This window comes from Pseudomonas sp. PMCC200344, from assembly GCF_030053095.1.
GTDB lineage: Bacteria > Pseudomonadota > Gammaproteobacteria > Pseudomonadales > Pseudomonadaceae > Aquipseudomonas > Aquipseudomonas svalbardensis.
Map to the genome: position 1 here is coordinate 3901040 of NZ_CP125618.1, position 230686 is coordinate 4131725.

General features: G+C 58.8%; 218 protein-coding genes and 12 pseudogenes (2 of these 230 cut by a window edge). 142 read left to right on the forward strand and 88 right to left on the reverse strand.

Features of this window, described 5'->3' with window-relative positions; translation table 11 throughout:
- A protein-coding gene (locus QFW87_RS17745; protein ID WP_283190932.1) for a glucoamylase family protein crosses the window boundary here: on the forward strand, positions 1-526 show its 3' end. It extends 8144 nt beyond the left edge of the window; the window shows 526 of its 8670 coding nt (coding positions 8145-8670); its start codon lies off the left edge, out of view; the stop codon is at positions 524-526.
- A 147-nt stretch (positions 527-673) separates the two neighbouring features.
- Here QFW87_RS17745 and QFW87_RS17750 read toward each other — a convergent pair.
- Positions 674-824: pseudogene (locus tag QFW87_RS17750) on the reverse strand (DUF3455 domain-containing protein); the annotation flags it as partial.
- Positions 825-1091: 267 nt separating this feature from the next.
- Between QFW87_RS17750 and QFW87_RS17755 the strand changes: the two are divergent.
- The 5 genes and pseudogenes from QFW87_RS17755 to QFW87_RS17775 all read left to right on the forward strand — a co-directional run.
- Positions 1092-1721: a LysE family translocator gene (locus QFW87_RS17755; protein ID WP_283188400.1), complete on the forward strand. Its 630-nt coding sequence runs from the start codon at positions 1092-1094 to the stop codon at positions 1719-1721.
- Positions 1722-1779: 58 nt separating this feature from the next.
- The gene (locus QFW87_RS17760; RefSeq protein ID WP_283180779.1) at positions 1780-1935 is read left to right on the forward strand and encodes a hypothetical protein; all 156 of its coding nucleotides are present in this window, start codon (positions 1780-1782) and stop codon (positions 1933-1935) included.
- Between the two features lie 507 nt (positions 1936-2442).
- Positions 2443-3456 carry an acyltransferase gene (locus QFW87_RS17765; protein WP_283180780.1) on the forward strand — a complete coding sequence of 338 codons (1014 nt, stop codon included), beginning with the start codon at positions 2443-2445 and terminating at the stop codon, positions 3454-3456.
- Positions 3457-3620: 164 nt separating this feature from the next.
- Positions 3621-4046: a GNAT family N-acetyltransferase gene (locus QFW87_RS17770; protein ID WP_283188401.1), complete on the forward strand. Its 426-nt coding sequence runs from the start codon at positions 3621-3623 to the stop codon at positions 4044-4046.
- A gap of 253 nt (positions 4047-4299) precedes the next feature.
- Positions 4300-4457, forward strand: a pseudogene (locus tag QFW87_RS17775) (twitching motility protein PilT); the annotation flags it as partial.
- Here QFW87_RS17775 and QFW87_RS17780 read toward each other — a convergent pair.
- Positions 4419-4589: a hypothetical protein gene (locus QFW87_RS17780; RefSeq protein WP_283184663.1), complete on the reverse strand. Its 171-nt coding sequence runs from the start codon at positions 4587-4589 to the stop codon at positions 4419-4421. The pseudogene QFW87_RS17775 and the gene QFW87_RS17780 sit on opposite strands and share 39 nt — an antisense overlap.
- Before the next feature lie 99 nt (positions 4590-4688).
- On the opposite strand from QFW87_RS17780, the gene QFW87_RS17785 reads away from it, so the two are divergent.
- Both QFW87_RS17785 and chrA read left to right on the forward strand, forming a co-directional pair.
- Positions 4689-5633 carry a chromate resistance protein ChrB domain-containing protein gene (locus tag QFW87_RS17785; protein ID WP_283180782.1) on the forward strand — a complete coding sequence of 315 codons (945 nt, stop codon included), beginning with the start codon at positions 4689-4691 and terminating at the stop codon, positions 5631-5633.
- Complete coding sequence (gene chrA / locus QFW87_RS17790; protein ID WP_283188402.1) at positions 5626-6984, forward strand: chromate efflux transporter; 1359 nt, start codon at positions 5626-5628, stop codon at positions 6982-6984. The genes QFW87_RS17785 and chrA overlap by 8 nt, the downstream gene beginning before the upstream one ends.
- 278 nt (positions 6985-7262) lie before the next feature.
- On the opposite strand, the gene QFW87_RS17795 is transcribed toward chrA, so the two are convergent.
- Entirely contained in the window at positions 7263-7775 is a 513-nt protein-coding gene (locus QFW87_RS17795) for a hypothetical protein (protein WP_283188403.1), read from the reverse strand.
- Positions 7776-7868: 93 nt separating this feature from the next.
- Complete coding sequence (locus tag QFW87_RS17800) at positions 7869-8552, reverse strand: helix-turn-helix domain-containing protein (protein WP_283188404.1); 684 nt, start codon at positions 8550-8552, stop codon at positions 7869-7871.
- Positions 8553-8655: 103 nt separating this feature from the next.
- Here QFW87_RS17800 and QFW87_RS17805 point away from each other — a divergent pair, with 103 nt between their 5' ends.
- On the forward strand, positions 8656-9597 hold the full coding sequence (locus QFW87_RS17805; protein WP_283180785.1) for a carbon-nitrogen hydrolase family protein: 942 nt from the start codon (positions 8656-8658) through the stop codon (positions 9595-9597).
- Positions 9598-9638: 41 nt separating this feature from the next.
- On the forward strand, positions 9639-10073 hold the full coding sequence (locus QFW87_RS17810; RefSeq protein ID WP_095133270.1) for a GFA family protein: 435 nt from the start codon (positions 9639-9641) through the stop codon (positions 10071-10073).
- Positions 10074-10123: 50 nt separating this feature from the next.
- Here the strand turns inward: QFW87_RS17810 and QFW87_RS17815 are convergent, their stop codons facing one another.
- The gene (locus QFW87_RS17815) at positions 10124-10603 is read right to left on the reverse strand and encodes an anti-virulence regulator CigR family protein (RefSeq protein ID WP_283188405.1); all 480 of its coding nucleotides are present in this window, start codon (positions 10601-10603) and stop codon (positions 10124-10126) included.
- Between the two features lie 126 nt (positions 10604-10729).
- Here QFW87_RS17815 and QFW87_RS17820 point away from each other — a divergent pair.
- From QFW87_RS17820 to QFW87_RS17835, 4 genes and pseudogenes are all read left to right on the forward strand, one after another.
- Positions 10730-11035 (forward strand): annotated as a pseudogene (locus QFW87_RS17820) (methyl-accepting chemotaxis protein); the annotation flags it as partial.
- A gap of 324 nt (positions 11036-11359) precedes the next feature.
- A complete protein-coding gene (locus QFW87_RS17825) occupies positions 11360-12169 on the forward strand; it encodes a glycosyltransferase (protein WP_283180788.1) in 810 nt (269 codons plus the stop codon).
- A 77-nt stretch (positions 12170-12246) separates the two neighbouring features.
- A complete protein-coding gene (locus QFW87_RS17830; protein WP_283188406.1) occupies positions 12247-13050 on the forward strand; it encodes a 2OG-Fe(II) oxygenase in 804 nt (267 codons plus the stop codon).
- 46 nt (positions 13051-13096) lie between these two features.
- Entirely contained in the window at positions 13097-13582 is a 486-nt protein-coding gene (locus QFW87_RS17835; RefSeq protein ID WP_283188407.1) for a GNAT family N-acetyltransferase, read from the forward strand.
- 45 nt (positions 13583-13627) lie between these two features.
- On the opposite strand, the gene QFW87_RS17840 is transcribed toward QFW87_RS17835, so the two are convergent.
- Positions 13628-13936, reverse strand: coding sequence for a panthothenate synthetase (locus QFW87_RS17840; protein WP_150656192.1), 309 nt, complete (start codon positions 13934-13936; stop codon positions 13628-13630).
- A gap of 291 nt (positions 13937-14227) precedes the next feature.
- Here QFW87_RS17840 and QFW87_RS17845 point away from each other — a divergent pair, with 291 nt between their 5' ends.
- From QFW87_RS17845 to phnE, 4 genes are read left to right on the forward strand one after another with little or no spacing between them, the layout of a single operon-like run.
- Entirely contained in the window at positions 14228-15079 is an 852-nt protein-coding gene (locus QFW87_RS17845; protein ID WP_283188408.1) for a putative selenate ABC transporter substrate-binding protein, read from the forward strand.
- The gene (locus QFW87_RS17850; RefSeq protein WP_283188409.1) at positions 15076-15873 is read left to right on the forward strand and encodes an ATP-binding cassette domain-containing protein; all 798 of its coding nucleotides are present in this window, start codon (positions 15076-15078) and stop codon (positions 15871-15873) included. Before QFW87_RS17845 ends, QFW87_RS17850 begins: the two co-directional genes overlap by 4 nt.
- The gene (locus QFW87_RS17855; protein WP_283188410.1) at positions 15867-16694 is read left to right on the forward strand and encodes an ABC transporter permease; all 828 of its coding nucleotides are present in this window, start codon (positions 15867-15869) and stop codon (positions 16692-16694) included. Before QFW87_RS17850 ends, QFW87_RS17855 begins: the two co-directional genes overlap by 7 nt.
- Positions 16691-17458 carry a phosphonate ABC transporter, permease protein PhnE gene (gene phnE / locus QFW87_RS17860; RefSeq protein WP_283188411.1) on the forward strand — a complete coding sequence of 256 codons (768 nt, stop codon included), beginning with the start codon at positions 16691-16693 and terminating at the stop codon, positions 17456-17458. The genes QFW87_RS17855 and phnE overlap by 4 nt, the downstream gene beginning before the upstream one ends.
- 38 nt (positions 17459-17496) lie before the next feature.
- Here phnE and QFW87_RS17865 read toward each other — a convergent pair.
- The 4 genes and pseudogenes from QFW87_RS17865 to QFW87_RS17880 all read right to left on the reverse strand — a co-directional run bounded on the left by QFW87_RS17865 (position 17497) and on the right by QFW87_RS17880 (position 21341).
- Positions 17497-18241, reverse strand: a pseudogene (locus QFW87_RS17865) (agmatine deiminase family protein).
- 29 nt (positions 18242-18270) lie between these two features.
- Positions 18271-19374 carry an extracellular solute-binding protein gene (locus QFW87_RS17870; RefSeq protein WP_283188412.1) on the reverse strand — a complete coding sequence of 368 codons (1104 nt, stop codon included), beginning with the start codon at positions 19372-19374 and terminating at the stop codon, positions 18271-18273.
- A 1-nt stretch (position 19375) separates the two neighbouring features.
- Entirely contained in the window at positions 19376-20284 is a 909-nt protein-coding gene (aguB, locus tag QFW87_RS17875) for an N-carbamoylputrescine amidase (RefSeq protein WP_283188413.1), read from the reverse strand.
- Positions 20285-20288: 4 nt separating this feature from the next.
- Positions 20289-21341, reverse strand: a complete 1053-nt coding sequence (locus QFW87_RS17880) for an agmatine deiminase family protein (RefSeq protein WP_283180798.1) — start codon at positions 21339-21341, stop codon at positions 20289-20291.
- Between the two features lie 147 nt (positions 21342-21488).
- On the opposite strand from QFW87_RS17880, the gene QFW87_RS17885 reads away from it, so the two are divergent.
- Positions 21489-22343 (forward strand): LysR substrate-binding domain-containing protein, encoded by an 855-nt coding sequence (locus QFW87_RS17885; protein ID WP_283188414.1) that lies wholly within the window; start codon positions 21489-21491, stop codon positions 22341-22343.
- A gap of 13 nt (positions 22344-22356) precedes the next feature.
- On the opposite strand, the pseudogene QFW87_RS17890 reads toward QFW87_RS17885, so the two are convergent.
- A pseudogene (locus QFW87_RS17890) lies at positions 22357-22911 on the reverse strand (MFS transporter); the annotation flags it as partial.
- A 158-nt stretch (positions 22912-23069) separates the two neighbouring features.
- Here QFW87_RS17890 and QFW87_RS17895 point away from each other — a divergent pair.
- From QFW87_RS17895 to QFW87_RS17905, 3 genes are all read left to right on the forward strand, one after another.
- The gene (locus QFW87_RS17895; RefSeq protein ID WP_283188415.1) at positions 23070-23564 is read left to right on the forward strand and encodes a PaaI family thioesterase; all 495 of its coding nucleotides are present in this window, start codon (positions 23070-23072) and stop codon (positions 23562-23564) included.
- A gap of 202 nt (positions 23565-23766) precedes the next feature.
- On the forward strand, positions 23767-24765 hold the full coding sequence (locus QFW87_RS17900; RefSeq protein ID WP_283188416.1) for an MBL fold metallo-hydrolase: 999 nt from the start codon (positions 23767-23769) through the stop codon (positions 24763-24765).
- A 30-nt stretch (positions 24766-24795) separates the two neighbouring features.
- Positions 24796-25683, forward strand: coding sequence for an alpha/beta fold hydrolase (locus tag QFW87_RS17905; protein ID WP_283188417.1), 888 nt, complete (start codon positions 24796-24798; stop codon positions 25681-25683).
- Between the two features lie 153 nt (positions 25684-25836).
- On the opposite strand, the gene QFW87_RS17910 is transcribed toward QFW87_RS17905, so the two are convergent.
- The 3 genes and pseudogenes from QFW87_RS17910 to QFW87_RS17920 form a co-directional block, all read right to left on the reverse strand.
- Complete coding sequence (locus QFW87_RS17910) at positions 25837-26145, reverse strand: hypothetical protein (protein WP_283190966.1); 309 nt, start codon at positions 26143-26145, stop codon at positions 25837-25839.
- A pseudogene (locus QFW87_RS17915) lies at positions 26123-26233 on the reverse strand (AraC family transcriptional regulator); the annotation flags it as partial. The gene QFW87_RS17910 and the pseudogene QFW87_RS17915, both read right to left, overlap by 23 nt.
- Before the next feature lie 24 nt (positions 26234-26257).
- Entirely contained in the window at positions 26258-27931 is a 1674-nt protein-coding gene (locus tag QFW87_RS17920) for a tetratricopeptide repeat protein (RefSeq protein WP_283188418.1), read from the reverse strand.
- A 228-nt stretch (positions 27932-28159) separates the two neighbouring features.
- Between QFW87_RS17920 and QFW87_RS17925 the strand changes: the two genes are divergently transcribed.
- From QFW87_RS17925 to QFW87_RS17940, 4 genes are all read left to right on the forward strand, one after another.
- On the forward strand, positions 28160-28444 hold the full coding sequence (locus tag QFW87_RS17925) for a hypothetical protein (protein WP_283188419.1): 285 nt from the start codon (positions 28160-28162) through the stop codon (positions 28442-28444).
- Between the two features lie 153 nt (positions 28445-28597).
- Positions 28598-29170: a chorismate mutase gene (locus QFW87_RS17930; protein WP_283188420.1), complete on the forward strand. Its 573-nt coding sequence runs from the start codon at positions 28598-28600 to the stop codon at positions 29168-29170.
- A gap of 36 nt (positions 29171-29206) precedes the next feature.
- The gene (locus tag QFW87_RS17935; RefSeq protein ID WP_283188421.1) at positions 29207-29635 is read left to right on the forward strand and encodes a nuclear transport factor 2 family protein; all 429 of its coding nucleotides are present in this window, start codon (positions 29207-29209) and stop codon (positions 29633-29635) included.
- Between the two features lie 181 nt (positions 29636-29816).
- A complete protein-coding gene (locus QFW87_RS17940; protein ID WP_283188422.1) occupies positions 29817-31529 on the forward strand; it encodes an amidase in 1713 nt (570 codons plus the stop codon).
- Positions 31530-31593: 64 nt separating this feature from the next.
- On the opposite strand, the gene QFW87_RS17945 is transcribed toward QFW87_RS17940, so the two are convergent.
- From QFW87_RS17945 to QFW87_RS17955, 3 genes and pseudogenes are all read right to left on the reverse strand, one after another.
- Complete coding sequence (locus tag QFW87_RS17945) at positions 31594-32655, reverse strand: sterol desaturase family protein (protein ID WP_283188423.1); 1062 nt, start codon at positions 32653-32655, stop codon at positions 31594-31596.
- A gap of 96 nt (positions 32656-32751) precedes the next feature.
- Positions 32752-33141: a cytochrome c family protein gene (locus QFW87_RS17950; protein ID WP_283188424.1), complete on the reverse strand. Its 390-nt coding sequence runs from the start codon at positions 33139-33141 to the stop codon at positions 32752-32754.
- A gap of 38 nt (positions 33142-33179) precedes the next feature.
- Positions 33180-33479, reverse strand: a pseudogene (locus QFW87_RS17955) (helix-turn-helix domain-containing protein); the annotation flags it as partial.
- 2 nt (positions 33480-33481) lie between these two features.
- Here QFW87_RS17955 and QFW87_RS17960 point away from each other — a divergent pair.
- Positions 33482-33892: pseudogene (locus QFW87_RS17960) on the forward strand (LysR substrate-binding domain-containing protein); the annotation flags it as partial.
- A 397-nt stretch (positions 33893-34289) separates the two neighbouring features.
- Here QFW87_RS17960 and QFW87_RS17965 read toward each other — a convergent pair.
- The 3 genes from QFW87_RS17965 to QFW87_RS17975 all read right to left on the reverse strand — a co-directional run bounded on the left by QFW87_RS17965 (position 34290) and on the right by QFW87_RS17975 (position 36690).
- Complete coding sequence (locus tag QFW87_RS17965) at positions 34290-35423, reverse strand: aminotransferase class V-fold PLP-dependent enzyme (protein ID WP_283188425.1); 1134 nt, start codon at positions 35421-35423, stop codon at positions 34290-34292.
- Positions 35424-35807: 384 nt separating this feature from the next.
- A complete protein-coding gene (locus tag QFW87_RS17970; protein WP_283188426.1) occupies positions 35808-36224 on the reverse strand; it encodes an SRPBCC domain-containing protein in 417 nt (138 codons plus the stop codon).
- Between the two features lie 199 nt (positions 36225-36423).
- A complete protein-coding gene (locus tag QFW87_RS17975) occupies positions 36424-36690 on the reverse strand; it encodes a hypothetical protein (protein ID WP_283188427.1) in 267 nt (88 codons plus the stop codon).
- A gap of 80 nt (positions 36691-36770) precedes the next feature.
- Between QFW87_RS17975 and QFW87_RS17980 the strand changes: the two genes are divergently transcribed.
- From QFW87_RS17980 to QFW87_RS17990, 3 genes are all read left to right on the forward strand, one after another.
- Positions 36771-37088, forward strand: coding sequence for a transposase (locus QFW87_RS17980; RefSeq protein ID WP_010465922.1), 318 nt, complete (start codon positions 36771-36773; stop codon positions 37086-37088).
- Positions 37085-37420: an IS66 family insertion sequence element accessory protein TnpB gene (gene tnpB / locus QFW87_RS17985; RefSeq protein WP_010465920.1), complete on the forward strand. Its 336-nt coding sequence runs from the start codon at positions 37085-37087 to the stop codon at positions 37418-37420. Before QFW87_RS17980 ends, tnpB begins: the two co-directional genes overlap by 4 nt.
- A gap of 62 nt (positions 37421-37482) precedes the next feature.
- Positions 37483-39009 carry an IS66 family transposase gene (locus QFW87_RS17990; protein WP_010465918.1) on the forward strand — a complete coding sequence of 509 codons (1527 nt, stop codon included), beginning with the start codon at positions 37483-37485 and terminating at the stop codon, positions 39007-39009.
- A 27-nt stretch (positions 39010-39036) separates the two neighbouring features.
- Here QFW87_RS17990 and QFW87_RS17995 read toward each other — a convergent pair whose 3' ends face one another.
- Complete coding sequence (locus QFW87_RS17995; RefSeq protein ID WP_283188428.1) at positions 39037-39492, reverse strand: hypothetical protein; 456 nt, start codon at positions 39490-39492, stop codon at positions 39037-39039.
- Between the two features lie 453 nt (positions 39493-39945).
- Here QFW87_RS17995 and QFW87_RS18000 point away from each other — a divergent pair, with 453 nt between their 5' ends.
- The 7 genes from QFW87_RS18000 to QFW87_RS18030 all read left to right on the forward strand — a co-directional run bounded on the left by QFW87_RS18000 (position 39946) and on the right by QFW87_RS18030 (position 45637).
- The gene (locus tag QFW87_RS18000; RefSeq protein WP_283188429.1) at positions 39946-40218 is read left to right on the forward strand and encodes a hypothetical protein; all 273 of its coding nucleotides are present in this window, start codon (positions 39946-39948) and stop codon (positions 40216-40218) included.
- A 148-nt stretch (positions 40219-40366) separates the two neighbouring features.
- The gene (locus QFW87_RS18005; RefSeq protein WP_349294097.1) at positions 40367-40723 is read left to right on the forward strand and encodes a hypothetical protein; all 357 of its coding nucleotides are present in this window, start codon (positions 40367-40369) and stop codon (positions 40721-40723) included.
- Between the two features lie 53 nt (positions 40724-40776).
- Positions 40777-41439, forward strand: a complete 663-nt coding sequence (locus QFW87_RS18010; protein ID WP_283188430.1) for a hypothetical protein — start codon at positions 40777-40779, stop codon at positions 41437-41439.
- A gap of 72 nt (positions 41440-41511) precedes the next feature.
- A complete protein-coding gene (locus QFW87_RS18015; RefSeq protein ID WP_283188431.1) occupies positions 41512-42063 on the forward strand; it encodes a hypothetical protein in 552 nt (183 codons plus the stop codon).
- Positions 42064-42335: 272 nt separating this feature from the next.
- The gene (locus QFW87_RS18020) at positions 42336-42896 is read left to right on the forward strand and encodes a lipid-binding SYLF domain-containing protein (protein ID WP_283180811.1); all 561 of its coding nucleotides are present in this window, start codon (positions 42336-42338) and stop codon (positions 42894-42896) included.
- Between the two features lie 193 nt (positions 42897-43089).
- Positions 43090-44385 (forward strand): cardiolipin synthase, encoded by a 1296-nt coding sequence (gene cls / locus QFW87_RS18025; RefSeq protein ID WP_283188432.1) that lies wholly within the window; start codon positions 43090-43092, stop codon positions 44383-44385.
- A gap of 391 nt (positions 44386-44776) precedes the next feature.
- Positions 44777-45637: a phosphotransferase gene (locus QFW87_RS18030; RefSeq protein ID WP_283188433.1), complete on the forward strand. Its 861-nt coding sequence runs from the start codon at positions 44777-44779 to the stop codon at positions 45635-45637.
- A gap of 15 nt (positions 45638-45652) precedes the next feature.
- Here the strand turns inward: QFW87_RS18030 and QFW87_RS18035 are convergent, their stop codons facing one another.
- From QFW87_RS18035 to QFW87_RS18060, 6 genes are all read right to left on the reverse strand, one after another.
- The gene (locus QFW87_RS18035) at positions 45653-46111 is read right to left on the reverse strand and encodes a GNAT family N-acetyltransferase (RefSeq protein ID WP_283188434.1); all 459 of its coding nucleotides are present in this window, start codon (positions 46109-46111) and stop codon (positions 45653-45655) included.
- A gap of 153 nt (positions 46112-46264) precedes the next feature.
- Positions 46265-47668, reverse strand: coding sequence for a cytosine permease (locus QFW87_RS18040; protein ID WP_283188435.1), 1404 nt, complete (start codon positions 47666-47668; stop codon positions 46265-46267).
- 50 nt (positions 47669-47718) lie between these two features.
- On the reverse strand, positions 47719-48459 hold the full coding sequence (locus QFW87_RS18045; protein ID WP_283188436.1) for a TorF family putative porin: 741 nt from the start codon (positions 48457-48459) through the stop codon (positions 47719-47721).
- A 111-nt stretch (positions 48460-48570) separates the two neighbouring features.
- Positions 48571-50313: an amidohydrolase gene (locus QFW87_RS18050; protein WP_283188437.1), complete on the reverse strand. Its 1743-nt coding sequence runs from the start codon at positions 50311-50313 to the stop codon at positions 48571-48573.
- Positions 50314-50331: 18 nt separating this feature from the next.
- On the reverse strand, positions 50332-52200 hold the full coding sequence (locus QFW87_RS18055) for an amidohydrolase (RefSeq protein WP_283188438.1): 1869 nt from the start codon (positions 52198-52200) through the stop codon (positions 50332-50334).
- 205 nt (positions 52201-52405) lie between these two features.
- Complete coding sequence (locus tag QFW87_RS18060) at positions 52406-53428, reverse strand: helix-turn-helix transcriptional regulator (protein WP_283180819.1); 1023 nt, start codon at positions 53426-53428, stop codon at positions 52406-52408.
- A 218-nt stretch (positions 53429-53646) separates the two neighbouring features.
- Between QFW87_RS18060 and QFW87_RS18065 the strand changes: the two genes are divergently transcribed.
- From QFW87_RS18065 to QFW87_RS18115, 11 genes are all read left to right on the forward strand, one after another.
- A complete protein-coding gene (locus QFW87_RS18065) occupies positions 53647-53946 on the forward strand; it encodes a hypothetical protein (protein ID WP_283188439.1) in 300 nt (99 codons plus the stop codon).
- Positions 53947-54060: 114 nt separating this feature from the next.
- On the forward strand, positions 54061-54408 hold the full coding sequence (locus QFW87_RS18070) for a metalloregulator ArsR/SmtB family transcription factor (RefSeq protein ID WP_283180821.1): 348 nt from the start codon (positions 54061-54063) through the stop codon (positions 54406-54408).
- Between the two features lie 23 nt (positions 54409-54431).
- The gene (locus tag QFW87_RS18075) at positions 54432-55715 is read left to right on the forward strand and encodes an arsenic transporter (protein WP_283188440.1); all 1284 of its coding nucleotides are present in this window, start codon (positions 54432-54434) and stop codon (positions 55713-55715) included.
- A 29-nt stretch (positions 55716-55744) separates the two neighbouring features.
- Positions 55745-56215 carry an arsenate reductase ArsC gene (locus tag QFW87_RS18080; protein WP_134422558.1) on the forward strand — a complete coding sequence of 157 codons (471 nt, stop codon included), beginning with the start codon at positions 55745-55747 and terminating at the stop codon, positions 56213-56215.
- Between the two features lie 12 nt (positions 56216-56227).
- Entirely contained in the window at positions 56228-56920 is a 693-nt protein-coding gene (gene arsH, locus QFW87_RS18085; protein WP_283188441.1) for an arsenical resistance protein ArsH, read from the forward strand.
- 171 nt (positions 56921-57091) lie between these two features.
- Complete coding sequence (napE, locus tag QFW87_RS18090; protein ID WP_283188442.1) at positions 57092-57259, forward strand: periplasmic nitrate reductase, NapE protein; 168 nt, start codon at positions 57092-57094, stop codon at positions 57257-57259.
- A 37-nt stretch (positions 57260-57296) separates the two neighbouring features.
- Positions 57297-57557: a chaperone NapD gene (locus QFW87_RS18095; protein WP_033059994.1), complete on the forward strand. Its 261-nt coding sequence runs from the start codon at positions 57297-57299 to the stop codon at positions 57555-57557.
- A complete protein-coding gene (gene napA / locus QFW87_RS18100) occupies positions 57554-60058 on the forward strand; it encodes a nitrate reductase catalytic subunit NapA (protein WP_283188443.1) in 2505 nt (834 codons plus the stop codon). The genes QFW87_RS18095 and napA overlap by 4 nt, the downstream gene beginning before the upstream one ends.
- 11 nt (positions 60059-60069) lie before the next feature.
- A complete protein-coding gene (locus QFW87_RS18105) occupies positions 60070-60555 on the forward strand; it encodes a nitrate reductase cytochrome c-type subunit (protein WP_283188444.1) in 486 nt (161 codons plus the stop codon).
- Between the two features lie 9 nt (positions 60556-60564).
- On the forward strand, positions 60565-61161 hold the full coding sequence (locus QFW87_RS18110) for a cytochrome c3 family protein (protein WP_033059988.1): 597 nt from the start codon (positions 60565-60567) through the stop codon (positions 61159-61161).
- Between the two features lie 64 nt (positions 61162-61225).
- A complete protein-coding gene (locus tag QFW87_RS18115; RefSeq protein WP_283188445.1) occupies positions 61226-61897 on the forward strand; it encodes a class I SAM-dependent methyltransferase in 672 nt (223 codons plus the stop codon).
- Between the two features lie 27 nt (positions 61898-61924).
- Here the strand turns inward: QFW87_RS18115 and QFW87_RS18120 are convergent, their stop codons facing one another.
- On the reverse strand, positions 61925-62497 hold the full coding sequence (locus tag QFW87_RS18120; RefSeq protein ID WP_283188446.1) for a DUF4157 domain-containing protein: 573 nt from the start codon (positions 62495-62497) through the stop codon (positions 61925-61927).
- 209 nt (positions 62498-62706) lie between these two features.
- The gene (locus QFW87_RS18125) at positions 62707-63036 is read right to left on the reverse strand and encodes a DHCW motif cupin fold protein (RefSeq protein ID WP_283188447.1); all 330 of its coding nucleotides are present in this window, start codon (positions 63034-63036) and stop codon (positions 62707-62709) included.
- A gap of 243 nt (positions 63037-63279) precedes the next feature.
- On the opposite strand from QFW87_RS18125, the gene QFW87_RS18130 reads away from it, so the two are divergent.
- Both QFW87_RS18130 and QFW87_RS18135 read left to right on the forward strand, forming a co-directional pair.
- On the forward strand, positions 63280-63708 hold the full coding sequence (locus QFW87_RS18130; RefSeq protein WP_283180829.1) for a hypothetical protein: 429 nt from the start codon (positions 63280-63282) through the stop codon (positions 63706-63708).
- Between the two features lie 732 nt (positions 63709-64440).
- Positions 64441-64839, forward strand: coding sequence for a hypothetical protein (locus tag QFW87_RS18135; protein ID WP_283180830.1), 399 nt, complete (start codon positions 64441-64443; stop codon positions 64837-64839).
- A gap of 67 nt (positions 64840-64906) precedes the next feature.
- On the opposite strand, the pseudogene QFW87_RS18140 reads toward QFW87_RS18135, so the two are convergent.
- Together QFW87_RS18140 and QFW87_RS18145 are read right to left on the reverse strand one after the other, a co-directional pair.
- Positions 64907-65616, reverse strand: a pseudogene (locus QFW87_RS18140) (tetratricopeptide repeat protein).
- Positions 65617-65811: 195 nt separating this feature from the next.
- Positions 65812-66270, reverse strand: coding sequence for a helix-turn-helix domain-containing protein (locus tag QFW87_RS18145; RefSeq protein WP_283180831.1), 459 nt, complete (start codon positions 66268-66270; stop codon positions 65812-65814).
- Positions 66271-66408: 138 nt separating this feature from the next.
- Here QFW87_RS18145 and QFW87_RS18150 point away from each other — a divergent pair, with 138 nt between their 5' ends.
- Together QFW87_RS18150 and QFW87_RS18155 are read left to right on the forward strand one after the other, a co-directional pair.
- Positions 66409-67692, forward strand: coding sequence for an MFS transporter (locus QFW87_RS18150; protein ID WP_283188448.1), 1284 nt, complete (start codon positions 66409-66411; stop codon positions 67690-67692).
- Positions 67689-68585 carry an EamA family transporter gene (locus tag QFW87_RS18155; protein ID WP_283188449.1) on the forward strand — a complete coding sequence of 299 codons (897 nt, stop codon included), beginning with the start codon at positions 67689-67691 and terminating at the stop codon, positions 68583-68585. The genes QFW87_RS18150 and QFW87_RS18155 overlap by 4 nt, the downstream gene beginning before the upstream one ends.
- Before the next feature lie 94 nt (positions 68586-68679).
- Here QFW87_RS18155 and QFW87_RS18160 read toward each other — a convergent pair.
- Positions 68680-69192: pseudogene (locus QFW87_RS18160) on the reverse strand (AraC family transcriptional regulator); the annotation flags it as partial.
- Between the two features lie 4 nt (positions 69193-69196).
- Here QFW87_RS18160 and QFW87_RS18165 point away from each other — a divergent pair.
- Positions 69197-69930, forward strand: a pseudogene (locus tag QFW87_RS18165) (diiron oxygenase); the annotation flags it as partial.
- On the forward strand, positions 69911-70333 hold the full coding sequence (locus tag QFW87_RS29860) for a hypothetical protein (RefSeq protein ID WP_349294098.1): 423 nt from the start codon (positions 69911-69913) through the stop codon (positions 70331-70333). The pseudogene QFW87_RS18165 and the gene QFW87_RS29860, both read left to right, overlap by 20 nt.
- Before the next feature lie 122 nt (positions 70334-70455).
- On the opposite strand, the gene yiaY is transcribed toward QFW87_RS29860, so the two are convergent.
- The 3 genes from yiaY to QFW87_RS18180 form a co-directional block, all read right to left on the reverse strand.
- On the reverse strand, positions 70456-71604 hold the full coding sequence (yiaY, locus tag QFW87_RS18170) for an L-threonine dehydrogenase (protein WP_283180834.1): 1149 nt from the start codon (positions 71602-71604) through the stop codon (positions 70456-70458).
- 391 nt (positions 71605-71995) lie between these two features.
- Positions 71996-72691 carry a tRNA (adenine(22)-N(1))-methyltransferase TrmK gene (locus QFW87_RS18175; RefSeq protein WP_283190934.1) on the reverse strand — a complete coding sequence of 232 codons (696 nt, stop codon included), beginning with the start codon at positions 72689-72691 and terminating at the stop codon, positions 71996-71998.
- Between the two features lie 652 nt (positions 72692-73343).
- Positions 73344-84221, reverse strand: a complete 10878-nt coding sequence (locus QFW87_RS18180; protein ID WP_283188450.1) for a peroxidase family protein — start codon at positions 84219-84221, stop codon at positions 73344-73346.
- A 682-nt stretch (positions 84222-84903) separates the two neighbouring features.
- On the opposite strand from QFW87_RS18180, the gene QFW87_RS18185 reads away from it, so the two are divergent.
- The 3 genes from QFW87_RS18185 to QFW87_RS18195 are packed head-to-tail and all read left to right on the forward strand — an operon-like array spanning position 84904 to position 89317.
- Positions 84904-86640 carry a type I secretion system permease/ATPase gene (locus tag QFW87_RS18185; protein ID WP_283188451.1) on the forward strand — a complete coding sequence of 579 codons (1737 nt, stop codon included), beginning with the start codon at positions 84904-84906 and terminating at the stop codon, positions 86638-86640.
- A gap of 6 nt (positions 86641-86646) precedes the next feature.
- A complete protein-coding gene (locus QFW87_RS18190; protein WP_283188452.1) occupies positions 86647-87987 on the forward strand; it encodes an HlyD family type I secretion periplasmic adaptor subunit in 1341 nt (446 codons plus the stop codon).
- Position 87988: 1 nt separating this feature from the next.
- Entirely contained in the window at positions 87989-89317 is a 1329-nt protein-coding gene (locus QFW87_RS18195; protein WP_283188453.1) for a TolC family outer membrane protein, read from the forward strand.
- Positions 89318-89421: 104 nt separating this feature from the next.
- Here QFW87_RS18195 and QFW87_RS18200 read toward each other — a convergent pair whose 3' ends face one another.
- Entirely contained in the window at positions 89422-90267 is an 846-nt protein-coding gene (locus tag QFW87_RS18200) for a nitrilase-related carbon-nitrogen hydrolase (RefSeq protein ID WP_283188454.1), read from the reverse strand.
- Complete coding sequence (locus tag QFW87_RS18205; RefSeq protein ID WP_283188455.1) at positions 90264-91763, reverse strand: cytosine permease; 1500 nt, start codon at positions 91761-91763, stop codon at positions 90264-90266. The genes QFW87_RS18200 and QFW87_RS18205 overlap by 4 nt, the downstream gene beginning before the upstream one ends.
- Before the next feature lie 147 nt (positions 91764-91910).
- On the opposite strand from QFW87_RS18205, the gene QFW87_RS18210 reads away from it, so the two are divergent.
- Positions 91911-92813: a LysR family transcriptional regulator gene (locus QFW87_RS18210; protein WP_283188456.1), complete on the forward strand. Its 903-nt coding sequence runs from the start codon at positions 91911-91913 to the stop codon at positions 92811-92813.
- A 30-nt stretch (positions 92814-92843) separates the two neighbouring features.
- Here QFW87_RS18210 and QFW87_RS18215 read toward each other — a convergent pair whose 3' ends face one another.
- Both QFW87_RS18215 and ggt read right to left on the reverse strand, forming a co-directional pair.
- Complete coding sequence (locus QFW87_RS18215; RefSeq protein ID WP_283188457.1) at positions 92844-93377, reverse strand: cysteine hydrolase family protein; 534 nt, start codon at positions 93375-93377, stop codon at positions 92844-92846.
- Between the two features lie 253 nt (positions 93378-93630).
- Complete coding sequence (gene ggt, locus QFW87_RS18220; RefSeq protein WP_283180843.1) at positions 93631-95358, reverse strand: gamma-glutamyltransferase; 1728 nt, start codon at positions 95356-95358, stop codon at positions 93631-93633.
- Between the two features lie 151 nt (positions 95359-95509).
- Between ggt and QFW87_RS18225 the strand changes: the two genes are divergently transcribed.
- Positions 95510-96025: a methylated-DNA--[protein]-cysteine S-methyltransferase gene (locus QFW87_RS18225; RefSeq protein ID WP_283188458.1), complete on the forward strand. Its 516-nt coding sequence runs from the start codon at positions 95510-95512 to the stop codon at positions 96023-96025.
- An 8-nt stretch (positions 96026-96033) separates the two neighbouring features.
- Here QFW87_RS18225 and QFW87_RS18230 read toward each other — a convergent pair whose 3' ends face one another.
- Together QFW87_RS18230 and QFW87_RS18235 are read right to left on the reverse strand one after the other, a co-directional pair.
- Positions 96034-96627 (reverse strand): NUDIX domain-containing protein, encoded by a 594-nt coding sequence (locus tag QFW87_RS18230; protein WP_283188459.1) that lies wholly within the window; start codon positions 96625-96627, stop codon positions 96034-96036.
- A gap of 61 nt (positions 96628-96688) precedes the next feature.
- Positions 96689-97126, reverse strand: a complete 438-nt coding sequence (locus tag QFW87_RS18235; RefSeq protein WP_283188460.1) for a hemerythrin domain-containing protein — start codon at positions 97124-97126, stop codon at positions 96689-96691.
- A 151-nt stretch (positions 97127-97277) separates the two neighbouring features.
- On the opposite strand from QFW87_RS18235, the gene QFW87_RS18240 reads away from it, so the two are divergent.
- Positions 97278-97706, forward strand: a complete 429-nt coding sequence (locus QFW87_RS18240) for a GNAT family N-acetyltransferase (protein WP_283188461.1) — start codon at positions 97278-97280, stop codon at positions 97704-97706.
- Positions 97707-97711: 5 nt separating this feature from the next.
- Here the strand turns inward: QFW87_RS18240 and QFW87_RS18245 are convergent, their stop codons facing one another.
- The gene (locus QFW87_RS18245) at positions 97712-98062 is read right to left on the reverse strand and encodes a hypothetical protein (RefSeq protein ID WP_283188462.1); all 351 of its coding nucleotides are present in this window, start codon (positions 98060-98062) and stop codon (positions 97712-97714) included.
- A 161-nt stretch (positions 98063-98223) separates the two neighbouring features.
- Here QFW87_RS18245 and QFW87_RS18250 point away from each other — a divergent pair, with 161 nt between their 5' ends.
- From QFW87_RS18250 to QFW87_RS18260, 3 genes are read left to right on the forward strand one after another with little or no spacing between them, the layout of a single operon-like run.
- Positions 98224-98472 carry a hypothetical protein gene (locus QFW87_RS18250; RefSeq protein ID WP_283188463.1) on the forward strand — a complete coding sequence of 83 codons (249 nt, stop codon included), beginning with the start codon at positions 98224-98226 and terminating at the stop codon, positions 98470-98472.
- 20 nt (positions 98473-98492) lie between these two features.
- Positions 98493-98822, forward strand: coding sequence for a DUF6388 family protein (locus QFW87_RS18255; RefSeq protein ID WP_283180848.1), 330 nt, complete (start codon positions 98493-98495; stop codon positions 98820-98822).
- Between the two features lie 35 nt (positions 98823-98857).
- On the forward strand, positions 98858-99562 hold the full coding sequence (locus QFW87_RS18260) for a YoaK family protein (RefSeq protein WP_283180849.1): 705 nt from the start codon (positions 98858-98860) through the stop codon (positions 99560-99562).
- A gap of 178 nt (positions 99563-99740) precedes the next feature.
- On the opposite strand, the gene QFW87_RS18265 is transcribed toward QFW87_RS18260, so the two are convergent.
- The gene (locus tag QFW87_RS18265) at positions 99741-100670 is read right to left on the reverse strand and encodes a transposase (RefSeq protein ID WP_283180508.1); all 930 of its coding nucleotides are present in this window, start codon (positions 100668-100670) and stop codon (positions 99741-99743) included.
- Between the two features lie 317 nt (positions 100671-100987).
- Here QFW87_RS18265 and tusD point away from each other — a divergent pair, with 317 nt between their 5' ends.
- The 6 genes from tusD to QFW87_RS18295 all read left to right on the forward strand — a co-directional run bounded on the left by tusD (position 100988) and on the right by QFW87_RS18295 (position 104459).
- Positions 100988-101380, forward strand: a complete 393-nt coding sequence (gene tusD, locus QFW87_RS18270; RefSeq protein WP_223430577.1) for a sulfurtransferase complex subunit TusD — start codon at positions 100988-100990, stop codon at positions 101378-101380.
- A 1-nt stretch (position 101381) separates the two neighbouring features.
- Positions 101382-101744 (forward strand): sulfurtransferase complex subunit TusC, encoded by a 363-nt coding sequence (gene tusC, locus QFW87_RS18275; protein ID WP_283188464.1) that lies wholly within the window; start codon positions 101382-101384, stop codon positions 101742-101744.
- The gene (gene tusB / locus QFW87_RS18280) at positions 101744-102037 is read left to right on the forward strand and encodes a sulfurtransferase complex subunit TusB (RefSeq protein ID WP_283188465.1); all 294 of its coding nucleotides are present in this window, start codon (positions 101744-101746) and stop codon (positions 102035-102037) included. The genes tusC and tusB overlap by 1 nt, the downstream gene beginning before the upstream one ends.
- The gene (locus QFW87_RS18285) at positions 102034-102369 is read left to right on the forward strand and encodes a TusE/DsrC/DsvC family sulfur relay protein (protein ID WP_046049415.1); all 336 of its coding nucleotides are present in this window, start codon (positions 102034-102036) and stop codon (positions 102367-102369) included. The genes tusB and QFW87_RS18285 overlap by 4 nt, the downstream gene beginning before the upstream one ends.
- On the forward strand, positions 102366-103367 hold the full coding sequence (locus QFW87_RS18290; protein WP_283188466.1) for a glycosyl transferase family protein: 1002 nt from the start codon (positions 102366-102368) through the stop codon (positions 103365-103367). The genes QFW87_RS18285 and QFW87_RS18290 overlap by 4 nt, the downstream gene beginning before the upstream one ends.
- A 90-nt stretch (positions 103368-103457) precedes the next feature.
- The gene (locus QFW87_RS18295) at positions 103458-104459 is read left to right on the forward strand and encodes a glutathione S-transferase family protein (protein ID WP_283188467.1); all 1002 of its coding nucleotides are present in this window, start codon (positions 103458-103460) and stop codon (positions 104457-104459) included.
- 115 nt (positions 104460-104574) lie between these two features.
- On the opposite strand, the gene cysG is transcribed toward QFW87_RS18295, so the two are convergent.
- The 6 genes from cysG to QFW87_RS18325 all read right to left on the reverse strand — a co-directional run bounded on the left by cysG (position 104575) and on the right by QFW87_RS18325 (position 112210).
- Positions 104575-105969, reverse strand: coding sequence for a siroheme synthase CysG (cysG, locus tag QFW87_RS18300; protein ID WP_283188468.1), 1395 nt, complete (start codon positions 105967-105969; stop codon positions 104575-104577).
- Positions 105970-107250: a serine--tRNA ligase gene (serS, locus tag QFW87_RS18305; protein WP_283188469.1), complete on the reverse strand. Its 1281-nt coding sequence runs from the start codon at positions 107248-107250 to the stop codon at positions 105970-105972.
- Between the two features lie 15 nt (positions 107251-107265).
- The gene (crcB, locus tag QFW87_RS18310) at positions 107266-107640 is read right to left on the reverse strand and encodes a fluoride efflux transporter CrcB (RefSeq protein ID WP_008154847.1); all 375 of its coding nucleotides are present in this window, start codon (positions 107638-107640) and stop codon (positions 107266-107268) included.
- Positions 107640-108962 carry a replication-associated recombination protein A gene (locus tag QFW87_RS18315; protein WP_283188470.1) on the reverse strand — a complete coding sequence of 441 codons (1323 nt, stop codon included), beginning with the start codon at positions 108960-108962 and terminating at the stop codon, positions 107640-107642. Before QFW87_RS18315 ends, crcB begins: the two co-directional genes overlap by 1 nt.
- A 157-nt stretch (positions 108963-109119) precedes the next feature.
- Positions 109120-109743 carry an outer membrane lipoprotein chaperone LolA gene (gene lolA / locus QFW87_RS18320; protein ID WP_008154853.1) on the reverse strand — a complete coding sequence of 208 codons (624 nt, stop codon included), beginning with the start codon at positions 109741-109743 and terminating at the stop codon, positions 109120-109122.
- Between the two features lie 64 nt (positions 109744-109807).
- Entirely contained in the window at positions 109808-112210 is a 2403-nt protein-coding gene (locus QFW87_RS18325; RefSeq protein WP_283180856.1) for a DNA translocase FtsK, read from the reverse strand.
- A gap of 306 nt (positions 112211-112516) precedes the next feature.
- Between QFW87_RS18325 and trxB the strand changes: the two genes are divergently transcribed.
- The 4 genes from trxB to infA all read left to right on the forward strand — a co-directional run bounded on the left by trxB (position 112517) and on the right by infA (position 115315).
- Positions 112517-113476 carry a thioredoxin-disulfide reductase gene (gene trxB, locus QFW87_RS18330; RefSeq protein WP_283180857.1) on the forward strand — a complete coding sequence of 320 codons (960 nt, stop codon included), beginning with the start codon at positions 112517-112519 and terminating at the stop codon, positions 113474-113476.
- A gap of 64 nt (positions 113477-113540) precedes the next feature.
- The gene (gene aat / locus QFW87_RS18335; protein ID WP_283180858.1) at positions 113541-114221 is read left to right on the forward strand and encodes a leucyl/phenylalanyl-tRNA--protein transferase; all 681 of its coding nucleotides are present in this window, start codon (positions 113541-113543) and stop codon (positions 114219-114221) included.
- A gap of 56 nt (positions 114222-114277) precedes the next feature.
- Positions 114278-114985, forward strand: a complete 708-nt coding sequence (locus tag QFW87_RS18340; protein ID WP_283180859.1) for an arginyltransferase — start codon at positions 114278-114280, stop codon at positions 114983-114985.
- 111 nt (positions 114986-115096) lie between these two features.
- The gene (gene infA, locus QFW87_RS18345; protein ID WP_002553999.1) at positions 115097-115315 is read left to right on the forward strand and encodes a translation initiation factor IF-1; all 219 of its coding nucleotides are present in this window, start codon (positions 115097-115099) and stop codon (positions 115313-115315) included.
- Between the two features lie 151 nt (positions 115316-115466).
- On the opposite strand, the gene clpA is transcribed toward infA, so the two are convergent.
- Positions 115467-117737 (reverse strand): ATP-dependent Clp protease ATP-binding subunit ClpA, encoded by a 2271-nt coding sequence (gene clpA, locus QFW87_RS18350; RefSeq protein ID WP_283188471.1) that lies wholly within the window; start codon positions 117735-117737, stop codon positions 115467-115469.
- A gap of 30 nt (positions 117738-117767) precedes the next feature.
- On the reverse strand, positions 117768-118130 hold the full coding sequence (gene clpS, locus QFW87_RS18355) for an ATP-dependent Clp protease adapter ClpS (protein WP_027925124.1): 363 nt from the start codon (positions 118128-118130) through the stop codon (positions 117768-117770).
- A 225-nt stretch (positions 118131-118355) separates the two neighbouring features.
- On the opposite strand from clpS, the gene QFW87_RS18360 reads away from it, so the two are divergent.
- A complete protein-coding gene (locus tag QFW87_RS18360; protein WP_283180861.1) occupies positions 118356-118646 on the forward strand; it encodes a cold shock domain-containing protein in 291 nt (96 codons plus the stop codon).
- 63 nt (positions 118647-118709) lie between these two features.
- Here the strand turns inward: QFW87_RS18360 and icd are convergent, their stop codons facing one another.
- Positions 118710-119966 (reverse strand): NADP-dependent isocitrate dehydrogenase, encoded by a 1257-nt coding sequence (gene icd, locus QFW87_RS18365; RefSeq protein ID WP_283188472.1) that lies wholly within the window; start codon positions 119964-119966, stop codon positions 118710-118712.
- Between the two features lie 495 nt (positions 119967-120461).
- Between icd and QFW87_RS18370 the strand changes: the two genes are divergently transcribed.
- The 26 genes and pseudogenes from QFW87_RS18370 to QFW87_RS18490 all read left to right on the forward strand — a co-directional run bounded on the left by QFW87_RS18370 (position 120462) and on the right by QFW87_RS18490 (position 147631).
- Positions 120462-122687: an NADP-dependent isocitrate dehydrogenase gene (locus tag QFW87_RS18370; protein WP_283188473.1), complete on the forward strand. Its 2226-nt coding sequence runs from the start codon at positions 120462-120464 to the stop codon at positions 122685-122687.
- A gap of 217 nt (positions 122688-122904) precedes the next feature.
- Positions 122905-123351 (forward strand): NUDIX hydrolase, encoded by a 447-nt coding sequence (locus QFW87_RS18375; protein WP_149630301.1) that lies wholly within the window; start codon positions 122905-122907, stop codon positions 123349-123351.
- A 59-nt stretch (positions 123352-123410) separates the two neighbouring features.
- On the forward strand, positions 123411-124535 hold the full coding sequence (gene mnmA, locus QFW87_RS18380; protein WP_283180864.1) for a tRNA 2-thiouridine(34) synthase MnmA: 1125 nt from the start codon (positions 123411-123413) through the stop codon (positions 124533-124535).
- Positions 124532-125155, forward strand: a complete 624-nt coding sequence (hflD, locus tag QFW87_RS18385; RefSeq protein WP_283188474.1) for a high frequency lysogenization protein HflD — start codon at positions 124532-124534, stop codon at positions 125153-125155. The genes mnmA and hflD overlap by 4 nt, the downstream gene beginning before the upstream one ends.
- A 126-nt stretch (positions 125156-125281) precedes the next feature.
- Positions 125282-126652 (forward strand): adenylosuccinate lyase, encoded by a 1371-nt coding sequence (gene purB, locus QFW87_RS18390; protein WP_074878189.1) that lies wholly within the window; start codon positions 125282-125284, stop codon positions 126650-126652.
- 86 nt (positions 126653-126738) lie between these two features.
- Positions 126739-127908: a cupin domain-containing protein gene (locus tag QFW87_RS18395; protein ID WP_283188475.1), complete on the forward strand. Its 1170-nt coding sequence runs from the start codon at positions 126739-126741 to the stop codon at positions 127906-127908.
- The gene (locus QFW87_RS18400) at positions 127901-128326 is read left to right on the forward strand and encodes a GNAT family N-acetyltransferase (RefSeq protein WP_017339601.1); all 426 of its coding nucleotides are present in this window, start codon (positions 127901-127903) and stop codon (positions 128324-128326) included. The genes QFW87_RS18395 and QFW87_RS18400 overlap by 8 nt, the downstream gene beginning before the upstream one ends.
- A 162-nt stretch (positions 128327-128488) precedes the next feature.
- Positions 128489-129250: a secretin N-terminal domain-containing protein gene (locus QFW87_RS18405; RefSeq protein ID WP_283180868.1), complete on the forward strand. Its 762-nt coding sequence runs from the start codon at positions 128489-128491 to the stop codon at positions 129248-129250.
- A gap of 475 nt (positions 129251-129725) precedes the next feature.
- On the forward strand, positions 129726-131051 hold the full coding sequence (aceA, locus tag QFW87_RS18410) for an isocitrate lyase (protein WP_283188476.1): 1326 nt from the start codon (positions 129726-129728) through the stop codon (positions 131049-131051).
- Between the two features lie 109 nt (positions 131052-131160).
- Positions 131161-131361 (forward strand): hypothetical protein, encoded by a 201-nt coding sequence (locus QFW87_RS18415; RefSeq protein ID WP_283188477.1) that lies wholly within the window; start codon positions 131161-131163, stop codon positions 131359-131361.
- Between the two features lie 319 nt (positions 131362-131680).
- Complete coding sequence (locus tag QFW87_RS18420; RefSeq protein ID WP_003223812.1) at positions 131681-132094, forward strand: NADH-quinone oxidoreductase subunit A; 414 nt, start codon at positions 131681-131683, stop codon at positions 132092-132094.
- A gap of 10 nt (positions 132095-132104) precedes the next feature.
- Positions 132105-132779 (forward strand): NADH-quinone oxidoreductase subunit B, encoded by a 675-nt coding sequence (locus QFW87_RS18425; protein WP_008146035.1) that lies wholly within the window; start codon positions 132105-132107, stop codon positions 132777-132779.
- A gap of 72 nt (positions 132780-132851) precedes the next feature.
- Positions 132852-134636, forward strand: coding sequence for an NADH-quinone oxidoreductase subunit C/D (gene nuoC, locus QFW87_RS18430; protein WP_008146037.1), 1785 nt, complete (start codon positions 132852-132854; stop codon positions 134634-134636).
- A gap of 2 nt (positions 134637-134638) precedes the next feature.
- Positions 134639-135136, forward strand: a complete 498-nt coding sequence (gene nuoE, locus QFW87_RS18435; protein ID WP_008146039.1) for an NADH-quinone oxidoreductase subunit NuoE — start codon at positions 134639-134641, stop codon at positions 135134-135136.
- On the forward strand, positions 135133-136488 hold the full coding sequence (gene nuoF, locus QFW87_RS18440) for an NADH-quinone oxidoreductase subunit NuoF (RefSeq protein ID WP_283188478.1): 1356 nt from the start codon (positions 135133-135135) through the stop codon (positions 136486-136488). The genes nuoE and nuoF overlap by 4 nt, the downstream gene beginning before the upstream one ends.
- 137 nt (positions 136489-136625) lie before the next feature.
- Positions 136626-139340 (forward strand): NADH-quinone oxidoreductase subunit NuoG, encoded by a 2715-nt coding sequence (nuoG, locus tag QFW87_RS18445; protein WP_283180870.1) that lies wholly within the window; start codon positions 136626-136628, stop codon positions 139338-139340.
- Positions 139337-140344, forward strand: a complete 1008-nt coding sequence (gene nuoH / locus QFW87_RS18450; protein WP_150766757.1) for an NADH-quinone oxidoreductase subunit NuoH — start codon at positions 139337-139339, stop codon at positions 140342-140344. Before nuoG ends, nuoH begins: the two co-directional genes overlap by 4 nt.
- Positions 140345-140353: 9 nt before the next feature.
- A complete protein-coding gene (gene nuoI / locus QFW87_RS18455; protein WP_026345730.1) occupies positions 140354-140902 on the forward strand; it encodes an NADH-quinone oxidoreductase subunit NuoI in 549 nt (182 codons plus the stop codon).
- 9 nt (positions 140903-140911) lie between these two features.
- Positions 140912-141415, forward strand: a complete 504-nt coding sequence (gene nuoJ, locus QFW87_RS18460; RefSeq protein WP_007905076.1) for an NADH-quinone oxidoreductase subunit J — start codon at positions 140912-140914, stop codon at positions 141413-141415.
- Between the two features lie 2 nt (positions 141416-141417).
- Positions 141418-141726 carry an NADH-quinone oxidoreductase subunit NuoK gene (gene nuoK / locus QFW87_RS18465; RefSeq protein WP_007905077.1) on the forward strand — a complete coding sequence of 103 codons (309 nt, stop codon included), beginning with the start codon at positions 141418-141420 and terminating at the stop codon, positions 141724-141726.
- On the forward strand, positions 141723-143576 hold the full coding sequence (gene nuoL, locus QFW87_RS18470) for an NADH-quinone oxidoreductase subunit L (RefSeq protein WP_283188479.1): 1854 nt from the start codon (positions 141723-141725) through the stop codon (positions 143574-143576). The genes nuoK and nuoL overlap by 4 nt, the downstream gene beginning before the upstream one ends.
- 39 nt (positions 143577-143615) lie before the next feature.
- Positions 143616-145148 carry an NADH-quinone oxidoreductase subunit M gene (gene nuoM, locus QFW87_RS18475; protein ID WP_283188480.1) on the forward strand — a complete coding sequence of 511 codons (1533 nt, stop codon included), beginning with the start codon at positions 143616-143618 and terminating at the stop codon, positions 145146-145148.
- A gap of 7 nt (positions 145149-145155) precedes the next feature.
- A complete protein-coding gene (nuoN, locus tag QFW87_RS18480) occupies positions 145156-146619 on the forward strand; it encodes an NADH-quinone oxidoreductase subunit NuoN (RefSeq protein ID WP_095128989.1) in 1464 nt (487 codons plus the stop codon).
- 205 nt (positions 146620-146824) lie between these two features.
- Positions 146825-146920, forward strand: a pseudogene (locus QFW87_RS29865) (prevent-host-death protein); the annotation flags it as partial.
- A gap of 97 nt (positions 146921-147017) precedes the next feature.
- On the forward strand, positions 147018-147257 hold the full coding sequence (locus QFW87_RS18485) for a type II toxin-antitoxin system prevent-host-death family antitoxin (protein ID WP_026286363.1): 240 nt from the start codon (positions 147018-147020) through the stop codon (positions 147255-147257).
- On the forward strand, positions 147254-147631 hold the full coding sequence (locus QFW87_RS18490) for a type II toxin-antitoxin system VapC family toxin (protein ID WP_283180874.1): 378 nt from the start codon (positions 147254-147256) through the stop codon (positions 147629-147631). Before QFW87_RS18485 ends, QFW87_RS18490 begins: the two co-directional genes overlap by 4 nt.
- A 57-nt stretch (positions 147632-147688) precedes the next feature.
- On the opposite strand, the gene QFW87_RS18495 is transcribed toward QFW87_RS18490, so the two are convergent.
- Genes QFW87_RS18495 through QFW87_RS18520 form a run of 6 tightly spaced genes read right to left on the reverse strand, consistent with a single transcriptional unit; the run spans position 147689 to position 153625 of the window.
- Positions 147689-149431: an ABC transporter substrate-binding protein gene (locus QFW87_RS18495; protein ID WP_283188481.1), complete on the reverse strand. Its 1743-nt coding sequence runs from the start codon at positions 149429-149431 to the stop codon at positions 147689-147691.
- A 47-nt stretch (positions 149432-149478) separates the two neighbouring features.
- A complete protein-coding gene (locus QFW87_RS18500; RefSeq protein WP_008146061.1) occupies positions 149479-149751 on the reverse strand; it encodes a DUF2160 domain-containing protein in 273 nt (90 codons plus the stop codon).
- Between the two features lie 10 nt (positions 149752-149761).
- Positions 149762-150562 (reverse strand): carbohydrate ABC transporter permease, encoded by an 801-nt coding sequence (locus QFW87_RS18505; RefSeq protein ID WP_017339615.1) that lies wholly within the window; start codon positions 150560-150562, stop codon positions 149762-149764.
- A gap of 8 nt (positions 150563-150570) precedes the next feature.
- A complete protein-coding gene (locus QFW87_RS18510) occupies positions 150571-151437 on the reverse strand; it encodes a sugar ABC transporter permease (RefSeq protein ID WP_074878246.1) in 867 nt (288 codons plus the stop codon).
- A 2-nt stretch (positions 151438-151439) separates the two neighbouring features.
- On the reverse strand, positions 151440-152531 hold the full coding sequence (locus tag QFW87_RS18515; RefSeq protein ID WP_283188482.1) for an ABC transporter ATP-binding protein: 1092 nt from the start codon (positions 152529-152531) through the stop codon (positions 151440-151442).
- Complete coding sequence (locus tag QFW87_RS18520) at positions 152531-153625, reverse strand: ABC transporter ATP-binding protein (RefSeq protein ID WP_008146067.1); 1095 nt, start codon at positions 153623-153625, stop codon at positions 152531-152533. The genes QFW87_RS18515 and QFW87_RS18520 overlap by 1 nt, the downstream gene beginning before the upstream one ends.
- Before the next feature lie 426 nt (positions 153626-154051).
- On the opposite strand from QFW87_RS18520, the gene QFW87_RS18525 reads away from it, so the two are divergent.
- Positions 154052-155902: a sigma-54-dependent Fis family transcriptional regulator gene (locus QFW87_RS18525; RefSeq protein WP_283188483.1), complete on the forward strand. Its 1851-nt coding sequence runs from the start codon at positions 154052-154054 to the stop codon at positions 155900-155902.
- Between the two features lie 137 nt (positions 155903-156039).
- Here the strand turns inward: QFW87_RS18525 and QFW87_RS18530 are convergent.
- The 4 genes from QFW87_RS18530 to QFW87_RS18545 all read right to left on the reverse strand — a co-directional run bounded on the left by QFW87_RS18530 (position 156040) and on the right by QFW87_RS18545 (position 162040).
- Positions 156040-157220, reverse strand: a protein-coding gene (locus QFW87_RS18530) for an IS3 family transposase (RefSeq protein WP_283180883.1) whose coding sequence is annotated in 2 segments (ribosomal slippage) — positions 156040-156965 and positions 156965-157220 — 1182 coding nt in all. Because the reading frame shifts where the segments join, the coding sequence is not laid out codon by codon here.
- Between the two features lie 147 nt (positions 157221-157367).
- Positions 157368-158576: an MFS transporter gene (locus tag QFW87_RS18535; RefSeq protein WP_283188484.1), complete on the reverse strand. Its 1209-nt coding sequence runs from the start codon at positions 158574-158576 to the stop codon at positions 157368-157370.
- A 368-nt stretch (positions 158577-158944) separates the two neighbouring features.
- Positions 158945-160327, reverse strand: coding sequence for a cysteine--tRNA ligase (gene cysS / locus QFW87_RS18540; RefSeq protein ID WP_283188485.1), 1383 nt, complete (start codon positions 160325-160327; stop codon positions 158945-158947).
- 15 nt (positions 160328-160342) lie between these two features.
- Positions 160343-162040: a glutamine--tRNA ligase/YqeY domain fusion protein gene (locus tag QFW87_RS18545; protein WP_283188486.1), complete on the reverse strand. Its 1698-nt coding sequence runs from the start codon at positions 162038-162040 to the stop codon at positions 160343-160345.
- Positions 162041-162300: 260 nt separating this feature from the next.
- Between QFW87_RS18545 and QFW87_RS18550 the strand changes: the two genes are divergently transcribed.
- Positions 162301-162804: a peptidylprolyl isomerase gene (locus tag QFW87_RS18550; protein ID WP_128869400.1), complete on the forward strand. Its 504-nt coding sequence runs from the start codon at positions 162301-162303 to the stop codon at positions 162802-162804.
- The gene (gene lpxH, locus QFW87_RS18555; RefSeq protein WP_283188487.1) at positions 162801-163553 is read left to right on the forward strand and encodes a UDP-2,3-diacylglucosamine diphosphatase; all 753 of its coding nucleotides are present in this window, start codon (positions 162801-162803) and stop codon (positions 163551-163553) included. The genes QFW87_RS18550 and lpxH overlap by 4 nt, the downstream gene beginning before the upstream one ends.
- Positions 163554-163676: 123 nt before the next feature.
- On the opposite strand, the gene QFW87_RS18560 is transcribed toward lpxH, so the two are convergent.
- The 7 genes from QFW87_RS18560 to QFW87_RS18590 form a co-directional block, all read right to left on the reverse strand.
- On the reverse strand, positions 163677-165206 hold the full coding sequence (locus tag QFW87_RS18560) for a DHA2 family efflux MFS transporter permease subunit (RefSeq protein WP_283188488.1): 1530 nt from the start codon (positions 165204-165206) through the stop codon (positions 163677-163679).
- A gap of 193 nt (positions 165207-165399) precedes the next feature.
- On the reverse strand, positions 165400-166617 hold the full coding sequence (locus QFW87_RS18565) for an efflux RND transporter periplasmic adaptor subunit (RefSeq protein WP_283188489.1): 1218 nt from the start codon (positions 166615-166617) through the stop codon (positions 165400-165402).
- 15 nt (positions 166618-166632) lie between these two features.
- On the reverse strand, positions 166633-168102 hold the full coding sequence (locus tag QFW87_RS18570) for an efflux transporter outer membrane subunit (protein ID WP_283188490.1): 1470 nt from the start codon (positions 168100-168102) through the stop codon (positions 166633-166635).
- Positions 168099-168572, reverse strand: coding sequence for a MarR family transcriptional regulator (locus QFW87_RS18575; RefSeq protein WP_283188491.1), 474 nt, complete (start codon positions 168570-168572; stop codon positions 168099-168101). Before QFW87_RS18575 ends, QFW87_RS18570 begins: the two co-directional genes overlap by 4 nt.
- 237 nt (positions 168573-168809) lie before the next feature.
- Positions 168810-172484, reverse strand: coding sequence for a translocation/assembly module TamB domain-containing protein (locus QFW87_RS18580; protein ID WP_283188492.1), 3675 nt, complete (start codon positions 172482-172484; stop codon positions 168810-168812).
- Complete coding sequence (locus tag QFW87_RS18585) at positions 172481-174208, reverse strand: autotransporter assembly complex family protein (protein ID WP_283188493.1); 1728 nt, start codon at positions 174206-174208, stop codon at positions 172481-172483. Before QFW87_RS18585 ends, QFW87_RS18580 begins: the two co-directional genes overlap by 4 nt.
- Before the next feature lie 65 nt (positions 174209-174273).
- On the reverse strand, positions 174274-174924 hold the full coding sequence (locus tag QFW87_RS18590) for a GNAT family N-acetyltransferase (protein WP_283180890.1): 651 nt from the start codon (positions 174922-174924) through the stop codon (positions 174274-174276).
- 176 nt (positions 174925-175100) lie between these two features.
- On the opposite strand from QFW87_RS18590, the gene xthA reads away from it, so the two are divergent.
- Entirely contained in the window at positions 175101-175913 is an 813-nt protein-coding gene (xthA, locus tag QFW87_RS18595) for an exodeoxyribonuclease III (protein ID WP_283180891.1), read from the forward strand.
- A gap of 189 nt (positions 175914-176102) precedes the next feature.
- The gene (locus tag QFW87_RS18600; protein WP_283188494.1) at positions 176103-177443 is read left to right on the forward strand and encodes a phosphate ABC transporter substrate-binding/OmpA family protein; all 1341 of its coding nucleotides are present in this window, start codon (positions 176103-176105) and stop codon (positions 177441-177443) included.
- A 186-nt stretch (positions 177444-177629) separates the two neighbouring features.
- On the opposite strand, the gene QFW87_RS18605 is transcribed toward QFW87_RS18600, so the two are convergent.
- The gene (locus tag QFW87_RS18605; protein ID WP_123366263.1) at positions 177630-178148 is read right to left on the reverse strand and encodes an ankyrin repeat domain-containing protein; all 519 of its coding nucleotides are present in this window, start codon (positions 178146-178148) and stop codon (positions 177630-177632) included.
- A 111-nt stretch (positions 178149-178259) separates the two neighbouring features.
- Positions 178260-180098 (reverse strand): long-chain-acyl-CoA synthetase, encoded by a 1839-nt coding sequence (locus QFW87_RS18610; RefSeq protein ID WP_283180893.1) that lies wholly within the window; start codon positions 180096-180098, stop codon positions 178260-178262.
- A 344-nt stretch (positions 180099-180442) separates the two neighbouring features.
- On the opposite strand from QFW87_RS18610, the gene QFW87_RS18615 reads away from it, so the two are divergent.
- Positions 180443-180721, forward strand: a complete 279-nt coding sequence (locus QFW87_RS18615; protein WP_283188495.1) for a DUF3509 domain-containing protein — start codon at positions 180443-180445, stop codon at positions 180719-180721.
- 101 nt (positions 180722-180822) lie between these two features.
- Here the strand turns inward: QFW87_RS18615 and mtnC are convergent, their stop codons facing one another.
- From mtnC to aroC, 5 genes are all read right to left on the reverse strand, one after another.
- Positions 180823-181506: an acireductone synthase gene (gene mtnC / locus QFW87_RS18620; protein ID WP_283188496.1), complete on the reverse strand. Its 684-nt coding sequence runs from the start codon at positions 181504-181506 to the stop codon at positions 180823-180825.
- A gap of 4 nt (positions 181507-181510) precedes the next feature.
- On the reverse strand, positions 181511-182056 hold the full coding sequence (locus QFW87_RS18625; RefSeq protein WP_283188497.1) for an acireductone dioxygenase: 546 nt from the start codon (positions 182054-182056) through the stop codon (positions 181511-181513).
- 34 nt (positions 182057-182090) lie between these two features.
- Positions 182091-182732 carry a methylthioribulose 1-phosphate dehydratase gene (locus tag QFW87_RS18630; RefSeq protein ID WP_283188498.1) on the reverse strand — a complete coding sequence of 214 codons (642 nt, stop codon included), beginning with the start codon at positions 182730-182732 and terminating at the stop codon, positions 182091-182093.
- The gene (locus QFW87_RS18635; RefSeq protein ID WP_283184602.1) at positions 182729-183874 is read right to left on the reverse strand and encodes an MFS transporter; all 1146 of its coding nucleotides are present in this window, start codon (positions 183872-183874) and stop codon (positions 182729-182731) included. Before QFW87_RS18635 ends, QFW87_RS18630 begins: the two co-directional genes overlap by 4 nt.
- A gap of 177 nt (positions 183875-184051) precedes the next feature.
- Entirely contained in the window at positions 184052-185143 is a 1092-nt protein-coding gene (gene aroC / locus QFW87_RS18640) for a chorismate synthase (protein ID WP_283188499.1), read from the reverse strand.
- Positions 185144-185226: 83 nt separating this feature from the next.
- On the opposite strand from aroC, the gene QFW87_RS18645 reads away from it, so the two are divergent.
- The gene (locus QFW87_RS18645) at positions 185227-186225 is read left to right on the forward strand and encodes an alpha/beta fold hydrolase (protein ID WP_283180898.1); all 999 of its coding nucleotides are present in this window, start codon (positions 185227-185229) and stop codon (positions 186223-186225) included.
- 99 nt (positions 186226-186324) lie between these two features.
- Positions 186325-187116: a hypothetical protein gene (locus QFW87_RS18650; protein ID WP_283188500.1), complete on the forward strand. Its 792-nt coding sequence runs from the start codon at positions 186325-186327 to the stop codon at positions 187114-187116.
- A 42-nt stretch (positions 187117-187158) separates the two neighbouring features.
- Here QFW87_RS18650 and prmB read toward each other — a convergent pair whose 3' ends face one another.
- The gene (gene prmB, locus QFW87_RS18655; protein ID WP_283180900.1) at positions 187159-188067 is read right to left on the reverse strand and encodes a 50S ribosomal protein L3 N(5)-glutamine methyltransferase; all 909 of its coding nucleotides are present in this window, start codon (positions 188065-188067) and stop codon (positions 187159-187161) included.
- 238 nt (positions 188068-188305) lie between these two features.
- On the opposite strand from prmB, the gene QFW87_RS18660 reads away from it, so the two are divergent.
- The 5 genes from QFW87_RS18660 (at position 188306) to QFW87_RS18680 (ending at position 191077) form a co-directional block, all read left to right on the forward strand.
- The gene (locus QFW87_RS18660; protein ID WP_008146122.1) at positions 188306-188896 is read left to right on the forward strand and encodes a cysteine hydrolase family protein; all 591 of its coding nucleotides are present in this window, start codon (positions 188306-188308) and stop codon (positions 188894-188896) included.
- A 131-nt stretch (positions 188897-189027) separates the two neighbouring features.
- Positions 189028-189348, forward strand: a complete 321-nt coding sequence (locus tag QFW87_RS18665; protein WP_033057147.1) for a hypothetical protein — start codon at positions 189028-189030, stop codon at positions 189346-189348.
- Between the two features lie 75 nt (positions 189349-189423).
- Entirely contained in the window at positions 189424-189981 is a 558-nt protein-coding gene (locus QFW87_RS18670; protein WP_283188501.1) for a Smr/MutS family protein, read from the forward strand.
- 77 nt (positions 189982-190058) lie between these two features.
- Entirely contained in the window at positions 190059-190604 is a 546-nt protein-coding gene (gene folE / locus QFW87_RS18675) for a GTP cyclohydrolase I FolE (RefSeq protein ID WP_003204506.1), read from the forward strand.
- Positions 190605-190705: 101 nt separating this feature from the next.
- Entirely contained in the window at positions 190706-191077 is a 372-nt protein-coding gene (locus QFW87_RS18680; protein WP_046047502.1) for a glutathione S-transferase N-terminal domain-containing protein, read from the forward strand.
- Between the two features lie 291 nt (positions 191078-191368).
- Here the strand turns inward: QFW87_RS18680 and QFW87_RS18685 are convergent, their stop codons facing one another.
- Positions 191369-192535 (reverse strand): PLP-dependent aminotransferase family protein, encoded by a 1167-nt coding sequence (locus QFW87_RS18685; RefSeq protein ID WP_283188502.1) that lies wholly within the window; start codon positions 192533-192535, stop codon positions 191369-191371.
- 81 nt (positions 192536-192616) lie between these two features.
- On the opposite strand from QFW87_RS18685, the gene QFW87_RS18690 reads away from it, so the two are divergent.
- The 4 genes from QFW87_RS18690 (at position 192617) to QFW87_RS18705 (ending at position 196507) form a co-directional block, all read left to right on the forward strand.
- On the forward strand, positions 192617-193063 hold the full coding sequence (locus QFW87_RS18690; RefSeq protein WP_283188503.1) for a MarR family transcriptional regulator: 447 nt from the start codon (positions 192617-192619) through the stop codon (positions 193061-193063).
- Positions 193064-193329: 266 nt separating this feature from the next.
- Positions 193330-194649, forward strand: a complete 1320-nt coding sequence (locus QFW87_RS18695) for an NCS2 family permease (protein ID WP_283184603.1) — start codon at positions 193330-193332, stop codon at positions 194647-194649.
- Between the two features lie 79 nt (positions 194650-194728).
- On the forward strand, positions 194729-195355 hold the full coding sequence (locus QFW87_RS18700; RefSeq protein ID WP_283188504.1) for a LysE family translocator: 627 nt from the start codon (positions 194729-194731) through the stop codon (positions 195353-195355).
- Between the two features lie 222 nt (positions 195356-195577).
- Positions 195578-196507, forward strand: coding sequence for a transposase (locus QFW87_RS18705; RefSeq protein WP_283188224.1), 930 nt, complete (start codon positions 195578-195580; stop codon positions 196505-196507).
- Positions 196508-196789: 282 nt separating this feature from the next.
- Here the strand turns inward: QFW87_RS18705 and uraH are convergent, their stop codons facing one another.
- On the reverse strand, positions 196790-197143 hold the full coding sequence (uraH, locus tag QFW87_RS18710) for a hydroxyisourate hydrolase (RefSeq protein WP_111449004.1): 354 nt from the start codon (positions 197141-197143) through the stop codon (positions 196790-196792).
- Between the two features lie 433 nt (positions 197144-197576).
- On the opposite strand from uraH, the gene puuE reads away from it, so the two are divergent.
- From puuE to QFW87_RS18750, 8 genes are all read left to right on the forward strand, one after another.
- The gene (gene puuE, locus QFW87_RS18715) at positions 197577-198503 is read left to right on the forward strand and encodes an allantoinase PuuE (RefSeq protein ID WP_283188505.1); all 927 of its coding nucleotides are present in this window, start codon (positions 197577-197579) and stop codon (positions 198501-198503) included.
- Positions 198500-199015, forward strand: a complete 516-nt coding sequence (uraD, locus tag QFW87_RS18720; protein ID WP_283188506.1) for a 2-oxo-4-hydroxy-4-carboxy-5-ureidoimidazoline decarboxylase — start codon at positions 198500-198502, stop codon at positions 199013-199015. Before puuE ends, uraD begins: the two co-directional genes overlap by 4 nt.
- A gap of 96 nt (positions 199016-199111) precedes the next feature.
- On the forward strand, positions 199112-200107 hold the full coding sequence (alc, locus tag QFW87_RS18725; RefSeq protein WP_283180906.1) for an allantoicase: 996 nt from the start codon (positions 199112-199114) through the stop codon (positions 200105-200107).
- 121 nt (positions 200108-200228) lie between these two features.
- The gene (locus QFW87_RS18730) at positions 200229-200732 is read left to right on the forward strand and encodes an ureidoglycolate lyase (RefSeq protein ID WP_007960046.1); all 504 of its coding nucleotides are present in this window, start codon (positions 200229-200231) and stop codon (positions 200730-200732) included.
- Positions 200733-200782: 50 nt separating this feature from the next.
- The gene (locus QFW87_RS18735) at positions 200783-202075 is read left to right on the forward strand and encodes a urate hydroxylase PuuD (protein ID WP_283188507.1); all 1293 of its coding nucleotides are present in this window, start codon (positions 200783-200785) and stop codon (positions 202073-202075) included.
- Positions 202076-202194: 119 nt separating this feature from the next.
- Positions 202195-203553 (forward strand): nucleobase:cation symporter-2 family protein, encoded by a 1359-nt coding sequence (locus QFW87_RS18740; protein WP_283188508.1) that lies wholly within the window; start codon positions 202195-202197, stop codon positions 203551-203553.
- Between the two features lie 90 nt (positions 203554-203643).
- Positions 203644-204429, forward strand: coding sequence for an outer membrane protein OmpK (locus tag QFW87_RS18745; protein WP_283180909.1), 786 nt, complete (start codon positions 203644-203646; stop codon positions 204427-204429).
- 374 nt (positions 204430-204803) lie between these two features.
- Entirely contained in the window at positions 204804-205589 is a 786-nt protein-coding gene (locus QFW87_RS18750; protein ID WP_283180910.1) for an outer membrane protein OmpK, read from the forward strand.
- Between the two features lie 131 nt (positions 205590-205720).
- Here the strand turns inward: QFW87_RS18750 and QFW87_RS18755 are convergent, their stop codons facing one another.
- Positions 205721-206893 carry a patatin-like phospholipase family protein gene (locus QFW87_RS18755; protein ID WP_283188509.1) on the reverse strand — a complete coding sequence of 391 codons (1173 nt, stop codon included), beginning with the start codon at positions 206891-206893 and terminating at the stop codon, positions 205721-205723.
- Between the two features lie 34 nt (positions 206894-206927).
- Positions 206928-207860, reverse strand: a complete 933-nt coding sequence (locus QFW87_RS18760; protein WP_283188510.1) for a lipid A biosynthesis lauroyl acyltransferase — start codon at positions 207858-207860, stop codon at positions 206928-206930.
- Between the two features lie 118 nt (positions 207861-207978).
- On the opposite strand from QFW87_RS18760, the gene minC reads away from it, so the two are divergent.
- From minC to QFW87_RS18800, 8 genes are all read left to right on the forward strand, one after another.
- Positions 207979-208716 (forward strand): septum site-determining protein MinC, encoded by a 738-nt coding sequence (minC, locus tag QFW87_RS18765; RefSeq protein WP_283188511.1) that lies wholly within the window; start codon positions 207979-207981, stop codon positions 208714-208716.
- 202 nt (positions 208717-208918) lie between these two features.
- A complete protein-coding gene (gene minD / locus QFW87_RS18770; RefSeq protein WP_282376553.1) occupies positions 208919-209731 on the forward strand; it encodes a septum site-determining protein MinD in 813 nt (270 codons plus the stop codon).
- Positions 209731-209985 carry a cell division topological specificity factor MinE gene (gene minE, locus QFW87_RS18775; protein WP_007898843.1) on the forward strand — a complete coding sequence of 85 codons (255 nt, stop codon included), beginning with the start codon at positions 209731-209733 and terminating at the stop codon, positions 209983-209985. Before minD ends, minE begins: the two co-directional genes overlap by 1 nt.
- A 181-nt stretch (positions 209986-210166) precedes the next feature.
- Positions 210167-210802, forward strand: coding sequence for an RluA family pseudouridine synthase (locus QFW87_RS18780; RefSeq protein WP_008146175.1), 636 nt, complete (start codon positions 210167-210169; stop codon positions 210800-210802).
- A gap of 144 nt (positions 210803-210946) precedes the next feature.
- On the forward strand, positions 210947-211789 hold the full coding sequence (locus QFW87_RS18785) for a hypothetical protein (RefSeq protein ID WP_283188512.1): 843 nt from the start codon (positions 210947-210949) through the stop codon (positions 211787-211789).
- Between the two features lie 106 nt (positions 211790-211895).
- The gene (locus tag QFW87_RS18790; RefSeq protein ID WP_283188513.1) at positions 211896-213185 is read left to right on the forward strand and encodes a M18 family aminopeptidase; all 1290 of its coding nucleotides are present in this window, start codon (positions 211896-211898) and stop codon (positions 213183-213185) included.
- Between the two features lie 140 nt (positions 213186-213325).
- Positions 213326-213502 carry a hypothetical protein gene (locus QFW87_RS18795; RefSeq protein WP_283180917.1) on the forward strand — a complete coding sequence of 59 codons (177 nt, stop codon included), beginning with the start codon at positions 213326-213328 and terminating at the stop codon, positions 213500-213502.
- Between the two features lie 78 nt (positions 213503-213580).
- Positions 213581-215734 (forward strand): mechanosensitive ion channel family protein, encoded by a 2154-nt coding sequence (locus QFW87_RS18800; RefSeq protein ID WP_283188514.1) that lies wholly within the window; start codon positions 213581-213583, stop codon positions 215732-215734.
- A 235-nt stretch (positions 215735-215969) separates the two neighbouring features.
- On the opposite strand, the gene QFW87_RS18805 is transcribed toward QFW87_RS18800, so the two are convergent.
- A complete protein-coding gene (locus tag QFW87_RS18805; protein WP_283180919.1) occupies positions 215970-217643 on the reverse strand; it encodes a DEAD/DEAH box helicase in 1674 nt (557 codons plus the stop codon).
- A 432-nt stretch (positions 217644-218075) separates the two neighbouring features.
- On the opposite strand from QFW87_RS18805, the gene QFW87_RS18810 reads away from it, so the two are divergent.
- Positions 218076-218867, forward strand: coding sequence for a crotonase/enoyl-CoA hydratase family protein (locus QFW87_RS18810; protein WP_283188515.1), 792 nt, complete (start codon positions 218076-218078; stop codon positions 218865-218867).
- Positions 218868-218978: 111 nt separating this feature from the next.
- Here the strand turns inward: QFW87_RS18810 and QFW87_RS18815 are convergent, their stop codons facing one another.
- A complete protein-coding gene (locus QFW87_RS18815) occupies positions 218979-219734 on the reverse strand; it encodes a spermidine synthase (RefSeq protein ID WP_046047519.1) in 756 nt (251 codons plus the stop codon).
- Between the two features lie 149 nt (positions 219735-219883).
- Between QFW87_RS18815 and QFW87_RS18820 the strand changes: the two genes are divergently transcribed.
- Positions 219884-221230, forward strand: coding sequence for a class II 3-deoxy-7-phosphoheptulonate synthase (locus tag QFW87_RS18820; protein ID WP_008031425.1), 1347 nt, complete (start codon positions 219884-219886; stop codon positions 221228-221230).
- A 113-nt stretch (positions 221231-221343) separates the two neighbouring features.
- Here the strand turns inward: QFW87_RS18820 and QFW87_RS18825 are convergent, their stop codons facing one another.
- Both QFW87_RS18825 and QFW87_RS18830 read right to left on the reverse strand, forming a co-directional pair.
- Positions 221344-222573 carry a winged helix-turn-helix domain-containing protein gene (locus tag QFW87_RS18825; RefSeq protein ID WP_283188516.1) on the reverse strand — a complete coding sequence of 410 codons (1230 nt, stop codon included), beginning with the start codon at positions 222571-222573 and terminating at the stop codon, positions 221344-221346.
- 64 nt (positions 222574-222637) lie between these two features.
- On the reverse strand, positions 222638-222853 hold the full coding sequence (locus tag QFW87_RS18830; protein ID WP_074878333.1) for a DUF1127 domain-containing protein: 216 nt from the start codon (positions 222851-222853) through the stop codon (positions 222638-222640).
- Positions 222854-222948: 95 nt separating this feature from the next.
- Here QFW87_RS18830 and QFW87_RS18835 point away from each other — a divergent pair, with 95 nt between their 5' ends.
- Positions 222949-223803 carry a LysR substrate-binding domain-containing protein gene (locus QFW87_RS18835; RefSeq protein ID WP_283180922.1) on the forward strand — a complete coding sequence of 285 codons (855 nt, stop codon included), beginning with the start codon at positions 222949-222951 and terminating at the stop codon, positions 223801-223803.
- On the opposite strand, the gene QFW87_RS18840 is transcribed toward QFW87_RS18835, so the two are convergent.
- The gene (locus QFW87_RS18840) at positions 223793-224542 is read right to left on the reverse strand and encodes a sulfite exporter TauE/SafE family protein (protein WP_283188517.1); all 750 of its coding nucleotides are present in this window, start codon (positions 224540-224542) and stop codon (positions 223793-223795) included. The two genes, QFW87_RS18835 and QFW87_RS18840, sit on opposite strands and share 11 nt — an antisense overlap.
- A gap of 112 nt (positions 224543-224654) precedes the next feature.
- On the opposite strand from QFW87_RS18840, the gene QFW87_RS18845 reads away from it, so the two are divergent.
- The 4 genes from QFW87_RS18845 (at position 224655) to QFW87_RS18860 (ending at position 227962) form a co-directional block, all read left to right on the forward strand.
- Positions 224655-225611 carry a LysR family transcriptional regulator gene (locus tag QFW87_RS18845; RefSeq protein WP_283188518.1) on the forward strand — a complete coding sequence of 319 codons (957 nt, stop codon included), beginning with the start codon at positions 224655-224657 and terminating at the stop codon, positions 225609-225611.
- A gap of 69 nt (positions 225612-225680) precedes the next feature.
- Entirely contained in the window at positions 225681-226142 is a 462-nt protein-coding gene (locus tag QFW87_RS18850) for a MarR family transcriptional regulator (protein ID WP_283184604.1), read from the forward strand.
- Positions 226143-226494: 352 nt separating this feature from the next.
- A complete protein-coding gene (locus QFW87_RS18855; RefSeq protein ID WP_111449024.1) occupies positions 226495-226914 on the forward strand; it encodes an organic hydroperoxide resistance protein in 420 nt (139 codons plus the stop codon).
- A gap of 34 nt (positions 226915-226948) precedes the next feature.
- Positions 226949-227962, forward strand: coding sequence for an alpha/beta hydrolase (locus tag QFW87_RS18860; protein WP_283188519.1), 1014 nt, complete (start codon positions 226949-226951; stop codon positions 227960-227962).
- A 66-nt stretch (positions 227963-228028) separates the two neighbouring features.
- Here QFW87_RS18860 and QFW87_RS18865 read toward each other — a convergent pair whose 3' ends face one another.
- Together QFW87_RS18865 and earP are read right to left on the reverse strand one after the other, a co-directional pair.
- Positions 228029-228598 carry an elongation factor P gene (locus QFW87_RS18865; protein ID WP_028619992.1) on the reverse strand — a complete coding sequence of 190 codons (570 nt, stop codon included), beginning with the start codon at positions 228596-228598 and terminating at the stop codon, positions 228029-228031.
- A gap of 48 nt (positions 228599-228646) precedes the next feature.
- On the reverse strand, positions 228647-229789 hold the full coding sequence (earP, locus tag QFW87_RS18870) for an elongation factor P maturation arginine rhamnosyltransferase EarP (protein WP_283188520.1): 1143 nt from the start codon (positions 229787-229789) through the stop codon (positions 228647-228649).
- Positions 229790-229913: 124 nt separating this feature from the next.
- Here earP and QFW87_RS18875 point away from each other — a divergent pair, with 124 nt between their 5' ends.
- Both QFW87_RS18875 and QFW87_RS18880 read left to right on the forward strand, forming a co-directional pair.
- The gene (locus QFW87_RS18875; RefSeq protein WP_283188521.1) at positions 229914-230324 is read left to right on the forward strand and encodes a hypothetical protein; all 411 of its coding nucleotides are present in this window, start codon (positions 229914-229916) and stop codon (positions 230322-230324) included.
- A 14-nt stretch (positions 230325-230338) separates the two neighbouring features.
- Positions 230339-230686 carry the 5' portion of a transcription elongation factor GreAB gene (locus QFW87_RS18880; RefSeq protein WP_283188522.1) on the forward strand. It continues 135 nt past the right edge of the window, so only the first 348 of its 483 coding nucleotides appear in the window; the start codon lies at positions 230339-230341; the stop codon falls past the right edge of the window.

The following is a 230686-nucleotide window of genomic DNA, read 5'->3' on the forward strand; positions in this document are numbered from 1 at the left end:
CCAGTACACGCACGCTGCTGTCTGGGCAAGTATGGCCTTCGCCCGTCTCGGCGACAGCGACAGGGCGTGGGAGCTGCTGCGCATGATCAATCCCGTCAGCCGTCGCAGCGCTGCACAAATCGAAACGTACAAGGTTGAGCCTTACGTGATGGCCGCCGACGTCTACGGGGTTGCGCCCCACACAGGACGAGGCGGCTGGACCTGGTACACCGGATCGGCGGGCTGGATGTATCGCCTGATCGTCGAATCACTGCTGGGACTGACACGCTGCGGCAACTCGTTGCGCATTGAACCGGTGCTGCCAGCCGATTGGCCGGGCTTCACCCTCCACTATTGGTTCGGTGCAACCCTCTACCATATAGAGGTGCGCCAAAACGAAGAAGCAACACGCACACTTAGCCTGGATGGCAAGCTACTCACCGATGCGATGTTGGGACTGCTGGACGATGGGATCGAACACCGCATTTTGGCGACTTGCCCGAAATCTACGGCAGTTAATGAGGGGCGCGTCACATCAACTTCTTAACGACAGTTGTCAAAGGGGCTCTGAGCGGTGGCGTTATAGGTTCGATGCACTTGGGTCACCACAGAACTGTCTGCTTGCCGCACTCCCTGTTCAAGCCCAGAACCGTTTCCATGATCTCAAACTGATCACCTTGCCCCTCGGCAAGTCGGTGCCGGCCTGTTTGATGCCGCGATCATTGAGTACCGCTTTGGGTCCGTCAAAAAACCATTCAGTCTGGCCAGCGGCGTTAGCTTTTGTCGCGGCACTCATAAGCGATTTCGCCCACGGCTTCCAGCGCGACCTTATGACCCTCTGTCACGACTGACTGAAATCGCCCCATAATTACCTGTTGCATCGACCGGTTGAATCCACAGCCAAAAGCGGACCTTCTTCGCTCCAGTCAAATTGAAAGGCGGACAGAACAGCCTTTACTGGGTCAGTTTTCGGTCAGCGGCAACAGTTAGTTGGCTTTGAATGCCGATTTTCACACCTATGACACCCGTGTCGTCAGTAGCTCAGCGCGTGCAAGGCCTTGCCGACTTTTTTTGCACTATGCAATATGGCCCCAAACTGGAGGGTTTGCTCAATGGATGTTTCGACACTCTTTCTATACATCGTCGCAGTCAGCGCGGTGATGATGGTCCCCGGCCCGTCCATGTTGCTGGCGCTCAATAACGGTGCTTCGCACGGTATGCGCGTGGCGGCGTTCGGTATGGCAGGCGCGGCGCTCTCGGATCTGATCCTCATCGCAGCGGTCGGCTGTGGCTTGGGAGCATTGCTACAGGCATCTGAGCAACTGTTCAGCCTAGTCAAATGGCTGGGTGCGTTCTATCTTCTTTATCTGGCCTGGGTGCTCTGGCGGGCGCCGACGCAAGCGCTGCAGCACGCGCCAGGTACGACGACGGCCAGCGGTCGCGCCGCATTCCTGCGAGCCCTTTTGGTCGGGCTATCGAACCCTAAGGGATTGCTATTCTTTTCGGCGTTCTTGCCACAGTTCATTCGCCCCGGCGAGCCTGTCGCCCAGCAATATCTGGTACTGGCTCTGACCAGCGCGGCGATCGATTGTGTGATGATGGCGATCTACGCATTCGGCGGGCGTCATGCGATGCGCAGCTTTTCCGCCCGGGTGATGACGTGGATCAATCGCAGCTGCGCCGGCATGCTCGCCATGTTGGCTCTGGGCATAAGTCTGTATCGCCGCAGCGATCTGCACTGAACAGGAGCGGATCGCCCTCCTCGTTCACGCACGCGTAACCACCCTCACGCGGAACCGTATGGGCATCACTCATCTCATTGCGCTGATGGAGTACCTCAGGCGCGGGCGGATGCTGCTGCCGGTGACCGCCTCAGAAATGGATGTTGACCTAACTGCGATCCCGACCATTGCAATCGAGACCGCGTTCCCTGGTGGATTCAATTTTGAGGCGTAGTGGCACTGGTGCGAAATTGCAGCTCACTTGACCACCCATTTTCGTCGCATTTGACCACCCATTTGCATTCGACCTGACCAGCTGTTTGCATCGACTTGACCGACGCGTTTTGTAACCATGATCGGCAGAGAACGGCCAAAAGCCGCCGGTCAGGGTATCTACCAAAAGTGGGCGATTCACTTAGCGCCATGCTCAAAAACCCAGTCATTTAGCGAATTCCTCGCGCCTGGAATTTTTTCATGGCGTGAAGTGTAAAGTGCAAAAGGTGTCCTAGACTACAGGCTTAAGTGATCTGATTTCATGAATTTTTCACCGCTGCAACTACTGGGTTTTTATATGCATTCAGACAGTCTTCAAACGCAGCACTGCCTTTATCGAATGCCTTCTATCGACCCAAGAACGGGCCTGGCATTGATATGGAATTATGATTTCTGGAAAAAATGCGCGGGGGCGGAAACTTTAGCTTACTGCTGATTGAGACACACAATCCAACGAGCGAATGCAAACATGAATGGTAGTTCGGTAGCGGGTTCTCGATTCAGCGTACTTGATGGATGGCGCGGCATAAGCATCTTGCTTGTCTTGGCGTGCCACCTGCTACCACTTAGCCCAAAGCCTTGGCAATTTAATGCCGCCGCAGGCGTTATGGGAATGGCTATATTTTTTACGCTATCGGGTTTCCTGATAACAAATTTTCTGCTCAACAACAGCAGCGTTGTTGATTTTTTAATCCGCAGAATCTTTCGGGTTGTGCCTCTCGCCTGGTTGTATATGGCCATTGCTTTACCTGTCATGAACAGCACTCCGGATTTCTACATCGCAAACTTTCTGTTCATTGCCAACTGGCCGCCTATGTGGCTTGGTAGTGTAAACGGCCACCTATGGAGTTTGTGCATGGAGGTCCAATTTTATTTCGCCATCGCCTTGCTGGTAGTTCTGATGAGAAACAAGTGGGTAGTGCTAATCCCTTGTCTCTGCATCGCCGTCACGATGTACCGAGTTATGAACGATGTCCACGTCGCAATCAACACTTATTACCGCATTGATGAAATACTTTCCGGATGCATACTTGCACTGATATACAACAATAGACTGGGCAACATCCTTGCGAAACTTCCGACACAAACGGAGATCGCGCAAATATTTTTAGTCCTCCTATTTGTTTTGTCCTGTCATCCCGATGCGGGCTTCATGAACTACTTCCGCCCCTACCTTGCCGCAGCAATGGTGGGGAGCACGTTACTCAATAGCCGGACACGAGTTGCCCAGATTCTGAATAATCGCGTTTTATTCTATATCGCCACCATCTCGTACGCTCTCTACGTTGTTCATCCGCTGCTAATACATACTTGGCTGGGTAGCGGAGATACCGTCATAAAATATTTGAAGCGCCCTTTGTTGTTCGCCGCCATTTTTCTCACCGCGCATATCTCGACCTTCTATTATGAAAAATGGTGGATTGCTTTTGGTAAGAGATTTGCCAAGAAAGTAGCTGGCCAATCTGTTACATCGACCGGTTGAATCCACAGTCGATTGCGGTCCTTCACGACAGGAAGCAATCCGGCCAAAAGCAGCCATTCAGAACTGTCTAAAAACGGACGACTTAATTTGTCAGCTGACTCATTATGGGTGACGCGAATGGGATACCATTTTGACCCGGTTGAAAAACGCTCAGGGAGAGCACCATGTCTGCACAAATCCAACTATCAGAAAATGTAACTGAAGCAGAGCGCCTAGCCATTCTGACCCCGCTGCTGGCTCATAACCTGACTAACGGCGGAGACGACGCGCATGAAACATTTGCTCTGCTGCTACGAGCCCCTGACAGGGACGAAGTCATTGGCGGGCTGTACGGGAAGATTTCCTATCGATGGCTACTTATCGATCTTGTCAGCGTTCCTGAGCAGATGCGGGGCCAGGGTATCGGGGAGCGGTTAATGCGCATGGCCGAAGATATCGCGCAAAAGAAGAACTGCATTGGCATTTGGCTAGAGACCTTCAGCTTTCAAGCGCCAGGGTTTTATCGAAAACTTGGGTATTCCGAGTTCGGATGCTTGGCAGATTACCCACCAGGACATACTCGACTCTATTACCAAAAGACGCTGTGCTAGCAGCGTTTTGAGTTAATTTTGCCGAGGCAAAGAACCCACACGCGAAGCCAAAAGAGGTTACGACTCAGGGTCCATGATTTTTTGACCTGGATGGACTCAGAAACCGGTTAGGTCCGCTATGGGTTATGGATTCAACCGGTCGATGCAACAGATTGGCTGAATCGTTCAGCGGGCGTTTCGTAGTTTGGGGTCTGCCGGAGAAGATGTCCGGACTAGACTCGTTCATCCTTGCAGCCCTGCCATACTGTTCAGCATGACCAGTGCAACCTTCCGCTTCTACGAGGAGCTCAACGACTTCCTGCCGGCCGAACGGCGGCGGCAGTCCTTCACTTGTCCTCTGCTGGGCCGATAGCCGAGCGCATCGGGCCGGCTCTAAGACTTGAAGCGCCCCACCCGCCCGTTCAGTTCATTCGAGAGGTGCGAAAGCCGGCCTGAGTCTTCTTGCGCAGAGCTGGCCAGGCTTTCGACCAGCCGCGCCTCGTCGTAGATCTGCTGGATATGCCGATTGATCACTTCGGCCACACTAAATAAATCAATCCCCATTTAATGCATCGCCAAAATCCCAGTTTTTAAGGATGGCTTTCCAAACGCCAAAAACACCGATAACGTAATATGAACTACAAAATAAATAGCGCTCTCTACATGAATAACTGGCTGACACTGATTCTCGCTTTACCCACCGCGAATGCCACCGAGCGCATGCGAGCCTGGCGTGCTCTGAAAGCCTCAGGTGCGGCGGTTTTGCGCGATGGTGCCTATCTGTTGCCTGATACCAGTGTCTGTCGCGATGCTCTGGCGTCTGTCGAACGCGACATCCTTTCTATTAATGGCACTGTTTACATCCTGCCCGTGGTCGATCCGGAGGGTGAGCGTTTTGTCGAGTTATTCGACCGTAGCGATGACTACAGCAAGCTACGCGCAGAAATTGAAGAGTGCCGTGGACAGCTCAATCCTGAAAACGCATTGGCCACCACCAAACAAATTCGCAAGCTACGCAAAAACTACGATCAGCTCACCTACATCGATTATTTCCCAGGTAAGCCCAAGGAGCAGATTGATTCAGCCTTGCAGGAGCTTGAGACGGCTGCCAGCAGAGCGTTGTCTGCGGATGAACCACATAGCCGCGACGAACCCATAACGGCACTCAACCGTAGCGACTATCAACGTCGTGTCTGGGCAACACGTAAGCGTCCGTGGGTTGATCGTCTGGCTTGCGCCTGGTTGATTCGGCGCTTCATTGATCCTCAAGCTCAGATCCTCTGGCTGAATACTCCACAGGACTGTCCGGCAGACGCGCTGGGCTTCGACTTCGATGATGCGACCTTCAGTCATGTCGGCAATCGTGTGACCTTCGAAACCCTGCAAGCCAGTTTTGAGCTTCAAGAGCCCGGCCTGAACCGCATCGCGGCCTTGGTGCACTACCTCGATATCGGCGGCATTCAGCCTTTGGAGGCTGCCGGCATCGAGCGCGTGCTGGCGGGATTGCGCGAAACCATTACCCATGACGACCACTTGCTGGCTGCTGCCAGCGCCATCTTCGACGGCCTGCTCGCCGAGTTTGTGAAAGAGGAACAACCCAATGAGTAAGGTGTTGGCATCAACGGCTGAAGAGGATCTATCGAGGCCGGAGGCGATCAGCTTGTGTGAGGCATTCCGGTTCTGGTTGAAGCTCGGCTTCATCAGTTTCGGCGGGCCAGCAGGACAGATTTCGATCATGCACCAGGAACTGGTAGAACGTCGGCGCTGGATCTCTGAACGACGCTTTCTCCATGCGCTCAACTATTGCATGTTGCTGCCTGGGCCAGAGGCTCAGCAATTGGCGACCTACATCGGCTGGCTGATGCATCGAACCTGGGGCGGAGTGATCGCCGGAGTGTTGTTTGTGCTGCCCTCTCTGTTCATCCTCATCGCTTTGTCGTGGATGTACATCGCGTTCGGCGAAGTGCCTGTGGTGGCCGGCCTCTTCTATGGGATCAAGCCTGCCGTGACGGCCATCGTGGTGCAGGCGGCACACAGGATCGGCACTCGGGCGCTGAAGAATAATTGGCTGTGGGCGATAGCAGCAGCTTCATTTACTGCGATCTTTGCGTTCAATGTTCCTTTCCCGCTGATCGTATTGGGGGCAGCGTCAATCGGCTATGTCGGAGGGCGTCTGGCGCCTGAGAAGTTCAGAACCGGGGGCCATAGCGCTGCCAAAAAGTCCTTCGGCCCGGCCTTGATCGATGACGACACCCCGTCCCCGGAACATGCCCGGTTCAGCTGGATGAAACTGGCGCTGCTGGCCCTCATCGGCGCAGCGCTGTGGGCGTTGCCGATGGGAGTCCTGACCGCGCTTTTTGGCTGGGAAGGTACCTTGACCCAGATGGGCTGGTTCTTTACCAAGGCTGCGTTGCTGACTTTTGGCGGGGCTTATGCAGTCCTCCCGTATGTCTATCAAGGTGCGGTCGGTCACTATGGCTGGCTTACCCCGACTCAGATGATCGACGGTTTGGCACTGGGGGAAACCACACCAGGGCCGCTGATCATGGTGGTGGCCTTCGTCGGCTTTGTTGGAGCGTACGTCTCACAAGTGTTCGGCGCCGATCATGTATTTCTGGCCGGGGCTGTCGCGGCCACCCTGGTGACATGGTTCACCTTCTTGCCCTCGTTCCTGTTCATCCTCGCCGGGGGTCCGCTGGTGGAATCGACCCACAACGAACTCAAGTTCACTGCACCGCTTACCGCAATCACAGCGGCGGTGGTTGGAGTGATCCTCAATCTGGCCTGTTTCTTCGGCTATCACGTGCTGTGGCCGAAGGGCTTCAGCGGCAACCTCGACTGGCCCTCTGCACTGATCGCCATTGCCGCGGCGATTGCCTTGTTCCGCTTCAAACGGGGCGTCATTCAGGTGCTGATGGGTTGCGCGCTCGTCGGCTTGGCGGTGCATTTGCTGCGTTAGAGAGGATGTGATCAGCCAGCAGCTAAGCTTTATCTGAAGGCCTTCGCGAAACCCGGAAAAGTCTGGAGGCAAACAATGAGCAAACAACCTCAACCCCGGAGCCGCTCCAATCCCCAGCCCAGATCCCGTCCGGTAATCCCTGCCCTGCCCAGTAAAACAGGCACCCAGTCCGGGGGCTTACGCGGCAACTACCCACCGAAGAAGTCCAATTGAGCTCAAGCGTGCGGCAGCCTTTGCAGTTGAGTCTGTTGGACTTTCCCGTCAGCCCTTATGGCTGATCAGTGCGATTTCTTCGATACCGACGTCCCGGCTTTGCTCAACCCTTTCGTGTTGTGATCGCCTGGCGTCGAGGTCGAGATTGCACTGGCTTTGGCCACGCCGCGAGTGTCTTTGGAATTGGCGATACCTGAAGTCTTTGAGCCATGACCGCGATCACCATTGCGATCATTGCCATAGTGGTTTCCGCTTTCACCATGGTCGCGAACAGACTTGCCGGCATGATCGCTGGACAGTCCATTACCGCGGCCGTTGCTGCCAGAGTTGCCGGAGTGACCTGAACCGCTGTGACCGCCGCCTGTACCGCCGCCGTGGCCACCGCCATTACCACCTCCGTTTCCGCCCCCGTTACCCCCACCACCACCACCACCACCACCACCACCACCACCACCACCACCACCGTCTTTCGCATAGGCGGAGTTCATGATGGACAGGTCAGCAGGGAGTAATGGGGCGGCCGCAAGCATCAGGGCACAGGACATTCCAGCAACGAGACTCTTATTCTTTAAAAGCATAATTGCTTCCGTAAGGTTGGTTGATATCGCGAGTCTTATGACGTATTAGCCCCCAGACAGTTCAAGTCCTGCGACCGACGGAGGCTGCCAGCGCTAGCGTGCAGCGCTCCGGGTACCCGCGAACGCGCTCGTGCCAAGCCAGCGCCACAAACTTTCCGCATCCTTCACCGCGCCATCTACGCGCAGCTCTCGCGACTGCAGAACCTCCCGCGGTGTGCGGTCGCCCGCCCACACCTCGGTCAACGCGCGCACGCTGGAGTCCACGACAAGCGTCAGTTCGCGGCCGGGATCGTCGCGACACAGGTCTGCCACGCCCTGTTCAACCACGAGCCACCACGCTTGCTCGCCCGGTCGCGCGTCGCGGAACTTGAAGTGGATGACTACCGGTCGGGACGGGAATGTCTCGACGCGCACGAACCGGCGAACGTCCCACATGAGCAGCCCCGCGTCGAGTTCGTCATCGCGAAGGCGACTGCCGATCCAGCGCGCGCCCCAATGCCCTAGCGCCATGATGATGGGGCGCAATTCCTCGCCCGCCTCGGTCAGGCTGTACTCCCAGACTTTGCCGGTGGCCGTGCGGTGCACGACGCCGATCTCTTCCAAATGGCGCAGACGTTGTGCCAGCAGGTTGGTGGACATCCGGGGTACGCCGCGGTGCAGTTCATTGAAGCGCTTGCTGCCGCACAGCAACTCGCGCACGACCAAGGGTGTCCAGCGCTCGCACAGGGCTTCAGCGCCGCGCGCGACCGTGCAGAACTGACCGTAGCTTTCATCCATTGCCTTGGCTCCGCAACTACAACGCTTCAGATTCTGAACTAGCCCCGCCACTTCGCCACGCGCACGCTGAAACCTCGAAAGCCAAATACCAAAGGAGCACGCCATGACCAAGGTAGCCATCATTCAGCGTCCGCCCGTGCTGCTCGATCGCAGCGCGACAATCGCCCAGGCCGTGCAATCGGTCGCCGAGGCAGCGACGGCGGGAGCCTCGCTGATCGTTTTGCCCGAATCGTACATTCCCGGTTACCCGTCCTGGATCTGGCGGCTGGCGGCGGGAAAGGACGGGGCTGTCATGGGCCAGTTGCACACGCGGCTGCTGACCAACGCCGTCGATATCGCGAACGGTGACCTGAGCCAATTGTGCGAGGCCGCCAGGGTGCATGCGGTGACGATCGTGTGCGGCATCAATGAATGCGACCGGCGCAACGGAGGCGGCACGCTCTACAACAGCGTAGTCGTTATCGGCGCGAACGGCGCCGTGCTCAACCGACACCGCAAGCTGATGCCAACCAATCCCGAGCGCATGGTGCATGGCTTCGGTGATGCAACCGGGTTGCGTCCGGTCGATACACCGGTCGGCCGCGTCGGTGCGCTCATCTGCTGGGAAAACTACATGCCGTTGGCACGCTATTCACTGTATGCCCAAGGGGTGGAAATCTACGTCGCCCCCACGTACGACACGGGCGAAGGCTGGATCAGCACGATGCGTCACATTGCACTTGAAGGCCGCTGTTGGGTGCTCGGCAGTGGCTCCGCACTGCGCGGCAGCGACATCCCCAACGACTTCCCGTCTCGTGCGCAACTGTTTCCCGATCCGGACGAATGGATCAACGACGGCGACTCAGTGGTGGTCAGCCCTCAAGGCCGGATCGTGGCCGGTCCATTACACCGAGAGGCCGGCATTCTGTATGCGGACATCGACGTCGCTCTCGTGGCGCCAGCGCGGCGGGCGCTCGATGTCACCGGGCATTACGCGCGCCCTGACATTTTCGAACTGCAGGTGCGGCGCACGCCTGCGACTGCGGTGCGTTACATCGACGAATGAAGTCCGGCGGTATCGCCTGACATTGATCAAGGAGTCATGCCATGAGCATTGAACGGTCTTACAAAGGCAGTTGTTTTTGCGGCGCAGTCGAGTTCACCGTCAGTGGCGAGCCGGTCGGAATGGGCTACTGTCATTGCGAGTCGTGTCGGCATTGGTCAGCAGGGCCGGTCAATGCCTTCACGCTGTGGAAACCCGAGGCGGTGCAAGTGACTCGGGGTGCTGACAACATTGGTACCTACAACAAGACACCGCAGAGTTATCGCAAGTGGTGCAAGACGTGCGGCGGGCACATCTTCACTGAACACCCGGGGATGGGGCTGATCGATGTGTATGCCGCGGTCATCCCGGATCTTGCGTATTCGCCAGGCGTTCACGTCCACTATCAGGAGACCGTGCTGCGCATCAAAGATGGATTGCCCAAGCTGAAGGATGTCCCCAACGAATTAGGGGGATCGGGTATCAGCGTGGACGAGTAGCGCTGTTTACGCCGGTTGCCACCTTCAAATGGGCATATGGATCATGCCCATCAATCGAAAGCACCGTTGAGCACTTCGTAGATGAGCCCGGTTGCCAGCGCGACCAATATCAAGTCGGTGCCAACTTGCTGCCATTCATATCCATCATAATGAGGAAGCCTGCCGATCAACCGGCCGTCCAGTTTTTTGGCAATCCCGGGGGGAAGCGGCTTACCTCGCGCGAGGCTCTTTTGAATGCCGGGTGGTAATGCAGGTCCGGGGCTCCAGTAGTCCCGATACCCACCAATAATTCCAAGAACGCTTGCGCGATTGATGCTTGGGCCATTATCCCAATCACCGCCCCCGGAATCTTTGCCCTTACCTCCCTTACCTCCCTGACCTCCCTGGTTGCCATGAACCTGGCTGTTTTGCGGGTTTCCCTTGCCGTTTCCCTGACCCTTTCCATTACCAGGATCGGCCAATGCAGTCACTGAACCGGAAACCAGCGCGAGGCATGTAATAGCTGCAATCAATGAGCGAGAGCTGAGCATGAGTCGTTCCTTCAGGGTGGCGGGAGATCTCTCTGGAATTTAGACGCTATCGGTGATGTGGGTTCTATTTCCTGCCATCGACACCCAAGCTCCCACGGCCGGTTTGCAACGGAGCCTGTCGTACTCGCCGTCGAGGCCATGCATGACAGCCTCGAAGGTGTGGAGCGCTGTGTCGAAGACAGTCAGCTGGCGGCCGCGATGTTGCAGGCGGTGGGCAGCGACATCTCCCATATCGATGAACTCAATGGGCGCATTGTCACCACCACCCGCAAACCATCCACGGCAAGCCGCGAAGTGGTCGGGCGCTTGCAGTCTGTGCAGACCATCGCGCAAAGCACCGCAGACGATGTCGAAACCCTTGCCCTGAGCAGCCAGCGCTTGCCACCCATCGCGGTTCGCCTGGATGCACTGGGCCGCACGTTTGATCAGTGATGCTCAATGCGCAGTAGCCGTGAGTACCACGGTATCTACAGCAATGGCTGTTCTTAGCCAAGCTGCGTGTACGGGAGACGGCTAGCGGGGGAACGTGTAACGAATTAAGTCACGGATATTTACCGACAGAGCAGATCCTTATACGATGACGCCCGCATATACTGCTCTCCATCAGGCAGAGTAAGCTATAGTTATGTTTGACAAAGAGGCTTAAAAAATAGTGTTTTTTTAGTTAAGCAGATCTTGTGCAGCCAACTAAGCAAAAGCTGTACAAAAGCTCAATTACTCCTCCAATAACATGCAGTATCATTGGGCACATGAACGATGAATAACAATAGATTTCTGGCTGACAACTCTAAAACCTTCAGCATAGTTATAGTCAATTACAAAACACCAGAAATCACCAGGATATGCTTAGACTTATTGCACCAGCATGTGGGCAGCCACAGCGTCCCAATATGGGTAGTTGACAACTATTCCGCCGATGAAAGCACTGAGTATTTACGAACGCTTGACTGGATCAATTTAATCGAGCGTTCTGTTTCTGAACCAGAACCGGGCCATATCGCACATGGCAAAGCACTTGATCTGGTTTTGGAGCGAGTTGAAACTGATTATTTATTTCTACTGCACACCGACACATTTGTTTTCGATAAAAATGTTTTTCCGATGATGCTGAATAAATGTTTGAAAAATCAAAAAGTCGTAGCCGTCGGTTGTATTGAGCAATTAAACCGCGGTACCACAAGAACGCTTTGGCGCTTTAGCTCACGACTATTCAAACACCATTTCAGACGCCTGAAAATCTCCATGGGATTACGCTCCAGAGAGCCAAAACCGTACAGAGAAGTCTACTTGAAGAGTTTCTGTACATTGTGGAACTGTAAACTTATCAAACAGCACAACATGCATTTTTCGATGGATGATCGCGTGCCAGGCTACACCCTCCAAGACCGCATGACCGAGCTTGGCTATGTCGTTGAAATGGTATCACCGCGTAAAATCTTCAGTTATTTGGATCACATCCAATCCGGCACTGTCGCAGCGGCTGGCGGCTATGAAAAGACTCATAGACGAACCAAAATGTACAACGATATTCTTAAGCGCCTGAAAAAAGAAGACAGCAAAAGTTAAGCGACGAAGAGACATAACGAGCAGTGTGCTGGACGCTGCTTGAAGTCATCCACCTATATCAAGTTATTGGAGCGGTAATGGCACCCATCACTCAAGCACTACCTATGACCCTCTCCCCGGCGCTTGATTTCGACCAGAACGCCGCCAGCGCCTTGGGTTCCTCATTGGCCAGTGGCTATACTCAGGCTACGCCATTTCCGCACATCGTCATCGATAACTTCCTGGATGAAGAGCTGATTGCGAGTATCTGCTCGCACTTCCCAATCGAACCCACCAACAACGAAATGCTCTATGAGCGCGGCTATAAAGGTCAACGAAAACGTCAAATCAGTCCCAACGAATGCACTCCCTATTTGAAGACTATTTTCAACGCCTTTAACTCGGCCCCCATGTTGCAATTTCTTGAAAAGCTCACAGGCATCGAAGGCTTGATACCCGACCCCTACTTTACGGGTGGCGGCCTGCATGAAACGAAAACTGGTGGTTTCCTGGGGGTGCACTCGGACTTCAGGCTCAACAAAAAGCTTAACGTTGAGCGCAGACTGAATATCATCATTTATCTAAATGAAGACTGGCGAGAGGAATACGGCGGCAACCTTGAACTTTGGGATGTCAACATGAAGACCTGTCTTAAAAAAGTCCTGCCCATTTACAATCGATGTGTCATTTTCAATACAGACAAAGACAGCAATCATGGGCATCCAGAGCCTTTAACAACGCCAGAGCACATCACGCGCAGGTCTATAGCGCTTTATTACTACACCGCAGGAACCCTGGTGATTGATCCCGCACAAAGAAATAAAACACACTACAAACCAAGGCCCAAAGATCGTTTAAGCCTAAAGTACTACCTGGGTAAACTAATCAAGAAAAAAAACTAAACTACGAAACACCCGGTGAAAAATTTAGCCATCTTTAAGGAAGATCATGGAGATTCGATTGACGGAAGCCAAAGACTGGATGTTTTTGAAGCAAGTCCGTCTCGCTGCGCTTTTGGACACGCCGACAGCGTTTGGTGTGAGTTACCAAACGGCCGCTCAATACAGTGACGAGCAGTGGAAAGAGCGAGGCTCGTCAGCGACCGGAGCGGAATTCTGGTTGGCCATCAAGGACGATAAACCGGTGGGGATGATCGGTGCCGGGGTCAGTCAAGCGAATCGCTATAACCTGATCGGCATGTGGGTTGAACCCGCTGCACGTGGTTCTGGTGTGGCAGCACAGCTGGTTGAGGCGGTGAAATCTCGCGCAATCTGCAAAGGGCATGATCGCGTTTTTCTGGATGTCTCCCCGGACAATGCAAGAGCCTCGAACTGCTATCTAAAGCAGGGTTTCTCTTTCATCGATGAATGGGAGCCTTTGGTCAGCCATCCACACATCAGGGTTCAGACCATGCTTTGGACTGTACGGAACTGACTGACAGGCGGATCGGGGTCGTCAGTACCGACCCCAAATGGCCTCTCAACACGCCCACGTTTTCCCGAGTGTCTCCAGACCGGCCTTTTGCAGATCCTGTGCGCTCATCACAATACGGAACTTGCAGGTGGCGTTGAAGTTGAGAAAAAAGGGTTCCGCAAAAGCGGGGATGTCGGAGGGGTCTTGTACGTCGACCACAAAAATCCCAGCACGCATGCCATCTTGTTCAGTAAAGTACACCGCCTCCGGTTTGATGCTGTTCAGGATGCGCTCAATAACCTCGCCCACCGTCCCCGCTTTGACAAGGGAGTTGAAGGGTTCGTTAGGGCACTCGACCATCAGTAACATCTTCATCATTCAATCCTCTGTTCCACTTGCAACCCTGTAGTCTCATCAAGAATAGCGAAGCGTGAGCTAACCCTCGTGCCGGGTTACGGGCGGTCATGAAACATGGCGATTTCGGGCTGCTAAAAGCGCTAACCCAGGGATCATCCTGGCCGGATCGACTTCAGGCTTGTCCCACTACCAATGGGGCCAAAAGCGGTCAATTTAGCTCCATTTCGTCTACCCTCACAAAGCGCCATGCAGCAACCAGCTTGCGCTTGGCGTATCGACACTTTTGCCTTAATGCACCGGAGAATTTTCATGCTCAACCGTACCCTGGCATTGGCTGTCGGCTTGACCCTGTCTTTTTGCACCCTGCTGGCGCAGGCCGCCGGCACCCTGAAAGTCAGCGCCATTCCCGATGAAGCCCCGACCGAACTGCTGCGCAAGTTCAAGCCGCTGGGCACCTACCTGGAACAACAATTGGGCATGAAAGTCGAGTTCGTTCCCGTGAGCGACTATCCGGCCGTGGTCGAGGCGCTGGCCACTGACCGAATCGATATGGCCTGGCTGGGCGGCTTCACGTTCGTGCAGGCACGCCTGAAAACCGGCAATGCCATTCCGCTGGTACAGCGCGAACAGGACGCCCAGTTCACCAGCAAATTCATCACCGCCGACCCGGCCGTCAAATCCCTCGCCGACCTCAAGGGCAAGACCTTCGCCTTCGGTTCGGTGTCATCCACGTCGGGCAGTCTCATGCCGCGCTATTTCATGCTCAAGGACGGCATCAAGCCGGAAACCTACTTTAGCCGCGTGGGCTATTCCGGCGCCCATGACGCCACTGTCGCCTGGGTCCAGGCCGGCAAGGTGGACGCAGGGGTACTGAACGCCAGCGTGTGGGAAAAACTGGTCGCCGCCGGCAAGGTCGACACCACCAAGGTCAGAGTGTTTGCGACCACCCCGGCCTATTACGACTACAACTGGACGGTGCGCGGGACCCTCGACCCGGCGCTGGCGGCCAAGATAAAGACTGCCTTCCTGGCGCTCGATCCGGCGAATCCGAAGGACAAGGAGATTCTGGATCTGCAGGCCGCCAGCCGATTCATCGAAACCAAACCCGAGAACTACAAGGGCATCGAGGAAGCCGCACGCGCCGCCGAACTGCTCAAATGACGTTGCATCTGACCCAGGTCAGCCTTACCCACGTTAACGGCGTCCATGCGTTGCGCGGTGTGGACCTGCACATCGGTGCCAGCGAACAGGTCGCCATCATCGGTCCGTCCGGCGCGGGCAAGTCGAGCCTGCTCAACCTGCTGGCCACCGCCCTGCGACCGGACGACGGCGAGCTGCAGGTGCTCGGCGAGCGCGCCTGGCAGCTGTCTGCCCGTCAGCGTCAGCGTCTGCGCACACGCATCGGCCTGATCCATCAAGCGCCCCCGCTGCCACCGCGCCAACGCGTGGTCACTGCGGTTCTGGCTGGAAAGCTGGGTCAGTGGGGTCTGGGCAAAAGTCTGCTGAACTTGCTGCATCCAGTGGACATTCCGGGCACACGCGCGGCATTGGCCAGGCTGGACCTCAGCGACAAGTTGTTCGCGCAATGTCAGCAACTGTCCGGTGGACAGCTACAGCGCGTGGGCATTGCCCGCGTGTTGTATCAAGCGCCCGAGGTGTTGCTGGCCGATGAGCCGGTTTCGGCCATGGACCCGGTGTTGGCCGAGCACACGCTGTCGGTGCTCTGCCGCCATGCCCGGCAGCACAACGTCACCCTGGTCGCCAGCCTGCATGCGGTGGAGCTGGCCCTGGCGCACTTTTCGCGCATTATCGGCTTGCGTGATGGGCAGATCATGTTCGACCTTGCGTCCAGCGACGTCGACCGCGAGCTGCTCGACAAGCTCTACGCCAACGAACAACTGCAATCCCCACCGATTACTCCGGCGCCCTTGAGTGTGCAGATTCCCCGATGCTGACCCGTGATACCCGAGATCCGGCCACCTGGCCCCGCCTGCTGCTCACCTTACTGGCCCTTGCCTTGCTGTGGCCGGGCATTCACTTCAGCGAGTTGGACCTCAGTGTACTGGTGGCGAGTGACAGTCAGAACGAGATGGGCCGGTTTGTCTCAGCCTTCTGGCCACCGGCCCATGGCGAGGAATTCATTGAGCTGTTAGTGCAAGCCACCCTGCAGACCCTGGCCATCGCCACGGCGGGCATGGCCCTGGCGTTGCTGTTGGCCGTCCCCGCCAGCCTGCTGGCCAGTCGCGCTCTGTCGCTGTCTGCTGCCTCCCGTGCCGGCCACCCGAGCTCTTGGGGCCAACTGCTGCGTTGGCCGGTACGCGGTTTACTGATCTTCCTGCGCAGCGTGCCGGAAATCGTCTGGGCGCTTTTGTTTGTGCGCGCCGTCGGCCTCGGCCCGACGGCCGGGGTGCTGGCCATTGCCATTACCTACAGCGGCATGCTGGGCAAGGTCTACGCGGAAATTTTCGAGTCGGTCGACCAGCGCCCGGCTCACGCGCTATTGCAGGCTGGCAGCGGTCGGCTCGCAGCCTTTTTCTACGGGATCCTGCCCAATGTCGCTGCGGAACTGCTGTCGTACACGGTGTACCGCTGGGAATGCGCAATCCGCGCCTCGGTGGTGATGGGCTTCGTCGGTGCCGGCGGTCTGGGCCAGCAAATGGACCTGTCGTTGCGCATGTTCGCCGGCGGTGAAGTGGCCAGTTTGTTACTGACGTTTCTCGTCCTGGTACTGCTCGCCGATCAACTCAGTCGCCTGCTGCGCTGGAGGCTGACATGAACCGCCTGATCAACCTGGTGCTGCTCCTGTGTATCGGCGCAGCGGTGGTCGCCTCGTTCATCTACCTGGGCATCGACCTCGGCGAGCTGGGTGACAGCAGCAACCTGAAGCAGATGGGCGCTTATGCGCAGCGTTTTCTCAGCCCGGACCTGAGCGCGGGCCATCTGCAAGCCATCGGCCACGGCGCACTGGAAACCATCGCCATGTCCGCCCTTGGCACCCTGCTCGCGGCGGTATTCGGCCTGCTGTTGGCATTGCCCGCGGCCGGGCGCTTCGGCTGGCCTTTGCAGAGCGCGTCGCGTCTGGTGCTCAACGCCTTGCGCGCGGTTCCGGAACTGGTGTGGGCTGCGCTGATGGTCCTCGCCGCCGGGCTCGGCCCCAATGCCGGCACCCTGGCCCTGGCCTTGCACACCACCGGCGTGCTCGGCCGGCTGTTCGCCGAAGCGCTGGAAAACACCCCACCCGAACCGGCCGAAGCTATCCGCCTGCAGGGCGGCAATGCCCTATGGGCATTCTGCTACGGATCACTGCCCAACCTGTTGCCACAACTACTGGCCTACATCCTGTACCGCTGGGAAAACAATATCCGCATGGCCAGTGTGCTCGGCTTCGTCGGCGCCGGTGGTTTGGGGCAAATGCTCTATGTCAGCCTCAGCCTGTTCCAGGAAGCTCAAGCCAGCACGGTCATTCTGGCCATGCTGTTGCTGGTATTTGCCGTCGACACATTGAGCAGCTGGAGCCGTCAACGCTGGGTCAAGGCCTGACGGCTTCGCAGCACCCGATGGCAATGAGTTGTTCCAGACTAAGCCAACGGTTGGTGACTGGTCACACAGTGGATACCGCCGCCACCGGCAGCGATCGCGTCGATGTTGAGCTGCACCACTTCACGGTCCGGGTAGAGTTCGGACAGCAAATCAGAGGCTTTGGAGTCTGCCGCCCTGTCACCAAATTCGGGCGCAATGACCGCCCCGTTGATCACGAAGTAGTTGATGTAGCCTGCCGCAAAGTCCGGGTTGTTGCGGCTGAACTTGCTCTTTCGAGGGTTGAGCGGTGGCGACACGGTATGCACCTGCAGCTTGCGGCCATCGGCATCCGTGGCATTTTTAAGAATGTCCCAATGGGCACGCGTGAGGCTGTAAATCGTATGACTGAGGGTCGTTGTCGAGGTTGGCGATCACGACGCCTGGCTTGACGAAGCGGGCGTAGAAATCGGTGACGTAAGTGATGTTAGCCGTGCCGCAGTGTTCTTCGGCCAGCTCCCGTTCGCTCTTGCGACAGAACACGGTCACCGGTTCATATCGCGCGAGGGTGCGAGCGATCAGGCCAATGGCGGCTTGTACGTCGGGAGTGAAATCCTCCTAGATCGCTTCCTGTGCGCCAAAGGCGATGAAGGCCCGCTGATGCCTGTCGCCCTCATCCGGCATACGCCAACTGCCGGGGGTAGCCGCTTGCGTGCGCAGGGGGGTCAGGCCAAGCCCGATAGACGCTGCCGCGCCCAAACCGGCGACTACCGATACCTGTTTGATGAACGCACGACGCGTCGACATGTGTTGATCCCTGGAATGTTTGTCTGAAGTCATTTCGCGGTGGCAGTTTTGAACTTGGTCCAGGTGCGCATGCGCGCCCGCATATCGGGTTGGGGAATGTCCTTGCCGGGAATCAGCCGCGCATAAGTGGCTTCATCGAGGTAAATATCCGGGTTGTTGCGCATGGTCGCATCGACGCTCGGACGTGCCTTGGCATTGGAGGTGGGGTAGCCGGTGAAGTTACTGATGGCGGCCATGTTGTCCGGGCGCATGACGAAGTTGATGAATGCATAGGCGTACTCCGGATGTTGGGCGTCGACCGGAATCGCCATGGCGTCCATCCACACCGTGGTGCCTTCACGGGGAACACGGTATTGGAACGTGGCGTTCTTGCCAGCGGAATCCGCCGTCCGTTGCGCCTGCGTCATGTCGCCGCTGTAACCGAGCGACAGGCACAGGTTGCCGTTCACCAGGTCGGTGGCCGGCTGCGACTGGAACTTGCGGATGTACGGCCGTAGTTTGAGCAACAGTTCACTCGCCGCGGCCAGGTCCTCGGGCTTGGCGCTGCGTGGCTCCCGACCCAGATAATTGAGCACGACTGCTAGCACTTCGTCCGGCGAGTCGATCATCGAAATACCGCAGTCGGCAAATCTGGCAGCCAGTTCCGGCTTGAACAACATGTCGAGGCTGTTGACCGGAGCATCCGGCAAACGCTGTTTGATCTGCTCGGCATTGTAGGTCAGGCCGATGGTGCCCCAGGTGTAAGGGACGGTGGCCTGGCGCGAATACTCGTAATGCGTTCGCAGCTTCTGCAAGCCGGGTTCGATGTCATCCAGGGCCGTGAGTTTTGACCGGTCCAGCGGTTGCAGGCTGCCGGCGCGCATCAAGCGTTCGGCGACGGTGTCACCCGGGAAGATCAGGTCATAACCGCTGCCGCCGGCGAGCATTTTGGCTTCCAGCGTCTCACTGCCATCCATGACGTCGTAGATCACTTTGATCCCGGTTTCGGCGGTAAATTTGGCCAGCGTGTCCTCGGCAAAATAGTCGGCCCAGTTGTACAGCCTGAGGGTTTTCTCTTCAGCGTGCAGCGCCGGCAAGGCACAGCCCAGCGCCAGGGCCAAGGCGCCGCTCAACAGTTTATTGATCGAGTGCATATCAAACCTCTTGAGCCTTCCAGCGTGCATGGGTGTGACGACCGTCCTGAGTCAACAGCGCGCCGTACATGTCCGGACGGCGATCGCGATAAATGCCCCAGCTCAGGCGCTCTTCACTCATGGCCGCCAGGTCCAGGCTGTGGACCTGCACGCCGGTGCTGTCGCGGTCGGCATCGGCGAGCAACTTGCCCTTGTGGTTGCAGATAAAGGACGAGCCGTAGAAGCTCATTTGCAGGGCAGGATCGGTGGTAGCCACCTCGCGGCCGATACGGTTGGCGGCCACCACCGGCAGCAGGTTGGCGGCGGCGTGGCCGCGCATGGCCATCTGCCAGTGGTCACGGGAATCCAGCGTCGCGCAGCCAGGCTCAGAACCGATGGCGGTGGGAAACAGCAAGACTTCAGCGCCCATCAACGCCAGGCAGCGCGCGGTTTCGGGGAACCACTGATCCCAGCAGATCCCCACACCCAGGCGCCCGAAGGCTGTGTCCCAGACACGAAAACCGGTGTCGCCTGGGCTGAAGTATTCCTTCTCCTGATAGCCGATGGCGTTGGGAATGTGGGTCTTGCGATACACACCCAGCAAGCGCCCATCGGCATCGGCCACGCTCAAGGAATTGAAGTAGGCATTGCCGGCCTTCTCGAACCAGCTCAGCGGCAGCACCACACCCAACTCTTTGGCCAATGCGGCAAAGCGCTTGAGCACAGGGCTGTATCGATATTCTTCGGCCAGCGCCAGGTGCTTGTGGCTCTGCTCGATGCAGAAATACGGCGTGGCAAACAGCTCCTGCAACAGGATGACCTGGGCGCCTTTGGCCGCGGCCTCGCGCACCAGTTGCTCGGCCTGATCGAGGTTGTGTTGCAGGTTCCAGGTGCAAGGCATCTGGGTGGTGGCGATGGTCAGAAGCGTCATGGCATCAGCCCTCCACCGGCCAGGCGGGCTGTTGCTGGGTGATGCAATGCACACCGCCACCGCCGTGGGCCAGGTGATTGATCCGCACCGGCACCACTTCTCGCCCGGGGAACGCCTGCCCCAACACGGCGGCCGCGACGTTGTCGGCATCAATGCCGTAGGCCGGCATGATGATGGCGTCGTTGGCGATGTAGAAGTTGGTGTAGGAGGCACAGAACACTTCAGCTTCGGTGTCCACAGCATCGGTGGCTTCATACAATTCGATCAGCTCGAACTGTCGGCCTTGGGCATCGGTGGCCAGCTCCAGGGCACGACGGTTTTCCCGGGCCACTTCGGCATACACCGAGTGCTGGTCGTGGGTGGCGTCCACCAGCAACACCCCAGGGCGGGCGAATGCGCACACGCCATCGACGTGGCCGTCAGTCATGTCGCCGGTCACATAGTCCGGATCGCCTGGCAGCCAGATCGTCTTCTTCACGCCCAGCAGACGCGTGAAGATTTCCTCCATCTCCGCCTTGTTCATGCCCGGATTGCGATTGGGGTTGAGCAACACCGACTCGGTGGTGATCAACGTGCCCTCGCCGTCCACATGGATGGCCCCCCCTTCATTGCTCAGCGCGGTACCAAAACACTCCACGCCCAAGTGATTGAGTGCGCGACGAGCCAGGCTTTCGTCCAGATCATGGGCTGACTTGCCGCCCCACGCATTGAAGCGCCAGCTCACCCCGGCCAGGCCTTGTTGCGGATGGCAGACGAAACTCGGACCGGAGTCCCGACACCAGCTGTCGTTGACCGCCAGTTCGATCAATTCGATGTTCGGCCCACATAACGCTTTGGCACTGGCAATAGCAGAAGGGTCGACGACCAGTTTCACCGGTTCGAAACGGGCGATGGCGTTGGCCACGCGAGCGAAATCCTCTTGCACCAGAGGCAATGTCACGCCCCAACCGGACTCCCAGAGTGCCGTGTTGTGCGGCCAGACCATCCAGGTGGCGGCGTGCCTGACCCACTCGGCCGGCATCATCCAACCGCTGTTTCGAATTTCATTCTGCTGCATGACATGCTGCATGATAAAAAGCCCTTTTAGTTAAGCCATTGTGTTCAACAAAACTGCTTGGGTGGTCCTGGCATGCATGCTACGGCCGTAAAATCAGGCAAACAAACGATGGATTTAGCGGACAAATGATTAGAGGAACTTATCAATATGCTCAAGCACTGGCCGCCACTCAGCACCCTTCGCGGCTTTGAAGCCGCCGCCCGGCTGGGCAGTTTCCACAAGGCGGCGGCCGAGTTGCACCTCACCCAATCGGCGATCAGTCAGCAGATCCGCAGCCTTGAGGCGTACCTTGAACAACCCTTGTTCTTTCGCAGTGGACGCAGCGTCAGCCTGACCGATGCCGGTCACGACCTGCTCAGCACCACCCAAGCGTTACTGCAACAACTGGCGGTCGGCATTCGCCGTCTTGGGCAATACCAGAAACCCAATCAACTGGTCCTCAACACCACCCCGGCGTTCGCCCGTCATTGGCTGCTGCCACGTTTGGGGGATTTTCGCCGCGAGCATCCGGACGTTGATCTGTGGATTTTCAGTACCGATGAAGTCCCGGACATGACCACCCAGACCATCGACCTCGCGGTGCGCGATGACATCAGTTCCCAAGCCGAGTGCAGCTTCAAGGTGCTGCACGCCGACCGCCTCTATCCGGCGTGTCACCCGAACCTGTTGGCGCTGCCACGGGAACAGCGCACAACCCTTCATGGCGAGCGGGAAATGGATTGGAGTCACTGGGCGGTGGAAGCTGGCATCGATGTGGGCCAGAAAGATCAGGGGCTGAATTTCTCCGACCCCGGCCTGCTGCTGGACGCCGCGTGCGCAGGGCTCGGTATCGCCCTGGTCAGTCAGTTATTGAGTCGGCAGGCGCGCGCCCAAGGATTGTTGCAACCCTTGGTGGAGCAAACCATTCGCGGCCCGAACTGGGCCATGCTGACCCATCGTGACAGTGAGAACAACGCGCTGGCACGAAGCTTCAGTGAGTGGCTGCTGGGTAACCTGGACTGAGTGAAGCCTCACGCTACGGTTTGCGCAGCGCGTACTTCGCGTATCGCGAGAGTCCGATCTTGATGCTTACCAGGATGGGGGCGGCGACAACAAAAAGCAGGACAACAGTGATGAACGTTGTGTCGAAGGCAATCACAGTGGCCTGACCTGACACGCCCCGGCCCAGGAGGCTCACCGCTGCCCGGCCGGCGGCCGCTGCATCCATCCCTTTCACCGACGGCATGGCTGTCGTGGTCGTCAGCCGTTCGATGACCGCGGCCCCTTCCGGGGTGACGTTGGCACCGACGACCACGGCATTAGCGAAGACGTTATGGTCGATCAGTGTCTAGAGCCCTGCGACGCCCATCAGACCACCCAACTGGCGCCCCGTATTGAAGAGACCTATTTCGCAGGCGAGGTTTCGGCTGTTGAGGTCGCTGAAAGCGATCAGCGTGATCGATAGAAAGAGGAAGCCAAGGCCCAGACCGCGCAACAGGATGGCTGCCATCATGTCGTCCGTGTCGCTTTCGCTGGTCGAACCGGACAGCATCCACATCGCAACCATGATCATCAGGATTCCAAAGGGCACGTCTCCAACCTGAAGGACTGGCTGCCAATCCAACGAGCCGATGATCTCGCGCGCTTCGCGGATGGACTGCAGCGGGCGGGATTGCCCGAGTGACCGAAGCACGATTGCAGCGTTAAAATCCGACAGGTTTGGTTCACATTTTCGAGGATGACCACGGTATGTCCAGGCTCGACACCTCCCTGCAAGACACCGCCGCGCCTGAAGGCGTTTGTTACGGCTGCGGCAGCAGTAATCCGCACGGGCTTCACATCAAGAGCTTCTGGCATGAGGACGGCGTGCATGTCATGGCCGAGCACTTGCCCGATGCCAAGTATTGCGGCTGGCCGGATCTGGTTTACGGCGGACTGACAGCGATGCTGGTTGATTGCCATTCAAACTGGACGGCGATGGCCTATCACTACCGAATGGAACACCGTGAAGTCGGCAGCCTCCCCCGCATCAATTGCGTCACTGGCAACCTTGGCATCAAGTTCATCAAACCGACACCGATGGGTGTACCGCTGACCCTGCGTGCGAAAGTCGAAGGTGAAGTCGGACGCAAAACTCGCGTCATCTGCGAGGTCTACGCGGGGGATGTGCTCACGGCTATTGGAGACTCCATTTTTGTTCGCGTGGATACCGAGCAACTGGCAGCCGTTGCTCATAGTCGGTAGGTTGCCTCCACACAAGCTGCAGTCCTTCGCGACAGGCAGTAACCGGACATAAGCGGTCGAAGCTGCATCGCATCGAGTACCGACTCATGCGCCCAGTGCTAATCTGCACTTTTGACTAATGGCTCGATCAATGCCTCATCTGACATCAGCAACGCAAGTAGATGTCCAACCTCCGTCCCACTTCACTAGATAGAGGTCAGTTATGCCCAGCAACTCCATTCGAGCATTGCTCACCACAATCTTGGTCACGGCCTCCTGCTTATCGGGCGCCGCCGAGTCCACAGCAGCGAAAAGTACAGGAGAGAACGATATGTCCCCCCCTTCGACATTGTCCTATGAAGTACTCGTTACTGACGGGGTAACTCGGGCGAGCGATAAACGCCTACCCAATGGTGATCGCATCGTTTCATCGCCGATCACCTCAACCCTGATCTTCGGGAAAACCGACGCTGTGCTGATCGATCCGCCAATGAGCCGAGAGCAAACACAAAAGGTCAGCGACTGGGTTGCGCAATCCGGTAAGCACTTGAAATACATCTACGTTACCCACGGACATGGCGATCACTGGTTCGGTACTGAAGAGATCCTAGAACGGTTCCCAGGGGCCACTGTATATGCCACCAAAGGCACGATCCGGCTTATGCACCAACAGGCCACTGTTGGACGCGAAAATGTATATGACAAAGACTTTCCCGGGCTCATTGGAAAGACCGATGTTATTGCTCAACCGATACCTGCTGAAGGCTTCACACTTGAGGGCAATACCATCCAGGCCATAGATGTCGGTCATACAGATACTGACGACACCACGGTGCTGTATGTGCCGTCCATGGGACTGGTGGTGGCCGGCGACGTTGCCTACAACGGTGTACACCAATATCTCCTCGAAGGCGGCAACGGAGGGCTCCAAGCTTGGGTCAAGGCGATCGACCAAGTAGAAGCTTTGAAACCGAGCATCGTTATTGCTGGGCACAAACAGAAAAGCCGTGCCGATGATCCAGTCATTCTGGAGCAGACACGCCAATACCTGTTGGATGCCTTAGAACTACTCGCCGAGAAGGCGACCCCACGTGAGTTCTTCGACAAGATGATCGAACTCCACCCCGACCGCATCAATCAAGGACCGCTCTGGTACAGCGCTATCGGACTGCTCGGAGCGCCGACTGCATCTTCGGGCGATGCTCCCCTGCCCAAGAATTAAACCTTTACCCGTTTGGCTGAGGATCACCCGATGTCCACTTTTTTGACCCGTACATTACTTCTCGCTAGCCTGATTACAGCCCCGTATTTCGCGTTTGCAGCTGAGGAAAAAGTCACCTTCTCCGTTGAGGGAATGAACGTCGTCGGCACTCTGAACCTGCCTGACGGCGTTAAGAAGCCCCCAGTAATTCTGTTACTTCACAGTTTCGGGGGCAGTAGGGATGAGCACATCATTCCGGCCGTCAATGAAGGTATTTATGTCCGTGCCGCACGTCTTTGGGCCGAACAAGGCATTGCCAGCCTCCGTATCGATTACCGTTTTGATGGCGAAAGTGATGGCGCCAAGACCGACGGCACACTCGATACGGGTGTTGAGGATGGGCTGGCTGCGCTCGACTTTCTAGCCAGGTCCGGGCGCGTCGACGCCAGCCGCATGGCGCTTGTTGGATGGAGCATGGGCGGAGCAATTGGTGCTGCTGTAGCAGGACGGACCCCGCATAAACTCGACGCCGTCGCACTCTGGAACCCCGCGACCAATATGGGAGCCGCTTTCCCGCTGCTGTGGGGCTCCGAGAAGATCAAGGAAGCATTGCACAGCGGTGACACCCCCGTCGTACTGGCAATACCTGGTGGTGGCGAGATCAAGCTTAAATCCGCGTTCTTTATCAGCTTGATGACCCTCGATGCCGCCGCCGAGATCACCCATTACAAGGGGCCGCTGCTCGTCGCCGTCGGCACTAACGACGACATTGTTTTTCCACAGCCAACCCTCGGAAAAAGCTTTATTAGCCATCACCCTGGAAAACATGAATTGCTTGTCCGGCCCATGGATCACGCCTTCAACATGACCAAAGACGAGAAGCAGATCGACGAGCTGATTTCGACGACAGCTACCTTCGTCAAGAAACACATTCACTGATCCCGGCATCCCGACTATTTCAAGTTGCTTGAAGTGCGTCCCTTGCCGTTGACTAACGACTGGCAAGGGGCTTAGTCGCTGGAGCCGCATGACGTGACCGTGTTCGGCGAATGCGTGAGCGTCAACACGAAGACCACGCAACGGCATCTGGACTCAAACGTTGACCAGAATTTGATTGGCCAGACCAAACCAACCCCACAGTGCGACCGCCGCGAGTGACGCGCCGATCCCGAGCGCCAACGTGGTGTGTGATTGCCCTTCGAACTGGGCGATGCTCTGGCCGTTGACCAGGAGCAAGCCGAGCACGGCCAGTGCAAAAGGCACTTGAAGCGAGCGCCAGGAAATCCCGCCGTGAAAATTTCCGCTTATGGCCAGCACGATGGGCACAAGCCCTAAAAAGGCCGGCGCAACGACGGGGCCAGCGTACGTGGCGGCGATGATGACGGCGCTGGTCAGCGCCATCGTATGACGCCATGCCGCACAGCTTGCCGTTGTAAAACAAGTTTGCGCGCACGCCGAACTGCGACAACAACGTAGACAAGCGATCCATAGGCAATCTCCGCGCTTTCGAGCATCACTGACAACACCCCGCCCCAACACGGCAAAAACACGAGGCCCTGATCTCCACATCCGCCCGGGCCATGGCCAGATCAAGGCGCGTCTGGGCAGCAGCAGCTTCGGCATCCAGACCCAGTCGTTTCAGACATTCCACATAGCCGTGCAGGCTCCACACATTGTCCAGATGCCACGAAGCACGGCTGAGGGTGTTTTCCAGTCCCAAATCGGCCCGATAGGCCTGCAACGCTTCTTCTACCCTGCCCTGCTCCAAAAGCAACGCGCCCAACGCATGCCTGACCGGTTGCATCCAGCCCCATGGCTCGTCGTAAGGCAGGTTGTCGTCCAGAGACAGTGCCTGGCGCAAGTGAGCGAAGGCGTCGTCGTAATTGCCCTTACGGTACTCGATTTCCCCACGCAGCATGCCTGCGGCAACCGCCAGAATGTCAGTGCATTTATTGTTGAAGAGGTAGCGTGTGTCCGGCACTCGGGTCCAGGCTTCGAGGAATAGACGCTGCTCGGCTTCTGCAGCGGCGATATACCCGGTGGCCGCATGCGCCACGCCTCTGGCGTAATGCAGCATCGCCGTGGTCACGCAGTACAGTGCCTGGTCGTTCGGCAGCGGCGCGGCGAGGATGTCCTGCCATTTACCGAAGCGTATCTGCACGTGGACCTTCATCGACACGAAGCCTTCCAGCCAGTCGGCCATGGGCGGCTGCTCCACGCGCAGCAGTTCTTCCCTGATGGTCGACATCAGCTGATCGGCAGCTTCCAGGGCAGGTTGGTACTGCCCGAGGAACATCGCCGAATAGAGTTTGAAGTGGTAGTTGTGGCATCGATACAGGGTGTAAAAGTTCAGTGGCCCTTCCTGTTCCAGGTATTTGCTGTCGGCCAAAATCGCCCGGCTATTGGTGACCATGGCCCCGCGGTAATCACCGCAGAGCACGTCGATGTGCGACGGCATATGGCGCAAATGTCCCGCATCCGGCACCAGGTCACACAGGACATCGCCGGCGCGCAATGCCCGTTCCGGGTAGGGCGACATTTCCAGGGTGTGGACGTACATGTGCAGCACGCCGGGGTGCGGCGCATCGCCGTGCTGCTCCATCCGCCGTAGCGCCCGTTCCAGTACGGCCACCGTTTCAAGTGTGTCGGCGCCCGGCGCCGGTTTACCGGTTTTCAGGTCCCACAATTGCCAGGGTGTACGGTCAATCATCGATTCGGCAAACAGCGCAACGACATCGGGATCTTCGGGAAAGGCGTTGTAGACATCACGCATGGAGGCCGCATAGGCATCGTTCCAGGCGAAGAGTTGGTCGAGGCTGGTGGCCTGATCGGCCTGGTAGCGTTGCTCCAGCGTGCGGATCAGCGCCTGTTCCACCGGTGTTGCGCCGTCGATATGCGCCAGCGCGGTTTGCGTCGCCAGTCGGGCCTGGGCCACGGCTTCTTTCAACTCCTGTTCGATGAAGGCATCCCAACGCTTGTTGTAGTTGGGGCCCGAAGCGTAAGCGATGCCCCAGTAGGCCATCGCGCAATCGCGGTCGTGTTCGATCGCCTTGTGGAAACAGCGTATGGATTCGTCGTGGTTGTAGCCGTAGCACCATACCAAGCCACGATCGAACCAGCGCTGGGCCTGGGGCGAGTGGGTCGTCACCGGGCGGCTGTAGGTGCCCAAATCGTAATAGTCGTGCATCGGTTTATCCTCTCGACCAGAGCAGGGAACCTCGCAGGAAATCCTTGCGAGCCTCGACAGTTCAAGAGGTTCAGCATACCCCTGCGGTTCTGGCTGAGCGGTACAGCCGACGACAGGAGGATCATTGCCGACGTCGATAGTCACCATCAACTCAATGAAGTTCTCATAAAAAATCCGCGGCGTAACATCAGCTCCAGACCCAACAACTACACCCCGGAGCACACCATCATGAAACGCCAAATCCTCCTCAGCATCGCTTTCTCGGTTTTTGCAGTTAACGCTTTCGCCGCTACCTCTGCTCACCCGGTTGTCGCTGAAGGCGGCTCGGATCGTCTGATTGAGAGTCGTGTGGCTGAGGGTGGTTCGGATCGCTTGATCGAAAACCGCGTGGCTGAAGGTGGCTCCGATCGTCTGATCGAGAACCGCGTTGCCGAAGGTGGCTCCGATCGCCTGATCGAAAACCGCGTTGCCGAAGGTGGTTCGGATCGTCTGATCGAAAACCGCGCTGCATAAATGAATGGCTTTACCGAAGCACTCAACGAAAAGCCCGGCCTGACAAGCCGGGCTTTTTCGTGCACAAAATAAATCGATCCCTGCTTAATGCCTCCGCCGCACCTGTGATACATAACACCTGATTGTGAGTCCCGTACCCAATGAGGTTTGCCCATGCGCCACTCCCCACACTTACCGCAACTGTTGACCTGCGCCGTCCTCGCTTTACTCGCCAGCAGCGCACAGGCCAGTGCGCCCTCCCCGGCGCCCGATAGCTTGCAACCGCTGCTGGTGACGTTGAACGAACGCCTGAGCATTGCTGATCTTGTGGCGCTGACCAAGTGGGACAGTGGCAAACCGATCCAGGACAGTGCCCGGGAAGCACAAGTCATCGCCAACGCCAGGAAACTGGCCGTTGAGCGCAAACTGGACCCCGACGAGTTCGCCGAACTGATCGCCGCACAGATTGAAGCCAACAAGCTGGTGCAGTACGGGCTGGTGGCCCAATGGCGAGCGGCTGGCAAGGCGCCTGACACGCCACGGCCAGACCTCGCCAATCAAATCCGGCCACAGCTCGATGAGCTGCAAAACCGCCTGTTGCAGCAATACGCCGCCTTCGCGCCTTATCGCAATGACCCGCAATGCGCGGACTGGCTAGCCAAAGAACGATCCAGCCTGATCAAGGACGGTCTGCATGGTCAGGCACTGATACGCGCCACCGGGGAACTGTGTGTCGCTGATCGATGACAAGGTAACCAAACAACAAAAATACAGGAGTTGAAAATGTCTGAACTGAAACTGCATCCCAAAGTCGCAGATTCCCTGAACCAGTGGCACGACATGATCAGCAAGGGTGACTTGAGCGCCTTGCCCGATTTGTTGGACCCACAGGCGATATTCCGCTCCCCGATGGCTCACACGCCTTACCCGGGTGCAGCCGTGGTATCGATGATTCTCAACACGGTCATCGAGGTATTTGAGGATTTTGTCTACCACCGGGAACTGTCGACCGCAGACGGGTTGAGCGTCGTCCTGGAGTTCAGCGCCAACGTCGGCGGGAAAGCGTTAAAGGGCATCGACATGATCCGGTTCAATGAACAAGGAAAAATCGTCGAGTTTGAGGTGATGGTCCGTCCCTTGAGTGGCCTGCAAGCCTTGGGCGAGCAAATGGGACAACGCCTTGGCGCTTACCTGGCGGCCAGCAAAGCCTGAAGACGTTGCATCGCCTTGGGTGATGCCTCTGCTCCCGGCTTGGTGTTAAATAGAGCGCGAAAAGCAGCGCAACGAGAACACCGATGAATACCCATTTTGAGATTAGTGATGTCCCTGAGCCCAACATTCAGCGCGATGGCAACATTCATCGCGTCGCCCATCAGCAGACGGTGGTAACAGCATGATCGAGGTCACCGAGGTTTCCATTGCCGAACTGCGTGCTGCGCTCGAGTCAGGCCGAACCACTGCGGTTGAGCTGGTCCAGGCCTATCTCGCCAGGATCGATGCCTACGACGGTCCCGACACGCCCACCGCCCTCAACGCAGTGGTGGTTCGAAACCCCGAGGCGCTGAACGAGGCGCAGGCGTCCGATGCCCGTCGGGCCAAGGGCGAGACGCTGGGTCCGCTCGATGGCATTCCCTATACGGCCAAAGACAGTTACCTGGTGAAGGGGCTCACCGCAGCCTCGGGAAGTCCCGCCTTCGCGAGCCTGATTGCTCATCGCGATGCGTTCACGATCGAACGGCTTCGCGCCGCTGGCGCGATCTGCCTGGGCAAAACCAATATGCCGCCGATGGCAAACGGCGGCATGCAGCGCGGGGTCTACGGCCGTGCAGAAAGCCCGTACAACGCTGACTATCTCACCGCCCCCTTCGCCTCGGGTTCATCGAACGGCGCCGGTACCGCAACTGCCGCCAGTTTCGCGGCATTCGGCCTCGCGGAAGAAACCTGGTCGAGCGGACGCGGCCCTGCATCGAACAATGGTCTGTGCGCCTATACGCCTTCGCGCGGGGTGATTTCGGTGCGCGGCAACTGGCCGTTGACGCCGACGATGGACGTTGTCGTGCCGTTTGCCAGAACCATGGCCGACCTGCTCGAGGTGCTCGACGTGGTGGTGGCTGATGACCCCGACACCCGTGGCGATCTGTGGCGGATGCAACCCTGGGTGCCGATTCCGAGTGTCGCTTCAGTGCGTCCCGCTTCCTATGCCGAGTTGGCCGTGAAGTCCGATGCACTGGCAGGAAAGCGCTTTGGTGTTCCGCGCATGTACATCAATGCGGATCCCGAAGCGGGCACGAGCGACGCGCCTGGCATCGGTGGTCCGACGGGGCAGCGAATCATCACCCGTCCTTCCGTGATCGGGCTCTGGGAAGAGGCTCGCAAGGCACTGAAAGCTGCCGGTGCGGAAGTGATCGAAGTCGATTTCCCGCTGGTGTCTAATTGCGAGGGTGATCGCCCGGGTGCGCCGACCGTGTTTACGCGAGGCCTGGTGTCCAAAGAGTTCCTGCATCATGAATTGTGGGACCTGTCGGCCTGGGCGTTCGATGATTTTCTGCGGGCTAATGGCGATCCCAAGTTGAACCGCCTGGCCGATGTCGACGGACCGCTGATTTTCCCCCACGACCCGGGCACGCTCCCCAACCGGGAGGACGACCTTGCCGCTGGCATGGACGAGTACGTGAAGATGGCCGAGCGCGGCATCACACCGTGGGACCAGATCTCCACCGTTCCTGACGGACTGCGCGGACTTGAACTGACACGTCGAATCGATCTTGAGGACTGGATGGATCGGTTGGGGCTCGATGCGGTGCTGTTCCCGACGGTGGCCGACGTGGGTCCGGCGAATGCCGATGTCGATCCGAAGTCTGCGGATATCGCGTGGAGCAACGGCGTCTGGGTCGCCAACGGCAATCTTGCCATCCGGCACCTGGGCGTCCCCACGGTCACGGTGCCGATGGGCGTCGTGCCGGACATCGGCATGCCCGTCGGGCTCACATTTGCCGGTCGTGCCTATGACGATTCCACGCTGCTGCGCCTGGCTTCGGCGTTCGAATCGATGGGGTCAAAACGATTGATCCCGCCTCGCACCCCTCCCTTGCCGGTTGGCAAATAATAAGGGCGGGATTGGGGCGTTACACGCTCCAATCCCGCCCACTGATTGAACGTCGCCCCGGAATTCAGCGCCAACGTCGGCGCAAGAGTGTCAACGAGCGTTTTTCGGCGAAACGCGACAGCCATTCCATGGCACGCCTGGCGGGAAACTTTCGGGCGATGTCCACAAAGGGCGTGACGATCAGGCTATAGAGCGTCAGGTAACGGTGGTGATCCTGTTCGCCGGTGCCGAACTGAATGGGCTCAGGCGTCGAGCGTGTGACGTAGAGCGTACCGAACATCCAGTCCCAGAGTGACAGGTTGGTACCGAAGTTCTTGTTCCAGTGTCGGGGCGCGTCACTGTGGTGAATCTGATGTTGCGCGGGGCTGTTCAGCACATGCTCGACCACGGGCCCAAATGAGAGCCAGACATGGCTGTGACGCAGGTTGGCCGCCAAGGCATTGAAGATCAGGACCATATACGTCACCCCGAACAAGGTGTACCGGCTGATCTCCCCGCCACAGGCGTACCAGAAGACACCGGCAAAAGCGCCGAGGCAGACGGTGTCAGTCAGTTTTTCGACCATTTTTTCCACAAAGTGAATCCGGCTTGCCGTCGCCGGCACCAGGACGGGCGCGGAATGATGGACTTTGTGGAACGCCCACAGATACCGGGAATGAAAGGCGCGATGGCCCCAGTAATGGATGAAGTCTTGCACCAGAAACACGCCCAGCCCGTAGAGCAAGGAAAGTGAGAGGTTCTCCCCCACCTGCGCGCGCGCGCCCCAAAGGTTGTTGAAAAACGAGATGTAGTCGCCGGAACGCAGGACGTACGGGTCGACCAGACCAACAATGGGAAGTACCAGCGCGACCTTCAGAATGGCCCGCACGAAGTAGTACCGGTAATCCAGCAACGCCGAGGGATGAAAATGAACCCGGTGCCCGCCGATGAACTGCCAGAAAGAACGTGCGTCGGTTAGCCCGCGATATTTTCTGAAGCGGTACAGGCTGTAGGCGATGCTGTAGGACACGCAGAGAAACACGATGCTGAAGCGGCCGTTCAGATCGAAAATGCCAAGAAACTGATCCGTGACAGGCTCGATCACCCACTTGATCAGGTAGTCATACAGAAACGCGAGTACATCCATGAACGGCTGCCCCTCCGTCAAAAGGGGGAATTGTAAATCAGATCAGAACCACCGAGTGCTCCGCGCCTCGCGAATGCCCTCTAAAGTCGCAAAGTCCTACTGCGGCTGAAACGTCTGAAGGTACGCCAACAGGTTGTCGATCTTCTCCGGGTCGCTGAGTCCCCAGAAAATCATGCGCGTGCCGGGCACCACTTCCTTTGGAGCTTCGAGGTATGCAGTCAGCGTTTCGCGGGTCCAGACGATGCCGGCTGATTTCATCGCATCGGAATACTGGTAATCCGTGGTGCTGCCCGAAGGGCGTCCAAAAATGCCATTGAGCTGCGGCCCGAATGAACCGCGTGCCGACTCCCCGACCTGATGGCAGCCGCCGCATATCCGCTTGAACAGTGTCGCACCCGCTTCAGCATCGCCGGCTGACTGTGCTTGCGTGCTGAACACCCCGGCATTGAGCATCAGGGCGAAGGTGAGTACGGCGGCTTTCTGCAATTTTTGCTCCCAATCATCTGTGGCTTGACGCCAGTGAATCAATTCGCACCCGCTTGAAACTTCTTCCTGTACGCCGCCAGCAGCAAACCCACTCGCTGGCGAAACAGTCTACGGAACGAATTGCCGTCTTCGTAGCCCACGGCATAAGTAATGCTGTCGAGTGTCATACGGGTGGATTCAAGAAGCTGTTTGGCCTTCTCCAGACGCAGGGTTTGCAGGTAGGTAATGGGCGTGTAACCGGTGGCCTCCTTGAAACGCCTTTTGAAGTTCCTGACGCCGAACCCGAATCGCTGGGCGACTTCATCAATCAGTAGCGGCTGTTCGAAGTGTTCCTCCAGCGCCGTTCGAACTGGCCGTCCCGAGCCACCATCGGCTGGCGAGTGTAGAAACCGTCTCGGTCAAAGACCTCGATGCGCAACCCTTCCTGATGTACTCCCAAGCCGCCTACCCGCCATTCAACGAACTGCTGACCGGCATGCTCCGCTCTGCCCGCGTCGCCCCGGAATACGTGCAATGGCTCGGCTCATCGTTGACCATCCTGGCGTTGGTCAACGCCGGAATGGGCCTGGCCCTGGTGCCTCGCTGCGCCACCAGCGTGGTGTTCAAGAACGTAGTGTTTCGCGATATTGATTTGGGCGAAGGTGTGCAGAGCGAGCTGCATTTGATCTGGCGCGAGAACAATGACAACCCGGCATTTGCGATGCTGTTGGAGGGCATTCGAAGGGCTGTGCGAGAGGGATGGGGCGTTTGAGTTTGTCGTTGCCTGGCGTTTCTTTGGGGTCATCGACCACGTTGGTCAGTAGCGGCCCTTCACGACCTACAACTATCGGTCAAAAGCGGTCGGGCGTGACTGTCTGCTGTGGGCCGATTTCTGCCTGTCGCCATCGTCAGCTTTGGGTCGATCCAAGTCATATAGCCGCCAATCGTCCGCCCCGTGAAAGGCTTCGTTGGAAACCTTTTCTGATAGCGCTGAAGGGCGCACGTGTCAGTAAGACGCGTGCAGGGGCTTTCCCTTATGGTTCTAACGTGACGTCCGGGCTACCAGCGTCATATTCGTCGAAGATCAGCGCCATGGGCCGGCAGTGCCCAGGGCAGGATGCCTTCCTGGAATTCACAAGTTCGGTGTGTGCTGCAAGCAAGATGAGGGCTTAGTTAACCATCACCTCGTCCAGTGCCTGCTCGAGGGTGCTGACCGTGCGCTCGATATTGTGCAGCTTTTCGAGTCCGAACAGACCGATGCGGAAGGTCTGGAAGTCGGCCGGCTCGTCGCATTGCAACGGCACTCCGGCGGCGGTCTGTAGGCCGTGGTTGGCAAATTTCTTACCGCTCTTGATGTCGGCATCATCGGTGTAGCTCACCACTACGCCAGGGGCCTGAAAGCCGGCTGCGGCCACGCTTTTGATGCCTTTGCCAGTCAACATTGCGCGCACCCGATCGCCCAGAGCCTGTTGTTCGCCGCGGACCTTGTCGAAACCGTAGGCTTGCGTCTCTTTCATCACTTCGTTAAATCGCGCGAGGGAATCGCTGGGCATGGTCGCATGGTAGGCATGTCCGCCCTGTTCGTAGGCCTGCATGATCTGAAGCCACTTTTTCAGGTCGCAGGCGAAGCTGCTGCTATGCGTCTGTTCGATGCGCTCGAGGGCCAAAGAACTGAGCATCACCAGGGCGCAGCAAGGGGAGGCGCTCCAGCCTTTCTGCGGTGCGCTGATCAGCAGGTCGACTGCGCATTTCTGCATATCAACCCAAAGCGTGCCTGAGGCGATGCAGTCCAGCACGAACAGGCCACCCACCGCATGCACGGCGTCGCCGACGGCCCGCAGGTACTCGTCGGGCAGGATAATCCCTGATGAGGTTTCAACGTGGGGGGCGAACACAATCTGCGGCTTCTGCGCCTGAATGGCTGCCAGCACCTCGTCCAGAGGGGGTGGGGCGTAGGCAGCCTGGCGACCAGTGTCGACCGGTCGGGCTTTCAGCACCGTGGTGGCCGCCGGGATGTTGCCCATCTCAAGGATCTGGCTCCAGCGATAACTGAACCAGCCGTTGCGTATCACCAAGCATTGCTGGTCGGTGGCAAACTGTCGCGCCACCGCTTCCATGCCGAATGTGCCGCTGCCCGGGACCACCGCAACAGCCTGGGCGTTGTAGACCTGTTTCAGGGTCCTGGAAATGTTCTTCATCACGCCTTGAAATGACTGCGACATGTGGTTGAGCGAGCGGTCGGTGTAGACCACTGAGTACTCAACCAGCCCCTCGGGATCGATACTGGGATATAGCTTTGACATGGGGTGACTCCTTTGGCAGAGATGTCAGTGGTATCGACCCTGCCCTAAGCTTTGGCAAATGACAAGATTGCTCGGGATTGAATTGCGACTTCTGTCGAGCGGCTGGCATCATCAGGTCGATTACTGGACGTAGCAATGCTCGCAGGTGGCTGCTGAGTTGTGGGAGGGTGGGCCTTAAAGGTTCCTACCTCCTTACGTTCGGTCGATAACGACCAGTTACGAAGGGCGGCAGCCGACCCTATGCAGACGTTCGTTAAGTTGCAGGGTGGCTAAGGATTTTAGCGACCATTCCAATCCGCTGCCGGAAGCGGGGAGACTACTGCGAGGCATGAGCGAGTACGCGAAGCTTTAAGTGATCGGGTGCGGCCTCTATGGGCTTCGCTGTTACTCCGTGGTGAATTGCCGCTCGACGTATCGAGCGAAGCGGTTAAGGACGATTTGCCATTCCTTGCGCTGCTGATCTTCCGTTTGCGTTGATTCGGCGTCGAAGGTCTGACGAATCGTGACGCCCTTGTCAGATTCGACAAAATCTAATCGAACCACGCGGCCGTCGTCGTCTCGAAATTCAATCAGCCGGTTTAGCTCTATCTGCGTGTAGGTGGCAGCGAAGTCGAATCCCAGACCGCCCTCATTGGCTTCAATGCGCAACAACAGCTTCCCGCCAACCTTCAGATCATTCGATGCCCTAGTGGTGTGCCAATCGTCAGAGGCGTCCCATTGCACGATGTCCTCGGGATTGTTGAAAGCTTGCCAAGTGTCAGCGATGGGAGCGGCAACACTCGTTTCGATGTTGATTTTCATAATGTAATGACCATTTCTTTAGTTCAGCGAATGGAAGCACTGAATGACGATTGAATCCATCGGCGAAGCACAACATCAATGGTTTGCCCTTGCTGGGTCAGCACTGAGCAGTGTTAGATCGCGACTCCCGAAATGGCGGCTATTGGCCGATTGTGGCCTGTTGCGTCTACGGGTTGAATCCACAACCCATAGCTGACACTCAAGTTTGTTCGGCCTCGAAAACGTAGAGACGTTTATCGTCTAGAACCAGATCAAAAGTACAGAATGCCATCATGTCATTCAGCAGGCTCTGGAGAGTGGTGCTCGCTTCTTTGAGGTCCCTAGCGGGCTCTCTCCAGTTGTCATATACCAAAAGCCAGTTTTGCTCGAATCGTTGGAATCCTGGCTTGGAAACTATTTCCATCTTGCGTCGAACAAAATAGGCAATGGCCTCCGCCCACTCGGTGTAAGCGTCCGGCCATGTCACCTTCAAAACTCCAGCATTAAGGGCGATGGTGTCCGCGTATTTTTAAGCGGACGCGATCACCCTTAATCGCCAGGATTTCCATGCGCCAACGAAGCTCTTATCCCAAACCGTTCAAAGCCCAGGTCGTTCAGGAATGCCTTCAGCCCGGGGCCACCGTTTCAAGCGTTGCCATCGCTCACGGCATCAACGCCAACGTCATTCGTAAATGGCTGCCGCTTTACCGGCATACCTCAGTTGCCGCGTTGCCTGCGTTTGTCCCGTTGAAGGCTCCGCCTAAGCGGCCGTCGGAGGCATCGGCGATCATCGAGATACCCGTTGGCGAACAAGCCATCGCAGTGAAGTGGCCAGTTTCCGATCCTGATGGGTGCGCTCGATTTATTCGAGAGCTTGCCAAGTGATCCGCATAGACGCCATCTGGCTCGCCACCGAGCCCATGGATATGCGCGCGGGTACCGAGACTGCGCTGGCCAGAGTGATCGCAGTATTCGGTGCGGCGAAGCCGCACTGTGCTTATCTGTTTGCCAATCGCAGGGCTAACCGAATGAAAGTCCTGGTTCATGACGGAATTGGTGTTTGGCTGGCGGCACGGCGGTTGAACCAAGGCAAATTCCACTGGCCAGGCATTCGCCAAGGTTGCGAGATGGAGCTGGATGCCGAGCAACTTCGGGCGTTGGTGCTCGGTCTACCTTGGCAACGTGTTGGCGTTGGCGGCGTAATTACACTGCTTTAAAAGTTTTAATTTTGCTTCTTGGCCTACTGCCGTAGGCGGTCTGCTTTGGTAAAATCCACGGCATGACTTCCTTGCCCAACCTCGACCAAATGACCCCCGACCAACTGCGCGCCCTCGCTGCGCAGTTGATGTCGAAGGTCGACACCATGGGCAGAAAGATCCACCGCGATCAAACCATCATCGAACAGCTGACCCACGAGATCGCGATCCTCAAGCGGCACCGGTTTGCCAAACGCAGCGAGCAGATCAGTCCTGAACAAGGCAGCTTGCTCGACGATCTGCTCAACACCGACCTTGAGGCTATCGACGCCGAGCTGACGGCACTGCTTCCGGCTCCTGCTCCAGAAGAGGCGCGCCAAAAACCAAAGCGCGCGCCACTGCCGCCGCAGTTTCCACGCACCGTCATTCATCACGAACCAGAAAGCACTCAGTGCACTTGCGGCTGCCAACTCCAGCGCATCGGCGAGGACATCAGCGAGAAGCTCGATTACACGCCGGGCGTGTTCACTGTTGAACAGCATGTGCGTGGGAAGTGGGCCTGCCGTCAGTGCGAAACACTGATCCAGGCACCGGTACCGGCCCAAGTGATCGACAAGGGCATCCCAACTGCGGGCCTGATCGCGCATGTGTTGGTGGCGAAGTTCGCTGACCACTTGCCGCTGTATCGGCAGGAGAAAATCTTCGGACGCGCTGGTTTAGCGATCCCGCGCTCCACACTAGCTCAATGGGTTGGACAAACAGGTGTACAGCTTCAGCCATTAGTTGATGCCTTGCGAGAAGCCGTCCTGGCGCAGCAAGTTGTCCACGCCGATGAGACGCCGGTGCAGATGCTTGCGCCCGGAGAGAAGAAAACTCACCGCGCTTATGTCTGGGCTTACTGCACCACGCCGTTTTCGGCGCTTAAGGCAGTGGTTTATGACTTCAGCCCGAGCCGCGCCGGTGAGCATGCGCGTAACTTCCTCGGCGCGTGGAATGGCAAGCTGGTGTGCGACGACTTTGCTGGTTACAAAGCTGGGTTTGAGAAAGGCATGATCGAAATCGGCTGCATGGCTCACGCCCGCCGCAAGTTTTTCGATCTGCATGTCGCGAATAAAAGTCAGTTGGCAGAACAGGCGCTGCACTCGATTGGCGGTTTGTACGAAGTTGAGCGGCAAGTGCGAGACATGAGTGATGGAGATCGCTGTCGAATACGGCAAGAAAAAGCGGCGCCGCTGGCCAAAGCACTGCACGACTGGATGTTGGCCCAGCGCGATCTTGTGCCCAATGGATCAGCAACGGCCAAAGCCTTGGATTACAGCCTTAAACGCTGGGTAGCGCTGACGCGCTACCTGGTCGATGGGGCGGTGCCCATAGACAACAATCCAGTCGAAAACCAGATCAGGCCGTGGGCACTTGGACGCTCGAACTGGTTGTTTGCTGGATCGCTTCGCAGCGGCAAACGGGCAGCGGCGATTATGAGTTTGATCCAGTCGGCACGTATGAATGGGCACGATCCGTATGCCTATCTCAAAGATGTGCTGACGCGGCTGCCGACGCAGCGGGCGAGTGAGATCGACCAACTGCTGCCGCATCAGTGGGTATCTGCCTGAGTCATGCAAGGTGACTTCGGCGGACGCTTACCACTCGGTAGCGCCATTGCCGATAAAACCGTCGCCAGGGTCATTACTGAGCACGAGTTCACGCACCTCTCCAGCTGTTTTCTGTTTCTCACCTGGTAGCTGCTTCATGGCCCAATGAAATCCTGGAGCATTGGGAAGTCTGGCTCTCTCACAATCCATGGCAGCAGTAGTCTCGGATACCGCTTCAACGATCTCGATCCCTATACTGGTCATAGCGCTTTTGATCACTACATCTGGTCTATCCGAATGGATGACACATGCTGACAGGGGGATGGGCAGACCCAGGCCAAGCTTGAGTGCGTTAACAATGGTATAGATTTCAGCTTGATCCTTTCGATCGACGGGACCCTTTTCGTGGCGGGACTGGACGGTTGTTTCCATGGAGTCGAGCAGATGTATCCGAGCGATAAGGTTCGCAGGTAACTTTATAAGGACGTACGGTTTTTCGCGCATGAAGACCATCCTTCGCTGGGAAGGCTCGATTGTATGTCCTCAAAAGATCCCTCGGCGGGGATTGTCGCGGTAAAAGGAGTTGTGTAAGGCCGCTTCTAACCGATAGCAGTGGGTCACAAAAGGTGCGTAACGGTCCTAGGAGCACCATAAAAATTCCTACACAAACCTCGGAATCCCTCACCTTTCCCGCCGTTCTGATGAGGCCTATAGTCCATCTCGTCGCCCAAAATGGCGATTTCGGGTTTGGCGACCCGAGATATGAGTGCGAGGGCCGTCTGCTCATTTGCAAGCGTCGTCGCAACCGCAAAACCGCTGTACTATGGCGGTTGCGCGCGGGAGACCTTCGGGTCTGCCGGTTACTCATTCCCGGTTCGCCAACCTGCGCGCAACTGCCACCCTATCGTTTGGCGACGATCTGTTGGCGGTCTCAACAAACTGAATGAGATCTCCCCTATGGAAAGATACATGCCCCTCACCGGAATCGACCTGACCCCGGCTTCCCTGCTCATCGACACCCAAGCCCCACTCGACGTCCTGCAAGCCATGGCCGATTACCGCATCCGCACGGTCACGCAGGTGCTGGAAAACATCGCCTACCGCGCCGAACTCGGTTGCGACACGGTAGTGCTTTCGGACTTTTCCAAACTACTGGCCATCCCGTTACGCGATGACTGCGACTTGATGGATGTGATCGGCCGGCGCTTGCGGGCTCAAGCAGCGGAATAAACGAAAACGGGCGCCATGACGGCGCCCGTTTTTGTGTCCGCAAACAAGGAGGTGCGCCAGCCTCCATCGGACTTGCCAGCTCCGAGCGAAATCAAGGATTGTGTGCGCAAATGGCTGAAGCGGAGGTTATCGCACGGTCAACTGCTCAATGACCGAAAATCCATCGTTCCACAGTTTGGATGAACTCAAAATGGGACAAATGACTGAACAATTGATCGACGTCCTGGATCAGCTCGCCACCGTGCTTGAAAGCGATGGCGCCACTCACTGGAGCCAGTGGATGCGCAAGGCCAACGCACATTTGATGAGCTCTGATTACTACGGGGTTGAGTACTTTCTGTCAGCTTTTGGCGGAATGGGTTCGCTCAATGACCTGATCCTTGGGCAACACTGCGTCGATGGTGTTTGGGCCTGGAAGCCCGGGCATGTCGAGCTGAACAAAAAATTTGATGCTTTATGCAACGAAGCCACAGCGCTCGCCAGTGCCATAAAACGTACGCAGTAAAATTGATCTGCCCCCATTTAATTCCTGCAATCTGATATGGAGAGCCTGTCGCTTTGAATTACAGACAAGACGTTACTGTTGTAGACGCCTTTCAAAAGCTTGCACGCAGTATTGACATTGAGTTTCCAGAACGCCTCGCGACGCTCATGGGGATAGCACATACGCTTCCAGCAACGGCAGCACTAAGTAGCCTTGAAGATTTTCTATGGCTTGATGCCGAGGAGGCCGAGCGAGAAATCAATGAGTGGCTCAATCCAAATGATCAACAAGGTCGAACCTTTCTTCCCTTTGCGACTACTGGCGGTGGAGAGCCTTGCTGCGTGGTACGTTTGGAAAACGGCGCTTCGGGGATTGCACGGATAGTTCATTTTGCACAGCCATCTTCACTCGCCCATGCAGATATCTCGTCATTCGTGGCCAGGGAATACGTGCGCATTGCAACAAATCTGTCCTGGCTATCGCCTCAAGCGGATTTCAGTGCAGCATTGATAAGTGAAGTGGCATTGATCCAGGCGGCGCTACTACCCTCAGACTATGAGGTACTTAAGGATTTGTTCAGCCGGCAATGCGTTGACAAGAGCTACAAGGCTGGGCCAAGAAGTATCCCGAAAACTGTCAAAGCATTCATTTCTCAAGAAGAAGAGGAAGCGTTAGCTGCCAGGCTGCACCATCCAAACCCCATCGAGTTCGAAGCTCTTCGTGCCGGGATGCGCTAATTGTCTATCTTGTGTTCGGAACCTAAAAATGGGCAAGTTTTGGCCAATAATTGACTGCCATGAATGACCGCAATGGGTCGATCGCTGCCCTTCGCCACAGACGGCAATCAGCCTGAAGCGGACGTTCGAACTCAAGGTAATGCGATGAAGAGAAAAGCAAGCATGACTCCACTTCTTGCCAGTAAAGCAGCCTCCCAGCCTGAGCCTGACTGGACGTTTGATTCTGATCGCATGATCCGAACACTCGGTTGTAATTCGATCATCGAAGTACTTCGCCGCATCAAAAACGGTGGGCCAGAATGGGCGCATCGTAACGTCACCATGTGGTTTCCCGGGCCATCAAATGCTTGGGCTCTGGTGTACTCGCTTCAGGATGCCAGTGCCCCGTACTTTGACTTCATGTACACCCGCAAAGAGCCACCTCAGGAAGCCCTGTCCGTACTGCTAGGGAAGTACCCACAGTGCACCGTTATCGATTGGTCGCTCGGACGCTTGGCCTGCATCAGGGCCGAGGGTGTGGATGTTGAGACGCTAGCGGAAATTATCCGCGATGTCGCTGAAACTGCTTGGGATGAGCGCATCACGGTCGTCAATGCTTCGTACGAGGAAATGGGTAGTGCGTGATCCAAGAGTGGACGGTCGACCTTAGATCCCGAAGCATGGGCAACTATCGGCCAAAAGCAGCTTCTGACGACGAACCCGGCCGTTTCACAGTGGTCCAAACATCTGACGGCATCGCGACTGATCAAAGGCCTTGGGCCTGCTTCATTCAAGAGCGAAGCTTTGCAATTCACACACATCAGGGTGCGCCGGATAACGTTCAGTAGGTTCGGATCCTGTCTGGTGCAGGTGCTGACTGCTGCTCCCATCCCCTGCTCCCTTACCGGAGTACGAAAATGACTCAGTCAATGCGCTTCTTCCTTTCGATCTTCCTCGCCACAGCATCGTTGGCATCAGCGAGCCTCCTGAACAATGCAGGTGCGGCAACCGCCGAGGACCTGAATGCCGACTCCCGGCAAGCGTTGCAAACGCTTTACAAGACCACCCCATCTGCCAAAACCATTTCGCAGAATGCCAAAGCGGTGCTGGTCTTTCCGAAAATCATCAAGGCCGGCCTTGTGTTTGGTGGCAGCTATGGCGAAGGCGTGCTGATGAAAGGCTCGCAAGTAGAGAATTATTACAACTCCGTAACCGGGTCCTGGGGACTGCAGGCAGGCGCCCAATCGTACGGTTATGCAGTGTTCCTGATGACCGACAAAGCCGTAAATTATGTTCGTGAGACCAAGGGTTGGGAAGTCGGCGTAGGACCCACCGTTGTATTGGTTGATGACGGGGTGGCGAAGAATCTGTCCAGCACGACAGTGAAGGACGATGCCTACGCGTTCATTTTCGACCAGCAGGGGTTAATGGCCGGGATCAGTATCGAGGGCACGAAGATTTCCCTGATCAAGCGCTGAAAACCGTCCATCAAGGCGCCTTGCGTAGTCCGCAAGACGCCCGGACAGAGCGCTATCACCGTCCTCACCAAGAGGGGGCCTAATGAATCTTCTAACCCGATGTAAGGGTGCATGTATTGCTCTGGTGCTATGCGTGGCTGTATTCCTGACATTTGTGATTGGCTCCAGTGCTTTGCCGAGGATAGTGCCGGACATGGCTCACGCGCCCTCTGCGCCGGTGCAACTCGACGGGATAAACGGACCTCTGTCAGCCGAGCGCAGCAAAGCCATTCTCGACCGACTCAAGTCCACCGGCGCACAGACCAACATCTTCGATGTGCACCTCGCAATTGAAGAGTCCATCTCCGGTAGCCCGCTAACGGAAGGAAACAAGGTCGACTTGCTGCAGGACGGTCCCACCACCTACCAGTCGATGATCAAAGCCATTGAAGCTGCGCGCGACCACATCAACATGGAGACCTACATCCTCGACGATGATGAAGTCGGTCAGCGTTTCGCCGCCGCACTGATCGCTCAGCAACACAAAGGCGTACAGGTCAATCTGATCCGTGACAGCGTCGGAACCCTTGGAACACCCTCAGCGTTTTTCTCTCGATTGACCGATGCGGGCATCAAAGTGCTGGAGTACAACCCTATCAATCCAGTGACGGCCAAAGCGGGCTGGGACGTGAACCAGCGCGACCACCGAAAGCTGCTGATAGTGGACGGCCGTATAGCCTTTCTCGGCGGGATCAACATCAGCAGCGTCTATTCGGGGGGCTCGTTCAGCTCACACTCGAAGACTCGCCCAACGGGTGATTTGCCCTGGCGCGATACCGACTTGCGCATTGAGGGGCCCGTGGTTGCGGACTTGCAGAAGCTGTTCATCGGAACATGGACGACCCAGAAAGGTGAACCACTCGCACCTCGCCACTACTTTCCGCCGCTGGAGCGCAAAGGTACCGAGGTGATTCGCGCCATCGGCAGCTCCCCAGATGAGCCGTTCAGCCAGATCTATGCGACGTTGATTTCGGCGCTGCATAGCGCGCAGACCGAGATATGGCTGACTAACGCCTACTTTGTGCCCGATCCGCAGTTGTTGGCGGCACTCAAGGAGGCGGCAGCACGTGGCGTCGACGTCAAGCTGGTGTTGCCCAGCAGCACCGATTCGTGGCTGGTGTTCCATGCCGGACGCGCCTACTACAGCGAGCTGCTGGAGGCCAACGTCAAACTTTACGAACGCCGTGACGCGCTACTCCACGTCAAGACTGCCGTCATCGATGGCGTGTGGTCGAGTGTCGGCTCCACCAACCTCGACTGGCGCAGCTTCCTGCACAACGATGAAGTCAACGTCGTTGTGCTGGGCACCGGATTTGCAAAAAAGATGCAGGCGGCATTCATGGCTGATCTGGCCAAATCGAACGAAATCAAGCTGGAAAAGTGGCAGCGCCGCTCGCTCGCTTTGAGAGCCAAGGAGCAGATGGGGCGACTCTGGGAATACTGGCTATAAGTCGAGTGGCGCGGGAACTGTGCTGCTTGATGGAAGTGGGAGCAAAGGTGCACTACCTTGTATTTGTACACCCTCGCGTCGCCATCCAATTCAGGTTGAGAGGTGGAATTCATGAACAACATCATCTACATCGTCGGGGTAATTGTGATTGTCGTGGTTATCCTGTCGTTTCTCGGGTTTGCATAGAATCGAAGACCGTCTCGTATTGGCAAGGCTGTACCCCGCATCGCGAGGCACAGCCTGGTCGAGCTTGACGGCGTAGGTGCGGCCAACCCAGCGATAAAAAATCAACCCTGTGAGTAAGGGTCTGCAGCGTCCTGCCGATAACGAAAAAGCGTCGCGCTCGATTGCCGGCGTTTTATGGACCGCAAAGCATTAGCAGGGACTTTACATGCGTCACCTCAGACACCTTACTTCCCCTCTGAATCAGCAAAAGATTGCTGACGTCACCTTCCATCTCGATCCATCTGATCAGAACGAACTGGTGGCGGTGCTTCAGCGTTTTTTTGCCAAGCCGGATCAACATGCGTTGCTGGATATTCCCGAGGAAACCCGCAGCGTGTTCCTGCTCGAAGGTGAGCGCAAATGGGTGTTGAAACACAACCGCCTGACCCACTGGAAAAAGCAGCTGCAGAATTTCCTGGGCCTCAAGCGTGTTTTCGGACTGCATGACCTGACCAACGAATTCATCAATCTGTCCGTTGTGTCCGCCAAGTCGGAATCATCGCCCAGAGTGGCTGCATTCGGCCACGTCGGGCGCTTTCCGTTTCTCAAAGAAGAGTATTTGCTGGTCAGTTTTTTCGACAACCATTGCAGTGTCGATGAACGACTGATCGCCCAGCCCGAACAGGCGCAAACGCTGCTGTCGGACATTTTCCAACTGTTTGGGCAGACGCTGGTCGAGGGGTTTGTGCACATGGACCCGCACCCCAAGAACATCCTGATTGGCCCCGATGGCAGGCTGCGCCTGATCGATTTCGAATGCTGCGCGCATTCGGTGCTGGATCACGACTTCAGCCTGGGTTTTCTGCTGGGTTATTTCTATCGCTTCTGGTTCAACAAGTTCATATCGGTTGAACACTATAACGAGTGCTGTGAACGCTACCTGAAGCATCAGCACCCGCAATTGAACCGTGAAGTTTTCCAGGCGGTGTATGAACGCTTTCGGGACCGTGGTGTTTCCCGGAGCACCCGTTACCGCATCCTCACGTGCCCCAAGGCCCAAGCTGCATTCCTGCACGAGTTGGTGTAACCGGCAGAGGTGGGCTCAGCCTTGTTTCAAATCGAGGCAGTAGGTGTAGTAACCCGTATCGCGCACATAACCCAAGGATTCATACAACCGTTGCGCGCCGACATTGTCCGTGGCCGTTTCCAGCAGCATGCCTTTGGCGCCGGTCAACAATGCGAAGGCACGCGCAGTGTTCATCAGCAACGTGCCGACCCCTTGCCCTCGGGCGGCGGGTGTTGTGAAGAGGTCGCCTAGCAGCCAGGTGCGCTGAGCGTCGATGGAGGAGAACGTCGGGAACAGCTGGACGAAACCCAGCGCCTCGCCGCTGGGGGCCTGGGCGAAGAAGATCGCGGATTCGTCCCGGGCAATGCGCTCGGCGATGAAGTCGCGAGACTGCGACAGGTTCGATGGCTGACCATAGAAGCCTCGATAGGCGTCGAACAGGCTGGCGATTTTATCGAGGTGGGATGCGTCGGCGCGCAGGGCCTGGATGTCCATGTTGATCGTCTCCTTGCGGATTGATGTGATGAGCGGAAAAAGGGAAATGTAGATCAAAAGATCGCAGCCTGCGGCAGCGCCACAAACAGGAGCTGCCGCAGGCTGCGATCTTTTTGGGTTCACCCAGATTTCCGCTTTCCTCCTTAAGGCCTTTCAGTTCCGCGCAGGGGCCACCACCGGCATTGACGTCCTGGCCAGCCCGTAATAAAGAATCCCAGGCACCACCAGACCAACGATCCAGGAAATATCGACACCGCCGAGCTGCGCGACCATCGGCCCGGAGTAAAAGTGCGTATCGACGAAGGGCAACTGGATCAATACACCGATGACATACACGCTGATCCCGCGCATGTTCCAGCGGCCATAACGACCCGCCGGGTCGGACAACGCCGGGATGTCATAGCGCTCTTTGTTGATGAAGTAGTAATCCACCAGGTTGATCGCGCTCCACGGTGTGAAGAAGGTCAGCAAAAACAGGATGAAGTACTTGAAGGTGTTGAGAAACGAGTACTGGCCCAGCAGCGCGAGCGTGGTGGACGCCGCGACAATCAACAACACAAACACCATGCGCTGCCGGGCGGAAATCTCCAGACGACTGCGGAAACCACTGATGATGGTGGCCACGCACATAAAGCTGCCATAAGCATTGAGCGTGGACACCGTGACCTTGCCGAACACCACGCTCAGGTAAAGCAGGGACGCCATCACACCGGTGCTGCCCAACCCGACGATGGTCGCCACCTCGTGACCGCGGAAGTTCACACCGGCCAACGCGGCTGCAAACACCCCCAGCACCATGGACGCCTGGGCGCCCAACACCGTGCCAAGCCCGACGGCAGCGAACGTTTTCCAGGACGAGGTCTTGCTCGGCAGGTAGCGTGAGTAGTCAGCCACATAAGGGCCAAAGGCGATCTGCCAGGACGCGGACAACGACACCGCCAGCAGGAAAGTACTCCAGCTAAAGTGACGATTTTCCAGCAGCAGACCGATATCGTTGAGGGTCATCAACCGGGTAAACAGATAGACGAAGGCAATGATACCCAGCACGCTGGCCACCTTGCCGACCAAGTGGATGACCCGGTAACCGAACATCGTCAGGAACGCGATGCAGGAGGCGAAAATCAGGATGCCGGCGCTGTCGCTGACATGGATCAACTGAGCAATGGCCTGCCCCGACAACACCGCGCCGGTGGCGCTGAAACCGAGGTACATCAGGCACACCAGGACAATCGGGATGGCTGCCCCATAGACCCCGAACTGCACACGACTGGAGATCATCTGCGGCAGCCCGAGCTTCGGCCCTTGCGCCGCGTGCAGGGCAACCACTGCGCCGCCGAGCACCTGGCCGATCAGCAAGCCGAAGAGCGACCAGAACACATCGCCGCCCAGCACCACGGCCAGGGCGCCGGTGACGATCGCCGTGATCTGCAGGTTGGCGCCGAGCCACAGGGTGAACTGGCTGTAGAGGCTGCCATGCCGCTCGGCCTCGGGGATGTAATCGATCGAACGTGTCTCGATCAGGGGACTTCGCTGCTGACTATCGCTGACCTTCGTCATTACGCTGTTTTCCTTTGAGGCGCTTGTTTTTAGGGTGTGGACTCGAACGCTTAGAACGCCTTGCTGGCACTGGCAACCACAGTGGCCGTGCACAAATCACCATAGCCGTACCAACTCGTGCATTCGCTTTTCGACAGGTCGGTATCGATGTAGCTAAGGCCCCAGGTCACGCCCACGAAGTCACGGCTCAACTTGGCTTCCCACTCGGTGTAGGCATCACGGCTTTCGCCGCTGGCGGACCAGAACGCCGGGTCTTTGACATCGTTGCGACCCACGCGCAGGTCCAGGCCGATTTCGGCCGGCAATTCGATTTTGTAGCTGAGGTAGGTGTAAAGGGTGTCCTGGTCCTCGCCAAAGAAGTTCGGCGTATCGTTTGAGTAGTTGGCGCCGAGCTTCACGCCATAAACGTCAAGGACGGCGTAGACCTCACTCAGGTTGAATTGGCCTTCCTTTGGATAGTCGTACTTGAGGTACCCCAGATCGAGGCTGATGGCCTCGGTCGCCTGCCAGTAGTAGCCCGCGTAATACTCGAGTTCCTGCCGCGTCTTGAACACGCCGCCGAAATCGACATTCGAGGTCCAGGCGCCAACGTACAGTCCGCTGCTGTGCACCAGCGTGGCGCCGGCCTGGGCCGCCGGATCACCCAGGGTTTGCGAAATGCCACGGGTGCGGTAATCGCTGAAGACTCCCAGGGTCATGTCCAGGCTGAAGTCATCGTTGAGTGTCAGTGCCTGGGTGGTCAGGGGTGCCAATACAAGAGTGGCAAGGGTCAATACTGAGCGTGCGTTCATACAAGTCTCTTATTTTTATGGAGGTACGGGTTATTTCAGGCATGGCGATGCCGAGCCCCTCGTCATACGAGGAGCCAGGCAGTCTTTTGCGTGGTGCGGGTGAACGGAGGGTCAGGACGCGGGCGCGTACACCTCTTTGCCGGCGAAGAAGGTCTTCAGGACCTTGGTGTCGAACAGTTCTTCGTCGCTGACCTTGAACACATCGCGGTCGAGGATGATCAGATCGGCCTGTTTGCCGGGTGTCAGCGAACCAATCTGCTGCTCCAGGCGCAGGGCCTTGGCGGCATTGAGCGTGTAGGCGTAGAACATGGTCTGACGATCGATGCTTTCCTTGGCATTCAACACGCCCAGCGGCCCTTTGCGCGTGCTGGCCTGAGCGATGGCATTCCACGGATTGGGGCTGGACACCGGCCAGTCACTGCCACCGGCGATGACCGCACCAGCGTTATGCAGGGACCTGGCGGGATACTGATAACCGTAAGCAAACGCGCTGATATACGGTTTGACCAACTCCACGGTGTAACTCTCACCAGTGGCCCACAGCAATTGCATGGAAGCGATCACGCCAAGTTGCTTGAAGCGCGGAAACTCTTTCGGGTTGACCAGTTGCAGGTGGCTGATGCTATGGGCCACCGGTGTCGGGTTGAGTTTGCGCGCGTAGGCAAAACCATTGAGTGATTCACGCACCGCACGGTCGCCGACCGCATGCATGTGCACAATCCAGTCGCGCTTCTCCGCTGCCACGACCAACTCACCGAAGTGCGCGGGGTCGATCAGCAGTTGACCGTTTTTATGGCTGTTCTTGAAGGGAACAGTCACCGCGGCGGTCTGCCCCGGAAACTCCAGAACGCCATCGGCGAATACCTTGATGCCAGGAAAACTCAGGTTGGGCACACCCTCGAATTTCTTCATCACCTTGGCCAGCACCTCCAGGTCGGCCGGTCGGCTTTTTGGATTGGCCAGCAACAGAGCAGCAACGTGGGCGCTAAGTTCGCCCTTCTCTGCCAGTTCGCGGTAAAGCGGCAAAACGCCGTAACTCTGCTCGGTTGCCTTGAAATCGAACAACGAATCGCCACTGCCGGCATTCGCCGCCGCGTCCATCCAGGCGGTGACGCCGTATTGATTGTTGACCTTCACCGCCTCGCGGGCGGCTTTCAACTTGATCTCGTCGCTAGGCGCGGGGATCTGGCTGCGCACCTGGTCCCAGCGCGACTCGGCAAAATAGCCATTGGGAATGAAATCCGCATCGTGACCCACAAAGCTGCGGTCCTGTTCCGACAGGCCTTTTACCAGTGTCGCGTCGATCTTCAGGCGCTTGAGCATGGCGTTGTTGGCCCAGCCGGTGTGCCCGTCGATCCCGCTGAGGACCACCGGTTGGTCCGCCCAGCGCCCCTGATTGAAGCGCTGGCCCAGTTCACGGCTTTTGTCCCAATAGGCCGAACTGACCCCGGCGATGCTGATCACGTCACCGGCCCGTGCAATGCCCGCCTGATCCTGTTCAATAATCCACTGTTCAAGCTCCGGCAACGGCTTGACTTCATCCAGCAGGTTGGCCCCCATGCTGTCGAAGGCCGCAACCACCGGGTGACTGTGGGTATCAATCATTCCTGGCATCAGCACCTTGCCCGCCAGATCGATCCGTTGCGTGCGGGTGTCGGCCAAGGCGTTGATCTCGGCATTACTGCCCACTTTGAGAATCTTGCCGTCTTGCACGGCCACTGCCTGGACCAGTCCCTGACCGGGTTCGGCGGTGAAGACCTTGCCGTTGAACAACACAAGGTCAGCGGCGGCCATGGCTTGCACCGAAGAAAAGGCCAGGGCTGCGGCCAACAGGTTTGGAATAAATCGCTGCATCGGAACACTCTCTTGTTTTTATTGGGCTGGGCGGGCGGCTGATGCCTGGGACAACGCCTTCGGATCAAGGCCAACGAACGGCGCCTTGGCCCACACGACCTGGCCGCCCACGACCGTCAGCAGCACGTTATTTCGAGCCAACTCCTCCTCGGGGACCTGCATGAAGTTCCTGTCCAGTACGATCAAATCGGCGAACTTGCCGACCTCGACCGAACCGACAACAGCGTCCAGTTTCAGTTGCTCGGCAGCGTTCATGGTGATGGTGCGCAGCACTTCAGTGCGCGATAGCGCCGGGTCGGCATTCAGCCTGCCCGCATACTTGGGGCCGTAGCTGTGCGGGTTCAGCGGATCACCTGAGCGGGTGACACCGATTTTCAGCGCCAGGAATTCGTCGAGCGGGTCGACGGGCCAGTCGCTGCCATACGCCACACGGCCGCCGGCACGAGCGATGCTGCCGGAGGGTTCCATGCGGGCAAATCGCGCCGCCCCCAGATGCTCGTTGGTGCCGTCAACCGTAGAGGGTGCCTGCTGGGCCCACTGGAAGGACATATTGGCGGTCACGTCGAGCGCCTTGAAGCGGGAATAGTCGGCAGGGTCCACCGACTCGTTGTGAGTAATGGCCGGGCGGAAGCCATTGCCAGGCAGTTGCTGGCGCACGTATTCGATGCCGTTCAGCGAGTCACGCACCGCGCGGTCTCCGGTGGCGTGAAGGTGCGGATCGAGGCCGGCCTGAACGGCCTTCAGCAACAGCGGATTAAGCACTTGCGGCGGGAAGTACAGCTCACCGGTGTTCTTGCCGGGTGTCCACTTCGGCGCTGTATCGGTGCCGGCATTGCGCAAGTACGGCGTCAACATTGCACCCGTGTCCGCCGGCGCGTTGATGATGCCGTCCATGAACAATTTGACGTGGCGCATGCTCACGCCCGGCGCTACTTTTGCTTCGCCCTGGTCGTAGGTATCAGCCAGCGCCTTGGCGTCGGCGATGGTCTTCGCCGGGTCTGCCGTGGCAGCCGCAGGGTCGAGTTTGATCGCCAACAAGGCCCGGGCCGTCAGCTCACCCGACTGCTGCAGGGTGGTAAACGCTTTGCCATTTTCCGGCCCCGACAAGGCATCGAAGAAACTGGTGATGCCTTGCTGGCGCATGGCGTCGAGCGCCGCGCGGGTCTGATTGAGTTTCTCTGCGTCGGTGGCGGGCGGCACCACGGCGGCCATGGCTTCGGCGGCTCCGTCTTCGCAGATGCCGTTCGGGTTGCCGGCGCTGTCGCGCATGTACTTGCCATCACCGGGATTGGCCGTGTGCTTGTTGATGCCGGCGACCGCCAGGCCACGAGAGTTGGTCAGCACTGTATGAAAGTCGGTGGAACGGACTTGAATTGGACGGTTGGTCTTGAGCGCGTCCAGTGTCGATTTGTCGGGGTCGCCGTCGAGTCCGGTCATGCCAATACGGTCCCAGCTGCCCACTTCGAGCCAGACATCGGGGCCTTTGTCCTTGTCGGCATCTAGGCACGCCTGAATGGTTTCCTGGAAAACCTTGCGGGTCATCGTCTGGTATTTCAGGTCGCACAAGGTCATGGCGCGGCCTCCGTCCCCCGGATGCATGTGCGCATCAATGAAGCCCGGCATCACCATGCGACCCGCCAGATCGATCAGCTGTGTCTGCGTGCCGATGTAAGAGGAAACCCCTGCATCGCTGCCGACATAAACGATCTTCCCACCCGTGACCGCGATCGCCTGCTGCACGGAATTCTTGCCGTCGACGGTGTAGACATAGCCGTTGCGCATGACCATGTCGGCGCCTGTCGAAGCGTGTGTCTGACACCCCACCAGCGCCACGCAGGAAAATGCCGTTGTCGCGGCAACGGCGATAAATAGCCTGGAAAATTTCAACTGCCTCACCTCTGTTTTTATAGTTTTTGAAGTGGCCCGAACGGACGGTCGCAAGCCCCTGATATGCAGGGCATACCCTATAGAGCGCGGCGGTCGGATGGACCTCCACAAATGAGGAGGGGTAAGGCAAATACCAGTCAGTTGAGCAGCAACGCATACTTTGTAGCAGCTGCCGAAGCCTGCGTTATGGCTTAAGGCGCTGCGCTTAATTACGACGTGCAGTTTCCGCAAGCGAAGTCGGCGAACGCAGGACAGAACCCAGCTCCACTTTGCTCTTCACGCCGAGCTGCAAGTAGCAGTTGCGCAGATAGGTGCGCACTGTGGCTGGACTCAGTGAAAGGATTTTGGCGATTTCCTTATAGGAATGGCCGGCGGCGAACAGCATCGCCGCCGTGCGCTCGCGTGGTGCCAGCACTGCCCCGCGCGACTGTGTTTCGAGTGACAGAATGACGTGCTCGGCGTTGGGGCTAAGCGTCATTGCAGTGCGACCCAGGCGAATTACGCAGGGCGCCTTTTGCAGTTGTGAGATGACATCGAAGGGAAGCATTGAACCGCTCCACCCGGGCAACTCGCGCTGAATGGCGGCGCCCAGACTTGCGCCCACATACAGCAGACTGCCATCCATCCGGGCGACCCCGAAGTCACTCGCCCCGTTGCCCGTGTCGCAGCGAATCATGTCCTGCACCTGAAACCGCCACAACTGCAACAGATGGTCGCAGAACGCCGAGAACAACCCGGCCTCGCTGTCATTGAAAGCCGGTGCATGAAGGCCACGGTAGAGACAGACGAAGAACATCAAGCCGCTTTCAGGGAGCTCGAACGTGATGCACATCAGGTGGTAGAGATCGTGACGCCGTGCGAAATCGTTCACCTCCTCACAGGGGTCGGTGAACCCACTGTCGCGCACAACTTCCCCGGGCTGACTTAAGGTCTCCTGAGAAAATCTGTCGCTGACCGCCACTTTGTGCCATTCGACGGCAAACGACTCGGGCAGATTGATCCGCCCGTGCATCCAGCTTTGAGGGGGTGTACTGGCGTCTGACGTCGACATCTCGCCCCACCATGCCGAAGCGAAGGGCACCAGTTGGCGGAAGGCCTGCAAGCCGTCGGCGATGAATTGGGATGCCCCGCGGTCTCGAGCAAGCCGCCCCAGGCGCAACACGCAACGATTGAACGCTGTCAGCGTGGCCATCGACGCCTTGGCGCCGACCTCATCACCCTCCTCCATTGTTTTTATCCTGTTTACTACATGGCGTATTTTTTCGACGATGCCATAGGGACGGTTATGGCGTCCAGCGAGCGGTGTTGTTTCGGGAGAGCCAACCCTAAAGTTCGCCCAAATGCGCTATTCCGCTAAACAGACCCAAGGGCAGGCGCAACACCGTCTAATCTGAATAGAGTACGACCACAAACATGCCTCTAGCCGATTGATACAGGGGAAATGGGATGACCGGAAAAACAGCGCGCCAGTGCTCGTCATGGGTCCTGCCCTCCCTGCTCGCCATCAACCTCGCGCTGGCAGCGGGATGTGCAGGCAAAGCTGCGACAGCTCGCTATACGGCCTCAAGCATAGGCTACAGCTGCTATGCAAAAGCACTGCCCACTGCTGGCGAGGGCGGCCTGGCTTGGGGTTCCACCTTGAACATGGCTCGCAAAAAATCCTTGGATAATTGCATACGCTATGCCGGCCGATCCGGTGGCACGCCCAATACCTGCAAAGTGGTGTTGGCGGAGTGCAAAAATTAATAGAGCGGCAGTGAAGCGGGCCATTCGGTCTTCCTGACGTCGATCTGATTTGGTTTGCTCAATACATATGAATAACCGTATATTCGGATAACCACATGTATTGAAGACGCCTCCATGCTGAACCCTGCCGCCGTATTCAAATGCCTGTCCGACGAAACTCGCACGCGGGCCACCTTGCTGATCACCCGTGAGGGAGAGTTATGCGTTTGCGAACTGGTCTGCGCCCTGAACGACAGTCAGCCGAAAATCTCCCGCCACCTCGCGCAGCTCCGGGCATGTGGCCTGCTTCTAGACCGCCGTCAGGGTCAGTGGGTGTATTACCGGCTCAACCCCGAACTGCCAAAGTGGGTCCGCACCATTCTTGAGACCACACTGGAAGCCAACGCCGACTGGCTTGAGGCAAACAGCACTCGACTCAAAGCAATGGGCGACCGCCCTATCAACACTGCCGCCTGCTGCTGACCCATCACCCGTCGAGACTGCTCATGTTTACTGCGTTCGCCATTTTTCTCGTCACCATTGTGTTGGTCATCTGGCAGCCCAAGGGATTGGGTGTCGGCTGGAGCGCCTCCTTGGGGGCTGCTCTTGCACTGATTGCAGGCGTCGTGACGCTGGACGATATTCCACTGGTGTGGGGCATTGTCTGGAACGCCACCGCTACGTTTATCGCGGTCATCATCATTAGTTTGTTGCTTGATGAGGCAGGCTTCTTTCAGTGGGCCGCCCTGCATGTGGCACGCTGGGCCAAGGGCGATGGTCGTCGCCTGTTCGCATTCACGGTGCTACTGGGCGCAGCCGTTTCCGCCCTGTTTGCCAATGACGGTGCGGCACTGATACTGACCCCCATCGTAATCTCAATACTGCTCGCATTACGCTTTTCGCCCGCGTCTACCCTGGCGTTTGTCATGGCGGCGGGCTTTATTGCCGACACCGCCAGCCTGCCCCTGGTGGTGTCGAATCTCGTCAATATCGTTTCAGCCGATTACTTCGGCCTGGGTTTCAGCGAGTACGCTTCGGTCATGGTCCCGGTCAATTTCGTTGCCGTGGGCTCCACTCTCGGGGTGCTGTATTGGTTTTTCCGTCGTGACATACCCGAACGCTATTCACTGGATGATCTACAAGTTCCACGACGTGCCGTGCGAGACCCGCTGACGTTTCGCGTCGGCTGGATTGTCCTGGGTTTGCTGCTGATTGGGCTGTTTGCGCTGGAGCCACTGGGCATTCCGATCAGTGTCATTGCGGCGGTCTGCGCCGCGATGCTGTTCGCCGTTGCGGCGCGTGGGCATGTGATTTCAACCCGACGTGTGTTGCGTGAAGCGCCATGGCAGGTCGTGACCTTTTCGCTGGGCATGTACCTGGTGGTTTATGGGCTGAAAAACGCTGGCCTGACAACCTATCTGACGGTAGCCCTGAACTACTTTGCCGAATTCGGCATCTGGGGCGCCGCGTTGGGTACTGGATTTCTCACGGCGTTGCTGTCATCCGGCATGAACAACATGCCGACGGTGTTGGTGGGTGCGCTGTCGATCCAGGCCAGTGACGCCACCGGCGTGGTGCGTGAGGCCATGATCTACGCCAATGTCATCGGCTCTGATCTGGGCCCGAAAATCACGCCTATCGGTAGCCTGGCAACACTGCTCTGGCTGCACGTTCTGGAGCGCAAGGGCATCCGCATCACCTGGGGTTACTACTTCAGGGTGGGTGTCGTTCTGACGCTGCCGATTCTGTTCATCACCTTATCTGCCCTGGCCTTGCGCCTGGGCGTTTAGCACCTGCCCGTCTGGAAAGAGGAGTCGCCATGCGCGTTCTGTTCATGTGTACCGCCAATAGCTGTCGCAGCATTCTGTCCGAAGCGATGTTCAATCATCTCGCACCGCAAGGCTTCCAGGCGATCAGCGCCGGCAGCTTCCCCAAAGGACAGGTTCTGCCGCGCAGCCTGACCACGTTGCAAGAGGCCGGGATTGCGATCGACGGGTTAAGCAGCAAGGGCAACGACGCCTTCGAGGCCAACCCGCCGGACATTGTCATCACCGTCTGCGACAAGGCCGCCGGTGAGGCCTGCCCGGTCTACTTCGGGCCGGCTTTGAAAGCCCATTGGGGATTGGAGGATCCATCAGACGTGAAGGGTGATGAGACCGTCGTCGCCGCTGCATTTCACTCGACCCTGGCACGCATCGAAACGCGCTGCCGGGCGTTCCTCGCCCTGCCCTTCGCCCAACTTGATCGCGATGCACTGAAGCGCGAACTCGATCGCATCAGCACGCTGTAACCGGAGCCTCCCATGACCGACCCACTGCCTAATCTCGACGCGTCATTGATTCAGACCATTGCCAGTGACGACGGCCGACACAAGCCACGAATCCTGTTGCTGTACGGGTCGACCCGCGCACGGTCATTCAGTCGGCTGCTGGTCGAAGAAGCAGCCCGTCTGCTCGAACGCTTCGGTGCACAGACGCGAATTTTCAATCCATCGGGACTACCGCTACCGGATGACGCACCCAGCGATCACCCGAAAGTTCAGGAATTGCTTGAGCTGATGCAATGGTCTGAAGGACAGGTCTGGTGTTCACCCGAGCGCCACGGCGCCATGTCTGCCGTATTCAAGGCCCAGATTGACTGGGTGCCGCTGGCCCTGGGCGCCGTTCGCCCGACCCAAGGGAAAACGCTCGCCGTCATGCAGGTCAGCGGCGGTTCACAATCCTTTAACGTGGTTAATCAGCTTCGCGTGCTGGGACGCTGGATGCGGATGTTCACGATCCCTAATCAATCTTCCGTACCGAAGGCATATCTGGAGTTTGACGAAGGCAACCGCATGAAACCGTCCTCGCTCTATGACCGGGTGGTAGATGTCATGGAAGAACTGGTGAAGTTCACGTTGCTGCTGCGCGAGCGCCCGGATCTGGTTGACCGCTACTCCGAACGCAAGGAATCAGCGCAAGAACTGAGTCAGCGTGTGAATCAACGGTCGATTTGAAAGCAGGGATGTCCGCACCTTGGTAACTAAATGAAGTAATGATTTAAAGCGTTATAACCCGTTGCGACACCGGAGCACGGGTTAACAACCGTCGGTCTGTAAAACCCCTGCCAGAAAACCTGCGAAAACTTCGTGATCTAGTCTGACTGCACGTTCGCCAGGAGATTACTCATGTCATTGGCTGAAGAACGAAAACCTCAGCGCCGCAGGGAAACCCGGCTGTTTCTCTTTCTTGTCGTCTGCCTCTTCCCGCTGCTGTCGGTCGCTATCGTCGGCGGTTACGGTTTTATCGTCTGGTTTTTCCAGATGCTGTACGGCCCACCGGGACCACCCAACTAACTAATAGCTTTTTCTGAAAGCCTATTGGAGCCAGCGCATGGACGAAGCTTTGCATATTGCCAGTCTTGTCGTACTTGCCAGGCCTGAATTGTTCGATGCCGTTAAAGCTAACTTGCGCCTGTTGGACGGCCTGGAACTGCATCAGGAAAGTGCGGCGGGAAAACTGGTGGTGGTCCTTGAGGCCGTACACGAAAGTCAGATCCTTCAACGCATCGAACAGATCAACAACTTGCCCGGCGTACTCAACGCGGCGTTGATCTATCACGAACTCCTCGAACCCGAAGGAGATATCGAATGAGCATGACGCGCCGCGAATTCGTCAAAGCCCAGGCCGCCGCCATTGCAGCCGCCGCTGCTGGCCTGCCGATTGTTACCGACGCCAGCAACCTGGTGACCGAAGCGGACATGGTCACCCTGGACTGGAACAAGGCGCCCTGCCGTTTCTGCGGCACCGGGTGCAGCGTGATGGTCGCGACCAAGGACAACCGCGTGGTCGCCACCCACGGCGACGTCAAGGCAGAGGTCAACCGCGGACTGAACTGCGTGAAGGGCTATTTCCTTTCGAAGATCATGTATGGCGTTGATCGCCTGACCCAACCGCTTTTGCGCATGACGAATGGCCAGTACGACAAGCAAGGCGAATTCCAGCCGATCAGCTGGGAGAAGGCCTTCGACATCATGGAACTGAAGTTCAAGGAAGCCTTGAAGAGCAAAGGTCCCGGGTCGGTCGGTATGTTTGGCTCCGGGCAATGGACCGTGTGGGAAGGCTATGCCGCCAACAAGCTGATGAAGGCAGGTTTTCGCAGCAATAACATCGACCCCAACGCCCGCCATTGCATGGCCTCGGCGGTGATGGGTTTTATGCGCACCTTTGGCATGGATGAGCCGATGGGGTGCTACGACGACATCGAAGCCACCGATGCCTTCGTGCTCTGGGGTTCGAACATGGCCGAAATGCACCCGGTGCTCTGGAGCCGGGTCGCCGACCGCCGCCTGAGCCAGCCTCACGTGAAAGTGGCCGTGCTGTCGACCTTCGAACATCGCAGTTTCGAGCTGGCCGACATCCCCATGGTGTTCAAGCCGCAAACCGACCTGATGATCCTTAACTACATTGCCAACCACATCATTGAAAACGGCGCGGTGAACCAGGACTTCATTACCAAACACACCCGATTTGCCAAAGGTGCCGACGACATCGGGTACGGCCTGCGCCCTGACGATCCACTGGAAATGAAGGCAAAAAATGCCGCCAAGGCCAACACCTGGACCGACATTTCCTTCGAACAATACGCAGCGTTCGTCAAACCTTACACGCTGGAGCGAACCGCCAAGGAGACAGGCGTTCCGGTCGAACGGCTCAAGAGTCTGGCCGAGTTATATGCCGACCCCAAGCGCAAGGTCGTGTCGTTCTGGACCATGGGTTTCAACCAGCACACTCGCGGTGTCTGGGCCAACAACCTGATCTACAACATCCATCTGCTCACCGGTAAAATCAGCGAGCCGGGCAACAGCCCTTTCTCATTGACCGGCCAACCGTCGGCCTGTGGGACGGCGCGCGAAGTCGGGACCTTCTCCCACCGCTTACCCGCCGACCTGGTCGTCACCAACCCCAAGCATCGCGCCATCGCCGAAAAAATCTGGAAGCTGCCCGCCGGCACCATTCAGGAGAAGCCTGGTTTTCACGCGGTGGAACAGAGCCGCATGCTCAAGGATGGTGTACTCAACGTTTACTGGACCCAGGCCAGCAACAACATGCACGCCGGGCCGAACATCATGCAGGAAGTCCTGCCGGGCTGGCGCAACCCGGATAATTTCGTGATTGTCTCCGATGTCTACCCCACCGTTTCCGCGCAAGCCGCCGACCTGATCCTGCCCAGCGCCATGTGGGTGGAAAAGGAAGGTGCCTTTGGCAACGCCGAGCGGCGTACGCAATTCTGGCATCAGTTGGTGACCGCACCGGGGGACGCCAAGTCGGACCTGTGGCAGTTGCTGGAGTTTTCCAAGCGCTTCACCACCGATGAAACCTGGCCCGCCGAGTTACTGGCCAAATCTCCTGAGCACAAGGGCAAAACCCTGTTTGACGTGCTTTACAAGAATGGCCAGGTTGACCAGTTCCCGGTCGAGCAAATGGAAGCCGGATACAAAAATGATGAAGCCAAAGCGTTTGGCTTCTACCTGCAAAAAGGTTTGTTCGAGGAGTACGCCCAGTTCGGTCGCGGCCACGGGCATGACCTTGCCACGTTCGACCGCTATCACAGCGAACGAGGACTGCGCTGGCCGGTGGTGGACGGCAAGGAAACCCGCTGGCGTTACCGCGAGGGGCTCGACCCCTACGTGGAGAAAGGCAGCGAGGTGCAGTTCTACGGTTACCCGGACAAGAAGGCGATTATCTTCGCCCTCCCCTACGAGCCGCCAGCCGAAGCCCCGGATGCCGATTACCCGTTCTGGCTGAGCACCGGACGCGTCCTCGAACACTGGCACACCGGCACCATGACCCAACGCGTCGAGGAACTGTACAAAGCGGTGCCGGACGCGTTGGTCTACATGCACCCCGAAGATGCCAAGGCCTTGAAGGCGCGGCGTGGCAGTGAAGTGAAGTTGATCAGCCGCCGCGGTGAAATCCGTGCACGCATCGAGACCCGCGGGCGTAACAAGCCTCCGCCAGGACTGGTTTTCGTACCGTTTTTCGATGCCAACAAGCTGATCAACAAAGTCACGCTCGATGCCACCGACCCGATCTCCAAGCAGACCGACTACAAAAAATGCGCGATACGAATTGAGTTGATCAGCGTGGCCTGAGGAGAACCGTCATGCCTTTGCGAACCCTGCCGTTGCTCCTGCTCGCTGCGATTGGCGTGGTGATGGCTGCAGAAGTCAATTACCCCCTAGATGCACCGGGGCCGGATGGGCGCCGGCCCGGTGGCACCTTGACCCAGAGCATGCCGGCCCCGCCCATTGCCAATGAAGAAAACAAGGACCTGAAGCGCGAACGCAATTACCCGGACCAGCCTCCCACCATCCCCCATACCATCCTCGGTTATCAGATCGACAAGAACGGCAACAAGTGCCTGTCCTGTCACAGCCGTGCCAACAGTGCGCGGACCCAGGCAACGATGATCAGCATCACCCACTACATGGACCGCGACGGCCAGGCGCTGGCGGCGGTCTCTCCGCGCCGGTACTTCTGTAACCAATGCCACGTGCCGCAAACAGAAGTGCTGCCTTTGGTGGGCAACAGCTTCGAAACGATCGACAAAATATTGCAAGACGACGCCAACGCCGCGCAGAAACCCTGAGGAGGCAAGATGAAAGCACTGTTCGCCCTGCTTAAGGATTACTGGGGCATTCTGCGTCGTCCGAGCCTCTACTACAGCCTGGGCTTTCTGACGCTGGGGGGCTTTATCGCCGGGATCATTTTCTGGGGTGGCTTCAACACCGCGCTGGAGCTGAGCAATACCGAAAAATTCTGCATCTCCTGTCATGAGATGCGTGACAACGTTTTCGTCGAGCTGAAGGACACGATTCACTACACCAACCGATCCGGCGTTCGCGCCAGTTGCCCGGACTGCCACGTCCCCCACGAATGGACCCACAAAATCGCACGTAAGATGCAGGCTTCAAAGGAGGTGTGGGGCAAGATTTTCGGCACCATCGATACACGCGACAAATTCCTCACTCTGCGTCGCGAACTGGCCGAACATGAGTGGGCAAGGCTCAAGGCCAACGACTCTCGCGAATGCCGTAATTGCCACAACTTCGAGTTCATGGACTTTACCCGCCAGAGCAAGCGCGCTTCTGCCATGCACTCAACTTCTCTGGCCAACGGTGAGGCCACCTGTATCGACTGCCACAAGGGCATCGCTCACAAGCTGCCCGATATGAGCGGAGTGAAAGGCTGGTAAGGATTTTTCGATCCGCCCGCGCTTGTCCTATCCTTTTATCCAACCAACAACGCCGGTCACCGACATGCCCGCCCCCGAATCCACCCTCCTCGACAGCTGGCACCACAACGCCCGATCCTGGATCGAAGCCATCCGCACCGGCGCCATCGAAAGCCGCCTCAAGGTCACCGACCAGGCAATCCTGCTGGCGGTGCTGAGCCGCCAGCCCGAGCGCGTGCTCGACCTGGGCTGCGGCGAGGGCTGGCTGTTGCGTGCGCTGGCTGAACGGGGCATCAAGGCGGTCGGTGTGGATGGCGATGCGACGCTAGTCGAGGCGGCGCGGGCGGCGGGCTCTTCGGCGGTACATTTGGCGAGCTATGAAGCGTTGGTGGAGGCGAAGGTGGACATCGGCCGCGACTACGGCCTGATCTGCGCCAACTTCGCCCTGCTGCACCAGGACATCATCCCTCTGCTCGCCGCCATGAACGCCCTGCTCGCCCCTGGCGGCGCGCTGGTGATCCAGACACTGCATCCGTGGACCGCGGCGGCGGGCGACTATCAGGATGGCTGGCGGGAAGAGACCTTCGCAGGATTCAAGGGACAGTGGCAACCCATGCCGTGGTACTTGCGCACCTTGTCCAGTTGGCTCAATGCGCTGGACATGGCCGGTTTTCGGCTGGCCGGCCTGCAGGAGCCGCAGCACCCGCAAAGTCCCGTGCCGCAGTCGTTGCTGTTGGTGGCCGAGCAGCGGGGGTGAGTGCAATCGAGGCAGCTTCGATACTCGTCAGTAATTCCCTTCCCGCACCAACCGTCTGACCTCAGCCTGTATGGCATAAGCCGGCGCCTCCACAGCATTGAAATCCTGTGTATACCGCTGGGCAAATCCTTCTACCCCCCACTCCTGATACTGCTGCACATGCTTTAATTCGTGAGCCCAGAGCGCGACGTCCTGTTCTGCGGTTTTAGCGTCCCGGAAGAGGATGATGTCGATCAGCGTCACGGCACCGATATCGGGGTTTTGCAGCATGGCAGTGGCGGCGCTGAATTGGCCGTTGTCGCTCACTTTGTAGCGCGCGGCATCGAGGACGCCGGGGTCGTACCAGCGCAGCAGTTGTTCCCGGATGTGCGGTGGAATGGGTTGGATGCCGGCGCTGGCTGCGTCAGCACGGGCTTGGGTCAGCCACATCGCCAGGGCAGGTGCCGCGATCTGGTAGATGCCATCAGGCACTGGCAGGCAGATGCAGCCGTCCAGGCACACTTGTGTCTCGCCAGCTGGGCAGGCGTTGGTCTGGGCTGGCACTTCAAGAGTCAGGCAAAGAACAAACAGCGCCACCAGGCGCGTGGTGATGGGCGACATTGGGCGCTCCTGGGGCGGACGCAGTGCGAACAGGGGTCACCATTGATCGACGATCCGCATGGCTTTAGCGTAGTCCCGAACCAAGCGCCCCCCAACCACTGTTTCCTGCGAATCCCCACTTTAGTAGACATGCGTCCGCGGCAACTTTTGGCTGGTAGCAGTTCGTCGCGAACGGGTGAATCCACAGTCGATAGCGGTCAGTCCCAGCGTTAATCCACGACGAACAACTTGGCACCGGTGGTGCTGAAAGATCGATGCCCCTCAGCGTTGCTGCCCACCTGATAGCTCATCCCGGCGGTGAGCGTGAACAGACGACCATCCTCCAGCTCCGTGTGCAACTCGCCTTCCAGACACAACAGGATATGACCTCTCCAGCACCAGTGATCGGCCAGATATCCGGGACTGTATTCAACCATCCGCACACGCGTTGAACCAAACTGGCAGGTACGCCAATAGGCGGTACCCGTCTGTCCAACATACTGAACAGGTTCGACAGTCGACCAATCGGTCGTACCAAAGGGAACAGCCGTAAGATCCATCGTTGCCTCATCAATGAAGGAGTGTCTGTGGACCGTACCCATCCAGTACTACTTTCGATAGACACAGATGCCCCGTATTTATGAGATACAGGCGACCCACTCAAGCATGATAGTCAGAGGCAGCTTTCGGCTAAAAGCAGACACTCTTGGTAGTACTTGGCGATGGTGTTTTGGCGAATGGCTTTATGAAGCAAAGCAGTATGACACTCTGATACATTCGCCCTTTTTCAGGAGGGAAAAATTATGCGAAGGATTATCGCAACGGGGGCGCTCTTGCTGGCCTTGGGCGGTTGCTCAACATCACCTATGCGGGTTTCTGAAGCGCGGCCAGTGCCGGCCAATGAGATGTACGCGTTCAAAAGCCAGGGTACGAAAGATCCGGGACGCCTGACCATTCTCCGTGATGACGGGTTTGTAGGTTCGGGATGTGACGTCGTGTTCTACATTGATGGTCAGCGCGCAGCCAAGATAGGTCCCGGTCAGAAGGCATCTTTCGTTTTGCCTGCAGGTGAAGTGAACCTCGGCACCGGGCTCGCCGAGTCTGGACTATGTGCTGGTGTCGCGATCAAAACTGTCGCGGCCAACATCAAGCCAGGGAAAGAAGTGATTTATCGAATCAACTGGGATACGCAAGGTTTCTACTTGGGCCCCTACGTTGAGTATGGACGTTGAGCCCAGACAGTTCCGGCCTGTTTCGCACGCCACACGACCTATAGTGAGTGATCGCAAACACCAAAGCGCACCCGGAATACGGAACGGGTGGCTCGCAACAACTCATCCCAAAACCGGGCAATCCCTCTGTCATTACGGTGGATGAAGTCACTATTTTGCCGGAGAAATGAAAAGTGCTAACAGACCAGCAGGCTCGTTTATCACTCAAAGAACTAATCGAAAAATACCTCAAGGGAAGAGATCTCGATTACGAACGTCTGATCGAAATCGTTCAGGATCCATCGCGGCAAGTTCCCATCAGAGGCGTGCTCGAAGACATTAGGCGATTTAACAACGTGCAATTCACGCAACAGGAACTGGAACTGATCGACGGCCTTTTATACATGTACGGGTAAGTCGGTTAGACGTTAGCACCGGTGCTACTCCTTTCGGCGCCAATTTTCTCCGATTGCTACCTGCTCAGGCTTGGCGAAAGAGCGGGAGGCGCGATTTTGCTCACTCTCCTCTGCCGTTTGGGTGTCCGCTATCGGCCCAGAAGCGGACATCGAGATAGCAAACTTCAAAGGGGCCAAACACTGAGTCCGTTGGCTATTTAAGCAGCGGCTCCCTAGAACTTTTCCTTATTTGTCTGTCTATGTGGATAGGCACATCCGCTCGGTAAGCGCGAACCCGCAGGCTTCTCGCACCCAGATGGCCACACGTCCAATTGTCAATCAGAGGTTGTCTTCGCTCATGAAATTCCATGACCCACGGATGATGCTCTTCGGCCTGTTCGCGTTCGCGGCAGTGGGCTCGGCATCAGCAACACAGATGAAGACCTCAACCCCTGTTTTCGCAACTGAAGTCACAGCCGTTCAGGCTCCTGTCCAGGCCGCCGGCAACCCTAGGCCGACCTTAGCCAGTATGGCCGACAAGCAGCCAGGGCCGTTGCTTGCCCATGACGACCGATACTGGCGTGACGGCCGTTCGCACAATCGTAGAGACGATTGGCGCCGAGACGACTGGCGTAGAGATCAGTGGCATAGAGAGCAAGCCCGCCGAGAAGCTGAACGCCATCGTGATTGGGAGCGCCACCACGATCGGGCCATGCGGAACCGCTACGAGGACGATCGCCGCTACTATCGTCGCTAGTGCAAAGCCACGGGATTATCCGCCTGCAACACCTGCGACTTAACCGGCCAGAAGGACACTCAGAAACTCAACCGCGCACCAGGTAGGCTCCTGACGGAACCCGATATCGCAGCTTCTTGCATTTGCCGGGTGCGGGCTGATGCCCGGAGGCGGCCAATGGCCGCGGGGAATCTCAATCTCATCGTGCGCGGGCACTGGCTCTACGGAAGCCACTGGCAACTCTCCTTCGGACCGTGGCCTGCCAGCCGTCGGCGATTCCGATACGGTCTCTGCCTTTGCGCTAGCGAAGTTGCCAGCGTTGGGTTGTTCAGCAGCGGCCATTTCTGCTTCGCGGCGCCTTTTGGCCTCCTCTTCGAGCCCCTTCTGTACTGCGACCTGGTCCTCTTTGGCGTTGGGTGAGGTACTCGAAGCCTTGGCCTGCTGCGCCGCCTGGATCAATTGGAAGTTGCGGTTGCGTAACTCGACATTGCGACCCACCCGCATGTTCGAGCGCGCCGCCAACGTTTCAGCCTGCTGGTACTGCCCCTGCTGAAGACGCAACACACCAAGGTAATGCAGCGTTGCGGGATTGTTCGGCTGGATATGCAGGGCACGCTCCAGCGTGGCAGCGGCTTGGTCCAACTGGCCATTTTCATACTGCCGCGAGGCGGTTTCGATTAGCGTGGTTGATGCGCTGTTACTTTGCGAGGGCGCTCTACGCTCGGCAGCAACCGAGCAAAGCGACGCGACGGCGCAGAACGCCAGGAGGAGACCCGGCAGAAAACTCTTGGTTGGCATCAGGGGGCGGACTCGGCTGATCTAGGACGGCACTGCCGTAAAACAGGCCACCAGCGCTGCTCGGCATCGCCGATACAGGGCCCCTGTTGACCTGGCCAGTACCTTGAAGTTCCCGCTGCAACGGGCACTGCGGATGGCGTGGAATCCGCAGGCCACCGCAACCAGTCTGTTTTTTTACCATCCCACCCGTTCGGTTCACGACTCGCCGTCAACAAGTCTCACTCTGTGGCAGTCAGACGGTCCAAGTTTTTGACCGCTTGATGAGCGAACATCAATCGGCATCAGCGGCTGGCCGGACTCGTTGTCTATCAGCACAGAACGCGTCTCCTGCGGCTCGAACAGGAACCGTTCACCCCACTGCCTCATACTGACCACAACCGGAAAGATCTCCCGTCCTTTGTCCGTAAGGACGTACTCCTTGTAGGCGCTTCCATCTGACGCCGGTCGAACGTCGAATACCCCGACCTCGACCAACGTTTTCAGTCGCGATGCCAGAATATTTTTGGCCACGCCCAAGCTCTTTTGAAATTCGCTGAACCGGCGAATGTCATCAAAAGCGTCGCGGATGATCATGAGCGACCATCGATCCCCAATTGCCTCCAGTGTCCTTGCTACCGGGCATTCGCTGCGTTGCGGTGAAGCGTCTTCGACCATCTTTTTTGACCTTCCGGAATGTGGATTTGCCAAGTATGTCCACCAGACTGGCGCAATGTGGTTGCAATTTAAAACCTGATTCGACAACAATTGAATCTAGTTCTTAATTGAAACCAGTTTAACGCCATGGAGGTGTACATGACAGCAGATGCCGACTCAGCCACCAAACGGTTCTCCGGGCAGCCTCCGGGATTGCTGCATTCGGATACCGGAGAAAGCAGCAGGACCGACCGGTCTCCGGGGCTTTCCCCGTCGCTCACGTTATTGTTTTCTGTCACCTGCGCACTTGCAGTAGCCAATGTTTACTTTGCCCAACCCTTGCTCGCCTCAATGGCTGAGAGCCTGGGCGTCGCCTCAGGATTAATCGGGGTCGTGGTGACGGCCACTCAGGTTGGATACGCGCTGGGGTTGCTGTTCATCGTCCCACTGGGCGATTTGGTCAACCGTAAGCGGCTGATTTTGACTCAAGTGATGCTGTCTGCAATTGCGCTGGCGGCGGTCGGCGCAGCACAGCAATGGCTGGCCCTGTTGGGTGCCATGATCGTGATGGGCTTACTGGCAGTGGTTGTTCAAGTACTTGTGGCATACGCCGCCGTGTTGGCAGCGCCATCACAACGGGGGCATGCAGTGGGGACAGTAACCAGTGGAATTGTCCTGGGCATTCTTCTGGCGCGGTTTACCTCTGGGCTGATTGCGGACATCGCGGGCTGGCGCGCCGTTTATTTCGTTTCCTCAGGATTGATGCTGACCATCGCGGCGGTGCTGTGGAGAGTGGTTCCTGTCACGGCGCCTCCAAGGCACCAAGACTCCTACCTGGCGCTCATAAAGTCGGTCTTCAAACTGTTTATCACCGAACGCACTTTACGCGCCAGGGGCCTTCTGGCCTTACTGATCTTTGCCGCTTTTTCCGTGCTGTGGACCTCCATGGTGCTGCCGTTGAGCGCCCCGCCGCTGTCGCTTTCACACACTGCCATCGGCATGTTTGGATTGGCCGGCGTCGCCGGTGCCCTTGCTGCCAGAAGAGCCGGTCGCTGGGCCGATCAAGGTTTGGGACAACGAGTTACCGGCATTTCGCTGGGGCTCCTGACGCTTTCCTGGTTGCCCATCACTTTTGCCGAGACGTCCTTGATCGCGCTGGTCTGCGGAGTGGTCTTGCTCGACTTCGCGGTGCAAGCAGTACACGTCACCAACCAGAGCCTCATTTTTGCTGCACGACCCGACGCCCAAAGTCGCATGGTCGGCGCATACATGTGCTTCTACTCGGTCGGGAGTGCGCTGGGGGCCGCAGCCGCGACCCAGGTTTATGCGCTTTGGGGCTGGATAGCAGTAAGCCTGCTGGGCGCCTTGATCAGCGCTACTGCCTTGGTTCTGTGGTTTCTCACGTTTCATTTTTCAACGACCAATCAAGGAAGATCAGCATGAAAGCCAGGCACCTACTACTCGCCATCTCGATTACTGCCATTTGGGGCGTGAATTTCTCGGTTATCAAACTGGGGCTCACCACCGTTGACCCATTCATTCTTGCCGGCATTCGCTTCACGCTATGCGCACTCCCGGCGATCTTTTTCATTCCGAAACCTGATGTGCAGTGGCGCTACATCATTGGTTACGGCCTGGTCTTCGGTATCGGACTTTGGGGCGTCGTTAACCTTGGCATCAAGTCCGGTCTTTCCGCAGGCATCGCTTCGCTGGTACTTCAGTTCAGCGCGTTTTTCACCATCCTGCTGGGTTCATGGATATTCAAAGAAAGCATTTCCCGCTTTCAGTACGCGGGCATGGGTCTCGCTCTGTGTGGTTTGTTGAGCATCGTCTCCATCGTTGATGGGACAGTAACGACGGCCGGGCTGATCCTGGTGTTGCTGGGAGCGGTCGCCTGGAGTGCGGCCAACGTGATCAACAAAAAAGCCAGGACCACGCAGGTCTTCGCTTTCCTGGTGTGGTCGAGCGCGTTTTCGCCCATCCCTCTTTTCGCGCTTGATTACGCTGTTAACGGCTCGACGGGGTACAGCGCATTGGTGAGTCAACTCGACTACCGCGCCGTCCTGTCGATCCTGTTCCAGGTATACCCCAATACACTGTTCGGCTACTGGGTGTGGAACTCACTTATGAAACGATATCCCGTGTCTACCGTCGCGCCATTGTCATTGTTGGTGCCGGTATTCGGCCTGCTCGGTTCAGTCATGATTTTCAATGAGACCCTGTCACTTAACAAAATCGTTGCAGTCGTTCTCATCGTGTCGGGTCTTGGCGTCGGTTTATATGGACAGCGCGTCCTCAGTGCGTTGCTCAAGCGATCTGACCGATGCCCATCGTGATGTAACAGCACGAGATGGAGACATTCTGAACACTGCTGAAGAGGAGACACTTGCTGCCTGGCTTGATCAGAGTGTCCATCGGCACCGGACCTTCTCATGCTGATTGTCTGCGCCAGGTGCCGGGTGATATACCGGACTGGCGTTTGAATGCGCGACTGAATGCTGCTTCGGATTCGTAGCCAACTGCAAAGCCGATTTGCGCCACATTACCGCGACCTTCGCGCAGGTGTTGAGCCGCCACGTGCATGCGCCAGAGCGTCAGGTATTGCATCGGTGGCTGTCCGACCAATGCCGTGAATCGCTCCGCGAATACCGAACGCGACATGCCCACTTCAAGCGCCAGGGCTTCTGCCGCCCAGCCCTCGGTTGGACGAGCATGGAGCAGCGCCAGTGCGCGCCTGATATGCGGATCCCGCAAACCCGCCAGCCACCCGCGCCGCTCAGCCGGGAGGTTCGCGACATACTGACTGACGGCTTCGACGAACAGCAATTCGGATAGCTTGACGATGACCGTTGTCGAGCCGACGCGCCCCGCCGCGATCTCACTGACAGCGAAACGGAATGAGCTTTCAATCCAGGCGCCCGAAGCCGTCGCGCGCACGTCTAACTGACTATCGCGGATCGACCGCCTGACCTTTCTCGCCGCGGACGAGGCGCGCCTGCTTAGCCAGATTCAGGGTCGAACCTATGCGTATATTTTTGGCCTGGTCGAGCGTTTATCAGTGCCAAAATGCTCGATCAAGGTCGGGCCCATGTCTTTGACGATCAGCTCGCACTCGAAGCGCTGGTGCGCTTTTCAAACGACGAGATCAAGCATCAGGAGCTGTTCCGGCGCATTGAGACGATGATTAGTACGCAATTGCCAACGGGATATCGTCAAGTTGCCGATCCAAACGATGTGGCGCGCGCGGTACTGGCGGCCAGCACCTGGTCGGTGTTGGCGCTGACCTGTCATATCGAGCTGTTTGTTCAGACGCACTACGTGCAAAGCATCGCCCCGCGCGAGGAGTTGTGCCCACTGTTCAAGGATGTCTTCAAATTTCACTGGAAGGATGAAAGCCGGCACGTCGTACTCGATGAACTGGAGTGGGAGGCGGAGCACGCGAAACTCTCCCCGGCCGAGCGCGACCAGGCAGTGAACGATCTGATTGCGCTGGTGGCGGCCGTCGACACAATCCTGCCGGCACAATCGGCATCCGATGCCGACTACTTTATTCGAAATGTTTCACGATCGTTCAGTGTCGATGAGACAGCGCAAATCAAAGCCTCCGTGCTGAGCGCCTACCGCTGGCAATACATTGTCTCGGGCGTGCAGCATCCACACTTTGGCCGGCTGCTTACGCGCAACCTGGTTTCGGCTCGCTGCCCTCTACTTTGCCATTGGCGTCGTGTTGGGCGTGGCGATGGGCGCTTTCGGCGACCACTCGCTCTTCGCGGTACATGCCCATGTCAATCTGTTGGGATGGGTATCGATGGCACTGTTCGGACTCATCGGCACAGCGCACCCGTCGATCACCGAAGGGCGCGCTGCTGCAGCACAGTTCTGGACGTACAACGTTGGCGTCCCGGTGATGCTCGGCGCACTGACGCTGCGCCTCAAGGGCTTCCCGTCAGTCGAGCCATTGATTGCCGTCGCATCAATCCTCATTGGCTGCAGCGTGCTGCTTTTTGTGTGGCTGGTGTTTTCGCGCATCGGTATAGCGGCCGAGCGCTTGAGCAGCGCGACACGCGAATCGCGCCTGTCATAACGCGCAAAACCAATAGCAGCTTTTGCTTAAAGTACAAAACGCCCGATGCGGTGCATCGGGCGTTAGGGTGAAACAGGTGTAAACCTGGTTCAGGACTAGACACTGGCGTCACTTCACATCGGTTACATCGCGGTATGGAAAATCTGCTCGATCTCGTCCTGATTGGCAGGACGCGGATTGGTAAAGCCGCAGGCATCCTTCATGGCATTGGTTGCCAGGATCGGGATATCGTCAGCCTTGGCGCCCAGTTCGGCGAGACCGCTCGGAATACCGACATCCGAAGACAGTTTACGGATGGCGGTGATGGCCGCGGCGGCGCCTTTTTCCGCATCCAGATGCTGAGTGTCGACACCCATTGCGTTGGCAATGTCTTTAAACCGGGCCGGGCATACGCTGGCGTTGAAGCTGGCGACATGGGGCAGCAGGATCGCATTACAGACGCCGTGGGGCAGGTCGTAGAACCCACCCAGTTGGTGCGCCATGGCGTGGACATAGCCCAGCGATGCATTGTTGAACGCCATGCCGGCAAGAAATTGCGCGTAGGCCATGTTTTCCCGGGCGGTCATGTCGTCACCCTGGGCAACGGCAGTGCGCAGGTTGGCCGAGATCAATTCCACGGCCTTGAGTGCACAGGCATCGGTGATCGGCGTTGCCGCAGTCGACACGTAGGCTTCGATAGCGTGGGTCAGCGCGTCCATGCCGGTGGCGGCGGTCAGGCCTTTGGGCATGCCTGCCATCAGCGAAGGATCGTTGACCGACAACAGTGGGGTGACGTTACGGTCGACGATGGCCATTTTCACGTGCCGGACTTCGTCGGTAATGATGCAGAAACGGGTCATTTCACTCGCCGTTCCGGCGGTGGTATTGATCGCGATCAACGGCATCTGAGGCTTGGCGGATTGATCCACGCCTTCGTAATCACTGATGTGCCCGCCGTTGGCGGCGCACAGGGCAATGCCCTTGGCGCAGTCATGGGGTGAACCGCCGCCCAGGGAAATAATGAAATCACAGTCGCTGCGACCGAGCAGCTCAAGACCTTTCTCGACATTGCTGACCGTCGGATTCGGTTTGGCGCCATCAAACAGGGTGGAGTTGATGTCCTGCTGGGCCAGAAGACTGGCTACCTTGGCGGCCACGCCGGCTTTGGCCAGGCCTGCATCAGTGACGATCAAGGCTTTACGGAAACCATATTTGCGGATTGCGAGCATTGCTTCGCCGAGACTGCCAATGCCCATCATGTTCACGGATGGAATGAAGAAGGTGCTGCTCATGATAATTCCTCTTTTATTCTGGAAACCCGAAAATCAGGTGAGGTCTTCTACTCATATCGCAGGCTGTGAGGCTGGTCTGATTGTCATCATTGACGAAGTTCAGCGGGAGATTTGCTACATCAAGTGTTCAGGCGAACAGTGTTTTAAGATGCAGAGGTGGATGGGCCATCGCAGCCGGTATCTTTTGATCATGGGATTGAGCCTAACCCTATGACGCCATACTGGAATGGTCCTTTAGCTTCCATTGGCACCTCCTTTAGTACTGGGAGGTAATGCGCCCTGACAAGTCCGGCGCGAGACCTGTGGCGAGGGAGCTAAATAGTCGCCCTCGGAAAATTCGGCTTGCCTGATCGCCACTCGGCGACTTTTTCGTACACCCCCTGGACCGAGCTCAAGCCAGCAGCTCGGTGATCCACCGGGCCTGCCGGGCGATGTCTTGCACCTTCTCCTCGGGCACGGCCTGCCGCGCACGGGCGAAGTGGGTCAGGGTCTTCTGCTTCTCGCGCAGCATGCGCTGCCACTTGATCAGGAACGCCGGGCTGCGTGCCTGCATCTGCAGCGGGCCGAAGTAAAGCTCCTCGGCGGTGTACATCACCGGCCCCGCGCGCTCGGCGACGATGATTTCGTAGTCGAAGCGATTTTCCTGCAGCAGTTCCTCGCAGAGGATGCGGTAGCCATTTTCCATCAGCCATTGGCGCAGTGGCTGCTCGCCGCCGTTGGGCTGCAGAATCAGGCGCTCCTGGCCGCTCAGACGTGCCTTGCCGCTGTCGAGGATGTCGCGGATCGTCTCGCCGCCCATGCCGCAGATGCTGATCGCCGTGATCCCGTCTCCCGGCTCGATCGCCGCCAGACCATTGGCCAGGCGCACGGTGATCCGCTGGTCCAGGCCGTTTTCGCGCACGGTGCGTTCGGCCGAGCGGAACGGCGTCAATGCCACCTCGCCGGCCACCGCCGCCACGATCGCGCCACGGCGCATCAACGCCACCGGCAGGTAGCCGTGATCCGAGCCGATGTCAGCCAGGCGCGCATCTGCTGGCACATGCGCCGCCACGCGCTCCAGGCGCTGGGACAATGTCTGTTCGTTCAACCGCCGTTCCTTTTTCAGTGTCCGCATCAGGTCGATATCAGCAGGTAGCGAAAGGCGCAAGCACGTATCCCGGCCATAAGTGGACAGAGCGTTCCAGAACCGGCCTCCAATACCAACCTGAAGCTATCAGTGATATTGCCATACCCGCGTTGAGAGAAATTCCCCATAAATGGGCTGTATTACCCGCATCCTGTTTCAACTTTTCCGATGGAGAACTGACCACAGAAGCAGGCGGCCCCGCCGGCGGGGAATTATAGGCTGTTAAATTTTTTGGCACAGAGAATGCTGTGTGTTCACTAGCACCTGCGCCGCAGATCAGGCGCGCATTGCTAGCCCTTCCGAGGAGTCACTTTCATGCGCATCGAGCCGCTAATCCTCACGCTGGTACTCATTCTTTTCATTTTTACGATAGGGGCAGCCTGGAGTCTTATCAGCTTGTTCAGCAGTTAAGGTCAGTGGGAAGAATTCATCACGTTTGGGTTACAGGGTGAAGGCCGGAGCAAGCGTTTCCTACGGTCCGACATACCGACCTGCCAGGGTGGCTCACCCATTTTCAGCTCAACAAACAGCCAGATTTTTTAAGAAAAAAAGAGAGGGCATCCATGCCCTCCCCTCCGCTTTTCACGCGTCTGCGACAGTACTGATCAGGACCTCAAGTGGCGAGAATGAAGTCCGCGGCAGTGACGGTTGTTGCATCGGCCACACCGACCAGGCGGATGGACTCAGGTCCTGCGGAGCTGATCAAGGTATCCGCACCCACATCGGTGATGATGACGTTGCCGGCAAAGGTCGCAGCAGTGACGCCGAACGCGGAAATATCGAGCCGGTCCTGGCCTCCCACCGCGTCGGCATCGAAGCCGATGATCTGATCGGTCCCGAAGCCCGCTGCGAACATGAAGATATCGTTGCCACTGCTGGCAACCATCATGTCGTTGCCGGCACCGCCAGTGACCGTATCGTTGCCAGTACCGCCATCGATAAAGTCATTGCCAGTGCCACCGTTCAGGGTATCCGTGCCAATGCCACCGAACAGTTGGTCGTTGCCGCCGCCACCATTGAGGGTGTCATTACCCCCCCCGCCGGTGATGACGTTGTTCAACCCGTTACCGTTGCCGACGAAGTTGCCGACTCCGGTGTAGGTCAGATTTTCGACATTACCGCCCAGCGTGTAGCTGGCCAGCGAAGTCTGCACGGTGTCCGTACCGCCACCCGCCACCTCGACCACCACGTCCAAGGCTGCATCGACGACGTAGGTATCGTTGCCGGCGCCCCCCAACATCCGGTCAGCACCTGCACCGCCATTGAGGAGGTCGTTACCCACCCCGCCGGTGATGGTGTTGGCCTGCGCGTTACCGGTACCGGTGAAGTCACCGGCGCCCGTATAGGTCAGGTTCTCGACGTTGGCACCGAGCTGGTAGCTTGTCAGGCTGGTTTGTACCAGATCGGTACCACCACCCAGCGCCTCGGTGACAAGGTCACCGACGTTGTCGACCACAAACGTGTCGTTGCCAGCACCGCCGTTCATGGCATCCGCGCCGAGCCCACCGTTGAGGGTGTCGTTGCCGTCCTCGCCATTGAGGACGTCGTTGTCGTCTCCGCCGTTGAGGATGTCGTTGCCAGTGCCGCCAAACAACTGGTCGATACCGGCGAGGCCATTCAGCGTATCGTTCCCGCCCAGGCCAAACAGCACATCGTTACCTACGGTGCCGGTGAGGGTGTTGTCCAAAGCGTTGCCCTGCAGCACCACGCCCAGAGCCGCAACCGCCACCGTCGCCGCCGAGGTCACCGACTCCAGCGTACCGAAGCCATCGGTGTAGCGCACGATCACTCGCAGTTGCAGATTGACCTGCGCCGCACCAGGGGTGAAGGTCGCAGCGGTCGCGCCGTTGATGTCGGTGAAGGACGCGCCGACACCTTGCTGCCATTGGAAACTGAATGTGCCCAGCCCATCCGCATCGGCAATCCCGGCCGTCAGCGCGGTCAGCACCTGCCCTTGATCCGGGGTTGTATCGCTGATCAGCAACGCGCCTGTCGGTGCATCGTTGATGTTGGCCACCGGCCCCAGGATGTTGGACGAAGCGCTTTCGGCCACACCGAAGTCATCCACGTAACCGATCACCACGCGCACTTGCTGGCCGACCTGAGCCTGGCCAAGCGCGAGCGTGCTATCGGTAGCTCCGGCGATGTTGACGAAATCAGGCCCGTTGCTCGCCTGCCATTGGTAGGTGAACTGCGGATTGCTGAGGCCATCAATGTCGATGATGCTCGCCGGGTCAGCGGTCAACAGCTGATTCTGCACTGCAAGCCCGGTTACGGTCGGCCCTTGAGTTGGTGCATCATTGACGTTGTCCACCGGCCCCAGGATGTTGGACGAAACGCTTTCGGCCACACCGAAGTTATCCACGTAACCGATCACCACGCGCACTTCCTGGCCGACCTGAGCCTGGCCAAGCGCGAACGTGCTACCGGTAGCGCCGGCGATGTTGACGAAGCCAAGCCCGTCGTTCGCCTGCCACTGGTAGGTGAACTGCGTAGTGCTCAGGCCATCGGCGTCGATGATGCTCGTCGGGTCAGCGGTCAACAGCTGGTTCTGTACTGCAAGCCCGATAACGGTCGGCCCTTCGGTCGGTGTACTGTTCCCGGACGAGTCGACGATCTCCAGCGTGCCCTTGGCATCCTGGTACACCGCCCGGACGCGGATGTTCAGACCCGCCACATCGTCCGTCACCCGGTAGGTGGTGCCGCTCGCCCGCGTTGCCTCGCCAGCGGCGACGAAGGTGATGTCGTCATAGATGCCCGAGCCGGCAATGTTTTCGACCTGCCAGAAGTAAGCCACCCCGCCAGTCACCGCACCGGTCGGATTGGTTACGCTTTGGCTGTCCGCGTCGTGTACCGCTCGATCACTGACGCGCAACAACTGGCCGGCGACAGGCGTATCGTCACGCACACCGGTGCCAGCATCGAGGATTGCCAGATGGCCCGATGGGTCGTTGTTTTGCGCGGTGCCCACTCCGGACAACTGCGCAACGTCAGCGAACTGCAGTCGCTCGATGCCCGTCAAGCGATCGACGCCATCACGCCCCGCCACCGAGTCGGTCACAATGACCGTGTCGCCATCGATCTCGACGCCGTATTCCCCCGCAGTACCGGAGAACAACGCAGTGTCGAAGCTGTCGGTGCCGGTCAGAATCTCCCGCACGATGACCAACTGGCCCGGGTTGTAAGTACCGTTCAGCATAAACGGCACCAGTGGCTCCATGCTGTTGAACGTGGCGATTTCCGCGCCAGTGCCGTCAGCGTTCGCCCGTACGCTGATGCGTACGTTCAGCCACTTGTCACCGTCGATGATGTCGTCACCACCGCGACCTTCGATCAGGTCGCTACCGCCACCGCCGAGGATGATGTTGCCGCCGTCGAAGAACGTCGCTCCGGCGGGCAGCAGATCAGCGAGGCCGTCGATCAGGTCAATGTTGGTCAACACACTGCCGGTTGCACCCGCAGAGGGCAGAGACGTGGCATCTTCGTTGTCACCGCGCAGGAAGTCACCGTGGGACGAACCCGACAGACCTTCCATGATGTCGAAACTTACCTGCGCCGAAGCACCCGAACCCGGCAGCGGCGGAACATCGAAAAAGCGGTCGGTGAAATCGATGGTCACGCCCTGGGCGAGCCCCTTGAAGGTCGCCCAGTCATAGCCGGAGCCGCCGATATAGCGGTCACCGAAGCCGAGACTGCCCACCATGATGTCGTCGCCACCTTCGCCGTTGAACTTATCGTTCTCGTTACCGCCGATGAACACATCGTGGCCGATGACAGGGTCGTTGCCGAGCGGGTCGAAGTTGTCGCCAGGTGCACCGTCCGAGGTGCCCTTCTCGATCCAGTCGTCGCCTTCGTTGCCCATGTCCTGTTCGTTGGCTTTGCTACCCAGAATGAAGTCGTTGCCGTGGCCACCAATGGCCTCGGAAGCGTCCTCGCCGGTCACGATGAAGTCATTACCGAACCCGCCGATGATCAGGTTGACGCCGTTGCCACCGTGCAGCACGTCGTTGCCGTCGCCACCCTGGATGTTATCGTCGCCGCCGCGGTCGCTGATGATGTCGTCGCCGGCGCCACCGCGCAGTTGGTCGTTGCCGTCACCGCCTTCGATGCGATCGTTGCCGCCGTCACCCCAAACCGTGTCATCACCTTCACTCGCGATGAGGATGTCTGCATTGTTGGTGCCGCCCAGCACGATGTGCTCTTCACCCGAGTACCGGATGTAGTTGGTGTCCGGCCCCGCGGTCAGCGGATTGTCGCGGAACACCACCTGCTCGCCATTCTCGCCAAGCGGATCGGCGTTGCCCAGGCCATCGTTGTACTGCTTGCTCTTGTCGTTTTCCAGATAGAACCCTGGGTCCGAGAACACCAGGCCCGGCAAGTGCGTGGCCGAGGTGTTGGCCATGATCAGCTTGGCGAACGAGTTGCTTTCCAGTTCGGCGTTCATCGACAGGCCAGCAGTTCGCTCCAGGTAGTAGAAGCGGTCACCGTCCTGCAGTTTTTCCAACTGGTTCTCGAACACGAAGTTGAAGGTCGAACCGAGCATGCCGCCGAACGGAGTTTTCTCTTCGGCCAGGCCGCCGATCCAGAGGTCGATGGCATCGACGCCCGTGACAGTCACGCCCTTCAGATCGTCGGCAGTCCCCAGCAGCCCATCCTTGCCGGCCCGCGTCACGTTGGCCCAAGTGCCAGTGCCGTTGAGGAAGTCCAGACGGTCGGCCGGCGCACCCGTACCACCAAATACCAGCGCCAGGGCTGCAGCGCGTTTGCCTTCCAGCGTGGTCGCCGCCGTGATCGTGTCATGGGTGCCATAGGCCGCGATGAAGTTGATCAACGACTCTGGATGTTTGAGGTGCTGCACCAGGTCGACCCAGCTGGTGTAGGGCTTGAGTTGGGTATCACCGGTTTGGCTGTAGATGTCGCGGCGGACCGCATTGAGCGAAGGAATCCCCACGTCGCGGCCACGGGCGATATTGATCGCCGGCAGGTCAAGCGGCAGGCCGAGCAGGTTACTGCGCAGCGCCTCGGTGACGAACTCGTCGATTTCGTTACCGGCTTGCCGAGTCATCCCACGCACGATCGCACTGGTCGCATCCTCGGGCGTTACGCCACTGGCGGCGTACGCCAACGGGTTGAGGAACGCCGCGATCAGGCCGAGTTGCTGATCAGGATCAGCACTGTTCGGATCGCCGACCACGTTGAAATCGACATCGAAGCGATCGACGGTCTCGGTCAGCATCGAGTGGCCAAACCGGTACACGGTGTGGGCGAACTCGGCGACGATCGAGGCATCGAGGTCAACGTCATAGACCTGGGTCGGTGCGAAGAACAGGTCGACGTTGGGCTGGATGGTCCGGGCAAACTCCTCGAACACCAGGTGCTGATACTGCATCTCGGTGCCGAACTTGGCAGCCTGGAACAAGCGCTCGCCATTCCACACCAGCGCATCGATCTCCGTCTGGTTGGCGGGCAAACCGCTCACCGGGGTCAGCAGCCACTCGTTGAGGAAGGCCAGGTCAGCCGAATCGAGCACGGTGTCCTTGGTCTGCGCGACCAGCCGATTGTGCTCGGAGTGGAAAATCGCATGCACCGCGGTCAGGCCAATGTTCTCGTTGACCCGGCCGTCGCCTGCGATGTAATGCGCATCGAGCAACTCGTTGTCGTAGGCCAGGTTGGCCCCGGTGTGCGGATTGGCCGGCACTGCGTTGCCAATAGCGGAATCCGCGTCAGGCACGAGCACGCCACTGCTGAACACCGGCGCTGCATTGTGGGCAATGTCGGCGAGGAACTGGTGACCGGTGCGCACAGCATTGGTCAGGCTAATGGGGGAAAGCGGATTGCCTTCGACCAGAACGTCATCAGCCGTGCCGCCCAGACCGTCAACCCCCTTCATCACGACCATCGGGAAGCCGTTCGGCCCCTTGATGAAATTGCCATAGGCGTCGGTCGCCAACAGCGGCGAGTTATCGACGTCGGCATCGGTCAGGTGGATACCCAGAATGTCGTTGGCCTGCGCCTTGACCACCTTCCAGGTCGCCATACCACCGATTTCGCTGTCGTCTGCAGTCCCAAACTTGCCGTCCGGCCCCAGGTCACGGTTAGTGATCAGTCTGCCGGTCGCGATCGGGCCGTTGTCGGTCAGCTCATAACCGCGCAGGAACACCTGATGCGACGGGTGCGAGCTGTAGGTCTGGTTTTGGTCCACGAATGGCGACGTGGTGTTGGTGTGTTCATGGATGTCGTCGGCCGTGCCGAGAACGCCATCCGCCCCCGGCTGGTTGGTCGCGCGGGTCAGCACCATAAAGTTGGTGTGGCCACCTGGCACATACAGTGGATCATCCGGTTGCAGCGGGATGAAGATGGTGCCCGAACCGCCCTTGGTCAGCAGGTCCAGCCCATGATCGAAGAACTGCCCGAAGAAGGTCATCCAGGCGTTGAACGGCGCGGACAACCCTGCGTCCGACGCGGTGTTCTCGAACAGGTACACATCATGGTCGTCGGCAGTACCGAACTGACCGTCCATGCCGGGGCTGGCGACTATCCGTGTGCCATCCTTGAGCACGTCGTCGTTATCCTCCGCGCCGAAGTTGAGCACACCGTCCGCACCCGGGTCGTAAGCCGTGGCGTAGGCCGCCGGGTTGTTCGACGTCTGGTCGACGATCAGATTACTGATGGTGCGCGGTTGCGAGTCAAACACGTAGCCGCTGGTCTGCTGATACGACGATCCCGGAATGGCCGGCGAGCCGGGGCCGAAGAAGCCGGCAGGCGCACCTTCCGCGGGATTGAAGACCGGATCGGTCACGCGCGGAAAGACGTTATCGGCGGCGCCAAACTCGGTATTGTTGATGCCGTTGTGGTTCATCAGGTTGTTGTTCGAGCCATCGACCGCACGCAGGCCCAACGGCGCGCGGATATTCGGGATCAGCGAAAGGATGTCCTGACCGGCCGCGTCAGCCTCGGCAATCTTGATCTGATCAAGGATGAAGTTGAGGTCGGAGCGGACCATGTTGAGGCCCTCGCCGCCCGCGGTAGCATTGACAACGGGTGTCTGGGCCGTCGGCACAACCGGCGCGCCGGGTTCCACCACGGCAGTCGGCTGCGAGAACAGCACTTCAGTCGTGCCATGACCATCCTGATAGATCGCCTTGACCCTCAGTGACAGCCCGGCAAGATCAGGCGAGACCTTGAAGGCGGTGCCGTCTGCGCTCTGGAATGCCAGGTTACCGGCAGGCAGCAGAATGATGTCTTCGAAAATGCCGGTGCCCGGGTCGGCTTCGAACTGCCAAAAGTAGGACACCGAGGCGTTGTTGATAAAACCCTGCAAATTACCCACCGCGATGTTGTTGGCATCGCGCACCCCGGCCACGTTCACCGTCAGCGTGTCGCCCACTGTGATTGCGCCGCCGTTTGCATCCGTGACGGTTGGACTGCCGAGCGGTTGTGCATTCAGCCCCGGCACCAGCACTTGCTGGGTATCGGCGAACTGCAGGCGTTCGATATGCAACAGGGTATCGGTACCGTCGCGACCCACTTCGGTATCGGTCACCGTCCAGACATCATCCGCCACATCGGCCGTGCCGCGGGTGTCACGCGTCACCACATACTCGGACTGAAGCCCGGAGAAAATGGCGGTGTCAAAGGCCGCCCCGCCCGTCGAGCTGCCGGGCAGGATTTCCCGCACGGCCTTGAGCTGACCCGGGTTGTACGTGCCATCGATCATGAACGGAATCATGTCGACCATGCTGTCGAAGCTGGCGATCTCGGGGCCGGTATGATTGACGTCACCGGCGTCATAGACCGCAATCCTGACGTTGAGCCATTTGTCGCCATCGATCAGATCATCACCACCGCGGCCCTCGATCAGGTCACTGCCATTGCCACCCAGGATGATGTTGCCCGTGGCAAAGCCGGTGGTCGGCAAACCGGCGTCGGCCAGAAACTGCTCCAGTCCGCGGATCAACGCCACATTGGTCAGCGCACTGCCCGTGGCGCCACCGTGGTCGACGATAGTGACCGCATTAACATTATCGCCCTTGAGCACATCGCCGAATTGCGAACCAGACAAGCCTTCGACCTCGGCAAAACGGTCGAGAATCGAGGCCGGCGACGCGCCGACCGGATTGAACGGCCCGTTGTTCTGGTTTGGCGCGTTGCCGTGTGGCTGCGCCAGCGCAGCCATGGTCAGGTCAACGGTCACGCCGACCCTGTCATTTTTATGGGTTACCCAGTCGAAACCGGACATACCGTCCATATTGTCCTGGGCATCGCTGCCGACAAAGATGTCATCGCCACCCTCGCCGATCATTTCGTCGAAGCCGCCACCACCGACAAAGATGTCGTTTCCGATCGTATCGTCATTGAGCAACGGCGAGGCGTTATCGCCAGGCGCACCGTCCTGGGTGCCCTTTTCGATCCAGTCATCACCTTCGCCACCGGTAGCTGGCAGGTTGGTCTTGGCGCCGAGGATGAAATCATCACCCTGACCGCCAAAGGTGGTGCTGACGTCTTCTGTGGTGATGATGAAGTCCTGGCCATCGCCCCCCAGGATGAGGTTGCCTCCAGCCAGCATGCTGCCAGCCACGATCACATCGTTGCCGGCATTGCCTTCCAGACGGTTGTCGCCGAACGAGTCGGTGATGATGTCATCGCCCGCGCCACCCAGTACCGCATCGTTCCCGGCGCCGCCTTCGAGGCGATCGTTGCCGCCGTCGCCGTAAAGGGTGTCATCGCCATCACCGGAGACAATGATGTCATTGCCGGCGGTGCCGCCCAGGACGACATGGTCTTCACCGGTGTATTGCAGATAATTACTGTCCGCACCCGCGGTGTTGGGGTTGTCGCGGATCACCAGCGGCACGATTTCCACGCCGTTGATCATCAAGCCGCCCGTCGGATCGGCTTTGCCGCCCGCGCCAAGGTTTGTGAACTGATTGGCCTTATTCACTTCCAGGGTGTACGTCGGTGTCAGGAATACGGTGTTCGACAGGTGAGTGACATCGGTGTTGAGCATGATCAACTTGGCAAAGGAGTTGTTCTCCAACTCGGTGCCGAAGTTCAGGCCCGCGACGCGCGACAGATAGTAGAAACGGTCGCCGTTCTGCAACGCCTCCATCTGGGTTTCAAACACGAAATTGAACGTCGAGCCGAGCATGCCGCCGAACGGCATTTTCTGCTCGGCGAGGCCACCGACCCAGAAGTCGATGTCGTCAAGACCCGTGATCGTCACACCCGTCACGTCGTCGGCAGTACCCAGCAGCCCATCCTTGCCGGCCAGCGTTACGTTGGCATAGGCATCGGTGCTGTTGAGGAAGTCCAGGCGGTCAGCCGGTGAACCAGTACCGCCGAATACCAGCGCCAAGGCTGCAGCGCGTTTGTCTGCCAGTGTGGTCGCCGCCGTAATCGTGTCATGCGTGCCATAGGCAGCGATGAAGTTGACCAACGACTCGGGGTGCTTGAGGTGGTCCGCAAAGTCAGCCCAACTGATGTACGGCTTGAGTTGGCTGTCGCCGGTTGATGCGTACATCTCACGGCGCGCTTCATTCAACGTAGGGATGCCAGTGTCGCGACCACGCGCCAGGTTCAAGGCCGGCAAATCGAGCGGCAGACCGAGTAGATTGTTGCGCAACGCTTCGGTGACGAACTCGTCGATCTCGTTGCCGAGCTGACGGGTCACACCGCGAATGATCGCCCCTGCCGCTTCGTCCGCAGTCGCCCCGCTGCCGACAAACGCCAGCGGGTTGAGGAAGGCCGCGATCAGACCAAGTTGCGAGTCCGGGTTGTTCGGGTCAGTGAGGAGCGGATTGAACTCGGGGTCGAAGCGATCGACGGTCTCGGTCAACATCGAGTGACCGAAGCGGTACACCACGTGGGCGAACTCGGCGAGGATTGCCGGGTTGATCGAGGTGTCATACCCGTTGGGTGCAAGGAATTCGTCGATCTGCGGCTGAATGGTCCGCGCGAACTCCTCGAACACCAAGTGCTGGTACTGCATCTCGGTGCCGAACTTGGCGGCCTGGAACAGGCGTTCGCCGTCCCACACCAACGCCGCGATTTCGGCGGGTGTAGTCGGTATCGCGGTCACGTCGTCCACCAGCCACTCATTGAGGAAGGCCAGATCGCCGGCGGCAAGGAGGGTGTCCTTGGATTGCTGGACCAGGCGGTTGTGCTCGGAGTGGAACACATGGTGCACCGTGGTCAGGCCGATGTTCTCGTTCACCCGGCCGTCGCCGGCAATGTAGTGAGCGTCGAGCAGTTCGTTGTCGTAGGTCAGGTTTTTGCCGCCCGCGCCAACGGGCTGCGCATTGCCGATATCGGCGTCAGCATCCGCCTGCAGAACCCCGCCGACGACTACCGGCGCGGCATTGTGGGCGATGTCGTCGAGGAAGCCATGCCCGGTGCTCACAGCGCTGGCCAGACTGATCGGAGCATCCCGGTTGCCTTCGACCAGTTGCGTGACGTCATCAGCCGTTCCGGCGATACCGTCAGCACCGTTACTAACGCGCATCACCACCTGTGGCATGCCGCTCGGCCCCCGGATGAAGCTGCCATACGCATCGGTTGCCAGCAGCGGCACGCTGTGCACATCGGCGTCGGTCAGGTTGATACCGAGAATGTCACGGGCCTGGGCCTTGACCACTGCCCAGGTCGCCATGCCGCCATTTTCGCCGTCGCCATCATCGGCAGTGCCGAACTTGCCGTCGGCGCCGAGATCGCGGTTGGTAATCAAGCGCCCCGTTGCAACAGGGTCACCTGCCGCGTTAAGGACATACTCGCGCAGGAACACCTGATGCGAGGGGTGCGAGCTATAAGTTTGGCTTTGGTCCACGAACGGCGAGGTGGTGTTGGGCTGGCCATCATCGGCTGTGCCGAGTATTCCGTCCGCGCCGGGGGTATGCACTGCCCGTGACAGCACCATGAAGTTGGTCGGGCTGCCCGGCACGAACAACGGATCGTCCGGCTGCAGCGGAATAAACACGAAGTCGGTACTGCTCTTGCTGAGCAGGTCGAGGCCGTGGTCGAAGAACTGGCCAAAGAAGGTCATCCACGAGTTGAAGCCGGCGGTCAGACCAACGTCCGGCGACTGGTTGGGGATGAAGAACACTTCCTTGTCGTCAGCCGTACCGAACACGCCATCCAGACCGGGGCTGATCACCGGGTTTGCACCGCCGTTCGCCGCTACTGCGGCCGGGTTGTTAGCGGTCTGGTCGGCAATCAGGTTACTGATAATCCGTGGCTGCGGGTCGACCACCGTCCCTGTCCCGGCGTACGCCGCTCGATACTGGGCATCAAGCAGGCGCAGGAAGGAATTGTCCGCGGCGCCAAATTCGGTTTGCCCGGCGACCAGGTTGTTGTAGCTGCCATCGACGGTGCGCAGGCCGAATGGCACCTGGCTGTTGGGTAGCAAATCACTGAGGCTGGCGCCGTCGGCATGCGCTTCTGCGATGAAGATTTGCTTGAGGATGAACTCCAGGTCCGACTTGTTGAAATTGGCCATTTAGATTGCCCTCGATCTCTTTGGGGAAGGGCACGGGACGATAAGAATCCTCCCACGCCCAGTCCGGTGCTGGCTTGCGCAGTGTGTTGGTTCTTTTTTTTGGGCGAGCGCTGGCGCGGGATGGCAAAGCCGTTACACGGCCCCCCGGGATGCACGCCTGGAATTCGCGAAAGAATGGCTCACTAAGCGATTAGGCAGAGCGAACCCGTGCCCTGGGAGGGCCATGGAAACTTGAAGAAAAGGCGAACTTCTTGAACATCCCCTTCACTCTGCAGAAGAACGAAATCATCGACATGTGTGCTCCATCGGGAAAATCTTGACGCCTTGCGTTGCCAAAAAGTTGACAGACTCCAGGCGGCCGGCTCCCTCAATGACTGAGACTAAAGTTCCATAGCGAAAAATTGTCAATTTTACGACACGAAAAACAGACGACTGGCGATTGACCTCTTAACTAGCTGTTTTTATGAGACTTATAGGAATTCATTCGCAGCATTAGAGCGAAATGTTATTTCAGATTGTTACGACCACACCTACGCTGCTAGCCATGAGAGCGACGCAGTGATTTGCAGGTGATGCGCCCCTAGAGCGACCAACCTGCGTCTCAACCAGCTGCCTGCGGAACTGCATCTGTTAGTTGTTGCGCCGCAAGGGCAAACGGCTTTTTGAAGAGGGGTCACCCAAAATGCACAAACAATCGAGCACTCGATCAGAACTGGCTGACGCTCTCTTTCGACTTCGCCGCAGTTTTTACTCGCTCGCAGGGTTCAGCGGCGTGATCAACGTCATGATGTTGACGCCAGCTATATATATGTTGCAGGTCTATGATCGGGCCTTGGTCAGTCGCAACGTCACAACGTTGACGATGTTGACCATTCTGGTGATAGGCCTGTTCATGCTGATGGCCACGCTGGAAATGTTCCGCACCCGCGTGCTGATCCGGGTCGGCAACTGCCTCGACATGGACCTCAATCGACGCATTTTCACCGCAGCATTCGAGCGTAACCTGAGCCGCGCCGGTGGTAATCCGGCCCAGGCCCTGCAGGATCTCGCGCAGGTGCGTCAGTTCCTCACCGGCAATGGCCTGTTCGCTTTCTTTGATGCGCCATGGACGCCGATCTACCTGCTGGTCGCCTATCTGATCCACCCGCTGCTCGGACTGATCACGCTGATCGGCTCACTGATTCTGGTGTGCCTGGCTTATCTCACCGAGAAGGCGACGCAAAAGCCGCTGGCCGAAGCCAATCAAGCCGCCCTCTCCTCCGCCAGCTACGCCAACAACAACCTGCGCAACGCCGAGGTCATCGAGGCCATGGGCATGCTGCCGTCGATCGGCAAGCGCTGGTACCAAAGCCATTTGCGCATACTGGAAATGCAGACCCTGGCCTCCGACCGTGCCGCCCTGATCAGCAGCACCGGGCGCTTCGTGCGTATCACTTTGCAGTCGCTGATCCTCGGCGCCGGCGCGCTGCTGGCGATCGAAGGCAAGATCACCCCCGGGATGATGATTGCTTGCTCGATCCTCACCGGCCGCGCGCTGGGCCCGGTGGAACAAGTCATCGCGTCGTGGAAGCAGCTGCTTGGCTGCCGTTCGGCTTGGGGCCGGTTGAACGAGATGCTGAACGACTATCCGCGCCGGCCACCGAGCATGTCGCTGCAGCGGCCGCTGGGCATGCTGGCGGTGGAGAATGTGTATGCCGGCGCCCCCGGCACCGGCAACACGATTCTGCGCGGGGTGAGCTTCAACCTTTCCCCCGGCGAAAGCCTTGGCATTATCGGTCCATCCGCCTCGGGCAAATCCACCCTCGCCCGCCTGCTGGTCGGCGTCTGGCCGGCACAGGCCGGCAAGGTGCGCCTGGACGGCGCGGACATATTCACCTGGAACAAGGGCGAACTTGGCCCCTGGCTCGGTTACCTGCCACAGGACGTGGAGCTGTTCGAAGGCACCATCGCCGACAACATTGCGCGCTTTGGCGAAGTGGACAGCGACGCGGTCATCCGCTCTGCCAGGACGACTGGAGTGCACGAGATGATCCTGCGTTTGGCGCAGGGTTATGAGACCCGTCTGGGCACCGATGGCAGCCCGCTTTCCGGTGGCCAGAAGCAACGCATTGCCTTGGCCCGCGCGCTGTATGGAGAACCCAATCTGATTGTGCTGGATGAGCCGAACGCCAACCTCGACGACGTCGGTGAAAAGGCCTTGGTCGATGCGCTGGCCCAACTCAAAAACCGCGGCGCCACCGTCATTCTGATTTCCCACCGTCCCAATGTGCTCTGCGCCGTCGATAAGGTGCTGATGCTGCGCGACGGCGGCATGCAGATGCTCGGCACTCGCGACGAAGTATTCGCAGCGCTGCGCAAGGCCAGTGTGATGCCTGCAGGCGCGTCAACTCCGCTGGCCTCCGTCAAAGCACGGGAGTAAACGATCATGCAAATGAACCAACACACCGACATGATTCTCGCCGATCCCAGGAACGAAGTGGATCTGGACGTCGGTAAGCCCGTGCGCTGGGGCATGTTGCTGATGCTCGCCGGCTTCGGCGGTTTCCTCCTGTGGTCCTGGCTGGCGCCGCTGGATGCCGGCGTGGTGGCGACAGGCACGGTAAAAGTCACCAGCAATCGCAAAGCCGTGCAGCATCTGAGCGGCGGCACCGTGGAGGCCATTCTTGTTCGCGAAGGCGATTCAGTGAAAAAGGGCCAGGAGGTGGTCCGCCTTGACTCGCTGCGTGCCGCTGCCGAACAGGGTGCGGTCAGCGCCCAGTACATCGTCAGCAAGACGGTGGAAAACCGCCTGGAAGCGGAACGTGACGGCCGCGATGTGGTGAACTACGATCCCGAATTGCTCAAGCGCTTCGGGAATGACCACCGCCTGGTGGCCGCCATGAGTCTGCAACAACGCCTGCTGGACACCCGGCGCGCCGGCCTCGCTGGCGAAATCAGCATCCTGCAGGAAAACCTCGCGGCGTCGGCGGTGCAGCTCAAGGGACTGCAGCAGGTCTATGGCTCCCGCGCCTCGCAGATCAACTTCCTCAACCAGGAACTGAAAGGCACCCGCGTGCTGGCGGCCGAAGGCTATGTGCCGCGCAACCGTCTGCTTGAACTGGAACGCAGCAATGCCGACCTCTCCGCCGGCCAGGCCGAGAACCTCAATAACATCGCTCGCATACGTAGCCAGACCACCGAAATCAAGTTGCGCATCCTGCAGCGCCAGCACGATTACCAGAAGGAAGTCGAATCGCAGCTCACCGACACCGCCAAGGAAAACACCACCCTGGCCGACCGCTTGCGTGCGCTGGACTATGAAGTGACCCACACGGTAATTCGCTCGCCGATCGATGGCATGGTCCAGTCCCTAAGCATTGCTACGATCGGCGGGATCATTCAGCCCGGCTTCAAGATCATGGAAATCGTTCCGGACAACGAACCGCTGCAGGTCGACGCGATGATTCCCGTGCAGGCCATCGACAAGATGGTCCCCGGCCTGGCCGTAGACATTGCCTTCCCGGCCTTCAACCATGCCCAGACGCCGAACATACCCGGCCGCGTGAAAACCGTTTCCGCAGACCGCCTGCTCGACGAGGAAAGCAAGGAGCCGTTCTACCTGGCTCAGGTAGAAGTCACGCCCGATGGTATGAGCCTTCTTGGCAGCAATCACATTCGTCCCGGTATGCCCGCCAGCGTCACCATCAAGACTGGCGAGCGCAACATGATGAGCTATCTTCTCAAACCAATGCTTGAGCGTGTTGACAGCTCCTTCAAGGAACAATGAAATGGACCGTCATTGCCTGTTCTTCTGCCTGCTGGCGGTGTCCCTCCCGGCCAGCGCCATGGACCTCAAACAAGCCTGGGATCTGTTGCAGTATCAAGGCCCTGTCTATCGCGCCGCCGTGCATGAAAAGGAGGCTGGTGTGGAAAACCGCGCCATCGGCATGGCGGGTTTGCTACCGCAGATCAGTGCCTCGGCCTACGACAACAAGGTCAATGGCACCCAGCGCCAGAGCGGCGTCGAAAGGGATCTCGATTACGACTCCAAGGGCGCTAACGTGCGCTTGCGCCAGCCGCTGTTCAACAAACAGAAAATGGCCGAGTACCGCCAAGGTAAACAGCGTGCCGACTACAGCGTCGCGGTGTTCGATGCCAAGAGTCAGGACGCCGCGGTGCGCCTCGCCGAAAGCTATTTCGACGTGCTTTTGGCCAGCGAAACCATCGTCCTCGCCAAGTCCAAGCTGAGCGCCTTCGATGAGCAACTCGCCTCGGCGAAACGGCGCATGGAGCTGGGGGCCGGCACCGTCACCGACATCGACGAGTCGGTCGCTCGCCGCGACCTCGCCGCGGTTGAGCTGATCGAAGCGCAGGACAACCTGGTCAATGCGCGCCGCAAGCTTGAGGAGTACATCGGAGAAACCCCCGAATCCCTGACCACCTTGCGTCCGAGCTTCAATACGCCACCGCTGCTACCGAGCAACCTGCAGGACTGGTTGGTCAAAGCCCAGAGCGACAGCCCGCTGATCCATGCGCGCCGTCATAGCAGCGACCTCGCCGAAGAAGAAGTAAAGCGCGCCAGGGCCGGCCACTGGCCGACACTGGATTTCGTTGCCGGCTACACCGCGGGCGATAGTCAATCAATCTCCGAGCTCAATCAACGCAACCGCTACGGCTCAATCGGGCTGGAAGTAAACTTCCCGTTGTACAGCGGTGGCGGCACCAGCGCGTTGACCCGCCAGGCCAGTGCCAATAGCTATAAGGCCCTGGACGAACTCGACGCCACGCGCCAGGAAGTCATCACCGGTACCACCCGTGAGTATCGCGGCGTACAGAGCGGCGCCACACGTATTCAAGCGCTGGAGAGAGCAGTGGAGTCCAACGAACGCTCGCTGACTTCGACACGCAAAGGCTTCAAAGAAGGAGGCACCAGCACCAACTCGGATGTCCTCAATGCCGAAGAGCTGCTCTTCGTTGCGCGTCACGATCTGTTCGAGGCCAAGCTGCGCTACTTGATGTCGCGCCTGCGTCTGGCCTCTTCGGTGGGCAGTCTGGGCGACGACGATATCGACCACATCAACGACTACCTCGGCCCGGAACTGTTGGTCACCAACTGACTTTCACCAGCGCGGCAATTTTTACAAGGTGGTCGGCAGAACCCGGGCACGCAACAGCGTTCCCTTCGCCCACCTTCGAGGATGCGCCGCTTCATCCGCCTGCATTACTCAACCAAACTACTCAACCCATACAACTGCGACCTCCGATCCAGATGCAAATCATTACGTGCACTGATTCGCTTGTTCCGCGCCTCAGCAAGATTCAGCGTCGCCAACAAAATCTGCTCGCCACCCTGCTCCGCCCCCCCTGCCACAGGGTAGCCATCGGCATCGACGATCACCGAGCCCTGCACCCAACTGCCCCCACGTTCATGACCATGCCGATCACAGGCGGCGATGAACATTCGGTTGACCGAGGCGTTGGCCTGGACTCGCACAACTTCGGCCGGACGCTCGGTTTGAGGCCGTGGCCCATCGGGCCAATTCACCGGTGCGCAGAGCAGGTCCGCACCGGCCAGCGCCGGGAGTCGCACCCACTCGGGGAATTCCAGGTCGTAGCAAATCAGCATGCCGATCCGTCCATGAACGGTTTCTACAACCGGCGGCGCGTCGTTTCCGGCGCTGAAGATTTCGTTCTCGCCATCCCAGAGGTGCGCCTTGCGGTACACGGTGCGCAGACCTTGGGCATCGATCATCGCCGCGCTGTTGGCCAGTTTATCGCCGGCTAACCGCTCGCAGAATCCACCCACCACGACGATGTTCAATTCCCGGGCCAGCGCCGTCCACAGAAGCAAGGTCGGCCCTTCGACGGTTTCCGCCAGGGACAGGGCTTCGCTGCGGTCGGCAAACAAGTAGCCGCTCTGGACCAGCTCAGGTAGCACCACCACCTGGGCGCCCTGGTAGGCCGCCGAGCGAATCGCCCGTTCGGTCAGCTTCCGGTTGTAAGCGAGGTCGCCTATTTTTGGCGCCAGTTGGCAGCAGGCGACCACGGTACTTTTGGTGCTGTTCAACGCCCCTCCTCCACAGACTGATGAGCCATGGAAACAATGTCGCTCTCGGTGATCGAGTCGATAATCCGGTGTTCGTACTCAAGGTCTATCGAACGGCTGAGGAGGTAATACGTCAGGCCCGAGACCACCAGGCCAACCAGCCAGGCGATATCCACGCCTTCCAGCATCCGCGCCAGCGTCCCGACGAACACCTCTTTGCCGGCCGCCGCATCAAAGATGTAGAAGAAGGGCACCATGGCGGCGAAGCCAATCAGATAAGAGACGATGCCGCGAAATTGCCAGGCGCCGTAAATGCCCTTCGGCGTGAAGAAATGCGGGATCGCGTAGCGGCCTTTGCGCACGAAGAAGTAGTCCACCAGATTGACCGCGGTCCACGGCACGAGGAAGTACAGCAGCAGTACGAGGAAGGTGTTCAACAGGGCGATCCCATCGCCTTTGATCGACAGCACACAGGTCAACAAAATGACGCTGATCGCGGAGATCGACATCACTCGGGCGCGAGGTGTCGGCGTGATTTTTTTGATCGAATCCACACCCGTCAGCAACGTCAGCATGGCGCTGTAGGTGTTGAGCGCAATGATCGGCAGAAAGCCCGCCACCGAAACGATCACCAACACATTGCCCAGGCCTGGAATCATCGAAGAACCGACCTGGTTCAGCGCCACCAGCGCATCCGCCGCTTTCAGTTGCTGAGCAAGCCAGGCCCCGAGGCCGATCATCCAGCCGCCCGACAACGAAGCGCCGATAAATACGGCGGCGATCAGTTTTGGCCGACTGGTATTTTTCGGCAGGTAGCGGGAATAGTCAGAGACATAAGGCGCATAGGAAATGTTGTAGCTCGCGCCAATGGCAAACAGTGTGGCGAATGCAATCCAGCTGAAACCCAGGTCGGTCGCCGGAGTGACGCCCTCCTGGCCTGCGCCGAACATCAAGGCGATGGTGACCAGCGCATACAGCGGCAACGTTGCGAGCAACGCCCACTTGAAGGCTTTGTGCATCAGGTCATGGCCGTAGATCGACAGCAGCGCGCCGATCAGCACCACCGCAATGGCGACGATGGTCGGGTCGATGCCAAACACATGTTCGAGGCCGTTCATGATCAGCGAGATGTTCACCACGTTGAAACCGACGAACACAAACATCGTCGCCATCAAGGCCAGAATCACCCCGCGATATCCAAACTGCGCACGCGACTGGATCATTTGCGGCAGGCCCATTTCTGGACCTTGCGAGCCATGAAACGCCATGAAAATGGTGCCGAACATGATGCCCAGCGCACCGGCCAACATCGTCCACAGCGCCGACAAACCAAGGCTTGGGCCGACAAACCCGATGGAGATGGTGAAGAAGTGGAAATTGCCTAGAAACCAGAAAGGGCCCTGGCTGCTGAGCTTGGCGTGACGTTCGTTTTCCGGAATGTAATCGATCGAGTGGCCTTCGATGGCCAACCCGCTGCTCGCCTCGATGGCGTGCGCAGATTGAGGGGACCCTGACATATGAGTGTTCCTATGCTGGTGATTGTTGTTTTTATGGGCAAGGCGCCGGTTTCATTGCAATGTAGAGCGTTGGTCAGGGCTGTAAAATATCGCAGGCACACTGTTCACATAGATCCACGTCTATGTAAGTGAGTATCGGGAGCACGCATGCTGGGAACTGTATCGGAGCTGGATCTGCGTTTGATCCGGGTATTTCTGACCGTCGTTGAGGCGGGCGGGATCTCGGCCGCGCAAACGGCGCTCAATACCACGCAACCCACCATCAGTGCGCAATTGGCAACGCTGGAAGCGCGGGTGGGGTTTCGTCTTTGCGAACGCGGGCGCGGTGGATTTTCGGTGACACCCAAAGGCAGCCAGTTTGTCGAGGCGGCCCGTCGGTTACTGGCGGCTGCCGAGGGGTTCCGGGTTGAAGTCCAGCACATCAATCGCAAGGTGTCGGGCAACATCAACATCGGCCTGCTCGGTCAAATCGATCCGGTTGCCAACAAGAAAATCGCCCTGGCCATTGCGCGGTTACGGTCCCGACATGATGGGCTGTATTTCCATTTCACAGAGCTGTCGTCATCGCTGCTGGAAGAGAAAATCATCAACGGCCATATCGATCTGGCGATCGGCTATTTCTGGCACCGCCTGCCCAACATTGATTACTTTGCGTTGTTCCAGGAAACCCAGATCGCCTACTGCGCCCCCACTCATCCGCTGTTCGAGCAAGTGGGCGAGCTGACCCGGGATGACGTCAGCGATTACGATTGGGTATGGCCCAGCCATCCTTTGCCGGAAATGCCGGCGCCCACCTCGATTGAACGCCTGACGGTACTCACGGACAGCATGGATGGCGCTGCCCTGCTCATCCTGTCAGGCCAGCATTTGGGCTTTCTGCCGCAGCACTATGCGGCGAAGCATGAACAGTTGGGGCAGTTGCATCCGCTGAATCCCGAGCTGTTGCGCTATGAGGTCGGCTTTCATGCGGCGGTCAGGCATTCGGCGCGTCAGCGGGATTTGGTGAGTGCTTTTTTGACTGAATTGATCGACATCTTCGGGGCCGTGTAAGCGTCAACGGGAGCAAGCCCCTCGCCAGTTTCAGATATGGATTTCGCTGGTCGGGATAACGTCGATCCGCGCCACGGGCCCCGTCAAGTGCGCCAGGTCTGCGTTGTGCTCAACGATGATGTCTTCGGCGGCGAGGTTGCCGTTGTCGACGGTGGAATGCGCATCGGCGGCGAGCACTACGTCATAGCCCAGGTTCAGGGCCTGGCGGACAGTGGCGTTGATGCAATAGTCGGTTTGCAGCCCGCAGATGATAAGGCGGTCTGTGCCCAAATCCTGCAATTGGGCTTGCAAGTGGGTCCGGTAGAACGAGTCTCTATTGGTTTTTCGCACGCGAAGGTCTTGCGGCGAAGTCTTCAGGCTTTCGGCCAGTTGCCAGCCTTCGGAGCCGTGTTGCAGCAGGTCGCCATTTTCTTCGTGCTGGATGAGGATGACCGGGATGCCTGCTTCGCGAGCCTTGGCACTGAGGCCGTTGATGTTCTCGATAACGCGCTTGATCTCAAAACAGGCGTACTCGCCAGCGCACAGGGCGCGCTGGACGTCGATGATCAGCAGTGCGGTAGCCATGAGCTTCCTCCCTTGATAGGTCGGTGAATCAGCAACGGATTTAGGATCCGTTCCCCTTTTAACTTGTAGCAGCTGCCGAGCCTGAGGCTGCGTTCGAGCGCGAAGCGGTCGTAATCCCGCAAATGTGGTCTACCTGAATGATCGCGGTCAACCGATTTACGACGGCTGCGCAGTCGAACGCAGCCTCGCAGGCTCGACAGCTGCTACGGAATCTGAGGCCACCCTCAAGAATTTGGATGGCCTCGGATCTGCCTCAATAACCGAGCGACAACCCAGTGTTACGACGTGGATCGTTCGCCCCATAGAAGCGGTTTTTGCCGACCGGTTTGCCTTCAAGCGACGGTGCGCCTACCAGAATCGCCGCCACATGGTTGGCGTCCTGTGGTCCGGCAAACTTGTGCCCCCAACTTTCGAGCATCTTCACCGTGTCGGGACTGGTAGTGAAGGTCTCAAGGTTGGTCTCTTCCGGCAACCACTGCTGGTGGAAACGCGGTGCATCGACCGCTTCCTGGATGTTCATCCCGTAGTCGATCACGTTGAGCATGGTCAGCAAGGTCGCGGTGATGATGCGACTGCCGCCGGGGGTGCCGACGACCATCACCACTTTGCCGTCCTTGGTGACGATGGTCGGGCTCATGGACGACAGCGGTGCCTTGCCGGGCGCGATGGCATTGGCCTCCCCTTGCACCAGACCGTACATGTTCGGCACGCCGATCTTCGAGGTAAAGTCATCCATTTCGTCGTTGAGGATGACCCCGGTTTTGCTGGCCATGACGCCGGCGCCGAACCAGTCGTTCAAGGTGTAGGTCACCGAGACCGCGTTGCCCCATTTATCGACGATGGAGTAATGGGTGGTGTTGCTGCCTTCATGGGGCGCTACGCCAGGTTTGAGCTCGCGGGACACACCGGCCTTTTGCGGATCGATGGCGGTGCGGATTTTGGTGGCGTAGTTTTTATCCAGCAGATGGTCGATCGGGTTCTTCACGAAATCCGGGTCGCCCAGGTAGCTGTTGCGGTCCACGTAGGCGTGACGCATCGCTTCGATCTGGTAGTGCATGCTCTGGGCCGAGTGATAGCCCAGGTCTTTCATCGGATAGCCTTCGAGAATGTTCATGATTTCGCAAATCACCACGCCGCCGGAGCTTGGCGGTGGCGCTGAAACCACGTGGTAGCCGCGGTAATCGCATTCGATCGGGGCCAGTTCGCGGGTCTTGTATTTGTCGAGGTCGGCCTGAGTGATGATGCCTTTGTTGGCCTGACTGGAGGTGACGATGGCATCGGCGACCCAGCCTTTATAGAAGCCGTCGGCGCCGTTCTCGGAGATTTCCCGCAGGGTTTTAGCCAGATCCTTCTGCACCAGTTGCTGACCGACCTGCATTGGCTCGCCGTTGCTCAGAAAGATCGCACCGGAATCCTTGATGTCCTTCTTGAACACATCAGTGGCGTATTCCAGCAATTCGACATCGCCCTGCTCCAGCACAAAACCGTCTTCGGCGAGCTTGATGGCCGGGGCGATGACTTCCTTGCGGGGTTTGGTGCCGTATTTCGACAGCGCCAGTTCCATCCCGGACACGGTGCCCGGCACGCCGACCGCCAGATGGCCACGGGTGCTCAGGTCTGGGACGACGTTGCCCTCCTTGTCGAGGTACATGTCTGCGGTGGCGGCCAGCGGTGCTTTTTCGCGGAAGTCGAGGAAGGTCTTGCGCCCGTCCGCCAACTGAATGGTCATGAAACCGCCGCCGCCCAGGTTGCCCGCCGCGGGATAAACCACCGCCAGCGCATAACCGACCGCTACCGCGGCATCGACGGCGTTGCCGCCATTCTTGAGCACATCGACGCCCACGTGACTGGCCAGATGCTGGGCGGTAACGACCATGCCGTTTTCGGCCGCAACCGGCGCCACAGAGGCCGCGTAAGCACTGAGGCAGCTGAGCGCCAATGAGGTCGCAATCAGCGATTTGGCAAAAGGTTCGAACTTCATGAGTCGGTCTCTTTTTGTTTTTAGGCTCTGTAAAAAAACAGAGGGAAGGCTTCAAGAGCAGAGGCAAGTATGGCTGGGATTGCGTATTGCGCCTCCCCGTCGAGGCAGTATGCTTGGCCTCCTGCTCAGCCCATCCACGGAGTCCCCCGGCATGACGTTCACCTACATCACCCTGGCCTCCCCGGTCGGCTTGTTGAAGCTGGTCGCGAACGGCTCAAGACTGGCGGCTATCCTCTGGGAAAACGACAAGCCAAACCGCGTACGGCTCGGCCCGATGAGCGAAGCGGCGGACAACCCGATCCTGCTGCGCACCGCTCAGCAGTTGAAGGAATACTTCGCCGGCACGCGCGATCATTTCGAGCTGGAGCTGGACTTTTCCGGGACGATATTCCAGAAGAAGGTCTGGGCGGCGCTGCTGACCATTCCATTCGGCGAGACCCGCAGTTACACCCAGATTGCCGAGCAGATCGGCAACCCCAATGCGGTCCGCGCGGTGGGTGCGGCCAACGGCAAAAACCCGATATCGATTGTTGCGCCGTGTCATCGGGTGATTGGTGCGTCGGGGAAATTGACGGGGTTCGCCGGTGGGCTTGAGGCGAAGGAACGGTTGTTGACGCTGGAAGGATGCGAGTGGTCGGGCAACAGCAGGACGGGGGAGTTGTTTTGATTTAACGCTCAAGCGTCGGCGAAGATGTTTTTCATCGCCGCATACTGCAACAGCATGATGGTCTTCGCATCGCAGATTTCCCCGCGATAAAACGCCTCAAGCGCGTCGTCGAACTTCCACTCCAGCACTTCCAGCTCCTCGGTTTCCTCCTCCAGTCCGCCGCCATCGCTGACCTTAGACGCGGCATCGTACTCAGCGATGAAGAAGTGCAGCTTCTCAGTCACCGAGCCGGGGCTCATGTAGGCCTCGAACACCTTGTGCACGTGGTGCACGCGATAACCGGTTTCTTCCTCCGCTTCTTCGCGGATGCGCTCTTCAGGCGCCGCACCTTCGAGCAGCCCCGCCGCCACTTCGATCAGCAAGCCATCGTGGCCGTTGACGAACACCGGCAATCTGAATTGCCGGGTCAGCGCGACGGTTTTCTTTTCACGGTTGAACAGCAGAATCGCCGCGCCATTGCCACGGTCGTAGACCTCGCGGGTCTGGCGCTGCCATTCGCCGTTGTTGCGCAGGTAATCGAAGGTGATTTTTTTGAGCAGGTACCAGTCGTGGGACAACACCTGGGACTCGATGAGGTTGACCCGCTCGGCTGTGTTCGACATGACAACGCATCCCTTTTTTCGTCGGAAGGCGCACATGTTAGGCGAAAACGAAAGCCTGGCGCTAAGAAAGCTGGGCCTTGTATTCCTTCACATATTGCCCCGCCAGCGTCTCTTTCTGTTTGTCGTCGAGTAGCTTGCCGGCCATTTGGAAGAACTTCTGCTCTTCCTCTTCCATGTGGTGATTGACCTTCTCGGCGAGCTTCTTCGCGGCGGCCAGCCAAGCCGGACTGGACATCTCGGTCTCGTCCAGCGTTTCCATCATTTCGTCCATCTCGTGGTGTTCGGCAATCGCATGGCGGCTGAGGTCGACGCCGTTGTCGAACTCCATCAGCGGGATATAGAAATGGCGCTCTTCAGCGGTTTCGTGGGCCTGAAGTTCGGACTTGAACCGCTTGTAAGCCTCGACCCGCTCGGAGGTGTCGCCGCTGGTCTGGATCAGCGCATCGGCGTAGGTGCGTTGGCGGTCGTGGCTTTCACGCAAGGCTTCAAAAATATTCACGGATTGTCCTCATAGGCCGCGTTCTGGAATGACGCTGTTTAGCCTAGACATCTGCGCGAAGGCGAGGGTTCCGCCTCATGGGCTGGAACAACGACCGCTGACCGCGATAGGCTTGAGGCTGTTGTCCACTCAAGCCATAAGGAAATAGCTGATGACCCTGCGAATCGAGCAGTCGCAAAACCCCACGGATGCCGAGGAACATGCGATCGTGCTGCCGTTGCGTGCGTATAACGCCTCAAAGGCCGGCGTCACGGTGCCGGAGCCGATTGCCTTGCTGGTACGCGACCACAACGACGAGATCCTCGGCGGGCTCTATGGCCGGGTGTTTTACCAGTGGTTGTACATCGAGTTGCTGTCGGTACCGGAACAGGCCCGGGGTCAGGGCATGGGTTCGAAGCTGATGCAAATGGCCGAAGACCTGGCTCGGGAGAAGGAATGCGTCGGGGTCTGGCTCGACACCTTCGACTTCCAGGCGCCAGAGTTCTACAAGAAACTCGGCTACAGCGAGTTAGGCCAGATCGCTGACTATCCGCCGGGTCACAAACGCTTCTTTTTCCAGAAGCGCCTGATCAATAGCTAAACGGCTTACAAGCAGGTCGCCAGCGCCGCGAGTCGGCGCTTGGCCACAAAGTCATCATGCTGCGCGTAATAATTCAGCACGGTTGCCGAAGCGTCAGTCGTCACGTCCACAAAGGACTCCGCCGAGCGCGTGTAAACGGTGGAACCACCCTTCTTGCCAGGCTGCAAATACGCACCCGCATCGACCCCAAATACCGCCTCATCCTGCCAGGAAAACTGCACACACTGGGCGACGACTTTTTCCGGTTTGTCCGACGTCAGGGTTTTGTACGGGGTTCCAGTGCGGGCATCGTTCATCGCCGAGCCGGCGCATCCCGCCAGCAACGTTACGGCCAGCGCCACCATCAGAATTCGCATTGCGTTCGCTCATCAAGAAAAAGCGGACTGTATCACCGCGGCACGGCGTATCGTTCTGCTTTACTTCATTTATACCGCGACACCGAGTGACGATTCGCGCACCCTGTCGCGCCATTAACACCGCATCGCCCGTTTTTCCGGGCTTATTTTCTGGAAAGGTCATGACACCCAACGCCGAATATTACAAACCGACCGCTGAATATGCCGACAAGCTGATCAGCCAGATCGGTCAGACGCCGTCCTGGATTGCCAAGCGAATTGGCGTCACCGACAAGCGGATTCGTTACATCCTCGACGGCGAAAGAACCGTCAAAGGTGAAACCACGCCGATTCAAATGACGTATCCCGAGCAGTTTGCCCTCGAGTGCCTGGCAGCAGCGGCCAAGGCCAGCAAGAAGCAGACTTCGTAATCCAGCCTCAAGGAGCGACCATGGCGGCAACCGAACAGCAACACGAGCAAGCGCTGAAGAAGTTTCTCGATGAGCGCCCTGAACTGCGCGTCGAACTCGACAACCTCAACCCGCTGTTGGCTCAGGCCAAGGGCGAGACCACGGCGCAGTACCGCGAGGACCGCTTGCATGAAGCCTTCGAAGCCGAGGCCGAGCGTCTGGGATTGTTTGCCTGGGAGCTGACGCTGCAACTGACCGCCACGACGCCCGAGGACTATCAGGCACAGCGCCTGGAAGTGCACAAGGAAGTGGCCGAGATGGCCGGCATGGACTGGCTGGAGTATTGCGAGTTATATGGATTGAGTAAGTGACCATTTCGATCACTGCCTGAGGACGACCTCCGCTGATGTTGCCATCCCTCTCAACTGATCGCGCCAGTCCAGGCCATCTGCATACCCGCAAATGGCGCGGACGCATTGGCATGTCGCTGGTGGCCAGCCTGTCGGTGCTCGCGGGCATGACCGACGCCATCGGCTTCATGGCCAGCGGTGATTTCGTCTCGTTCATGAGCGGCAACACCACCCGCCTCGCCGTCGCCATCAGCGACGGCGACCTGGGCCTGACCTTGCGCCTGGTGATCCTCGTGGGCACCTTCATCGTCGGCAACGCCTTGGGGATTGTCGTCAGCCGCCTCGGCGGTCGCCGGGCGCTGCCCTTGCTGCTGTGCATCGCCACGCTGCTCTGCGGCGCCGCTGCCTGGCCCTATGATGAACAACTACCAGCGCTGCTGGCCGCGATCATCGCCATGGGCATGCTCAATGCTGCCGTGGAAGAAGTGAACGGCCTGCCGGTCGGCCTGACCTACGTCACCGGCGCCCTGTCGCGCTTCGGCCGTGGGCTGGGACGCTGGATGCTCGGCGAACGGCGCAACGGTTGGCGCGTGCAACTGATCCCCTGGACCGGGATGTTTGCTGGCGCGGTCATCGGTGCCGTGCTGGAACATCACCTGGGGCTCAGGGCCCTGTTTGTCAGCGGTCTGCTGGCCGGCGCCATCGGGCTGCTGTCGCTGAAAATCCCGCGGCGTTGGCAGTTGGGGTATATGCCTCGTTAGATCCAACATTTACGTTGCCCGTTAGTCCGCTTTCGCGAGCAAGCCCGCTCCCACAGGAGAATGCATTCCAAGTGGGAGCAACTGTCTTGATGACCTTTATTTTGAAAGCATATTGATAGACAGCTGAACTCCCACAGCTTTAGGCCATGCGATGCCCTACAGGAACACCGCGACCCGTTTAGGCCAAGGGTTCTTTCCACTCGGTTCGGTCTCGGATCATGGCGTTCAGCCGTATCAACAACACACGCATACAGGCGATGAGCGCTACTTTTGCGCATTTACCCTTATGACGCAGTGCGTCATACCGCGCTTTGAACTCAGGCTGTCGCTGAATCACCACCCAGCACGCCATGTACATTGCCCGACGCGCAGCAAACCTGCCGCCGCTAATGTGGCGGGGGCCTTCATGCTTGCCACTGTCGTCGTTGTAGGGGGCTATGCCTGCCAGCGCTGCAATCTCGTGCCGTCCAACCTCGCCCAGCTCGGGTAAGTAGGCCATCAAGCTGGCTGCCGTCACGAGCCCTATACCCTTGACCGAGCACAAACGGGCCGTTTTATCACTGTCCAGGTCTTTAGCAGTTTGACGGATCAGCTTTTCTATCGACTTTATGGCTTGGCATAAATAGTCGATATGACTTCGCAGACAGGGTTTTACCGTGTCAGCAGAGGCTGTTTTAAGGCGCCGTATATCGTCGCCTTGCTGCTGAACAAAATTTTCGCGCTGCTGTACCAGCGCACGCAAATTGTCCTGTTCAGGGCTGGTGATTCGGTTGCTTGGCGACTTTATGACTTCGGCAAACTGCGCGAGCAGCCGCGCATCTATCGGGTCGGTTTTAGCGCGCTGCCCCATGGCCTTGGCAAAATCCCTGGCTCGGCGAGGGTTGATCCGCAAGACTTCGAAGCCGGCAGCCTGAAGCGCTTTCATGACCTCTCGCTCATAGCCGCCGGTGGCTTCCAGCAATACGCGGCTGACCTGATAGCGCTTTAACCAGTCAATCAGCGCAAGGAAATCACTGGCGGTATTGAGGTGACTCGCGCCAACGTCTTGCGGGTTAATCCGAACTTCAAGGGTATCTTTGGAAACATCGATGCCTGCGCAGGAAAACATAGCCGATCCCTCTTACACTCAAAGGTGAGAGCACTCTGGCTGGGCACCACGCTTGTAATGTTCGAGGTCGGCTCGTTCAACTGTTCGGGCTCAATAACCAGAGCGGAGAGGTGAATGGCAGCATGGGCTCCCACACGTGCTTTAAGCACTCCGGGCATTCAGCTTGCCACTCACCGCTCTCACCCTCAGTCTAATTCCTGCCCAAGACACAAGCGGGCTTGCTCGCGAAAGGGGCGACTCGGTCTACGAGCAAACGCCCTTCGCCGCCCCGGCGATAAAGCTTTATCATGGCCGCAGTTTTACTGATCGAGTCCGTCATGAAGTTCGCCATCGCGCTGTTTTCCGCCGCCCATGCGCCCTCCTCGCGCCGCGCCCTGCTGTTTGCTCAGGCTGCGCTGGCCGGTGGGCATGAGATTGTCCGGCTGTTTTTCTATCAGGACGGCGTCTACAACGCCTCCGCAAGCGTGGTCACGCCGCAGGATGAACAGGACTTGCCCAAGCAATGGCGCAATTTCGTCACCGAACATCAACTGGACGGCGTCGTGTGCATCGCAGCCGCCCTGCGTCGTGGCGTGTTGAACGAAGAAGAAGCCGGGCGCTATCAGCGTGAAGCCGTTGCGGTGGGCGCGCCGTGGGAATTGTCTGGTCTGGGCCAATTGCATGACGCGGTGCAGGATGCTGACCGCCTGATCTGTTTCGGAGGCGCGTGAGATGGCTAAATCCTTGCTGATTATCAGCCGTCAGGCGCCTTGGTCCGGGCCGAGTGCGCGCGAAGCGCTGGACATCGTGCTGGCCGGCGGTGCCTTTGATCTGCCGATCGGCCTGTTGTTTCTCGATGACGGGGTGTTCCAGCTCGCCGCGAAACAGGATGCCAAGGCCCTCCAGCAGAAGGACCTGAGCGCCAACCTGCAAGCCTTGCCGATGTTCGGTGTCGACGAGCTGTTTGTCTGTGGCGACAGCGTTGCAGAACGGGGCTTGGACCCGGCTGGTTTGTCGCTCGAAGAAGCGCAGGTGCTGGCCGCCCACGAAATCACCGCACTTATTGACCGTTACGACCAGGTGATCACCCTCTGATGTCGACTTTGCATGTGTTGTCTCATTCCCCGTTCGGCGACGATCGCCTGACAAGTTGCCTGCGCTTGATGGGCGCTGACGATGCGTTGCTGCTGACCGGCGACGCGGTTTATGCGTTGCAACCAGGCACCGCGCCGTTCAATGCACTGAACGCCCGCAATCTGAAACTGTTCGTACTGATCGAAGACGCCCAAGCTCGCGCGCTGGAGATTCCTGACACGGCCAAGGCTATCGATTACCCGGCCTTCGTCGAGCTGTCGATTCACTATGACAAGGTCAACAGTTGGCTATGAACTCACTGACGGTCGGCGCACGCGCCATCGAGTTGGACAAGGACGGTTTCCTGGTCGAACTGAGCGACTGGTCCACCGACGTGGCCAGCGCACTGGCCGCCGCCGAAGACATCGAGTTGAGCCCCGAACACTGGGAAATCCTCGAACTGCTGCGCAGTTTCTACGCCGAATTCCAGTTGTCGCCGGCCACTCGTCCGCTGATCAAGTACACCGCGCTGAAGCTGGGCCCGGACAAGGGCAATAGCCTGCACCTGAACCGACTGTTCAAAGGCACCCCTGCCAAACTCGCCGCGAAACTGGCGGGCCTGCCCAAACCGACGAATTGCTTATGACCGACTACCCAGCGCTGACCCTCGAAACACCCGCCGAACACCCGTTCGCCCAGTTCGTGCGCATTCTCGGCAAGGGCAAACGCGGCGCCCGCGACTTGACCCGCGAGGAAGCTCGCGAAGCCATGGGCATGGTGCTCGACCACAAGGTCGAGGACACCCAGCTCGGCGCGTTCCTGATGCTGTTGCGGCACAAGGAAGAAAGCGCCGAGGAGATGGCGGGTTTTACCGAAGCGTTGCGCGAACGTTTACAGGCACCCACGTTGAATGTGGATCTGGACTGGCCAACCTACGCCGGCAAGAAGCGTCATCTGCCGTGGTATCTGCTGGCGGCCAAATGCCTGGCGCAAAATGGTCTGCGCATTTTCATGCATGGCGGCGGCGCGCACACGGCGGGTCGGCTCTATAGCGAACAATTGCTGGATGAGTTGAAGATTCCGTTGTGCCGCGACTGGCAGCAGGTCGGCGACGCACTGGATAACGGCGGTCTGGCCTTCATGCCGCTGGTGGATTGGGCGCCGCAACTTCAGCGCATGATCGACCTGCGCAACACCCTGGGCCTGCGTTCGCCGATCCACTCCCTGGCGAGGATTCTCAACCCGCTGGGTGCTCGCTGTGGCCTGCAAAGCATTTTCCACCCCGGTTACCAGGCCGTGCACCGTGATGCCAGCGGCTTGCTCAGCGACACCGCGATCGTGGTGAAAGGCGACGGCGGCGAAATCGAGATCAACCCGGACGCCGACAGTCACTTGTACGGTACGACCGGTGGCGAAAGCTGGGATGAGGAATGGCCTCAACTGTCGAGCCAGCGCCACGTCAAACCGGCCGCGCTCGATCCCGGACACCTGAAAGCCGTGTGGCGTGGCGACGTGGTCGACAGCTACCCGCAAATGGCGCTGATCTCGACAATGGCCCTGGCCTTGCGGGGCCTCGGCCAATCCCGCGAACACGCCTTCGAAACCGCCCAGCAGTACTGGGATGCTCGGGACAGATCGATTTAACCGATCATAAGCGCCCACCCTTTGCGCTTTTTTATCGAACCTATGCGAATAGACTCCTCTCCAACGCTTATTGATTGAGGAGTCTTGAACATGGGTTTGTTAGTTGAAGGTCGCTGGCATGACCAGTGGTACGAAAGCAGCAAGGACGGCGCGTTCCAGCGTGAACAGGCGCAGCGTCGCAACTGGCTGACCGCTGACGGCAAACCCGGCCCGACAGGTGTCGGTGGCTTTGCGGCCGAGGCCGGTCGTTATCACCTCTACGTGTCCCTCGCCTGTCCATGGGCGCATCGCACGCTGATCCTGCGCAAACTCAAAGGCCTCGAAAGCCTCATCGACGTCTCGGTGGTCAGTTGGTTGATGTTGGAAAACGGCTGGACCTTCGACCAGAACCTCGGATCGACCGGCGACAAGCTCGATCATTTCAATTTCATGCACCAGCGCTACACCGCCGATACCGCCGACTACACCGGCCGCGTCACGGTGCCGGTGCTATGGGACAAACAGCAAAATCGCATCGTCAACAATGAATCGGCGGAGATCATCCGCATGTTCAATGGCGCCTTCGATGATTTGACGGGTAATGACATGGATTTCTACCCGGCGCCGCTGCAGGGCGAGATCGATGCACTGAACGAACGGATTTATCCGGCGGTGAACAATGGCGTATATCGCGCAGGGTTTGCCACGTCGCAGAAGGCTTATGAAGAGGCGTTCGACGGGTTGTTCGAGGAGCTTGATCGGCTGGAACAGCTATTGGGCGCCAATCGTTACCTGACCGGCGAATACCTGACTGAAGCTGATATTCGGTTGTTCACAACGTTGATTCGCTTTGATGCCGTGTATCACGGGCACTTCAAGTGCAACCTGCGTCGGATTGCCGATTACCCGAACCTGTCGAACTGGCTGCGGGAGATTTATCAGTGGCCGGGGATTGCCGAGACGGTGGATTTCGAGCACATCAAGAATCACTACTACGGCAGCCACAAGACCATCAATCCGACCGGGATCGTGCCTAAAGGGCCGGCGCAGGATTTCATGGCGCCGCATGATCGCGAGCGGTTGAGCGGGAAAGGGGTTTGGCGCAGAGCTTAAGATTTATTCAGGTCTCAAGGCCCCTTCGCGAGCAGGCTCGCTCCCACATTTGATTTGTGTCGTTCACAAATCCCCTGTGGGAGCGAGCCTGCTCGCGAAGGAGGCGACTCGGTCTTCAGACCTGCGCCTGAGCGCCCTCGAACCACGCCAGTTTCTCGCGCAATTGCACCACTTCCCCAACGATCACCAGCGTCGGCGCATGCACTTCATGCTCCGCCACCAGCCGTGGAAGGTCCGCCAAGGTTCCGGTAAACACCCGCTGATTGACGGTGGTGCCCTGCTGGATCAACGCCGCCGGCGTATCCGCTGCGCGACCATGCTTGATCAATTGCTCGCAGATGATCGGCAAGCCCACCAACCCCATGTAAAACACCAGGGTTTGTGCCGGTGCAACCAGGTCGGCCCACGGCAAATCGGTGGAACCGTCCTTCAGGTGCCCGGTGACAAAACGCACCGACTGCGCGTAATCGCGGTGAGTCAGTGGAATCCCGGCGTACGCCGCGCAACCGCTGGCGGCCGTAATACCCGGCACCACCTGGAACGGGATGCCATGGGCCGCCAGCTCTTCGATCTCTTCACCGCCGCGACCAAAGATGAACGGATCACCGCCCTTCAACCGCACGACCCGCTTGCCTTGCTTGGCCAAATCCACCAGTTGCTGGTTGATCTGATCTTGTGGCACGGCGTGATCGGCGCGACGCTTGCCGACGTAAACCCGCTCGGCATCGCGACGGCACAGATCCAGAATCGCGGGCGCCACCAAGCGGTCATACAGCACCACATCGGCTTGCTGCATCAGACGTAAGGCACGGAAGGTCAGCAGGTCGGGATCACCCGGGCCGGCGCCCACCAAATAGACTTCGCCCGTTGCAGTCGGCGCTTCACCGGCAATTTTCGCCAGCATCAAGCGCTCGGCTTCGGCGCCCTGCCCGGCCAGTTGCCGGTCGGCAATCGGACCCTGGAACACATCTTCCCAGAACGCCCGACGCTGCTGCACATCCGGGAACAGGTGTTTGACCTGGCTGCGAAAACGCGCTGCCAGGCCGGCCAGCTGACCGTAGGTGGAAGGAATCCAGGTTTCCAGTTTGGCGCGGATCAACCGCGCCAGCACCGGCGCGTCGCCGCCGCTGGAGACCGCTACGATCAAAGGAGAACGGTCGACGATCGCCGGAAAGATCACGCTGCACAAGGCTGGCGCGTCCACCACGTTGACCGGCACACAACGCCGATGGGCATCGGCAGAGACTTGCGCGTTCAGCGGTTCGTCGTCGGTGGCGGCGATGATCAGCCCGCAACCGTCCAGGTCCGATTCAACGTAGCCTCGCACCAGACACTCGCCACCGCTGCCGGCAACCAGTTCGCGCAGTTGCGGTTCGATTTCAGGTGCGACCACCCGCAGCAGCGCACCGGCTTCGGCCAGCAGGCGGGATTTGCGCAAGGCAATCTCCCCCCCGCCAACGACCAAGACACGACTGCCGCGAAGGTTATGGAACAGCGGCAGATAGTCCATTTAGCCGATGACCTCAAGGCCACCCATGTAAGGTTTCAGCACGTCCGGCACTCGGATCGAACCGTCGGCCTGCTGATAGTTTTCCAGCACCGCGACCAAGGTACGACCGACCGCAAGGCCGGAACCGTTCAGGGTGTGAACCAGTTCAGGCTTGCCGGTTTCCGGGTTGCGGAAACGCGCTTGCATACGACGGGCCTGGAAGTCGCCGCAGTTGGAGCACGACGAAATCTCACGGTACTTGTCCTGGCTCGGGATCCACACTTCCAGGTCGTAAGTCTTGACCGCGCTGAAGCCCATGTCCCCGGTGCACAAGGCAATCGTGCGATAAGGCAGTTCCAGCAGTTGCAGGACTTTTTCGGCGTTGGCCGTCAGGCCTTCCAGCGCGTCCATCGACGTCGACGGCTCAACGATCTGGACCATCTCGACTTTGTCGAACTGGTGCTGACGGATCATCCCGCGGGTATCGCGACCCGAGGCACCGGCTTCACTACGGAAGCATGGGGTGTGGGCGACGAACTTGATCGGCAGCAGTTTCGAATCGACGATTTCGCCAGCGACGATGTTGGTCAGCGACACTTCGGCGGTCGGAATCAGGTACAGATCGGCTTCGCCTTCGCGAGTGATCTTGAACAGGTCTTCTTCGAACTTCGGCAGCTGACCCGTACCTTGCAGCGCCGGCGCTTGAACCAGATAAGGCGTGTAGGCCTCTTCGTAACCGTGTTCGCTGGTGTGCAGGTTGATCATGAACTGCGCCAGGGCGCGGTGCATACGAGCAATCGGACCACGCAACAGGGCGAAACGGGCACCGGACAACTTGGCGGCAGTTTCGAAGTCCAGCCAGCCGAATTTCTCGCCCAAGGCGACGTGATCCTGAACCGGGAAATCGAACGCGGTCGGGGTGCCCCAACGGCGCACTTCGACGTTGCCGTCTTCGTCATCACCGATCGGCACGGATTCGTGCGGCAGGTTCGGGATGCCGAGCAGGATCGAGTCCAGATCGGTCTGGATCCCGTCCAGCTCGACTTTACCGTCACTCAACTCGTTCGCCATGCGCTCGACGTCGGCCATCAGCGGCGCGATGTCTTCGCCGCGCTGCTTGGCCTGGCCGATGGATTTGGAGCGCGCATTACGGTCAGCCTGCAGTGCTTCGGTGCGGGTCTGGACGGTCTTGCGCTGTTCTTCCAGCGCTTCGATGCGCGCAACATCCAGCGTGTAGCCACGGGATGCCAGGCGGTCCGCTACGTCCTGAAGGTTGCTACGTAACAGTTTGGAATCGAGCATGTCGGTCTCTCGTTATCAAAGTTTGGTCAAGGACAGGCCAGCCCAAGTAGCGAGCAGCCCGCCGAATACGCTGATGGCAGCATAGACAAAAGCCAGCGGTATTTGCCCGGTTTCCAGCAGACGCACCGTATCCAGTGAAAAAGATGAAAAAGTCGTCAGCCCCCCGAGGAAGCCGACCATCAACCCGGCGCGCACCTCAATCGGCACCTCCGGGCGTACTAAAAACAGACCGTATAGAACGCCGATCAGCAAACAGCCGACGATATTAACGGCCAGCGTCGCGGTATAGAAGTGCCGCGGCCAATTAGCGTTGATCCAGTTACCGGTGGCAAAGCGTAAAAGCGTTCCGGCGATACCGCCCACAGAAACGGCAACGATCAAAGGGATCACTATTTTCTCCGCTGCCGGGGGCTGAGACGGTCAAGTTGCGCGAGGTGATTGAGCTTCTCGCCGATCTTCAGCTCCAGGCCACGCGGCACCGGCTGATAGAACGGTTGTGGCTCGAGTTCTTCCGGGAAGTAGTCTTCGCCAGCGGCGTAAGCGTCCGGTTCATCGTGGGCGTAACGGTATTCATCGCCGTAACCCAGTTGCTTCATCAGCTTGGTCGGCGCGTTGCGCAGGTGCAGCGGCACTTCCAGCGAACCGTGTTCGGCTGCACTGCGCATGGCGGCTTTGAACCCCATGTACACCGCGTTGCTCTTCGGTGCGCAGGCCAGATAGGTGATGGCCTGAGCCACCGCCAATTCGCCTTCCGGGCTGCCGAGGCGCTCTTGCACTTCCCACGCCGCCAGGCACAGGCTCAAGGCGCGCGGGTCGGCGTTGCCGATGTCTTCGCTGGCCATGCGCACCACGCGCCGGGCCAGGTACAACGGATCGCAACCGCCGTCGATCATGCGGGCAAACCAATACAACGCGCCGTCCGGGTTGGAGCCGCGCACCGACTTATGCAGCGCAGAGATCTGGTCGTAAAACGCTTCGCCGCCCTTGTCGAAACGCCGGCGGGTGTCACCGAGCAGGCTTTGCAGCAGGTCAACGCCGATCTCGCTGTTGTCTTCAGCCAGGTCCGAGGCGTTTTCCAGCAGGTTGAGCAGACGCCGGCCATCGCCATCGGCGGCCGACAGCAGCATCTGAAAACCTTCATCGCTGAGGGTCAGTTGCCGCTTGCCCAGGCCACGTTCTTCGGTCAGCGCGCGGTGCACCAGTTTGCGCAGGGCCGCTTCGTCGAGGCTTTTGAGCACGTAGACACGCGCCCGGGAGAGCAACGCGTTGTTGAGTTCGAACGAAGGGTTTTCTGTGGTTGCGCCGATGAAAATCAGCGTGCCGTCTTCGACGTATGGCAGGAACGCATCCTGCTGGGACTTGTTGAAGCGATGCACTTCATCGACGAACAGGATGGTCCGCTTGCCGTACTGCCCGGCCTGCTGCTTGGCGATTTCCACCGCCTGACGGATTTCCTTTACGCCGGCCAGTACCGCCGAAACCGTTTCGAAGTGCGCATCCGAGACTTCCGCCAGCAGCCGTGCCAGGGTGGTCTTGCCCACACCCGGCGGGCCCCAGAAAATCATCGAGTGCAGGGCACCCTGCTCCAGGGCTTCGCGCAAAGGCTTGCCGCGAGCGAGCACGTGCTCCTGACCGACGTACTCGTCCAGATTGGCCGCGCGCAAACGGGCGGCCAAAGGCTGAGCAATCGGGGCACTGCGAAACAGGTCCATCACTACTTATGAAACCTCACTGACTATCAGCCAATAACTTGTACCCCGCTGATCCCTGTGGGAGCGAGCCTGCTCGCGATGGCGGCATTACATTCAACATCAATGTTGACTGACACGACGCTATCGCGAGCAGGCTCGCTCCCACAGGTTATGCGTCTTACTCTTGAATCACGTCCGCCCCTTTAGGGATGTCGAACTTGAACTTGGACGCCGGAATCGGTTCGTTGGCTTTCACGCCGGTGAACAGGATGTTGGTGCGCTGACCGACGCTGTCGATCATCTGCATGTCATTGACCAGGCCGTTACGGAACGACAGGCGCAGGCTGTCGAACAGGGTGTCCTTGGTTTTCGGCTTCAAGGTGAAGTCGATCACGCCACCGGCTTCCTTGGCGCTGATGTCGAAGCTCTGGCTGATCTTGGACACGTCACCGGACAGCAGCAACGCCGGGGTCTGGGTCAGGCGCTGATCGAGGTTCTTGATGGTGGCCTGCTCCAGGTCCGGATCCCACAACGTCACCTTCTTGCCGTCGGAGACCATCGTTTGTTCGGCCGGCGCGTTGGTGTGCCAGTAAAACAAGCCAGGACGCTGCAAGGACATTTCCCCCGCTGTTTCCTGCAATTGGGTGCCGCTGCCGTCGAGGGTCAGCTGGGAGAAACGCGCGGTCAGGGTCTGGGATTTTTCCAGCAATTGGGTCAGACGCGCCACGTCCTTGTCATCGGCGTGGGCCGAGAGTGTGGTCAAAGCCAAAACCGGCAGCAACAGCATGCGGATAAGACGCATGGGAGTCCTCATAACATTCGTGGGGTGCGATGGCGCGTCATTACGCCACCGCGTTTCAATCAATTCAGTCGCGTACCGGGCCCGGAGCCAGGACTTCACGCGAACCGTTGGTGTTCATGGACGTCACGACCCCGGCCATTTCCATGGCTTCGATCATGCGTGCGGCGCGGTTGTAGCCGATTTTCAGCTTGCGCTGAACCGCAGAGATGGACGCTCGACGGCTTTCCAGTACGAACTGCACCGCTTCGTCGTAGAGCGCGTCGGATTCACTGTCTTCGTCGCCACCACTGCCGCCTTCAAAGCCACTACCCGGCTCTTCGACACCGGCGAGAATCTCGTCGTTGTATTCCGGTGCGCCGCGCAGTTTCCAGGCTTCGACCACCCGGTGAACTTCGTCATCGGACACAAAGGCACCGTGGACACGAATCGGCAGACTGGTGCCCGGCGGCATGTAAAGCATGTCACCGTGGCCCAGCAGTTGTTCGGCACCGCCCTGATCGATGATGGTTCGCGAGTCGATCTTGCTCGACACCTGGAACGCCATACGGGTCGGAATGTTGGCCTTGATCAGACCGGTGATCACATCAACCGACGGCCGCTGCGTCGCAAGGATCAAGTGGATACCGGCAGCACGCGCCTTCTGGGCGATACGGGCGATCAGTTCTTCCACCTTCTTGCCGACGATCATCATCATGTCGGCAAATTCGTCCACCACCACGACAATCGTCGGCAGCTTGGTCAGCAGCGGCGCTTCGTCGTGAATGCTTTCGCGCTTGTACAACGGGTCGGTCAGCGGCGTACCGGCGTCCTGGGCTTCCTTGACCTTGGCATTGAAGCCCGACAGGTTACGCACGCCCATTTTCGCCATCAGTTTGTAGCGACGCTCCATCTCCGCCACGCTCCAGCGCAGGGCGTTGGCGGCATCCTTCATGTCGGTCACGACCGGGCACAACAGGTGCGGAATGCCTTCGTAGATCGACAGCTCAAGCATTTTCGGGTCGATCATGATCAGCTTGGCGTCTTCCGGGCCGGACTTGAACAGGATCGACAGGATCATCGCGTTCACGCCCACCGATTTACCGGAACCGGTCGTACCGGCTACCAGCAAGTGAGGCATTTTCGCCAGGTCGGTGATGACCGGCTTGCCACCAATGTCGTGACCCAGGGCCAAAGTAACCGGCGACTTGAAGTTGTCGTACTCAGGGGTCGACAGCACTTCGGAGAAACGCACGATCTGCCGGTCTTCGTTAGGAATCTCGATACCGACGGTGGTCTTGCCCGGAATCACTTCCACCACACGCACGCTGGTCACGGCCAGGGAACGTGCCAGGTCTTTCGCCAGATTGGAGATGCGGCTGACCTTGACGCCGGCCGCCGGCTGGATTTCGTAACGGGTAATCACCGGGCCCGGGTGAATCGAATCCACCGAGACTTCGACGCCGAATTCCTTGAGCTTGATTTCCAGCAAGTGGCCGACGGCTGCCAGCGACTCTGGGGAATAATTGAGTTGTTTCTTCTCTGCCGGGTCGAGAATCGAGATCGGCGGCAAGGTGCCTTCGACGGCGCTGTCGACGAACAACGGCGCCTGTTTCTCTTTTTCCACGCGCTTGCTGGGCGCCGATGGTTTGGGCGGCGCTGGGGCAATCACCGGTGGCACCTGCTTCTCGCGGTCCGACATGTGTTTGCTCAGGGCCTGCTCACGTTCGATCAGACGCTCCTTGACCTTGGCCTGCTCGCGTTTGTCGGTGACGGTCGGCGCCACCACGTCATGGACGCGGTCGTCGACTTCACGCAATTGGGCGACCAGTTGTTTGCGTTCGGTACGGGCGGCCCACCAGCGGTTGGCCGCGCCCTGGAACAATTCGAACAGGTCGAGGGTGATCTTGCCGGTGAGGTCCATCACTTTGAACCACGACAGGTCGGTGAACACCGTCAGGCCGAACAGGAACAATGCAATGAACAACAGCGTACTGCCCTGGATATTCAGGGCGTTCCTGGCCAGATCACCGAGGCTTTCGCCCAAAGCGCCGCCAGCGCCGGCCGGCAGACCGGTCGCGGCGTGGAAGTGAATATGGGCCAGGGCCGCGCCCGACAGCACCAGAAACACCAGGCCGATCAGGCGCCAGGAGAACAGCCAGCCACTCCACTCCCACTGCTCGTGGCGTTGACGGAAGATTTGAAAAGCCTTGATCGCCAGCAACAGCGGGAAGATGTAGGCGAAGTAACCCAGCACCATGAACAGGATATCGGCGCTGTAGGAGCCGACCGGTCCGCCGAAGTTCTGCACATCGTCGATCTTGCTGTTATGGCTCCAGCCCGGATCGTCCTTGCCGTAGGTCAACAAGGCCATCATCAGGAACAGGCACAAGCCGCCGATGGCGATCAATGCACCTTCCTTGAGTCGGTAGTGCAATTGCTGGCGCCAGAGCGGAACGACTGTTTTTGGTGCTGCGGTGGATTTCTTCAAAACGCTTCTTTTCCTGCGCCTATGGCGCGTCCATCTGTTGAATGACTATAAAAACTGCCCAATCCAGGCAGGTAAAAAAGTTAACAGGCGCAACCGGGACTACTTTTAACACTACGCTCCGGTTTTTATAAACACGGCGCGCGGCGCTTATTTTATTACAAACACTGTAACAGGCAGGCATTGTACGGGTTTGTTCGTCCGATGCCATGCTTGAAACCCAAGGTGTAGCATAGCCAACAGCACATAACGCGCGGTTCAATTTGAGCATGCATTCTCTTTTGTGACAAAGGCTTATGAGGTGTTTTTATGAGCGAAGCGAAGCATTCCCGCCTGATCATTCTGGGTTCCGGCCCTGCCGGTTACAGCGCAGCCGTTTATGCCGCCCGCGCCAACCTCAATCCCGTTGTCATTACCGGCATACAGGCAGGTGGCCAGCTCACCACCACCGTCGAAGTCGATAACTGGCCCGGTGATGTCGAAGGCCTCACCGGACCGGTACTGATGGAACGCATGCAAAAACACGCCGAGCGCTTTCACACAGAGATCGTTTACGACCACATCCACACTGCCAAGTTGCAACAGCGCCCGTTCGAACTCATCGGCGACAGCGGCACTTACACCTGTGATGCGCTGATTATTGCCACCGGTGCCTCGGCGCAATACCTGGGGCTTCCATCGGAAGAGACTTTTGCTGGCAAAGGGGTGTCGGCCTGCGCGACGTGCGATGGTTTCTTCTACCGCAATCAGGTGGTCGCAGTCGTTGGCGGCGGCAACACGGCAGTTGAAGAGGCGCTGTACCTGTCAAACATTGCCAAGGAAGTTCACCTGATTCACCGGCGCGACAAGTTGCGATCGGAGAAGATTCTTCAGGACAAGCTCTTCGAAAAAGCCGCCAAAGGTAATATCCGCCTGCACTGGAACCAGAATCTGGATGAAGTGCTGGGTGATGCCAGCGGTGTGACCGGCGCCCGCCTGCGGGACAGCCACACTGGCGAAACCAGTGAATTGCCGCTGACCGGTGTGTTCATCGCTATTGGCCACAAACCCAACACCGACCTGTTCGAGGGCCAGTTGAAAATGCGTGACGGCTATCTGCTGGTCAAGGGTGGCAGCGAAGGCGATGCTACCAGCACCGAAATCGCAGGCGTGTTTGCCGCCGGTGACGTGGCCGATCACGTTTACCGCCAGGCCGTGACGTCTGCCGGGGCCGGCTGCATGGCCGCGCTGGACGCCGAGAAGTATCTCGACGACATTCCAGTCGTTTGACGGCACACTTTACGGCGGGCCCATCAGCCCGCCACTGCCCTCCCCTTCTGCAAGCCCGGATGCCATGCTGACTTGGTTACAACGCAATACCCTGACCTTCCCGCCCCTGGAAAAAGCCATGCGCGATCCCAACGGGCTGTTGGCCGCGGGCGGGGATCTGTCCGCCGATCGTCTGATTCAGGCCTATCGCCACGGCTGTTTTCCGTGGTTCTCGGAAGGCCAGCCGATTCTCTGGTGGTCGCCGGATCCGCGCACCGTACTGTTTCCCGACGAACTGCATGTCTCGCGCAGCCTGAACAAACTGCTGCGCCAGCAACGCTATCAAGTGACCTTTGATCAGGATTTTGCCGCGGTCATCCGCGCTTGCGCCGCGCCTCGGGATTACGCCGACGGCACCTGGATCACAGAAGCCATGCAGAACGCCTACCTCGAGCTGCACAGGCGTGGCTACGCGCATTCGGTGGAAGTCTGGGACCAGGGCGAATTGGTCGGCGGGCTCTATGGCCTGGCAATGGGGCAGCTGTTTTTCGGCGAATCCATGTTCAGCCGCGCCGACAACGCCTCGAAATATGGCTTTGCCGCACTGGTCCGACATCTGAAAGACTCAGGCTTTGTGCTGATCGACTGCCAGATGCCTACCGACCATCTGCACAGCCTCGGCGCCCGAGCGATTCCTCGCAGCGAGTTTGCCGACTACCTTGCGCAGCATCTGGATCAACCCAGCCGTGCAACCTGGGTTTGCTGAGCGACTTTTGCGCGCGTGGCTTACACTTAATTCAAAAGCTATCCCGAGGGTTGATCATGACCGAGTTGGCGCGCTTGAAGTTCTATGCCACTCAGCCCCACTCTTGCAGTTATCTGCCCGAGGAACAGGCCACAACCCTGTTTCTCGACCCTAGTCAGCCCATGGATGTGCATGTCTACGCAGACCTGTCTGAAATGGGTTTCCGTCGCAGCGGCGATCATCTTTACCGGCCCCATTGCCAGAATTGCAACGCGTGCGTGCCGGCGCGCATCCCGGTGCCGCAATTTTCGCCCAACCGCCAGCAGAAACGCATCTTCAAGCGCAATGCCGACTTGCAGATACGTCCCGCCAGGCCAGGGTTCAGCGAAGAGTATTTCGACCTTTATCAGCGCTATATCGAACAGCGTCACGCCGATGGCGATATGTACCCGCCGAGTCGCGATCAGTTTGCGACGTTCCTGGTACGTGACTTGCCGTTTTCCCGGTTCTACGAATTTCGCCTCGAAGGACGATTGGTGGCAGTGGCCGTCACCGACTTACTGCCGAACGGTCTGTCGGCGGTTTATACCTTCTACGAGCCCGCTGAAGAACGCCGCAGCCTGGGGCGCTATGCGATTCTCTGGCAAATCACCGAGGCTCAGCGTCTGGGGCTGGAAGCCGTCTATCTGGGCTATTGGATCAAAAACTGCAAAAAGATGAGCTACAAGACTCAATATCGCCCTATCGAACTGCTGATTAATCAGCGCTGGGTCATCCTGAACTAAAGCAAGCCGTAAACCCCTTGGCTTAAACCCCATTTTTCGGGCACAATGCACGCCGCTTTTGCCTGGCGCAGTTGCACCGGGCCATTCATTGGACACCGAGGGCTTTACTGCATGTCGAAAGAAGACAGCTTCGAAATGGAAGGCACTGTCGTCGACACCCTGCCCAACACCATGTTTCGTGTGGAGTTGGAAAATGGGCACGTCGTAACCGCGCATATCTCCGGCAAGATGCGCAAGAACTACATTCGTATTCTTACCGGCGACAAAGTGCGCGTCGAGCTGACGCCCTATGACTTGAGCAAAGGGCGCATCACTTACCGCGCTCGCTAATCAAGTCAATACAAAACGCCCGGTTTATGCCGGGCGTTTTTGTGTGTCCGGGGTTTAACAGCTGCCGTCGGAAACCCACAGGGGATCGGTGTAGATCCGGTGGACAGCAAAAAGGCGCCTTTCGGCGCCTTTTGCTTTCTTGCGATAACTGTCAGGCCATTTCAGCCGTGGTCTCGAAGTCGAAGGTCAGCTCGCCGTCCTTGAGATCGATGTGAACCACACCACCATGGTCGGCCAGTTCGCCAAAGAGAATCTCTTCCGCCAGCGGACGCTTGATCTTGTCCTGGATCAAACGCGCCATCGGCCGAGCCCCCATTGCCGAGTCGTAGCCGCCGGCTGCCAGCCAACTGCGCGCCGCGTCCGTCACTTCCAGCTGCACGCGCTTGTCTTCCAGCTGCGCCTGAAGCTCGGTAAGGAACTTGTCCACCACGCTTTTGATGACCTCATGGCTGAGGCGACCAAACTGGATAATGGTGTCCAGACGGTTGCGGAACTCTGGCGTGAAGCTCTTCTTGATCACTTCCATCGCATCGGACGAGTGGTCCTGATGGGTGAAACCGATCGAAGCGCGAGCTGCCGTTTCGGCACCGGCGTTGGTCGTCATGATGACGATCACGTTACGGAAATCCGCCTTGCGCCCGTTGTTATCGGTCAGCGTACCGTGGTCCATCACCTGCAGCAGCAGGTTGAAGACTTCCGGATGCGCCTTCTCGATTTCATCGAGCAACAGTACGCAGTGAGGCTGCTTGGTGATGGCTTCGGTCAGCAGACCGCCCTGGTCGAACCCAACATAACCTGGAGGCGCACCGATCAAACGCGATACGGTGTGGCGCTCCATGTACTCGGACATGTCGAAACGAACCAGTTCTATGCCCAACGCCTTGGCCAGCTGACGCGCCGCTTCGGTTTTACCGACACCGGTAGGCCCTGCGAACAGGAACGAACCGACTGGCTTGTCGGGCGACTTGAGGCCGGCACGGGACAGTTTGATAGCGGTCGACAGCGAGTCGATCGCGGCATCCTGACCAAACACCGTCAGCTTCAGGTCACGCTCAAGGTTACGCAACAGCTCTCTGTCGGAGCTGTTGACGTGCTTAGGCGGAATCCGCGCGATTTTCGCAACGATGTCCTCGACCTGAGGTACTTCGATACGTTTTACACGCTTCTCGATCGGTTGCAGACGCTGATAGGCACCCGCCTCGTCGATGACGTCGATGGCCTTGTCCGGCATGTGCCGGTCATTGATGTAGCGTGAGGCCAGCTCAGCCGCCGCACGCAGGGCTTCATCGCTGTATTCAATGCCGTGGTGCGCTTCGAAACGCCCTTTCAGGCCGCGCAGGATGCTGATGGTGTCTTCTACCGAAGGTTCCGACACATCGACCTTCTGGAAGCGTCGTGCCAAGGCACGGTCCTTCTCGAAGATCCCGCGAAATTCCTGGAACGTGGTCGAACCGATGCAACGGATATCACCCGACGACAGCAGCGGCTTGAGCAGGTTCGAGGCATCCATGACGCCACCGGACGCGGCACCCGCACCAATGATGGTGTGGATTTCGTCGATGAACAGGATCGCTTGCGGACGTTTTTTCAGCTCATTGAGCAGCGCCTTGAAGCGCTTCTCGAAATCGCCGCGGTATTTGGTCCCGGCCAGCAAGGCCCCCAGATCGAGGGAATACACCACGCTGTTAGCCAGCAGGTCCGGCACCTGGTTGTCGACAATGCGTTTGGCCAGGCCTTCGGCAATCGCGGTTTTACCCACGCCCGCCTCGCCCACCAGCAACGGATTGTTTTTGCGACGACGCGCCAGGATCTGCGCAACGCGCTCGACTTCCAGCTCACGGCCTACCAATGGATCAATACGACCCTGGCGCGCGAGCTCGTTGAGGTTGCTGGCATAAGCATCCAGAGGATTGCCTGAAGATGAAGACTCACCGCCCTCCTCGTCCTGCATATCTTGCTCACCTTCAGAGTGATCGCCATGCCCCGGCACTTTGGAAATGCCGTGTGCGATGTAGTTGACGACATCGATGCGCGCAACGCTCTGCTGTTTCAGCAGGAACACTGCCTGACTCTCTTGCTCACTGAAGATCGCGACCAGTACGTTGGCGCCAGTCACTTCGCGTTTGCCCGAGCTCTGTACATGAAAGACAGCACGTTGCAGAACACGCTGGAAGCCCAGGGTTGGCTGGGTTTCACGATCCTCGTCATGCACTGGGATCAATGGTGTGGTGGAGTCGATGAACTCCTGCAGATCGTGCTTGAGTTTGTCGAGGTTTGCGCCGCAGGCACGCAAAACGGTGGCGGCAGCCTCATTGTCCAATAGGGCCAGCAGGAGGTGTTCGACGGTCATGAATTCATGACGCTTCGAACGTGCCTCCTTGAAGGCAAGATTGAGGGTGACTTCGAGCTCGCGGTTTAACATAGCTTCACCTCATACCCAAGTGGTCGGCGATTAACCGTCCTTCTCGATTTCACAGAGTAGCGGATGCTGGCTTTCCCTGGCGTACTGGTTGACCTGCATGGCCTTAGTCTCGGCGATGTCGCGGGTAAACACTCCACATACTGCCCGTCCTTCTGTGTGGACGGCCAGCATGACCTTGGTCGCCAGCTCGCGATTCAGGTTAAAAAACACCTCGAGCACTTCGACGACGAAATCCATCGGTGTGTAGTCATCATTGAACAAAACCACCTTGTACATCGGCGGCGCCTGTAAAGCAGGCTTTGCCTCCTGAACAGCAATGCCTGCGGAATCGTCGTCGTGTGAATCAGGGTGATCCTGATTGAATGTTAGTCGAATCTGGCTGATTGCATGCATGGAAAGAAAGGTTCGTCAGTTGTGCAAATACAGTGGTGGGGGCGGCTATGGGCGATTTCAACTCCGACTGCCCGGTCACCTTGACTATCGGGAAAACGGTGTTACAACCAATAGAGCCCACAGTGGGTAAAAAAGGTCCGCGGAGTCAATCTTATTTCCAGGAAATGACTGCGGATGTACTGGATGATACTCCAGTGATGGAGTCTGTTGCAGAGGGATATGGGTATGTCAGGCGTCAAGGTCAGCGGCAAGGTCAAATGGTTCAACAATGCCAAGGGATTTGGCTTCATCAATACCGAAGCCAAAGAAGGTTTCGACGAGGATGGCCACCAGATTGATTTTTTTGCTCATTATTCGGCCATTGAAATGGACGGTTATAAGACGCTCAAGGCTGGGCAGGTGATAAGTTTTGAAATTGAGCAGGCCCCAAAAGGCCTGCACGCCAAAAATATCAGCGCCCCCAAAGAGACGCAACCCGTCACTGCGCCCACCGACCAGCAGACTGTTAAGGCATAAGTTCGAACCCGTCATCCAGTCATAAAAAAACCGCCCAAAGGCGGTTTTTTTGTGCCGACTCGCTTACATATGCGAAATCAGCGCATCACCGAACGCGGACGAAGACAGCAGTTTCGCGCCTTCCATCAGACGTTCGAAGTCATAGGTCACGGTCTTGGCGGAAATCGCGCCGTTGGTGCCCTTGATGATCAGATCGGCAGCTTCGGTCCAGCCCATGTGGCGCAGCATCATCTCAGCGGACAGGATCAGGGAGCCCGGGTTGACCTGGTCCTTGCCAGCGTACTTCGGCGCAGTACCGTGGGTCGCTTCGAACATCGCAATGGTGTCAGACAGGTTGGCACCCGGTGCGATACCGATACCGCCCACTTCTGCCGCCAGAGCGTCGGAGAGGTAGTCGCCGTTCAGGTTCAGGGTCGCGATCACATCGTATTCGGCCGGGCGCAGCAGGATCTGCTGGAGCATGGCGTCGGCGATGGCGTCTTTGACGATGACGTTCTTGCCGGTTTTCGGGTTTTTGAACTGCATCCACGGACCGCCATCGAGCAGGGTCGCGCCGAACTCTTCAGCCGCCACTTCGTAGGCCCATTCCTTGAAGGCACCTTCGGTGAACTTCATGATGTTGCCTTTGTGCACGATGGTCAGCGAGTCACGGTCGTTGTCGACCACATACTGCAGCGCTTTTCGCGCCAGACGCTTGGTGCCTTGCAGCGAAACCGGCTTGATGCCGATACCGCAGTTTTCGTCGAAACGGATCTTGGTGACGCCCATTTCATCTTTAAGGAACTTGATGACCTTGGTCGCTTCCGGCGAACCGGCTTTCCACTCGATACCGGCGTAGATGTCTTCCGAGTTCTCACGGAAGATCGTCATGTCGACGTCGCCTGGCTTCTTGACCGGGCTAGGCACGCCTTCGAACCAGCGCACAGGGCGCAGGCAAACATAAAGGTCGAGTTGCTGACGCAGGGCCACGTTCAGGGAACGGATGCCGCCACCGACCGGCGTGGTCAGAGGGCCCTTGATGGAAACCACGTAATCCTTGACCGCGTCCAGGGTTTCCTGGGGTAGCCAGGTGTCCTGATCGTAAACCTGAGTCGCTTTTTCCCCGGCGTAGACTTCCATCCAGGAAATTTTGCGCTCGCCGCCGTAAGCCTTGTTAACAGCAGCATCGACAACCTTGATCATGACCGGGCTGATATCAACGCCAATACCATCACCTTCGATGAAGGGGATGATCGGGTTGTTAGGAACATTGAGAGAATGGTCCGCGTTGACGGTGATTTTGTCGCCGACTGCTGGAACCTGAATCTTCTTGTATCCCATGCTGAACTCCATTGTTTGGATTGAACATCTGGCTTCGTTCGAGCGTACCCCAGTTAAATCGGCACGCAAACCCTCTGTTCTATCCATCTACCGCAAAGCTGCACAGTTCGCGGTGTACAAGCCTGAAAGCAAAGGGAAAAGCGCCAAACTCAAGCACGGTGCAAGACTCTACGCCCCCCTCGCCCCTGCGACCTTTAGACCAATGGACGAAAATCGTTGCGCATGAACCATCGGCAGATTGCCAGCTACCTATGTATAATGCCGCCCGCTGACCACAGAGTCACGATGGCCGACCTCTCTATTACGAGGCTTGGGGCCTGAAAAAGCCGGGCTGTTACCGCAGCCCACACGCTTGACGCTCGACTGATGCACCCAACATCACCGCGAAGAAATCTCGACATTCGGCTCATGGATGACTTTGAACGAACGCGCTTACCCGGCGCCCTCGAGTTTTTCTGCGCACGCTTTAGCAAAGAAGAGAGAGTTAATCCGAATATGCCCACCCGCTCGAAGATCATCTATACCTTCACCGACGAAGCTCCCGCCCTCGCCACCTATTCACTGTTGCCTATCGTAGAGGCCTTCACCGCCTCCGCTGATATCGCCGTGGAAACCCGCGATATCTCTCTTGCAGGGCGCATCCTGGCCAGCTTCCCCGAGCAACTGGGTGACAAAGCCGTAGCCGACCACCTCGCCGAACTGGGCGACCTGGCCGTTACGCCTGAAGCCAACATCATCAAGTTGCCGAACATCAGCGCGTCGGTTCCGCAACTGCAAGCCGCGATCAAGGAACTGCAAGCCCAAGGCTTCGCACTGCCTGACTACCCGGAAACCGTGACCAGCGAAGCCGACAAGCTCGCCAAGTCGCGTTACGACAAGATCAAGGGCAGCGCCGTGAACCCGGTTCTGCGCGAAGGCAACTCCGATCGTCGTGCACCGCTGTCGGTCAAGAACTACGCGCGCAAGCACCCGCACAAAATGGGCGCTTGGGCTACGGACTCCAAGTCCCACGTCGCACACATGAGCACCGGCGATTTCTACGGCAGCGAAAAAGCCGCCCTGATCGACGCCGCTGACGCCGTCAAAATCGAACTGATCGCTCAAGACGGCACCACCACCGTCCTGAAAGAAAAAACCACCGTACAAGCCGGTGAGATCCTCGATTGCGCGGTCATGAGCAAAAACGCTCTGCGCAGCTTCATTGCTGCCGAGATCGAAGACGCTAAAGCCAAAGGCGTGCTGCTGTCGGTTCACCTCAAAGCCACCATGATGAAGGTCTCCGACCCGATCATGTTCGGCCAGATCGTTGCCGAGTTCTATAAAGACGCACTGGCCAAGCACGCTGACGTGCTGGCGCAGATCGGCTTCAACCTGAACAACGGCATCGGCGACCTGTACGCTCGCATCAAAGCCCTGCCGGCCGAGCAACAAGCGCAGATCGAAGCGGATATCCAGGCGGTCTACGCCGCTCGTCCGTCGTTGGCCATGGTCAACTCCGACAAAGGCATCACTAACCTGCACGTGCCGAGCGACGTTATCGTCGACGCCTCGATGCCAGCGATGATCCGTGACTCCGGCAAAATGTGGGGCACTGACGGTCAGTTGCACGACACCAAGGCTGTGATCCCGGATCGCTGCTACGCCACCATCTACCAGGCGGTAATCGAAGACTGCAAGCTGCACGGCGCCTTCGACCCAACCACCATGGGCAGCGTGCCAAACGTTGGCCTGATGGCGAAAAAAGCCGAAGAGTACGGCTCCCACGACAAGACTTTCCAGATCAAGGCCAACGGCGTAGTTCGGGTTTCCGATGGCGCTGGTCGCACCCTGCTGGAGCAGTCGGTTGAAGCCGGCGATATCTTCCGCATGTGCCAGACCAAAGACGCGCCGATCCAGGACTGGGTCAAACTGGCCGTCAACCGTGCTCGCGCAAGTGCAACTCCAGCGATCTTCTGGCTGGACCCAATGCGTGCCCACGACGGTGTAGTGATCGAGAAAGTTCAGGCTTACCTGAAGGATCACGACACCGCAGGGTTGGACATCCGCATCATGTCGCCAGTCGACGCGATGGCCTTCACTCTGGGTCGTACCCGCGAAGGCAAGGACACCATCTCGGTGACCGGCAACGTACTGCGCGACTACCTGACCGACCTGTTCCCGATCATGGAACTGGGCACCAGCGCCAAGATGCTGTCGATTGTTCCGCTGATGAACGGCGGTGGTCTGTTCGAAACCGGCGCCGGCGGTTCGGCACCGAAGCACGTTCAGCAACTGCTGGAAGAGAACTTCCTGCGTTGGGATTCCCTGGGCGAGTTCCTGGCCCTGGCCGCGTCCCTGGAGCACCTGGGTGTGACGTACAACAACCCTAAGGCGCTGGTTCTGGCCAAGACCCTGGATCAGGCCACCGGCCAGTTCCTGGACAACAACAAGTCGCCATCGCGCAAAGTCGGCAATATCGACAACCGCGGCAGCCACTTCTACCTGGCGCTGTACTGGGCTCAAGCCCTGGCCGCCCAGACCGAAGACACTGCACTGCAAGCGCAGTTTGGCCAACTGGCCAAGACCCTGACCGAGAACGAAGCAACCATCGTTGCCGAGCTCAACGCCGTTCAGGGCAAGCCAGTGGACATCGGCGGTTACTACCACGCCAATGCCGAGCTGATCAGCAAGGCCATGCGCCCAAGCAACACCTTCAACGCCGCGATCGCTGCGTTGGTTTAAGGTTGTAAGGATGCAAAGAAGCCCCGGCCCTGCGCCGGGGTTTCTGTTTGTAGCGTTTACACATTTTTACCTGTGGAAACCGGATCAAATGTGGGAGTGAGCCTGCTCGCGAATGCGGTTTATCATTCAAAATCAATATTGACTGGCCCACCGCTTTCGCGAGCAGGCTCGCTCCCACATTGATCTTTGTTCCAACATAAAAAATTGAGGAAGTCTCATGGATTGGCTACCCCACATCACCGTCGCGACCATCGTCGAAGACAACGGCCGCTTCCTGATGGTCGAAGAATCCAAGGGCGGACGAACGGTGCTCAACCAGCCCGCCGGCCATCTGGACCCGGACGAAACCCTGATCGAGGCCGCCGTACGCGAAACCCTCGAAGAAACCGGCTGGGATGTCGAGCCGACCGGCGTGGTAGGCATTTACCTCTACACCGCCCCGAGCAATGGCGTGACTTATCAGCGGGTCTGCTTCACCGCAAAACCGCTCAAACATCACCCCGACTATCAGTTGGACGACGGCATCGTCGGCGCAAAATGGCTGACGCGTGACGAACTGCTGGCACAGCGCGCAAACTGGCGCAGTGAGCTGATCATCCGTTGTATTGATGATTATCTGGACGGCAAACTCTTCGGCCTCGAACTGATCCGCCCTTCTCTTTAGCCTTGCGGGCTTCGGCCTGTTAGAATCGCGTCCTTTTTCAAGACACTCATTGAATCCCTATGCGTGATCCAGCCCCTTCTGACACACAAAAGAAGCGCGTCATTGTCGGCATGTCCGGCGGCGTGGACTCTTCCGTTTCCGCTCTCTTGCTGATCGAGCAGGGTTATGAGGTGGAAGGCCTGTTCATGAAGAACTGGGAAGAAGACGATGGAACGGAATACTGCACCGCCATGGATGACCTGGCGGACGCCCAGGCCGTGTGCGACAAGATTGGCATCAAGCTGCACACCGCCAACTTCGCCGCCGAGTACTGGGACAACGTGTTCGAGCACTTCCTGGCCGAATACAAGGCCGGTCGCACGCCAAACCCGGACATCCTCTGCAACCGCGAGATCAAGTTCAAGGCGTTCCTCGACTACGCCATGATGCTCGGCGCCGACCTGATCGCCACCGGTCACTACGTGCGCCGCCGCGACATCGATGGCCGTACCGAACTGCTCAAGGGCCTGGACCCGAACAAGGACCAGAGTTACTTCCTGCACGCCGTCGGCGGTGAACAGATCGCCAAGACCCTGTTCCCGGTCGGCGAGCTGGAAAAACCCGAAGTCCGCGCGATTGCCGAGAAACACGAACTCGCCACCGCAAAGAAAAAGGATTCCACCGGGATCTGCTTTATCGGCGAGCGCCGCTTCAGCGACTTCCTCAAGCAGTACCTGCCGGCCCAGCCAGGCGAGATCAAGACCACCGAAGGCGAAGTCATCGGCCGTCACCACGGCTTGATGTATCACACCATTGGCCAGCGTCAGGGCCTGGGCATCGGCGGCTTGAAAGATGCTAGTGACGAGCCGTGGTACGTGCTGATCAAGGACCTGGAACACAACGAGCTGATCGTTGGCCAGGGCAATGACCACCCGTATCTGTTCTCCCGCGCCCTGCTCGCTTCTGACATCTATTGGGTCAACCCGATCGATCTGAGCGAACCGCGCCGGTTGACCGCTAAAGTCCGCTATCGCCAAAGCGACCAGCCTTGCACGCTGGAAAAGACCGCCACTGGCTACCGCGCCACCTTCGATGACCCGCAACGCGCGGTCACCCCGGGCCAGTCCGTGGTGTTCTACGACGGTGAGATCTGCCTCGGCGGCGGCGTGATCGAAGTGGCCGAGCCATGGAGCAGCAAGGCATGAACCCCACTCAGGAGCAACTGACGGCACTGGGCGGCGTATTCCTCGCCGCCGTGCTGGTCGACAAGATCGCCAAGACCGGCCAGACAACCGAAGCAGGCCTGACCTGCATGCTCGGCAGTCTGCTGATTCGCGACCCCAAGAACACACTTGAGGTCTACGGCGGCGACGACATCAATCTGCGTGAAGGCTATCGCGCGTTGATCGGCGCCCTTGAGCGCGACCCAAGCACCCTGCAGCGCGAACCGCTGCGCTATGCGCTGGCAATGCTCGGGCTGGAGCGTCAACTGTCCAAGCGCGACGACATGCTGGACGAGATCGGCAAGCGTCTGCCGCAGATTCAATCCCAGGTCGAGCATTTCGGCCCGGCCCACGAAAACGTGATCGCAGCCTGCGGTGCGTTGTATCAGGACACCTTGAGCACCCTGCGCCAGCGGATTCAGGTCCACGGCGACATGCGCAACCTGCAGCAACCGAGCAACGCTTCGAAAATCCGCGCCCTGTTGCTGGCCGGAATTCGTTCGGCGCGCCTGTGGCGGCAGTTGGGCGGTCACCGCTGGCAGCTGGTGATCAGCCGTCGCAAGTTGCTGAAAGAGCTTTACCCGCTGATGCGCAGTAGCTGAACCGCGCCCGCAAGACCATTTGTAATTTGTAACGCGTAAGACGCTGGTCAGTTGGCAACGGACCGGCGGATTTTTTCATGTATGATACGCGCCCCATTTCGTTGCCCGACTGTCCGAGAACACCCCATGCAGCTTTCTTCGCTCACTGCGGTTTCCCCTGTTGACGGCCGCTACGCCGGCAAAACCCAGGCCCTGCGCCCAATTTTCAGCGAATACGGCCTGATCCGTGCTCGCGTTCTGGTTGAAGTGCGCTGGCTCCAGCGCCTGGCCGCTCACCCTGGTATCAGCGAAGTGCCGGCCTTCTCCGCCGAAGCCAACGCTGTGCTAAACACCCTGGCGGAAAACTTCGCTCTGGAGCACGCCGAGCGTGTCAAAGAGATCGAGCGCACCACCAACCACGACGTCAAAGCCATCGAATACCTGCTCAAAGAGCAAGCGGCCAAGCTGCCAGAACTGGCCAAGGTCAGCGAATTCATCCACTTCGCCTGCACCAGCGAGGACATCAACAACCTGTCCCACGCCCTGATGCTGCGCGAAGGCCGTGATGACGTGATGCTGCCGCTGATGCGCCAAACCGCCGAAGCCATCCGCGAACTGGCCATCCGTTTCGCTGACGTGCCGATGCTATCGCGCACCCACGGTCAACCGGCTTCGCCGACCACCCTGGGCAAAGAGCTGGCGAACGTGGTGTACCGTCTGGAGCGTCAAATCGCTCAAGTCGCTGCCGTTCCGCTGCTGGGCAAGATCAACGGCGCTGTGGGCAACTACAACGCTCACCTGTCGGCCTACCCTGAGATCGATTGGGAAGAGAACGCCCGCGCCTTCATCGAAGACGAGCTGGGCCTGGGCTTCAACCCGTACACCACGCAGATCGAACCGCACGACTACATCGCCGAGCTGTTCGACGCGATCGCGCGCTTCAACACCATCCTGATCGACTTCGACCGCGACATCTGGGGCTACATCTCCCTGGGCTATTTCAAGCAGCGCACCATCGCTGGCGAAATTGGTTCGTCGACCATGCCGCACAAGGTCAACCCGATCGACTTCGAGAACTCCGAAGGCAACCTGGGCATCGCCAACGCACTGTTCCAGCACCTGGCGAGCAAGCTGCCGATTTCCCGCTGGCAGCGCGACCTGACCGACTCCACCGTATTGCGCAACCTCGGTGTCGGCTTCGCCCACAGCGTGATCGCGTACGAAGCCAGCCTCAAAGGCATCAGCAAACTGGAGCTCAACGCTCAGAAAATTGCTGCTGACCTGGACGCGTGCTGGGAAGTATTGGCCGAGCCAATCCAGACCGTGATGCGTCGCTACAACATCGAAAACCCGTACGAAAAACTGAAAGAGTTGACCCGTGGCAAGGGCATCAGCCCTGAAGCACTGCAAACTTTCATCGACGGTCTGGACATGCCAGCCGCCGCCAAGGCCGAGCTGAAACTGCTCACCCCGGCGAACTACATCGGTAACGCTGTAGAGCAAGCCAAACGCATCTGATCGACCGCTTTACCCTTTTGAGACGCCCGGCAGCGCCGGGCGTTTTTATTCCCGTCTGAAAAGTGCATTTTTTCAATAGGTTACACATGAATCCTGATATTCCTCTTCAACTTCTGGGCGGCATCACGGCGCGCGAATTCCTGCGCGACTACTGGCAGAAAAAACCCCTGCTGATCCGTCAGGCGATTCCTGAATTCGAAAGCCCGATCGACGCCGACGAACTGGCCGGCCTGGCGCTGGAAGAAGAAGTCGAATCGCGCCTGGTGATCGAGCACGGCGAGCGTCCTTGGGAAATGCGTCGCGGCCCGTTCGCCGAAGACGAATTCAGCAAGTTGCCGGAAACCGAGTGGACCCTGCTGGTGCAAGCGGTCGACCAATTCGTGCCGGAAGTCAGCGAACTGCTGGAGAACTTCCGTTTCCTGCCGAGCTGGCGCGTCGACGACGTGATGATCAGCTTCGCCGCCCCGGGTGGCAGCGTCGGTCCGCATTTCGATAACTACGATGTGTTCCTGCTGCAAGGTCACGGCAAGCGTAACTGGAAGATCGGCCAGATGTGCGACTCCGAGAGCAAGCTGCTGCCACACGCGGACCTGCGCATCCTCGCCGACTTCGAAGCCACCGATGAGTGGGTCCTGGAACCGGGCGACATGCTCTACCTGCCGCCGCGCCTGGCCCATTGCGGCGTTGCGGTGGATGACTGCATGACCTACTCGGTCGGCTTCCGCGCCCCGAGCGCCTCTGAAGTGCTGACTCACTTCACCGACTTCCTCAGCCAGTTCCTGACTGACGAAGAGCGCTACACCGACGCCGACGCCCTGCCGGCGGTCGATCCACACCAGATTCAGCACGACGCCCTTGATCGCTTGAAGGCTTTGCTGGCCGAGCACATGAGCGACGAGCGCCTGCTGCTGACCTGGTTCGGCCAATACATGACCGAACCGCGCTACCCGGAACTGGTGGTCGGCCCGGAAGAAGTCGAAGAAGAAGACTTTCTCGCGAGCCTGGAACAAGGCGCTGTGCTGATCCGCAACCCGAGCGCGCGCATGGCCTGGTCCGAAGTCGATGACGACCTGCTGCTGTTCGCCAGCGGTCAGAGCCGTTACCTGCCGGGCAAACTGCGCGAGTTGCTGAAATTGATCTGCGCCGCCGACGCCCTGCACACCGACAACCTTGGCCAGTGGCTGAACGACGAAGACGGTCGCGGCCTGCTGTGTGAACTGGTCAAGCAAGGCAGCCTGGGGTTTGCTGATGAATAAAATTCACGTACGTGTCGCAGACTGGCAGAAGGACAACGCCGAGATCCGGCGCATTCGTGAGACGGTGTTCATCGCCGAGCAATCCGTTCCGCCTGAACTGGAATGGGATGCTGATGACGCAACGGCGGTGCATTTTCTGGCCTTCGAAGGCGACTTTCCGATTGGCACCGCCCGCCTGCTGCCCGATGGCCACGTCGGCCGGGTATCGGTACTGAAAGACTGGCGCGGATTGAAAGTCGGCGATGCGCTGATGCAAGCGGTGATCGGTGAAGCCGAGAAGCGCGGGCTCAAGCAGCAGATGTTGAGCGCACAGGTACAGGCCACGGCGTTCTATGAGCGCCTGGGCTTCAGCCTGGTCAGTGAGGAATTCCTGGAAGCAGGCATTCCGCATGTGGACATGGTGCGGCACTCCGCTTGAGACTTTGTGGTGAGGGGGCAAGCCCCCTCACCACAGGGAACACCACAAAACGCCCCGCCATCTTCGGATGCCGGGGCGTTTTGCTGTCTACGATTCAACTTGCCCCACGCCAGGCCGACAAACTGGCAATATCAACACTTCAAGATGTCGGAGATAACGGATATGTCCCTACGCACCCTGCTCACCACGCTGCTGCTGACCTGCAGTTTTTCGGTCATGGCCGCCACCGAGATCGTGCCACTGAACTACCGCACCAGTGCCGACATGCTGCCGATGGCCCAGGATTTCATCGGTAAGGATGGCCAGGTCAGTGCTTACGGCAACCAACTGATCGTTAATGCCGATCAGCGCAAGATCGACGAACTTAAAGCCTTGATCACGCAACTCGATGTGGCCGCCAAACGTCTGCTGATCACTGTCGACACCAACGAAAACAACTTCCAGGGCGATCAGGGTTACTCGGTAAACGGCGCGAAACCGAGTCAGACCCGCATCATCAATCGCAGCACCGACAGCCGTGACGGCGGGATTCAGCAGGTCCAGGCCAGCGAAGGGGCGCCGGCACTGATCCAGGTCGGCCAGAGCGTTCCGCTCACCAGCACTCAGACTGATTCCTACGGCGATCTGCGAAGCCAGACCGAATACCGCAACGTCACCCAGGGTTTCTACGTCACCGCCAGCGTCACCGGCGACATCGTTCACCTGGCGATCAGCACCAATCGTGACCGCATGAGCCAGGAACGTCCCGATGTAGTGAATGTACAAAGTACCGACACAACTGTCACGGGACGACTGGGTGAATGGATCACCCTGGCCGGCGTGAACCGCCAGACTCAGGCCGACAAACAGGGCCAGACCCGCAGCTACTCGACTCAGGGCCGTGATGACATGACCCTGCGGGTGAAAGTCGATACTTTGGACTAAACCACCGAAAACTGACTGATTAGTCGTATTAGACCAAAGATGTAGTGCCATAAAAAAAGCACTACAAAACGTTTGACGATACAAAAAAGCGAAGGCATGATGGCCTCGCTCCCGCTAATCAGGGGCCCTGGCAAGGGCCTTCGAGGCGCCGTTCGCACCTACCCCGCGAGCCGCTTCGTGTCTGTACCGCCCACAAGGTGTGTTTGACGAGGTTGCCGACTGGAACGAAGTTGTCCCGAGGGACGGAAGCGTAATTAGGTAACCCGGCTCCACACTGAAGTTCGTACCAAGGCCCACGACGCCCGAATGCGCTCGCCAGTTCGCCCTTACCTGCTCACTTCCCCTCGAGCCTATCGTTCATCCCGTCGCCATCCCCGCCGAATCCGACTTGACCAACTAAGCTTCTGGTCAGCGAGCGCATGAATTTTCCACCGCAGAACAACTTTCCGTAAAAGACGCGACGAGGTTTATCTCCATGGCACTGACACGCGAACAGCAAATTGCAGCCCTCGAAAAAGATTGGGCTGAAAACCCACGCTGGAAAGGCGTGACACGCGCTTACTCCGCTGCTGACGTCGTCCGCCTGCGTGGCTCGGTTCAACCTGAGCACACCTTTGCAAAATTGGGCGCCGAGAAGCTTTGGAACCTGGTAACCCAGGGCGCCAAGCCGTCCTTCCGTCCTGAGAAAGATTTCGTCAACTGCATGGGCGCCCTGACCGGCGGCCAGGCTGTGCAACAAGTTAAAGCCGGTATCCAGGCGATCTACCTGTCGGGCTGGCAAGTCGCTGCGGACAACAACTCCGCCGAATCGATGTACCCGGACCAGTCGCTGTACCCGGTGGATTCGGTTCCAACCGTGGTCAAGCGCATCAACAACTCGTTCCGTCGTGCTGACCAGATCCAGTGGAAAGCCGGCAAAGGCCCGGGCGATGTAGGCTACATCGACTACTTCGCTCCGATCGTGGCTGATGCTGAAGCCGGTTTCGGCGGCGTACTGAACGCTTACGAATTGATGAAGAGCATGATCGAAGCAGGCGCCGCCGGCGTTCACTTCGAAGACCAACTGGCTTCCGTGAAAAAATGCGGCCACATGGGCGGCAAGGTACTGGTTCCTACCCAGGAAGCTGTACAGAAGCTGACCGCTGCTCGCCTGGCGGCTGACGTTGCCGGTACTCCGACCATCATTCTGGCCCGTACCGACGCTAACGCGGCTGACCTGCTGACTTCCGATTGCGACCCGTACGACAAAGAGTTCGTGACTGGCGAACGTACTCAGGAAGGTTTCTACAAAGTGCGCGCTGGTCTTGACCAGGCGATCTCCCGCGGCCTGGCCTACGCGCCGTACGCCGATCTGATCTGGTGCGAAACCGCCAAGCCGGATTTGGACGAGGCTCGTCGCTTCGCTGAAGCGATCAAAAAGGAATACCCGGACCAACTGCTGTCGTACAACTGCTCGCCTTCCTTCAACTGGAAGAAAAACCTGGACGACGCGACCATCGCCAAGTTCCAGCGCGAACTGTCCGCCATGGGCTACAAGCATCAGTTCATCACCCTGGCCGGCATTCACAACATGTGGCACAGCATGTTCAACCTGGCGCACGACTACGCCCGTAACGACATGACTGCCTACGTGAAGCTGCAAGAGCAAGAGTTCGCTGACGCTGCCAAGGGTTACACCTTCGTGGCTCACCAGCAGGAAGTGGGCACCGGCTACTTCGACGACATGACCACCGTTATTCAAGGTGGCTCGTCTTCGGTGACCGCGCTGACCGGTTCGACTGAAGAAGAACAGTTCCACTGATCTGCTTCACCTGAGCAAACGGCCGTTGCGGACCGAATAGAAAGCTAACCACAACGTCGCACATCTGACGCCCCGACTGGTTCGGGGCGTTTTTTTTGCCTGCGATATCTTGAACGCCACGCAATCTGTAGGAGCAAGGCTTGCCCGCGATGAATGCACCGCGGTCAGTCAGGCGCATCGCATCATCGTTCATCGCGGGCAAGCCTTGCGCCTACAAAAGCACCGAAAAATCATTGATCCAGAGCAGTTTCCTGATCAGGAAAACACGGTAAAACGACGCCGCTCGCTACTTGCGGTAACGCATATATAAGACAACTTCCCGGCCACCTACCCATTAAACAGTTTAAAAACCACCACAAACAATATTGATTATCATTTAGCCGTAACTATGTTCGTTACATTCCCTACAAAACAATATTGATGAAATGCCGGCTAATGCCCGAACCGCATGGGCTACAGGGTTTTGGAGGTGCGCTATGTCCTTATTCCTATAAATAATTTCGCTATAGGAATTTTACTTGCACGGTGTTGTGCCATAAAATCAGCGGGATTGATTGCTGCGACATATCGTCACTGCTTTGTTTCTTTTCAAGCTCAGAGACCTTTGCTCTCTGTTAAGGATTACCAGCATGCCCGAAGCGACAGGACTCATGGCCCACAACTGGGGCTTTGCCATTTTCCTTCTGGGCGTCGTCGGCCTTTGTGCCTTCATGCTCGGCGTCTCCAGCCTCCTCGGGTCAAAAGCCTGGGGCCGCAGCAAAAACGAACCGTTCGAATCCGGCATGCTGCCTACAGGTGGCGCCCGTCTGCGGCTCTCTGCAAAATTCTATCTGGTCGCGATGCTCTTCGTGATCTTCGATATCGAAGCCCTTTTTCTCTTTGCCTGGTCTGTGTCCGTCCGCGAAAGCGGCTGGACCGGATTCGTCGAAGCTCTCGTTTTCATAGCAATTCTGTTGGCAGGCCTTGTCTACCTATTCCGAGTGGGCGCCCTTGACTGGGCTCCTGAAGCTCGTCGTAAGCGGCAAGCGAAGCTGAAACAATGAGGCTTTGGCAATGCAATACAATCTCACCAGGATCGACCCCGATGCTCCTAACGAGCAGTATCCGATTGGCGAACGGGAAACCGTTTCCGATCCGTTAGAAGATCAAGTCCACAAAAACATTTTCATGGGCAAGCTCGAAGACGTGCTTAACGGCACGATCAACTGGGGGCGCAAGAACTCCCTGTGGCCGTACAACTTCGGTCTTTCGTGCTGCTACGTGGAAATGACCACCGCCTTCACGGCGCCCCACGACATCGCGCGCTTTGGCGCCGAGGTTATCCGGGCATCGCCGCGTCAGGCGGATTTCATGGTTATCGCCGGTACCTGCTTCATCAAGATGGCGCCGATCATTCAGCGTCTCTACGAGCAAATGCTCGAACCTAAATGGGTTATCTCCATGGGTTCGTGCGCCAACTCCGGTGGCATGTACGACATCTACTCCGTCGTTCAAGGGGTGGACAAGTTCCTGCCCGTGGACGTCTACGTGCCTGGCTGCCCGCCCCGCCCTGAAGCTTTTCTGCAAGGCTTGATGCTTTTGCAGGAGTCGATTGGACAGGAGCGTCGCCCACTTTCCTGGGTCGTCGGCGATCAAGGCGTGTACCGCGCCGAGATGCCTTCGCAAAAGGAACAGCGCCGCGAACAGCGAATCGCAGTCACCAACCTGCGCAGCCCCGACGAAGTCTGATCCAGATCTGCTTCTTTTATAGAACGAGACACTGGCTTCATTCTTTACGTTGACCGAAAGCGATAAATAACCATGACTACAGGCAGTGCTCTGTACATCCCGCCTTATAAGGCAGACGACCAGGATGTGGTCGTCGAACTGAACAATCGTTTTGGCCCCGAGGCGTTCACCGCCCAGCCTACCCGCACCGGCATGCCGGTGCTTTGGGTTGCCCGCGCCAAACTCGTCGAAGTCCTGACCTTCCTGCGCAACCTGCCCAAGCCGTACGTCATGCTCTATGACCTGCACGGCGTGGATGAGCGTCTGCGCACCAAGCGTCAAGGGCTGCCTAGCGGCGCCGACTTCACTGTGTTCTATCACTTGATGTCGATCGAACGTAATAGTGACGTAATGATCAAGGTCGCCTTGTCCGAGAGCGACCTCAGCGTGCCGACCGTGACCGGCATCTGGCCGAACGCCAACTGGTACGAGCGTGAAGTGTGGGACATGTACGGCATCAACTTTGCCGGTCACCCGCACCTGACCCGCATCATGATGCCGCCGACCTGGGAAGGTCACCCGCTGCGCAAGGACTTCCCGGCCCGTGCCACCGAGTTCGACCCGTTCAGCCTGACCCTGGCCAAGCAACAGCTTGAGGAAGAAGCCGCGCGCTTCAAGCCTGAAGACTGGGGCATGAAGCGTTCCGGTGCGAACGAGGACTACATGTTCCTCAACCTCGGTCCTAACCACCCTTCCGCGCACGGTGCGTTCCGCATCATTCTGCAGCTGGACGGTGAAGAGATTGTCGATTGCGTACCGGACGTCGGGTACCACCACCGTGGTGCCGAGAAGATGGCCGAGCGTCAGTCCTGGCACAGCTTCATTCCGTACACCGACCGTATCGACTACCTCGGCGGCGTGATGAACAACCTGCCGTACGTGCTCTCGGTCGAGAAGCTGGCCGGCATCAAGGTGCCCGAGAAGGTCGACGTCATCCGCATCATGATGGCCGAGTTCTTCCGGATTACCAGCCACCTGCTGTTCCTGGGGACTTACATCCAGGACGTCGGTGCAATGACCCCGGTGTTCTTCACGTTCACCGACCGTCAAAAGGCGTACACGGTGATCGAAGCCATTACCGGCTTCCGTCTGCACCCGGCCTGGTACCGCATCGGTGGCGTCGCTCACGACCTGCCGCGCGGCTGGGAAAAACTGGTGAAAGACTTCATCGAGTGGATGCCAAAGCGTCTGGACGAATACCAGAAAGCCGCACTGGACAACAGCATCCTGCGTGGCCGGACCATCGGCGTCGCCGCCTACAACACCAAAGAAGCCCTGGAATGGGGCGTCACCGGTTCCGGCCTGCGTTCGACCGGTTGCGATTTCGACCTGCGTAAAGCTCGCCCGTACTCCGGTTACGAGAACTTCGAATTCGAAGTACCGCTGGCGGCCAATGGCGATGCCTACGACCGTTGCATCGTGCGTGTCGAAGAAATGCGCCAGAGCCTGAAGATCATCGAGCAGTGCATGCGCAACATGCCGGAAGGCCCGTACAAGGCGGATCACCCGCTGACCACGCCGCCGCCGAAAGAGCGCACCCTGCAGCACATCGAGACCTTGATCACGCACTTCCTGCAAGTTTCGTGGGGCCCGGTCATGCCGGCCAACGAATCCTTCCAGATGATCGAAGCGACCAAGGGCATCAACAGTTATTACCTGACGAGCGATGGCGGCACCATGAGCTACCGCACCCGGATTCGCACCCCAAGCTTCCCGCACCTGCAGCAGATCCCTTCGGTGATCAAAGGCAGCATGGTCGCGGACTTGATCGCGTACCTGGGTAGTATCGATTTCGTTATGGCCGACGTGGACCGCTAAGCATGAACAGCACGCTTATCCAGACAGACCGTTTCGCCCTGAGCGAAACCGAGCGCTCGGCCATCGAGCACGAGCTGCATCACTACGAAGACCCGCGCGCGGCGTCGATCGAAGCCCTGAAGATCGTCCAGAAGGAACGTGGCTGGGTACCTGACGGCGCGCTCTACGCCATCGGCGAGATCCTCGGCATCCCGGCGAGCGACGTTGAAGGGGTGGCGACGTTCTATAGCCAGATCTTCCGTCAGCCGGTCGGCCGTCACATCATTCGCGTCTGCGACAGCATGGTCTGCTACATCGGCGGCCATGAATCGGTAGTCAGCGAAATCCAGAGCAATCTGGGCATCGGCCTGGGTCAGACCACCGCCGACGGTCGTTTCACCCTGCTGCCGGTCTGCTGCCTCGGCAACTGCGACAAGGCGCCGGCGTTGATGATCGACGACGACACATTCGGTGATGTGCAGCCTGCCGGCGTTGCCAAATTGCTCGAGGGCTACGTATGACCCTGACTTCCTTCGGTCCTGCCAACCGCATCAAGCGTGTCGCAGAGACTCACCCGCTGACCTGGCGTCTGCGTGACGACGGCGAAGCCGTATGGCTCGACGAGTACCAGGCCAAGAACGGTTACGCGGCTGCGCGCAAGGCTTTCGCCGACATGGCTCAGGACGACATTGTCCAGACCGTGAAAGACTCGGGTCTAAAAGGTCGCGGCGGTGCAGGCTTCCCCACGGGCGTTAAGTGGGGCCTGATGCCCAAAGACGAATCCATCAACATCCGCTACCTGCTGTGCAACGCGGACGAGATGGAACCGAACACCTGGAAAGACCGCATGCTGATGGAGCAACTGCCCCATCTGCTGATCGAAGGCATGCTGATCAGTGCTCGCGCACTGAAAACCTACCGTGGCTACATCTTCCTGCGTGGCGAATACACCACCGCCGCCAAGCACCTGAACCGTGCCGTGGAAGAAGCCAAGGCAGCGGGCCTTTTGGGTAAAAACATCCTGGGCAGCGGCTTCGATTTCGAGCTGTTCGTCCACACCGGCGCCGGGCGTTACATCTGCGGTGAAGAAACCGCACTGATCAACTCCCTCGAAGGTCGCCGCGCCAACCCGCGCTCCAAGCCGCCCTTCCCAGCCGCCGTTGGCGTGTGGGGCAAGCCGACTTGCGTGAACAACGTTGAAACCCTGTGCAACGTGCCGGCGATCATTGCCGACGGCGTTGACTGGTACAAATCGTTGGCCCGCGAAGGCAGTGAAGACATGGGCACCAAGCTCATGGGCTTCTCCGGCAAGGTCAAGAACCCCGGCCTGTGGGAATTGCCGTTCGGCGTCACCGGTCGCGAGTTGTTCGAAGACTACGCCGGCGGCATGCGCGACGGTTACAAGCTCAAGTGCTGGCAGCCAGGCGGCGCCGGTACCGGTTTCCTGTTGCCGGAACACCTCGACGCGCAAATGTATGCCGGCGGCATCGCCAAAGTGGGCACCCGTATGGGTACCGGCCTGGCCATGGCGGTGGACGACAGCGTCAACATGGTTTCCCTGCTGCGCAACATGGAAGAGTTCTTCTCCCGCGAATCCTGCGGCTTCTGCACCCCGTGCCGTGACGGTTTGCCGTGGAGCGTCAAGCTTCTGCGCGCCATAGAGAACGGTGAAGGGCAAGCCGGCGATATCGAGACCCTGCTGGGTCTGGTCGGTTTCCTCGGCCCGGGCAAGACCTTCTGTGCTCACGCACCGGGCGCCGTGGAGCCGTTGGGCAGCGCAATCAAATACTTCCGCCATGAGTTCGAAGCCGGCATCGCGCCTACCAGCGCCGTCGTCCCGCCTCTGGCAAGGCCGATCGTAGTCGGCGCGTAAACGCTTAAAAAAGCGAAGGGTCCGTGCCCTTCGCTTTGTCGTGTGATGACGCCGTAAACGGCTGTGTTGATTCACGCGAATAACAAGATTCCATTAGCCACGCCCGCTGACACCGGGCCAACGAAGAACTTTGAACCATGGCCACTATCCACGTAGACGGCAAAGAGCTCGAAGTCGATGGGGCAGACAACCTGTTACAGGCATGTCTGTCGCTAGGCCTCGATATCCCTTATTTCTGCTGGCACCCAGCCCTAGGCAGCGTTGGCGCTTGCCGCCAGTGCGCGGTCAAGCAGTACACCGACGAAAACGACAAGCGTGGTCGGATCGTCATGTCGTGCATGACGCCCGCTACCGACGGCAGCTGGATCTCCATCGACGACGAAGAAGCGAAAGTGTTTCGCGCCAGCGTCGTTGAATGGCTGATGACCAACCACCCTCACGACTGCCCGGTCTGTGAGGAAGGCGGTCACTGTCACCTGCAAGACATGACCGTGATGACCGGCCACAACGAGCGCCGTTATCGCTTCACCAAGCGTACCCACCAGAACCAGCAACTGGGCCCGTTCATTTCCCACGAAATGAACCGCTGCATCGCTTGCTACCGCTGCGTACGCTTCTATAAGGATTACGCCGGCGGCACCGACCTCGGCGTATTCGGCGCCCACGACAACGTGTACTTCGGTCGCGTTGAAGACGGCACCCTGGAAAGCGAGTTCTCCGGCAACCTCACCGAGGTTTGCCCGACCGGTGTGTTCACCGACAAGACTCACTCCGAGCGCTACAACCGTAAGTGGGACATGCAGTTCTCGCCGAGCATCTGCCATGGCTGCTCCAGCGGTTGCAACATCTCCCCGGGTGAGCGCTACGGTGAACTGCGTCGCATCGAAAACCGTTTCAACGGTTCGGTAAACCAGTACTTCCTGTGCGACCGTGGCCGTTTCGGCTATGGCTACGTCAACCGCAAGGATCGCCCGCGTCAGGCATTGCTGGCCAACGGCGCCAAGCTGACCCTCGACGAAGCGCTGGATAAAGCCGCCGATCTGCTGCGCGGTCGTAACATCGTCGGTATCGGTTCGCCACGCGCCAGCCTCGAAAGCAACTACGCGTTGCGCGAACTGGTCGGAGCCGAGCACTTCTACTCTGGTATCGAAGCTGCCGAGCTGGAACGCATTCGTCTGGTCATGCAGGTGCTCAAAGACAGCCCGCTGCCGATCCCGAACATGCGCGACATCGAAGACCACGACGCGATCTTCGTCCTCGGTGAAGACCTGACCCAGACTGCTGCGCGCATGGCCCTGTCCCTGCGTCAATCGGTTAAAGGCAAAGCCGAAGACATGGCCGACGCCATGCGCGTTCAGCCTTGGCTCGACGCCGCCGTGAAGAACATCGGTCAGAACGCTCTGAATCCTCTGTTTATCGCAAGCCTGGCTGAAACCAAGCTCGACGACATCGCTGAAGAATGCGTACACGCCGCGCCAGACGACCTGGCCCGCATCGGTTTCGCCGTGGCTCACGCCCTCGACGCCAGCGCGCCTGCCGTTGAAGGTCTGGACGCTGAAGCTCTTGAGCTGGCCAAGCGCATTGCCGACGCCCTGCTCGCCGCCAAGCGTCCGCTGATCATTGCCGGTACCTCGTTGGGTTCCAAGGCGCTGATCGAAGCGGCGGCAAACATCGCCAAAGCCCTGAAGCTGCGCGAGAAGAACGGTTCCATCAGCCTGATCGTGCCAGAGGCCAACAGCCTCGGCCTGGCCATGCTCGGTGGCGACTCGGTCGATGCCGCGCTGCAAGCCGTGATCGACGGTAAAGCTGACGCCATCGTCGTGCTGGAAAACGATCTGTACACCCGTACCGACAAAGCCCGTGTCGATGCAGCCCTGAACGCCGCGAAAGTGCTGATCGTCGCGGACCATCAGAAGACCGCCACCAGCGATCGCGCGCACCTGGTTCTGCCAGCCGCCAGCTTCGCTGAAGGCGACGGTACGCTGGTCAGCCAGGAAGGCCGCGCCCAGCGTTTCTTCCAGGTCTTCGACCCGACTTACCTGGATGCGAGCATCATGGTTCACGAAGGCTGGCGCTGGCTGCATGCCCTGCGCGCCACCCTGTTGAACCAGCCGATCGACTGGACCCAACTGGACCACGTCACTGCTGCCTGTGCCGCAAGCACTCCGCAACTGGCCGGCATTGTCACCGCCGCACCGTCCGCCGCGTTCCGCATCAAAGGCCTGAAACTGGCTCGTGAACCGCTGCGTTACTCCGGTCGTACCGCCATGCGCGCCGACATCAGCGTGCACGAACCGCGTACTTCCCAGGACAACGACACCGCGTTCTCGTTCTCCATGGAAGGTTACTCGGGCTCGGTCGAACCGCGTCAGCAAGTGCCATTCGCCTGGTCTCCGGGCTGGAACTCACCGCAAGCCTGGAACAAGTTCCAGGACGAAGTCGGTGGTCATATCCGCGCTGGCGACCCGGGCACCCGCCTGATCGAAAGCACCGGTGACTCGCTGAACTGGTTCGCCAGTGTTCCGCGTGCGTTCAACCCGGCTCCGGGCACCTGGCAGGTTGTGCCGTTCTTCCACCTGTTCGGCAGCGAAGAGAACTCTTCCAAAGCCGCGCCGGTTCAGGAACGCATCCCGGCCGCTTACGTGTCGCTGGCAAAATCCGAAGCCGACCGTCTGGGTGTCAATGACGGCGCCCTGCTGAGCTTGAGCGTTGCTGGCCAGACCCTGCGTCTGCCGCTGCGCATCAACGAAGAGCTGGGTGCCGGTCTGGTCGCATTGCCGGCCGGTATCGCCGGCATTCCGCCAGCGATCTTTGGCAAATCCGTTGACGGTCTGCAGGAGGCAGCTCAATGACCTGGTTCACGCCTGAAGTGATTGACGTGATCATCTCGGTCCTCAAGGCCATCGTGATTCTGCTCGCCGTGGTGGTGTGCGGCGCGCTGCTGAGCTGGGTCGAGCGTCGTTTGCTCGCCCTCTGGCAGGACCGTTACGGTCCGAACCGCGTCGGCCCGTTCGGCGCGTTCCAGATTGCGGCCGACATGATCAAGATGTTCTTCAAGGAAGACTGGACCCCGCCGTTCGCCGACAAGGTGATCTTCACCTTGGCACCGGTCGTGGCCATGAGCGCCTTGCTGATTGCCTTCGCGATCATCCCGATCACCCCGACCTGGGGTGTGGCGGACATCAACATCGGCATCCTGTTCTTCTTCGCCATGGCCGGTCTGTCGGTCTACGCGGTGCTGTTCGCCGGCTGGTCGAGTAACAACAAGTTCGCCCTGTTGGGCAGCTTGCGGGCCTCGGCACAAACCGTGTCGTACGAAGTGTTCATGGGCCTGTCGCTGATGGGCATCGTGATCCAGGTCGGCTCGTTCAACATGCGCGACATCGTTGAGTATCAAGCGCAGAACCTGTGGTTCGTCATTCCGCAGATCTTCGGTTTCCTGACCTTCTTCATTGCCGGCGTCGCCGTGACTCACCGTCACCCGTTCGACCAGCCGGAAGCGGAACAGGAACTGGCCGACGGTTACCACATTGAATACGCCGGCATGAAATGGGGCATGTTCTTCGTCGGCGAGTACATCGGCATCGTGTTGATTTCGGCGCTGCTGGTGACCTTGTTCTTCGGTGGCTGGCACGGTCCGTTCGGTATTCTGCCGCAGATCCCGTTCATCTGGTTCGCGCTGAAAACTGCGTTCTTCATCATGTTCTTCATCCTGCTGCGCGCCTCGATTCCGCGCCCACGGTATGACCAAGTGATGGATTTCAGCTGGAAGTTCTGCCTGCCGCTGACCCTCGTCAACATGCTGGTGACCGCTGCGATCGTGTTGCTCAACACGCCCGCCGTCGCGGCTCAGTGAGGATAGAGAATCATGAAGTACATATTTGACATCGTGCATGGCTTCTTCACTCAGCTTCGCAGCCTGGTGATGATTTTTGGCCACGCCTTCCGCAAGCGCGACACGCTGCAATACCCGGAAGAGGCGGTGTACCTGCCGCCGCGCTTCCGTGGCCGTATCGTGCTAACCCGCGACCCCGACGGCGAAGAGCGTTGCGTAGCCTGCAACCTGTGCGCTGTAGCGTGCCCGGTCGGTTGCATCTCGCTGCAGAAAGCTGAAACCGATGACGGTCGCTGGTACCCGGAGTTTTTCCGTATCAACTTCTCGCGCTGCATTTTCTGCGGCCTCTGCGAGGAAGCCTGCCCGACCACCGCGATCCAGCTGACACCGGATTTCGAGATGGCCGAGTTCAAACGTCAGGACCTGGTGTACGAGAAAGAAGATCTGCTGATCTCCGGCCCCGGCAAAAACCCTGATTACAACTTCTATCGTGTTGCAGGTATGGCGATTGCCGGTAAGCCAAAAGGCGCCGCGCAGAATGAAGCCGAACCGATCAACGTGAAGAGCTTGCTGCCTTAAGGAAGAAAGATGGAATTCGCTTTCTATTTCGCATCGGGTATCGCTGTTGTGTCCACGCTTCGCGTGATCACCAACACCAACCCCGTGCACGCCCTGCTCTACCTGATCATTTCGCTGATTGCCGTGGCGATGACGTTTTTCGCCCTCGGCGCACCGTTCGCCGGTGTGCTGGAAGTGATCGCCTACGCTGGCGCCATCATGGTGCTGTTCGTGTTCGTGGTGATGATGCTGAACCTGGGGCCTGCCTCGGTTCAGCAAGAGCGCGTCTGGCTCAAGCCCGGCATCTGGCTCGGCCCGGTCGCACTCGGCACCCTGCTGCTGGTTGAACTGCTGTACGTGCTGTTCAGCGACGCCAGCGGTCAGGCCATCGGCCACACCACCGTAGACGCCAAGGCCGTGGGCATCAGCCTGTTCGGTCCTTACCTGCTGGTGGTCGAACTCGCCTCGATGTTGCTGCTCGCCGCAGCCGTCACGGCGTTCCACTTGGGCCGCAACGAAGCCAAGGAGCAATGACGATGCCTGCTATCCCTTTGGAGCATGGTCTGGCGGTCGCCGGCATCCTGTTCTGCCTCGGTCTGGTTGGCCTGATGGTCCGCCGCAACATTCTTTTCGTGCTGATGAGCCTGGAGGTCATGATGAATGCCTCCGCTTTGGCCTTCATCGTCGCCGGTAGCCGCTGGGGTCAGCCGGATGGACAGATCATGTTCATCCTGGTGATCAGCCTGGCAGCCGCCGAGGCCAGTATTGGCCTGGCGATTCTGTTGCAGCTGTATCGCCGCTTCCACACTCTCGATATCGACGCTGCCAGCGAGATGCGCGGATGAATCTTCTCTATCTGACTTTCGTATTCCCTCTCATAGGTTTCCTGCTGCTGGCGTTCTCACGCGGCCGCCTCTCGGAAAACCTGTCGGCGCTGATCGGCGTCGGCTCCATTGGTCTGTCGGCCATCGTCACCGCTTATGTGATCTGGCAGTTCAACGTTGCGCCACCTGAAGGCGGTCACTACACGCAAGTGTTGTGGCAGTGGATGGCGGTGGAAGGCTTTACGCCTAACTTCGCGCTGTACCTGGATGGTCTGTCCCTGACCATGCTCGGTGTGGTGGTCGGCGTCGGCTTCCTGATCCACCTGTTCGCGTCCTGGTACATGCGCGGTGAAGCCGGTTACTCGCGCTTCTTCGCCTACACCAACCTGTTTATCGCCAGCATGCTGTTCCTGGTCCTGGGCGATAACCTGTTGTTCCTGTACTTCGGTTGGGAAGGCGTAGGCCTGTGCTCGTACCTGTTGATCGGTTTCTACTACAGCAACCGCAACAACGGTAACGCGGCACTCAAAGCCTTTATCGTCACCCGGGTCGGCGACGTGTTCATGGCCATCGGCCTGTTCATCCTGTTCGCGCAACTGGGCACGCTGAACATCCAGGAGCTGCTGGTTCTGGCGCCGCAGAAATTCCAGTCTGGCGACTTCTGGATGGTCATGGCCACCCTGATGCTGCTGGGCGGAGCTGTCGGTAAATCCGCGCAACTGCCGCTGCAAACCTGGCTGGCGGACGCGATGGCCGGTCCTACTCCGGTTTCGGCACTGATCCACGCAGCAACCATGGTGACCGCCGGTGTCTACCTGATCGCCCGTACTCACGGCCTGTTCACCCTGGCGCCGGATATCCTGCACCTGGTGGGCGTTGTCGGCGGTGTGACCTTGGTACTCGCCGGTTTTGCCGCACTGGTTCAGACCGACATCAAACGTATCCTCGCCTACTCGACCATGAGCCAGATCGGCTACATGTTCCTGGCGCTGGGCGTTGGTGCGTGGGATGGCGCGATCTTCCACCTGATGACCCACGCCTTCTTCAAGGCGCTGCTGTTCCTTGCGTCCGGTGCGGTGATCGTTGCCTGCCACCACGAGCAGAACATCTTCAAGATGGGCGGCCTGTGGAAAAAACTGCCACTGGCCTACGCCAGCTTCATCGTCGGTGGTGCCGCTCTGGCAGCCCTGCCACTGGTGACCGCAGGCTTCTACTCCAAGGACGAAATCCTCTGGGAAGCGTTCGCCAGCGGCAACCACGGTCTGCTGTACGCAGGTCTGGTCGGCGCGTTCATGACTTCGCTGTACACCTTCCGCCTGATCTTCATCGCGTTCCACGGTGAAGTGAAGACCGAAGCGCACGCCGGTCACGGCATCGCTCACTGGCTGCCACTGTCGGTGCTGATCGTATTGTCCACCGCCATTGGCGCGATGATCGTTCCACCGCTGCACGGCGTGCTGCCGGAAAGCGTCGGCCATGCCGGCGGCGAAGCCAAGCACAGTCTGGAAATCGCGTCGGGCGCCATCGCCCTGGCCGGTATCCTGCTGGCCGCGCTGCTGTTCCTGGGCAAGCGTCGTTTCGTCACTGCAATCGCCAACAGCGGCATCGGCCGCTTCCTTTCGGCCTGGTGGTTCGCTGCCTGGGGCTTCGACTGGATTTACGACAAACTGTTCGTCAAGCCATACCTTGCGATCAGCCACGCACTGCGCAGAGACCCGCTCGACCAGACCATCGGTCTGATCCCGCGTATGGCAAAAGGTGGTCACACCGCCCTGAGCCGTACCGAAACCGGTCAACTGCGTTGGTACGCGGCATCGATGGCAGCCGGCTCCGTGCTGGTCATCGGCGCCATCGTGCTGGTAGCGGTCTGATATGAACCTTGCGAACTTGCGAAAGGAATTGAGCCCGTCATGATTCTGCCTTGGCTAATCCTGATCCCCTTCATCGGCGGCCTGCTGTGCTGGATGGGTGAGCGCTTCGGCGCTACCCTCCCCCGCTGGATTGCGCTGATCACCATGTCCCTGTTGCTCTCCCTCGGCCTCTGGCTGTGGGCCAACGGTGACTATTCACTTGCCCCGGCGCCTGGCGCCGACCCGACCTGGGTGCTTGAGTTCAAGCATGTCTGGATCCAGCGCTTCGGCATCAGCGTGCACCTGGCCCTCGACGGCCTGTCGCTGTTGATGATCCTGCTGACCGGTCTGCTGGGTATCCTCTCGGTACTCTGCTCGTGGAAAGAGATCCAGCGTCACGTTGGCTTCTTCCACTTGAACCTGATGTGGATCCTGGGCGGTGTCGTCGGTGTGTTCCTCGCCCTCGACCTGTTCATGTTCTTCTTCTTCTGGGAAATGATGCTGGTGCCGATGTACTTCCTCATCGCGCTCTGGGGTCACAGTTCTTCGGACGGCAAGAAAACCCGGATCTACGCGGCGACCAAGTTCTTCATCTTCACTCAGGCTTCCGGCCTGATCATGTTGGTGGCGATCCTGGGTCTGGTCCTGGTCAACTTCGACGACACCGGCGTGATTACCTTCAACTACGCCGACCTGTTGAAAACCAAGATGTCGCTGACCACCGAGTACATCCTGATGCTCGGCTTCTTCATCGCCTTCGCGGTGAAGCTGCCAGTGGTGCCGTTCCACTCCTGGTTGCCTGACGCTCACGCCCAGGCGCCGACCGCGGGTTCGGTCGACCTGGCCGGTATCTTGTTGAAGACGGCTGCTTACGGTCTGCTGCGTTTCGCCCTGCCGCTGTTCCCGAATGCCTCGGCCGAGTTCGCGCCGTTCGCCATGACCCTGGGTCTGATCGGGATCTTCTACGGTGCGTTCCTGGCGTTCGCGCAAACCGACATCAAGCGTCTGGTCGCGTACTCCAGCGTTTCGCACATGGGCTTCGTGCTGATCGGCATCTACTCCGGCAGCCAACTGGCGCTGCAGGGCGCGGTGATGCTGATGCTCGCGCACGGTCTGTCGGCGGCGGCACTCTTTATCTTGTGTGGCCAACTCTACGAGCGCACTCACACTCGCGACATGCGTGAAATGGGTGGCCTGTGGTCGAAGATCGCCTACCTGCCAGGCGTCAGCCTGTTCTTCGCGGCGGCCTCCCTGGGCTTGCCGGCGACCGGTAACTTCGTCGGCGAATTCCTGATCCTGATCGGCACGTTCCCTGCCGCCCCATGGATCACTATCATCGCGACGTCCGGTCTGGTGTTCGGTTCGGTCTACTCGCTGATCATGATTCACCGTGCCTACTTCGGCCCGTCCAAATCGGACGTGGTGCTGCATGGCATGGATGGTCGCGAACTGATCATGGTGGTCGGTCTGGCAGCGTTGCTGATTTACATCGGCGTGTACCCGCAACCGTTCCTCGATACCTCTGCTGCGACGATGCATGGCGTGCAGCAATGGCTCGGCACCGCCTTCACTCAACTCGCTTCGGCCCGGTAAGAGCGCTATGGAATTCACGACTCAACACTTTATCGCGCTTGCGCCGTTGTTGATCACCAGCGTCACGATCATCGTGGTGATGCTGGCGATCGCCTGGCGCCGCAACCACTCGCAGACCTTCCTGATTTCCGTGGCGGGTCTGAACCTGGCGTTGCTTTCGATCCTGCCAGCCCTGAAAGTCGCGCCTCTGGCCGTGACCCCACTGCTGCAGATCGACACCTTCGCTTGCCTGTACATGGCGCTGATCCTGGTCGCCACCCTTGCTTGTGTGACCCTCGCCCACGCCTACCTCGGCGATGGCGGTTCGGGGTACCCCGGCAACCGTGAAGAACTTTACCTGCTGATCCTGATGGCCGCCGCCGGTGGCCTGGTACTGGTCAGCGCGCAGCACCTGGCCGGGTTGTTCATTGGTCTGGAACTGCTCTCGGTACCGGTCTACGGTCTGGTGGCTTATGCCTTCTTCAACAAGCGTTCGCTGGAAGCCGGTATCAAGTACATGGTGCTGTCGGCCGCCGGTTCTGCGTTCCTGTTGTTCGGCATGGCCCTGCTCTACGCCGACTCCGGCAGCCTGAGCTTCGTCGGTATCGGCCAGGCGCTGGCGGCTACTGGTCTGCCAAGCTCGCTGGCGCAACTGGGCCTGGGCATGATGCTGATCGGTCTGGCGTTCAAGCTGTCGCTGGTACCGTTCCACCTCTGGACCCCGGACGTCTACGAAGGTGCTCCGGCGCCGGTCGCAGCGTTCCTGGCCACCGCTTCGAAAGTCGCTGTGTTCGCAGTAATGGTGCGTCTGTTCCAGATCTCGCCCGCGGCGAGCAGCGGTGTACTCAGCGACGTGCTGACCATCATCGCCATCGCGTCGATCCTGTTCGGTAACCTGCTGGCACTGACCCAGAGCAACCTCAAGCGTCTGCTGGGTTACTCGTCCATCGCTCACTTCGGTTACCTGCTGATCGCCCTGGTGGCGAGCAAGGGTCTGGCCGTGGAAGCCATCGGCGTGTACCTGGTCACCTACGTGATCACCAGCCTCGGCGCGTTCGGCGTGATCACCCTGATGTCCTCGCCTTACAACGGCCGTGATGCGGATGCCCTGTACGAATACCGCGGCCTGTTCTGGCGCCGTCCGTACCTGACCGCCGTACTGACCGTGATGATGCTGTCCCTGGCCGGCATCCCGCTGACCGCGGGCTTCATCGGCAAGTTCTACATCATCGCTACCGGTGTCGAGTCGCACCAATGGTGGCTGGTCGGCTCCCTGGTACTGGGCAGCGCCATCGGCGTCTTCTACTACCTGCGCGTCATGGTCACCCTGTTCCTGATCGAACCAAACCTGCGTCGCCACGATGCGCAACTGCACTGGGAACAACGTGCAGGCGGCGTGATGCTGCTGGCGATCGCTGCACTGGCGTTCTTCCTTGGTCTGTATCCGCAGCCGTTGCTGATCCTGGTTCAGCAGGCGGGGTTGGCGGGTTGATCGCTTAGCGGTACTTGGTAAAAACAGAAACGGCACCTTCGGGTGCCGTTTTTGCGTCTGTACGATTTGTTACCGCTGCACTCTCCTCTCCCCAAAATTCCCGAAAGCTCTCGCGGTAATACCCGCCTCGTCCTACATCCAGCATTGAGCACTTGTCTCTATCTTGAATGACTGGAGTATCGATAAATCAACGGGAGAGCGAACAATGAACCGTGACATCTTTTCCGAACTGGTAGACGGCCTCGACGCCTTGGCCGCTGAGCGTCAAGGTAATGTCACGCTGCTGACCTATCGAATGAAACGCTCCAAATCTCCTCCCGTCCCACTTGAAGAATCGCGCATCTTTACCGCCCCCCCAATATTCTGGCTATATTTGTCCAGAATATGGGAGAGATACCATGATCGTCGTTCCGTTGGCCGAAGCAAAAAACAATCTGTCCAAACTCGTCGATGACGCAGCCGCCGGGCAGATCATCACGATTGCCAAACATGGTCGGGCCCTTGCGCGTCTGGTTCCGGTAGGAAAACCCCGCGGCCAGCGTATCGGTGCGATGAAAGGCAAACTGGTGCTTCCCGAAGACTTTGACGCCTCACTGCCAGACGACATGCTCGATGCTTTTGAAGGCACTCAAGAATGAGGCTTCTGCTCGACACGCATATATTGCTCTGGACGCTCAGCGATGACCCCAGGCTATCCGGCAAAGCCAGAAAGCTCATTGAGAGTGCTGCCGACATTTACATCAGCGCAGCGACATTCTGGGAGATGGCGATCAAGGTCGGGCTGGGAAAGCTGAACGTTGACTTGGAGGAAATCCGGCAATACTGCCTCGAAAGCGGGTTCATCGAACTGCCGGTTACTTCAGAACATGCCATCGCCGGGAAAGACCTCGAACATCACCATCGCGACCCGTTCGACCGCCTTATTGTTGCAACTGCCATGATAGAACCGATGAAACTCCTCACCGCCGATCCATTGGTTGCCAGGTACACAGAATTGGCTGTTCTGGTTTAACCAAGCGGATAAAAAACGGCACCTCTCGGTGCCGTTCGCATTTCAAAGTCCAGCTGTTTACTTTCGCGCCGCCTCCCACGATTTCAGCAGTTCGGCATAGCTCACGGTTTCACCTTTAGGTTTCTCATTCGCCAGTTTTGGCTTCGGTGCACCCGGTTGGTCCAACCAGTACTGAGCATCGCGCTCGGGGTTCATTTTCGGTGCGCAGGTGGCTTGCGCCTTCGAGCGTTCCAGACGGGTCATGATCGCGTCCTGATCCTTGGCCAAACCATCCAGCGCCTGTTGCGGGGTTTTCTCGCCGCTGGCCGCTTCGGCGATGTGGCTCCACCACAGTTGTGCCAAACGCGGATAGTCCGGCACGTTGGTCCCGGTCGGAGTCCATTGCACACGGGCCGGGCTGCGATAGAACTCGACCAGACCGCCGAGTTTCGGTGCCAGGTCGGTCATGGCTTGCGAGTTGATGTCCGACTCACGGATCGGCGTCAGGCCAACGATGGTTTTCTTCAGGGATACGGTTTTCGAAGTCACGAACTGCGCGTACAACCAGGCCGCCAGTCTTTGCTTCTCTGGCGTGGATTTGAGGAAGGTCCAGGAACCGGCGTCCTGATAACCGAGTTTCATGCCCTCTTCCCAATACGGACCTTTCGGCGACGGTGCCATGCGCCATTTTGGCGTGCCGTCGGCGTTCATCACCGGCAAGCCCGGTTTGGTCATGTCGGCGGTAAACGCGGTGTACCAGAAGATCTGCTGCGCGATGTTGCCCTGGGACGGCACCGGACCGGATTCGGAGAAGGTCATGCCCGCCGCTTCCGGTGGCGCATATTTCTTCAGCCAGTCGACGTATTTGGTGGTTGCATAGACCGCCGCCGGGCCGTTGGTGTCGCCGCCACGGGTCACGCTGGAACCAACCGGATGGCAGTCCTCGACGCGGATGCCCCACTCGTCCACCGGCAAGCCGTTGGGAATGCCTTTGTCGCCAGCGCCGGCCATGGAGAACCAGGCATCGGTGAAGCGCCAGCCCAGCGACGGATCTTTCTTGCCGTAGTCCATGTGACCGTAGACGCGCTTGCCGTCGATTTCCTTGATGTCTTCACTGAAGAATTTGGCGATATCTTCATAGGCCGACCAGTTCACCGGCACGCCCAGTTCATAACCGTATTTTTCTTTGAATTTTGCTTTCAGATCCGCCCGCTCGAACCAGTCGGCGCGAAACCAGTAAAGGTTGGCGAACTGCTGGTCGGGCAGCTGATAGATCTTGCCGTCCGGCGCGGTGGTGAACGAGATGCCGATGAAGTCTTTGATGTCCAGGGTCGGCGAGGTGTAGGCCTTTCCTTCGTTGGCCATCAGGTCGGTGATCGATTCGGTTTTGCCGTAGCGAAAGTGCGTGCCGATCAGGTCCGAGTCATTGACCCAGCCGTCATAGATGTTCTTGTCCGATTGCATCTGGGTCTGCAGCTTTTCCACCACGTCGCCTTCTTGCAGCAAGTCGTGGGTCAGCTTGATCCCGGTGATCTCGGTAAAGGCTTTGGCCAACACTTTGGATTCATATTCGTGGGTCGCGATGGTTTCCGAGACCACTTTGATGCTCATACCGCGAAACGGCTCGGACGCCTTGATGAACCACTTCAGCTCTTCGAGCTGCTGGGCTTCGGTCAGGGTGGACGGTTTGAATTCGCTGCCAATCCATTTCTTGGCCGCATCTTCATAGGCATCGGCCCAGGCCGCAGCGCTCAAACCGCTGAGTGCCAGCATGGCTGCCAATGAAATGCTATGTCGCAGCTTATTGTTTTTGTCGAACATAGAGACCTCCTTTAGGGTTTCGGAGCAACATTGCCGATCGATTTCGACTAGCCCCAGCGCATCACAGCCAACAGCCACACCAGGGACAACGCGAACGCCACCCAGATGCTCCAGTCGGTGACGCCGATTACCAGCAAATGCAGGTAGGCGCTGCCGAGAAGACCGATAAACAACCGATCACCACGGGTGGTGGCAATCGGCAACAAACCACGCCGAAGAATGCTCGGCGAACGCAGTTCCCAGGTCGTCATGCCCACCAGGATCAAGGCAATGACACTGAAGAATGCCGCCGTAGGGCCGGTCCAACTCATCCATTCCATCATCAGCTCCTCAGACCCGGCCCAGGGCAAAGCCCTTGGCCACGTGGTTGCGAACAAACCAGATCACCAGCATGCCTGGCAGGATAGTCAACACCCCCGCCGCCGCCAGCACGCCCCAGTCGATACCGGACGCCGAGACCGTGCGCGTCATCACCGCTGCAATCGGTTTGGCGTTGACCGACGTCAGGGTTCGCGCCAGCAGCAGCTCGACCCAGGAAAACATGAAGCAGAAAAACGCCGTCACACCAATCCCGGAGCCAATCAGCGGAACGAAAATCTTCACGAAGAACTTGGGAAAACTGTAGCCGTCGATGTAGGCGGTTTCGTCGATCTCCTTCGGAACCCCGGACATGAAGCCCTCAAGAATCCACACCGCCAACGGCACGTTAAACAGGCAATGAGCCAACGCGACAGCGATGTGCGTATCGAACAAACCGATCGAGGAATACAACTGGAAGAACGGCAGCAAAAACACCGCCGGCGGCGCCATGCGGTTGGTCAGGAGCCAGAAGAACAGGTGCTTGTCACCGAGGAACCGATAGCGCGAGAACGCATACGCCGCCGGCAATGCCACGCTCAGCGAAATCACCGTATTCAGGCTCACGTAGTACAGCGAGTTGAGGTAACCGGTGTACCAGGCCGGATCGGTGAAGATCACCTTGTAGTTGGCGAAGGTAAAATCCTGCGGAAACAACGTCAGGCCGCTGAGGATTTCGGTGTTGCTCTTGAAGGACATGTTCAGCAGCCAGTAGATCGGCACCAGCAGGAACAGGATGTAGATCAGCAGCGGAATGAGCTTTCTTTTACTCATGGCAGACCTCAGCGGTTGGCGTCAGAGTGAGTCATGGCGGTGTAAAACAGCCAGGACACCAACAGGATGATCAGGAAGTACACCAGCGAGAAAGCCGCCGCCGGGCCGAGGTCGAACTGCCCGATCGCCATTTGCGTCAGGGTCTGACTCAGGAACGTCGTGGCATTCCCCGGACCGCCACCGGTCAGCACGAACGGCTCGGTGTAGATCATGAAACTGTCCATAAACCGCAACATCACCGCGATCAACAGCACGCTCTTGAGCTTGGGCAACTGGATGTGTCGGAAAACCGCCCAGGCCGATGCCCGATCAATCCGCGCCGCCTGGTAGTACACGTCCGGAATCGCCCGCAGCCCCGAGAAACACAACAGCGCCACCAACGACGTCCAGTGCCAGACGTCCATCACCAGCACCGTGACCCACGCGTCCATGGTGTTGGCCGCATAGTTGTAGTTGATGCCCATGGCCTTGAGGCTGGCGCCGAGCAGACCAATGTCCGCCCGACCGAAGATCTGCCAGATCGTGCCGACCACGTTCCACGGAATCAGCAATGGAATCGCCAGGATGATCAGCACCAGCGACGACCAGCGACCCTTGGTCGGCATGGTCAGGGCGATGGCAATGCCCAGCGGGATTTCGATCAGCAACACACAGCCGGAGTAAATGAACTGGCGCAGCAACGAGTCATGCAGGCGCGGATCGAGCAGCACTTGCCTGTACCAGTCCGCGCCGACGAAGTAGCGGCTGGACTGGTCGAAGATGTCCTGCACCGAGTAGTTGACCACCGTCATCATCGGGATCACCGCACTGAACGCCACCAGCAAAAACACCGGCAACACCAGCCACCAGGCCTTGTTGTTCTGCACCTTGTTCATGGCTACGTCTCCAAGAGATATTCGTCGGCATACACCATCAACCATTGCGCCGGAAAGCTGATGTAGGCGGTTCCCTCAGGTACAGGCTTATCTTCGGCCAGGCGCACTTTCAAAGGGGCGCCGTCGAGGTTGAGGGTCATGATCTTGTAGGTACCGAGGTCTTCGACGTGTACGACCTGTGCCTGCATCGCCTCATCAAACGGCTCGTCCCACACATGCACGAACTCCGGACGGATGCCGACCTTCAGGGTTTTCCACTCGGACTCGGTAACGCGTTTCTGCTGAGCATCGGAAAGCGGCAAATGAGTCGAGGCGAAACCGACACCGCCGGGCTGCGGCTTCACCTCGATCAGGTTCATCCCCGGACTGCCGATGAAGTAGCCGACAAAGGTATGGCTCGGTCGCTCGAACAGTTCTCTCGGCGTACCGAATTGCACAATCTGCCCGCCGTACATCACCGCGATCTTGTCGGCGAAGGTCGAGGCTTCGAGCTGATCGTGGGTGACGTAGACCATGGTGATGTTGAACTGCTCGTGGATCTGCTTGAGCTTGCGCCTCAGCTTCCACTTCAGGTGCGGGTCGATCACGGTCAGCGGTTCATCGAACAGGATCGCCGACACGTCATCGCGCACCAGCCCACGGCCCATGGAAACTTTCTGCTTTTCATCGGCGGTGAGGTTGCGCGCCTTCTTGCTCAGCAGCGTCTGAAGGTCGAGGACTTCGGCGATTTCCTGCACCTTGCTGTGAATTTTCGCCTCGGCCATGCCCTGATTGCGCAGTGGGAAGGCCAGGTTGTCGAACACCGTCATGGTGTCGTAGACCACCGGAAACTGGAAAACCTGGGCGATGTTGCGCTTCTCCGGGGTCAGGTCGTTGACCACTTTGCTGTCGAACAGCACCTGACCCTGGGACGGACTGAGCAATCCGGAAATGATGTTGAGCAAGGTCGACTTGCCGCAGCCCGATGGCCCGAGCAAGGCATAAGCACCGCCCTGCTCCCAGACGTGGTCCATCTCACGAATCGCATAATCCTCGGGGCCGGTCGGCGTGCGGGTGTAACTGTGCGCAAGGTGCTGCAAACGGATTTCGGCCATCAGGCAACCCTCGCGATACGGCGACCGGGCGCCTGGACCAGCCGCCCCTGCGTATCGAAGACAAACAGTTTATGGGTCGGGATATAGATACGAATCGGCGCATCGACGTCGTATTCGTGAACGCCGGGCAAGTGCAGCACCAACAGGAAATGTTCGTTGCGCACATGGAGGAAGGTTTCCGACCCGCTGATCTCGGCCACCTCGACGGTCACCGCCAACTCCAGGTCATCGTCGTTGCTCGGCACCAGCGAAATATGGCTGGGCCGTACGCCAAAGCGGAACTCGCCCTCGCCCACCGGCCGCAAATCGACGTTCAGCGGGAAGTGCACGAAATTGGCGAAGCTGACTTCGTTGCCGGCGATACGCCCCGGCATCAGGTTGATCGGCGGCTCGGAGAACAGCTCCGCCGCCAGCACGGTTTGCGGCTGGTGATAAACCTCGGAAGACTTGCCGCTCTGGATCACCCGGCCTTCGTGAAGAATGGTGGTGGTGCCGCCCAGCGCCAGGGCTTCGTTGGGTTCGGTGGTGGCGTAGATGGCGATGGTGTGGTGAGCCTTGAACAGCTCACGCATTTCCTGACGCAGTTCTTCGCGCAGTTTGTAGTCGAGGTTCACCAGCGGCTCATCGAACAGGATCAGTTCGGCATCCTTGACCAGCGCCCGGGCCATGGCCGTGCGCTGTTGCTGACCACCTGAGAGTTCAAGCGGATGACGCTGGAGGAATTTCTCGATGCGCAACATCTTCGCGGTTTCCAGCACCTTGCTCTGGATCAGCTCATTGGAAACGCCGCCCTGGCGTAATGGCGAGGCGATGTTCTCGAACACCGTCATGGTCGGGTAGTTGATGAATTGCTGATAGACCATCGACACATTGCGCAAACGCACCGGGCGCTGGGTGACGTCGACGCCGTTCATCAGGATGCGACCGCTGTCAGGCTTGTCCAGACCGGCCATCAGGCGCATCAGACTGGTTTTGCCGGACAGCGTGCGCCCGAGCAAAACGTTGAAGGATCCGGCTTCGAAACTAAGGCACGCATCGTCGATCCAGGTCTGGCCCTCGACGGTGCGGCTGACGTGCTCCAGGGTTAATGACATGGCTCGGCCTTTTTATTATTGGAGTCAAGCGACCTGACCAACAGAGCGACATTCGTGCCAGAAATTGCAAGCCGTTGATCCGGCTTGAGAATCCTGCAAATGGAAGAAAAACAGCGTTCGTTGCTGAACAGAAATGAACAACCGCGACTGAACAATTGAACAACCCGGCGGTTGACAATGAACAATAGTGAACAACACTCTACGGATGCTTTAGCGACACGATTATCCGAATTCACCACGATCCTGTGTAGCAGCTGGCGAAGCCTGCGTTCGGCGACGCAGTCGTCGTAAAACCTGTATACGCGGTAATCCTGATACACCGCGCCGCCTGATTTCACGACGGCTTCGCCGCCGAACGCAGGCTTCGCCAGCTGCTACATGAATCGCGTTACTCATAACAATAATAATGCTCAGAGATCGACTGCCATGGCCGCACCCGCCTTGCCGCTCTCCCACGACGCCATCATCCAGGACTCCTGGTCCCGTTGCCGCGCGTTCGGCCTCAATCATCAGAGCGCACCGGCGTTTGATCAGTTGCCGGCCGAGGGCATCGCGCAATTGCTGGAGAGCCAGCACTCACTGGTGCAAACCACTCACCAGGAAGTCCTGCCGTACTACGAGAACATCCTCAGCAACTCCAACTGCCTGATCATGCTCGCCGACAATCAGGGCCAGGTGCTGACGTCCTGGGGTACCCAGCGTTTTATCGAGCCGAACCTGACCCGCGGTTTCAGCGCCGGTGCCAGCTGGATGGAACGCTGCAGCGGCACCAATGCGATCGGCACCGCCCTGGCCTGCGAGCAGGCGGTGCACATCGAGCACGATGAACATTTCCTCAAGGCAAACCGTTTCATGACCGGTTCCGCCGCACCGATTTTCGATGCCGAACGCAAGGTGATCGCGGTGCTGGATGTGTCGAGCGACAGCTACCTGCCGCCGTCCCACACGCTTGGCATGGTCAAAATGATGAGTCAGACCGTGGAAAACCGGCTGATCCTCAACCTGTTCCATGGCCAGCATTTCCAGCTGACCTTCAACACCGGGCTCAACAACCTCGACAGTCAATGGGCCGGACTGCTGATCTTTGATGAAACCGGTCAGGTGCTGTCTGCCAACCGCAGGGCCGACAATCTGCTGGGCATCAGCCTGTCGCGGGTCAGTGTCGAAAGCCTGTTCAAGGTCTCGCTGCTGGAATTGCTGAACCAGCCGGATGGCCTGCCCTTCGCCTTGCAAACCTCGGGACGCAACCGCTTCCAGTGCCTGTTGAAGCGGCCAAAACAGGCAGTGATTCAGGCGCGGCTGTTTTCTGAGACAAAGAGCGCAGAACCCACGCTCGCGACACCGGCAGCGATCAGTCTCAATACCCTGCATTTCGGTGACAACCGCGTGGAAAAAGCCGTGCGCCAGGCCGAGCGGTTGTTGGAAAAAGACATTCCGTTGTTGATCCACGGCGAAACCGGGGTCGGCAAGGAAGTCTTCGTCAAAGCCCTGCATCAGGCCAGCTCTCGGAGTAAAAAACCCTTCATTGCCGTCAACTGTGCAGCGATCCCCGCCGAACTGGTGGAGTCCGAGCTGTTTGGTTATGAGAAAGGTGCGTTCACCGGCGCCAACCAGAAAGGCAGCATCGGGCTGATCCGCAAGGCTGACAAAGGCACCCTGTTCCTTGATGAAATCGGCGATATGCCATTGCCGACTCAGGCTCGACTGCTGCGAGTGTTGCAGGAGCGTTGCGTGCAACCGGTGGGCAGCAGCGAGTTGTTCCAAGTGGATATACGGATTATTTCGGCAACTAACCGCTCATTGCGCGAGCAGGTTCAGTTGGGGCGCTTCCGCGAGGATTTGTATTACCGGATTGGTGGTTTGACCCTGGAACTGCCGCCCTTAAGAGAACGCAGTGATAAAGAGGCCTTGTTCAAACGTCTGTGGGAACAACACCGTGAGCCGAGCCAATGGGCCGGCTTGAGCAGAGAGGTATTGGAGTTGTTCGGGCGCCACCCGTGGCCGGGGAATTTAAGACAGGTCAGCAGCGTGATGCAGGTAGCGCTGGCCATGGCCGAGGAACAACCGGTGCGGCGGGAACATTTGCCGGATGATTTTTTTGTGGATCTGGAGATGGAGCCGTTGGATTTACCGGAGCCGTTGGCGGTGGATTTGAATGATGCCGAGGATTTGAATCGGCAGTTGCAGGCGGCCGGGGGGAATATCTCCCATTTGGCCCGCAGGCTTGGGGTTAGCCGAAATACCCTTTATAAGCGGCTGCGACAACTTGGAGATTGAGTGAGCCAGACTACCCTCACCCCAGCCCTCTCCCGGGGGGAGAGGGAGCCGACCGAGGTGCCTGGCGTCATACATCGACCTGAAAAACCGAGTTGATTATGGATTCGGCACAAATCGTTCAGGTCGGTGTGTCGTGGTCAACTAATTCCGGACACCTCGATAGGTGATTTTGATGCCATCGCCCGTTCATAAACTGTCGGTGGCAGATATCCCAGTTTCGAGTGCAGCCGTTCGTTGTTGTAAAACCCAACGATGTACTCAGTGATGTCGCGTATCGCCTCGCCATGGTTGGCGTAATCACGTCGCCATACCCGCTCCATTTTCAAGCTCAGGAAGAAGCGCTCCATCACTGCGTTATCCCAGCAGTTACCTTTACGGCTCATGCTTTGCTGCATGTCACTTCTTGCCAGCAGCGCTCTGTAGCTCGCACTCGCGTACTGGCTGCCGCGATCCGAGTGGGCGATCAAGCCGGGTGGCGGTTGACGTTGAGCAACCGCCAGCTGCATTGCACTGCACACCAGTTCAGCGGGCATGTTCGGCGCCATTGACCAGCCCACTACCTTGCGTGAGAACAAGTCCAGCACCACAGCCAGATACAGCCAGCCACTGCGGGTTCGGATGTAGGTAATGTCTGCTACCCAGGCCTTGTTCGCCGCCTCGGGTTCAAATTGGCGGTTCAATACATTTTCAGCAATCGGCAGGTCATGTTTGCTGTCGGTGGTGTGCACAAATTTACGCTTCCAGGCCGAACGCAGGCCGTTGACGCGCATCATGCGGCGAATCTTGTAAATGCCTACTTCCATACCCTTTGCACGTAACGCTTTACGCAATGGGCGACTGCCATAGCAGCCGCCACTTTCAGCAAACGACGCCTTGAGTTGCAGAGCAACGGGGCAGATCGATGCAGGAGCCTCAGCGCGCTTGTTGGCCTCGTAGAAGCCGGATCGACTAACCCCCAACAAACGACACACATACGCCACCGAATAAGCCTTCTGTTGCAGCTGCCGAACCAAGCGGTACGTTACTTCAGCTCGCGGGCAAAGAAGGCGGTGGCTTTTTTTAATACATCGTTATCCATCTTGAGTTGACGGTTTTCTTGCTCCAACTGACGAATACGCTGTTGCTCAGAGGTCAACGGCTTGCCGATCCCGGCTTGTCCCAACTTCTCGGCCTCATACTGTTGTACCCAGCGTCGAACGGCCGTATCACCAATATCAAGATCACGACAAACCTGTGAAACACTCAGGCCCTGGTCCTTGATCATCTTTACAACTTCCAGCTTGAAGCTGTCGTCGAATACTTTACGTTTGTCGGTCATGGAGAACTCCTCAATAGGTGCATTTTCCACCTATCGGGGTGTCCGGGGAAATTAGACCACTGCAGTGTATCTCTTGAGCATCCCCCAATCAGTCCCCTCTCCTGGGGGAGAGGGTTAGGGTGAGGGCGAAATTCCGGACAGTGCCAATTATTGAAAGGCTGGCTCAACATTCGCAGCTGAGACCGCACTCAATGTGCGCAGACCAACCAGCACCACAACTACCATCACGACACCGGCGCCAATGGCTACCCCAAACCCTGCCCGCGCGCCATATGCATCGATAACCAGACCCGAAAGCATGCCACCGAGCGCTACGCCGATGCTGATGCCGGTGGTCATCCACGTCAGGCCTTCGGTAATCCTCGATGGCGGAACGATGATCGTACCCAGATTCATCACCACCACCATGGTTGGCGCAAATGAAATGCCAGCGATAAATAGCATCCCTGAAAGGATAAAAACGTCCGCTGAGAAAATCGGTAAAACACCTGTGAGTGCCGTGACCAATATCCCGATAAAGAACTGTTTTTCTATCGGCAGAGAAATCTTCAACGCACCAAATGTCAGACCCGCAACCATCGAGCCGAGCGCGTAGGCTGCGAGGATGAATGTGGCGGACTCTGGCCAGCCTTGTGCGTTGGCGAAGGCCACGACTGCCACGTCGATCGATCCGCCAATCACCCCCATCGCCAGCAACGCGAGGACGATGGTGCGTACGCCGGGAATAAGCAATGTGGAGCTGGTGCGGCTGATGTTGCCCACGACCACTTTCGGTTCTGTCTGGCGCTGCATAAGAAAAGTCGTCATCCCGACCGCCAGCAGCACGACGGCAACCAGCGGCCCGGCTTCGGCGAAAAAACTCACGCTCAAACCAATCGCCAGGGGTGGGCCGATGATGTAGGCGAGTTCAGTCAGCACGGTGTCCAGAGAGAACGCCGTGTGCAATTGCGGTTTGCCACGGAACAGCTGCGACCAGCGTGCTCTGATCATCGAGGGCATGCTCGGCATCGTCCCCGCGAGTGCCGCCAGAACGAACAGCAGCGCGACCGGCGCCCGCAGGTACACAGCGATGATCAGCGCCAGCAACATGCCAATGCTGAAAGCGGTGACGACAGGCAGGACTCGACTCTGGCCACGCTGATCAACCAGTTTCGATATGTGCGGGCCGAACAGCGCATTGGCCAAGGTAAACGTACCGGCGACCGCGCCGGCCAGCCAATAAACACCGGTCTGCTGCACCAACATGGTGATGATGCCGATGCCGATCATTGCCTGTGGCAGACGGGCAATGGCGCTCGCGAGTACCAACCCCGTGGCGCCCGGGGTCGTCAGAAGTTCGCGATAGGGATTAGCCATGATTTCTCCATTTTTTTATTCGCCGCTGATGAGCATCCGGCTGCACGCGACGCAGTCAGGATTAGCTGCGTCCGACATCAAGACGTATGCGAAGACCGAAAGCAACCCCTCACCCCAGCCCTCTCCCGGAGGTAGAGGGGGCCGACCGAGGTGTCTGGCGTCCTGCATCGACCTAAGCGACAGGGTTGATTATGGATTCGGCACACCAGGTTCAGGTCGATGTATGTCGAAAGCATCCCCCGATCAGTCCCCTCTCCTGGGGGAGAGGGTTAGGGTGAGGGGGGAATCTCAGGATGCCGCTGCACTCGCGGACAAACCATAAACAAAAACCCGCACAAGGCGGGTTTTGTTTGTAGCAAACGCAGCAATCAGTCAGCCAATCGCCAGGTCGTCCCACCCTTCCCGTCTTCCAGCACCACGCCCATGGCGGTGAGCTGGTCGCGGATACGGTCGGATTCGGCCCAGTCTTTACCAGCACGAGCGGCCAGACGCGCGGCAATCAGCGCATCAACCTCAGCCGCATCAACCCGCCCTTCAGCGCCGGCCTGCAGGAAGTCATCAGCTTCAAGCTGCAACACCCCCAGCACACTGGCCAATTCCTTCAAGCGCGCTGCCAGACCGGCCGCCGCATCGAGATCGCTCTCGCGCAGACGGTTGATCTCACGAACCATCTCGAACAGCACGGCGCAGGCTTCCGGCGTACCAAAGTCGTCGTTCATCACCTGAGTGAATCGCTCGACAAAGGCTTCGCCACCGGCCGGTGCCACCTTCGGCAGGCCTTTCAACGCATGGTAGAAACGCTCGAGTGCGCCTTTGGCGTCCTTGAGGTTGTCTTCCGAATAGTTGATCGCGCTGCGATAGTGGCTCGACACCAGCAAGTAACGCACGACTTCCGGGTGGTACTTTTCCAGCACGTCGCGAATGGTGAAGAAGTTGTTCAAGGACTTGGACATCTTCTCGCCATTGATGCGAATCATGCCGCAATGCATCCACGCGTTGGCGTAGGTCTTGCCGGTGGCCGCTTCGCTCTGGGCGATTTCGTTTTCGTGGTGCGGGAACTCGAGGTCGCTGCCGCCGCCATGAATGTCGAAGGTCTCGCCGAGGCAGCAGGTCGACATCACCGAGCACTCGATGTGCCAGCCCGGACGACCGTCGCCCCACGGCGATGGCCAGCTCGGCTCACCCGGCTTGGCGCCTTTCCACAGCACAAAGTCCAGCGGATCCTGCTTGGACTCGTCGACTTCGATCCGCGCGCCGATGCGCAGGTCTTCGATCTTCTTGCGCGACAGCTTGCCGTAGCCCATGAACTTGGCGACGCGGTAATACACGTCGCCATTGCCCGGAGCGTAGGCGTAGCCCTTGTCAATCAGGGTCTGGATCATCGCGTGCATGCCGGGGATATGCCCGGTGGCGCGCGGTTCCATGTCCGGCTTCTGGATGTTCAGGCGCGCTTCGTCTTCGTGCATCGCCGCAATCATGCGCTCGGTCAAGGCTTCGAACGACTCGCCGTTCTCGTTGGCCCGATTGATGATCTTGTCGTCGATGTCGGTGATGTTGCGCACGTAAGTCAGGTCGTAGCCGCTGAACCGCAACCAGCGGGTTACCAGGTCGAACGCGACCATGCTGCGGCCGTGGCCCAGGTGGCAGTAGTCGTACACGGTCATCCCGCAGACGTACATGCGCACCTTGTTGCCATCCAGCGGCTTGAAGACTTCTTTGCTCTTGGTGAGCGTGTTGTAGATCGTAAGCACTTTAGGTTCCTTGAATCACTGGCCCCACGAATCACGCAAGGTCACGGTACGGTTGAACACCGGATGACCGGGTTTCGAGTCCTTGATATCCGCGCAGAAGTAACCTTCGCGCTCGAACTGGAAACGGTCTTCCGGCTGTGCATTGCCAAGCGAAGGCTCGGCACGACAACCGGTGAGGACTTGCAGCGAGTCAGGGTTGATGTTGTCCAGGAAACTGGCACTGTCTTCGGCCTTCTCAGGGTTGGCCGAACGGAACAGGCGATCGTACAGACGCACTTCACACTCGACGCTGGCCGAGGCCGGCACCCAGTGAACCACGCCTTTGACCTTGCGGCCTTCAGGGTTCTTGCCCAGGGTTTCCGGGTCGTAGGAGCAACGCAGTTCGACGATGTTGCCATCGGCATCCTTGATCGCTTCGTCGGCGCGAATCACGTAGCTGCCGCGCAGACGCACTTCGCCAGCCGGTTCCAGGCGCTTGTAGCCTTTTGGCGGCTCTTCCATGAAGTCTTCACGGTCGATGTAGATCTCACGGGCGAACGGCAGTACGCGCACGCCCATGTCTTCTTTCGGGTGGCACGCCAGTTCGAGGTTCTCGACCTGACCTTCCGGGTAGTTGGTGATCACGACTTTCAGTGGACGCAGCACGCACATGGCACGCGGGGCGCTGTGGTCGAGGTCGTCACGGATGCTGAATTCGAGCATGCCGAAGTCGACCACGCCGTCGGAACGGTTGGTGCCGATCATGTCGCAGAAGTTGCGGATCGATTTCGGCGTGTAACCACGGCGGCGGAAGCCGGACAGCGTGGACATGCGCGGATCGTCCCAGCCATGAACGTGCTTTTCATCGACCAGTTGCTTGAGCTTGCGCTTGCTGGTGATCGTGTAGTTCAGGTTCAGACGGCTGAATTCGTACTGACGCGGTTGCGCTGGCACGGGCAGGTTCTCGAGGAACCACTCGTACAGCGGACGGTGGCTTTCGAATTCCAGGGTGCAGATCGAGTGGGTGATGCCTTCGATGGCGTCCGACTGACCGTGGGTGAAGTCGTAGTTCGGGTAGATGCACCACTTGTCACCGGTCTGGTGGTGGTGAGCGTGGCGGATGCGATACATGATCGGGTCGCGCAGGTTCATGTTCGGCGAGGCCATGTCGATCTTGGCCCGCAACACGCGTGCGCCGTCCTTGAATTCACCGGCTTTCATGCGGGCGAACCAATCCAGGTTCTCTTCCACGGAGCGATCGCGGAACGGGCTGTTCTTGCCCGGCTCGGTCAGGCTGCCACGGTATTCCTTGGCCTGTTCAGGGCTCAGGTCATCGACGTAGGCCTTGCCGGCCTTGATCAGCTCAACGGCCCAGTCGTGCAACTGGTCGAAATACTGCGAGGCGTAGCGCACTTCACCGGACCATTCGAAGCCAAGCCATTTGACGTCGCTTTCGATCGCGTCGATGTATTCCTGGTCTTCCTTGGCCGGGTTGGTGTCGTCGAAACGCAGGTGCGTGACGCCGCCAAATTCCTGGGCCAGGCCGAAGTTCACGCAAATCGACTTGGCGTGACCAATGTGCAGGTAGCCGTTGGGCTCAGGCGGGAAACGGGTGACGATCTGCGTGTGCTTACCCGAGTCCAGGTCCGCCTGGATGATCGGGCGCAGGAAATTGACCGGCACGGCAGGGCCGGTCTTGGAATTCGAGGTAGGGTCGACAGTGGGCTTGCTCATAGGATCCTTGAACGTACAAGTGCGCGGCCAGTTGGCCAAATCAAAGCGGCTGTTAAAACAAAGGGGCTTATCATAGCCGATGCCGCCAAGTCGCTGACAGAGCAGGCCCGAAAACGGCTGCATTTAATCGGATGCAAATGAAAAACAGCCTCGAAATTCGCGCCCGGCACGCTAAACTGCGCATCTTGGCCAAAATTGGCCGGACCGGTTGAGGGCTGCAAAGCCCCGAAACCCACGAATTCATATAAAGAGTACCGATCATGACCCAAGTCAAACTGACCACCAACCATGGCGACATCGTCCTGGAACTGAACGCTGAAAAGGCACCGCTGACCGTTGCCAACTTCATCGAGTACGTCAAAGCCGGTCACTACGAAAACACTGTTTTCCACCGCGTCATCGGTAACTTCATGATCCAGGGCGGCGGTTTCGAGCCAGGCATGAAAGAAAAGAAAGACAAGCGCCCAAGCATCCAGAACGAAGCCGACAACGGCCTGCCGAACGAGAAGTACACCGTGGCCATGGCCCGCACCATGGAGCCGCATTCGGCTTCCGCCCAGTTCTTCATCAACGTGGCTGACAACAGCTTCCTGAACCACAGCGCCAAGACCACTCAGGGCTGGGGCTACGCGGTATTCGCCAAAGTCGTTGCAGGCACCGACGTGGTCGACAAGATCAAAGGTGTTTCCACCACTATGAAGTCCGGCCACCAGGACGTACCAGCAGAAGACGTGATCATCGAGAAAGCCGAGATCATTGAGTGATACTGCTGATTTCAGACTTACATCTGGAAGAGGAGCGCCCGGACATCAGCCGGGCGTTTCTGGATTTGCTCGCCGGACGCGCCCGCTCGGCGAGTACGTTGTACATCCTGGGCGACTTTTTCGAGGCGTGGATTGGCGACGATGCCATGACGCCGTTCCAGCGTTCCATCTGCCAGGCCCTGCGCGATCTTAGCGACAGCGGTACGGCCATTTTTCTGATGCACGGCAATCGCGACTTCATGCTCGGCCAGGCCTTCTGCAAACAGGCCGGCTGTACATTGCTGAAAGACCCGAGTGTCGTGCAGTTTTACGGCGAGCCGGTGCTATTGATGCACGGCGACAGCCTCTGCACCCGCGACGAAGCCTATATGAAGCTGCGTCGCTATTTGCGTAACCCGATCACCCTGTTCATCCTTCGGCACTTGCCTTTGCGGACGCGACATAAACTGGCGCGCAAGCTGCGCAGTGAAAGCCGTGCGCAAACGCGGATGAAGGCCAATGACATTGTGGATGTCACGCCGGAAGAAGTGCCGCGGATCATGCAGGCCTTTGGCGTGAAGACCTTGATCCATGGGCATACCCATCGTCCGGCCATCCACAAGTTGCAGATTGGCGAGCAAGCGGCCAAGCGCATTGTGTTGGGGGATTGGGATCGTCAGGGGTGGGCGTTGCAGGTGGATGAGCAAGGATTTGCGTTGGCGCCGTTCGACTTCGCCCCGCCGCCACAGCTGGCGGCACCCGCGAACTAACCGCGGAACACAGAACCCTGTGGGAGCGAGCCTGCTCGCGATGGCGGACTCATATTCAACATCTATGTTGACTGATCTACGGCTATCGCGAGCAGGCTCGCTCCCACATTGACCGCGTTGTGCTTAGTGCCCTGCTGAGGCAGGCCCCGCCTTCGCCGCAAACGGCGGTTTCGCCAGCCACACAATCACGATCAAGCCCATGAATGCCCACCCCAGCAACGTGAAGTAATCCACGGTGGAGAGCATGTACGCCTGACTGGTCAGCACATGATCCAGTTGCGCATACGCTGGATTGCTCGCCCCGCCCAGGCTGTTCAGCGCCTCACGGGTAGCCGGCTCATAGGTGCTGATGCTTTCGCTCATATAGGCGTGGTGCTGATCGGCCCGGCGAATCCAGATCCAGGTCGTCAACGACGCCGCAAAACTACCGCCCAAGGTCCGCAGGAACGTCGCCAGGCCCGCGCCGTCGGCGATCTGGCTCGGTGGCAGGTCCGACATCAAAATGCTCAAGGTCGGCATGAAGAACAGCGCCACACCAATGCCCATGAACAGCTGGACCAAAGCGATGTGCTGGAAGTCCACTTCATTGGTAAACCCGGCACGCATGAAGCAGCTCAGGCCAATCGCCAGGAATGCCAGGCCGGCCAGCAGCCGCAGGTCGAATTTGTGTGCATATTTGCCGACAAACGGCGACATCAACACCGGCAAAATACCGATCGGCGCCACCGCCAACCCCGCCCAGGTCGCCGTGTAACCCATCTGGGTTTGCAGCCATTGCGGTAGAATCAGGTTGATCCCGAAGAACCCGGCGTAACCCAACACCAGCACGATGGTGCCGATGCGAAAGTTGCGGTAAGCGAACAGCCGCAGATTGACCACCGGGTGTTTGTCAGTCATTTCCCAGATCACGAACACCGCCAGCGCTATCACTGAAATAGCCGCGCCGATGAGGATGAAGTTCGACTCGAACCAATCCAGGTCGTTACCCTTGTCGAGGATCACCTGCAACGCGCCGACGCCAATGATCAGCGTGATCAAACCGACGTAATCCATCGGCTGGTAACTGGTTTCCACCGGCCGCGCCTTGAGTTGCGAACGCACCACCATCACCGCAAAGATGCCGATCGGCACGTTGATGAAGAAGATCCACGGCCAGCTGTAACTGTCGGTGATCCAGCCGCCGAGGATGGGACCTGCAATCGGTGCGACCACCGTGACCATCGCCAGCAATGCCAGGGCCATGCCGCGCCTGGCGGGCGGATAGATGGCAATCAGCAGCGTTTGAGTCATCGGGTACAGGGGACCTGCCACCAGACCTTGCAGCACCCGGAAGCCAATCAGCTCAGGCATCGAGGTCGAGATCCCGCACAGAAACGAAGCCACCACGAACAGAATCGTCGCCCAAAGAAACAGCTTCACCTCACCAAACCGCCGGCTGAGCCAACCGGTCAGCGGCAGCGCGATAGCGTTGCTCACCGCGAATGAGGTAATCACCCAGGTGCCCTGCTCCGAACTCACGCCCAAGTTGCCGGAAATCGTCGGCAGCGCCACGTTGGCGATGGTGGTGTCGAGCACTTGCATGAAGGTCGCCAGCGACAGGCCGATAGTGCTGAGCACCAGGCTTGGCGGCGTGAAAGACGCGTTATTACTCATCGCGAATCCTTTGAAACTTGGCTGGCGCGACGCCATTTAACGGGCGTCGCTGACCCTGTGGGAGCGAGCCTGCTCCGGGCGGCGTTCCGACGATAGCGGTGGATCAATCAACAAAGATGTTGAATGTAAATCCGCCATCGTCGGAACGCCGCCCGGAGCAAACTCGCTCCCACAGGGTCGGTGTGATGACCAATCAGCGCTGAACGGTTTTACTGACCGCAGCGCTGTTGTCGTGGATCAACTGAGTGATCATCGCGTCGGCCTCGGCCAACTGACGCTCATACACGTTGGTGCTGAACGAGGCCTTTTGCGGCGGCTGTTGCGCCAGCACCGGACCGCTCTGGTCACGCAGGTTCACATCGACCTGGGTCGACAGGCCGACCCGCAACGGGTGCTTGGCCAGTTCTTCGGCGTTGATGTGAATCCGCACCGGCACACGCTGGACGATCTTGATCCAGTTACCGGTGGCGTTCTGTGCTGGCAGCAAGGCAAACGCGCTGCCGGTACCGGCACCGAGGCTGTCGATGGTGCCGCTGAACTTCACGTCGCTGCCGTAGAGGTCGGCCTCGATGTCCACCGGCTGACCGATACGCATGTCACGCAGCTGGGTTTCCTTGAAGTTGGCGTCGATCCACAGTTGATCCAGCGGGATGACTGCCATCAGCGCCGTGCCCGGCTGGACGCGTTGGCCCAGTTGCACGGAGCGCTTGGCGACATAACCGGTGACCGGTGCGATCAAGGTGCTGCGGGAGTTGTTCAAGTAAGCCTGACGCAGTTGCGCGGCGGCGGACATCACGTCCGGGTGCGACGACACCACGGTGTCATCGACCAGCGCACTGGTGGTTTTGAGTTGCTGTTTGGCGTTGGCCAAGGCGTTTTGCGCCGAGGTCAGGTCGTCGCGAGCATGGGACAGTTCTTCCTGGGAAATCGCGCCGCCAGCGGCGAGGTTTTTCCGGCGATTGAAGTTGTCCTGAGCCTTTTGCACTTCAGCCTGTTGGGCGTTGACCTGGGCTTTCATGCCGTCGACGTTGCTGTACAAACCGCGAACCTGACGCACGGTGCGGGCCAGATTGGCCTGGGCACTTTGCAGACCGACTTCGGCGTCGTTCGGGTCGAAGTTGATCAGCACTTGGCCTTCGTGAACCAGGTCGCCATCGTCGGCACCGATGCTGACCACGGTGCCGGTGACCAGCGGAGTGATTTCCACCACGTTGCCGTTTACATAGGCGTCGTCGGTGCTTTCGTTCCAGCGCCCGTAGAATTCGTGATAACCCCAGACGCCGACACCGGCGAGGATCACCACGATCGCGAGCACTACCAGCAAGACTTTGCGTTTGCGCGAATTGCTCGTGTCTTGAGTGTTGTCAGACGCTTTATCAGTTGGAGCAGGGGCTGTATCGGCAGTGGCCATGACAAGTACCTTGAATTAGTTGTGCTGCGTGGCTGGGGTTGCGTTGGCTGCGGTCAGGGTCTCGCCCTGGAAGCCGCCGCCCAGCGCCTGCATCAGTTGGATCGACAGATCGATCTGCTCGGCATTCAGGTTGGCCAGCTGACGCTGGGCCTGGAGCAATTGCTGCTCGATGCTGAGCACGTCCAGGTAATTCCCGATGCCGGAACCGTACCGCTGGACCACGGTGTTGTAAGAATCCTGGGCGATGTCGGTGGCGTGCTGCTGCGCCCCGATCTGCCGGCCGATATCGCGTAACTGGTTGATGGTGTCGCTGACATCGCCCAGGGCTTTCACCAGGCTTTTGTTGTATTGCGCCACGGCGAGGTCGTAATCGGCGTCGCGGGAATCGAGGTCGGCACGCAAGCGGCCACCGTCGAAAATCGGCACAGAAATGGTCGGCGCAATGTTGAAGAACCGACTGGCCGAACCGAACATCGCATCGCCCAGCAACGACTCGGCACCGGCCGCGGCGCTCAGGTTGAGATTGGGGTAGAACCGGGTTTTGCCGGCGTCGATGTTCTTGCTCGCGGCCTCGACCCGCCAACGGGCGGCCACCAGGTCTGGACGACGACCCAACAATTCGGCCGGCAGCACCGATGGCAACGCGACGGCGCTGGCCTGAAGAATTTTCGGCCGGGCGATTTCATTGCCGCGATCCGGGCCTTTACCGAGCAAGACGGCCAAGGCGATCTTCGCGCTTTGCAGGCGCTTTTCGGCGTCGATCAGGCTGGCTTCGGACGTGGCTTCCAAACTCTCGGTTTGCTGGAACTGGTACTGACTGTCGATCCCCGAGCTCAGGCGGCGCTGGCTCAGATCGAGCATTTGTTTGGTGCGTTTGAGGTCTTCCTGCGCCAGGTCGTGAACGATATGCGCCTGCCCCAGATCGCTATAAGCGCGGGCAACGTCGGCGGATAACGTCAGTTGCGCCGCTTGCTGATCGACTTCGGCAGCACGGGCCTGACCCAGTGCGGCTTCCCAGGCATCACGCTGACCGCCCCAGAGGTCGAAGTTGTAATTGAAGCTGGCACTGATGTTACGCACGGTGGAGTACGTGCCCCCCTGCCCGCTCGGATCCTGATCCCGGGCCAGACGCGAACGGCTGACGCCGGCGCTGGCATCGAGGCTCGGCATCCGCGCCGCATCCGCTGCATAAGCGGCGGCGCTCGCTTGGTGGGCGCGGGCGTCGGCGATTTGCATGTCGGGGCTGTCGTGCAGGGCTTCGCGGATCAAGCCGTCGAGCTGTGGGTCGCCGAGGCTTTTCCACCAGTCGCTTTTCGGCCAGGCCGCGGGCGACAGGGTCACACCGCTGAGGGATTGCCCGGCCTTGAGGTTTTTTGCATCGAGGCTGACGCCTTCGGTGGTCAGGCCGCTGTAGCTGGCGCAACCGGCCAGGGTCATGGCCGTCAGCACCAGGCTCAGGCCGGTACGCAGGGTTTTGCTGTTCATTTGTCACCTACCCGCAGCAGGGTGATCGAGTCACCGGCGGCTACCAAAATTTTCTTGAGGATCTGTTCCAGGGTTTTCAATTCTTCCGGGGTGATCGCGCCGGCCAGCTCATTCATGGCGTCGGCACCGATCTCCGGCAGGCGGTCAGTCAACTGCTGGCCTTGCTCGGTCAGCACCAGCTGAACCTGACGGCGGTCCGCCTCGGAGCGATGGCGGGCGAGGAAGCCTTTCTGTTCCAGACGATCGAGCATGCGGGTCATCGAACCGCTGTCCAGCGACAGGTGACGGCACAGCTCGGCCGGGGTATCGACGCCGAACTGGGCCATGATGATCAGCACTTTGAACTGCGCGGCGGTGATGCCGTGGGGTTCCATGTGCGTGTCGATGATCCGGTCCTTGAGCAGCGCAGCGCGCCCGAGCAGGAGGCCGAGATGGCAAGTGTGGAATGCGTCTGGGGTGAAATGTTTCATCTGACCACCAATTAGCTGCCTAGGCAGAGAATGTATGTCGAGATGTTACTGCCTAGGCAGCGAATGTCAACGTAATAGTTAGGTTGCTTGCTATTTGACTGATAAATGGGGTGCCGGACTTGCGGTGACCGGACAGCCGCCTTCGCGAGCAGGCTCGCTCCCACAGGTTCGGTGTTATCTCTGTGGGAGCGAGCCTGCTCGCGAAGAAAGCGACTCGGTTTCGGAGGGAACGCGGGACTAAAAGTCCCGCTTGTAGAAGATGTCCAGCGAACTGGCCACGCCGCCCGCCGCTTCGAGGTAGACCTTCTTGCTCAGCTTGTAACGCAAGGCGATGGTGTTGGCCGGCTCGAACACGCCAACGCCATAACGCAGGCTGAGCTTCTCGGATATATTGCCGCTGGCCACCACGCTGGTTGCATTGCCGCTGCCTTGAGTGTCGAGTTGGAAGTCCTGAATGCCCAGGTTCTTGGCCAACCCGCTGGTCACCCCCGAACTACCCATCAAGCCCAATCCAAGGGCCGCTTGGGCGAGCATGTTGTTGTCCTCACCGTTGGTGCTCAGCGGACGCCCCAGCACCAGATAGGACAATGCCTGTTCCTGGCTCATCGCCGGCTCGGAGAAGATCTGTGTGGTCGGCTGCTCGGCGCTACCGCTCAGGCGAATGCCGGCGATAACGTCGTCGGTCTGTCGAATCGCTTCGATGTCCAGATACGGCTGGTCGATCGGGCCGGCAAACAGCAAACGCGCCCGGCGCACGGTCAATCGCTGACCGTAGGCGCGATAACGCCCATCGTTGAGCCAGAGCTCGCCGCGGGTGTCCATGTTGTCGCCGATGTGCACATGACCTTGCAGGTTGGCGGTCAGGCCAAACCCGGCAAAGCTGAGTTTGTCCTGTCCGACCACCACATCGATGTCCATCGCCATTGCCATCGGGGGTTTGCCCTCTTCGGTCTGCTGGCCGACGATCACCGTGTCATCGGACACCTTGACCGTCGACGGCGGCAACTCGCGCACGGTGATCTCGCCTTTTGGCACCAGCACCTTGCCGGCAATCGCCAGTTTGTCGTCCTTCACCGAAATCTTTAGGTCCGGCGCCATTTCCAGCTTGGCGTACGGCTCGACGGTGACGGGCAATTGCGTGCCTTTGAGCGCCAGATCCACCACCAGCGCCTGGCCCCAGGCGATGTTGCCGCTCAAGGTGCCCTGCCCGGTCTTGCCACTTTTCCAGCCGCCGTTCAATTGCACGGTTTCGCCAGCAATCACGGCTTGAAGTTGCAGCGCTTCGAGGTCCATCGGCAGTTCAGGCCCGGAAATCTCGCCGTCGCTGAGCAGCAGATTGCCGTTGACCTGCGGCGCCAGCAGCGTACCTGCGAGCGTGCCGCTGCCATTCAAACGACCGGTCAGTTTCTCGACCATCGGCACAAACGGCCGCGCTACCGACAGGTCCAGTCCATTCAAACGGAATGAGCCGGTCAGTGGCTTGTCCTTCGGTAAAGGATTGATCTGCGCCTGGAGCATAAGCTCACCGAGCTTGCCGCCGACGAAATTGAGGTCAGTGTCGATGCGCTTGGGCGTGAGTTTGCTGTTCAGTTTCAGGGTCTGGTACGGGAAGTCCAGCCACTGGTCCTTCTCCTTGATGCGCAACGTGCCGCCGCTGGCATCGATACTGATCTGGCCGTTCGGGCCGCTGGCCGGCAGGTCCAGTTGCAGGTCGGCGTTGAGTCGTCCCTTCCAGGCGAAATCCTTGGGCAACCACTGCGCCAGGCTATCGATCGGGAACTGTTTGAGGTGATAACGCAGCTTTGGCTCAGGCATCAGGCGCTGATCCTCACCGCACAGGCTGGCTGGGCCGGACGTCCAGCAGTGGGCGCCAAAATTGATCTTGCCGTCCGCGAGCCGTTCAAGCTTCGCCGGGCCTTGCAGCTTCCAGTCTTGACCGCCGGCCTGGATATCGCCGCTGGCCAGGCGCCCACGCCAATTGCCTTGGTCCAGATTGCCGTTGAGGCCGAGCGCGAGTTTCAGCTTCGGTCCTTGCAGGTCGAGGGTGAATTTCTGGTTTTTGATATCGCCCTGACCACTGGCGGTCAGCGTTCCCAGTGACGTGTCACCCGCCTGGATGCCGCTCCCTTTGAGGTCGATTTTGGCCCGTTGCGCGCTGTCGAGGGTGGCGTCCAGGTTCAGGCTTTGCAGGCGATTGTCTTCGAACGCCAGTTGCGTGCCTTGCAGCCCGAGCTTGCCTTGCGGCGCCTTGAGCGTCCCGGCGACATCGACGCGACCATTGAGCTGACCGCGCAGTTGCGGCCACAGCTGAGCCAGGCGCGGCAGCTTGATATCGATCTGACCGGCGAGCTTCTGTTGCAGGCTGCCTTTGCCGTTGATGCTGTTGTCGCCCAGACGAATCTGTAGCGCGCTGAGGTTCCATTGCTCGCCGCCGCCATCGGCTTTGGCCTGGATCACTGCCGGTTGGCCGCGCAGTTTGCCTTTCAAATCCAGGTCGGCGGTCAGGCTGAGTTTTTCATTCTTCATCTCACCTTTACTGCGTAACGGTCCGGCCAGCGTACCTGGTAGTTCCGCCACCCAATACGCCGGGTTGATCGCCGACAGGTCCAGCGCGGTGTCCCAGGCAATGCCGTCGGCGAACTGCAGGTTCAGGTGCCCTTCGGCCTTGCCCTGCCCGGCTTCGAGTTGAATTTGTTGCAGGTAGATTTTCGTCAGATCACCGCTGAACGGGCTGGTCAGGCTGAACGCGCCGGCCGGGCCATCGAGTGCGGCGTTGAAGTGCCCCATGTACATGCCGTCGGTGTAGGAGACTTCACCGTTGAAGCTACGCAACGCCACTTCTGGCTCGTCGATCAGCGGATAGAGGCGATGCCACGGAAAATCCAGCCAGTCGATTTTGGCATCGGCGCTCAGGCCTTTGCTCCAGTCGAGGTTGCCGGTGAGTTTCAGGCTTTGCTTGTCGTTGGCCGTGAGGTCCAACCCGGCGATCTGAGCGCCGTTGGCGTCAACCTTGCCTTGCAACAGCAGCGCGACCGGGCCAAGTTCTGCGGGCAACGTGGCTTTGCCGAGCAACTGGTAACCGCTTTTCAGGTTGCCGTCGCCGGTGAGTTCCAGTTGGTTGAGTTGCAGGGTGTCCGGCAGATCGGCGCTGGCCTTGAAGCCGTCAGCGGTGATCCGCACCTTGGCCGGCAGGTTTTCCGCCAGCGGTTGCAGTTCACCGGTCAATTGCCCGTTGAGGTAGCCGCTGCTGTCGGCTTTCAGGTTGAGGGTTTTCAGCAGATCGCCGTCAACCTTCAGGGCCAGCGTCCAAGGCCCGGTGCCGGGGGCTGGCAGGGTCAGTTTGCCTTCAGCCTTGAGCGGCCAGTTACCGCTGGGTTGCAGCAGGCCTGAAAGTTTCAGACTCAGGTCGTCCCTTTGCAAATGAACGGAATCGATCTGCAAGCCGTTGGCCGTCCAGTGCGCCGCCAGTTGCAGGCCCTTGAGTTCTTCGCTGCCGTTGAACAGCAGGCTGCCGACCTGGACATCGCCCAGCTCGATGGCCAAGGGCAACTTCAGATCCGGGAGACTGATCGGCCCGCTGCTTTCTTCTTCCGTACCTGTCGGAAATTGCAGGCTGACCTGATCGGTTTTCAATTGCTCGATGCACAGGGTCATGCGCGTCAGGCACAACGGCGACCAGGCGAAAATCACCTTGTTCAGCTCGACCCGACTGCTGTCCTGCTGCCACAGCACATGGTCGGCACTCCACTGTCCGCCCAAACGGCCCTGGAAATTCTCGACGGTCAAACCCGGCACAAAACCGAGCGCCCAACGGCTGCCCGTTGCTGTGCCAAGCATCGTGGCCACGGCCAGGACGACCAGCATCAGCAGCGCCAGAATCGCCAGCAACGTTACTTTCAAACCACGATTCACAGCTCAGGCCCCATGGAAAAGTGCAATCGAATGCCGCCGTCGTCGTCCATCGCATGGGCCAGGTCGAGGCGTATCGGCCCTACCGGAGAAACCCAGCGCACACCGATGCCGACGCCGGTCTTGAGGTCCGGCAGTTCGAGGGTATTGAAAGAGTTGCCTTGGTCGATGAAGGTCGCGACCCGCCATTTTTCGGCAATGGAGTACTGATACTCGACGCTGCCGGCAACCATGTAGCGGCCACCGATGCGGTCGCCCTCGGAGTTCTCCGGGGACAGGCTCTGGTAGTCGTAGCCACGCACGCTCTGATCGCCACCGGCAAAGAAGCGCAACGACGGCGGCACCGATTTGTAGCCGTTGGTGGCGCTGCCACCGACCTGCACCCGACCGAGGAAGCGGTGCTTGTCGAAGACCGTGGTCAAGCCTTTCACCAACGCGGTGCCGTAAAGCAGGTTGGTGTCAGAGCCCAAACCTTCCTTGGCCACTTTGGTCTCGAATTCCAGGCGATAACCGTTGTGCGGGTCGATGCGGTTATCACTTTTCAGGTAGGAATAGCTGACGCCAGGCATCAGCAACGTGCTGAGCCCTGAGTCGTCGCCGAGCCTGTATTCCTCGCGCTGCCACTTGAGCGACACCACCCGCTGCCAACCGCTGGGCAGCTTGCTGTGCCACTCGGGGCCGATGGTCAGCAGTTTGCTGAGGGAGTCCTTGTCGGCGATTTCTTCATTCTGATAGCCACCGGCGAACCGCAATTTGTCGGTCAGCGGCGGGTCCAGGGGAATGTCATAGAACACACCGACGTTCTGCCGAGGCGCCGAAACTTCGGTCTCCCAGCCATAGCTGTGCCCCTGAGGGTTGACCCAGTGTCGGGTCCAGTTGGCCTTGACCCGTGGGCCGACGTCAGTAGAATAACCCAGCCCCAGACCCATGGTCCGTGGTTTGCGCGTTTCGAGTTTGACGTCCACCGGGATCACGTCGTTCTTGGACGCCGTCGGCGCCGCATCCACCCGCACGCTTTCGAAATAGCCGCTCGATTGCATGGCTTGATTGAGCTCGGCGATCAGTTCGGAGTCATAAGGCGCGCCCGCCTTGAATGGCACCATGCGCCGCAGCAGGTCTTCGTCGAATGGCGTGTCACCTTCGAAACTGACCTTACCCAGCGAATAACGCGGGCCGCTGTTGTAGATCAGTTCGATGTCGGCGACCCCGGCTCGCGGGTCGACCGACAATTTCTGGTTACTGAAGTGCCCGCTGAAAAAACCGTAGCGCGAGGCCTGATTCTGAATCAGGCGCTTGGCGTCTTCGTAATGGCCATGGTTGAGCACTGCGCCGGTTTTCAGCGCATTGCTTTTGGGTACACGGAAGGATTTGAGGGCGGCGGCCGGGCCGTCGATGCGAACAGTGACGTTGCGCAAATGCACCGGCTCGCCGGGATCGATATTCAGCACCAGACGCGGTGTCTTGCCGCCCTTCACATCCGTGTCGATCTGCGGCTGGTAATAACCCAAGGCCTGGGCGGCCTTGCGTGCCTGTTCTTCGGCGCCACGACTGAAGCGCAGCAAGGCTTCTTCGTCACGATCGCCGAGGCTGCCGATATAGCCCTCTATATTGGCTTTCAGTTCATCGTTGGACGGTTTGATCCGAACATCCAATTCACTTTGCGCCAGCGCCGCGCAGCTGGTAATCAGCATCAGCACGCCGCTGGTAATTCTTCCTGGAAACTTCATAGGCGCGGATGCTATCACGAGCTTGGGAGCGTGATAGAGCCTGGCGTGCGGTGAAAGTTCTACCTTTATGCCGTTGCTGTTTGTAACACCTGCGGATTGGCGTGGAAAAACACGTGCTCGCGAATCGGTCCTACGGCGACCTCACCAATTTCCTCATAGCCCTGACGCTTATAGAACTCCAGATAACGAGGATTCCCGGTATCGAGGATTACGCCCTCGGAGTGCTCATCCACCGCGCACCAGTTGTGCACCGCTTGCAGCAATTGTTCGCCAAAGTGTTGGCCCTGAAATTGCGGATGAACCCCCAGCAACGGCAGCAGGTGTACCGAATCGGACGGCACGCAAGCCATCACGGCATCGTGATACTCGAGATAGCGTCGGGTGCAGCGAAACCCGGTGCTGAGCACCATGCGCAGACGCCAGGCCCAACTCTCTGTGATGCCAAGGCGACGTTGCGGCGGCGCGATCAACGCAATGCCGATCAACCGGTCGTTGACTAACAGGCCGATGGCCGGCAAGTCCTGAAGAAAGTGTTGTTTGACCAGCTCGCGCACGGTAGCGCGGACCCGCTGTTCATAACCGGGACGCTCCGCTTCGAACAGGTAGCCGAACGTCGGCTCATGCCGGTAAGCCTGGTACAGCAACGAACGTGCTTCGCGGGAATAGCCGTTGTCGAGCATGTGAATATCGGCGATGGCGGTCGAGGTTTCGGGCATAACGGTAGATCTCCCCTGGGCGAGGCTCAAAAAGGCCTCGTTCTTATTGGTACGAGCCTTGCGCAGTCGCGATCGTTCCCACGCCCCCAGACATTAGCAGCGCATTTGGACTACTGCCACGCTGGCCCCGATCCTACATGTCAGCTAGCATCGCGCTTTTGCCAGGACTGCCGACCATGAAGATCGTCTCCTTCAACATCAACGGGCTGCGCGCTCGCCCCCATCAGCTGGCGGCGCTGATCGAAAAGCATCAGCCAGATGTGATCGGACTGCAGGAAACCAAGGTTCACGACGACCAATTCCCGCTGGCCGAGGTTCAGGCACTGGGCTATCACGTGTATTTCCACGGTCAAAAAGGTCACTACGGCGTGGCCCTGCTCTCGCGTCAGGAACCTATCGCGCTGCACAAAGGTTTCGCCACCGATGAAGAAGACGCTCAGCGCCGCTTCATCTGGGGCACGTTCGCCGACGCCAATGGCGTGCCGGTGACCATCATGAACGGCTATTTCCCACAGGGCGAAAGCCGCGATCACCCGACCAAGTTCCCGGCCAAGGAACGCTTTTACAGCGACCTGCAGCAATTGCTGGAAAGCCAGTTCAGCAACGATCAGCCGGTGGTGGTGATGGGCGACGTGAACATTTCCCCGGAAGACTGCGACATCGGTATCGGCCCGGACAACATGAAACGCTGGCTGAAAACCGGTAAATGCAGCTTCTTGCCAGAAGAGCGCGAGTGGATGGCCCGTTTGAAGAACTGGGGCCTGGTGGACAGCTTCCGTCACTTGAACCCTGAGGTGGCCGACCGTTTCAGCTGGTTCGACTACCGTAGCCGCGGTTTTGAGGATGAGCCCAAGCGTGGGCTGCGGATTGACCTGATCATGGCGTCCCATGGGTTGTTGCCACGCGTGAAGGATGCGGGTGTGGATTACGAACTGCGCGGGATGGAAAAACCATCGGATCACGCGCCGATCTGGCTTGAACTGAACTGATCCCTACCTGTCGACACAGATCAACTGTGGGAGCGAGCCTGCTCGCGAATACGGTGTGTCATTCGATATTGATGTCGACTGACACACCGTATTCGCGAGCAAGCCCGCTTGCACATTAAAGACTGTCATCTTTCAGAAACCTTACTGACTTATTCTCCCGGCACTTCCTTTGGCTTATAAGGTGCCGGCATGACGCTGCGCGTGTTGTTCCTGTTGATGCTGTGCGCCTGGCTGCCGCTGACGGCGTCGGCTGGCGCGTTGCCGACGCCCGAGTCTGGCCCGGTGCTGCGCATCCAGGGTTCCAACACCATTGGCGCGGCATTGGGCCCGGCGCTGGTTGAGGGGTTGATGCGCGAACAGGGCCTGCTGAAGATTCACAGCGAGGCCCCGGACAAAGCCAACGAACTGCGCGTCATCGGCGAAACGGTTCAGGGCCGCCGGGTCGCGGTGGACATTGCGGCCCACGGTTCCAGCACCGGTTTCACCGCCCTGAAAAGCGCCACCGCCGACCTCGCCGCCTCTTCGCGCCCGATCAAGGACAGCGAACGGGCAGACCTTGCACGCTTGGGCGACTTTAAAAGCCCCGGCGCCGAGCAGGTCATCGCCATCGATGGCCTGGCGATCATCCTTCATCCGCAAAATCCGTTGAGCGAACTGAACACCGAACAACTGGCGCGAATCTTCAGCGGCGAGGCAAAAACCTGGGAAGAACTCGGCGGCACCGGCGGGACGATTCATCTCTATGCGCGGGATGACCAATCGGGCACCTATGACACGTTCAAGGAATTGGTCCTCAGCCGTCGTGGGAAAACGCTGAGCAGCGCTGCGAAACGTTTCGAATCCAGCGAGCAATTGTCCGACGCAGTCAGCCTCGACCCGCAAGGGATCGGCTTCATCGGCCTGCCTTACGTGCGTCAGGCTAAAGCCGTGGCGATTGCCGATGGCCAATCCCAAGCCATGCTGCCGCTCAACAGCCTGATTGCCACGGAAGACTATCCGCTGTCCCGTCGGCTGTTCTTTTACCTGCCGCCCAATGGGAAAAACCCTTGGGTCGAAGCACTGGTGGCGTTCGCCCAAAGCAGCAAGGGTCAGGCGATTGTCGCGGCCAATGGTTTTATCGCCCAGACCGTCCAGGCCATGAGCGTCACACCGAATGCATTGATGCCAGAGGGTTATCAGGCGCTCAGCCGTCACGCCCAGCGACTGACAGTGAATTTCCGTTTCGAAGAAGGCAGTGCGACGCTGGACAACAAGGCCCGGCAGGACCTGTGGCGGGTGCTCGACTATATAAAGCAGCGTGACAAGACCAATCGGCAGGTGACGCTGGTGGGGTTTGGCGACGCCAAAAGTGATCCGGCCCGCGCCGATCTGTTGTCGAAACTGCGCGCGATGGCGGTGCGGCGGGAACTGGTGAAAAGCGGCGTGGTGTTTCGCGAGATTCATGGTTTTGGCGCCGAGATGCCAGTGGCGGCCAATAGCGGGGATGAGGGGCGAATCAAGAATCGGCGGGTTGAGGTTTGGGTGTATTGACGGTGTGCGTAGCAGCTGTCGAGCTTGCGAGGCTGCGTTCGGACGCAACAGTCGTGAAACCTGTATGTGCTGTCTCCCTGAAACACCGCATCGCCTGATTTCACGACTGCTGCGTCCGAACGCGGCCCGAGCCGAACGCAGCCTCGCAGGCTCGACAGCTGCTACATGGCTGCTACACGGCGGAGATCAGCCGAGCAGCTTCTGCAACTGCGCCGTGGTGTCCACCGCGCCCATCGTCTTGGCGGCATCCAGCGCAGAGACGCCATTGGCATCCTTGGCTTTCGGGTCGGCGCCCTTGCTGATCAGGTAGTCGACAATTTCGACGCGATTGAACATCGCCGCCATCATCAGCGCAGTGCGACCGTCGAAGGACGAACCCTCCACTTGCGCGCCGCCTTCAACCAGTGCCTTGACCACCGCCAGGTCACCCTTGAACGCCGCGCCGGCAATCGGGCTCTGGCCGTTGTCGTTGCGGATTTCCGGGTCGGCCTTGTGTTCGAGCAGGACTTTTACCGTCTCCACATGGCCGTGGTACGCAGCCAGCATCAGCAAGGTGTCGCCCTTGTGGTTACGCAGGTTCGGCGGCAGGCCCTTGGTCAACAGTGCAGCCATCATGGCCGCATCGCCCTCGCGCGCTTTGTTGAATACCTGTTCGGCAAATTCAGCGGCTTCTTCGGGGGTCATCTGGCGGCTTTGGTCTGACATTGGGCACTCCACGTTCGGTTATTCGCAAAGCCGACAGTTTCCCGAGCAGCCCCGAGGCTGTCACTTCTTTTTTCTCATGGAAAGCCATAGCCACATTCAATAGCGCTGCATTCAATAACGAAAAGCGCCGCCGTGAATATCCGCCAGCAACTGCGGAGTGACCTGCACGTAAGTCTGGGTTCCCGGTAACCAGGCGTAGATCGGGTCATCGCCGGTTTTTCCGGGGTCGAAGGCTTCGTCCTTGAGGCGGGTCTTCTGATATTTGAACGTGCCGGTGGTCTCCATTTTCACTTTCACCCGCAGGAACAACGGCACCGCATAGGCGGGCATTTGCTCGCGGGCGAAGGCCAGCAGTTCGCTGAAGTCCAGGGTCGCCAGGGACTCGGCTGGCGTAATCGCCGCCATCCCCGCACGCCCGTTGGTGTTGCGGATTTCTACGCCGTAGGCCACGGCTTCGGAAATATTCGGGTGTTGCAGAAGGATGTTCTCGACCTCGGTGGTCGAGACGTTTTCACCCTTCCAGCGGAATGTATCTCCCAGGCGGTCGACAAACTGCGCGTGACCAAAACCGATGTTGCGCAGCAGGTCACCGGTATTGAAGTAACGGTCGCCCTTCTCGAACACGTCGTGCAGCACAACCTTTTCGGTCTTCTGCGGATCGGTGTAGCCGTCGAGCGGTGCCTTGTCGTCGATCTTCGCCAGCAACAGCCCCTGCTCGCCTTTGGCAACCTTGCGCATGAAGCCCTTGGCATCCCGAATCGGCGCACCGCTGTCGTGGTCGTACGCCGCCAACTCCCATGACATCAGGGAAAAACCGACGGTGTTATCAAAGTTGAGGATGTTGGTGAAGCCGATGTTGCCGTCGCTGGCGGCGTACAACTCGCAGATGTGATTCACCGCAAAACGTGTCTTGAACTCGCCCCACGCGCCGGGGCGCAGGCCATTGCCGATCATCTTCGTCACGCTGTGCTTGCTGTCGTCGACGCTGGGCGGTTGATCCACCAGGTAGCGGCACAATTCGCCGACATAACCGAGGGTGGTCGCGCGGTACTTGCGCACATCGTTCCAGAATTGACTGGCGCTGAACTTGCGGCGAATGGCAAAACCCGAGGCGCCACTGATCGCCGAGCCCCAGCACACGCACAGCCCGGTAGCGTGATAGAGCGGCAAGGTGCAATAGACGACATCCTCCGGGCGCATATCCAAGGCGATCAGCCCGAAGCTTGCGGAGCTGCGCATCCAGCGGCCGTGTTTGAACACCCCGGCCTTGGGCAAGCCGGTGGTGCCCGAGGTGTAGATATAGAAACAAGGGTCGTCGAAAAAAACCTGCTGGCTGCTGGCGGGGTTGGCGCTGGAGCTGTCGGCACTGGCGGTCATCAGGTTGATGAACCCGTCGGGCGCAATGCCCGGATGGCTGAAGGTGTCTTGATCAGCGACGAACCAGGTGCGCGCCGCCTCGATCGACACCCGCTCGCGGACCGCCGAAAACGCCGGGACCAGCTCTTCTCCGACAATGATCGCCGCGGGTGCCACCAGGTTCAGGCTGTGAGCCAGGGTATCGCGGGTCTGCGAAGTATTGAGCAAGGCACTGATCGCGCCGACCTTGGCCACCGCCAGAATCGTCACCAGCAGTTCCGGGCGATTCTCGATAAAGACCGCCACCACATCGCTCTTGCGGATGCCTTGGGCAATCAGATGATGGGCAATGCGATTGGCCCATTGGTTGACCTGAGCATACGTCAGCGCCACCTCGCCCTGCAGCAATGCCGGGCCATCGGGATTGCGCAACGTCGCTTGCTCGAAGCTCCAGCCCAGGCCGCACGGTTGGGTCGGGTCCTTGACGTTGGCGGCTTTCATGCCTTTCACCACGCGAGGAATGGCTTTGGCAATGGAAGGCAGCTTGCGGAGCATCATGCCCCAGGTAATCGTGTCGTTCGGCGTGCGGCTCATGGTTGCTCCCGGTCGATCTTTTTATTGTTCGGGCGGCGTTGATTGAGGCCGAAAATACGTCAGCGGTTCCTGAGCTGTACACGCGGTTTTTGAAATGATTTGTATCCACGTCTGCGGCATTCGAAATCGGGAGCTTGCGCCGGGCAATTGGTTCCATCGAATCGATGTCGACCACGCAAAATGCAGGATGCACGATGGCCCTTCATGCAGATTGCACGAAAGTGCAAAAACACCTTAAAACTAACTAATTGATATATAAGGATTTTTAAAAAATCAGGTGCTGGCACAATCACTGCAACTACCTCTGCATGCTTGCCATTCAAGAGCTAACGGAGCTGATAGACATGAACCTGATCCAAGAAAAATTTTCGTCCCTGTTCTCCAACTTCGAAGTGACCACCCAGCCACGTCCGGACGGCGGCATTCTGCTGACCTTGAGCAGCACCGACGGCAAAGTCTTCAAACGTTCGATTTCCTACCAGCAATTGCATGCCGGTGATCAGTTGTCCTGGGTGATCAGTGCCATTCGTCGTGACATCGCCGAACAGGCTAGCGACCTGCCGCAGATTTCCATGCTGCAAAGCCAGCAGCGGTTTGCCCTGCCGACGTATCACTCGGTTTAAACCGTTCCAGAGCTGTAAACAAACAGGCCGTGAGAGCTTTCGCTTCACGGCCTGAGTTGTTTCTGACGGTACGCCGATCCATGTGGGTTGGTCTTCGACGCTTAGAACGTGGAAGGATCGATCCGCGCAAAACTGTCGACGGTCACATGCCCCGCCAGCTCCCCGCCTTCACGGGCCAGCCCGCACGTAGCCATTCCCGCCGTGCGCGCCGCGTCCAGCTCCTCGACGATGTCGGACAGAAACAAGATCTGCGAAGTGCCCAGGCCAATGGCCTGGGTAATGCGCTCGTAGGACTGCGCTTCACGCTTGGGCCCCGAGGTGGTGTCGAAATAGCCACTGAACAGTGGTGAAAGATCCCCCGCTTCCGAGCAGCCGAAGATCAGCTTTTGGGCCTGGATCGAACCGGACGAATAAACAAATAATTTGTAGCCGCCCTGATGCCAGCGTTTGAGCGCTTCAATGGCGTCCGGGTAAACGTGGCCTTTCAACTGTCCGGCCTGATAGCCATGTTCCCAGACCATGCCTTGCAACGCCTTGAGCGGCGTGGCTTTGCGGTCTTCGGCAATCCAGCCCAGAAGGATGTCGATCACCCGCTCGACGTCGGCGTTCGGCTCGTTGGTATCCCGGCGAACGGCGTCCAGTTGCTCGGCAACATCCTCACGCGCGGCGTTCTGGCGAACAAAATCCGGCAAGTGTTTGGCGGCGTAGGGAAACAGCACGTCGAACACAAAACTCACCGCGCTGGTGGTGCCTTCGATGTCGGTGAGAATCGCTTTGATCGGCATCGCCTCAGTCCTCAAGACGCGGGAAGCGACTGGCGATGTCTTCGCCGGTGAAATTGGCCACCCAGCCTTCAGGGTTGTTGAACAGACGGATCGCGACGAAATGCGGATGCTCGCCCATGTCAAACCAGTGCGGGGTGCCTGCCGGTACCGAGATCAGGTCGTTTTTCTCACAAAGCATCGCGTAGACGTAATCGCCGATGTGCAGGGTAAACAAGCCACGGCCGGCGACGAAAAATCGTACTTCGTCTTCACCATGACGATGCTCGTCGAGAAACTTGGCGCGCAATTCGGCTTTTTTCGGGTGATCGCTGTTCAGGCTGATGACATCGACGGTGATGTAACCGCGTTCGGTCATCAGCTTGTCGATTTGCTCCTGATACGCGGCGATCACTTCTTCCTGACTGGCGCCGGGCTGGATTTTCGCCGCGGCTTGCCAGCGGTCGAAACGCACGCCCTGCTCGGCCAGGGTCGAGGCGATGTCTTCGAAATGCGTCAGCACCTTGTTTGGCAAGTCAGGGCTTGAGACGTGGTAAACGGACAGGCTGCTCATCAGGGCAACTCCTTAACGGTTCATGCTTGGCGGTTCATGCGTGACGGTTCAGCTTTTTATGATTCAAGAGTGAGCGCATCTTCAACTCGCACTCGAACAAAAATTCAAAGGCTTCGATCTGTCGCAGTGCATCGCTCATTCGCGCCCCCCAGGTGTAGAGACCGTGGCCGCGGATCAGGTAGCCGACGCAATCGGGATGGGCCTGGAGCCAAGGCTGCACCTTGGCGGCGAGGCGCGCAATGTCCTGATCGTTGTCGAAAATCGGCACACGCACCCTGGATTCGTGGGTCGACACACCACTGAGGGCTTTTTGCAGTTCGTAGTCTTCGAACTCGATGAAGTCTTGCGGCGTCAGGCGCGACAGCACCGTGGCGTTCACCGAATGCGTGTGCAACACCGCGCCGATCTCCGGGCGCCAGTTGTAGAGCTGAGTGTGCAGCAGGGTTTCGGCGGACGGTTTTTTGCCCGGTTCCAGGCTATTGCCCGACAGGTCGGTGGCCAGCACATCGTCGACGCCGAGTTGGCCTTTGTGCTTGCCGGACACCGTCAGCAGCGCTTCAGTCGGCGACAGGCGCGTCGAGTAGTTGCTGCTGGTGGCCGGCGACCAGCCGCGGCCATAGAGAAAACGCCCGGCATCGATGATTTCCTGGGCGAGGTGCTCACGGGTAAGGCTCATGGCCTGTCCTCTTGCATACGTGTGGCAATGATAACGGCTGCCGCGAAGGCTGCGAGGCTGGCAATACTAAAGGTCAATGCAGGGCCGAGGGCATTCCAGCTGTAGCCGGAATACAACGCGCCCAGTGCGCCGCCGGTGCCGGCCAGTGCGGCGTATAACGCCTGGCCCTGCCCTTGTTGGCGCGCGCCAAAGCTACGTTGCACGAACTGGATGGCAGCCGCGTGAAAGCTGCCGAATGTCGCCGCGTGCAGCACCTGGGCGAACAACAGCACCCAAAGGAACTCCGCGAACGAACCGAGCAACAACCAACGCAAGGCAGCCAGCAGAAAACTCGCCAGCAACACCCGTCGCACGGAGAAACGCGCGAGGATCTTGCTCATGGCCAGAAACATCAAGACTTCGGCGACCACACCGACCGCCCATAGCACGCCGATCAGCCCACGGCTGTACCCGAGTCGCTCCAGGTGCAAGGTCAGAAAGGTGTAATAAGGACCGTGGCTCATCTGCATCAGTGCCACGCAACCGTAAAAAGCCAATACGCCGGGATTGCGCAATTGCTTGAGAAACCCATCTCCCGCAATTCGATTGCCCTGAGCCGGTTGGGCGTTCGGCACCCACAAACTGCTGACCACGATGCCGGCCATGATCAGCACCAGCGTCAGCGGATAGATATCCAGGCTCAACCCTTCGAACAACCGGCCAAGCGCGACCACGGTGATGATAAAACCGATGGAACCCCACAAGCGGATCTGACTGTAACGGTTAGTCTGGCCTTGCAAGTGCGCCAACGTGATGACTTCGAACTGCGGCAACACCGCGTGCCAGAAAAACGCGTGCAAGGCCATGACCATCGCCAGCCAGGCGTAGGTCTTGCTGACGAAGATCAGCGAAAACGTCAGCAGCGTGCAGACCGCACCGAAGCGCACGATGGCTAGGCGTCGGCCGGTGTAATCACCGAGCCAGCCCCAGATGTTCGGCGCCACGCAGCGCATCAGCATCGGGATCGCCACCAGCTCGCCGATGCGCGCGCTGGAAAAGCCCAGGTGATCGAAGTACAGCGCCAGAAACGGCGCTGTCGAACCGAGCAAGGCGAAATAGAACAGATAGAAACTGGAGAGCCGCCAGTACGGGAGCGCCGTCAAAGCCGTCAGACCGCAGCGGCTGTGAGGCTCTGTACGAGAACTGCCTGCGCGACGATCATGCTGCGTTAAAAACAGGCTCGCAATGCTCATGTAGGTCCCTACACTCCGCTTGCTCGCCTGTTTTTGCCTTGCCTGATCGCCGCTCGGCGAGTTTTCGTACAGACCCAAGGTCAGCCATTAAAGCTGACCCAGCACCGGCGTGCTCACGCGCACGTCCTGGTTCTGCCCGCGGTGACGCAACAGGTGATCCATCAGCACGATGGCCATCATCGCTTCGGCAATCGGTGTGGCGCGGATGCCGACGCACGGGTCATGACGCCCCTTGGTGACGACTTCCACCGGGTTGCCATGGATGTCGATAGAACGGCCCGGCGTGGTGATGCTCGAGGTTGGCTTGAGCGCCAGGTGCGCGACGATTGGCTGACCCGACGAAATGCCACCTAAAATGCCGCCCGCGTTGTTGCTGAGGAAACCATGCGGGGTCATTTCATCGCGGTGTTCGGTGCCACGCTGGGCAACGCTGGCGAAACCGGCGCCGATTTCCACGCCTTTGACCGCGTTGATGCTCATCAGCGCGTGAGCGAGTTCGGCATCGAGACGGTCGAAGATCGGCTCGCCAAGGCCCGGCATTACGCCTTCAGCGACTACGGTGATCTTCGCGCCAACCGAATCCTGGTCGCGACGCAACTGGTCCATGTAGGCCTCCAGCTCCGGGACCTTGTCCGGATCAGGGCTGAAGAAGGCGTTCTCTTCCACCGAATCCCAGGTCTTGAACGGGATTTCGATCGGGCCGAGCTGGCTCATGTAGCCACGAATGACGATGCCCTGAGTGGCCAGGTATTTTTTCGCAATCGCACCGGCGGCCACGCGCATGGCCGTTTCGCGGGCAGAACTGCGACCGCCGCCACGGTAATCGCGCTCGCCGTATTTGTGGTGATAGGTGTAGTCGGCGTGGGCCGGGCGGAACAGGTCCTTGATCGCCGAGTAATCCTTGGACTTCTGGTCGGTGTTGCGGATCAACAGGCCGATGGCGCAACCGGTGGTGCGTCCTTCGAACACGCCGGAGAGAATTTCGACTTCGTCGGCTTCCTGGCGCTGGGTGGTGTGGCGGCTGGTGCCGGGTTTGCGGCGATCCAGGTCACGCTGCAGATCCTCCAGAGAGATCTCCAGGCCCGGCGGGCAGCCGTCGACAATGGCGACCAACGCCGGACCATGGCTTTCGCCCGCGGTGGTGACAGTGAACAGCTTGCCGTAGGTATTGCCGGACATGCAGGACGCTCCGTGAAATCGAACCAAATACGTAATGCGCGCCAGTATACGCAGGCTACCCAACTAGTTCATCCTCGAACCTTATGGGTGCCTGCGAGTCCAACCGGCATCTTGTTGATGATGGCGTGATGATGCTGCGAGTTATAGCCTTGAGCCTTACCCTCTTTACCGGCTTTGTACAGGCCACTGTCCTGCAACGCCCGATCACGTTGGACACCGGCACCGGAGAGCTTTTCGGCTCGTTATTGTTGCCCAAGTCCGACACGCCGGTACCGGTTGTCCTGATCATTTCCGGCTCCGGCCCTACGGATCGTGACGGAAACAACCCCGACGGCGGACGCAACGACAGCCTCAAGCGTCTCGCTTGGGTACTGGCCAAACACAACATCGCCAGCGTGCGTTATGACAAACGCGGCGTGGCGGCGAGCCTTGCAGCGACCCCGGATGAACGCAATCTGTCGGTTGAAGCCTACGTGGCCGACGCCGAGGCCTGGGGCCAAAAGCTCAAAACCGACCCGCGTTTTGGCCAACTGATCCTGCTGGGCCACAGCGAAGGCGCCTTGATCGCCAGCCTCGCGGCGCCGAGCCTGGACGCCGCCGCGGTCATCTCCATGTCCGGCAGCGCCCGACCGATCGATCAGGTGCTGCGCCAACAATTGAGCAATCGCCTGCCGCCAGCACTGATGCTGCGCAGCAATGAACTGCTCGACAGCCTCAAGGCCGGCCACACCGACGACAACGTGCCGCCGCAGTTGCAGGTGATTTTCCGCCCGAGCGTGCAGCCGTATCTGATTTCATTGTTCCGCCAGGACCCGGCGGCGGCGTTCGCCAAGTTGAAGATGCCGGCGCTGATCATCCAGGGCAGCAACGACATCCAGGTCGGCGTCGGTGACGCCAGGCTGTTGAAGGCCGCCAAACCGGACGCCGAGCTGGCGCTGATCGAAGGCATGAACCACGTCATGCGCATCGTGCCCAACGATGTAAAACGGCAATTGGCCTCTTACAAGGATCCGCAATTGCCACTGGCGGCCGAACTCGGGGCGCGAATCCTCGGGTTTATTGACGGACTTCGCACCAGTTAAGCGGCGTTTGCCCTCCAGTCCTGAAAAAAACGGCCGATAAGCCTTTGTCGCCAGCGCTATGACTGGCGGCAAGCAGAGCTTGCACAGGATCTCGCCGTTATGACTGATACCCAGACTTCACCCGACACCACTGCTGAAAAAGACGCACCACCAGTGGTCGAGCTGCCGTGGGCGGACGTCCACGCCGAGCACCACAAGATGCTCCGTCTGGCGCCATTGCAAACCGACCGCAACACCGGTGGACGGCCGCTGCGCTTTGTTGAATTCGGTTACGCCGAGCGCAACAACAAGGAACACAGCCTGATGCGCATGAGCATTTCGCTGCCCGGCCAGCGTGTGCGCAAGGAACAGAATCATCTGGACGTGTGGGTCGATCACGCCACCAAGCGCGTGCATTTCGGGCCTGACAGCGGTTTGCAGATCGAACCGATGAACCGTGGCATCGGTCGCTTCATAGCCGCTCAGGGCATTACCTGGGCGAAAAAGAGATGGCCCGGCTACACCGTCGACGGCACAGACCTGAACAACAAGGATGCGCTGAACGAAGACACTCGCCTGCGCCGCGATCATTTTTTGCGGATGCATGGTTTCGACGTGATCTACGCCGACGCCCAGCATTTGAAGGGCAGCGTCAAAGAAGTACAGGTCGGCGACCTGTTGGGTGACTGGAGTACGGGGAAATTGCAGGTCGTGGAAATTCTTGAGGCGGCGCAGATGCTCCAGCAAGCCGAGCAAAATCTGGCCGAGCAGGAAGTCAAACTCAAGAAACACGAAGAAAAGGTCAGCAAGTACAAGCGCGAAGACACCGGGCTGCGTTTTACCATTACCTGCCTGGTGGCGTTTGCGGTGTTTCAGGCGGGGTTGTTGATCTGGATTGCTACGCACCGCTGACTGATCGTTCCCACGCTCTGCGCGGGAACGATCATTGCGGGGTTAAACGCGGGAAGCGAACAAGGCCTGATGATCACGGCACTGTTCCGCCGTCAGCATGAATACACCATGCCCACCGCGCTCGAAATCGAGCCAGGCGAAGTCGACTTCCGGGTACAGCGCCGAGACGTGAACCTGGCTGTTGCCCACTTCGACAATCAGCAAACCCTTCTCGGTCAGGTGATCCGCCGCTTCGGCGAGCATGCGACGCACCAGGTTCAAACCATCATCACCGCAGGCCAGGCCCAGCTCCGGTTCGTGCTGGTATTCGTCCGGCATGTCGGCGAAATCTTCCGCATCGACGTAAGGCGGGTTTGACACGATCAGGTCGAAACGCTGACCCGGTAAACCATCAAATCCATCGCCCTGCACCGTGTACACCCGCTCATCGACGCCATGGCGCTCGATGTTCTGGTTCGCCACTTCCAGTGCTTCGAACGACAGGTCGGCCAGCACCACTTCGGCGTTCTGGAACTCGTAGGCACAGGCGATACCGATGCAGCCGGAACCGGTGCACAGGTCGAGAATCCGCGCAGGTTCGGCACCCAACCACGGCTCGAAACGCTTTTCGATCAGCTCGCCAATCGGCGAACGCGGGATCAATACGCGCTCATCGACAATGAACGACATGCCGCAAAACCACGCTTCACCCAACAGGTAGGCGGTAGGAATGCGTTCTTCGATACGGCGCTTGAGCAAGCGTTGCAGGTTGACCAGCTCGTCTTCTTCCAGATTGCAGTCGAGGTAGCTGTCGGCGATTTCCCACGGCAAGTGCAAGGCACCCAACACCAACTGACGCGCTTCGTCCCAGGCGTTGTCGGTCCCATGGCCGAAAAACAGATCCTCCCCATGAAAGCGGCTGACGGCCCAACGGATATGGTCACGCAGGGTACGAAGTCGGGAAGTGATCACGGGGCAAACTCCAAAAAAAACGACTGGCGATTCTAACAGCCAAAACGCGTCTCGACGACGCGGGAAAACGACCGGGACGAATGTAGGACTATTCTATTTTTTCGGCCGGCTATTGAACAAAACGGGCCTATTGACAAGGCTGCGAGCCAGCAAAGACGGCGCCTACGATGGTAGCGATTCACAGAAGCGCTCAGCCAGAGGACAATGTCGCAAAAGCCCCACTCGAAGGAGCCCCAGAATGTCCGTTCCAAAAACGATGTTTCAACTCAGCGGCCGCGGTTATGCAGCTGCCGTTCTGAGCCATGCGACCCTTGTCATCATCGATGCCCAGAAAGAATACCTCAGCGGCCCGTTGGCTCTGAGCGGCATGGATGCTGCCGTCGCGAACATCAAGCAACTGGTGGCCGCTGCCCGTGCAGCCGGCCGGCCGATCGTCCATGTCCGCCACCTCGGCACCGTCGGTGGGCTGTTCGATCCACAAGGTGAGCGCGGTGAGTTCATCCCGGGCCTGGAACCACAGGGCGACGAAACCATCATCGGTAAATTGCTACCGAGTGCGTTCCACGGCACCGAACTGCTGGAACGCCTGCAGAATCTCGGCTCGCTGGACCTGATCGTGTGCGGTTTCATGAGCCACTCCAGCGTCAGCACCACGGTGCGCGCTGCGAAGAACCTGGGCTTTCGTTGCACGCTGGTAGAAGACGCCTGCGCGACTCGCGACCTGCCTTACAAGGGCGGTGTGTTGAGCGCAGACCACGTTCAGCAGACCGAAATGGCGATCATGGCGGACAACTTTGCCACCCTCGCGCTGACTCACGAACTGATCTGATCGACGCTCGATGAGCGGTCCATGCCGCCGCTCATCCGCAAAAGCCTATCATTTGCTGTAATTGCCTTAGCCTCAGGAACATCCCGGTCAACTCCCGGTCGAAGGGCCGATACCCATTGAGGAAGGTCGGAATGAAGTTATCCGATGGTTTTGACGCTCGCCGCTTGCGGCCCAAAGGCCAACGCAACTGGCGTTTTCGAATCGGCGCGGCATTTGCTGCCCTGCTGTCGATGTGCGGTGTGTTGCTGGCGATGGCAGGCATAGCCAGCCTGCTTGGCCACGCACCCGCCTTAGGCGAGTTGAATACCAACCGGGTCGGTTCGGCAGTGATTCTGGCGATTGGCCTGTTTGTGCTGTACCTCGGCGTGTGGCTGTGGCGTCGCTGCCGTCGCCGCTCGCGGCAGTCGCAAGAGCTGAACATCTCCCCGCACTTGATGAAAAAGCACGACTGAGCCGAGCGTTGCGCGTTTTCTCGCGCCCCATTCGCCTCGAGTTGGGTAAACTGGCCGCCCTTCGCGGAGGCTGACATGCAAGACGACGATTTTTCCCTGTTCAAAAGCGCGATCAAAGGCGTCAAGCCGATCAAACACGATCGCGCCGAAACCGGCAAACCCAAAGCTGATCGCGCGCAAATCGCCAAGTTGCGTCAGGCCGCCACCGTGCGCACCGACGCCACCACCGTTGACGGGCTGTCCGATCAGTTCGTCATCGATGTTGGCCCGGAAGACGAGCTGATGTGGGCGCGTGACGGCGTTCAGGAAAGCCAGATGCGCAAGCTCAAGATCGGACAGATTCCGTTCGAAGGCAGCCTCGACCTCCATGGCATGAGCGTGGAAAAGGCTCGGGAAACCCTCTGGGCGTTTCTGGCCGAAGCGACCAAATTCGAAATCCGTTGCGTGCGCGTCACCCACGGCAAGGCCGTGCGTCTGGACGGCAAGCGGCCGATGATCAAAAGCCACGTCAACACTTGGCTGCGCCAACATTCGCAGGTACTCGGCTTCACCTCGTGCCAAGCGAAACACGGCGGCGCCGGAGCGGTTTATGTGATGCTCAAACGAACCATGATGGAAGGTCGCGACGAGTAAAGCCGACGCGCCACGCTTGCAGCGTCGTGTCCGCCACCGTACCCTTGCCCTTTGCGTAAAATCCCACAGGTAGTTTCATGTCCCTGGAACAGAATTACACCGCGATTCTCGGCCAATTGGGCGAGGACGTCTCCCGCGAGGGCCTGCTCGACACGCCAAAACGTGCCGCCAAAGCCATGCAGTACCTCTGCCGCGGTTATGAACAGACACTGGAAGAGGTCACCAACGGTGCCTTGTTCAGCTCCGACAACAGCGAAATGGTGCTGGTGAAGGACATCGAGCTCTACTCGTTGTGCGAACACCACCTGCTGCCGTTTATCGGCAAGGCTCACGTCGCCTACATCCCGAGCGGCAAGGTATTGGGCCTGTCGAAAGTCGCGCGGATCGTCGATATGTACGCCCGCCGCCTGCAGATCCAGGAAAACCTCAGCCGCCAGATCGCCGATGCGGTCCAGCAAGTCACCGGCGCCCTGGGCGTTGCGGTGGTCATCGAGGCCAAGCACATGTGCATGATGATGCGCGGTGTGGAGAAACAGAATTCGTCGATGATCACTTCGGTGATGCTGGGTGAGTTCCGCGAAAACGCGGCCACCCGCAGCGAGTTTCTCAGCCTGATCAAGTAATTCGCGGCAGAAGAAAACCGGCATTCATCGCCGGTTTTTTTTCGTCTGTGAAAAATCAGGTAAGCTGCGCGCCTTCTGTTTGCCCCTGTGAGGCTTATACCGTGTTCGTTAAAGCGCTTCGTGTCGGCCTTGGCCAACTGATCATCTTCATCGACTTCATTACCCGCCCAGGCAAAAAGCAGCGCCCCGCCGCCGCTCAGGCTCAGGTCGAAACAGCCGCCAAAGACCTTACCCTGTATCAGTTCCACGCCTGCCCGTTCTGCGTGAAAACCCGCCGCACCCTGCGCCGCTTGAACGTGCCGGTGGCGTTGCGCGACGCGAAGAACAATGAACAGGATCGCCAGACCCTGCTGGAACAGGGCGGCAAGATCAAGGTGCCGTGCCTGCGCATCGAAGAGAATGGCCAGACGACCTGGATGTATGAGTCCAAGGTGATCATCGATTATCTGGACAAGCGGTTTGCCGCAGCCTGAAGCCGTACATATCTCGGAAAAAAATAAACCGGCCCATTGGCTAATGCCGATCAGTTAAGCTAAACGCGATCCGTAGCAGCTGGCGAAGCCTGCGTTCGGCTGCGAAGCAGTCGTGAAATCAGACGATGCGGTGTTTCAGGAAGACCGCAAACTCAGGTTTTACGACTGCTGCGCAGCCGAACGCAGGCTTCGCCAGCTGCTACGGATTGTGTTGTTCCTTAACTGATTGCCATTAGCCAATGGGCCGGTTTATTTGTTTTTGCACCCTTCGCACCCTTCGCACCAGCAGCCTCAAGCCGCTTTTGCCGCCTGGGCCTGACGCAGCACCGCTGCCAGCCTTTTGAGCCCTTCGTCCAGCCGTGCCGGGTCGATGTGACTGAAGTTCAGGCGCAAATGCCCCGGATTGCTGTCCGGTTCGGGGAAGAACGGCTCGCCCGGCATAAACGCCACATCCGCTGCCAGTGCGGCCTTGAGCAACGTACGCGTGTCCAGCGGCTGCTTGAGAGTCAGCCAGAAAAACAGCCCGCCCTGCGGCACGTTCCAGTCCGCCAAATCAGCAAAATGCGTTTCCAGAGCTGACTGGAACGCGTCCCGACGAACCCGGTAGAAGTCCCGCAGCTCGCTCAAGTGATGCTGGAATTTCTCAGTGCCGATCCACTGCAACGCTTGCCACTGGCCCACGCGATTGGTGTGCAGGTCGGCCGATTGCTTGAGTTTCAGCAAGTGCGGAAAGAGATCCGGACTGGCGATCAGATAACCGACTCGCAGTCCGGGCAACAGGGTTTTCGACACGGTGCCGGTGTAGATCCAGCTGGCCTTTTTCAAGCGACTGACAATTGGCGTGGCGCTGCCACCGTCGAAAGTCAGCTCGCGGTAAGGCTCGTCTTCGATCAAGGTCACGCCGAACTCATCCAGCAAGGCTGCCACGGCATCGCGCTTGGCCTCGCTGTAGCGCACGGCTGAAGGATTCTGAAAAGTCGGAATCAGATAGATGAACGCCGGACGGTGTTTTTCCAGACGAGCACGCAGCTGCGCCAGGTTCGGGCCATCAGCCACCAGCGGGACAGTGATGCAGTCGGCGCCAAACAGCTGAAAAATCTGCAAGGCCGCCAGATAAGTCGGCGCTTCGATCAAAATTTCGGTGCCTTTGTCGATGTACAGCTTGGCCGCCAGATCGAGGGTTTGCTGGGAACCGCTGACCACCAACACCTGACTCGCCTCGCAGGGTACGCCCAACGCCCGTGCCTCTGCTGCCAGCGCTTCACGCAGCGCCGGCTCACCTTCGCTCATGCCGTATTGGCCCATGGACAGCGGCATGTCGGTCCACTCTACTTTCGGCAGCATGGCTTCAGCGGGCAAGCCGCCGGCGAACGACATCACTTCCGGGCGTTGGGCGGCGGCGAGGATTTCACGGATCAAAGAACTTTTAAGACGCGAGATGCGTTCGGAAAATGCCATGGAGTCACCGGTAGCGAGGCCTGAGGAAAATGAGTCAAACTGCTTGACCGAAATTACGACAGACCGAACGGATACGTCAATATGCTTGACCTTAAAAACCCCGTGACTCAGCAACAAGCGATGGAAGCGTTTTTCTTCGGTTACCAGGCTTTCACTGCGAAGGCCGACGAAATGCTCGAGCGTCGTGGCTTGAGCCGGGTGCATCAACGCATTGTGTTTTTTATCGCCCGCTACCCGAACCTGAGTGTCAAGGAACTGCTGGCATTGCTCGGGGTGACGAAGCAGGCGCTGAACATTCCGCTGCGTCAATTGGTGGAAATGCATCTGGTGAACAGTGTCGCGTCCCAGACCGATAAGCGTAAGCGGTTGCTGGAGCTGACCGACGATGGCGCGCGTTTCGAGCAGTCATTGCGCCGTGAACAGGTGAAATTGCTGGAGCGGGTGTTTGCCGAGGCGGGTGAGACGGCGGTGAATGGGTGGCTGGCGGTAAATCTGGCTTTAGGAAAAAACCAAGTCCTCGCAGACTGATCGTTCCAATGCTCTGCGTGGGAACGATCGTCTATAGCCGATATATCCCGATCAACAAACTTTTCGTCTACAAAATCAAAAACATTATTTGCTTTATTTGTATACAAAAGCATAATCCACTTCGTGCGAGTTCCTGACCAAGCAGTCAACAAATTCGCAAGCACCTCAAAGGGTCGCTGCCACCCTCATGGGTCCGGCCCTGGAAATAACAATAAAACTCTTGAGGAGTATTCGCTGTGGAAAGCCGCAAATCCGAAGCCCCGACGCTGGAACTCTCGCCGCCATTACGCAATGGCTGGCTGGAGCGCATCTTCAAACTCAGCTTGCATGGCACCACGGTGAAGACCGAGTTGATTGCCGGTCTGACAACCTTCATCACCATGGCCTACATCATCTTCGTCAACCCCAACATCATGGCCGACGCCGGGATCGATCACGGTGCCGCGTTCGTCGCCACCTGCATCGCCGCTGCGCTGGGTTGCCTGTTGATGGGTCTGTATGCCAACTGGCCGGTCGGCCTGGCGCCGGGCATGGGCCTCAACGCCTTCTTCACCTACACCGTGGTCGGCACCATGGGCTACAACTGGGAAACCGCCCTTGGCGCGGTGTTTGTTTCCGGTGTGTTGTTCATGTTTCTGACTTTTTCCCGAATCCGCGAATGGCTGCTCAATAGCATCCCGGTGAGCTTGCGCTTTGCCATGGGCGCCGGCGTGGGCTTGTTCCTGGGGCTGATCGGCTTGAAAACCGCGGGCATCGTGGTCGACAGCCCGGCCACCCTGATCAAGCTCGGCTCCCTGCGCGAACCTGGCCCGCTGCTGGCCGCCATCTGCTTCCTGATGATCGCCGTGCTCAGTTACCACAAAGTGTTCGGTGCGATCCTCATCAGCATCATCACCGTGACCCTGGCCGGTTGGGGCCTGGGCCTGGTGCATTACGAAGGGATCATGTCGGCCCCGCCGAGCCTGGCTCCGACCTGGATGGCCATGGATGTCGCCGGCGTGTTCAACATCAGCATGATCAGCGTGGTGCTGGCCTTCCTCTTCGTGCACATGTTCGACACCGCCGGCACCTTGATGGGCGTCGCCCAGCGCGCCGGCCTGGTGAATGCTGACGGCAAGATCGAAAACCTCTCCCGCGCCCTGAAAGCCGACAGTGCGTCCAGCGTATTCGGTGCGGTGGTCGGCGTTCCGCCGGTTACCAGCTACGTAGAAAGTGCTGCGGGTGTAGCCGCTGGTGGTCGGACTGGTCTTACCGCTGTGACCGTAGGTGTGCTATTTATTGCCGCAATGTTTTTCGCACCGCTGGCTGGCATGATCCCCGCTTACGCAACCGCCGGTGCGCTGATTTATGTGGCGATGCTGATGATGGGCGGTATGGCGCACATCGAATGGGACGAAGCGACCGACAGCATTCCGGCGATCGTTACCGCGATCATGATGCCCCTGACCTTCTCGGTCGCCGACGGCATTGCCCTGGGCTTTATCACTTACGTGGTAATGAAGGCCTGTACCGGTAAGCACAAGGAAATTTCCATCAGTCTGTGGGTGCTCTGCGCGATCTTCATCGCCAAGTTCATTTTCTTGTAAGCCGTCTACGTTTCAAAAACAGTGTTTCAAAACAGCCTCACCCCGTCGGGTGAGGCTTTTGTGCAAATGGAGGAAAGTGATGAGTCTGGAAACCTGGCTACTGTTCAGCGGCGCTGCGCTGGTGGTAATCCTGATCCCGGGGCCACTGTCTTTGCTGATGATCAGCAACAGTCTGAATTACGGTTTGCGCCGTTCTTACCCGGCGTTTCTGGGTGGCGTGATTGCGTCGATCTGCTTGCTAAGTGCGTCGGCGCTGGGCTTGGGCGCCTTGCTGCTGGCATCGGAACAGTTGTTCAGCGCCCTGAAGATCGTCGGGGCGCTGTACCTGTTCTATCTGGCTTGGCAGAGCTGGCAGCAATCGCGGCTGCCCTCCCATGGCGCTGAAGTGCCCCAGGCTGCGCCGGTTCCACGCTTTCGCGCACTGTTCGGGCGCGCGTTTATGTTGGGCGCCAGCAACCCGAAAGACATTCTGTTCTTTGCCGCTTTCCTGCCGCAGTTCCTCAGTGCCGAGAAGCCGTTCCTGCCGCAGTTGCTGGTGATGATTGCGACCTGGACCGTGCTGGATTTGCTGTGCAAGTTGGCTTATGGATTAGGTGCACACGGGGCGGCGCGGTATCTGCGCAGTGGAAGGGGTCAGAACTGGTTTAATCGGGTGAGTGCGGGGTTGTTTAGCGGGGCTGGTGCGGCTTCGTTGTTGAGCCGTTAAAAGCAAAAGCTTCGCGAGCAAGCCCGCTTGTGTCTTGCGCAGGAATTAGACTGAGGATGAGAGCGGTGAATAGTGCTTAAAGCACGTGTGGGAGCCCATGCTGCCATTCACCTCTCCACTCTGGTTATTGAGCCCGAACAGTTGAACGAGCCGACCTCGAACATTTACAAGCGTGGTGCCCAGCCAGAGTGCTCTCACCTTTGAGTGTAAGAGGATTCAGCTATGTTTTCCTGCGCAGGCATCGACGTTGCCAAAGATACTCTTGAGGTTCGGATTAACCCGCAAGACGTTGGCGCAAGTTACCTCAATACCGCCAGTGACTTCCTTGCGCTGATTGATTGGTTAAAGCGCTACCAGGTCAACCGCGTATTGCTGGAAGCCACCGGCGGCTATGAGCGAGAGGCCATGAAAGCGCTTCAGGCCGCGGGCTTCGAAGTCTTGCGGATCAACCCTCGTCGCGCCAAGAACTTTGCCAAGGCGATGGGGCAGCACGCTAAAACCGACCCGATAGATGCGCGACTTCTCGCGCAGTTTGCAGAAGTCATAAAGTCGCCAAGCAACCGCATCACCAGCCCTGAACAGGACAATTTGCGTGCGCTGGTACAGCAACGTGAAAACTTTGTTCAGCAGCAAAGCGATGATATTCGGCGCCTCAAAACAGCCTCTGTAGACCGGGTAAAACCCTGTCTGCAGAGGCATATCGACTATTTATGCCAAGCAATAAAGTCGATAGAGAAGTTGATCCGTCAAAGTGCCCAAGACCTGGACAGTGATAAAATAGCCCGTTTGTGCTCGGTCAAGGGAATAGGGCTCGTGACGGCAGCCAGCTTAATGGCCTATTTGCCTGAGCTGGGCGAGGTTGGACGGCACGAGATTGCAGCGCTGGCAGGCATAGCCCCCTACAACGATGACAGCGGCAAGCATGAAGGTCCGCGCCATATTAGCGGCGGCAGGTTTGCTGCGCGTCGCGCGATGTACATGGCGTGCTGGGTGGTGATTCAGCGACAGCCTGAGTTCAAAGCGCGGTATGACGCACTGCGTCGTAAGGGCAAATGCGCAAAAGTAGCGCTCATCGCCTGTATGCGCGTGCTGCTGATACGACTGAACGCCATGATCCGAGACCGAACTGAGTGGAAACAACCCTTGGCCTAAAACGGGTCGCGGTGTTCCTGTAGGGCATCGCATGGCGTAAAGCTGTGGGAATTCAGCTGTCTATCAATATGCCTTCAAAATAAAGATCACCAAGACAGTTGCTCCCACATTGGATCTCTGCCGGTCACAAATAATGTATTCGCAGAAGATCCAGTGTGGGAGCGGGCTTGCTCGCGAAGGCGTCATCAGCAACACCACATATCTCAGGACAAAAAAAAGCCCGCAGTGTGAGCGGGCGAAAGACCAAAGAAGCTATATGCACAGGATTCTGGGGGGAAAGCCCTAGCTTCCTCTGTAGGTCGAATAGCTGTACGGCGAAATCAGCAACGGCACGTGGTAGTGATCCTGCTCTGCTGAGATGCCAAAACGCAGCACCACCACATCCAGGAACGCGGGTTCTGGTAGCTGAACGCCACGGGCGCGGTAGTAATCGCCCGCATGAAACTGAACCTGATAGACCCCGGAACGGTAGTCATCGCCTTGCAGCAGCGGTGCATCGACCCGGCCGTCACTGTTAGTGACTGCTGTGGCCACCAGTTCCAGCTGCGAACCTTCAACGCGATACAACTCGACCTTGATCGAGCTGCCCGGGCAACCATGTGCAGCGTCTAAAACGTGAGTAGTCAAACGTCCCATTGATTCTGCGCGCCTGCCTGCATGGAGCAGTCAGGCCTCGCGCCTCCCGAAGTCAGTTGAAAAGGAGACCGCACCGATTCGGAGCACGAAACGCTGCGGCGAGCGACTGATTAAGACACTTTTAACAAAAATTGTACACAATAAAAACAACATATTTACTGCTATCCCAGTCATTCAGGGATTCCCGCCGAATCTGCCACCGAGCCACAGGGCCAGAGGACCTTCCATCCATTAACTGACCAATCAGGCAGGTTTTTTGCAATAACATGTGAAGATGACAGTCAGTGAAAAATGCAAAAAAACAGGCTTACAAAGTGGATATAAAGTTGTATACAATCAGCCCATCGCTGTGACGCCAGCCTGTCATCAAACCGCCAGGCCGCCACACAACCCTGACCTTGAACAAGTCGAACGAATAAGAAGGAAGACTGCAGTGAGCGCTGACTACCCACGCGACCTGATCGGTTACGGCAGTAACCCTCCTCACCCACACTGGCCGGGCAATGCCCGCATCGCCTTGTCCTTCGTGCTCAATTACGAAGAAGGCGGCGAGCGCAATATTCTGCACGGCGATAAAGAATCCGAAGCCTTCCTTTCGGAAATGGTCTCGGCGCAGCCGCTGCAAGGCGCTCGCAACATGAGCATGGAATCCCTTTATGAGTATGGCAGCCGCGCCGGCGTCTGGCGGGTTCTGAAACTGTTCAAGGAATTCGACATTCCGCTGACCATCTTCGCCGTGGCCATGGCCGCCCAGCGCCACCCGGACGTGATCCGCGCGATGGTTGATGCCGGACACGAGATCTGCAGTCACGGCTACCGCTGGATCGACTATCAGTACATGGACGAAGCGCAGGAACGCGAGCACATGCTCGAAGCGATCCGCGTCCTCACCGAAATCACCGGCGAGCGCCCACTGGGCTGGTACACCGGCCGCACCGGTCCGAACACCCGTCGTCTGGTGATGGAAGAAGGCGGTTTCCTCTACGACTGCGACACCTACGACGACGACCTGCCCTACTGGGAACCGAACAACCCGACCGGCAAGCCGCACCTGGTGATTCCGTACACGCTGGACACCAACGACATGCGCTTCACCCAGGTTCAGGGCTTCAACAAGGGCGACGATTTCTTTGAATACCTCAAAGACGCATTCGACGTGCTGTACGCCGAAGGCGCCGAAGCGCCGAAGATGTTGTCGATCGGCCTGCACTGCCGTCTGATTGGCCGTCCGGCGCGTCTGGCCTCGCTCAAACGCTTTATCGAATACGCTAAAAGTCATGAACAGGTGTGGTTCAGCCGTCGCGTCGACATCGCTCGCCACTGGCACGAAACCCACCCGTACCAAGGGACCGCGAAATGAGCCACTTCCAAACCCTGAAGCCCTCGACCCTGAGCCGCGACGCCTTCGTCGCTGCCTTCGCCGACATCTACGAACATTCGCCATGGGTGGCCGAAAAGGCCTTCGACCTGGGCCAGGACGCTTCGATCGACGAGATCGAAACCCTGCACCAGCGCATGAGCGACATCCTGTTGAGCGCCGATCACGCAAGCCAGCTTGAGCTGGTCGTCGCTCACCCGGACCTGGCCGGCAAAGCTGCCGTCCAGGGCCAGCTTACCGCAGCCAGCACTGAAGAACAGTCTGGCGCGGGTATTCACCAATGCACGGCCGAAGAGTTTCAACGCTTCACCGAGCTGAACGACGCCTACAAAGCCAAGTTCAAGTTTCCCTTCATCATGGCGGTAAAAGGCAGCAACCGGCATCAGATCCTCGCGGCGTTCGAAACGCGCATTCACAACCCGGAAGACACCGAGTTCAAATGCGCGCTGGCGGAGATCAACAAGATTGCGTTGTTCCGATTACTGACCCTATAGCGAGCAGCCCTTGTGAAAAGCCCGGGCGTTTAAAACGCGAAGACCCAAGGGCACTGCAAGCATCCCAAGCCAACTAATTAAAGGCAGACAAGAAGAATGAAAGCTTACGCCGTACCTTTCGAGAAGTTCGTCAACCTGGCCGACGCCCGCCTGGGCACCAAAATCATCTCGGTCACCGATGACTGGTTCGCTGATGCCAACCGCCTGTTCCAGCCGACCCCGGCTGTGTGGAAGGAGGGCGTATTCGATGACAACGGCAAGTGGATGGACGGCTGGGAGTCGCGCCGCAAGCGCTTCGAAGGCTACGACAGCGCCGTGATCCGCCTGGGCGTACCGGGTTCGATCAAAGGCGTGGACATCGACACTTCATTCTTCACCGGCAACTTCCCGCCATCGGCCTCTCTGGAAGCCTGCTTCCTGGCCTCGGGCGAGCCGGATGAAAACACCCTGTGGACTGAAGTGCTGTCGGCCGTCGAGCTGCAAGGCAACAGCCATCACTACCACGAAATCAACAACGACCAGGCGTTCAGCCACCTGCGTTTCAACATCTACCCGGATGGTGGCGTGGCCCGTCTGCGTGTTTACGGTGTTCCGTTCCGCGACTGGTCCGCTGTGGGCGACAACGAGCAAGTTGATCTGGCAGCAGCCCTGAACGGTGGCCGCGCCCTCGCCTGCTCCGACGAACACTTCGGTCGCATGAGCAACATCCTCAACCCGGGCCGTGGCATCAACATGGGCGACGGCTGGGAAACCGCACGTCGCCGTACGCCGGGCAATGACTGGGTCATTGTCGCGCTGGGTCATGCCGGCGAAATCGAGAAAGTCATCGTCGACACCCTGCATTTCAAGGGCAACTACCCGGACACCTGCTCGATCCAGGGCGCGTTCGTGAAGGGCGGCACCGACAGCCAGATCGAAACCCAATCGCTGTTCTGGCGCGAATTGCTGCCGGCGCAGAAACTGGAAATGCACGCCGAACACACCTTCGCCGAGCAGATCAAGGCGCTGGGCCCGATCACTCACATCCGCCTGAACGTGTTCCCGGATGGTGGTGTTAGCCGCCTGCGAGTTTTGGGCAAGGTAGCAAAATAAGCGTCGTCTCCAATCGCCAGCAGGCTGGCTCCCACAGGGGAATGCACTCCAAATGTGGGAGCTAGCCTGCTAGCGATGGCAATAGAACAGACAACAACGAATTCAAGGTAAGAAGACCAGCATGCGCACATTGACGATTGAACCGCTGACCAAAGAAGCCTTCGCCCCTTTCGGTGACGTGATCGAAACCGACGGTAGCGATCACTTCATGATCAACAACGGTTCGACCATGCGCTTTCACAAACTGGCGACGGTTGAAACCGCCACGCCAGAGGACAACGCGATCATCAGTATCTTCCGCGCCGACGCGCAGGACATGCCGCTGACCGTCAGCATGCTGGAGCGTCACCCGCTGGGCAGCCAGGCTTTCATTCCGCTGCTCGGCAACCCTTTTCTGATCGTGGTCGCGCCACTTGGCGATGAACCTGTATCAGGCTTGGTCCGCGCCTTCGTCACCAACGGCAGGCAGGGCATTAATTACCATCGCGGCGTTTGGCACCATCCGGTGCTGACGATCGAAAAGCGGGATGACTTCCTGGTGGTTGATCGCAGTGGCACAGGCAATAACTGCGATGAGCATTTTTTCAAAGAGGATGAGCGTTTGATCCTTGCCCCCCACCAATAAGAGAAGGTCTGATCACTCGACAACAGAGTGACAGGCGAGAGGTAAAGACTGTGGAAGCACATCTGTTGGAATGGCTGAACCTGAGCGTGCGCTGGGTTCACATGATTACTGGCGTGGCCTGGATCGGCGCGTCGTTCTATTTCGTCTGGCTGGAAAACAACCTCAATCGGGTCAACCCGAAAAGTGGCTTGGCGGGCGATTTGTGGGCGATCCACGGCGGCGGTATCTACCACCTGGAAAAATACAAACTGGCTCCACCGACCATGCCGGACAACCTGCACTGGTTCAAATGGGAAGCCTACTTCACCTGGCTGTCGGGGATCGCGCTGCTGTGCGTGGTGTTCTACTCCAACCCGACGCTGTACCTGCTGGCACCGGGCAGCAGCCTGACCGGCCCTGAAGGGGTTGCCCTGGGCATTGCCTCGTTGTTCGTCGGCTGGTTCGTCTACTCCTTCCTTTGCGACTCGGCCCTGGGCAAACGCCCTGCCCTGCTCGGCTTCATCCTGTTCGTGCTGATCATTGGCGCCGCTTACGGCTTCAGCAAAGTGTTCAGCGGTCGCGGTGCATACCTGCACGTCGGCGCGATCATCGGCACCATCATGGTCGGCAACGTGTTCCGCATCATCATGCCGGCGCAGCGCGCACTGGTTGCCGCGATTGCCGAGAACCGCACGCCGGATCCGGCACTGCCGGCCAAAGGCTTGCTGCGTTCGCGTCACAACAACTACTTCACCTTGCCGGTGCTGTTCATCATGATCAGCAACCACTTCCCGAGCACTTACGGCAGCCAATACAACTGGCTGATCCTCGCCGGAATTGCGGTGCTGGCGGTGTTGGTTCGTCATTACTTCAACACCCGTCATGACAGCCACAAGTTCGCCTGGACCATGCCCGTCGCAGCAGTGGGCATGATCTGCCTGGCGTACGTGACCGGCCCGGCGCAGATGTCCAGTGCACCTGAAGTAGCCAAGGCACCTGGCACCATCGAGTACCAGCCGCTGCCGGAAACCGCCCTCGGTGGAGGTGCCAAACCTGCCGCCGCGAAGCCTGCTGAAGCGCCGGTTCAGGCTGCGAACGCCGGACCGAGTTACGACAAGGTGCACAGCGTGATCCAGGAACGATGCTCGGTTTGCCATTCCGCCAAACCGACCAGCCCGCTGTTCAGCGCTGCACCGGCCGGTGTGATGTTCGACACCCCCGAGCAGATCCGCCAGAACGCAGCGCGCATCCAGGCGCAAGCCGTCACCAGCCAGATCATGCCACTGGGCAACATCACCCAGATGACCCAGCAGGAACGTGACCTGATCGGCGCCTGGATTGTTCAGGGAGCTCCAACCAACTAATCGTTGAAAAGCTTCGCGGGCAAGCCTCGCTCCTGTAGGAGCAAGGCTTGCCCGCGATTGGCCGCGCTGCGGTCCCTGATGCACAAAACCACAAGAATAAAAAAGATCCGAGGTGTTGCATGTCCGAGCTATCCAAAGCGCGCATCCCCGACGCACCCGCCATTCAGCGTTTACCCCTTTTGCAACTGATCCTGGTCGGCCTGCAACACGTTCTGCTGATGTACGGCGGAGCCATCGCGGTGCCGCTGATCATCGGACAGGCCGCTGGCCTGAGTCGTGAAGAAATCGCCTTCCTGATCAACGCCGACCTGCTGGTGGCCGGGATCGCCACCATCGTGCAGTCGCTGGGCATCGGCCCAATGGGCATCCGTATGCCGGTGATGATGGGCGCCAGTTTTGCCGCAGTCGGCAGCATGGTGGCAATGGCTGGTATGCCTGGAATCGGTCTGCAAGGGATCTTCGGCGCGACCATCGCCGCCGGATTCTTCGGCATGATCATCGCGCCATTCATGTCCAAAGTTGTACGCTTCTTCCCGCCCCTGGTGACCGGCACGGTCATCACCTCGATCGGTTTGTCGCTGTTCCCCGTGGCCGTGAACTGGGCCGGCGGCGGTGCAGGTGCCGCGCAATTCGGCTCACCGATTTACCTGGCCATCGCCGCGCTGGTGCTGGCCACCATTCTGCTGGTCCACCGCTTCATGCGCGGTTTCTGGGTCAACATTTCCGTGCTGATCGGCATGTGCCTGGGTTACGTGCTCTGCGGCCTGATCGGTATGGTCGACCTGAGCGGCATGGCCCAGGCGCCGTGGCTGCAATTCGTGACCCCGCTGCATTTCGGCATGCCGAAGTTCGAACTCGCTCCGATCCTTTCCATGTGCCTGGTGGTGGTGATCATCTTCGTCGAGTCCACCGGGATGTTCCTGGCGCTGGGCAAGATCACCGGCCAGGAAGTCTGCCCACGGATGCTGCGTCGCGGCTTGTTGTGTGATGCCGGCGCCTCGTTCTTCGCCGGTTTCTTCAATACCTTCACCCACTCCTCTTTCGCGCAAAACATCGGTCTGGTGCAGATGACTGGTGTGCGTTGCCGCTCGGTGACCATCGTCGCCGGCGGTTTGCTGGTGGTGTTGAGTTTGCTGCCGAAAGCAGCGTTTCTGGTGGCCTCGATTCCGCCCGCCGTACTGGGCGGCGCAGCCATTGCGATGTTCGGCATGGTCGCCGCCACCGGCATTAAGATTCTTCAGGAAGCCGACATCGGTGACCGTCGCAACCAGTTGCTGGTGGCGGTGAGCATCGGCATGGGGTTGATTCCGGTGGTACGTCCGGAGTTCTTCGCCCACCTTCCGCTGTGGATGAGTCCCATCACTCACAGCGGTATTGCCATGGCGACGTTGAGTGCTTTGTCGCTGAACCTGTTGTTCAACATCCTCGGCGGCGCCGAACGCGCGGCCATCAACGACTGCCACGCGCACCCGCGTTGACACACTAAAAGCCATGCAACCTGTGGGAGCAGTTGCTCCCACAGTGGCCACACCTGTGCCTCAAACAATAAAAACAAGAGGGAGCAACAGATGATTCGGACACAGACAAACATGCTGTTGGGCGGAGGTCTTTTGGCCGCCAGCCAAGCCATGGCCGGCGATTTGCTGCTGTGGCAGACCAACAGCCTGAGCTATTTGTACGGCAAGAATTTCGAGATCAACCCGTCGATCCAGCAGACGGTGACGTTCGAGCACGCCGACAAATGGAAGTACGGCGATAACTTCCTGTTCGTCGACAAGATTTTCTACAACGGCCAGGAAGACCGCAACAAAGGCCCCAACGCCTTTTACGGCGAGTTCAGTCCACGCCTTTCCTTCGGCAAGATCCTCGACCGCCGCTTCGAATACGGCCCGGTCAAGGATGTGCTGCTGGCCATGACTTACGAGTATGGCGAAGGCGACAGCGAGGCCTACCTGATCGGCCCGGGTTTCGACCTCGCGGTCCCGGGCTTCAACTATTTCACCCTGAACTTCTATCGTCGCCAGACCGAAGGCCCGCGCCCCGGCGATGGTGTCTGGCAGATAACGCCGGCCTGGTCCTACAGCATTCCATTGGGCAATTCAGACCTGTTGCTCGACGGCTACCTGGACTGGGTGGTCGACAACGATCAGAACGCCCGCGGTACCTACCACGCCAACCTGCACATCAATCCGCAGCTCAAGTATGACCTCGGCAAAGCCCTGGGCTGGGGCCATAAACAGGTCTACGTCGGCACCGAATACAGCTACTGGAAGAACAAGTATGGGGTCGAAAACAGCTCGAACCTGGACACTAACCAAAACACCGCCAGCCTGCTGGTGAAGGTGCACTTTTAAGATGGCCCGCAACCGTGCTCCAAACCTGTCGTCGGTGCGCTGTTGCGGGGCACTTGAGACCTGGCCAAGGAGTCAGTATTCTCCGCGGCCGCCCGAATCTGGACTAAAAAAAAGCCCGGATTTAATTCCTGACCAGAAAGCCAACTTATCCCGGCGCTGGACGGTACCAAGGCACTCCAAAACCTCTCTCAATCGACTGCTCTTGAGCCGCCGAACGGGAGTTTTTTGGCTTTTTGAAAGCCTTGGCGCAGCTCTTGCTAATAGCACTAAAGCTGACCGATTGGATGATTTTTAAAGCGGCAGGAAAAGGCGCCACACCAGAGCGCAGACCATAAAAAAATAACGTGGAACCACCTACTTTTGGGAGCAACCGAATGAAACGTACGTGCACTAGCCTGATGCTGGCGGGATCGTTGCTGGCCGGGGGCCAGGCAATGGCCGGCGACTTGCTGCAATGGCAGAACAACAGCCTGACCTACCTGTATGGCAAGGACTTCCAGGTCAATCCGCGCATTCAGCAGACCGTGACTTTCGAACACGCCGATGGCTGGAAATATGGGGATAACTTCTTCTTCGTCGACAAAATCTTCTACAACGGCGACAAGGATTTCAACGTCGGCCCGAACACCTATTACGGTGAGTTCAGCCCACGAATTTCCCTGGGCAAGGTCCTCGACCAGAAAATCGAATTCGGCCCGGTCAAAGACGTGTTGCTGGCCATGACGTACGAGTTCGGTGAAGGCGATACCGAGTCCTACCTGATCGGTCCTGGTTTCGACCTGGCGATTCCGGGCTTCGACTACTTCCAGCTGAACTTCTATCAGCGCCATACCGAAGGCAGCCGTGCGGGCGACAACGTGTGGCAAATCACCCCGGCCTGGTCCTACACCATCCCGGTCGGCGATTCGAACATCCTGATCGATGGTTTCATGGATTGGGTGGTCGACAACGACTCCAACTCCAAAGGCGACTACCACGCCAACCTGCACTTCAACCCACAGGTCAAATACGACTTGGGTAAGGCGCTGAACCTTGGCGAAAAGCAGTTGTACGTCGGCGTCGAGTATGACTACTGGAAAAACAAGTACGGTATTGAAGACAGTCAGGGCTTCAAAACCGATCAGAGCGTAACCAGCTTCCTGGTCAAGGTTCACTTCTGATACGGCGGCGTCTGTAAGGACGCCTTCGCGGGCAAGCCTTGCTCCTACAGATTTTGAATCGCTCACAAAGTAGGTGAACGACACGAAACCTGTAGGAGCAAGGCTTGCCCGCGATGGCCACACCGTCGATCTCAAGCCGGAACCACAGGCTCCGCCAACCCGAGAAACCGGCACAACTCCCCGCGCTTGGCCAACGCATCCCGCCGCCCCAAATCAATCAATTCGCTGCAATACCCCGCCTCGAACAGCAGATAACTCAGCACCCCCGCCCCGCTCGTCTTGGTCGCCCCCGGCCCGCGCAGAAACAGACGCAGCGCCGCCGGCAACTCCTGCCGATGCCGCGCCGCAATCTCATCGATTGGCTGACTCGGCGAAATCACCAGCACATCTACCGGCGCCACACCCAGCGCGCGCGTCGGCGTGCCATCGGGCAGCAGATGACTGAACTGATTGAGCCGCTGCAGCAACTCGATGTCGCTTTCCAGGCTGTCAATGAACGTGCTGTTGAGCATGTGCCCACCGATCTGCGCCAGGCTCGGCTGCTGACCGGTGTAGGCGCGTTGCAGCGGTTGTTCCGGGTCGACGCCGCGGGGGTTGCCGCTGACGCCCACCACCAGCACTCGGCTGGCGCCCAGGTGCAGCGCCGGACTGATCGGTGCCGACTGACGTACCGCACCGTCGCCGAAATACTCTTCACCGATTTTCACTGGCGCAAACAACAGCGGAATGGCTGAACTGGCCAGCAAGTGATCGACGGTCAATTGCGTGGGAACGCCGATTCGCCGATGGCGCAACCAGGCATTGATCGTGCCGCCACCCTGATAAAAGGTCACCGCCTGACCGGACTCGTAGCCGAACGCGGTCACCGCAACCGCCTGCAACTGCTTCTGAGCAATGGCTTCGGCAATCCCGCTCATCTGCAATTTGTCGTCGAGCAATCCGCGCAGCGGCGAACTGTTGAGCAAAGCCACCGGCACCTGAGCGCCAATCCCGAGCAAACTGTGGCTGACAAAACGGCTGGCCTGATGGATCACGCCCGGCCAGTCGCTGCGCAGCACCAGATGACTGCGAAAGCCCTGCCAGAAGGCTGTCAGACGTTGAATCGCACCACGGAAATCCATCGCCCCACTGGCGAGGCTGACCGCGTTGATTGCGCCGGCCGAGGTGCCGACGATCACCGGAAACGGATTGCTCGCACCCACCGGCAACAGCTCGGCAATCGCCGCCAGTACACCGACCTGATAAGCCGCCCGAGCCCCGCCGCCGGAAAGAATCAACCCTGTAACCGGTTCAGCAGGACTCATCGCAACACTCCATGGTGCTTATAAGGACGGTGGTTCAACCGCGTTTTGCGTACAGCTTCGGCTCACCCGGGGGTCGGCTCTTGAAGCGACGATGAGCCCAAAGGTATTGCTCCGGACATTCGCGCAGGGCGCCTTCGATCCATTGGTTGATCCGCAGGCAATCGGCTTCTTCGGTTTCGCCGGGGAAACCTTCGAGCGGTGCATGAATCACCAGTCGATAACCGCTGCCATCCGCCAGACGTTCCTGAGTGAACGGCACCACCAGCGCCTTGCCCAACCGCGCAAACTTGCTGGTGGCGGTGACGGTCGCGGCCTGAACCCCGAACAGCGGCACGAAGATACTTTGCTTGGCGCCATAGTCCTGATCCGGTGCGTACCAGATTGCCCGGCCTGCGCGCAGCAATTTGAGCATGCCGCGCACGTCGTCACGCTCCACCGCCAGCGAATCGACGTTGTGCCGCTCGCGCCCCAGGCGCTGGACGTAGTCGAACAATGGATTTTTGTGTTCGCGGTACATGCCATCAATGGTGTGCTGCTGGCCGAGCAACGCTGCGCCGATTTCCAGCGTGGTGAAATGAACGGCCATCAGGATCACGCCTTTGCCGTCACGCTGGGCTTTTTTCAAATGCTCCAACCCTTCGACATGGGCCAACTTCGCCAGACGCTCGCGCGACCACCACCAGCTCATGGCCATTTCGAAAAACGCGATGCCCGTTGAGGCGAAGTTTTCCTTGAGCAGGCGCTTGCGTTCGGCAGCGGTTTTTTCAGGGAAACACAGTTCGAGATTGCGCTTGGCAATGCGCCGTCTGTCGCCCGCTACTCGATACATCGATGCACCCAAGGCGCGACCGATCGACAGCAACGCCGGATACGGCAGCTGGACAATCAGCCACAACAGCCCCAAGCCACACCACAGCGGCCAGAAACGTGGAGATAGAAATGCTGTTCGAAAACGCGGGCGATCCATTAAAGGTTCCGGAAAGACAATGGCCGCGCATTCTACATCGTTCGACCCGGCTTGCGGCTCGCGGGCGTTCTCGTTATAAGTCTCGGCACTTTTAGTGACAAGTCGTTGTATGCCGACCATGAGCCAAACCGAACCGCTAGACCAAGATCCCGTGTTCCAGTTGAAGGGCAGCATGCTCGCCATTACGGTGCTGGAACTGGCCCGTAACGACCTCGATAACCTCGATCGTCAACTGGCCGCCAAAGTCGCCCAGGCGCCTAACTTCTTCAGTAACGCGCCACTGGTGCTGGCCCTGGACAAACTTCCGGCCAGCGAAGGCGCAGTTGATCTGCCGGGCCTGATGCGCGTCTGCCGCCAGCATGGCCTGCGCACCCTGGCGATCCGTGCCAGCCGCATTGAAGACATCGCCGCGGCCATCGCGGTCGACCTGCCGGTGCTGCCACCTTCCGGCGCCCGGGAACGTGCGCTTGACCCGCACGAAGGCCTCGTTGCGAAAAAACCGGAAAAACCGCCGGAACCGACCATCAAGCCAACGAAGATCATCACGTCGCCCGTACGCGGTGGCCAGCAGATTTATGCCCAAGGCTGCGATCTGGTCGTGATCTCGTCGGTCAGCCCGGGGGCGGAACTTCTCGCCGATGGCAACATCCATGTATACGGCCCGATGCGTGGTCGTGTGTTGGCCGGCGTCAAAGGCGACACGAAAGCCAGGATTTTCTGTCAGCAAATGAGCGCTGAACTGGTTTCCATCGCAGGCCACTACAAGGTTTCGGAGGATCTTCGTCGCGACCCTATGTGGGGCGCGGGTGTACAGATCAGCCTGTCGGGCGATGTGTTGAACATCATTCGGCTTTAACGGATACTGCCGCATTTTCCAAACATCTCTAAAACGTAGCGAAAACGGCTCAAACGAAGTAGGAAAAAAGGCCATAGGCAGTGTTTACCCGAGGTAAGCGCCGTTCTGGGCCGGATTCCAGCCAAGGCTGTCCGACTGCAGTAGTTTTTCTAGAGATGTTTTTCAGGGGCTAAATGTCCTTTTTCCTTAGGGGTGAAACACCTTGGCCAAGATTCTCGTGGTTACATCCGGCAAGGGTGGTGTGGGTAAGACCACCACCAGTGCTGCTATCGGTACCGGCCTCGCACTGCGCGGCCACAAAACAGTCATCGTCGACTTCGACGTCGGTCTGCGTAACCTCGACCTGATCATGGGTTGCGAGCGCCGCGTGGTGTACGACTTCGTCAACGTGGTGAACGGCGAAGCCAACCTGCAACAAGCCCTGATCAAAGACAAACGCCTGGAAAACCTCTACGTACTGGCCGCCAGTCAGACCCGCGATAAAGACGCGCTGACTGTGGAAGGCGTGGAAAAAGTGTTGATGGCGCTGAAAGAAGACTTCGAATTCGTGGTCTGCGATTCCCCGGCCGGCATCGAGAAAGGCGCCCACCTGGCCATGTACTTCGCTGATGAAGCGATCGTCGTGACCAACCCGGAAGTGTCCTCGGTACGTGACTCGGACCGCATGCTTGGCCTGCTGGCCAGCAAGTCCCGCCGCGCCGAAAAGGGCGAAGAGCCGATCAAGGAGCACTTGCTGCTGACCCGCTACAACCCGCAACGGGTCAGTGACGGCGAAATGCTCGGCGTCGAAGACGTCAAAGATATTCTGGCCGTCACCCTGCTGGGTGTCATTCCGGAATCCCAAGCGGTACTCAAAGCTTCCAACTCGGGCGTGCCGGTCATTCTCGACGACCAGAGCGATGCCGGTCAGGCATACAGCGATGCGGTCGATCGTCTGCTGGGCAAAACCGTGGAGCATCGTTTTCTCGATGTAACGAAGAAGGGCTTCTTCGAGCGCCTGTTTGGAGGTAGATAATGAATCTTTTTGACTTCTTTCGTGCCAGCAAAAAGGTCAGCACCGCGTCGGTAGCGAAAGAGCGTCTGCAGATCATCGTGGCGCACGAACGCGGCCAGCGCAGTACACCGGACTACCTGCCAGCCTTGCAGAAGGAATTGGTCGAGGTGATCCGCAAGTACGTCAATATCGGGTCCGATGACGTGCACGTCGCTCTGGAAAACCAGGGCAGCTGCTCGATTCTGGAACTCAATATCACCCTGCCTGACCGCTAGTCGATCAGACAGGAGTCACGGCGGCTCAGACCTCCTGGCACTTCGTAGGAGCGAAGCTTGCTCGCGAAGCAGGCAACTCGGTGTATCTGATAGATCGAGGTGATGCGTTCGCGAGCAAGCTTCGCTCCTACAGGGTGTGGGGGCCTGAGCCGCCGTTGGCGTCTGTTACGAGGCTGTTTTAATGCCGTTGTCCAACATCCGCATCATCCATCAAGACGCCGCCGTACTGGTGGTGAACAAACCGACCCTGCTGCTCTCCGTCCCTGGCCGGGCCGATGACAACAAGGACTGCCTGATTACCCGCCTGCAAGAAAACGGCTACCCGGAAGCGCGAATCGTCCATCGTCTGGACTGGGAAACCTCCGGCATTATTCTGTTGGCCCGTGACCCGGACACGCATCGCGAGCTGTCTCGGCAATTTCATGACCGCGAAACCGAAAAGGCCTACACCGCCCTGTGCTGGGGCCAGCCGGAACTGGACAGTGGCAGCATCGATCTGCCCCTGCGCTACGACCCGCCAACCAAGCCACGCCATGTGGTGGACCATGAATTCGGCAAACATGCCCTGACCTTCTGGCGCGTATTGGAGCGTTGCGGCGACTGGTGTCGAGTCGAATTGACGCCGATCACCGGCAGGTCCCATCAGTTGCGCGTGCACATGCTCTCCATCGGTCACCCGCTGTTGGGTGACGGGCTCTATGCCCACGAGCAAGCATTGGCGGCCTGGCCACGACTGTGTCTGCATGCGAGCATGCTGAGCTTCACTCACCCGCAAAGCGGCGAGCGCTTGCGCTTCGAGTGTCCTGCTCCTTTTTAAGCAACCGCTGAACCAAAAAAACGCCCTTCCATTGAAGGGCGTTTTTCTCGTTACAAATAGACGTGAAAATGGCGTGAAAATATTGTCACAAATTTGTAATGAAACGTAAAATGCCAGCACTTTGATAGCAGGCAGGAAGCCCTCGTGCTCAGCAACAAGACATTCCAAGACGATTATCCTTTTACCTTCTGCCTCTTCAACACCACGCTGCACCTTAGCGAGCAGCCTTCAACCGAAGCACAACAGGCGCTTGAACAGCTCATACACAAACGACGTGCCCACAAGCTCACCCGTGCGAGTGCGCCGCTGGCCTCCGGCGATACGCCACTGTTTGCCAAGGTCCAGCCGCTGGATACCTTGAAGGCAAAAGTTCGGGTCACCTTTGGCAAACCACAGCGCAATGGCCGATTCGACTGGCCGCTGGAAGAGCTGATCAACACACTTGAAGCGCAGCGCCGTGGCGTACAAATGCCTTCGTTGCAAGGGTTCGGTTACACCAAAGACCGACTGGGGCTGACCCAGGAGTATTTCATTATCACGCGCCTGCTCGACGATCATATCGACGGTGTGCAATGGCTGAAACGCAACCCGGATAACGTCGAAACATTCATTCTCGATGCGTTCCAATTGCTGAACTCCCTGTCGCGCAAGAACATCACGCACATGGATTTCTGGGCCGGCAACATCATGATTCCGCAAACGCCGCAGACCCCACTCAAAGCCATCGACTTTGAAAACTGCTTTGCCGGCCAGACAAACCATCCAAGCGAAACCCTGGGTTTTCAGCTGGGGTTCTTCTATCGCCGGGACATCTACAAGCTCATCACCGAAGCCGCCTACGACTGCCTTGTGGACGACTATATTCGGGAGATCCCCGGTATCTCGATGGAAAAATTCAACGAGGTGTACCTCGCGAGCAAACATGAATATGTAGGCCGCAAGCAACGTCGCGAAGTATTCCTAAATGGTAATCTGATCACCGGTTGACTCATCCTACTCGCCAACCAGCAGCCGACGCACACCGAACGGCATTGTCGCTGCAATGCCGTGAGCCAATACGTTAAACTTGCGCCATTGCTGTCTGGAGCTACTTATGCGCGAAGAGTTGAACCAAGGCCTGATCGATTTCCTCAAGGCCTCCCCTACCCCATTCCATGCCACCGCCAGCCTTGTTCAGCGCCTGGAAGCGGCGGGCTATCAACGCCTCGACGAGCGCGAGCCATGGACCACCGAAGCCAACGGTCGCTACTACGTCACCCGTAACGACTCTTCGATCGTCGCGTTCAAGATGGGCCGTCATTCTCCCCTGCATGGCGGCATCCGCTTGGTCGGCGCCCACACCGACAGCCCGTGCCTGCGGGTCAAACCCCAGCCGGAATTGCAACGCCAGGGTTTCTGGCAGCTGGGCGTCGAAGTCTATGGCGGCGCACTGCTGGCGCCATGGTTCGACCGCGACCTGTCCCTGGCCGGCCGTGTGACCTTCCGTCGTGATGGCAAGGTCGAGAGCCAGTTGATCGACTTCAAGGCGCCGATCGCCACCATCCCGAACCTGGCCATTCACCTTAACCGTGAAGCCAACATGGGCTGGGCGATCAACGCCCAGACCGAACTGCCGCCGATCCTTGCGCAATTTGCCGGTGACGAGCGCGTGGACTTCCGCGCCGTGCTCACCGATCAACTCGCCCGCGAACATGGTTTGAACGCCGACGTGGTGCTCGACTATGAGCTGAGCTTCTACGACACCCAAAGCGCTGCGGTCATCGGCCTGCATGGCGATTTCATTGCCGGGGCGCGCCTGGACAACCTGCTGTCGTGCTATGCCGGCCTTCAAGCCTTGCTGACCACCGAAACCGACGAAACCTGCGTGCTGGTCTGTAACGATCACGAAGAAGTCGGTTCCTGCTCGGCCTGCGGCGCCGACGGCCCGATGCTGGAGCAGACGCTGCGTCGCCTGCTGCCTGAAGGTGATGAGTTCGTGCGCACCATTCAGAAATCCCTGCTGGTCTCGGCTGACAACGCCCACGGGGTGCACCCCAACTACGCCGACAAGCACGATGCCAATCACGGCCCGAAACTCAACGCCGGCCCGGTGATCAAGGTCAACAGCAACCAGCGCTACGCCACCAACAGCGAAACCGCCGGGTTCTTCCGCCACCTGTGCATGGCCGAAGAAGTCCCGGTGCAGAGCTTCGTGGTGCGCAGCGACATGGGTTGCGGCTCGACCATCGGCCCGATCACCGCCAGCCACCTGGGCGTGCGCACCGTGGACATCGGCCTGCCAACCTTCGCCATGCACTCGATCCGTGAACTGTGCGGCAGCCATGATCTGGCGCACTTGGTCAAAGTGCTGAGCGCGTTTTACGCCTGCAGCGAGCTGCCGTAATCCGTGTAGGAGCATGGCTTGCCAGCGATAGAGGTCTTAAGGACGCCATCGCTGGCAAGTCATGCTCCAACAGGTGTTCACCACCCATCGCCCAAAAGCCACCTAGACTTCAACTACCCCTTTCGACAAGGCAGTCGCTCATGATCTCGTTGTCTTCGTTCCACGCCATGCTGATTCCGATTCTTGCCGGGATGACCATGCTGGCAATCGGCTTCAATTTTCGTGACAAGAACGTCGGCGTATTCGCGATGTGGATCGGCATGTTGACGATCCTCGCCACCGTGATTTTCAAGATCCTCGCCAAACTCAACGAATAAATCCTCCCCCCTGGCTCGCATTGATTTTGACGGGCTCGTACACTCGGTCGATCCGCTCATCCCGAGGTTGACCGCCTAGTGTTCGCTCGTCTTTTTGCCCTGCCGTGTTTGTTCCTTGTCTGCCTCATGACGCTGCTGCCGATGGCGCCCGCCCAGGCGGCCGGCTTGCCTGGCCTGCTCAACAGCTCGGCAAAACAGCCAGAGGCGCAAGAGCCCTTGGGGCAATCCCTGGACGAAGTCATCAAGTCGCTGGAGAACGATCAGCAACGCACCCAATTGCTGGCGGATTTGAAGAAGCTGCGCGATGTCACCAAAAAGGCCCAGCCGGTCACCGAAGTAGGCGTCCTGGGACTGATCGGTGGCACCCTGGCCAGTTTCGAAAAACAATTTTCAGGCGCGGACAGCCCTCTCACTCGCTGGTCCGAAGAGTTCAAACTGGCTGAGGATGAACTGACAGCGCTGGTGCTGCCGGCCAATGAATGGCTGCCGATCATCTTTGCCTTTGCCATGATCCTGATGGTCTGGAGCTTGCTGGCCGCCGCGCTGATCTGGGTCAGCCACCGGGTGCGGATGCGCTTTGGTCTGACCGAAGAACTGCCGCAGCACCCCAAGGCCCTGGACATGTTGCGCTTCGCCTTGCGCAAACTCGGGCCGTGGCTGATTGCTTTGGTCATGACGGTCTACATGAGCTACGCCCTGCCCTCGTCACTGGGCAAAAGCCTGGCCATGGTGCTGGCTTATGCACTGGTGGTTGGCACCTGTTTTTCGGCGATCTGCGTGATCGCCTTTTCGCTGCTCGACGGCCCACACCGCCACCGCGCTTTGTACATCCTGCGGCATCAAGCCTTTCGGCCGCTGTGGCTGATCGGCAGTTTCGCCGCCTTCGGTGAAGCCTTGAGCGATCCGCGACTGGTCGAAAGCCTTGGCAGTCATCTGGCGCACACCGCCGCAACTGTCGCCAATGTACTGGCGGCATTGTCCACCGGGCTGTTCATCCTGCGGTTCCGTCGCCCCATCGCCCACTTGATCCGCAACCAACCGCTGTCCCGACGCCTGACCCGCCGCGCCCTCAGCGACACGATCGAGATTCTCGGGACCTTCTGGTACATGCCGGCGCTGGTGCTGGTGGGTATCTCCCTGTTCGCCACGTTCGTCTCGGCCGGCGATACCAGCACCGCACTGCGTCAGTCGCTGATCTGCACCGTGCTGCTGGTGTTGTGCATGGTCATCAACGGCTTGGTGCGCCGCCATTCACTCAAGCCACAGCGCAGCGTGAAGCGTCATGCACTGTATTCGGATCGCCTGAAAAGCTTCTTCTACACACTCGCCCACTTGGTGGTGTGGCTGGCGTTCATCGAACTCGGCCTGCGGGTCTGGGGCATGTCGCTGATCCGCTTCACCGAAGGCGAAGGCCATGAAGTCAGCGTCAAACTGTTCAGCCTCGGCGGCACGCTGATTTTTGCCTGGCTGATCTGGATTCTCAGCGACACCGCCGTGCACCACGCCCTCACCCGCTCGCGCAAAGGCCTGGCAAATGCCCGCGCACAGACGATGATGCCGCTGATCCGCAACGTATTGTTCGTGGCGATCTTCATCGTTGCGCTGATCGTCGCCCTGGCAAACATGGGCATGAACGTCACGCCATTGCTGGCCGGTGCCGGCGTGATCGGTCTGGCCATCGGTTTCGGTGCACAGTCACTGGTGGCGGACCTGATCACCGGGCTGTTCATCATCATCGAAGACTCGCTGGCCATCGACGACTACGTGGACGTTGGCGGCCACCTGGGCACCGTCGAAGGGCTGACCATTCGTACCGTGCGCCTGCGGGACATTGACGGCATCGTCCACACCATTCCGTTCAGCGAAATCAAAAGCATCAAGAACTACTCCCGGGAATTCGGCTACGCGATTTTCCGGGTGGCGATACCTTCCAACATGGACATCGATAACGCGATCAAACTGATGCGCGACGTCGGCCAGAAGATGCGCACTGATCCACTGCAACGGCGCAACATCTGGTCGCCACTGGAGATTCAGGGTGTCGAGAGTTTCGAGTCGGGCAACGCAATTCTTCGCGCCCGGTTCAAGACCGCGCCGATCAAGCAGTGGGAAGTGTCCCGAGCGTTCAACCTGTCCCTCAAGCGACACCTGGACGAAGCCGGGCTCGATCTGGCGACGCCACGCATGAGCGTGCAAGTGATCACGGCGGGTGGCGGCCAAGTGACGGACTAAATCTGTAGCAGCTGCCGAGCCTGCGAGGCTGCGTTCGGCTGCGAAGCAGTCGTAAAACCTGCAAGCACAGTGTGCCTGAAACACCGCGGTGTCTGATTTCACGACGGCTTCGTCCGAGCGCGGCCCGCACCGAACGCAGCCTCGCAGGCTCGACAGCTGCTACAAACGGCAGGCAAAAAAAATCCCCGAACCTGTCGGGGATTTTTTATGTTTGATCAATCAGCCCGAGAGCGGATCAATCTTCGCGATAGCGACGCAGCTTCAACTGCTTACCGGCAACGCGAGTGTCCTTCAGTTTGGTCAGGAGTTTTTCCAGACCATCTTCCGGCAGCTCAACGAGGCTGAAGCTGTCACGTACCTGGATGCGACCGATTGCTTCACGAGCCAGGCCACCCTCATTGAGGATAGCGCCCAGCAGGTTCTTGGCAGCGATACCATCACGCGCGCCCAGCGCGGTACGGCAACGAGCACGACCTTCAGCCAATGCAACCGGAGCACGACGCTCACGATCACCACGGTCCGGACGATCACCGGTACGCTCTGGACGATCGCCACGCGGTGCGTTGTTCGGCACCAGTGGACGTTCTTTCTCGATGGCAGCCAGGGTCAACGCCTGAGCGTTGGTAGCCTTGCGTAGCAGAGCAGCGGCCAGTGCACGCGGAGTGCAACCGATGTCAGCGGTCAGGCGATCCAGCAGCTCACCATGAGTCGATTCGGCATCAGCTACCAGCGGCGACAGGCTGTTGGTCAGTTTCTTGATGCGAGCATCGAGAACGGCCTGAGCGTCCGGCAGGCGAACTTCAGCAACTTTCTGACCGGTTACACGCTCGATCACTTGCAGCATGCGGCGCTCACGCGGAGTCACCAGCAACAGTGCACGACCTTCGCGACCGGCACGACCGGTACGGCCGATACGGTGAACGTAGGATTCCGGGTCGTACGGCATGTCAACGTTGAACACGTGAGTGATACGCGGAACGTCCAGACCACGAGCAGCAACGTCGGTCGCAACAACGATGTCCAGACGGCCATCCTTGAGGGATTCGATCACGCGCTCACGTTGGTTCTGAGCAATGTCACCGTTCAGCGCAGCGGCTTTGTAGCCTTTGGCTTCCAGGGCACTGGCCAGGTCCAGGGTCGCTTGCTTGGTGCGCACGAACATGATCAGGGCATCGAAGTCTTCAACTTCCAGCAGGCTCAATACAGCCGAGGTCTTCTGGTCAGCGTGAACCAACAGGTGAGCCTGTTCGATCGCGGTAACGGTCTGAGTCTTGGTCTGGATCTTCACGTGTTGCGGATCGCGCAGATGGCGTTCGGCAATGGCACGGATCGACTGCGGCAAGGTGGCCGAGAACAATACGGTCTGACGGGTTGGAGGCAAGGCCTTGAAGATAACTTCGAGGTCGTCCATGAAACCCAGTTTGAGCATTTCGTCCGCTTCGTCGAGAACCAGGTGGTTCACCGTCGACAGAACTTTTTCGTCGCGACGCAGGTGGTCGCACAGACGGCCCGGAGTGGCGACAACGATCTGTGCGCCATTACGGATTGCTTTCAGTTGTGGACCCATAGGGGCGCCGCCGTAAACGGCCACAACGGTAACGCCCGGCATTTGCTTGGCGTAGGTTTCGAAAGCGGTTGCTACTTGCAGCGCCAACTCACGGGTTGGCGCCAGGATCAGGGCTTGCGGCTCGCGCTTAGCAGGATCGATGCGATGCAGGATAGGCAGGGCGAACGCAGCGGTTTTACCCGTACCGGTTTGCGCCTGACCAATCATGTCGTGACCGGCCATGATGATCGGGATCGATTGATGCTGAATAGCCGAAGGCTCTTCGTAGCCAGTCGCGATGACGGCTGCAAGAATATTCGGATTAAGATTAAAAGCGGCGAAGCCGCCGGTTTCCTGGGTCATGGGTCTGCCTCTAAGTGCATCCGCAAAGACCCATGCTCCAAAGCTGCGCATGCCGTGTAAGACTCAAGAGTCGCCCTGGCTGCTTTGTCGGCGGGGATTTGCGAAAACGAATGAATGAAAAAGATTCGTCAAGGGAGAGTCCGCTGTGCGGACGTGCAGCCGAAGCTGACTTCGGGGAATTGCGCTACCTAAACGCGGCCCGGTTAAAGGCCGGCGCGCACTATACCGGAATTCGCTCAAAAAGGGAGCTTTATTTGTCGGAAAACTGCCGTGTACAGCGTTCTGTCACACGCTTTGCGGATAATCGGGCAACGGTCTATTTTTCCAAGGCCCAGCCCTGCTGACGATCGCGCTAAAACGGTTCACCCTTGTGACGCAGACCTGCCGTCTCACATACCCCTTCCCGCCCCTTCCCGCCCGAGGAAATGCACCATGAATCAGCCCTGCTCCAGTCGTGTGAGCCGTGAACGGCACGGTCATGTCCTGATGATTGGCCTGGATCGGGTGGCCAAACGCAACGCCTTCGATCTCGACCTGCTCAACGAACTGAGCCTGGCTTATGGCGAGTTCGAGGCCGACAGCGAGGCGCGGGTGGCGGTGGTATTCGGCCATGGTGAGCATTTCACCGCAGGGCTGGATCTGGTCAGTGCCAGTGCGGCCCTGGCCGAAGGCTGGCAGGCACCGCCCGGCGGCTGCGATCCATGGGGTGTTTTCGCCGGCCCCAGAGTGAGCAAACCGGTGATTGTCGCCGCACAAGGCTACTGCCTGACCATCGGGATCGAATTGATGCTGGCCGCCGATATCAACCTGTGCGCCAGCAACACCCGCTTCGCCCAGAAAGAAGTGCAACGCGGGATCTTCCCGTTCGGCGGCGCCACGTTGCGCCTGCATCAGATCGCTGGCTGGGGCAATGCCATGCGCTGGCTGCTGACCGGCGATGAGTTCGATGCCCATGAGGCGTTGCACTTGGGGTTGGTGCAGGAAGTCATGGCCAGCGAGGATCTGCTGCCACGGGCGATGGAGTTGGCCGAGCGGATTGCCCGGCAGGCGCCGCTTGGGGTTCAGGCGACGCTCATGTCTGCAAGGCAGGCGCGTTATGAAGGGGAAACAGCGGCGGCGCGGGGTTTGCCGTCGCTGGTAAAGAAGTTGCTGGCCAGTGAGGATGCCAAGGAAGGTGTGCGGTCGATGATCGAGAAGCGGCCCGGCGTTTTCAAAGGGCTTTGAGGGATGTATTGGCTGTTAGGGCCTCTTCGCGAGCCGGCTCGCTCCCACATTTGAACCGCGATTCCATGTGGGAGCGAGCCTGCTCGCGAAGAGGCCCGCACAGACAACGACTTATGTAGCCGGGCGGATTGCCTTGATCAACGACTGCAACGAATACCCCAAGCGCGGCGCCAGCCCTTCAGCGCGGGCGATCAAGCCGTCCATGTCCAGTTCCTGATCCAGCTCCGAAGGCACGAGCAGAATCACATTGCCCTCCTTCACCGGCAGTTCCCAGTAATGCCGGTGATAGAGCCCGCGAAACAATGCGGCGCCCAACGGTTTGCCATCATCGGTGGCCCACTGATTGATCACCAGCCAACCACCCGGATTCAGGCGTTTTTGACAGTTTTCCAGGAAATTCCACGCCAGATGCCCGACACCCGGCCCGACATCGGTATAGAGGTCGACGAAAATCAGATCCGCCGGCTCAGCGGTATCGAGCAACTCCAGCGCATCGCCCACCCGGATATACAGCCGCGGATCGTCATCCAGCCCAAGGTATTCAATGGCCAGGCGCGGTACGTCGGGACGCAGCTCGATGGCTTCGACGTCTTCCAGCGGCAGGAACTTGAGGCAGGCCTGAGTCAAGGTGCCGGCTCCGAGGCCGAGGAACAGCGCGCTTTCCGGCTGCTCGTGGCACAACGCGCCAATCAGCATCGCCCGGGTGTAATCGTATTCGAGCCAGCTCGGGTCAGCCGTGAACACGCAGCTCTGCTCGATGGCATCACCGAACTCGAGAAAACGGTAATCGGCCACTTCCAGCACGCGAATCACGCCGAACTCATCCTGTACCTCGGCGAGCAGATGCTCGACGCGCTCCTCAGTCATTTCGTCTCCTGATCGTCGCCGTGCCCGGCAACGTACTAAAACCGCGGAGTGGCGCGGCAAAAACGCGATTGTCCGCGAAGCGACGGGAACAGGTCACGCACTAATTGCTGATAACATGACAGTCCGAGCGTAAAACACTAGAGACCGTGATGAGCCAACCCTGGAGCCCTGACAGCTGGCGCGCCCTGCCGATCCAGCAACAACCCCATTACCCCGACGCGGCGCATTTGCTGCACGTCGAGCAAACGCTGGCCAGTTATCCGCCGCTGGTGTTTGCCGGTGAAGCCCGGGAGTTGCGCCGTCAGTTTGCCGAAGTGACCCAGGGCCGCGCGTTTCTGCTGCAGGGCGGCGACTGCGCCGAAAGCTTCGCCGAGTTCTCCGCCGCGAAAATTCGCGACACCTTTAAGGTGTTGCTGCAAATGGCGATCGTCATGACCTTCGCCGCCGGTTGCCCGGTGGTCAAGGTCGGGCGCATGGCCGGGCAATTCGCCAAACCGCGTTCGGCCAACGACGAAACCATCGACGGCGTAACCCTGCCGGCCTACCGTGGCGACATCGTCAACGGCATCGGTTTCGACGAAAAAAGCCGCGTGCCGGACCCGGAGCGCTTGCTCCAGTCCTACCACCAGTCCACCGCGACCCTGAACCTGCTGCGCGCCTTCGCCCAAGGCGGTTTTGCCGACCTGCATCAGGTGCACAAGTGGAACCTGGACTTCATCGCCAACTCGGCGCTGGCGGAAAAATACAGCCACCTCGCGGATCGCATTGATGAAACCCTGGCATTCATGCGCGCCTGCGGCATGGACAGCTCGCCGCAACTGCGCGAAACCAGTTTCTTCACCGCCCACGAAGCGCTCCTGCTGAACTACGAAGAAGCCTTCGTACGTCGCGACAGCCTGACCAACGATTACTACGATTGCTCGGCGCACATGCTGTGGATCGGCGACCGTACCCGTCAGCTCGACGGTGCTCACGTCGAGTTCCTGCGTGGCGTGAACAATCCGATCGGGGTCAAAGTCGGCCCGAGCATGAACCCCGAAGACCTGATTCGCCTGATTGACGTGCTCAACCCGGACAACGATCCGGGCCGTCTGAACCTGATTGCGCGGATGGGTGCGAACAAGGTCGGCGATCATCTGCCGCAACTGATCCGTGCCGTGCAGCGTGAAGGCAAGCAAGTGCTGTGGAGTTCCGACCCGATGCACGGCAATACCATCAAGGCCAGCAGCGGCTACAAGACCCGCGACTTTGCGCAGATTCTGGGTGAAGTGAAACAGTTCTTCCAGGTTCACGAAGCGGAAGGCACGTATGCCGGCGGCATCCACATCGAGATGACCGGACAGAATGTCACCGAGTGCATTGGTGGTGCGCGGCCGATCACCGAAGACGGGTTGTCGGACCGGTATCACACCCATTGCGATCCACGCATGAATGCTGATCAGTCGCTGGAACTGGCGTTTTTGATTGCCGAGACCCTGAAACAGGTTCGGCGCTAAATCGCGTCGCGCCCTTCGCGAGCAGGCTCGCTCCCACAATGGCCGGCGTCGATCACACATTATGTGTCTGGCGCTAATCCTGTGGGAGCGAGCCTGCTCGCGAAGGCGTCAGCTCAGTCACCGCCAATACTGGCCAATGCCACCCGCAACCGCCCCGCACTCGCCCGCGGGCAATTCAACTGAACCCGCTCAAGCCCCAACCAATCCGCCATTCGCCGCAGATTGACCGCCAACGCCAGCATCCCCTCCTCATCCAGCCCCGGCTCTTCCTCATGCACAGCGTGCACCGCCAGCCTGCCCAACGCCCGCTCGGCGCGCAGATCCACCCGCGCGGCAATCCGCTCATTGTGTAAAAACGGCAACACGTAATAGCCGTAGACCCGCTTGTCCTGCGGCGTATAAATCTCCAGCCGATAGCGGAAATCGAACAGGCGCTCGGTGCGACTGCGCTCCCAGATCAGTGAGTCGAAGGGTGAAAGCAAGGCGCTGGCTTCGACCTTGCGCGGCACTTTGGGCTCAGGCAGACAGTAAGCGGGCTGCCGCCAGCCCTGGACTTCGCACGTCAGCAATTCACCCGCCTCCACCAGTTCCGCCAGACGCGGACGGGCATCACCGGGACTTAGGCGAAAGTAATCCCGCAGGTCTTTTTCTGTTCCGACGCCCAAGGCTGTCGCGGCATGCAGCAACAGGCCGCGCTGGGCCTCGGCCTCACTCAGCAGCGGCTGCGCAAGTACCGCCGAAGGAATCACCCGCTCCGGCAGATCATAAAGCCGCTCGAACCCGCGCCGCCCGGCCACGGTCACTTCTCCGGCGGCGAACAACCACTCCAGCGCATGCTTTTCCGCGCTCCAGTCCCACCAGGGCCCTGCCCGCTCCTGACGGGTCGACAGGCTTCCGGCACCCAGCGCGCCCAGTTCCTGAACCGAGGCCAGCACCCGGCGTATCGTGTCCTGCCGCTCCTGACCGAAACGTGCCAATTGCTGGTAGATATCTTCACCACGGGTCGCGCGCAGCATGCGCCAGCGCATCAACGGGTACATCGACAAGGGCAGCAACGAGGCTTCATGCCCCCAATATTCGAAGAGCGTACGTCGCCGGCCCGAACTCCAGGCAGCCTGGTCGAGCAAGTCGGATGAGTAATTGCCGAGGCGGGAAAACAAGGGAAGGTAGTGCGAACGCACCAATGCATTGACCGAATCGATCTGCAGAATGCCCAGCCGTTCAATCAGACGATTGAGCTGAACCGGTTTGATCGCCGCTGGCGGCTGGCGCCCGTTGAACCCTTGGGCGGCCAGCGCCAGACGCCGAGCCTGTTTGATGGAAAAGGACAGTGTTGCGGGCATGAGCATCTCCTTGTCTGCTCGCAACCTACCTCACCGGGAGACGGTTTGTGTAGTTGTGTATGACTCATTTGTGCATCGGGTCATCCCAGAATGGGCGGATGGCTTCGTGCTCGACATCCGCACGACTGAGTCCGATGTCCTTCAACGCTTCATCACTCATGCCCGCCAACATTTCACGTTCACGGTGCAGTTCGTACCAGCGATTGAATTTGTGCAGCAAATCGGAGATCAGGTGCACCGAGTGTTTTTCTACGTCGACATAACCTTTTTGACCTTTCATCTTGTTGCCCTCCGTTTGGATGGCTCAAGTGTCGCGCCGGGGCTAAGATCAATCCAACGAATGTTTCTTATGTAATACATCTCGGAGATTGATGAATGTCTGCCTACCCGAGTATCGATACCGAAGTGCTGCGTACCTTTGTCGCCATCGCCGACCAGGGCGGTTTTACCCGCGCTGGCGAGTTGGTCAACCGCACTCAGTCCGCCGTGAGCATGCAGATGAAGCGGCTGGAAGAGGATGTGTTGCAGCGTCAATTGTTCCAGCGCGACGGACGGCAAGTGCGGTTGACGGCTGAGGGTCAGGTGTTGCTCGGCTATGCCCGGCGCATCCTCAAGCTGCACAGTGAGGTGTTCAATACGTTGCGCGAGCCGCACATGGTCGGCATGGTCCGCATTGGCACGCCGGACGATTACGTGATGCGTTTTTTGCCGGGGATTCTGCGGCGATTTGCCCAGACGTATCCGCTGATCCAGATCGAAGTGCACTGCGAATCATCAAAACAATTGCTGCTGCGCCAGGACCTGGACTTGACCATCGTCACCCGCGAACCGGGCAACGAGATCGGCCAATTATTGCGCAAGGAGCATTTTGTCTGGGCCGAGGCGCAATGCTTCAGCGCCCATGAGCAAACGCCGCTGCCACTGGCGATGTTCAACAGTGATTGTTTCTGCCGCTTATGGGCCTGTAATGCGCTGGACGCCATGGGGCGCGATTACCGCGTGGCGTACAACAGCGACAGCCTGTCGGCGATCATGGCGGTGGTCAGCGCCGGACTGGCTGTCACCGCGCAACTCGAAAGCCTGATCACGCCCGACATGCGCATTCTCGGTGAGGCCGAGGACCTGCCGATTCTGCCAGAGGCCAGCATCATGCTGGTGCGCAACCTGCACAACCCGTCGCCGATCACTGAGTGCCTGGCCGAACACATCGTCGAAGGCTTCAAACTTTAAGGGCGAGCATCACCGCGCAGAGCACCAGGAACCCACAGAACAACCCGCGCAACAGTCGCTCCGGCAGTGCGTGGGCGATCCTCACGCCCCAGCTGATGCTCATCAGGCCACCGACCGCCAAGGGCAGGCCGATCATCCAGTCCACCTGATGGTGCACCGCGTAAGTCACCAGCGTGACACCCGTGCTCGGCAATGCCAGCGCCAGCGACAAACCCTGCGCAACCACCTGACTGGTGCCGAACAGACTGGTCAGCACCGGCGTTGCCACCACCGCCCCGCCCACGCCAAATAACCCGCCCATGGTGCCGGAGGCAGCACCGAGCACGCCCAGCCATGGCCATGAGTAATTCATCTGCGCAGATGCCGGCGCGTTGGCGGCGAACATTCGCACCAGGTTGTAGGCCGACAGGGCAATCAGGAACGCGACAAATCCCACGCGCATGGTTTGCGCATCAATGCCCACCGCCCAGATCGAACCGATCCAGGCGAAACAGAACCCCATCGAGGCCAATGGCAGCGCGTGGCGCAATTCAATGCGATTACGCTGGTGATAACGCCACAGCGCCAGCATCACGTTGGGTACCACCATGACCAGCGCCGTGCCCTGGGCAATTTGCTGATCGAGGCCGAACAACACGCCCAACAGCGGGATCGCAATCAAACCACCGCCAATGCCGAACAACCCACCGAGGGTTCCCAGGGCGGCGCCAAACACCAGGTACATCAAAAACTCAATCACAGGCGATTTTCCCTTCACGTCAGGCTATTCATCCTACGCAGTCGACGCTGGCGGGGAAACGCACAGCAACGCACAATGGCTTTGCCAACTTCGCACAAGCGCTGACAACACCATGAACCCCAATCAATTGACCGAACAACTGGATCTGTTCCTCGACGTGCTGGAAACCGGCAGTTTTTCCGCCGCGTCCCGCCGTCACCCGCTGACCCCTTCGGCGGTGGCGCGGCGCATCGACAGCCTGGAAAACGCCGTCGGCAGCCAATTGTTTATTCGCAGCACCCACGCGGTGCGCGCAACCCCGGCAGGTCTGGCTTTTGCCGAACGCGCACGGCGTATCGTGGCTGAACTGCGGCTGGCTCGGGCTGAGGCGGTATCCTTGAGCAGCGCACCGGAAGGCTTGATTCGGATCGATGCACCGGCAGCGTTCGGACGGCGGCATCTGGCGCCAGTGATTGCCGACTTTCTGATGCTCTACCCCGGCCTCGACGTGCAACTGCACCTGATCGACAGCTTCGTCGACATGCAGGGTTTGAATCTGGGCAAGGTCGATCTGGTGCTGCGCGCCGGGCAAATGGCCGATACCCGGCTGGTGGCCACGCCGCTGGCGAGCATGGTGCGCATTGCCTGTGCCAGCCCCGAGTATTTGCAACGGCGTGGTGTGCCGACCGATCCGGCACAGCTGATTGAGCATGATGGCCTCGACTGGGATGGCCTGGCCCCGCCGTTCGCCTGGCGTTTCGAGCGGGACGGGCAGATGCACTTGCACCGCCCGGCGCGCATCCGCATGAGCGCCAACAATGCCGAGGCGCTGGTCTGCGGCGCATTGGCCGGGCTGGGTATCGCGCACTTGCCAACCTGGTTGACCAGCGAATACCTCTTACGCGGTGAACTGCTTCCGCTGTTCTGCGAACACGGCCTGCCACCACCGGAAACGACCGGCATTTATGCCTTGCGCCTTGAGCAACAACCCAATCCCCGCAGTCGCTTGTTACTGGAATACCTGAAAACCCGCTTCAGCCCGATCCCGCAGTGGGATCTGGCGCTGCAAAGTACCCTCGACCGGCACTAGGCTAGAATTGTCTGGTGCATTAAAGATTCGCCCGCTAGATTTATGACGATCACTGATCAAGGCTTCGAAATGACCACCGAGCGCAACACCCCCGATAACTGCGACGACCTGCTGCTGGATAATCAGGCCTGCTTCGCCCTGCACTCCACCTCGCTGCTGATGACCAAGGTCTACAAGCCGCTTTTGCAAGCACTGGGCCTGACCTATCCGCAATACCTGGCGATGATGGTGTTGTGGGAACAGGACGGTTTGACCGTAGGCGAAATCAGCACGCGCCTGCTGACCGATCCTGGCTCACTGACGCCGTTGCTCAAACGCTTGGAAGTCGAAGGTTTACTCAGCCGCACCCGCAGCCGTGAAGACGAGCGAGTGGTGATTGTCGAACTCACCGAACAGGGTCGTGCATTGCGGGAGCGGGCGCGCGGTATTCCCCAGTGCATCCTCGGCGCCAGCGGGATGACGCTGGAGAGGCTGCAGAAACTGCAAGCTGAACTGCAAACGCTGCGTAGCAACCTGCAAGGTAGCCTCTGATATTCAAATCAACCTAGATCCCCTGTGGGAGCGAGCCTGCTCGCGATAGCGGTCTGACATTCAAACATTGATGTCGACTGATACACCGCTATCGCGAGCAGGCTCGCTCCCACATTGGTTTTGTGGTGCCCCTTCCAGCCACGTTCGCCCCTCTCCGAAAAATTTTTAGTCCTGAAAATCCCGCCTCGACAGCTCTAGCTCAGCCCTTCGCATCGCCCGCCAAAAACCCGGCCAAAGCTTTTTAAGAAAATTTATCTTGCGCGCTAAATATTAGCGAGATACTTTTACCTCGCACTTACTTAGCGCGCAAACATTTAGCGCGCAACACCAAATTCCGAATGAGGCTCACACCATGCAAACTCTCTACACCGCTATCGCAACTTCCACTGGCGGCCGTGACGGTCGTGCGGTTTCCAGCGACAACATCCTCGACGTCAAACTCGCCACCCCAAAAGAACTTGGCGGCGCTGGCGGCGCAGCGACCAACCCTGAGCAACTGTTCGCAGCCGGTTACTCCGCCTGCTTCATCGGAGCGCTGAAATTCGTGGCCAGCCAGACCAAACGCAAAATTCCGGACGACGCTTCGATCACCGCCCATGTCGGCATCGGCCAGATCCCTGGTGGTTTCGGCCTCGACATCGACCTGCACATAAGCTTGCCGGGGCTTGAACAGGCCGACGCACAAAGCCTGGTCGACGCCGCACATCAGGTATGCCCGTACTCCAACGCCACCCGTGGCAACGTCGATGTGCGCCTGCACGTCACCGTCTAACCGCTGATTCCCAGGCCCGAACCAGGAAACGAACATGATCACTTTCAGTAAAGTCTTGACCGGTACCCTCCTCACCTTGTCCATTAACAGCGCGTTCGCTGGTGAGGGTGTTGAACACAACACCCAAGCGTTCCTCGACGCTCTGAACGCCGGCACCGGCAAACCGATGGAACAACTCACCCCTAAAGAAGCCCGCGCCGTGCTGGTCGGCGCGCAGGCCGGGGTGAAACTGACGCTGCCAAAAGCTGATGTCAGCGAAAAGACCATTCAAGTCGACGGCCAACCGCTCAGCCTGACGATCGTCCGGCCGGCCGGGGTCAAAGGTCCGCTGCCAGTGTTCATGTTTTTCCACGGCGGTGGCTGGGTGCTGGGGGATTTCCCGACCCACGAACGTCTGGTTCGTGACTTGGTTACCGGTTCGGGGGCGGCGGCGGTGTTCGTCAATTACACCCCGTCACCGGAAGCGCATTACCCGGTGGCGATCAACCAGGCTTACGCCGCAACCAAATGGGTGGCCGAGCACGGTAAAGAGATCAACGTCGACGGCAAACGTCTGGCCGTGGCCGGCAACAGCGTCGGCGGCAACATGGCGGCAGTGGTTGCGCTGATGGCCAAAGACAAGGGCACGCCGGCGATCAAATTCCAAGTTCTGCTGTGGCCGGTGACTGACGCCAGCTTCGAGACGGCGTCCTACAACCAGTTTGCCGAGGGGCACTTCCTCACCAAAAACATGATGAAGTGGTTCTGGGACAACTACACCACCGACGCCAAACAGCGTAACGAAATCTACGCGTCGCCGCTGCGGGCGACCACTGCGCAACTCAAGGGCCTGCCACCTGCCCTGGTGCAGACCGCCGGCGCCGACGTGTTGCGCGATGAAGGTGAAGCCTACGCCCGCAAACTCGACGAGGCTGGGGTGCCGGTTACCGCCGTGCGCTACAACGGCATGATCCACGACTATGGTTTGCTTAACGTGGTGAGCCAGGTGCCGGCGGTGCGCTCGGCGATGTTGCAGGCGTCCGAAGAACTCAAGCAACACCTCAAATAAGCGGTAAATCGCAGGTACAAAAAAGCCCGACTCAATGGTCGGGCTTTTTCATTCCTGAAGCAGTGCTTATTTAGCACGGCCTTTGTAGGAACCGCCTTCGCGGGTATCGATCTCGATCTTGTCACCGATTTCGATGAAGTCAGCAACCTGCAGCTCAGTTCCGTTGCTCAGCTTGGCAGGCTTCATCACCTTGCCGGAAGTGTCGCCGCGAGCCGAACCTTCGGTGTAGTCAACTACGCGCACGATGGTGGTCGGCAGTTCTACGGAAACCAGACGCTCTTCGAAGAAGATCGCTTCGCAAACATCGGTCATGCCTTCTTCAACGAAAGGCAGAACAGCTTCGATGTCTTCAGCGTTCAGCTCGTACATGGTGTAGTCGGTGGTGTCCATGAACGTGTAGGTGTCGCCGCTGATGAAGGACAGGGTCGCTTCTTTGCGGTCGAGGATTACGTCGTCCAGCTTGTCGTCGGCGCTGTAAACGATCTCGGTCTTGTAACCGGTCAGCAGGTTTTTCAGCTTGGTCTTCATGATCGCGCTGTTACGACCAGACTTGGTGAATTCAGCTTTCTGAACCAGCCAAGGATCGTTTTCGAGACGGATCACGGTACCGGGTTTCAGTTCTTTACCAGTTTTCATTGCGAATATCCGAATTTGGATGGGATTTACAAAAATCTAGGCCGCGTATCATATCCAATTTACATAAAACTGTACCAGCGCCGCGGCAAGATCTGCCTGCAAAGCCTGTTCCAGACACCACGCTTCGGCGTGTTTTTGCAGTTCTGGCCAGTGTTTTCGGGTCGATTGCCAGTGCCCGGTCATATTGTCACCCGCATTCCACACGCGCCAAAGACCACTGATCGCCTCGCGGGCAGGCTCGGACAGGCCTTTGGTGTACAGAGCGAGGAAGGCGTCGAGCTTTTCCAGGTGGATGTCTTCGTCCTGCTGATAAATGTGCCAGAGCAGCGGCCGCCCCGCCCATTGGGCGCGGACAAAGGAATCTTCACCGCGCACGGCATTGAAATCGCAGCACCAGAGCAGGTGATCGTATTGATCCTGTCGGACGAACGGCAGCACTTGCACGGTCAATTCACCGCGCACATGCACCGCGCCGGCCACCAGACCCTCCACACCGAGCCAACGTTCGACGTCCCCAAGAATCCTGCCTTCGGGCACTAGCAGATGAGTGGGCGTCGAGTCGGCAGCCATTGCCTCGAGCCAACTGGCCAGCCCGTTATTTTCGTAGGCAAACAGCGAGATCAACTGCGCACCTTGCGCGCGATCAATCCCCAAACCTTGCAGGAATTCTCGCTGCGCCTCGGGGTTTTGCTGAAACTGCTGACGACGCTCAAGCAATCCGCTTTCACGCAGCAAGCCACCGGTGCCCTTCTGAAACCCCGGAAAGAAAAAGAATTTCTGTACGCTCTTGTACTTCACCGACGGCAAGCCGTGGCAGCCGACGATCCAGTCCTCGGCACTCAGATAGTCGAGATTCATCCACAGCGGCGGTTTTTCCCGCTCGGCCATGGCCTCCATGTAAGCACTCGGCATTTGGCAGGCGAACGCGGCGATCACCACATCAGCGGCTTCAGTGGGCTGCCAGTCGGCCGTCCACTGACGCACTTCGACGCCCTGCTGCCATTGCTGTGAGGCGTTGATGTCAACTTCCGGGCACAAGCGCTCGAAGGCCCGCAGATCATCGACCCACAGACGCACCGCCACCGAATGTTCGGCCACCAGTTGTCGGGCCAGACGCCAGGTCACGCCGATGTCGCCAAAGTTGTCGACCACCGCGCAGAAAATATCCCAGCGGGCTTTCATTTCAGGCATTCCAGGCTCCCGTTGGCAAAGGTGCCGATTGTCCTCATAAATTACCCCGTGCAGAAGAGCCGACGGCGATTAATCTTCATGCGACAATCGCCACTCGCCCGCGACCACCCGCCAGGAGGCAGCCATGCCCTACCGTCCCAATCCGCGCCGCCCGTTGCCGATCCAGCTCAGCGCCTTGCAACTGACCGGCAGCATTGCCCTGGGTGTGTGGCTGGGGTTTATCGCGATCGCGCTGACGTGCTGGCTCGCCTCTCGACTGTTGTTCAGCGAGCAGCTGGCGCCCGTGACTGAGGCCGTGCAGCAACTGGCCAAACCACCGGTGGTGGCACAACCGGTGCCGGACATTCCGCCGCAGAGCCCGTTGTTCGAACAGTACGAAGAGAACCTGCGCAAAAACGAGCAGCAGCAACGAATGGATCAGGCCCGCAGCACCGGCCGCAATCTGTCCAACCCGAAATGCCAGTTCTGGCTGCAACAGGACCAGACTGCGCCGAGCGAAAAAAGCCGCGCCAACGTCCTGCAATTCTGCGATTGATCAAGAAGCTCTCTATGCACAAGCCGACCGTCCACCAACTGATTCTCGACAAGCTGCGGATCGACCTCGACATCGCCGAGCGTGCCGCACAAACCGCTTACGAAACCGCGACCCACGAAGAAAACATCGCCGAGAACAAGTACGACACGCTAGGTCTGGAGGCGTCTTACCTGGCAGCAGGGCAGGCCAGACGGGTGGAAGAAATCAGGCAGTCACTGACGCGTTGCCAGAACCTGACGCTGCGGCCTTACGACGATCAGCGCGGCATCGAAGTCGGCGCCTTGCTCGGCCTGGAAGACGAAAAGGGTCGTGAGCAATGGTTGTTTCTGGCCCCCGACGCGGCGGGTTTGAAGGTCGACCTG

Coding starts and splice junctions, on each gene's coding strand:
- QFW87_RS17755 (WP_283188400.1), top strand. CDS start 1,092: ATGGATGTTTCGACACTCTTTCTATACATCGTCGCAGTCAGCGCGGTG.
- QFW87_RS17760 (WP_283180779.1), top strand. CDS start 1,780: ATGGGCATCACTCATCTCATTGCGCTGATGGAGTACCTCAGGCGCGGG.
- QFW87_RS17765 (WP_283180780.1), top strand. CDS start 2,443: ATGAATGGTAGTTCGGTAGCGGGTTCTCGATTCAGCGTACTTGATGGA.
- QFW87_RS17770 (WP_283188401.1), top strand. CDS start 3,621: ATGTCTGCACAAATCCAACTATCAGAAAATGTAACTGAAGCAGAGCGC.
- QFW87_RS17780 (WP_283184663.1), bottom strand. CDS start 4,589: ATGGGGATTGATTTATTTAGTGTGGCCGAAGTGATCAATCGGCATATC.
- QFW87_RS17785 (WP_283180782.1), top strand. CDS start 4,689: ATGAATAACTGGCTGACACTGATTCTCGCTTTACCCACCGCGAATGCC.
- chrA (WP_283188402.1), top strand. CDS start 5,626: ATGAGTAAGGTGTTGGCATCAACGGCTGAAGAGGATCTATCGAGGCCG.
- QFW87_RS17795 (WP_283188403.1), bottom strand. CDS start 7,775: ATGCTTTTAAAGAATAAGAGTCTCGTTGCTGGAATGTCCTGTGCCCTG.
- QFW87_RS17800 (WP_283188404.1), bottom strand. CDS start 8,552: ATGGATGAAAGCTACGGTCAGTTCTGCACGGTCGCGCGCGGCGCTGAA.
- QFW87_RS17805 (WP_283180785.1), top strand. CDS start 8,656: ATGACCAAGGTAGCCATCATTCAGCGTCCGCCCGTGCTGCTCGATCGC.
- QFW87_RS17810 (WP_095133270.1), top strand. CDS start 9,639: ATGAGCATTGAACGGTCTTACAAAGGCAGTTGTTTTTGCGGCGCAGTC.
- QFW87_RS17815 (WP_283188405.1), bottom strand. CDS start 10,603: ATGCTCAGCTCTCGCTCATTGATTGCAGCTATTACATGCCTCGCGCTG.
- QFW87_RS17825 (WP_283180788.1), top strand. CDS start 11,360: ATGAATAACAATAGATTTCTGGCTGACAACTCTAAAACCTTCAGCATA.
- QFW87_RS17830 (WP_283188406.1), top strand. CDS start 12,247: ATGGCACCCATCACTCAAGCACTACCTATGACCCTCTCCCCGGCGCTT.
- QFW87_RS17835 (WP_283188407.1), top strand. CDS start 13,097: ATGGAGATTCGATTGACGGAAGCCAAAGACTGGATGTTTTTGAAGCAA.
- QFW87_RS17840 (WP_150656192.1), bottom strand. CDS start 13,936: ATGAAGATGTTACTGATGGTCGAGTGCCCTAACGAACCCTTCAACTCC.
- QFW87_RS17845 (WP_283188408.1), top strand. CDS start 14,228: ATGCTCAACCGTACCCTGGCATTGGCTGTCGGCTTGACCCTGTCTTTT.
- QFW87_RS17850 (WP_283188409.1), top strand. CDS start 15,076: ATGACGTTGCATCTGACCCAGGTCAGCCTTACCCACGTTAACGGCGTC.
- QFW87_RS17855 (WP_283188410.1), top strand. CDS start 15,867: ATGCTGACCCGTGATACCCGAGATCCGGCCACCTGGCCCCGCCTGCTG.
- phnE (WP_283188411.1), top strand. CDS start 16,691: ATGAACCGCCTGATCAACCTGGTGCTGCTCCTGTGTATCGGCGCAGCG.
- QFW87_RS17870 (WP_283188412.1), bottom strand. CDS start 19,374: ATGCACTCGATCAATAAACTGTTGAGCGGCGCCTTGGCCCTGGCGCTG.
- aguB (WP_283188413.1), bottom strand. CDS start 20,284: ATGACGCTTCTGACCATCGCCACCACCCAGATGCCTTGCACCTGGAAC.
- QFW87_RS17880 (WP_283180798.1), bottom strand. CDS start 21,341: ATGCAGCAGAATGAAATTCGAAACAGCGGTTGGATGATGCCGGCCGAG.
- QFW87_RS17885 (WP_283188414.1), top strand. CDS start 21,489: ATGCTCAAGCACTGGCCGCCACTCAGCACCCTTCGCGGCTTTGAAGCC.
- QFW87_RS17895 (WP_283188415.1), top strand. CDS start 23,070: ATGTCCAGGCTCGACACCTCCCTGCAAGACACCGCCGCGCCTGAAGGC.
- QFW87_RS17900 (WP_283188416.1), top strand. CDS start 23,767: ATGCCCAGCAACTCCATTCGAGCATTGCTCACCACAATCTTGGTCACG.
- QFW87_RS17905 (WP_283188417.1), top strand. CDS start 24,796: ATGTCCACTTTTTTGACCCGTACATTACTTCTCGCTAGCCTGATTACA.
- QFW87_RS17910 (WP_283190966.1), bottom strand. CDS start 26,145: ATGGCGCTGACCAGCGCCGTCATCATCGCCGCCACGTACGCTGGCCCC.
- QFW87_RS17920 (WP_283188418.1), bottom strand. CDS start 27,931: ATGCACGACTATTACGATTTGGGCACCTACAGCCGCCCGGTGACGACC.
- QFW87_RS17925 (WP_283188419.1), top strand. CDS start 28,160: ATGAAACGCCAAATCCTCCTCAGCATCGCTTTCTCGGTTTTTGCAGTT.
- QFW87_RS17930 (WP_283188420.1), top strand. CDS start 28,598: ATGCGCCACTCCCCACACTTACCGCAACTGTTGACCTGCGCCGTCCTC.
- QFW87_RS17935 (WP_283188421.1), top strand. CDS start 29,207: ATGTCTGAACTGAAACTGCATCCCAAAGTCGCAGATTCCCTGAACCAG.
- QFW87_RS17940 (WP_283188422.1), top strand. CDS start 29,817: ATGATCGAGGTCACCGAGGTTTCCATTGCCGAACTGCGTGCTGCGCTC.
- QFW87_RS17945 (WP_283188423.1), bottom strand. CDS start 32,655: ATGGATGTACTCGCGTTTCTGTATGACTACCTGATCAAGTGGGTGATC.
- QFW87_RS17965 (WP_283188425.1), bottom strand. CDS start 35,423: ATGTCAAAGCTATATCCCAGTATCGATCCCGAGGGGCTGGTTGAGTAC.
- QFW87_RS17970 (WP_283188426.1), bottom strand. CDS start 36,224: ATGAAAATCAACATCGAAACGAGTGTTGCCGCTCCCATCGCTGACACT.
- QFW87_RS17980 (WP_010465922.1), top strand. CDS start 36,771: ATGCGCCAACGAAGCTCTTATCCCAAACCGTTCAAAGCCCAGGTCGTT.
- QFW87_RS17990 (WP_010465918.1), top strand. CDS start 37,483: ATGACTTCCTTGCCCAACCTCGACCAAATGACCCCCGACCAACTGCGC.
- QFW87_RS17995 (WP_283188428.1), bottom strand. CDS start 39,492: ATGCGCGAAAAACCGTACGTCCTTATAAAGTTACCTGCGAACCTTATC.
- QFW87_RS18000 (WP_283188429.1), top strand. CDS start 39,946: ATGGAAAGATACATGCCCCTCACCGGAATCGACCTGACCCCGGCTTCC.
- QFW87_RS18005 (WP_349294097.1), top strand. CDS start 40,367: ATGACCGAAAATCCATCGTTCCACAGTTTGGATGAACTCAAAATGGGA.
- QFW87_RS18015 (WP_283188431.1), top strand. CDS start 41,512: ATGGGTCGATCGCTGCCCTTCGCCACAGACGGCAATCAGCCTGAAGCG.
- QFW87_RS18020 (WP_283180811.1), top strand. CDS start 42,336: ATGACTCAGTCAATGCGCTTCTTCCTTTCGATCTTCCTCGCCACAGCA.
- cls (WP_283188432.1), top strand. CDS start 43,090: ATGGCTCACGCGCCCTCTGCGCCGGTGCAACTCGACGGGATAAACGGA.
- QFW87_RS18030 (WP_283188433.1), top strand. CDS start 44,777: ATGCGTCACCTCAGACACCTTACTTCCCCTCTGAATCAGCAAAAGATT.
- QFW87_RS18035 (WP_283188434.1), bottom strand. CDS start 46,111: ATGGACATCCAGGCCCTGCGCGCCGACGCATCCCACCTCGATAAAATC.
- QFW87_RS18040 (WP_283188435.1), bottom strand. CDS start 47,668: ATGACGAAGGTCAGCGATAGTCAGCAGCGAAGTCCCCTGATCGAGACA.
- QFW87_RS18045 (WP_283188436.1), bottom strand. CDS start 48,459: ATGAACGCACGCTCAGTATTGACCCTTGCCACTCTTGTATTGGCACCC.
- QFW87_RS18050 (WP_283188437.1), bottom strand. CDS start 50,313: ATGCAGCGATTTATTCCAAACCTGTTGGCCGCAGCCCTGGCCTTTTCT.
- QFW87_RS18060 (WP_283180819.1), bottom strand. CDS start 53,428: ATGGAGGAGGGTGATGAGGTCGGCGCCAAGGCGTCGATGGCCACGCTG.
- QFW87_RS18065 (WP_283188439.1), top strand. CDS start 53,647: ATGACCGGAAAAACAGCGCGCCAGTGCTCGTCATGGGTCCTGCCCTCC.
- QFW87_RS18070 (WP_283180821.1), top strand. CDS start 54,061: ATGCTGAACCCTGCCGCCGTATTCAAATGCCTGTCCGACGAAACTCGC.
- QFW87_RS18075 (WP_283188440.1), top strand. CDS start 54,432: ATGTTTACTGCGTTCGCCATTTTTCTCGTCACCATTGTGTTGGTCATC.
- QFW87_RS18080 (WP_134422558.1), top strand. CDS start 55,745: ATGCGCGTTCTGTTCATGTGTACCGCCAATAGCTGTCGCAGCATTCTG.
- arsH (WP_283188441.1), top strand. CDS start 56,228: ATGACCGACCCACTGCCTAATCTCGACGCGTCATTGATTCAGACCATT.
- napE (WP_283188442.1), top strand. CDS start 57,092: ATGTCATTGGCTGAAGAACGAAAACCTCAGCGCCGCAGGGAAACCCGG.
- QFW87_RS18095 (WP_033059994.1), top strand. CDS start 57,297: ATGGACGAAGCTTTGCATATTGCCAGTCTTGTCGTACTTGCCAGGCCT.
- napA (WP_283188443.1), top strand. CDS start 57,554: ATGAGCATGACGCGCCGCGAATTCGTCAAAGCCCAGGCCGCCGCCATT.
- QFW87_RS18105 (WP_283188444.1), top strand. CDS start 60,070: ATGCCTTTGCGAACCCTGCCGTTGCTCCTGCTCGCTGCGATTGGCGTG.
- QFW87_RS18110 (WP_033059988.1), top strand. CDS start 60,565: ATGAAAGCACTGTTCGCCCTGCTTAAGGATTACTGGGGCATTCTGCGT.
- QFW87_RS18115 (WP_283188445.1), top strand. CDS start 61,226: ATGCCCGCCCCCGAATCCACCCTCCTCGACAGCTGGCACCACAACGCC.
- QFW87_RS18120 (WP_283188446.1), bottom strand. CDS start 62,497: ATGTCGCCCATCACCACGCGCCTGGTGGCGCTGTTTGTTCTTTGCCTG.
- QFW87_RS18125 (WP_283188447.1), bottom strand. CDS start 63,036: ATGGATCTTACGGCTGTTCCCTTTGGTACGACCGATTGGTCGACTGTC.
- QFW87_RS18130 (WP_283180829.1), top strand. CDS start 63,280: ATGCGAAGGATTATCGCAACGGGGGCGCTCTTGCTGGCCTTGGGCGGT.
- QFW87_RS18135 (WP_283180830.1), top strand. CDS start 64,441: ATGAAATTCCATGACCCACGGATGATGCTCTTCGGCCTGTTCGCGTTC.
- QFW87_RS18145 (WP_283180831.1), bottom strand. CDS start 66,270: ATGGTCGAAGACGCTTCACCGCAACGCAGCGAATGCCCGGTAGCAAGG.
- QFW87_RS18150 (WP_283188448.1), top strand. CDS start 66,409: ATGACAGCAGATGCCGACTCAGCCACCAAACGGTTCTCCGGGCAGCCT.
- QFW87_RS18155 (WP_283188449.1), top strand. CDS start 67,689: ATGAAAGCCAGGCACCTACTACTCGCCATCTCGATTACTGCCATTTGG.
- yiaY (WP_283180834.1), bottom strand. CDS start 71,604: ATGAGCAGCACCTTCTTCATTCCATCCGTGAACATGATGGGCATTGGC.
- QFW87_RS18180 (WP_283188450.1), bottom strand. CDS start 84,221: ATGGCCAATTTCAACAAGTCGGACCTGGAGTTCATCCTCAAGCAAATC.
- QFW87_RS18185 (WP_283188451.1), top strand. CDS start 84,904: ATGCACAAACAATCGAGCACTCGATCAGAACTGGCTGACGCTCTCTTT.
- QFW87_RS18190 (WP_283188452.1), top strand. CDS start 86,647: ATGCAAATGAACCAACACACCGACATGATTCTCGCCGATCCCAGGAAC.
- QFW87_RS18195 (WP_283188453.1), top strand. CDS start 87,989: ATGGACCGTCATTGCCTGTTCTTCTGCCTGCTGGCGGTGTCCCTCCCG.
- QFW87_RS18205 (WP_283188455.1), bottom strand. CDS start 91,763: ATGTCAGGGTCCCCTCAATCTGCGCACGCCATCGAGGCGAGCAGCGGG.
- QFW87_RS18210 (WP_283188456.1), top strand. CDS start 91,911: ATGCTGGGAACTGTATCGGAGCTGGATCTGCGTTTGATCCGGGTATTT.
- QFW87_RS18215 (WP_283188457.1), bottom strand. CDS start 93,377: ATGGCTACCGCACTGCTGATCATCGACGTCCAGCGCGCCCTGTGCGCT.
- ggt (WP_283180843.1), bottom strand. CDS start 95,358: ATGAAGTTCGAACCTTTTGCCAAATCGCTGATTGCGACCTCATTGGCG.
- QFW87_RS18225 (WP_283188458.1), top strand. CDS start 95,510: ATGACGTTCACCTACATCACCCTGGCCTCCCCGGTCGGCTTGTTGAAG.
- QFW87_RS18230 (WP_283188459.1), bottom strand. CDS start 96,627: ATGTCGAACACAGCCGAGCGGGTCAACCTCATCGAGTCCCAGGTGTTG.
- QFW87_RS18240 (WP_283188461.1), top strand. CDS start 97,278: ATGACCCTGCGAATCGAGCAGTCGCAAAACCCCACGGATGCCGAGGAA.
- QFW87_RS18245 (WP_283188462.1), bottom strand. CDS start 98,062: ATGCGAATTCTGATGGTGGCGCTGGCCGTAACGTTGCTGGCGGGATGC.
- QFW87_RS18250 (WP_283188463.1), top strand. CDS start 98,224: ATGACACCCAACGCCGAATATTACAAACCGACCGCTGAATATGCCGAC.
- QFW87_RS18255 (WP_283180848.1), top strand. CDS start 98,493: ATGGCGGCAACCGAACAGCAACACGAGCAAGCGCTGAAGAAGTTTCTC.
- QFW87_RS18260 (WP_283180849.1), top strand. CDS start 98,858: ATGTTGCCATCCCTCTCAACTGATCGCGCCAGTCCAGGCCATCTGCAT.
- QFW87_RS18265 (WP_283180508.1), bottom strand. CDS start 100,670: ATGTTTTCCTGCGCAGGCATCGATGTTTCCAAAGATACCCTTGAAGTT.
- tusD (WP_223430577.1), top strand. CDS start 100,988: ATGAAGTTCGCCATCGCGCTGTTTTCCGCCGCCCATGCGCCCTCCTCG.
- tusC (WP_283188464.1), top strand. CDS start 101,382: ATGGCTAAATCCTTGCTGATTATCAGCCGTCAGGCGCCTTGGTCCGGG.
- tusB (WP_283188465.1), top strand. CDS start 101,744: ATGTCGACTTTGCATGTGTTGTCTCATTCCCCGTTCGGCGACGATCGC.
- QFW87_RS18285 (WP_046049415.1), top strand. CDS start 102,034: ATGAACTCACTGACGGTCGGCGCACGCGCCATCGAGTTGGACAAGGAC.
- QFW87_RS18290 (WP_283188466.1), top strand. CDS start 102,366: ATGACCGACTACCCAGCGCTGACCCTCGAAACACCCGCCGAACACCCG.
- QFW87_RS18295 (WP_283188467.1), top strand. CDS start 103,458: ATGGGTTTGTTAGTTGAAGGTCGCTGGCATGACCAGTGGTACGAAAGC.
- cysG (WP_283188468.1), bottom strand. CDS start 105,969: ATGGACTATCTGCCGCTGTTCCATAACCTTCGCGGCAGTCGTGTCTTG.
- serS (WP_283188469.1), bottom strand. CDS start 107,250: ATGCTCGATTCCAAACTGTTACGTAGCAACCTTCAGGACGTAGCGGAC.
- QFW87_RS18315 (WP_283188470.1), bottom strand. CDS start 108,962: ATGGACCTGTTTCGCAGTGCCCCGATTGCTCAGCCTTTGGCCGCCCGT.
- lolA (WP_008154853.1), bottom strand. CDS start 109,743: ATGCGTCTTATCCGCATGCTGTTGCTGCCGGTTTTGGCTTTGACCACA.
- trxB (WP_283180857.1), top strand. CDS start 112,517: ATGAGCGAAGCGAAGCATTCCCGCCTGATCATTCTGGGTTCCGGCCCT.
- aat (WP_283180858.1), top strand. CDS start 113,541: ATGCTGACTTGGTTACAACGCAATACCCTGACCTTCCCGCCCCTGGAA.
- QFW87_RS18340 (WP_283180859.1), top strand. CDS start 114,278: ATGACCGAGTTGGCGCGCTTGAAGTTCTATGCCACTCAGCCCCACTCT.
- infA (WP_002553999.1), top strand. CDS start 115,097: ATGTCGAAAGAAGACAGCTTCGAAATGGAAGGCACTGTCGTCGACACC.
- clpA (WP_283188471.1), bottom strand. CDS start 117,737: ATGTTAAACCGCGAGCTCGAAGTCACCCTCAATCTTGCCTTCAAGGAG.
- clpS (WP_027925124.1), bottom strand. CDS start 118,130: ATGCATGCAATCAGCCAGATTCGACTAACATTCAATCAGGATCACCCT.
- QFW87_RS18360 (WP_283180861.1), top strand. CDS start 118,356: ATGTCAGGCGTCAAGGTCAGCGGCAAGGTCAAATGGTTCAACAATGCC.
- icd (WP_283188472.1), bottom strand. CDS start 119,966: ATGGGATACAAGAAGATTCAGGTTCCAGCAGTCGGCGACAAAATCACC.
- QFW87_RS18370 (WP_283188473.1), top strand. CDS start 120,462: ATGCCCACCCGCTCGAAGATCATCTATACCTTCACCGACGAAGCTCCC.
- QFW87_RS18375 (WP_149630301.1), top strand. CDS start 122,905: ATGGATTGGCTACCCCACATCACCGTCGCGACCATCGTCGAAGACAAC.
- mnmA (WP_283180864.1), top strand. CDS start 123,411: ATGCGTGATCCAGCCCCTTCTGACACACAAAAGAAGCGCGTCATTGTC.
- hflD (WP_283188474.1), top strand. CDS start 124,532: ATGAACCCCACTCAGGAGCAACTGACGGCACTGGGCGGCGTATTCCTC.
- purB (WP_074878189.1), top strand. CDS start 125,282: ATGCAGCTTTCTTCGCTCACTGCGGTTTCCCCTGTTGACGGCCGCTAC.
- QFW87_RS18395 (WP_283188475.1), top strand. CDS start 126,739: ATGAATCCTGATATTCCTCTTCAACTTCTGGGCGGCATCACGGCGCGC.
- QFW87_RS18400 (WP_017339601.1), top strand. CDS start 127,901: ATGAATAAAATTCACGTACGTGTCGCAGACTGGCAGAAGGACAACGCC.
- QFW87_RS18405 (WP_283180868.1), top strand. CDS start 128,489: ATGTCCCTACGCACCCTGCTCACCACGCTGCTGCTGACCTGCAGTTTT.
- aceA (WP_283188476.1), top strand. CDS start 129,726: ATGGCACTGACACGCGAACAGCAAATTGCAGCCCTCGAAAAAGATTGG.
- QFW87_RS18420 (WP_003223812.1), top strand. CDS start 131,681: ATGCCCGAAGCGACAGGACTCATGGCCCACAACTGGGGCTTTGCCATT.
- QFW87_RS18425 (WP_008146035.1), top strand. CDS start 132,105: ATGCAATACAATCTCACCAGGATCGACCCCGATGCTCCTAACGAGCAG.
- nuoC (WP_008146037.1), top strand. CDS start 132,852: ATGACTACAGGCAGTGCTCTGTACATCCCGCCTTATAAGGCAGACGAC.
- nuoE (WP_008146039.1), top strand. CDS start 134,639: ATGAACAGCACGCTTATCCAGACAGACCGTTTCGCCCTGAGCGAAACC.
- nuoF (WP_283188478.1), top strand. CDS start 135,133: ATGACCCTGACTTCCTTCGGTCCTGCCAACCGCATCAAGCGTGTCGCA.
- nuoG (WP_283180870.1), top strand. CDS start 136,626: ATGGCCACTATCCACGTAGACGGCAAAGAGCTCGAAGTCGATGGGGCA.
- nuoH (WP_150766757.1), top strand. CDS start 139,337: ATGACCTGGTTCACGCCTGAAGTGATTGACGTGATCATCTCGGTCCTC.
- nuoJ (WP_007905076.1), top strand. CDS start 140,912: ATGGAATTCGCTTTCTATTTCGCATCGGGTATCGCTGTTGTGTCCACG.
- nuoK (WP_007905077.1), top strand. CDS start 141,418: ATGCCTGCTATCCCTTTGGAGCATGGTCTGGCGGTCGCCGGCATCCTG.
- nuoL (WP_283188479.1), top strand. CDS start 141,723: ATGAATCTTCTCTATCTGACTTTCGTATTCCCTCTCATAGGTTTCCTG.
- nuoM (WP_283188480.1), top strand. CDS start 143,616: ATGATTCTGCCTTGGCTAATCCTGATCCCCTTCATCGGCGGCCTGCTG.
- nuoN (WP_095128989.1), top strand. CDS start 145,156: ATGGAATTCACGACTCAACACTTTATCGCGCTTGCGCCGTTGTTGATC.
- QFW87_RS18485 (WP_026286363.1), top strand. CDS start 147,018: ATGATCGTCGTTCCGTTGGCCGAAGCAAAAAACAATCTGTCCAAACTC.
- QFW87_RS18490 (WP_283180874.1), top strand. CDS start 147,254: ATGAGGCTTCTGCTCGACACGCATATATTGCTCTGGACGCTCAGCGAT.
- QFW87_RS18495 (WP_283188481.1), bottom strand. CDS start 149,431: ATGTTCGACAAAAACAATAAGCTGCGACATAGCATTTCATTGGCAGCC.
- QFW87_RS18500 (WP_008146061.1), bottom strand. CDS start 149,751: ATGGAATGGATGAGTTGGACCGGCCCTACGGCGGCATTCTTCAGTGTC.
- QFW87_RS18505 (WP_017339615.1), bottom strand. CDS start 150,562: ATGAGTAAAAGAAAGCTCATTCCGCTGCTGATCTACATCCTGTTCCTG.
- QFW87_RS18510 (WP_074878246.1), bottom strand. CDS start 151,437: ATGAACAAGGTGCAGAACAACAAGGCCTGGTGGCTGGTGTTGCCGGTG.
- QFW87_RS18515 (WP_283188482.1), bottom strand. CDS start 152,531: ATGGCCGAAATCCGTTTGCAGCACCTTGCGCACAGTTACACCCGCACG.
- QFW87_RS18520 (WP_008146067.1), bottom strand. CDS start 153,625: ATGTCATTAACCCTGGAGCACGTCAGCCGCACCGTCGAGGGCCAGACC.
- QFW87_RS18525 (WP_283188483.1), top strand. CDS start 154,052: ATGGCCGCACCCGCCTTGCCGCTCTCCCACGACGCCATCATCCAGGAC.
- QFW87_RS18535 (WP_283188484.1), bottom strand. CDS start 158,576: ATGGCTAATCCCTATCGCGAACTTCTGACGACCCCGGGCGCCACGGGG.
- QFW87_RS18545 (WP_283188486.1), bottom strand. CDS start 162,040: ATGAGCAAGCCCACTGTCGACCCTACCTCGAATTCCAAGACCGGCCCT.
- QFW87_RS18550 (WP_128869400.1), top strand. CDS start 162,301: ATGACCCAAGTCAAACTGACCACCAACCATGGCGACATCGTCCTGGAA.
- QFW87_RS18560 (WP_283188488.1), bottom strand. CDS start 165,206: ATGAGTAATAACGCGTCTTTCACGCCGCCAAGCCTGGTGCTCAGCACT.
- QFW87_RS18565 (WP_283188489.1), bottom strand. CDS start 166,617: ATGGCCACTGCCGATACAGCCCCTGCTCCAACTGATAAAGCGTCTGAC.
- QFW87_RS18570 (WP_283188490.1), bottom strand. CDS start 168,102: ATGAACAGCAAAACCCTGCGTACCGGCCTGAGCCTGGTGCTGACGGCC.
- QFW87_RS18575 (WP_283188491.1), bottom strand. CDS start 168,572: ATGAAACATTTCACCCCAGACGCATTCCACACTTGCCATCTCGGCCTC.
- QFW87_RS18585 (WP_283188493.1), bottom strand. CDS start 174,208: ATGAAGTTTCCAGGAAGAATTACCAGCGGCGTGCTGATGCTGATTACC.
- QFW87_RS18590 (WP_283180890.1), bottom strand. CDS start 174,924: ATGCCCGAAACCTCGACCGCCATCGCCGATATTCACATGCTCGACAAC.
- xthA (WP_283180891.1), top strand. CDS start 175,101: ATGAAGATCGTCTCCTTCAACATCAACGGGCTGCGCGCTCGCCCCCAT.
- QFW87_RS18600 (WP_283188494.1), top strand. CDS start 176,103: ATGACGCTGCGCGTGTTGTTCCTGTTGATGCTGTGCGCCTGGCTGCCG.
- QFW87_RS18605 (WP_123366263.1), bottom strand. CDS start 178,148: ATGTCAGACCAAAGCCGCCAGATGACCCCCGAAGAAGCCGCTGAATTT.
- QFW87_RS18610 (WP_283180893.1), bottom strand. CDS start 180,098: ATGAGCCGCACGCCGAACGACACGATTACCTGGGGCATGATGCTCCGC.
- QFW87_RS18615 (WP_283188495.1), top strand. CDS start 180,443: ATGAACCTGATCCAAGAAAAATTTTCGTCCCTGTTCTCCAACTTCGAA.
- mtnC (WP_283188496.1), bottom strand. CDS start 181,506: ATGCCGATCAAAGCGATTCTCACCGACATCGAAGGCACCACCAGCGCG.
- QFW87_RS18625 (WP_283188497.1), bottom strand. CDS start 182,056: ATGAGCAGCCTGTCCGTTTACCACGTCTCAAGCCCTGACTTGCCAAAC.
- QFW87_RS18630 (WP_283188498.1), bottom strand. CDS start 182,732: ATGAGCCTTACCCGTGAGCACCTCGCCCAGGAAATCATCGATGCCGGG.
- aroC (WP_283188499.1), bottom strand. CDS start 185,143: ATGTCCGGCAATACCTACGGCAAGCTGTTCACTGTCACCACCGCGGGC.
- QFW87_RS18645 (WP_283180898.1), top strand. CDS start 185,227: ATGGGTGCCTGCGAGTCCAACCGGCATCTTGTTGATGATGGCGTGATG.
- QFW87_RS18650 (WP_283188500.1), top strand. CDS start 186,325: ATGACTGATACCCAGACTTCACCCGACACCACTGCTGAAAAAGACGCA.
- QFW87_RS18660 (WP_008146122.1), top strand. CDS start 188,306: ATGTCCGTTCCAAAAACGATGTTTCAACTCAGCGGCCGCGGTTATGCA.
- QFW87_RS18665 (WP_033057147.1), top strand. CDS start 189,028: ATGAAGTTATCCGATGGTTTTGACGCTCGCCGCTTGCGGCCCAAAGGC.
- QFW87_RS18670 (WP_283188501.1), top strand. CDS start 189,424: ATGCAAGACGACGATTTTTCCCTGTTCAAAAGCGCGATCAAAGGCGTC.
- folE (WP_003204506.1), top strand. CDS start 190,059: ATGTCCCTGGAACAGAATTACACCGCGATTCTCGGCCAATTGGGCGAG.
- QFW87_RS18685 (WP_283188502.1), bottom strand. CDS start 192,535: ATGGCATTTTCCGAACGCATCTCGCGTCTTAAAAGTTCTTTGATCCGT.
- QFW87_RS18690 (WP_283188503.1), top strand. CDS start 192,617: ATGCTTGACCTTAAAAACCCCGTGACTCAGCAACAAGCGATGGAAGCG.
- QFW87_RS18700 (WP_283188504.1), top strand. CDS start 194,729: ATGAGTCTGGAAACCTGGCTACTGTTCAGCGGCGCTGCGCTGGTGGTA.
- QFW87_RS18705 (WP_283188224.1), top strand. CDS start 195,578: ATGTTTTCCTGCGCAGGCATCGACGTTGCCAAAGATACTCTTGAGGTT.
- uraH (WP_111449004.1), bottom strand. CDS start 197,143: ATGGGACGTTTGACTACTCACGTTTTAGACGCTGCACATGGTTGCCCG.
- uraD (WP_283188506.1), top strand. CDS start 198,500: ATGAGCCACTTCCAAACCCTGAAGCCCTCGACCCTGAGCCGCGACGCC.
- alc (WP_283180906.1), top strand. CDS start 199,112: ATGAAAGCTTACGCCGTACCTTTCGAGAAGTTCGTCAACCTGGCCGAC.
- QFW87_RS18730 (WP_007960046.1), top strand. CDS start 200,229: ATGCGCACATTGACGATTGAACCGCTGACCAAAGAAGCCTTCGCCCCT.
- QFW87_RS18740 (WP_283188508.1), top strand. CDS start 202,195: ATGTCCGAGCTATCCAAAGCGCGCATCCCCGACGCACCCGCCATTCAG.
- QFW87_RS18745 (WP_283180909.1), top strand. CDS start 203,644: ATGATTCGGACACAGACAAACATGCTGTTGGGCGGAGGTCTTTTGGCC.
- QFW87_RS18750 (WP_283180910.1), top strand. CDS start 204,804: ATGAAACGTACGTGCACTAGCCTGATGCTGGCGGGATCGTTGCTGGCC.
- QFW87_RS18755 (WP_283188509.1), bottom strand. CDS start 206,893: ATGAGTCCTGCTGAACCGGTTACAGGGTTGATTCTTTCCGGCGGCGGG.
- QFW87_RS18760 (WP_283188510.1), bottom strand. CDS start 207,860: ATGGATCGCCCGCGTTTTCGAACAGCATTTCTATCTCCACGTTTCTGG.
- minC (WP_283188511.1), top strand. CDS start 207,979: ATGAGCCAAACCGAACCGCTAGACCAAGATCCCGTGTTCCAGTTGAAG.
- minE (WP_007898843.1), top strand. CDS start 209,731: ATGAATCTTTTTGACTTCTTTCGTGCCAGCAAAAAGGTCAGCACCGCG.
- QFW87_RS18780 (WP_008146175.1), top strand. CDS start 210,167: ATGCCGTTGTCCAACATCCGCATCATCCATCAAGACGCCGCCGTACTG.
- QFW87_RS18790 (WP_283188513.1), top strand. CDS start 211,896: ATGCGCGAAGAGTTGAACCAAGGCCTGATCGATTTCCTCAAGGCCTCC.
- QFW87_RS18795 (WP_283180917.1), top strand. CDS start 213,326: ATGATCTCGTTGTCTTCGTTCCACGCCATGCTGATTCCGATTCTTGCC.
- QFW87_RS18805 (WP_283180919.1), bottom strand. CDS start 217,643: ATGACCCAGGAAACCGGCGGCTTCGCCGCTTTTAATCTTAATCCGAAT.
- QFW87_RS18810 (WP_283188515.1), top strand. CDS start 218,076: ATGAATCAGCCCTGCTCCAGTCGTGTGAGCCGTGAACGGCACGGTCAT.
- QFW87_RS18815 (WP_046047519.1), bottom strand. CDS start 219,734: ATGACTGAGGAGCGCGTCGAGCATCTGCTCGCCGAGGTACAGGATGAG.
- QFW87_RS18820 (WP_008031425.1), top strand. CDS start 219,884: ATGAGCCAACCCTGGAGCCCTGACAGCTGGCGCGCCCTGCCGATCCAG.
- QFW87_RS18825 (WP_283188516.1), bottom strand. CDS start 222,573: ATGCCCGCAACACTGTCCTTTTCCATCAAACAGGCTCGGCGTCTGGCG.
- QFW87_RS18830 (WP_074878333.1), bottom strand. CDS start 222,853: ATGAAAGGTCAAAAAGGTTATGTCGACGTAGAAAAACACTCGGTGCAC.
- QFW87_RS18835 (WP_283180922.1), top strand. CDS start 222,949: ATGTCTGCCTACCCGAGTATCGATACCGAAGTGCTGCGTACCTTTGTC.
- QFW87_RS18845 (WP_283188518.1), top strand. CDS start 224,655: ATGAACCCCAATCAATTGACCGAACAACTGGATCTGTTCCTCGACGTG.
- QFW87_RS18850 (WP_283184604.1), top strand. CDS start 225,681: ATGACCACCGAGCGCAACACCCCCGATAACTGCGACGACCTGCTGCTG.
- QFW87_RS18855 (WP_111449024.1), top strand. CDS start 226,495: ATGCAAACTCTCTACACCGCTATCGCAACTTCCACTGGCGGCCGTGAC.
- QFW87_RS18860 (WP_283188519.1), top strand. CDS start 226,949: ATGATCACTTTCAGTAAAGTCTTGACCGGTACCCTCCTCACCTTGTCC.
- QFW87_RS18865 (WP_028619992.1), bottom strand. CDS start 228,598: ATGAAAACTGGTAAAGAACTGAAACCCGGTACCGTGATCCGTCTCGAA.
- earP (WP_283188520.1), bottom strand. CDS start 229,789: ATGCCTGAAATGAAAGCCCGCTGGGATATTTTCTGCGCGGTGGTCGAC.
- QFW87_RS18875 (WP_283188521.1), top strand. CDS start 229,914: ATGCCCTACCGTCCCAATCCGCGCCGCCCGTTGCCGATCCAGCTCAGC.